The sequence below is a fragment of the Clostridium sp. JNZ J1-5 genome (assembly GCF_053901425.1).
Genome location: NZ_CM132773.1, coordinates 1,918,015 through 2,148,700, shown reverse-complemented (window position 1 = coordinate 2,148,700; position 230,686 = coordinate 1,918,015). Strand labels below are relative to the sequence as shown.

The 230,686-nt window shown below is 31.9% G+C and carries 201 protein-coding genes, 26 tRNA genes, 16 rRNA genes, 1 other RNA gene and 1 other annotated feature (2 of these 245 running past the window's edge); of the genes, 100 read left to right on the top strand and 144 right to left on the bottom strand.

Annotation, left to right across the window (positions count from 1 at the left end; translation table 11 throughout):
• A protein-coding gene (locus ACWW38_RS10530) for a DHHW family protein (protein WP_456257506.1) crosses the window boundary here: on the top strand, nt 1-420 show its 3' portion. Its footprint begins 693 nt before the window's first position; 420 of the gene's 1,113 nt are visible here — the last part of the coding sequence; its start codon lies off the left edge, out of view; it ends in the stop codon at nt 418-420.
• An 85-nt stretch (nt 421-505) separates the two neighbouring features.
• Nucleotides 506-1,066: a ferritin-like domain-containing protein gene (locus ACWW38_RS10525; RefSeq protein WP_456257505.1), complete on the top strand. Its 561-nt coding sequence runs from the start codon at nt 506-508 to the stop codon at nt 1,064-1,066.
• A gap of 112 nt (nt 1,067-1,178) precedes the next feature.
• On the opposite strand, the gene ACWW38_RS10520 is transcribed toward ACWW38_RS10525, so the two are convergent.
• Nucleotides 1,179-2,537, bottom strand: coding sequence for an MATE family efflux transporter (locus tag ACWW38_RS10520; RefSeq protein ID WP_456257504.1), 1,359 nt, complete (start codon nt 2,535-2,537; stop codon nt 1,179-1,181).
• Nucleotides 2,538-2,806: 269 nt separating this feature from the next.
• Nucleotides 2,807-2,977, bottom strand: coding sequence for a hypothetical protein (locus tag ACWW38_RS10515; RefSeq protein WP_456257503.1), 171 nt, complete (start codon nt 2,975-2,977; stop codon nt 2,807-2,809).
• A gap of 389 nt (nt 2,978-3,366) precedes the next feature.
• On the opposite strand from ACWW38_RS10515, the gene ACWW38_RS10510 reads away from it, so the two are divergent.
• From ACWW38_RS10510 to ACWW38_RS10495, 4 genes are all read left to right on the top strand, one after another.
• Complete coding sequence (locus ACWW38_RS10510) at nt 3,367-3,687, top strand: hypothetical protein (RefSeq protein WP_456257502.1); 321 nt, start codon at nt 3,367-3,369, stop codon at nt 3,685-3,687.
• A 169-nt stretch (nt 3,688-3,856) separates the two neighbouring features.
• Nucleotides 3,857-5,851 carry a DUF1430 domain-containing protein gene (locus ACWW38_RS10505; protein WP_456257501.1) on the top strand — a complete coding sequence of 665 codons (1,995 nt, stop codon included), beginning with the start codon at nt 3,857-3,859 and terminating at the stop codon, nt 5,849-5,851.
• Entirely contained in the window at nt 5,848-6,456 is a 609-nt protein-coding gene (locus ACWW38_RS10500; protein WP_456257500.1) for an ATP-binding cassette domain-containing protein, read from the top strand. The genes ACWW38_RS10505 and ACWW38_RS10500 overlap by 4 nt, the downstream gene beginning before the upstream one ends.
• Nucleotides 6,453-6,896: a hypothetical protein gene (locus ACWW38_RS10495; protein WP_456257499.1), complete on the top strand. Its 444-nt coding sequence runs from the start codon at nt 6,453-6,455 to the stop codon at nt 6,894-6,896. The genes ACWW38_RS10500 and ACWW38_RS10495 overlap by 4 nt, the downstream gene beginning before the upstream one ends.
• Nucleotides 6,897-7,150: 254 nt before the next feature.
• Here the strand turns inward: ACWW38_RS10495 and ACWW38_RS10490 are convergent, their stop codons facing one another.
• Nucleotides 7,151-7,711, bottom strand: a complete 561-nt coding sequence (locus ACWW38_RS10490) for a hypothetical protein (RefSeq protein WP_456257498.1) — start codon at nt 7,709-7,711, stop codon at nt 7,151-7,153.
• A 268-nt stretch (nt 7,712-7,979) separates the two neighbouring features.
• Nucleotides 7,980-8,300, bottom strand: coding sequence for a hypothetical protein (locus tag ACWW38_RS10485; RefSeq protein ID WP_456257497.1), 321 nt, complete (start codon nt 8,298-8,300; stop codon nt 7,980-7,982).
• Between the two features lie 234 nt (nt 8,301-8,534).
• Between ACWW38_RS10485 and ACWW38_RS10480 the strand changes: the two genes are divergently transcribed.
• From ACWW38_RS10480 to ACWW38_RS10470, 3 genes are all read left to right on the top strand, one after another.
• Complete coding sequence (locus ACWW38_RS10480; protein ID WP_456257496.1) at nt 8,535-8,855, top strand: hypothetical protein; 321 nt, start codon at nt 8,535-8,537, stop codon at nt 8,853-8,855.
• Between the two features lie 450 nt (nt 8,856-9,305).
• Entirely contained in the window at nt 9,306-9,998 is a 693-nt protein-coding gene (locus ACWW38_RS10475; RefSeq protein WP_456257495.1) for a response regulator transcription factor, read from the top strand.
• Nucleotides 9,976-12,153: a sensor histidine kinase gene (locus tag ACWW38_RS10470; protein WP_456257494.1), complete on the top strand. Its 2,178-nt coding sequence runs from the start codon at nt 9,976-9,978 to the stop codon at nt 12,151-12,153. Before ACWW38_RS10475 ends, ACWW38_RS10470 begins: the two co-directional genes overlap by 23 nt.
• A gap of 30 nt (nt 12,154-12,183) precedes the next feature.
• On the opposite strand, the gene ACWW38_RS10465 is transcribed toward ACWW38_RS10470, so the two are convergent.
• The 13 genes from ACWW38_RS10465 to ACWW38_RS10405 form a co-directional block, all read right to left on the bottom strand.
• Nucleotides 12,184-13,572, bottom strand: a complete 1,389-nt coding sequence (locus ACWW38_RS10465; RefSeq protein WP_456257493.1) for a sensor histidine kinase — start codon at nt 13,570-13,572, stop codon at nt 12,184-12,186.
• A complete protein-coding gene (locus tag ACWW38_RS10460) occupies nt 13,559-14,245 on the bottom strand; it encodes a response regulator transcription factor (protein WP_456257492.1) in 687 nt (228 codons plus the stop codon). Before ACWW38_RS10460 ends, ACWW38_RS10465 begins: the two co-directional genes overlap by 14 nt.
• 25 nt (nt 14,246-14,270) lie before the next feature.
• A complete protein-coding gene (locus ACWW38_RS10455; RefSeq protein WP_456257491.1) occupies nt 14,271-15,062 on the bottom strand; it encodes an FMN-binding protein in 792 nt (263 codons plus the stop codon).
• Nucleotides 15,063-15,205: 143 nt separating this feature from the next.
• Nucleotides 15,206-16,039, bottom strand: a complete 834-nt coding sequence (locus ACWW38_RS10450; RefSeq protein WP_456257490.1) for a TrmB family transcriptional regulator — start codon at nt 16,037-16,039, stop codon at nt 15,206-15,208.
• A 28-nt stretch (nt 16,040-16,067) separates the two neighbouring features.
• Nucleotides 16,068-16,388: an AzlD domain-containing protein gene (locus ACWW38_RS10445; protein WP_456257489.1), complete on the bottom strand. Its 321-nt coding sequence runs from the start codon at nt 16,386-16,388 to the stop codon at nt 16,068-16,070.
• Nucleotides 16,381-17,103: an AzlC family ABC transporter permease gene (locus ACWW38_RS10440; RefSeq protein ID WP_456257488.1), complete on the bottom strand. Its 723-nt coding sequence runs from the start codon at nt 17,101-17,103 to the stop codon at nt 16,381-16,383. The genes ACWW38_RS10445 and ACWW38_RS10440 overlap by 8 nt, the downstream gene beginning before the upstream one ends.
• A 189-nt stretch (nt 17,104-17,292) precedes the next feature.
• Complete coding sequence (locus ACWW38_RS10435) at nt 17,293-17,997, bottom strand: ABC transporter ATP-binding protein (RefSeq protein WP_456257487.1); 705 nt, start codon at nt 17,995-17,997, stop codon at nt 17,293-17,295.
• On the bottom strand, nt 17,991-18,773 hold the full coding sequence (locus ACWW38_RS10430) for an ABC transporter ATP-binding protein (RefSeq protein WP_456257486.1): 783 nt from the start codon (nt 18,771-18,773) through the stop codon (nt 17,991-17,993). Before ACWW38_RS10430 ends, ACWW38_RS10435 begins: the two co-directional genes overlap by 7 nt.
• Entirely contained in the window at nt 18,751-19,701 is a 951-nt protein-coding gene (locus tag ACWW38_RS10425) for a branched-chain amino acid ABC transporter permease (RefSeq protein WP_456257485.1), read from the bottom strand. The genes ACWW38_RS10430 and ACWW38_RS10425 overlap by 23 nt, the downstream gene beginning before the upstream one ends.
• Before the next feature lie 11 nt (nt 19,702-19,712).
• On the bottom strand, nt 19,713-20,597 hold the full coding sequence (locus tag ACWW38_RS10420; protein WP_456257484.1) for a branched-chain amino acid ABC transporter permease: 885 nt from the start codon (nt 20,595-20,597) through the stop codon (nt 19,713-19,715).
• 100 nt (nt 20,598-20,697) lie between these two features.
• Entirely contained in the window at nt 20,698-21,867 is a 1,170-nt protein-coding gene (locus ACWW38_RS10415) for an ABC transporter substrate-binding protein (protein WP_456257483.1), read from the bottom strand.
• Between the two features lie 527 nt (nt 21,868-22,394).
• Nucleotides 22,395-22,520: a hypothetical protein gene (locus ACWW38_RS10410; RefSeq protein WP_456257482.1), complete on the bottom strand. Its 126-nt coding sequence runs from the start codon at nt 22,518-22,520 to the stop codon at nt 22,395-22,397.
• Between the two features lie 29 nt (nt 22,521-22,549).
• Nucleotides 22,550-24,040, bottom strand: coding sequence for an ArnT family glycosyltransferase (locus ACWW38_RS10405; RefSeq protein WP_456257481.1), 1,491 nt, complete (start codon nt 24,038-24,040; stop codon nt 22,550-22,552).
• A 329-nt stretch (nt 24,041-24,369) separates the two neighbouring features.
• On the opposite strand from ACWW38_RS10405, the gene ACWW38_RS10400 reads away from it, so the two are divergent.
• The 3 genes from ACWW38_RS10400 to ACWW38_RS10390 all read left to right on the top strand — a co-directional run bounded on the left by ACWW38_RS10400 (nt 24,370) and on the right by ACWW38_RS10390 (nt 27,254).
• The gene (locus ACWW38_RS10400) at nt 24,370-25,425 is read left to right on the top strand and encodes a glycosyltransferase family 2 protein (RefSeq protein WP_456257480.1); all 1,056 of its coding nucleotides are present in this window, start codon (nt 24,370-24,372) and stop codon (nt 25,423-25,425) included.
• Between the two features lie 27 nt (nt 25,426-25,452).
• A complete protein-coding gene (locus ACWW38_RS10395) occupies nt 25,453-25,839 on the top strand; it encodes a GtrA family protein (RefSeq protein WP_456257479.1) in 387 nt (128 codons plus the stop codon).
• Between the two features lie 191 nt (nt 25,840-26,030).
• Nucleotides 26,031-27,254 carry a mannosyltransferase family protein gene (locus tag ACWW38_RS10390; RefSeq protein ID WP_456257478.1) on the top strand — a complete coding sequence of 408 codons (1,224 nt, stop codon included), beginning with the start codon at nt 26,031-26,033 and terminating at the stop codon, nt 27,252-27,254.
• A gap of 234 nt (nt 27,255-27,488) precedes the next feature.
• Here ACWW38_RS10390 and ACWW38_RS10385 read toward each other — a convergent pair whose 3' ends face one another.
• The 9 genes from ACWW38_RS10385 to ACWW38_RS10345 form a co-directional block, all read right to left on the bottom strand.
• Nucleotides 27,489-28,736 carry a glycosyltransferase family 2 protein gene (locus ACWW38_RS10385; protein ID WP_456257477.1) on the bottom strand — a complete coding sequence of 416 codons (1,248 nt, stop codon included), beginning with the start codon at nt 28,734-28,736 and terminating at the stop codon, nt 27,489-27,491.
• A gap of 163 nt (nt 28,737-28,899) precedes the next feature.
• Nucleotides 28,900-29,664 (bottom strand): peroxide stress protein YaaA, encoded by a 765-nt coding sequence (yaaA, locus tag ACWW38_RS10380; RefSeq protein WP_456257476.1) that lies wholly within the window; start codon nt 29,662-29,664, stop codon nt 28,900-28,902.
• 48 nt (nt 29,665-29,712) lie between these two features.
• Nucleotides 29,713-30,936 (bottom strand): Card1-like endonuclease domain-containing protein, encoded by a 1,224-nt coding sequence (locus ACWW38_RS10375; RefSeq protein WP_456257475.1) that lies wholly within the window; start codon nt 30,934-30,936, stop codon nt 29,713-29,715.
• A 911-nt stretch (nt 30,937-31,847) separates the two neighbouring features.
• Nucleotides 31,848-33,851, bottom strand: coding sequence for a methyl-accepting chemotaxis protein (locus ACWW38_RS10370; RefSeq protein WP_456257474.1), 2,004 nt, complete (start codon nt 33,849-33,851; stop codon nt 31,848-31,850).
• A gap of 333 nt (nt 33,852-34,184) precedes the next feature.
• Nucleotides 34,185-35,177 carry an ornithine carbamoyltransferase gene (argF, locus tag ACWW38_RS10365; RefSeq protein WP_456257473.1) on the bottom strand — a complete coding sequence of 331 codons (993 nt, stop codon included), beginning with the start codon at nt 35,175-35,177 and terminating at the stop codon, nt 34,185-34,187.
• 242 nt (nt 35,178-35,419) lie between these two features.
• Nucleotides 35,420-35,569, bottom strand: coding sequence for a YvrJ family protein (locus tag ACWW38_RS10360; RefSeq protein WP_456257472.1), 150 nt, complete (start codon nt 35,567-35,569; stop codon nt 35,420-35,422).
• A gap of 56 nt (nt 35,570-35,625) precedes the next feature.
• The gene (locus tag ACWW38_RS10355) at nt 35,626-36,237 is read right to left on the bottom strand and encodes a DUF1836 domain-containing protein (RefSeq protein WP_456257471.1); all 612 of its coding nucleotides are present in this window, start codon (nt 36,235-36,237) and stop codon (nt 35,626-35,628) included.
• Between the two features lie 709 nt (nt 36,238-36,946).
• Nucleotides 36,947-37,594: a fructose-6-phosphate aldolase gene (gene fsa, locus ACWW38_RS10350; protein ID WP_456257470.1), complete on the bottom strand. Its 648-nt coding sequence runs from the start codon at nt 37,592-37,594 to the stop codon at nt 36,947-36,949.
• Between the two features lie 120 nt (nt 37,595-37,714).
• A complete protein-coding gene (locus ACWW38_RS10345) occupies nt 37,715-39,103 on the bottom strand; it encodes an HD domain-containing protein (protein ID WP_456257469.1) in 1,389 nt (462 codons plus the stop codon).
• Nucleotides 39,104-39,590: 487 nt separating this feature from the next.
• Between ACWW38_RS10345 and ACWW38_RS10340 the strand changes: the two genes are divergently transcribed.
• Entirely contained in the window at nt 39,591-39,836 is a 246-nt protein-coding gene (locus tag ACWW38_RS10340) for an AbrB/MazE/SpoVT family DNA-binding domain-containing protein (protein WP_456257468.1), read from the top strand.
• Between the two features lie 119 nt (nt 39,837-39,955).
• Here ACWW38_RS10340 and ACWW38_RS10335 read toward each other — a convergent pair whose 3' ends face one another.
• The 11 genes from ACWW38_RS10335 to ACWW38_RS10285 form a co-directional block, all read right to left on the bottom strand.
• Nucleotides 39,956-41,056: a C40 family peptidase gene (locus tag ACWW38_RS10335; protein WP_456257467.1), complete on the bottom strand. Its 1,101-nt coding sequence runs from the start codon at nt 41,054-41,056 to the stop codon at nt 39,956-39,958.
• Nucleotides 41,057-41,187: 131 nt separating this feature from the next.
• Nucleotides 41,188-42,027: a 16S rRNA (cytidine(1402)-2'-O)-methyltransferase gene (gene rsmI, locus ACWW38_RS10330; protein WP_456257466.1), complete on the bottom strand. Its 840-nt coding sequence runs from the start codon at nt 42,025-42,027 to the stop codon at nt 41,188-41,190.
• Nucleotides 42,028-42,046: 19 nt separating this feature from the next.
• Nucleotides 42,047-42,790 carry a tRNA1(Val) (adenine(37)-N6)-methyltransferase gene (locus ACWW38_RS10325; protein ID WP_456257465.1) on the bottom strand — a complete coding sequence of 248 codons (744 nt, stop codon included), beginning with the start codon at nt 42,788-42,790 and terminating at the stop codon, nt 42,047-42,049.
• A gap of 174 nt (nt 42,791-42,964) precedes the next feature.
• Nucleotides 42,965-43,138, bottom strand: a complete 174-nt coding sequence (locus ACWW38_RS10320) for a DUF362 domain-containing protein (RefSeq protein ID WP_456257464.1) — start codon at nt 43,136-43,138, stop codon at nt 42,965-42,967.
• A gap of 93 nt (nt 43,139-43,231) precedes the next feature.
• On the bottom strand, nt 43,232-43,435 hold the full coding sequence (locus ACWW38_RS10315; protein WP_456257463.1) for a heavy-metal-associated domain-containing protein: 204 nt from the start codon (nt 43,433-43,435) through the stop codon (nt 43,232-43,234).
• Nucleotides 43,436-43,446: 11 nt separating this feature from the next.
• Nucleotides 43,447-44,361 (bottom strand): PSP1 domain-containing protein, encoded by a 915-nt coding sequence (locus tag ACWW38_RS10310; protein WP_456257462.1) that lies wholly within the window; start codon nt 44,359-44,361, stop codon nt 43,447-43,449.
• Nucleotide 44,362: 1 nt separating this feature from the next.
• Nucleotides 44,363-45,307, bottom strand: coding sequence for a DNA polymerase III subunit delta' (locus tag ACWW38_RS10305; RefSeq protein WP_456257461.1), 945 nt, complete (start codon nt 45,305-45,307; stop codon nt 44,363-44,365).
• Between the two features lie 28 nt (nt 45,308-45,335).
• Nucleotides 45,336-45,665 (bottom strand): cyclic-di-AMP receptor, encoded by a 330-nt coding sequence (locus tag ACWW38_RS10300; RefSeq protein ID WP_456257460.1) that lies wholly within the window; start codon nt 45,663-45,665, stop codon nt 45,336-45,338.
• Nucleotides 45,666-45,831: 166 nt separating this feature from the next.
• Nucleotides 45,832-46,479 carry a dTMP kinase gene (tmk, locus tag ACWW38_RS10295; protein WP_456260451.1) on the bottom strand — a complete coding sequence of 216 codons (648 nt, stop codon included), beginning with the start codon at nt 46,477-46,479 and terminating at the stop codon, nt 45,832-45,834.
• A 26-nt stretch (nt 46,480-46,505) separates the two neighbouring features.
• Complete coding sequence (locus ACWW38_RS10290; protein ID WP_456257459.1) at nt 46,506-47,939, bottom strand: aminotransferase class I/II-fold pyridoxal phosphate-dependent enzyme; 1,434 nt, start codon at nt 47,937-47,939, stop codon at nt 46,506-46,508.
• Entirely contained in the window at nt 47,918-48,130 is a 213-nt protein-coding gene (locus ACWW38_RS10285) for a sigma factor G inhibitor Gin (protein WP_456257458.1), read from the bottom strand. Before ACWW38_RS10285 ends, ACWW38_RS10290 begins: the two co-directional genes overlap by 22 nt.
• Before the next feature lie 210 nt (nt 48,131-48,340).
• On the opposite strand from ACWW38_RS10285, the gene ACWW38_RS10280 reads away from it, so the two are divergent.
• Complete coding sequence (locus tag ACWW38_RS10280) at nt 48,341-48,940, top strand: YhcN/YlaJ family sporulation lipoprotein (protein ID WP_456257457.1); 600 nt, start codon at nt 48,341-48,343, stop codon at nt 48,938-48,940.
• 74 nt (nt 48,941-49,014) lie between these two features.
• Here ACWW38_RS10280 and ACWW38_RS10275 read toward each other — a convergent pair whose 3' ends face one another.
• Entirely contained in the window at nt 49,015-50,679 is a 1,665-nt protein-coding gene (locus ACWW38_RS10275) for a L,D-transpeptidase family protein (RefSeq protein ID WP_456257456.1), read from the bottom strand.
• Between the two features lie 201 nt (nt 50,680-50,880).
• On the opposite strand from ACWW38_RS10275, the gene ACWW38_RS10270 reads away from it, so the two are divergent.
• Nucleotides 50,881-52,029 (top strand): M20 family peptidase, encoded by a 1,149-nt coding sequence (locus tag ACWW38_RS10270; RefSeq protein WP_456257455.1) that lies wholly within the window; start codon nt 50,881-50,883, stop codon nt 52,027-52,029.
• A gap of 39 nt (nt 52,030-52,068) precedes the next feature.
• Here ACWW38_RS10270 and ACWW38_RS10265 read toward each other — a convergent pair whose 3' ends face one another.
• On the bottom strand, nt 52,069-52,560 hold the full coding sequence (locus ACWW38_RS10265) for a hypothetical protein (protein WP_456257454.1): 492 nt from the start codon (nt 52,558-52,560) through the stop codon (nt 52,069-52,071).
• Between the two features lie 359 nt (nt 52,561-52,919).
• Here ACWW38_RS10265 and ACWW38_RS10260 point away from each other — a divergent pair, with 359 nt between their 5' ends.
• Together ACWW38_RS10260 and ACWW38_RS10255 are read left to right on the top strand one after the other, a co-directional pair.
• Nucleotides 52,920-53,870, top strand: a complete 951-nt coding sequence (locus ACWW38_RS10260) for a magnesium transporter CorA family protein (RefSeq protein WP_456257453.1) — start codon at nt 52,920-52,922, stop codon at nt 53,868-53,870.
• Between the two features lie 164 nt (nt 53,871-54,034).
• Complete coding sequence (locus ACWW38_RS10255) at nt 54,035-54,952, top strand: S66 peptidase family protein (protein WP_456257452.1); 918 nt, start codon at nt 54,035-54,037, stop codon at nt 54,950-54,952.
• A 169-nt stretch (nt 54,953-55,121) separates the two neighbouring features.
• On the opposite strand, the gene ACWW38_RS10250 is transcribed toward ACWW38_RS10255, so the two are convergent.
• From ACWW38_RS10250 to rrf (ACWW38_RS10210), 9 genes are all read right to left on the bottom strand, one after another.
• Nucleotides 55,122-56,510 carry a sodium-dependent transporter gene (locus tag ACWW38_RS10250; protein ID WP_456257451.1) on the bottom strand — a complete coding sequence of 463 codons (1,389 nt, stop codon included), beginning with the start codon at nt 56,508-56,510 and terminating at the stop codon, nt 55,122-55,124.
• A gap of 170 nt (nt 56,511-56,680) precedes the next feature.
• Nucleotides 56,681-57,418: an NAD-dependent protein deacylase gene (locus ACWW38_RS10245; RefSeq protein WP_456257450.1), complete on the bottom strand. Its 738-nt coding sequence runs from the start codon at nt 57,416-57,418 to the stop codon at nt 56,681-56,683.
• A gap of 97 nt (nt 57,419-57,515) precedes the next feature.
• Entirely contained in the window at nt 57,516-58,418 is a 903-nt protein-coding gene (locus ACWW38_RS10240) for a hypothetical protein (protein ID WP_456257449.1), read from the bottom strand.
• A 315-nt stretch (nt 58,419-58,733) separates the two neighbouring features.
• Nucleotides 58,734-58,850: ribosomal RNA gene (gene rrf / locus ACWW38_RS10235) — 5S ribosomal RNA — on the bottom strand.
• A gap of 111 nt (nt 58,851-58,961) precedes the next feature.
• Nucleotides 58,962-61,864: ribosomal RNA gene (locus ACWW38_RS10230) — 23S ribosomal RNA — on the bottom strand.
• Between the two features lie 206 nt (nt 61,865-62,070).
• Nucleotides 62,071-63,582 (bottom strand): 16S ribosomal RNA (locus tag ACWW38_RS10225).
• A gap of 815 nt (nt 63,583-64,397) precedes the next feature.
• Entirely contained in the window at nt 64,398-65,138 is a 741-nt protein-coding gene (locus tag ACWW38_RS10220) for a peptidyl-prolyl cis-trans isomerase (protein WP_456257448.1), read from the bottom strand.
• Between the two features lie 224 nt (nt 65,139-65,362).
• Nucleotides 65,363-65,438 (bottom strand) — tRNA-Lys (locus ACWW38_RS10215).
• A 5-nt stretch (nt 65,439-65,443) separates the two neighbouring features.
• Nucleotides 65,444-65,560 (bottom strand): 5S ribosomal RNA (rrf, locus tag ACWW38_RS10210).
• Between the two features lie 344 nt (nt 65,561-65,904).
• Here rrf (ACWW38_RS10210) and bcp point away from each other — a divergent pair.
• Complete coding sequence (gene bcp, locus ACWW38_RS10205) at nt 65,905-66,375, top strand: thioredoxin-dependent thiol peroxidase (protein WP_456257447.1); 471 nt, start codon at nt 65,905-65,907, stop codon at nt 66,373-66,375.
• A gap of 127 nt (nt 66,376-66,502) precedes the next feature.
• Here the strand turns inward: bcp and ACWW38_RS10200 are convergent.
• The 11 genes from ACWW38_RS10200 to ACWW38_RS10150 all read right to left on the bottom strand — a co-directional run bounded on the left by ACWW38_RS10200 (nt 66,503) and on the right by ACWW38_RS10150 (nt 77,659).
• Nucleotides 66,503-66,578, bottom strand: a tRNA-Phe gene (locus tag ACWW38_RS10200).
• Nucleotides 66,579-66,583: 5 nt separating this feature from the next.
• Nucleotides 66,584-66,700: ribosomal RNA gene (gene rrf / locus ACWW38_RS10195) — 5S ribosomal RNA — on the bottom strand.
• Nucleotides 66,701-66,811: 111 nt separating this feature from the next.
• Nucleotides 66,812-69,714 (bottom strand): 23S ribosomal RNA (locus tag ACWW38_RS10190).
• Nucleotides 69,715-69,920: 206 nt separating this feature from the next.
• Nucleotides 69,921-71,432 (bottom strand): 16S ribosomal RNA (locus ACWW38_RS10185).
• The 16S, 23S and 5S rRNA genes sit together here with 2 tRNA genes alongside, the layout of an rRNA operon.
• Before the next feature lie 416 nt (nt 71,433-71,848).
• Nucleotides 71,849-72,769: a CPBP family intramembrane glutamic endopeptidase gene (locus ACWW38_RS10180; protein WP_456257446.1), complete on the bottom strand. Its 921-nt coding sequence runs from the start codon at nt 72,767-72,769 to the stop codon at nt 71,849-71,851.
• Between the two features lie 345 nt (nt 72,770-73,114).
• Nucleotides 73,115-73,855, bottom strand: a complete 741-nt coding sequence (locus ACWW38_RS10175) for a toast rack family protein (protein ID WP_456257445.1) — start codon at nt 73,853-73,855, stop codon at nt 73,115-73,117.
• Nucleotides 73,856-73,885: 30 nt separating this feature from the next.
• Nucleotides 73,886-74,680, bottom strand: a complete 795-nt coding sequence (locus ACWW38_RS10170) for a hypothetical protein (RefSeq protein WP_456257444.1) — start codon at nt 74,678-74,680, stop codon at nt 73,886-73,888.
• Nucleotides 74,680-75,375: an ABC transporter ATP-binding protein gene (locus tag ACWW38_RS10165; protein WP_456257443.1), complete on the bottom strand. Its 696-nt coding sequence runs from the start codon at nt 75,373-75,375 to the stop codon at nt 74,680-74,682. Before ACWW38_RS10165 ends, ACWW38_RS10170 begins: the two co-directional genes overlap by 1 nt.
• A 2-nt stretch (nt 75,376-75,377) precedes the next feature.
• Entirely contained in the window at nt 75,378-75,746 is a 369-nt protein-coding gene (locus ACWW38_RS10160; protein WP_456257442.1) for a GntR family transcriptional regulator, read from the bottom strand.
• A gap of 169 nt (nt 75,747-75,915) precedes the next feature.
• Nucleotides 75,916-76,359, bottom strand: coding sequence for a PaaI family thioesterase (locus ACWW38_RS10155; protein ID WP_456257441.1), 444 nt, complete (start codon nt 76,357-76,359; stop codon nt 75,916-75,918).
• Between the two features lie 160 nt (nt 76,360-76,519).
• Nucleotides 76,520-77,659, bottom strand: coding sequence for a pyridoxal-phosphate-dependent aminotransferase family protein (locus ACWW38_RS10150; RefSeq protein ID WP_456257440.1), 1,140 nt, complete (start codon nt 77,657-77,659; stop codon nt 76,520-76,522).
• A 228-nt stretch (nt 77,660-77,887) separates the two neighbouring features.
• On the opposite strand from ACWW38_RS10150, the gene ACWW38_RS10145 reads away from it, so the two are divergent.
• Nucleotides 77,888-78,484, top strand: coding sequence for a uracil-DNA glycosylase (locus tag ACWW38_RS10145; RefSeq protein WP_456257439.1), 597 nt, complete (start codon nt 77,888-77,890; stop codon nt 78,482-78,484).
• Nucleotides 78,485-78,545: 61 nt separating this feature from the next.
• On the opposite strand, the gene ACWW38_RS10140 is transcribed toward ACWW38_RS10145, so the two are convergent.
• The 42 genes from ACWW38_RS10140 to ACWW38_RS09935 all read right to left on the bottom strand — a co-directional run bounded on the left by ACWW38_RS10140 (nt 78,546) and on the right by ACWW38_RS09935 (nt 115,783).
• On the bottom strand, nt 78,546-79,541 hold the full coding sequence (locus tag ACWW38_RS10140) for a peptidase M42 (RefSeq protein ID WP_456257438.1): 996 nt from the start codon (nt 79,539-79,541) through the stop codon (nt 78,546-78,548).
• A 104-nt stretch (nt 79,542-79,645) separates the two neighbouring features.
• Nucleotides 79,646-79,915 carry a hypothetical protein gene (locus tag ACWW38_RS10135; protein WP_456257437.1) on the bottom strand — a complete coding sequence of 90 codons (270 nt, stop codon included), beginning with the start codon at nt 79,913-79,915 and terminating at the stop codon, nt 79,646-79,648.
• 18 nt (nt 79,916-79,933) lie between these two features.
• Nucleotides 79,934-80,932 carry a M42 family metallopeptidase gene (locus ACWW38_RS10130; RefSeq protein WP_456257436.1) on the bottom strand — a complete coding sequence of 333 codons (999 nt, stop codon included), beginning with the start codon at nt 80,930-80,932 and terminating at the stop codon, nt 79,934-79,936.
• On the bottom strand, nt 80,923-81,963 hold the full coding sequence (locus ACWW38_RS10125) for a M42 family peptidase (protein WP_456257435.1): 1,041 nt from the start codon (nt 81,961-81,963) through the stop codon (nt 80,923-80,925). Before ACWW38_RS10125 ends, ACWW38_RS10130 begins: the two co-directional genes overlap by 10 nt.
• Nucleotides 81,964-82,306: 343 nt before the next feature.
• On the bottom strand, nt 82,307-83,239 hold the full coding sequence (locus ACWW38_RS10120; RefSeq protein WP_456257434.1) for an N-acetylmuramoyl-L-alanine amidase: 933 nt from the start codon (nt 83,237-83,239) through the stop codon (nt 82,307-82,309).
• Nucleotides 83,240-83,310: 71 nt separating this feature from the next.
• The gene (locus ACWW38_RS10115; protein ID WP_456257433.1) at nt 83,311-84,456 is read right to left on the bottom strand and encodes a mechanosensitive ion channel family protein; all 1,146 of its coding nucleotides are present in this window, start codon (nt 84,454-84,456) and stop codon (nt 83,311-83,313) included.
• 224 nt (nt 84,457-84,680) lie between these two features.
• Nucleotides 84,681-84,756: transfer RNA gene (locus ACWW38_RS10110), tRNA-Lys, on the bottom strand.
• A gap of 5 nt (nt 84,757-84,761) precedes the next feature.
• Nucleotides 84,762-84,878: ribosomal RNA gene (gene rrf, locus ACWW38_RS10105) — 5S ribosomal RNA — on the bottom strand.
• Nucleotides 84,879-84,989: 111 nt separating this feature from the next.
• Nucleotides 84,990-87,892, bottom strand: a 23S ribosomal RNA gene (locus ACWW38_RS10100).
• 206 nt (nt 87,893-88,098) lie between these two features.
• Nucleotides 88,099-89,610, bottom strand: a 16S ribosomal RNA gene (locus tag ACWW38_RS10095).
• A gap of 417 nt (nt 89,611-90,027) precedes the next feature.
• The gene (locus tag ACWW38_RS10090; RefSeq protein WP_456257432.1) at nt 90,028-90,966 is read right to left on the bottom strand and encodes a GNAT family N-acetyltransferase; all 939 of its coding nucleotides are present in this window, start codon (nt 90,964-90,966) and stop codon (nt 90,028-90,030) included.
• Nucleotide 90,967: 1 nt separating this feature from the next.
• Entirely contained in the window at nt 90,968-92,095 is a 1,128-nt protein-coding gene (locus tag ACWW38_RS10085) for an MFS transporter (RefSeq protein ID WP_456260450.1), read from the bottom strand.
• 108 nt (nt 92,096-92,203) lie between these two features.
• Nucleotides 92,204-92,914, bottom strand: coding sequence for a tRNA threonylcarbamoyladenosine dehydratase (locus ACWW38_RS10080; RefSeq protein WP_456257431.1), 711 nt, complete (start codon nt 92,912-92,914; stop codon nt 92,204-92,206).
• A gap of 713 nt (nt 92,915-93,627) precedes the next feature.
• Nucleotides 93,628-93,912 (bottom strand): hypothetical protein, encoded by a 285-nt coding sequence (locus tag ACWW38_RS10075; protein ID WP_456257430.1) that lies wholly within the window; start codon nt 93,910-93,912, stop codon nt 93,628-93,630.
• A gap of 321 nt (nt 93,913-94,233) precedes the next feature.
• Nucleotides 94,234-94,440, bottom strand: coding sequence for a hypothetical protein (locus ACWW38_RS10070; RefSeq protein WP_456257429.1), 207 nt, complete (start codon nt 94,438-94,440; stop codon nt 94,234-94,236).
• A 79-nt stretch (nt 94,441-94,519) separates the two neighbouring features.
• A complete protein-coding gene (locus ACWW38_RS10065; RefSeq protein WP_456257428.1) occupies nt 94,520-94,678 on the bottom strand; it encodes a hypothetical protein in 159 nt (52 codons plus the stop codon).
• A 114-nt stretch (nt 94,679-94,792) separates the two neighbouring features.
• Nucleotides 94,793-95,332, bottom strand: a complete 540-nt coding sequence (locus ACWW38_RS10060) for an NAD(+) diphosphatase (RefSeq protein ID WP_456257427.1) — start codon at nt 95,330-95,332, stop codon at nt 94,793-94,795.
• 114 nt (nt 95,333-95,446) lie between these two features.
• The gene (gene sfsA / locus ACWW38_RS10055) at nt 95,447-96,139 is read right to left on the bottom strand and encodes a DNA/RNA nuclease SfsA (RefSeq protein ID WP_456257426.1); all 693 of its coding nucleotides are present in this window, start codon (nt 96,137-96,139) and stop codon (nt 95,447-95,449) included.
• A gap of 253 nt (nt 96,140-96,392) precedes the next feature.
• Nucleotides 96,393-96,467, bottom strand: a tRNA-Glu gene (locus tag ACWW38_RS10050).
• Between the two features lie 60 nt (nt 96,468-96,527).
• Nucleotides 96,528-96,602, bottom strand: a tRNA-Gln gene (locus ACWW38_RS10045).
• A gap of 7 nt (nt 96,603-96,609) precedes the next feature.
• A tRNA-Arg gene (locus ACWW38_RS10040) sits at nt 96,610-96,686 on the bottom strand.
• Between the two features lie 4 nt (nt 96,687-96,690).
• A tRNA-Gly gene (locus ACWW38_RS10035) sits at nt 96,691-96,764 on the bottom strand.
• Between the two features lie 23 nt (nt 96,765-96,787).
• Nucleotides 96,788-96,871, bottom strand: a tRNA-Leu gene (locus ACWW38_RS10030).
• A gap of 6 nt (nt 96,872-96,877) precedes the next feature.
• Nucleotides 96,878-96,952, bottom strand: a tRNA-Glu gene (locus tag ACWW38_RS10025).
• An 11-nt stretch (nt 96,953-96,963) separates the two neighbouring features.
• Nucleotides 96,964-97,080 (bottom strand): 5S ribosomal RNA (gene rrf / locus ACWW38_RS10020).
• Nucleotides 97,081-97,191: 111 nt separating this feature from the next.
• Nucleotides 97,192-100,094, bottom strand: a 23S ribosomal RNA gene (locus tag ACWW38_RS10015).
• 206 nt (nt 100,095-100,300) lie between these two features.
• Nucleotides 100,301-101,812: ribosomal RNA gene (locus ACWW38_RS10010) — 16S ribosomal RNA — on the bottom strand.
• Nucleotides 101,813-102,448: 636 nt separating this feature from the next.
• On the bottom strand, nt 102,449-103,336 hold the full coding sequence (locus ACWW38_RS10005; RefSeq protein ID WP_456257425.1) for a hypothetical protein: 888 nt from the start codon (nt 103,334-103,336) through the stop codon (nt 102,449-102,451).
• 375 nt (nt 103,337-103,711) lie between these two features.
• Nucleotides 103,712-104,665 (bottom strand): thiamine pyrophosphate-dependent enzyme, encoded by a 954-nt coding sequence (locus ACWW38_RS10000; RefSeq protein ID WP_456257424.1) that lies wholly within the window; start codon nt 104,663-104,665, stop codon nt 103,712-103,714.
• A gap of 12 nt (nt 104,666-104,677) precedes the next feature.
• A complete protein-coding gene (porA, locus tag ACWW38_RS09995) occupies nt 104,678-105,868 on the bottom strand; it encodes a pyruvate ferredoxin oxidoreductase (protein WP_456257423.1) in 1,191 nt (396 codons plus the stop codon).
• A 15-nt stretch (nt 105,869-105,883) separates the two neighbouring features.
• Entirely contained in the window at nt 105,884-106,183 is a 300-nt protein-coding gene (locus tag ACWW38_RS09990; protein WP_456257422.1) for a 4Fe-4S binding protein, read from the bottom strand.
• Nucleotides 106,176-106,760, bottom strand: a complete 585-nt coding sequence (locus ACWW38_RS09985; RefSeq protein ID WP_456257421.1) for a 2-oxoacid:acceptor oxidoreductase family protein — start codon at nt 106,758-106,760, stop codon at nt 106,176-106,178. The genes ACWW38_RS09990 and ACWW38_RS09985 overlap by 8 nt, the downstream gene beginning before the upstream one ends.
• Nucleotides 106,761-107,031: 271 nt before the next feature.
• Entirely contained in the window at nt 107,032-108,402 is a 1,371-nt protein-coding gene (locus ACWW38_RS09980) for a Na+/H+ antiporter NhaC family protein (protein ID WP_456260449.1), read from the bottom strand.
• 202 nt (nt 108,403-108,604) lie between these two features.
• Nucleotides 108,605-109,810 carry a methionine gamma-lyase gene (megL, locus tag ACWW38_RS09975; RefSeq protein ID WP_456257420.1) on the bottom strand — a complete coding sequence of 402 codons (1,206 nt, stop codon included), beginning with the start codon at nt 109,808-109,810 and terminating at the stop codon, nt 108,605-108,607.
• A gap of 220 nt (nt 109,811-110,030) precedes the next feature.
• Nucleotides 110,031-111,596, bottom strand: a complete 1,566-nt coding sequence (locus ACWW38_RS09970; protein WP_456257419.1) for a sigma 54-interacting transcriptional regulator — start codon at nt 111,594-111,596, stop codon at nt 110,031-110,033.
• A gap of 294 nt (nt 111,597-111,890) precedes the next feature.
• On the bottom strand, nt 111,891-112,145 hold the full coding sequence (locus ACWW38_RS09965; RefSeq protein ID WP_456257418.1) for a pro-sigmaK processing inhibitor BofA family protein: 255 nt from the start codon (nt 112,143-112,145) through the stop codon (nt 111,891-111,893).
• A 147-nt stretch (nt 112,146-112,292) separates the two neighbouring features.
• Nucleotides 112,293-112,889, bottom strand: a complete 597-nt coding sequence (gene recR, locus ACWW38_RS09960; protein ID WP_456257417.1) for a recombination mediator RecR — start codon at nt 112,887-112,889, stop codon at nt 112,293-112,295.
• A gap of 17 nt (nt 112,890-112,906) precedes the next feature.
• Nucleotides 112,907-113,248, bottom strand: coding sequence for a YbaB/EbfC family nucleoid-associated protein (locus tag ACWW38_RS09955; protein ID WP_456257416.1), 342 nt, complete (start codon nt 113,246-113,248; stop codon nt 112,907-112,909).
• Nucleotides 113,249-113,325: 77 nt separating this feature from the next.
• A complete protein-coding gene (gene dnaX / locus ACWW38_RS09950) occupies nt 113,326-114,954 on the bottom strand; it encodes a DNA polymerase III subunit gamma/tau (RefSeq protein WP_456257415.1) in 1,629 nt (542 codons plus the stop codon).
• 188 nt (nt 114,955-115,142) lie between these two features.
• Nucleotides 115,143-115,406: signal recognition particle sRNA large type (gene ffs, locus ACWW38_RS09945), an RNA gene on the bottom strand.
• Nucleotides 115,407-115,410: 4 nt separating this feature from the next.
• Nucleotides 115,411-115,500: transfer RNA gene (locus ACWW38_RS09940), tRNA-Ser, on the bottom strand.
• Nucleotides 115,501-115,691: 191 nt separating this feature from the next.
• Nucleotides 115,692-115,783: transfer RNA gene (locus ACWW38_RS09935), tRNA-Ser, on the bottom strand.
• Nucleotides 115,784-115,965: 182 nt separating this feature from the next.
• Between ACWW38_RS09935 and ACWW38_RS09930 the strand changes: the two genes are divergently transcribed.
• Nucleotides 115,966-116,406: a Fur family transcriptional regulator gene (locus tag ACWW38_RS09930; RefSeq protein ID WP_456257414.1), complete on the top strand. Its 441-nt coding sequence runs from the start codon at nt 115,966-115,968 to the stop codon at nt 116,404-116,406.
• Nucleotides 116,407-116,473: 67 nt separating this feature from the next.
• On the opposite strand, the gene ACWW38_RS09925 is transcribed toward ACWW38_RS09930, so the two are convergent.
• Complete coding sequence (locus tag ACWW38_RS09925; protein WP_456257413.1) at nt 116,474-117,427, bottom strand: metal ABC transporter substrate-binding protein; 954 nt, start codon at nt 117,425-117,427, stop codon at nt 116,474-116,476.
• Nucleotides 117,428-117,563: 136 nt separating this feature from the next.
• Between ACWW38_RS09925 and ACWW38_RS09920 the strand changes: the two genes are divergently transcribed.
• Together ACWW38_RS09920 and ACWW38_RS09915 are read left to right on the top strand one after the other, a co-directional pair.
• A complete protein-coding gene (locus tag ACWW38_RS09920; RefSeq protein WP_456257412.1) occupies nt 117,564-118,235 on the top strand; it encodes a metal ABC transporter ATP-binding protein in 672 nt (223 codons plus the stop codon).
• Complete coding sequence (locus tag ACWW38_RS09915; RefSeq protein ID WP_456257411.1) at nt 118,222-119,016, top strand: metal ABC transporter permease; 795 nt, start codon at nt 118,222-118,224, stop codon at nt 119,014-119,016. Before ACWW38_RS09920 ends, ACWW38_RS09915 begins: the two co-directional genes overlap by 14 nt.
• Before the next feature lie 44 nt (nt 119,017-119,060).
• Here ACWW38_RS09915 and ACWW38_RS09910 read toward each other — a convergent pair whose 3' ends face one another.
• The 3 genes from ACWW38_RS09910 to ACWW38_RS09900 all read right to left on the bottom strand — a co-directional run bounded on the left by ACWW38_RS09910 (nt 119,061) and on the right by ACWW38_RS09900 (nt 120,426).
• Nucleotides 119,061-119,504, bottom strand: a complete 444-nt coding sequence (locus ACWW38_RS09910) for a nucleoside deaminase (protein WP_456257410.1) — start codon at nt 119,502-119,504, stop codon at nt 119,061-119,063.
• A gap of 80 nt (nt 119,505-119,584) precedes the next feature.
• Entirely contained in the window at nt 119,585-120,055 is a 471-nt protein-coding gene (locus ACWW38_RS09905; RefSeq protein WP_456257409.1) for a hypothetical protein, read from the bottom strand.
• 294 nt (nt 120,056-120,349) lie between these two features.
• Nucleotides 120,350-120,426, bottom strand: a tRNA-Arg gene (locus ACWW38_RS09900).
• A 192-nt stretch (nt 120,427-120,618) separates the two neighbouring features.
• Between ACWW38_RS09900 and ACWW38_RS09895 the strand changes: the two genes are divergently transcribed.
• Together ACWW38_RS09895 and ACWW38_RS09890 are read left to right on the top strand one after the other, a co-directional pair.
• Entirely contained in the window at nt 120,619-120,924 is a 306-nt protein-coding gene (locus ACWW38_RS09895) for a phasin family protein (RefSeq protein ID WP_456257408.1), read from the top strand.
• A gap of 119 nt (nt 120,925-121,043) precedes the next feature.
• Nucleotides 121,044-122,645 carry an ABC1 kinase family protein gene (locus ACWW38_RS09890; RefSeq protein ID WP_456257407.1) on the top strand — a complete coding sequence of 534 codons (1,602 nt, stop codon included), beginning with the start codon at nt 121,044-121,046 and terminating at the stop codon, nt 122,643-122,645.
• 35 nt (nt 122,646-122,680) lie between these two features.
• Here the strand turns inward: ACWW38_RS09890 and ACWW38_RS09885 are convergent, their stop codons facing one another.
• Together ACWW38_RS09885 and ACWW38_RS09880 are read right to left on the bottom strand one after the other, a co-directional pair.
• A complete protein-coding gene (locus tag ACWW38_RS09885; protein ID WP_456257406.1) occupies nt 122,681-125,431 on the bottom strand; it encodes a YhgE/Pip family protein in 2,751 nt (916 codons plus the stop codon).
• A gap of 200 nt (nt 125,432-125,631) precedes the next feature.
• Nucleotides 125,632-126,198, bottom strand: coding sequence for a TetR/AcrR family transcriptional regulator (locus tag ACWW38_RS09880; RefSeq protein ID WP_456257405.1), 567 nt, complete (start codon nt 126,196-126,198; stop codon nt 125,632-125,634).
• Nucleotides 126,199-126,373: 175 nt separating this feature from the next.
• Here ACWW38_RS09880 and ACWW38_RS09875 point away from each other — a divergent pair, with 175 nt between their 5' ends.
• Both ACWW38_RS09875 and ACWW38_RS09870 read left to right on the top strand, forming a co-directional pair.
• The gene (locus ACWW38_RS09875; RefSeq protein WP_456257404.1) at nt 126,374-127,099 is read left to right on the top strand and encodes a YwaF family protein; all 726 of its coding nucleotides are present in this window, start codon (nt 126,374-126,376) and stop codon (nt 127,097-127,099) included.
• A 78-nt stretch (nt 127,100-127,177) separates the two neighbouring features.
• Nucleotides 127,178-128,065, top strand: coding sequence for a phosphatidylserine decarboxylase (locus ACWW38_RS09870; RefSeq protein ID WP_456257403.1), 888 nt, complete (start codon nt 127,178-127,180; stop codon nt 128,063-128,065).
• Here ACWW38_RS09870 and ACWW38_RS09865 read toward each other — a convergent pair.
• From ACWW38_RS09865 to dnaA, 23 genes are all read right to left on the bottom strand, one after another.
• Nucleotides 128,060-128,791, bottom strand: coding sequence for an MBL fold metallo-hydrolase (locus tag ACWW38_RS09865; RefSeq protein ID WP_456257402.1), 732 nt, complete (start codon nt 128,789-128,791; stop codon nt 128,060-128,062). The genes ACWW38_RS09870 and ACWW38_RS09865 overlap by 6 nt on opposite strands.
• A gap of 145 nt (nt 128,792-128,936) precedes the next feature.
• A tRNA-Arg gene (locus tag ACWW38_RS09860) sits at nt 128,937-129,013 on the bottom strand.
• Nucleotides 129,014-129,163: 150 nt separating this feature from the next.
• Nucleotides 129,164-129,254: transfer RNA gene (locus ACWW38_RS09855), tRNA-Ser, on the bottom strand.
• A 32-nt stretch (nt 129,255-129,286) separates the two neighbouring features.
• Nucleotides 129,287-129,377 (bottom strand) — tRNA-Ser (locus ACWW38_RS09850).
• A 78-nt stretch (nt 129,378-129,455) separates the two neighbouring features.
• Nucleotides 129,456-129,546 (bottom strand) — tRNA-Ser (locus tag ACWW38_RS09845).
• Nucleotides 129,547-129,663: 117 nt separating this feature from the next.
• Nucleotides 129,664-130,944, bottom strand: coding sequence for a serine--tRNA ligase (gene serS, locus ACWW38_RS09840; protein ID WP_456257401.1), 1,281 nt, complete (start codon nt 130,942-130,944; stop codon nt 129,664-129,666).
• Between the two features lie 84 nt (nt 130,945-131,028).
• Nucleotides 131,029-131,224: a binding site (T-box leader), on the bottom strand.
• A 79-nt stretch (nt 131,225-131,303) separates the two neighbouring features.
• On the bottom strand, nt 131,304-131,531 hold the full coding sequence (locus ACWW38_RS09835; protein ID WP_456257400.1) for a DUF1667 domain-containing protein: 228 nt from the start codon (nt 131,529-131,531) through the stop codon (nt 131,304-131,306).
• Between the two features lie 27 nt (nt 131,532-131,558).
• On the bottom strand, nt 131,559-132,953 hold the full coding sequence (locus tag ACWW38_RS09830; protein ID WP_456257399.1) for an FAD-dependent oxidoreductase: 1,395 nt from the start codon (nt 132,951-132,953) through the stop codon (nt 131,559-131,561).
• Between the two features lie 174 nt (nt 132,954-133,127).
• Entirely contained in the window at nt 133,128-135,845 is a 2,718-nt protein-coding gene (locus ACWW38_RS09825) for a UPF0182 family protein (protein WP_456257398.1), read from the bottom strand.
• A gap of 25 nt (nt 135,846-135,870) precedes the next feature.
• A complete protein-coding gene (locus tag ACWW38_RS09820; RefSeq protein ID WP_456257397.1) occupies nt 135,871-136,383 on the bottom strand; it encodes a 3H domain-containing protein in 513 nt (170 codons plus the stop codon).
• Between the two features lie 12 nt (nt 136,384-136,395).
• Nucleotides 136,396-136,896, bottom strand: coding sequence for an HD domain-containing protein (locus ACWW38_RS09815; RefSeq protein ID WP_456257396.1), 501 nt, complete (start codon nt 136,894-136,896; stop codon nt 136,396-136,398).
• Between the two features lie 138 nt (nt 136,897-137,034).
• Nucleotides 137,035-137,110 (bottom strand) — tRNA-Ala (locus tag ACWW38_RS09810).
• 3 nt (nt 137,111-137,113) lie between these two features.
• Nucleotides 137,114-137,190, bottom strand: a tRNA-Ile gene (locus tag ACWW38_RS09805).
• Nucleotides 137,191-137,195: 5 nt separating this feature from the next.
• Nucleotides 137,196-137,312 (bottom strand): 5S ribosomal RNA (gene rrf, locus ACWW38_RS09800).
• Between the two features lie 107 nt (nt 137,313-137,419).
• A 23S ribosomal RNA gene (locus tag ACWW38_RS09795) occupies nt 137,420-140,322 on the bottom strand.
• 206 nt (nt 140,323-140,528) lie between these two features.
• Nucleotides 140,529-142,040 (bottom strand): 16S ribosomal RNA (locus ACWW38_RS09790).
• Between the two features lie 476 nt (nt 142,041-142,516).
• Nucleotides 142,517-145,090 (bottom strand): DNA gyrase subunit A, encoded by a 2,574-nt coding sequence (gyrA, locus tag ACWW38_RS09785; protein ID WP_456257395.1) that lies wholly within the window; start codon nt 145,088-145,090, stop codon nt 142,517-142,519.
• 22 nt (nt 145,091-145,112) lie between these two features.
• Nucleotides 145,113-147,038: a DNA topoisomerase (ATP-hydrolyzing) subunit B gene (gyrB, locus tag ACWW38_RS09780; RefSeq protein ID WP_456260448.1), complete on the bottom strand. Its 1,926-nt coding sequence runs from the start codon at nt 147,036-147,038 to the stop codon at nt 145,113-145,115.
• Nucleotides 147,039-147,047: 9 nt separating this feature from the next.
• On the bottom strand, nt 147,048-147,317 hold the full coding sequence (gene remB / locus ACWW38_RS09775) for an extracellular matrix regulator RemB (protein ID WP_456257394.1): 270 nt from the start codon (nt 147,315-147,317) through the stop codon (nt 147,048-147,050).
• A gap of 23 nt (nt 147,318-147,340) precedes the next feature.
• Nucleotides 147,341-148,423 (bottom strand): DNA replication/repair protein RecF, encoded by a 1,083-nt coding sequence (gene recF, locus ACWW38_RS09770; RefSeq protein ID WP_456257393.1) that lies wholly within the window; start codon nt 148,421-148,423, stop codon nt 147,341-147,343.
• 52 nt (nt 148,424-148,475) lie between these two features.
• Entirely contained in the window at nt 148,476-148,682 is a 207-nt protein-coding gene (gene yaaA, locus ACWW38_RS09765; protein WP_456257392.1) for a S4 domain-containing protein YaaA, read from the bottom strand.
• 31 nt (nt 148,683-148,713) lie between these two features.
• Nucleotides 148,714-149,817 carry a DNA polymerase III subunit beta gene (dnaN, locus tag ACWW38_RS09760; protein WP_456257391.1) on the bottom strand — a complete coding sequence of 368 codons (1,104 nt, stop codon included), beginning with the start codon at nt 149,815-149,817 and terminating at the stop codon, nt 148,714-148,716.
• A gap of 263 nt (nt 149,818-150,080) precedes the next feature.
• Complete coding sequence (gene dnaA / locus ACWW38_RS09755; RefSeq protein ID WP_456257390.1) at nt 150,081-151,430, bottom strand: chromosomal replication initiator protein DnaA; 1,350 nt, start codon at nt 151,428-151,430, stop codon at nt 150,081-150,083.
• 574 nt (nt 151,431-152,004) lie between these two features.
• On the opposite strand from dnaA, the gene rpmH reads away from it, so the two are divergent.
• The 12 genes from rpmH (at nt 152,005) to ACWW38_RS09695 (ending at nt 161,974) form a co-directional block, all read left to right on the top strand.
• Complete coding sequence (rpmH, locus tag ACWW38_RS09750; protein WP_456257389.1) at nt 152,005-152,139, top strand: 50S ribosomal protein L34; 135 nt, start codon at nt 152,005-152,007, stop codon at nt 152,137-152,139.
• A gap of 56 nt (nt 152,140-152,195) precedes the next feature.
• Nucleotides 152,196-152,537 (top strand): ribonuclease P protein component, encoded by a 342-nt coding sequence (gene rnpA, locus ACWW38_RS09745; RefSeq protein WP_456257388.1) that lies wholly within the window; start codon nt 152,196-152,198, stop codon nt 152,535-152,537.
• A 2-nt stretch (nt 152,538-152,539) separates the two neighbouring features.
• Nucleotides 152,540-152,749: a membrane protein insertion efficiency factor YidD gene (yidD, locus tag ACWW38_RS09740; protein WP_456257387.1), complete on the top strand. Its 210-nt coding sequence runs from the start codon at nt 152,540-152,542 to the stop codon at nt 152,747-152,749.
• A 47-nt stretch (nt 152,750-152,796) separates the two neighbouring features.
• On the top strand, nt 152,797-153,504 hold the full coding sequence (yidC, locus tag ACWW38_RS09735) for a membrane protein insertase YidC (RefSeq protein ID WP_456260447.1): 708 nt from the start codon (nt 152,797-152,799) through the stop codon (nt 153,502-153,504).
• A gap of 54 nt (nt 153,505-153,558) precedes the next feature.
• A complete protein-coding gene (gene jag / locus ACWW38_RS09730; RefSeq protein WP_456257386.1) occupies nt 153,559-154,188 on the top strand; it encodes an RNA-binding cell elongation regulator Jag/EloR in 630 nt (209 codons plus the stop codon).
• Nucleotides 154,189-154,398: 210 nt separating this feature from the next.
• Nucleotides 154,399-155,778: a tRNA uridine-5-carboxymethylaminomethyl(34) synthesis GTPase MnmE gene (mnmE, locus tag ACWW38_RS09725; protein WP_456257385.1), complete on the top strand. Its 1,380-nt coding sequence runs from the start codon at nt 154,399-154,401 to the stop codon at nt 155,776-155,778.
• 11 nt (nt 155,779-155,789) lie between these two features.
• Nucleotides 155,790-157,682: a tRNA uridine-5-carboxymethylaminomethyl(34) synthesis enzyme MnmG gene (gene mnmG, locus ACWW38_RS09720; protein ID WP_456257384.1), complete on the top strand. Its 1,893-nt coding sequence runs from the start codon at nt 155,790-155,792 to the stop codon at nt 157,680-157,682.
• 12 nt (nt 157,683-157,694) lie between these two features.
• On the top strand, nt 157,695-158,417 hold the full coding sequence (rsmG, locus tag ACWW38_RS09715; RefSeq protein ID WP_456260446.1) for a 16S rRNA (guanine(527)-N(7))-methyltransferase RsmG: 723 nt from the start codon (nt 157,695-157,697) through the stop codon (nt 158,415-158,417).
• 41 nt (nt 158,418-158,458) lie between these two features.
• Nucleotides 158,459-159,238, top strand: coding sequence for a nucleoid occlusion protein (noc, locus tag ACWW38_RS09710; RefSeq protein WP_456257383.1), 780 nt, complete (start codon nt 158,459-158,461; stop codon nt 159,236-159,238).
• Between the two features lie 580 nt (nt 159,239-159,818).
• Nucleotides 159,819-160,586 carry a ParA family protein gene (locus ACWW38_RS09705; protein WP_456257382.1) on the top strand — a complete coding sequence of 256 codons (768 nt, stop codon included), beginning with the start codon at nt 159,819-159,821 and terminating at the stop codon, nt 160,584-160,586.
• 7 nt (nt 160,587-160,593) lie between these two features.
• A complete protein-coding gene (locus tag ACWW38_RS09700; RefSeq protein ID WP_456257381.1) occupies nt 160,594-161,433 on the top strand; it encodes a ParB/RepB/Spo0J family partition protein in 840 nt (279 codons plus the stop codon).
• A 34-nt stretch (nt 161,434-161,467) separates the two neighbouring features.
• Nucleotides 161,468-161,974, top strand: a complete 507-nt coding sequence (locus ACWW38_RS09695) for a DUF4446 family protein (protein ID WP_456257380.1) — start codon at nt 161,468-161,470, stop codon at nt 161,972-161,974.
• 45 nt (nt 161,975-162,019) lie between these two features.
• On the opposite strand, the gene yyaC is transcribed toward ACWW38_RS09695, so the two are convergent.
• The gene (yyaC, locus tag ACWW38_RS09690; RefSeq protein WP_456260445.1) at nt 162,020-162,637 is read right to left on the bottom strand and encodes a spore protease YyaC; all 618 of its coding nucleotides are present in this window, start codon (nt 162,635-162,637) and stop codon (nt 162,020-162,022) included.
• A gap of 80 nt (nt 162,638-162,717) precedes the next feature.
• A complete protein-coding gene (locus ACWW38_RS09685; protein WP_456257379.1) occupies nt 162,718-163,362 on the bottom strand; it encodes a LysE family translocator in 645 nt (214 codons plus the stop codon).
• A gap of 147 nt (nt 163,363-163,509) precedes the next feature.
• On the opposite strand from ACWW38_RS09685, the gene ACWW38_RS09680 reads away from it, so the two are divergent.
• The 10 genes from ACWW38_RS09680 to ACWW38_RS09635 all read left to right on the top strand — a co-directional run bounded on the left by ACWW38_RS09680 (nt 163,510) and on the right by ACWW38_RS09635 (nt 172,143).
• Nucleotides 163,510-163,710: a DUF951 domain-containing protein gene (locus ACWW38_RS09680; protein WP_456257378.1), complete on the top strand. Its 201-nt coding sequence runs from the start codon at nt 163,510-163,512 to the stop codon at nt 163,708-163,710.
• A gap of 146 nt (nt 163,711-163,856) precedes the next feature.
• The gene (rpsF, locus tag ACWW38_RS09675) at nt 163,857-164,144 is read left to right on the top strand and encodes a 30S ribosomal protein S6 (protein WP_456257377.1); all 288 of its coding nucleotides are present in this window, start codon (nt 163,857-163,859) and stop codon (nt 164,142-164,144) included.
• Nucleotides 164,145-164,158: 14 nt separating this feature from the next.
• Nucleotides 164,159-164,611, top strand: coding sequence for a single-stranded DNA-binding protein (locus ACWW38_RS09670; protein WP_456257376.1), 453 nt, complete (start codon nt 164,159-164,161; stop codon nt 164,609-164,611).
• 37 nt (nt 164,612-164,648) lie between these two features.
• Nucleotides 164,649-164,885: a 30S ribosomal protein S18 gene (rpsR, locus tag ACWW38_RS09665; RefSeq protein WP_456257375.1), complete on the top strand. Its 237-nt coding sequence runs from the start codon at nt 164,649-164,651 to the stop codon at nt 164,883-164,885.
• 150 nt (nt 164,886-165,035) lie between these two features.
• Nucleotides 165,036-165,353 (top strand): MazG-like family protein, encoded by a 318-nt coding sequence (locus ACWW38_RS09660; RefSeq protein WP_456257374.1) that lies wholly within the window; start codon nt 165,036-165,038, stop codon nt 165,351-165,353.
• Between the two features lie 11 nt (nt 165,354-165,364).
• Nucleotides 165,365-166,366: a YybS family protein gene (locus tag ACWW38_RS09655; RefSeq protein WP_456257373.1), complete on the top strand. Its 1,002-nt coding sequence runs from the start codon at nt 165,365-165,367 to the stop codon at nt 166,364-166,366.
• 1 nt (nt 166,367) lies between these two features.
• Nucleotides 166,368-168,353 (top strand): DHH family phosphoesterase, encoded by a 1,986-nt coding sequence (locus ACWW38_RS09650; protein ID WP_456257372.1) that lies wholly within the window; start codon nt 166,368-166,370, stop codon nt 168,351-168,353.
• On the top strand, nt 168,353-168,796 hold the full coding sequence (gene rplI, locus ACWW38_RS09645; RefSeq protein ID WP_456257371.1) for a 50S ribosomal protein L9: 444 nt from the start codon (nt 168,353-168,355) through the stop codon (nt 168,794-168,796). Before ACWW38_RS09650 ends, rplI begins: the two co-directional genes overlap by 1 nt.
• A gap of 46 nt (nt 168,797-168,842) precedes the next feature.
• Nucleotides 168,843-170,786 carry a Lon family ATP-dependent protease gene (lonC, locus tag ACWW38_RS09640; protein ID WP_456257370.1) on the top strand — a complete coding sequence of 648 codons (1,944 nt, stop codon included), beginning with the start codon at nt 168,843-168,845 and terminating at the stop codon, nt 170,784-170,786.
• 25 nt (nt 170,787-170,811) lie between these two features.
• Complete coding sequence (locus tag ACWW38_RS09635; protein ID WP_456257369.1) at nt 170,812-172,143, top strand: replicative DNA helicase; 1,332 nt, start codon at nt 170,812-170,814, stop codon at nt 172,141-172,143.
• Nucleotides 172,144-172,193: 50 nt separating this feature from the next.
• Here the strand turns inward: ACWW38_RS09635 and hsp18 are convergent, their stop codons facing one another.
• A complete protein-coding gene (hsp18, locus tag ACWW38_RS09630; RefSeq protein WP_456257368.1) occupies nt 172,194-172,631 on the bottom strand; it encodes a heat shock protein Hsp18 in 438 nt (145 codons plus the stop codon).
• A 386-nt stretch (nt 172,632-173,017) separates the two neighbouring features.
• Between hsp18 and ACWW38_RS09625 the strand changes: the two genes are divergently transcribed.
• Both ACWW38_RS09625 and ACWW38_RS09620 read left to right on the top strand, forming a co-directional pair.
• Nucleotides 173,018-173,728 carry a LytR/AlgR family response regulator transcription factor gene (locus tag ACWW38_RS09625; RefSeq protein ID WP_456257367.1) on the top strand — a complete coding sequence of 237 codons (711 nt, stop codon included), beginning with the start codon at nt 173,018-173,020 and terminating at the stop codon, nt 173,726-173,728.
• A gap of 314 nt (nt 173,729-174,042) precedes the next feature.
• Nucleotides 174,043-174,633, top strand: coding sequence for a hypothetical protein (locus ACWW38_RS09620; RefSeq protein ID WP_456257366.1), 591 nt, complete (start codon nt 174,043-174,045; stop codon nt 174,631-174,633).
• Between the two features lie 4 nt (nt 174,634-174,637).
• Here ACWW38_RS09620 and istB read toward each other — a convergent pair whose 3' ends face one another.
• Both istB and istA read right to left on the bottom strand, forming a co-directional pair.
• Nucleotides 174,638-175,405, bottom strand: coding sequence for an IS21-like element helper ATPase IstB (gene istB, locus ACWW38_RS09615; RefSeq protein WP_456257365.1), 768 nt, complete (start codon nt 175,403-175,405; stop codon nt 174,638-174,640).
• Nucleotides 175,398-176,870: an IS21 family transposase gene (gene istA, locus ACWW38_RS09610; protein ID WP_456260430.1), complete on the bottom strand. Its 1,473-nt coding sequence runs from the start codon at nt 176,868-176,870 to the stop codon at nt 175,398-175,400. Before istA ends, istB begins: the two co-directional genes overlap by 8 nt.
• Nucleotides 176,871-177,018: 148 nt before the next feature.
• Between istA and ACWW38_RS09605 the strand changes: the two genes are divergently transcribed.
• Both ACWW38_RS09605 and ACWW38_RS09600 read left to right on the top strand, forming a co-directional pair.
• Complete coding sequence (locus ACWW38_RS09605; protein ID WP_456260444.1) at nt 177,019-177,453, top strand: ATP-binding protein; 435 nt, start codon at nt 177,019-177,021, stop codon at nt 177,451-177,453.
• A 315-nt stretch (nt 177,454-177,768) separates the two neighbouring features.
• Nucleotides 177,769-178,389, top strand: a complete 621-nt coding sequence (locus ACWW38_RS09600) for a CPBP family intramembrane glutamic endopeptidase (protein WP_456260443.1) — start codon at nt 177,769-177,771, stop codon at nt 178,387-178,389.
• A gap of 442 nt (nt 178,390-178,831) precedes the next feature.
• Here the strand turns inward: ACWW38_RS09600 and ACWW38_RS09595 are convergent, their stop codons facing one another.
• Nucleotides 178,832-179,647 (bottom strand): hypothetical protein, encoded by an 816-nt coding sequence (locus ACWW38_RS09595; protein WP_456257364.1) that lies wholly within the window; start codon nt 179,645-179,647, stop codon nt 178,832-178,834.
• A gap of 280 nt (nt 179,648-179,927) precedes the next feature.
• Here ACWW38_RS09595 and ACWW38_RS09590 point away from each other — a divergent pair, with 280 nt between their 5' ends.
• From ACWW38_RS09590 to ACWW38_RS09580, 3 genes are all read left to right on the top strand, one after another.
• Nucleotides 179,928-181,667, top strand: coding sequence for an alpha/beta hydrolase fold domain-containing protein (locus tag ACWW38_RS09590; protein ID WP_456257363.1), 1,740 nt, complete (start codon nt 179,928-179,930; stop codon nt 181,665-181,667).
• Between the two features lie 147 nt (nt 181,668-181,814).
• Nucleotides 181,815-182,672 (top strand): DegV family protein, encoded by an 858-nt coding sequence (locus tag ACWW38_RS09585; protein WP_456257362.1) that lies wholly within the window; start codon nt 181,815-181,817, stop codon nt 182,670-182,672.
• A 24-nt stretch (nt 182,673-182,696) separates the two neighbouring features.
• The gene (locus ACWW38_RS09580) at nt 182,697-183,533 is read left to right on the top strand and encodes a DegV family protein (protein WP_456257361.1); all 837 of its coding nucleotides are present in this window, start codon (nt 182,697-182,699) and stop codon (nt 183,531-183,533) included.
• Nucleotides 183,534-183,624: 91 nt separating this feature from the next.
• Here the strand turns inward: ACWW38_RS09580 and ACWW38_RS09575 are convergent, their stop codons facing one another.
• Nucleotides 183,625-185,418, bottom strand: coding sequence for an extracellular catalytic domain type 1 short-chain-length polyhydroxyalkanoate depolymerase (locus ACWW38_RS09575; protein ID WP_456257360.1), 1,794 nt, complete (start codon nt 185,416-185,418; stop codon nt 183,625-183,627).
• Between the two features lie 610 nt (nt 185,419-186,028).
• Here ACWW38_RS09575 and ACWW38_RS09570 point away from each other — a divergent pair.
• The 16 genes from ACWW38_RS09570 (at nt 186,029) to ACWW38_RS09495 (ending at nt 204,677) form a co-directional block, all read left to right on the top strand.
• A complete protein-coding gene (locus ACWW38_RS09570) occupies nt 186,029-187,318 on the top strand; it encodes a homoserine dehydrogenase (protein ID WP_456257359.1) in 1,290 nt (429 codons plus the stop codon).
• A 29-nt stretch (nt 187,319-187,347) separates the two neighbouring features.
• Nucleotides 187,348-188,841, top strand: coding sequence for a threonine synthase (gene thrC, locus ACWW38_RS09565; protein ID WP_456257358.1), 1,494 nt, complete (start codon nt 187,348-187,350; stop codon nt 188,839-188,841).
• 595 nt (nt 188,842-189,436) lie between these two features.
• The gene (locus tag ACWW38_RS09560; RefSeq protein WP_456257357.1) at nt 189,437-190,297 is read left to right on the top strand and encodes a branched-chain amino acid ABC transporter permease; all 861 of its coding nucleotides are present in this window, start codon (nt 189,437-189,439) and stop codon (nt 190,295-190,297) included.
• A gap of 4 nt (nt 190,298-190,301) precedes the next feature.
• Nucleotides 190,302-191,300, top strand: a complete 999-nt coding sequence (locus ACWW38_RS09555; protein WP_456257356.1) for a branched-chain amino acid ABC transporter permease — start codon at nt 190,302-190,304, stop codon at nt 191,298-191,300.
• A gap of 1 nt (nt 191,301) precedes the next feature.
• Nucleotides 191,302-192,075, top strand: a complete 774-nt coding sequence (locus ACWW38_RS09550) for an ABC transporter ATP-binding protein (RefSeq protein WP_456257355.1) — start codon at nt 191,302-191,304, stop codon at nt 192,073-192,075.
• The gene (locus tag ACWW38_RS09545; RefSeq protein WP_456257354.1) at nt 192,075-192,776 is read left to right on the top strand and encodes an ABC transporter ATP-binding protein; all 702 of its coding nucleotides are present in this window, start codon (nt 192,075-192,077) and stop codon (nt 192,774-192,776) included. The genes ACWW38_RS09550 and ACWW38_RS09545 overlap by 1 nt, the downstream gene beginning before the upstream one ends.
• Before the next feature lie 53 nt (nt 192,777-192,829).
• A complete protein-coding gene (locus ACWW38_RS09540) occupies nt 192,830-194,050 on the top strand; it encodes an ABC transporter substrate-binding protein (RefSeq protein WP_456257353.1) in 1,221 nt (406 codons plus the stop codon).
• A gap of 57 nt (nt 194,051-194,107) precedes the next feature.
• Nucleotides 194,108-194,929 carry an alpha/beta fold hydrolase gene (locus tag ACWW38_RS09535; RefSeq protein ID WP_456257352.1) on the top strand — a complete coding sequence of 274 codons (822 nt, stop codon included), beginning with the start codon at nt 194,108-194,110 and terminating at the stop codon, nt 194,927-194,929.
• A 165-nt stretch (nt 194,930-195,094) separates the two neighbouring features.
• The gene (locus ACWW38_RS09530) at nt 195,095-196,492 is read left to right on the top strand and encodes a sigma-54 interaction domain-containing protein (RefSeq protein ID WP_456257351.1); all 1,398 of its coding nucleotides are present in this window, start codon (nt 195,095-195,097) and stop codon (nt 196,490-196,492) included.
• Between the two features lie 154 nt (nt 196,493-196,646).
• The gene (locus tag ACWW38_RS09525) at nt 196,647-197,681 is read left to right on the top strand and encodes a 3-oxoacyl-ACP synthase (RefSeq protein ID WP_456257350.1); all 1,035 of its coding nucleotides are present in this window, start codon (nt 196,647-196,649) and stop codon (nt 197,679-197,681) included.
• 53 nt (nt 197,682-197,734) lie between these two features.
• The gene (locus tag ACWW38_RS09520; RefSeq protein ID WP_456257349.1) at nt 197,735-199,042 is read left to right on the top strand and encodes an acetyl-CoA hydrolase/transferase family protein; all 1,308 of its coding nucleotides are present in this window, start codon (nt 197,735-197,737) and stop codon (nt 199,040-199,042) included.
• Between the two features lie 48 nt (nt 199,043-199,090).
• Nucleotides 199,091-199,513 (top strand): MaoC family dehydratase, encoded by a 423-nt coding sequence (locus tag ACWW38_RS09515; RefSeq protein ID WP_456257348.1) that lies wholly within the window; start codon nt 199,091-199,093, stop codon nt 199,511-199,513.
• Between the two features lie 554 nt (nt 199,514-200,067).
• Nucleotides 200,068-200,721, top strand: a complete 654-nt coding sequence (gene atoD, locus ACWW38_RS09510) for an acetate CoA-transferase subunit alpha (RefSeq protein ID WP_456257347.1) — start codon at nt 200,068-200,070, stop codon at nt 200,719-200,721.
• Nucleotide 200,722: 1 nt separating this feature from the next.
• A complete protein-coding gene (locus ACWW38_RS09505) occupies nt 200,723-201,382 on the top strand; it encodes a 3-oxoacid CoA-transferase subunit B (protein WP_456257346.1) in 660 nt (219 codons plus the stop codon).
• 233 nt (nt 201,383-201,615) lie between these two features.
• Nucleotides 201,616-202,968 (top strand): TIGR00366 family protein, encoded by a 1,353-nt coding sequence (locus ACWW38_RS09500; protein ID WP_456257345.1) that lies wholly within the window; start codon nt 201,616-201,618, stop codon nt 202,966-202,968.
• Between the two features lie 356 nt (nt 202,969-203,324).
• Nucleotides 203,325-204,677, top strand: coding sequence for a TIGR00366 family protein (locus ACWW38_RS09495; protein ID WP_456257344.1), 1,353 nt, complete (start codon nt 203,325-203,327; stop codon nt 204,675-204,677).
• A gap of 265 nt (nt 204,678-204,942) precedes the next feature.
• On the opposite strand, the gene ACWW38_RS09490 is transcribed toward ACWW38_RS09495, so the two are convergent.
• Nucleotides 204,943-205,338, bottom strand: coding sequence for a CoA-binding protein (locus ACWW38_RS09490; RefSeq protein ID WP_456257343.1), 396 nt, complete (start codon nt 205,336-205,338; stop codon nt 204,943-204,945).
• A gap of 143 nt (nt 205,339-205,481) precedes the next feature.
• Between ACWW38_RS09490 and ACWW38_RS09485 the strand changes: the two genes are divergently transcribed.
• Nucleotides 205,482-206,468 carry a biotin--[acetyl-CoA-carboxylase] ligase gene (locus tag ACWW38_RS09485; RefSeq protein WP_456257342.1) on the top strand — a complete coding sequence of 329 codons (987 nt, stop codon included), beginning with the start codon at nt 205,482-205,484 and terminating at the stop codon, nt 206,466-206,468.
• Between the two features lie 31 nt (nt 206,469-206,499).
• Here ACWW38_RS09485 and ACWW38_RS09480 read toward each other — a convergent pair whose 3' ends face one another.
• Nucleotides 206,500-207,066 carry a biotin transporter BioY gene (locus ACWW38_RS09480; protein ID WP_456257341.1) on the bottom strand — a complete coding sequence of 189 codons (567 nt, stop codon included), beginning with the start codon at nt 207,064-207,066 and terminating at the stop codon, nt 206,500-206,502.
• A 314-nt stretch (nt 207,067-207,380) separates the two neighbouring features.
• On the opposite strand from ACWW38_RS09480, the gene ACWW38_RS09475 reads away from it, so the two are divergent.
• Genes ACWW38_RS09475 through ACWW38_RS09460 form a run of 4 tightly spaced genes read left to right on the top strand, consistent with a single transcriptional unit; the run spans nt 207,381 to nt 210,129 of the window.
• Complete coding sequence (locus ACWW38_RS09475) at nt 207,381-208,010, top strand: NfeD family protein (RefSeq protein ID WP_456257340.1); 630 nt, start codon at nt 207,381-207,383, stop codon at nt 208,008-208,010.
• Nucleotides 208,011-208,018: 8 nt separating this feature from the next.
• Nucleotides 208,019-209,449: a flotillin family protein gene (locus ACWW38_RS09470; protein ID WP_456260442.1), complete on the top strand. Its 1,431-nt coding sequence runs from the start codon at nt 208,019-208,021 to the stop codon at nt 209,447-209,449.
• A gap of 2 nt (nt 209,450-209,451) precedes the next feature.
• A complete protein-coding gene (locus ACWW38_RS09465) occupies nt 209,452-209,892 on the top strand; it encodes a bactofilin family protein (RefSeq protein ID WP_456257339.1) in 441 nt (146 codons plus the stop codon).
• 24 nt (nt 209,893-209,916) lie between these two features.
• Nucleotides 209,917-210,129, top strand: coding sequence for a DUF3006 domain-containing protein (locus tag ACWW38_RS09460; RefSeq protein ID WP_456257338.1), 213 nt, complete (start codon nt 209,917-209,919; stop codon nt 210,127-210,129).
• A 113-nt stretch (nt 210,130-210,242) separates the two neighbouring features.
• On the opposite strand, the gene ACWW38_RS09455 is transcribed toward ACWW38_RS09460, so the two are convergent.
• Nucleotides 210,243-211,496 carry a glutamate-5-semialdehyde dehydrogenase gene (locus tag ACWW38_RS09455; RefSeq protein ID WP_456257337.1) on the bottom strand — a complete coding sequence of 418 codons (1,254 nt, stop codon included), beginning with the start codon at nt 211,494-211,496 and terminating at the stop codon, nt 210,243-210,245.
• 28 nt (nt 211,497-211,524) lie between these two features.
• On the bottom strand, nt 211,525-212,658 hold the full coding sequence (gene proB / locus ACWW38_RS09450; RefSeq protein WP_456257336.1) for a glutamate 5-kinase: 1,134 nt from the start codon (nt 212,656-212,658) through the stop codon (nt 211,525-211,527).
• A gap of 162 nt (nt 212,659-212,820) precedes the next feature.
• Between proB and proC the strand changes: the two genes are divergently transcribed.
• The 6 genes from proC to ACWW38_RS09420 all read left to right on the top strand — a co-directional run bounded on the left by proC (nt 212,821) and on the right by ACWW38_RS09420 (nt 218,721).
• Nucleotides 212,821-213,621, top strand: a complete 801-nt coding sequence (proC, locus tag ACWW38_RS09445; protein WP_456257335.1) for a pyrroline-5-carboxylate reductase — start codon at nt 212,821-212,823, stop codon at nt 213,619-213,621.
• Nucleotides 213,622-213,743: 122 nt separating this feature from the next.
• A complete protein-coding gene (locus tag ACWW38_RS09440; RefSeq protein ID WP_456257334.1) occupies nt 213,744-215,156 on the top strand; it encodes an NAD(P)/FAD-dependent oxidoreductase in 1,413 nt (470 codons plus the stop codon).
• Between the two features lie 109 nt (nt 215,157-215,265).
• Entirely contained in the window at nt 215,266-216,549 is a 1,284-nt protein-coding gene (locus tag ACWW38_RS09435; protein WP_456257333.1) for an adenylosuccinate synthase, read from the top strand.
• Between the two features lie 73 nt (nt 216,550-216,622).
• Nucleotides 216,623-216,808, top strand: coding sequence for a DUF1858 domain-containing protein (locus tag ACWW38_RS09430; protein ID WP_456257332.1), 186 nt, complete (start codon nt 216,623-216,625; stop codon nt 216,806-216,808).
• Nucleotides 216,809-217,118: 310 nt separating this feature from the next.
• Complete coding sequence (locus ACWW38_RS09425) at nt 217,119-217,955, top strand: methyl-accepting chemotaxis protein (protein ID WP_456257331.1); 837 nt, start codon at nt 217,119-217,121, stop codon at nt 217,953-217,955.
• A 13-nt stretch (nt 217,956-217,968) separates the two neighbouring features.
• Nucleotides 217,969-218,721 carry an acyl-[acyl-carrier-protein] thioesterase gene (locus ACWW38_RS09420; RefSeq protein ID WP_456257330.1) on the top strand — a complete coding sequence of 251 codons (753 nt, stop codon included), beginning with the start codon at nt 217,969-217,971 and terminating at the stop codon, nt 218,719-218,721.
• Between the two features lie 69 nt (nt 218,722-218,790).
• Here ACWW38_RS09420 and ACWW38_RS09415 read toward each other — a convergent pair whose 3' ends face one another.
• Nucleotides 218,791-220,047, bottom strand: coding sequence for an NAD(P)/FAD-dependent oxidoreductase (locus ACWW38_RS09415; RefSeq protein ID WP_456257329.1), 1,257 nt, complete (start codon nt 220,045-220,047; stop codon nt 218,791-218,793).
• A gap of 239 nt (nt 220,048-220,286) precedes the next feature.
• On the opposite strand from ACWW38_RS09415, the gene ACWW38_RS09410 reads away from it, so the two are divergent.
• From ACWW38_RS09410 to ACWW38_RS09370, 9 genes are all read left to right on the top strand, one after another.
• Nucleotides 220,287-221,099 (top strand): pyruvate, water dikinase regulatory protein, encoded by an 813-nt coding sequence (locus ACWW38_RS09410; protein WP_456257328.1) that lies wholly within the window; start codon nt 220,287-220,289, stop codon nt 221,097-221,099.
• Between the two features lie 154 nt (nt 221,100-221,253).
• A tRNA-Glu gene (locus ACWW38_RS09405) sits at nt 221,254-221,328 on the top strand.
• A gap of 14 nt (nt 221,329-221,342) precedes the next feature.
• Nucleotides 221,343-221,418 (top strand) — tRNA-Val (locus ACWW38_RS09400).
• A 12-nt stretch (nt 221,419-221,430) separates the two neighbouring features.
• A tRNA-Asp gene (locus ACWW38_RS09395) sits at nt 221,431-221,507 on the top strand.
• Between the two features lie 6 nt (nt 221,508-221,513).
• Nucleotides 221,514-221,589, top strand: a tRNA-Thr gene (locus ACWW38_RS09390).
• Between the two features lie 15 nt (nt 221,590-221,604).
• Nucleotides 221,605-221,679, top strand: a tRNA-Glu gene (locus tag ACWW38_RS09385).
• Nucleotides 221,680-221,693: 14 nt separating this feature from the next.
• A tRNA-Val gene (locus ACWW38_RS09380) sits at nt 221,694-221,769 on the top strand.
• A gap of 12 nt (nt 221,770-221,781) precedes the next feature.
• Nucleotides 221,782-221,858: transfer RNA gene (locus ACWW38_RS09375), tRNA-Asp, on the top strand.
• Nucleotides 221,859-221,863: 5 nt separating this feature from the next.
• Nucleotides 221,864-221,939, top strand: a tRNA-Thr gene (locus tag ACWW38_RS09370).
• A 95-nt stretch (nt 221,940-222,034) separates the two neighbouring features.
• On the opposite strand, the gene ACWW38_RS09365 is transcribed toward ACWW38_RS09370, so the two are convergent.
• On the bottom strand, nt 222,035-223,027 hold the full coding sequence (locus tag ACWW38_RS09365; RefSeq protein ID WP_456257327.1) for an ATP-binding protein: 993 nt from the start codon (nt 223,025-223,027) through the stop codon (nt 222,035-222,037).
• On the bottom strand, nt 223,020-224,000 hold the full coding sequence (locus tag ACWW38_RS09360; RefSeq protein ID WP_456257326.1) for a DnaD domain protein: 981 nt from the start codon (nt 223,998-224,000) through the stop codon (nt 223,020-223,022). The genes ACWW38_RS09365 and ACWW38_RS09360 overlap by 8 nt, the downstream gene beginning before the upstream one ends.
• A 222-nt stretch (nt 224,001-224,222) precedes the next feature.
• Between ACWW38_RS09360 and ACWW38_RS09355 the strand changes: the two genes are divergently transcribed.
• The 9 genes from ACWW38_RS09355 to fabF all read left to right on the top strand — a co-directional run.
• The gene (locus ACWW38_RS09355) at nt 224,223-224,984 is read left to right on the top strand and encodes a M23 family metallopeptidase (protein WP_456257325.1); all 762 of its coding nucleotides are present in this window, start codon (nt 224,223-224,225) and stop codon (nt 224,982-224,984) included.
• A gap of 102 nt (nt 224,985-225,086) precedes the next feature.
• The gene (locus tag ACWW38_RS09350; RefSeq protein ID WP_456257324.1) at nt 225,087-225,518 is read left to right on the top strand and encodes a GNAT family N-acetyltransferase; all 432 of its coding nucleotides are present in this window, start codon (nt 225,087-225,089) and stop codon (nt 225,516-225,518) included.
• A 217-nt stretch (nt 225,519-225,735) separates the two neighbouring features.
• Nucleotides 225,736-226,209, top strand: a complete 474-nt coding sequence (locus tag ACWW38_RS09345) for a MarR family winged helix-turn-helix transcriptional regulator (RefSeq protein ID WP_456257323.1) — start codon at nt 225,736-225,738, stop codon at nt 226,207-226,209.
• 4 nt (nt 226,210-226,213) lie between these two features.
• On the top strand, nt 226,214-227,188 hold the full coding sequence (locus ACWW38_RS09340) for a beta-ketoacyl-ACP synthase III (protein ID WP_456257322.1): 975 nt from the start codon (nt 226,214-226,216) through the stop codon (nt 227,186-227,188).
• A gap of 62 nt (nt 227,189-227,250) precedes the next feature.
• Complete coding sequence (acpP, locus tag ACWW38_RS09335) at nt 227,251-227,481, top strand: acyl carrier protein (protein ID WP_456257321.1); 231 nt, start codon at nt 227,251-227,253, stop codon at nt 227,479-227,481.
• 63 nt (nt 227,482-227,544) lie between these two features.
• Nucleotides 227,545-228,495 carry an enoyl-[acyl-carrier-protein] reductase FabK gene (gene fabK / locus ACWW38_RS09330; RefSeq protein ID WP_456257320.1) on the top strand — a complete coding sequence of 317 codons (951 nt, stop codon included), beginning with the start codon at nt 227,545-227,547 and terminating at the stop codon, nt 228,493-228,495.
• Between the two features lie 34 nt (nt 228,496-228,529).
• The gene (fabD, locus tag ACWW38_RS09325; RefSeq protein ID WP_456257319.1) at nt 228,530-229,468 is read left to right on the top strand and encodes an ACP S-malonyltransferase; all 939 of its coding nucleotides are present in this window, start codon (nt 228,530-228,532) and stop codon (nt 229,466-229,468) included.
• Nucleotides 229,469-229,513: 45 nt separating this feature from the next.
• Nucleotides 229,514-230,254 carry a 3-oxoacyl-[acyl-carrier-protein] reductase gene (gene fabG / locus ACWW38_RS09320; protein WP_456260441.1) on the top strand — a complete coding sequence of 247 codons (741 nt, stop codon included), beginning with the start codon at nt 229,514-229,516 and terminating at the stop codon, nt 230,252-230,254.
• 15 nt (nt 230,255-230,269) lie between these two features.
• A protein-coding gene (gene fabF / locus ACWW38_RS09315; protein WP_456257318.1) for a beta-ketoacyl-ACP synthase II crosses the window boundary here: on the top strand, nt 230,270-230,686 show its start. The gene runs 825 nt beyond the window's last position; 417 of the gene's 1,242 nt are visible here — the first part of the coding sequence; it begins with the start codon at nt 230,270-230,272; the stop codon falls past the right edge of the window.

The window sequence follows — 230,686 nt, the reverse complement described above, 5'->3', positions numbered from 1 at the left end:
ACAGATAACTTTTATGGCTCTCTCTATTCTAAGGGAAACTTTAGACATATACCTCCTGACTATATAGAACTATATAAGCCTAAAAAGCAAGAGAATATTAAAGTTGAATATGTAGAAGAAAACAAAACTACAAATACTCTATATGAGATGGATAATTTAAATAAGAAAGACAAGTATACTGTTTTCTTTAATGGGAATCATCCTCTTATAAAAATAACTTTTGATGCAGGTACCCATAAAAAATTATTGATAATAAAAGATTCCTATGCAAATAGTCTTGTACCTTTTTTAACTGCTCATTATGATGAAATATACATGGTAGATCCTCGCTATTATTCTGAAGATATAAAGGAACTAGCCAATTCTAAAGGTATTGACGACTTAGTAATCTTGTATAATACCATATCCTTTTTTGAATAAAATTATGTTCCTCCAAGTATAGTCATAATCTTAACTCAATAAAAGTATATATTAATGATAAATCTATATATTGGAGGAATATATTTTGAGCGAAATCAACCATGAAGAACATATTCATAAGCGTGATAAATATGCAGCCACTTCCCCATATCCTGAAATAAGGGTACTTGAGCCAAACCTTTATTATGCTAGTCTACTTATGGACGACTATGCAGGGCTAACCAGTGAATTTACTGCTATTAGCCAATATCTTTATCATCATTTTTTCTTTAAGGATATTGATAAGGAGCTTGGGGATTTACTTGAAAACATATCTATTATAGAAATGCACCATATGGAAATGTTAGCAGATACCATAAAAAAGCTTGGTGGAAATCCTGTTATCGCCGGTTCGTATAGCACTTGCGGCAACTTCTGGAATGGAAACTTTGTACATTATGGCATGAATGTTTGTGATAGATTAAAAGCCGACATTGATTCAGAGTATAAAGCTATTTATGAGTATGAAAAGCATATCCGTATGATTCACGATCCACACGTTCAGGCTATACTTCGCAGGATTATTTTAGATGAAAAAGTTCATATAAAGCTCTTTAACAATGCACTCCTTAAATTCTGTGGCTGCACTTATAGGCCCCTTGACTAAAAGTACAGTTCCATTATCTAGCTTTTTTATTATGAAATAAAAAAACAGGTATTATTAAATTACTACTATAACAATACCTGTTTTTATTTATGAAGTTGAGCATACTATCAGATTAGTTAATTTTCATATTTTCTATATTACAAGCGTTGAATTTTTTTGCAATACAACTATTATACTTCTTTAAATAGATAACAAAAATAATAAGATAATTAAGAAATAATGATATAAATATACCGTATAGTTGGATTTTTAAAATATATACTGAAAAAAGCATGAGAAACAATGATATAAAATTTACTTTTGCTGTATTAAATAAAACAAAGTTACTTTCATTCAATGATTGCAAAGAATATTTGTAAATAGTACAAAATGGATTAAATATATTAGACATAATTATATATATTAATAAGTTACTAGCAATTAAAATTACTTCTTTGTCATTAGTAATCAATCTAGGTAGATATTCTCTAAATATTAAAAATAGAATAGACAAAGATAAATATATAGCTATAGATAATAATATGCTTAATTTAGGAATATTAATTAATGATTCTTCATTATTTTTTCCATCATTTTTACTAATTAAAGTAAGGGTTGCTGAACCATACATATACATAGGAATTAATATAATATTTATTAATTGTGTAAGTATTAAATATGCTGATATTTCAATTACTCCGATTCTCGATATAATAGCATTAGTTGCAATAATAAAAATGCTTCCCTCTAATATATCTTGTCCCATTAATGGAATGCTTTTTTTTATATTATTCTTAATTTTAAATTTATAAATCTCTATCTTTTTATAATTAAACTGTACATATTTTCTACATATACATATATAAAATAATAAATTTATGATTAAGGATAAAATTGTTCCGATAGCTGCCCCTTTAACTTCTAACTTTGGGAGTCCAAAATTTCCAAATATGAGACCATAGTCTAAAATTAAATTTATTATAGAAGCACTAGTTGACCCTATTAAAATCCATTTAGTCATTTTTTTTATTTTAAATAAAGCTGAAAAGCTAAACAATAGCAATTGAATAATTATATAAACACTCATTATTATTGAATAAGCTACAGCTTCTTCCAATATTCTCCCTTTGAATCCATATAAAAGTATTAATAGTGGTTTTTGAAATAAAATTATTATAATAAAAAAAGTTAATCCTATTAATATGTTAAGTATTAGGCATGAACTAAACTCATCTTGAAAATCTACACTATCATCTTTTCCTAAAGCCTTTGCTCCATTAATATTAAATACTACAGATGTAAACCCTAAAACACCTGCTAGCAGTGATAACAATGACATTATAACTCCTACTGCACTATATGCGAATATAGATATTCTGCCCACCATAGCTTGATCAGTAAGACCTATAATTAATCCTGCTACTGATTGAATTATTAATGGTACTGCAATATTATTTAATTCTTTTAACTCATTGCTAACTAACTTTTTCATAACTAATATTTTCTGCTATATTCAATTCTATATTTGGAATTTCAAATTCTCTTGATTTTTTACTCATTTTAACCATACTTCCTCAAATCTTCATATTATTGTAATACTAGATATTTTTATAATAAATCATCAATGATTACTTTACAAGTTTTTTGTAAAATTTTAAGGAAATTTTATGAAAATCTAACTTTATATTTTAAAAATTATTTATGTAATCTATTGCTACAAAGATTCATAAACTAACCTATGCTGTATATTTAAACTTATAATCATAAGTTTAAACCATCATAAACGTCATTTATAACGTCTTTAGTTATACCGATATACCTCAATGTCATTGCTGGTGTTAAAAATCCGACTATAGTATCAATAGGTTTTCTTGATGTTCTAGCAATTTGATACTTTTCTTTTATAATTTCTATATTGTTTTTAGAAGCCACTAATATACTTTTTGCTTCTTCTTCTGTTATACCTTCTTACTTTTAGCACCTTAAAATTAGGTAAAGCAATGCCGTCGTTGCTTGTACTATTATCTTCTCTATAAACTCCTACTGGATTAATTTTTAACGTCTATTTTTCTTAATATATTTTAATATAAAATATATTAAGAAAATAAATAGTACAAGATAAAAAATAAATGGCATAATCGCATATATGTTTTCCATTAAATTATTGACTCCTTTTTGATTAATATCTTTTTTATTGAACTTATAAAATACATTCTACATAAATAATGGTATAATATAATTTATATACCAAAATATACTAAATATTATAATAGAAATAGTCCATAAATTCAATCTAGTATTTTTTATACAAGGAGGTTAACATGAGATTTAATCAACTTAAAAACTTAGGAATTATATCTATTCTTATAGCTATTTTAGTTGGGATTTTTGATTTATTTTATGTAGTTAATATTAATATTAAAGGAGCTTATTTTTTTAGGTTTTTAATTTATTGTATGTTAATAAATATATTCGGTATAACGATAGGTTTTATAGGATTATTAAAGAATAGACATAATAGAAATTTAAGATATTACAAGACTGGGATTTTATTAAATTTGTCATTGATTCTTGCTAAGCTTTATATATATCCATATATACACAATCTTATAGAAGTAATATTTTTAAAAGCTTCTTTATAAATTATATCGCAATATCAAAGTATACTTTTAAATATCCATATATACTCGTTAAAAAATCAGTGTAAAAATATGCTTCTACTGATGGGCCAATATTATATACTTTAACATTTGAAGTTTATTGACAATACATAATTTTACATATATATAATTAAGGAATGAGGAATGTATTTTGAAATGGATTAAATATATTATTAGTTTTTGCATTATTTTTATAGGCTTTTTAATTATAGGTGAAAGTCATATTTTCTATTTAGATAATTTTTATACTCCATATGCTAATACTACTTTATATTTACAAAGTGGTACAACTAGTGAAGAAATGGTTAATGATATCATGAATTCAGCTGAGCGTAATGAGGTTCAGGTATTTACTTTCATAAAATCACATCCAAGTTTTTACCTTTCTAAGTATGATATTTATGGAACATCAAGTGCTGAAAAATATATAAATGAAAATTCCAATATATTTGAAGGAGAATATAAAAGTCTTTTTTTAGGAAATATAAACTTTAAATTTAATGATATTAAGAATATACATGGAATTGAGAATATACATGATTATTATGTTATTGGCAGTAAAGAAAATATTCATCAATTTAAGATGGATCTAATTTCCAAGTACGCAGGCAATCATCCTAAACAAGGCTATATTGATAAAGAGTCAAGAAATAACACAATTGCTATATGGATACTCATAATTACTATTATTTTATTATTATCTTTTTATGATATTATTTCTCATAAAAAAGAAAATGTCATTAGAATTTCCATGGGAGAAGAAATAAGTAAAATTATTTGGAACAATATTCTCTTAGATTCTTTAGTATTTGTAATAATTTTCATAGGTGTATTATCTGCCCTATCAAAATATACTTACGTGTTCTTCAACATTAAAATTTCTATTATATCATTTATTATTTTACTATGTATTAACGGGTTATTAAATTTAAATTTATACTTTTACGACATAAAAAAAGTTTTTTCAAATGAAAAAGGTTCTAAAAATCTACTATCCCTTAATTATGGTTTAAAGTTAGTTACAACTATTATTACTATACTTATTATATCTAGTAATATGGTAGTTATCTCCGAATGTTATGGTTTTTATAAGCAAAGATCTTTTTTTAAAGAACATTCAGATTACAACTATATTAACTTCAAATCTACATTAGTTAGAAATAGTGATGGCTCTACCAACGATAGCCTAGGTGAAATTGCGAGTGTACAGGCACCATTTTACAGAGAATTCTTTGAGAAATTTCATGCAACTACACTGAAAAATATTTCCGACTTCTTACAATCAGAAGGCGTTTTGGCAAACAAAAATGCTTATAAATATTTATCAAGTAAAATAGATGAATTGAGAGATATTGATTTAGATAAAGAAATTTATTTTTTATTACCTAAAAATATGAAAGGCAATTCTGAAATTATCAATACACTAAAAGCATATATAAAATTTAATGAAGGAGATAACTTTATCTATGATTATGATGTAATTTATTACAATGATAATATAGATATTGTTGGAATAGATAGGGATATTGTATATGGAAGTGAGTCACTTAAGAATCCTGTTATTATATATAATAACCTATCAGCGGATAAAGTTAAAATTCAGAATAATGATATTAATCAAGATGTAAGAAGATTAGATTATTTAAAAGATACTATATATAAAATATCCTCAGATGAGGACTTGATTGAGTTTAATAAATTTTTAGCAGCCCATAATTTACAATATGAAAATGTTAATAAAACAAATGCTTTAAAAAAATATGAAAATAGCTGGATTATTGCTAAAAGAATTTTATATATTAATCTAGTATTTAGTATTTTAATTTTACTTTTAGAAGTTATTATTATTAATTCAATTATTAGATTAGAATATGAAGTAAATGCTATTGAGCTTTCTATTAAGAAAGTCCTTGGGTATAGTATATTAGAAAAAAATAGTAAAATTATTCTAATGACAGTTATTACTACAATATTAAGTATATTGATAGCAATCATTATTGCCATAATAATGAAATTAAATGAAGCATATTATTTAGCTCTTGGAGGATTTATCATATTAATATTAGAATTGACTATTACTACACTTTATATACATAAAATTGAAAATTCTAAAATCCAAAAAATATTGAAAGGAGGAACTTTATGATTGAAATAAAGCACTTAACCAAAAAATTTGATGATAAAGTGGTATTTCAAGATTTCAATTTAGAAATAGAAACTGGGGATTTTATCATATTTTCAGGTGATAGCGGTTGCGGTAAAACAACTTTATTAAATATGATTGGAGCGATTGAAAAAATAGATAGTGGTGAAATAATTGTTGATGGTATAGACATTAGGAATAAAAAAAATCATCTAAATTACTTTAGAACAAAAATAGGTTTCTTATTTCAAAACTTTGCACTAGTTGATAACAAGACTGTTAAAGAAAATTTAAAGCTTATACGTAAAGATTGTAAAACAGATTTATCAATAGAAGATGCTTTGCAAATTGTAGGGTTGAAGGAGAAAATAGGCAAAAAGGTGTATACATTATCAGGGGGCGAGCAGCAAAGGGTAGCTTTAGCTAGATTAATGCTTAAAAAATGTGATATTGTATTAGCTGATGAGCCAACAGGTTCCCTTGATAAGAATAATGCAGAAGTGGTACTCAATATCTTAAAGCAATTAAATAAACAAGGTAAAACAATTATACTGGTTACCCATGATGAGGGTATAAAAAAGCAAGGGAATAGAGTGGTGAATTTATGAGTAAGATTAGTGGAAAAAGAATCCTTATATTTATTATATTAATATTTGTAATTCTAAATATTAGTTGGTTTTCAATAATAAGTATCAAATATACTAAATTTTTAAAAGCTGTACCTAAAAATAGAGGTGGAATACACGGTGTATTAAAAGATGGTTATGCATATAATGTAAAAAAACCAGACTATCTGCATTATACAGGAAACTTAGGAATTTCTAATACGAAAACAGGTGAGCTATTAATTATATGGCCTAAAATATTTGGTGGTTATAAATATGGCTTTAGATTAAAGGAAGGTAAATCAGTATATGAACTTTATGTTGATGAAAATATAAACCCAATAGATAAAGATAATAAAGATTTTGTTAAGAAGGTTAAAGAACATAAAGCTGGTATTGATGAATTATTTTCTAAAGCCAACGAGATGTGGAAATTAAAATAATGAAGCCATATACGATAAGCTCCTACTAGCTTAATTTCTAACGTCTATTCTTCTTAATATATTTTAATATAAAATATATTAAGAAGATAAATAGTACAAGATAAAAAATAAGACAGTTAGTAAATATCCAAACATTATAAAAATATATCATTTTTATGATATTGAAATAGTAATGATTTTATAATTAAAGTGTACAATCTAGTGTCAATACTTTTAGGAATATGATACACCGGTTATTTTACACTATCTAAAAACTATACTAATTCATATTCACATCTTTTCATTAATTTCATAATTTTGAAAAATAAAATAATCGATGCTATTGCTAAAGCAACCAAAAATATAATTCCAACTACCGGAATTAAAATTACAAAGATAGAACAAGCAAATCCTATAGTTAAATATATATATTTAACCCATATATCTTCTGTTTCTTCGTACAATTGGCTATTTTCTTTTTGTTCACACATTTCTTTAATACCCATAAATAAATTATATATCATATATATTTCTAATATTAATGCTATACAACTAATAGGTATTGTTAATTTTTCTAAAAGTTCAAAATGGATTAAGCTAAATTTATTACTATTCATTATTTGTTGATACATAATTAATATAGATAAAATTGTCATTATAATGCTAACGTTTTTTCCTTTTATGAAGAAACTACTGTTTTTAGCTAAAGCTTTAAAACCTAACAAAAAAAATATATATCCTATTGTATCAGGTAAAATATCAATTTTCATTATAGGTATATCAATTAATATAAATAAAAAACCCCAGAATAATTTTCTAAACCCACTACTTGTCATTATTCTCCCCCCAAAATTTAATTATTTAGTCGCTTATAAAATCTCTGGAACTGTTAGATTTTGAGAAATTACAATCTTTATTAAAACCATATTAATGATATTAATATGATATATATAGCTATATTATTTCATTACTATTACACTATCTAAAAACTTTCCTTTCATAATAAAATTTTTTCTTTGATAATTCTTCTGCAATATCTTCTGAAGAATCTGCTAGCATTTCTAAAAATTATAATTTTTAATAAAGATAATGGAGATATGAAAACTAAATACCTCCATTATTTTTATTAAGGAAGTCATCTTTTAACCATAAATAGGCTACACCAATAATTATTGAAAGAATTAGTATAAGCTCAGCTAATGATTGAGATTTTTTTGCATGCACTACACTAGCAAATATCCAAATTAAGGCAATTACTAGATATCCAATTCCATCGGCTTGTGCTAATTTCTTCTGATCAACATTTTTATACTTTTTTTTGGCTTTTTCTAATGAACGTCCTCTGCTAGGATACTTATTAAATATAATGGCACTTATTCCTATTATTATATTAGCTAATATAACAGGCATATAAACATAAGACATATAATCTATTTTCCTCCTTATATATAACTTATTATAACATTATACATATAAATATCCAAATAATATAAAAATACATTATTTTTTGGATATTGAAATAATAATGAGTTCACCAAATATTTCACTTTTTTAATGATAACAGCTTAACTATAGACACAAAATGTACTAAAACTAGATTTATAAATATGATATTATAATGTAAGAGATTAATTTACAATAATGGAAGGAGATGTCGTCTTGAACGATCAACATAATGAAAATGATTTAAATCCCATTGAAAAGCAGATTAAAGAAATTGATGAATATCAAAAAAACATTTATAATCCAGGACACTATATTACTTCCAGTAAAATTCCCCTACCTTTGAGAAACTTATATAAAAATCCAATTGTATTAATTCTTATTGGGATAATTATTCTAGTACCAGTTCTAGTTAATATAACTAGTGAGCAAAGCATTAGTGATATTGCTTACAAAATAATTTATTTAATTATAGGTTTAATCCTGCTTATTAGTGGCTCTGTAAAACTTGTACGTAAGATGAATGGAAAAAAATAATACATTCTTCATTCTAATCAAATTTAATGTGAAATTTTAAAAACCTAAACACTCTTTCTTAATAAATTTGTAAGGATTTTATAATATAATTTGTAATACCTGTTGTTTATACTAATTAGATAAACAGATTTCTAAGCTTCAGAGGGAGTTTTTACTCCCTCTGAAGCTTAGAAATCGTTATCCAGGGACGTAGCCGCTCTTTACTCCCACTTTGAAGAAAAGCAGAGAGTCCAAATCTTTGATTTGGGTTCTCTACTCAGATGAATGTAGGTAAGGAGGTATAAAGAGGATTCTTTGCTTCAGATGGAGTTTTTTTCTCCAACTGAAGCTTAGAAGCCCTTATCTAGGGACGTAGCAGCCGTTATCTCCCACTTTAGAAGTGGGAATATTACGGATGGTAGTCATCAGATAAAAGATGGTATAATATTGGAAGAAAGGATGGGGATACATATGTCAAAATATAATGTTTTAGTAGTAGACGATGAAGATGAAATAAGAGATGCCATAGAGATATACCTAAAAAATGAAGATATAAAGGTTTTTAAGGCAAAGGACGGAATAGATGCCTTAATGACCATTGAAGAGGAAGATATTCACCTTATATTAATGGACATAATGATGCCTAGAATGGACGGAATTAAGGCTACTTTTAAGATTAGAGAGAGTAAGAACATACCTATAATAATGCTTTCAGCTAAGTCTGAAGATATAGATAAAATACTAGGTTTAAATGTTGGTGCGGATGATTATGTTACAAAGCCCTTCAATCCATTAGAACTAGTTGCACGAGTTAAGTCCCAGCTTAGAAGGTATATGAATTTGGGAAGTCTTAAAAATAGTTCTGATGAAATAATTGTAAGGGGGCTTTCTTTAAACAAAAATACTAAAACTGTAAGGATCGACGATGAAGAAGTAAGACTTACTGCTATTGAATACAAAATACTAGAGCTTTTGATGGAAAATAAGGGGAGGGTATTTTCCATTGAAGAGATTTATGAAAAAGTTTGGAAGGAACCAGCCTACAACGCCGAAAATACAGTGGCTGTACATATAAGAAGAATTCGCGAAAAAATAGAAATAAATCCTAAAGAACCTAAATATCTTAAGGTGGTGTGGGGCATTGGATATAAAATCGAAAAATAAAACTTTACACAAAATTGTCTTAATATTATTTTTCTATCTAATAGGACTTTCTCTTTTGCTGAGTTTTGACATCATAACTCATAAAGGATATTTTGCAAAAGAATCATACTTTAATAGTAATGCTTTTAAAAATGAAATTGATATACTCTTCCAAAATATTAGATCCATTAACACCTATTATAAAGATTATGAAAATAAACCTGATAAAGAAAAACTAAGTGAAAATGAACTCTCTTCTATAATAGAAGAAAATAATAATAACTTAAAAAAGAATCAAGATGATGTAGAAAAACTTTATATAAACTACGTAAATGAAGCAACTAAAACAGGCGATACTAAAAAAATAAATTTGCTTATTGACGCTAAAAACAAGAGACTTCAAGACTTAAAGAAAGAAAATGAAATTAATATAGCTAATTCTATAAAAAAGTTGTTGGCAAATAAAGATGCTGATTATAAACAAATTAAAGAAAGTCTATCATCAAAAGAAGATATAAAATATTATATAAAGAATAAAAATACAAAGGAAATACACACAAACTTAGAAAAAAATATAAATATAGAAAATTATATTAAGGACAATGCTCTTTATAGCATATCCTTTCCTCAAGAACTTCATAGTTCAAACTATTTTTGGTCTATGAATAATTTTTTTAAAAATTCAAATCTGGAAGGATATTTTATAGTCCCAGAAAACCTTAATAGCTATAGCCAGATTGTATCAAATTATAAATATTATAATTCCATTAGACAAAGACTTCTTTTTGAAGGTTTGCTTTTAGTCTTATCTTTAGCTTTATCATTGACTATTTTCATTATCTACTTAAAAAATAAGAATGAGATGGCATTTATTTATTTAGATAAAACTATAAAATTTCTAGAAAAAATTCCTCTGGATTTAAGAGTTTTTCTTTTTATGATTTTGCTTTTATTTATGCTTGTTTATTTTATCAATATAAACTTTTTCTATAAACCTATTAATTCTGATCATATATTTAAGCTAACCTTTATAGCTGTAATGTCCTTCTATTGGTCTATAAATATGGCAAGCTTTTATAGGATTATTAAGGATAGGAAAGAACTATCAAATCAATGGAAAAAAAGCATATTATATAGAATAAACTTCACTACTAGAAAAAGTTTTGAAAATAAAAGTACTTTTACTAATGCTTTTCTTATAACTATGTTTACCTCTTTCTTTGGATTCTTTATATGTTTAACCTTAGTGGGCATAGGTACTAATACTGAAATACTTATCTTTTTATCTATACTATATATTGGATTATATTTAATTATATATATACCATATGCCCTTAGGAAAATTGGTCTCTTTGATAAAATATTGGAAGGCTCAGAAGAAATATTATCTGGCAACTTAAATCATACTATAAATGAAAAAGGCAGCGGTAAGCTTTTAAGACTGGCGAGCAATATTAATAACATGAAAATAGGCTTTAAAAAATCAATAGAAAGCCAAATGAAAAGTGAGAGACTTAAATCAGAACTTATAACAAATGTCTCCCACGATCTTAAAACTCCTCTGACTTCTATTATCAACTATGTAGACTTACTAAAGAGAGAAGGCTTATCCAAAGAAGAAATGGAAGGATATATAAGCATTCTAGATAGAAAAACTCAGAGACTTAAAGTACTTATAGAGGACTTATTTGAAGCCTCTAAGGTAGCCAGTGGCGCCATAGAATTGAATATAGAAAAAATAGATGTGGCAGCCCTTTTAACTCAAACCCTTGCTGAGTTTGATGAGAAAATTAAAGATTCTTCCTTAACCTTTAGAGTAAATGGCACAAATAAGAAAATATATGCTAACTTAGATGGCAAAAAGACTTGGAGAGTCTTTGATAATCTTATAAATAATGCTCTAAAATATTCTCAAGAAAATACTAGAGTATATATTGATCTTATAGAATATGATAACAAAGTGACTTTAACCGTAAAAAATATATCCTCTTATGAAATGGATTTTAATGTGGAAGAAATCTTTGAAAGGTTTAAAAGAGGAGATAAATCTAGAAATACCGATGGCTCGGGTCTGGGTCTTGCTATTGCAAAGAGTATAGTGGAACTTCAAGGTGGAAAACTTGATATAGAAATAGATGGAGACCTTTTTAAAGCTATAGTAAAATTTTATAAGTAGGAATCAGTAATGCTGATTCCTACTTCTTATTTAATGTCTTGGCATATCCTTTCCCATTCTTTCACTAGAAAAAAACTTTAATATAAAGCTTACTCCTTTCTCTCTATTTATAGCTGATATTTCCCCTTTATAATAATCCATTATCTTTTTTGAAATAGCTAAGCCTAATCCAAAATTACCTTTCTTATCTTTATAAAAATTCTCAAAAATATGGTTCCTATGCTTTTCGGAAATATTTGCACCATCATTATATATTTCTAAAGTAATGCAATCTTCCACCTTTAAAGATATTGAAATTTCCTCCGCAGCATATCTAACTGCATTATCTACTATGTTTTCAATACAGACTTTTATTTTTTCAACATCTCCATGAATTATGCTTTCCTCTAGATCTACCTTCCATTTTATTTCAGGGTTTATTTGCCTAAACTTGTTTGCAATACTTTCCACTAATTTATCTAAGTTAATTTCTGTACTTTCATTATTATTTTTCATAACATAATCAAGGCTATTTAAGTATAAGATTTGTTTAATTTTCTTGTCTAATCTCTGTGCTTCTTCTTTAATGGTATTTGCCGTTTCTTCAACTGTGCCTATATACATCTTATCTATAATTGCTTGAGCATAACCAATAATAACTGCTACAGGAGTTTTTAAATCATGGGAGATACTTTGAAGAAATAGCTTTTCCTCCTCATCAGCAGCCTTTAATGATTTTTGCATAGTATTCATAGCCACCATCAGTCTTCCAATTTCATCATATCTATCTACTTCTACAGCTTCTGCCCAATCCTTTTTAGATATTCTCTTTGTATATTCTTCTAGTTGCTTTAAAGGTTTAGAAATACTATTAGCTATAAACTTAGCTGCTATAAAACTTAAAAGAATAAATACTATTCCTATAAAGACTACCTTCTCTAGAATTTCATTATCTGCTTTAGGCTCAAGATAAGAAATTAAATAGGTATCTTCCTTTGCATCTTTACTAATTGAGCTAATTATGAAGAGAAAAGTTTTATTATTAAATTTCTCTTTAAACTCTATTTTTTCCATAGGGCCATCTTTAATAAAGGTTGTCATCCATTTTCTAATAGCTTCAACATTTTGTATTTCTGGCTCTAGATGTTTTCTGTATGGTTCTTTTATTGTTTTCTCGCTATTTTTTTCTTTAACTACAACAAAATGATCAACAAACTTAAGAAGCTCTAAATCTTTCACGCCCTTTATAGGTTCACCTTCAGGCCTATCCTTCAATACAATCTCATGGGCAATTTCTAAGCTATTGAATTTATTTTGTTCCTCAAAATTTCTAATTACAAATAAATATACTGCAGATATACTAAGAATAATAGCTAATATTACAATGGTGAAAATAAGCCAAATTCTTAAGGCTAGTGACTTAATCTTAATTTTCCTCATTTTTTATCACCAACTTATATCCATAGCCATAAACCGTATCTATGTTGATACTTGCCATTTTCTTACGAAGCCTTCTAATAGTGTCATCCACTACTCTATCTGACCCAAAATAATTGTTTCCCCAGGCTCTAAGGAGTATCTGTTCTCTTGAAACTACAATGTTTCTATTATCAATTAAATATGTTAATAGCTCAAACTCCTTGTTTGTAAGTTGAATTTCATCTCTACCAAGGAATACCAACCTCTGATTGTAATCTATAGTGTAACCTTCAATGTCTACTTTGTTTTGTGCTTTAGTATTATCGCTTTGATACACTCTTTCAATTAACTTATTTGTCCTAATAACTAATTCTCTAGGTAAAAATGGTTTTGATAAATAGTCATCACTACCAAGTTCTAACCCTATTACCCTATCTAGCTCTTCATTTCTTGCAGACATAAATATTACGGGAGTATTTTTGTTCTTTTCCTTGATACTTTTAATTAACTGATATCCATCTATATCAGGAAGCATAATATCTAAAATCCAGAGATCTGGTAAATCTCCAATTTTCTCTTTAGCTGAATTGCCATCAAAAAAAGATGTAATTTCATAACCTTCATTTTCAAGATATTTAGTTAATAGTAAGTTTAGTGCTTTTTCGTCCTCTACTAGGTATATTTTTCTCCCCAAGTTAATCACTCCTATTATTACAGTATTACTGACCTAATGCATTTCTAACTGCATTTATGATACCAACAGAAGTCCTAGTAGCCCCTGATATCGTATCTACATTTACAGTATTTTTTTCAACAATCTTATCAGTAAGATATGGTACAACTCTATTGTACCATTTTGGAGTTTCGTTATTATCTACTATAGTTATATCAGTTATTTTTTTATCTTTTACCGTAACTTCAACCTTTAAACCTGGTCTATATCCTGATGCTTCGCCATAATATACTCCATCTTTTACATTACTTATATCAAAATTAGATTGATCTACTTCTACTGTATCTTTAGATTCTCCATGGTGTCTTCCCCTAAAATCTTTATCCTCTGAATTAGACCTATTATCTTCATAGCTAGGTTTATTATTGCTATCAAAGTTTCCTTTAAAAGTCTTTACATCTGCAATATGAACTACTAAAGTTAGAATAAATATTACTGTGAGTACTCTATGGTAAAAAATCCAAGGCTTTGACTTATTAAACCTTTTTTTGAACATGAAATTTAGTCCTAATAAGACACTTACAACCCAACATATAGTTCCCCAGTTTAAACTTAATACACTGTCACTAGAGTAAATTCCATGTATCAACCCAGTGATAATCAGTATTATACCTAGCCACTTGTGAGGCATTCTTAGAAGTTTATTTAAATTTCCTAATATTTTATTTTTGCCTTTAAAAAATTTTGTGTTTGCTACTCTTAAAATATAAATTACACTTAATAAAACTGCTAATACTGTACTTATCTTTGCTAATCCTATGTTTAAAAATACTTCCATGTGTCTATTCCTCCTTATCTAAGAGCCAAAGATTAAAGAACATCTATGTGTCCCCTATACATCTTGTTTTCTTTTGCTTTCTCTAAATGATAAGAAGTAAATTTCGAAATATTATCAAGAAATTATGTGAAAAATATGTGATTCTATTTGAAGTTGTTAAATTCTTCTTCTGTAAAATCATAATATTCTCTTCTAGCCCTATCTAAAAAATCCTCATAATTTTTTCTTTCTTCCTCTTCTAGCTTGTTGGAATAAAGATTTACCATCAAATCATGACAAATATAATCTTCACTTATATCTACAAAACCTGGGTCTTTTGCCCATGTTACTGTACTCTCTTCTCCTCTTGATATAACTCCATACAATACATGAATGCCATCAACTGTTACTGTCATATATCGTTCTTTTTTTTCTGCTAGATATCTTTCTATTCTCCTGTGAGTAACCAATTGTTTATAAGGATTATTTTTCCCAAAATATATTCCTCTTAGGGTAACCCCTCTATTAACTGCTGCTTCTAAGGATTTAGAAATGTCATTTATTTCTTCTTCCCATATAGAAACTGCTATTCTCTTTTCGGCATTTGAAATTAGTAGGTTTAAAAAATCTATTATATTATCTCTTCCTCTAATGGAAGTTAATTTATTATCGCTTGTGTCTCTTAAATAAACCTTTTCCGTATACTCTTCTACATTATTTAGTATATCCTGAAAGTTATTCTTTAGCTTATTTATTAAAAGCTTAGGCTCAAGTGGATGGTAAATCACAGAATCCCCCTCATTCTGTTCAAATACTAACTGTTTATTTCTTAAACTATCCAAAACCTCATATATCCTAGACCTTGGAATGCTGGAATTTTTGCTTAAGGTATACCCATTTACAGGATGACTCTCTAAAAGTTTTAAGTATGCCTTAACTTCATATTCAGTTAATCCCAGCTTTTTCATATCTTCTATAATCATAGACTCATTGTCCATATAATTCTCCTCCATTTTCTAAATAAAACTAAAATACCAATCCATATTTCATAGAAAGCATAATTACTGCTATAAAAATGGAACCTAATACTGGTATTATTATACCTCCCCTAAACCAACCATAGATAAAAGCAAAAGCTATTCCTAATAGTGAAGCTTCAGGCATTTTAGGAATGGCCGAGAATACTCCTGGAATTATAAGTGCTCCTAGTGCTACATATGGTACTGATTTTAAAAATCCATTTACTCTTTTAGATAAATTCTTATCTGATATAACTAAAAATGGAACTAACCTTGGAATATAGGTTACTAACATCATCCCTGCAATTAATAATATTTTACTATTCACAAATATTCACCTCTTCTTTATAATCTTCTCCATATAAATAAGCCCCTACAGAAGATACTAGGATAATGGTTAAAATCATGTTCCATCCCTTAGGTAAAATTTCAAAGTAATTAAGTAGCGTATTTGTAGCTCCTGATAATAATACTAAGATTACAACCTTATTTGACTTTTTTAATTCTGGTACTAAAATAGCTACAAACATAGCATATAAGGCAATCCCCATACCATCACTTACAATTTGAGGCAGCAGTCCTCCTGCTAAATATCCTAAAACAGTTCCTACTACCCATGAAAGGTATGCTGTAAGTTGCAGACCAAGGGTAAAATCTTTTGTTATATCACCTTCCTTAAAGGATAGTACAGAAAAGCTTTCATCTGTTACTCCAAAGGCAATAAGTGGAATCCATTTTTTTATATTACCTTTCATTCTTGCTGCTAATGATGCACTCATCAAAAAATGACGGAGATTCACTAGCAACGTAGTTAATATAATTTCTCCCATTCCGGCACCTATAGCTAGTAAATTTAACGCCATGAACTGACTTGCCCCCGCAAATACCATTAGTGAAAATAAAAAGCTATCCAGCATTGAAATACCTGTTGTTTTGGATAATATTCCAAATGCCATAGCTATAGGCACATAGCCAATAACTATTGGTACTCCTGCTTTAGCCCCTTCTCTAAAATCATTATTCACTTTGCCCCTTTTTAACATAATTACCCCCCAATATTCTAAAATTATTAAATATTCTTACATTTGTTTTAGTAGTTATTATAGTAGTTACTATTCTACTTGTCAATATCTTAATATTAATTCAAAAAATAAAAAATACAAAAGCTGCAAGTGATCATTATTTCACTTACAGCTTTTGTATTCCCCATGTTTATTTCAATTTGCCACATCTTAAGCCCCAAGATATGCACTCCTTACACTTTCATCATTTAGAAGGTCATTAGCTGCTCCTTCCATTTCTACGTATCCATTTTGTATTACATAAGCTCTATCTGCAATTTTAAGTGCCATAGAAGCATTTTGCTCTACCAATAAAACTGTTGTACCCGTTTTATTTATCTCTTTTATTATTGAAAATATCTGTTTAACAACTAACGGTGCAAGCCCCATAGAAGGCTCATCTAGTAAAAGTAATTTAGGTCTTGACATTAGTGCACGACCTATAGCAAGCATTTGTTGTTCTCCCCCTGAGAGGGTACCTGCCATCTGACCTTTACGTTCCAAAAGTCTTGGGAATGTTTCAAATATCTTTTCATAGTCTTTTTTTATTTCAGTCTTATCATTTCTTGAATAAGCTCCCATTTCAAGATTTTCCATAACTGACATGTTAGCAAAAACTCTTCTTCCCTCTGGAACATGAGATATTCCAAGGCTTACTATATTATTTGCCTTTACCTTATTTATATCATTCTCCAAAAACTTTACTGTTCCACTTTTTGGAGTTAACACTCCAGAAATAGTTTTAAGAGTTGTAGTCTTTCCTGCTCCGTTTGCACCTATTAGGGTAACTATCTCCCCCTCATTAACCTGCAAACTTATTCCCTTTAGTGCATGTATTGCACCATAATATACATTAACATCAATCAACTCTAACATAACTCTTCTTCACCTCCAAGATATGCTTTTATAACTTTAGGATCCTTTTGTATTTCCTCTGGTAACCCTTCTGCGATTAGCTTTCCATAGTCAAGTACATATAGTCTACCACATACAGTCATTACAAGAGACATATCATGTTCAATCAGCAAAATTGTTATGTGGAATTTGTCTCTTATCCACTTTATAAGCTTCATTAATTCATTTGTTTCATTTGGATTCATTCCAGCTGCTGGTTCATCAAGAAGAAGGATTTTAGGCTCTGAAGCAAGAGCTCTTGCTATTTCAAGTCTTCTTTGTTCTCCATAAGGCAAGTTTTTAGCAAGTTCATCTTTTTTATCTAAAAGATTGAAAACCTTAAGAAGTTCATTAACTTTATCATCTGCGTTCTTTTCCTCTTTATAATAGGATGGTAATCTAAAGAAAGAAGAAAATATCCCGTATTTTATATTTTTGTGAAGACCTATTCGTACATTGTCCTCTACTGTCATATTTGCAAAAAGTCTTATATTTTGAAATGTTCTAGATACTCCTAAAACAGCTATTTCATGTGGTTTTAAATTCTTTGTGGAAATATTTTTTTCGAACTCATAAGATACGTTTCCCTCAGATGGTGCATACATACCTGTAAGTAAATTAAAAAGGGTGGTCTTTCCTGCACCATTAGGCCCAATAAGTCCTATTATTTCACCAGATTTTATATCCATATTAACATTGGATACAGCTTTAACTCCGCCAAAAAACCTTGATAGATTACTTACCTTCACCACTGACATTTTGGAGACCTCCTCTTTTAAATAATTTTATTTTGTAGTTACCCATTATTCCTTGAGGTCTATAAACCATTATGACAAATAGAATAACTGAATATATTACCATTCTTAATTCAGGAACACTTTGAAGTAATAAGGATATTATTGATAGGGCTATGGCTCCTATAACGGATCCTGCAATACTTCCCATACCTCCAAATACTACTATTACAAGTATATCTATAGATTTCATAAATCCAAAAGCATCAGGTTTTATAAAAAAGAAATATCCTGAATAAAGTGCACCTGCTATTCCTGCGAAAAATGCTCCTATTCCAAAAGCAAGTACTTTATAAAATGTAGTATTTAATCCCATAGCTTCTGCCGCTAGTTCATCTTCTCTAATAGCTATACAGGCTCTTCCACTTCTTGACTCTATAAAGTTTTTTATTAATACAAGTGTAGCCATTACCATAAAGAATAACCAAGTCCAATTAGTATATTGTGGAATATCATTTAGTCCACTTGCTCCACCTACATAGTCATTATTCAATATTACAATTCTTACAATTTCTCCAAAACCAAGGGTAGCAATTGCAAGATAATCTCCTTTTAGTCTTAAAGTAGGAATTCCAATTAACACTCCTGCTAGAGCTGCACATATAGCTCCAAGTGATATTCCAACTATAAAAGGCATACCCATTTTTGCTGTCATAATAGCTGAAACATAGGCTCCTATAGCCATAAAAGCCGCATGTCCTAATGTAAATTGCCCTGTAAATCCTGTAATAAGATTAAGGCTTACAGCTAATATTATATTGATTCCTATTATGGTAATGTTAAGCAAAATATAAGAATCTATAATCCCAGTAACTATTAAAATTTGTCCTACTGCATACAGGGATAGGATAATTATTGCTAGCAAAATGTTTTTCTTATTTAATAGTTTCATATTATCCCCCCCTATACCTTTTCCTTAGTATTTTTACCTAAAAGTCCATTAGGTTTTATTAATAAAATTATAATTAAAATTGCAAAAGCAACTCCATCTTTATACAATGATCCTCCATAGGCACTTACCATCGTTTCTGTCATTCCTAGGAAATACCCTCCAAATAAAGCTCCTGGAATTATCCCTATTCCTCCAATTACCGCTGCTACGAAGGCTTTAAGTCCAGGGATTATTCCCATAAGAGGATTAATTGAATTGTAGTATACTCCTACAAGTACTCCTGCTACTCCAGCAAGAGCAGAACCTATAGCAAAGGTAAATGATACAGTTCTGTCGATGCTTACTCCCATATATTGAGCGGCTTCTTTGTCCATAGCTACAGCTCTCATTGCTTTTCCCATTTTAGTTCTATAAATTACATATTGAAGTAAAATCATCAATACAACTGTTATAACTAGTATATAAATATCTGTTGTACTCAATATTACTTTTCCATTAAATAGCTTCAAGCTTTTATTTGATAATACTTCAGGAAAAGTCCTAGTTTCTGCTTTTACAAAGTACATAGTCCCATATTCTAAGAATAGAGAAACAGATATAGCTGTTATTAATGCTGCTATTCTTGTAGAATTTCTTATTGGTTTATATGCTACTTTTTCTATTAAGACTCCAATAATCGCACAAGAAAGCATTGATATTATGAGTGCTGGAAAAAAACTAAGATGAAGAAAGGTTGTAACTGCGAATCCTATATAAGCTCCTAACATGTATATGTCACCATGAGCAAAATTTATAAGATTTATGATACCATATACCATAGTATAACCTAGCGCAATTAGCGCATATATACTTCCTAGTGATAAACCGTTCATAAGTTGTTGCAAAAATTGTTCCAATTCTCTCACTTCCTTCTAAAAATTCATTAGAGAGTACTAAAATGTGTTCTTCCTAAGTTGTACTCTCTAATGATGATTATTTTTTAGTTACTATATAGCATTATTGTGGAGATAATTTCTTTAAGAAAGTTTGCTCTCCATCTTTCATTTGAAGTATAGTTATTGATTTTACAGGATTGTGTTTTTCATCTATAGATATCTTACCTGTTATTCCATTGAAATCTTTAGTTGAAGCTAAAGCTTCTTTAAGTTTAACAGGATCAGCCTCTCCACTTCTCTTTAGTGCATCTGCAAGGAAGTATGCAAGATCATAACCAAGTGCGTTGAAAGCATTTGGCTCTTTGCTGTATTTAGCTTTAAAAGCATCTTTGAATTTTACAACTTCAGTTGCAGTGTCTTTTGAAGAGTAGTGATTTGTAAAATAAACATCATTTAAGGCTGTTTTTCCTGCAAGATCTGCAAGCTTTGGAGATTCATATCCATCTCCTCCAAGTATAGGAACATTAAGTCCTAATTCTCTAGCTTGTTTTACTATTAAACCAACTTCTTCATAGTAACCTGGAAGGAATAATATATCAGGATTGGATCCTTTAATTTTAGTAAGAACGGCTTTAAAATCAGTTTCCTTTGCTTGGTAAGCTTGTTCTGTAACAACCTTACCGCCAAATTTACCGAATGTTTCTTTAAAGCTCTTTGCAAGACCTTTACTGTAATCACTTGTACTATCTACAAGGATAGCAGCATTTTTCTTGCCAAGATCCGTGTATGCAAAATTACCCATTATAACTCCTTGGAAAGAGTCACTAAAACAAGTTTTAAAAACATATTCTCTTACTTTACCATTACTATCCACAGTAACATCATCTGCTGTTGCAGAAGCTGATATTAAAGGAACTTTATTTTGTATAGCAATTGGAGCTGCTGTTTTTGTATTCCCTGAAGTAGCAGGTCCTAATATAGCAACAACTTTATCTCTAGTAGCAAGTTTTGATGCTACGTTAGCTGATTCTGAGCTATCAGATTTATTATCTACCTTTATAATTTCTATTTGCTTTCCTAAAACGCCCCCGTTTTTATTTATTTCTTCAAAAGCTAGTTCAATTCCCTCTACAAGTCCTTGACCATATGTTGCTACGCCCCCTGTTAGCTCATAGTCAAGACCTACTTTTATTGATTTTGCATTAGCGGATGCCCCTGTGCTCTTGTTACACCCCGCTAATGAGCCCACAAGAAAAAGTGTAGCAAGTAATAAAGATACCTTTTTTTTCATATTTTTTCCCCCTTTTTATTTAGTTGCCCTATTTAATTATTTTAAAAAATTATATAAAAAAAACGTCTCTACATGTATTACTTAACATATAGAGGCGTTATTTACGCTATACCACTCTACTTCACTATTACCCCATTACAATAGTCTCTTACAGGTTCCATCAAACCTTAGCCTTTTAACGCAGCCTCGCGATATGACCTACTTAATTTCAATCATATAATTCAGGAGCTACCATCTCTACCCAACTAACCCGGTTCTCAGCTTATCCGGTTCTCTGTAATTAATCCTATAGTAGTATGCTCTCCATCATCATTTTTAAAGATATATAAACATATATTTTAATGAATTTTTATACAAGTTCTGTACATATTTAATAGATTTTTAAATATAGTATCACCTATGGACACATATGTCAACCATCCGAAAACATTTTCATAAAAAAAATTAATAATTTTCTCACAATATCTTTTAATTGCAAAAAATCTTGTATAAAAATTTAACAATTGGTTGTTATCTTTCTCTACTGTTTATCTTGGTTTAGCACCGATTTTACCGCTTCTTCTCTCTTCATATCCAGTGCACCTGCAGATATTAGGCTCTAACCATTTCTCTATTATATGTTCATTTACACTTGGATGAATATTTATTAGCACACGTCATTCTATAGAACACCTAACCCCTTCTATTTTGTTAAAATGTAAACTATATTATTTTCAGCTACAACCTTTTGAATATTTACTTTCATATTAAGTAGTTTTACTTTATTTTTAGGGATTAGTAAAAGTGGTTTTTCAGTATTATCTTTAAGAAATCCATTTATTCCACCCTCTACTGGTATTAAATCTCCATAAAGTTCTGCACATAATAAATAGCTTTGATCCCACCGATTAGGGTTATCAGCTGATCCTGTTTTAAATGTTGTATAGATATTTCTTCCTCTATACTCCGGAAAATTTTTCATTTCCTCTAAAGCTACTTGAGCATAACTTGGTAAAGGATTTGAAATTGATCTTATTATAGAAACTTCATTCTTATATATAGCTAATAAAATCATAAGTACCAGTAAACTCTGAAACAGGAAATTTCTATTTTTAGCTTTTAAAAGCATGCTAGATGTAGCCCCTATACTTATAGCTAGAGCTGGGTATATGGGCAGTATGTACCAGTCAATCTTTGTTTTTGCCTTAGTATAAAGTAAAAATGGTACAGCTATCCATAAAGTTATAGATAGGATATAATTTATCCGTCTTCTATTCATCAAATTAGGTTTAATATATAATGTAGAAGCTAGTATAGTGCTTACCCAAACCAGCAGCCAATAAAAATATGTTCTCTGAAGTGCCTCTATGTAGAAGGAAATACTACCAACATGACCTTCTAAGGTTGTAGATGATCTAGCTAATAGATCATAATTTATCATGGTTTCAAAGAAAACAAGTCCATCCTGCTTATATCTAAAAAATCCCCATATCAATATAGGAAAAGAACAACTTAGTATAAACATAAATATCTGCCTTACTTTCAACTTGAACAATGTTTTGCTTAAAATCAAATAAATTATCCCAATAACTACAATATTTCCAGCATGCCAGCTTTTCGTAAGAAAAGCCATTGCAAAAGATACACCTGCAGCATATAGCCAGTTTGTATTTTCTTCTATCAGTGCCATAGCCACCATTGACATTGTAAAAAATAATACAAATATGGCATCTGCATCCCCTGTTCTTCCACAATGCTCTAGAACAAAGGGCATGCTAGTAGTTATAGCAAAAGTAGATATTAATGACGCTAACCTTCCATGCTTATGTAAGGTAAAGATGGCAACTATTAATACAGTTATAAAAGATGCCACTGCAGAAAAGATTCTTAGTCCTAAGGAATTAAATCCTGCTAGTTTGTATCCTCCAACTATAGCCCAATAACTTATTGGCGGCTTTAAATTCCAATAATCATTTTTATATCCATATGTATTCACTATGTAATTATTTCTTTTAATCATTTCATAAGCATTAACTCCATGTCTTGCTTCATCCCAGCTATTAATAGGTATTTTGCCTAGGTTGTAAAACATGTTTAGTGACGCTATCATCAATATAATAATTAAGAAAATATAATAATATTTTTCAATAAAGTTCAATATACTATCAAGGAATTTTGTATTATATATGTTCATTGCCTGCTCTCCCTGTTATATTTCTTTAGTCAATTAAATTATATTATTTCCAATTACATCTCATATTAAACTTAACTCCTTCCAAATAGAGCTTAAGCTTCTATACTTTTACACAACTAAACTAAATTTTAAAAATAACTCTTTAATATTCTAAAGCTTGATAGTAAAAATATCCTAATCAGAATAAATACTAAAATTTAGGGAAAAGTAGTAGATGTAGTTAAATCTATAATTACACTTATTATTCTTTTTAAGTTGCCATTTTGAAAATTGATTAGAATAAAGATTTATTACTAGTTTAATTAAACAATTAAGTTGGAGGTTAAAATATGAATTCAAAACTTATCTCAATAATTGTTCCTATGTATTTCGAAGAAAAAGTCGTGGAGGAATGTTATAAAAGATTAACCGAAGTTGCCAATACAAATAAGCTTAACTACGAACTTATATTTGTTAATGATGGTAGCACAGATAGGACTTTAGAATTATTAGAGGAAATAGCTGAAAAAGATCCTCGTACAAAAGTTATTAGTTTTTCAAGAAATTTTGGCCATCAAATAGCCGTTACAGCAGGAATTGATAAGGCTAATGGAGATGCAGTGGTTATAATAGATGCTGATCTTCAAGATCCGCCGGAGCTTATACCTGAAATGATAAAATTATGGGAAGAAGGATATGAAGTAGTATATGGTAAAAGGAAAAAACGTGATGGGGAAAGTTGGTTTAAACTAACTACTGCAAAAGCTTTTTATAGGGTTTTAAATAAGTTAAGCAGTGTAAAAATCCCTATGGATACTGGCGACTTTAGATTAGTAGACAGGAAAGTCATTGAAGCACTAAAGAGAATGCCTGAACAAAATAGATTTCTAAGAGGAATGTCAAGTTGGGTGGGCTTTAAACAAATACCTTTAGAATATGAAAGAAAAGAGCGTTTCGCAGGTGAAACAAAATATCCATTAAAAAAGATGTTAAAATTTGCAATGGACGGAATTTTTTCATTTTCTTCAAAGCCATTAAAGTTAATTGAATATTTAGGCCTTGGAAGTATATTATTGTCATTAATAATTATCATTTATTCACTGACAAGTTTAATTTTAAGCTTAGGAAATATTACATTAGGCTGGTCGCTAACCATAATTTCCATTACCCTTATAGGTGGTATACAGTTGCTTTCCATTGGAATAATTGGTGAATACATTTCAAGAATTTATGATGAAACTAGACAAAGACCTTTATACATAGTTGACAAAGAAATAAACTTAGAGAAAGCCCATAAAAGACACTCTTACATGATTAATAAAAAATTGTTGGATGAGAACTTAAGAAAACCTCTATATTTAATTAGTAAAGAAATAGGCGACAATAAACAATATAATGTTAAATAAAATAAAAAATAAAATTAAGGTGAACTTATGATTAGATTAATAAAATTTTGTATCGTTGGCGGCATTAATACTCTTATTACACTATTAACATTTTATCTTTTGAACAAAATCTTAGGTATTAATTATCTAGTAAGTTCGGTAATTGGTTATATTGCCGGCATGTGTAATAGCTATATATTAAATAAAAGATGGACTTTTCACGATAAAGATGACAAAGTAGCCCTACAATTTATAAAATTTATTATTGTGAACTCAATGTCATTAGGAATAAACCTGCTAATTATGTATATATTAGTTGATAGATTAAGTCTAGACAGCATGCTGTCTCAAGTACTTGCTACAGGTTTTTCTACCATCTCAAACTATGTGGGAAGTAAGCTTTTAGTTTTTTCTTCACCTATAGAGGAACACTAAAACAACTGATTTTTAAATTATGTTTTAATATAACAATTACAAGATTGTAGGTAATTTACTTACAATCTTGTTTTGTTGTTTCGCGGATAGTAGTACTCAGGTAAAGTTTATTAAAATAAGTATAGAACATTGCTAACTTGGCAATTATCTCAATATATGCTTTCAGTTATGTTAGGAAAGGAAGATATAAATTGGAAAAAAATTTTACCAATAGTATGGTATTAATGTTAAAGATTCTTATAGTAGTAATAATATCAAGATTAGCGTTGTGTTTTGCAGGATATATTGGTATGAATACTTTTCCCATGTATGATTCTGCTGAAAATTTAGGATTTCAAAGTGGTAGTACTGTAATATCTGAGGATATAAGAAAATTTAAACTAGAGGACTTTAACAAATTTGATAGTGGGTTTTACTTTCAAATAGCTGATAATGGATATCCTAAAGTAAACATGTCCCAAAGTACTTCTGCAACAAGTATAAGCTTCTTCCCTTTATATCCATTACTAATTAGAGCTATGAAATTATTTAATATAAGCAGCAGTAATTTGATTAATTCATTAATACTTTCAAATGTACTGTTAGTCTTAGCTCTATTCTACATATATAGGATATGTGAAGAGAGAGGATTTCATAAAAAAGAGATATATTTTGTCTTAGCGCTTATACTCTGTTATCCATATTCCATATTCTATTCTATACCTTATACAGAAAGTTTATTTTTATTTCTCTCTGCAGCAACAATATACTATTCTATAAAAGGTGACTATTTAAAAGCTTCAATATTTGCCGGACTTTCAGCAACCACTCGCTTCCCTGGTTTTTTAAATGTGGCCTATGTATTTTTTATGCTTTTGTCAGAGGAAACCTTTAGAACGGATACTGTAAAACAAATAAAAAAAATTATTGCTTATATGATTGTTTCGGTTATACCAATCACAGTATATTTTTCATATATGAAATATTTAACTGGAGATTTCTTAGCTCCTCTGCATGACGTTGGCAACTGGGGAAGAAAGCTTAGCATTCCATTTAAAAGTTATATAGACTATCTTTTGAATCCATACTTCTTTTATAGTGGTGGATGGAATAACGGTTTGATTAGCTTTGTAATTGCTACTGCAATTTTACTAATATTTATTTACTATGCTGTAGTAAATTATAAAAAAATTACTCCTAAAGAGTTAATACTTTTTATTTATGGTTTCCTAATTATAACTATACCATTTTCTAATACTGGTTCTGGATTAGTAAGCATCCCAAGATATCTTATGGTATCAATACCACTATACTTATATATTGTTGAGTTATATAGGAAAAGGGAGTTTATATTTATAAGCTATCTATTTCTATTTACAGCATTAAGCGCAATAGTAACTATAGGCTATTTCAACGGATATTACTTTGTAGTATAAAGAGGATTCTTGGCTTCAGGTGGAGTTTTTTCCCACCTAAAGCTTAGAAGCCCTTATCTAGGGACGTAGCAGCCGTTATCTCCCACTTTAGAAGTGGGAGTATTACGGATGGTAGTCATCAGATAAAGAGGCTTCTAAGCAGTTATGTTAAAGAACAATTATGATTTTATTATAAAAGTTAAAAGACGCCCAATTTTTTAAATTCGGCGTCTTTTTTATTATACTTTTTCTTTACTATACTCTTTTTTTGTTAATAATAGCTTCTAAATGCTCTTCCTCTAGAATTCTATCATGTAGAGTATGGTTCCATTCTCTATTGTTCTTTCTAATTAACCCTATTATGCTTATTGGTACCCATGTTATACCATATACAGGGTATATAACCATAGCTAGCATTCTCTTAAATGACACTCCTTCTAAAAGAAGTGCAATTATAGGTATTATATACCTGAAAAACAATGCTAAGAACCAAAACCAAATTGGAAATACTAGCTTTATTATTGGTATACTTGGGAAAAAGAACTTGGCAAGTAACATTGAAAAAGAAAATGCATCCAATATCATCTTAGATGGCTGTATTAAGTATATAAATGCATCAAAACATGCAAATTTTCCTTCTAGGAATACTCTCTTTAGCAATTTACCTGAATATCTAAAGCAACAATCCCAGTGTCCTTGTAACCATCTAATTCTTTGCTTAAAAGAAGCCTTCATTGTTACTGGTTTCTCATCATAAATTTTTGCATTATGTTCCCAAACAACTGGTATATCATTTAGTGTACATATCATAGTAAACTCCAAATCTTCAGTTAAGCTCATTGCATTCCAGCCAAAACGTTTAAGAACACTAGTAGACATGCAAAATCCTGTACCACCAAGAGCAGCATTTAATTTTAATCTTTTTCTAGCCAGTTGGAATACTCTGTTGGTAATCCAATAAGCTAATGCATAAGATATTGTAATCCATGAATCATCTGGATTTTTGCTATCTAAATAACCTTGTATAACTTCTTTTCCTGATACTAAATTATTATTCATTTTCGTTAAAAAGTTTTTTGTTACAAGATTATCTGCATCAAAAATAACTACTGCATCATATTGTCTTTCCATCTTAAATAATAAGTTAAAGAACCATTTCAAAGCATATCCTTTACCCCTTTGGGTATCATCAAACCTTTCTAATGCCCTTGTATTTTTCTCTCTTACGATTTTGGCTGTATTATCATCACAATTATCGCAAATTACAAAGACATCGTATAGTTCCTTAGGATATTCTAACTCTTTTAGATTATCTAATATTTGACCAATTACCTTTTCTTCATTATGTGCTGCTATAGCAATTGCAAAACTCTTTTCAGGCTCATGGTCTTCTTCTTCTTCTACTTTTTTTAATCCAAAAATAGAAATGACATTGTAGTAATAAGTTAAGAACAGCACATATACCTGTATTGCTAGAAATAATATTATAAGTATATGCTTCACAATACTTCCTCCTCTAGCTACTGAATTACAAATCTAAAGCATTTTACTCTATAACATATATTTTTGCCATTTATCACTACTTTTTATTCACAAAGCTACTAATTAAATAATAAAAAAATAAGGGCCTGTATTTTTTAACAAGCTCTTATTTTCTAAAACTAAACTATCTAACAAATATCCATTCACTATCTGTTGATAATTCCTCATTATATTTATATCCATATTGATTAAAATTTTTTATATGCTCTGGGCTATTGATTTCATTTTCTACAATATATTTAGCCATAGCTCCTCTTGCCTTTTTTGCATAAATTCCTATAATTTTATAATGGCCATTTTTATATTCTTTAAATATAGGATTAATTATTTTTCCTTTAAACTTGTTTTTATCTATAGCTGAGAAGTACTCATTAGAAGCTAGATTTATCAGTGTATTATCTTTATGTTCTCCAATTTCTTTGTTAAAGAAATTAGTAATCTTCTCCCTCCAGAAACTATACAAATCTACTCCTTTCGGATTTTTCAGCTTAATACTCATTTCTAAACGGTATGGTTGAATTAAATCAAGCGGTCTAAGTACTCCATATAAACCAGAAATAATCCTAACATGCTGCTGAGAAAATTTTAATTGTTCCTCATTAAAATCTTCAGCTTTCATTCCCTGATAAATATCCCCTGAATAAGCTAGTATAGCTTGTTTAGAATTTTCAATGCTATGTTCCTTATTCCATTGTTTATATCTTTTATAATTAAGTTCCGCTAGTTTATCGCTTATGCTCATTAATTCTTCTATTTCCTGTGAAGAATACCTTTGAAGCTCTCCTATAAGCTGTGAAGCTTCTTCTTTAAAGATTGGTTCGCTATACTCATGAGTTATATCCATTTTATTAAAATCCAGTGTTTTAGCTGGAGATATAATTGTAATCATAAAATATCCTCATCCCCTTTTTTGCATCTAAAGCTTTATTTGTATATATTAATTGATTATAATTTTATTAAGTTTTTTTCTTAAGCTATCTACATTCCCATTAAATATAATAATTTCAATTCCCATTTCTTCTGCTCTGCGGACTACACTTTTTTTGTAGGACTCTTTAGTGGCCACAAGAATTTTTTTTGCATCTTCTCCTCCTAGCTTTTCTGCATATACATTAAGTTCATTTAATGTATCCTCATCATACTTTTCTGTATCTTTACATGATACATAGATAAGCCTGGATCTGCAAATAGCCACTACATCCACTTCATTTTTTACAGAATTCACTTCATCGTCCCATAAAAACAGTACTCCACTCTTTACATCATTTATTTCTTTTATTTCTCTTAATATTCTGTAAACTAACACTTCAAGCCATGTCCCTGTTTTAAACAAAAGAGTCTTTGCTTCTATATTTTTAAATTTTACAATTATCTTGTTCCTATTTACACGACTTATATGAATTAAATTTAATTCTTTTAGCCTATTTAAAAAGCCTTTAAGTTTTCTCCTTTGATATTCTCCTAAATTATCTAAGCTGATAGTAGCTGTATCCATCATAAATTTATTATGAATTATTATATTAGAATCTCTTATTATTTTCTTTAAATCATTCCACATTTCATAATTTTTAACAATATACTCTACATATTGTTGGGCTTTTATATCACTAAATAGTTCCGTAGAATCTGAAATGATTTTTCCACCTGTACTTGCGATAAAATCCTTTACTTCTAAATTGATAAAATCAGCATCTAATCTTATTATTTCTCTATTTGTTAGCCTTAACATCTCTTCATTATCTAAATCTATAAATATAGATTCCATACTATACTTTTTAGATGCCTTATATACTACAAGACTCATCAGCTTGCTTCCACCAGATATATTTACTATGGTTTCCGATCCTTTATATGCTCCTAGTTCTTTGCATATTTTATCTTGATTTAATTTATCAATTGCCACTCCTGTTACATCTGTATCTGGAAGCTTATCTTTTAGATAGTTTTTTATGTTCTTAAATTTATCAGTTTCCTCTTTATTGTCCTCATATATAAATACTATCTTTTCAGGTTTTAATGTTAATGAAGCTATTATATTATGATCATTAAATTCGTCTATTAAGTTGATTAAAGTTTTGCAATTCATATTGTCACCTAATCCTAAGTAATATTTAGAACTTCTATTAAATACTATTGTAACTGTCCCCTTACAAATTATCAATTTAAACTTATTTTTCCAAGCTTCATAGTGCTTTGTTGTTTGATTTGTCGAAATATGGTACAAAACTACACTGATTAACTCTTACACTTATTTATTTTTCAATTTTTTACTAAATTAATTGCTACTTTTTAATTTATATTTTAATTTCTTAACATTAGAAAAGGTGTATATTCTACACAATATAAATCGATTATATAGAGTAATTTTACAACAAATAAAAAAAGAGTAGAGCTGGATATAACCAGTTCTACTATTACCCATAAATTATATTTCTACCATACTTTTATTGAAGTTTCCTTACCACTCTAATGGCTCCCAAACCTAATAGAATGGCTTCACTGAGCACCATTTCACCCATGCACAGCTAAAACTTTCAAAACCCATTGTATCGAAAGTTCCCAGCTTCCAACACAATAATAACTTTGTTTCCATTAACTTGTACCATAAAAAGTCTTTAATTAAGCATTCAAATTTTGGTTAATACTAAGGATAAAACGTTTACATAGATAGTTTTAAAAAATAGAGTTTTTTATCAATGCCCCCCTTTCATATTCATTATTTAATATTGTTTAATTCTATTTTATAACTTTTATATACTTTTGTAAATATTTTCTTTAGAATTTGTAGAAATATTTTATATAATTAATAATTTTATATTTTATTTTGCTAATAATAATTCTAGAAATAATGCTAATAATAAAATACGTTAGATATTTTTTAAATTATAATACATAATTAACCTAAAATGGGTTATCATATTAAATAAGGGAATTACATAATTATCACACTAATAGTGAGCGATTAAAGTAGGTCATTTAACCTTAACCTGATAATATTGTTAAGGTGCACGCAAAAACTTAACTTAGTATAACTAAAAAATCTCTAAGAGATATCTCTTAGAGATTTTTTAGTTATATTTTAAATTTACTTATTATAGACTTTAGTTCTTCGGAAAGTACATTTAATTTCTCAGCAGAAGATACTATCTCTTGAAGTCCTGATGATTGTTCTTCTGAAGATGCGCTTACTTCCTCAGATGTTGCAGCAGCTTCCTGTGCTACTGCTGAAATCTCAGAAATATTAACTATAACTTCATCCTTATCAGCCTTTATTTCAGTTAAGCATTTACTTACCTTTTCTATATTGTTCTCCAATATACTAATGAATTGTTTTATATTCTCAAAGCTTTTACTTGTAACTTGAACATTCTCTGAAGTTTTATCATTTAATTCTGTTGAATGCTTTAGTTTTTCAAATACTCCATTTACACTTATCTTTACTTCTGAAATAACTTTTTCAATTTCTAGAGCAGAACTAGATGATTGTTCTGCAAGCTTTCTTACTTCCTCAGCTACTACTGCAAAGCCTCTTCCAGCTTCTCCAGCTCTTGCCGCTTCAATAGATGCGTTTAAGGCTAATAGGTTTGTTTGCTCCGTTATACTTTTTATTACATCAGTTATAGCACCTATATGATTTGATTTTTCTTCTAGCTCCTTAACCTTTTCTACTACTTCTAAATTAGCAGCATATGTTTCTTTAAACACTTCTGTTAAGCTATTAATTAACTCTGCTCCTTCATCACTAGCTACTTTTACTATCTTAGAAGCCTTCATCATCTCAGATGAATCCTTTAAAGATTCCTCAACTTCATTACCTAGTTTTTCTGATATAGCTACACTTTCATTAAGCTTTTCTGATTGATGAACTGATCCATCTGCTATTTGTTGAACAGCCCTGGCCACTTCATCTCCTACAACGCTCGATTCTTCAGTAATAGCTAGAAGAGATTGAGAATTTTCTTTTAAGCTCTCTGATGCTCTAGATACGTTCTTCAGTATTTCTAATACTCCATTTGCAGTATTAGAAATAGCACTAATTATCATTTCAACTTCTTCACTGGTATTCCTGCCGCTCTCTACTTTAACAGTAAAATCACCTTCTCCAATGTATCCTAATGCATCTACAACCTTTTTAATTGGATTAGTTATTTTAACTTTTGTAAATCTATTTCCTATAAATATAACTAATATTAATGAAGCTAAAGCAACTCCTATATTTATTATAGTAACTCTAATAATTTCACTGGTAAGCTCTTTTTTAGGTATAAGTGCTGCAACAGTGTACCCTGTAGCTTCTTCTTTTTGCTTAAATACCAAATATTTCATACTGTTAATCTCTTGCTCAAAGGTAGAATTTTCAGCTGTAACAATATCCTCTATGCTTTTATCTTCTTTAGTTGTTTTACCGATTTTGTCTATACTTTTATGTGCTATAATTACCCCATTTGAATCTATAACTACTGCATAACCTGATTTTCCCATTGTAATACTGGAAACTTTATTGCTTAATTGATCTAATGTTATATCTATTGCTATTACTCCCACAATTTTTCCAGAAGCATCTTTAACTGTTTTTGCAAAAGTAACATCATATTGTTTTTCATTGCTAATATCCACATATGGGTTGGTTATAATTACCTTTCCTTGATTCTCCATAGCCTTTTTATACCATTCCCTAGAAGATGGGTCAAAATCTTTAGGAATACTGTTATCGGGTACCATAATCATCTCTTTATTTATAGTTGCCATATACACACTGGCAACTCCTTCATGAGACTTTTTAAAAGAATCGAGAAATTTTCTAAGCCAAAGTTTATTTTCCTGGGCTTCTAGTATAGACCTAGCATTAAGATCTTCTGATAGCATTTCTATAGATTCTTTATTATTCTTACTTATATCCGATATAATATCAATTACGTTACCAAGGTTAGATGTAGCCATTTGCTTAAAATTAGAGTTTATGCTAAGGTTTAAAACATAAAAATTAATTGCTGAAACTATAGTTATTGGCACTACTATAGCTATAATTAGCAATACTATTATTTGCTTGTGCAAACTTTTTCTATTTTTTTTCATACTTTTCCCTCCTTTATTAAAATTTTTTCATTACGTTATGCGACATTTTACGATCTATAACCATGTTTCATTTATCTTTTATAGTAATTTCGTAAATATAATTTAATACTTTAACAAATTTGTATATATTTTTTATCTTATTATCATTTATTTTGTAATAATTTGGATATATATGTAGTTTATTGTATTATGTGAAGCAAATACTAGTGCTGTGCTCAACAGTTTTTATTAAGATAGTTATCTTAATTTTATTTTTGTTTATAAACTTCTACACGCTAAAAAGGTTATCTTAAATATATTTAAGATAACCTTTAATTTAATTATGTATTATATTTATATTGTAGCTACCATAACAGCCTTTATTGTGTGCATTCTATTCTCAGCTTCATCAAACACTACAGAATACTTACTTTCAAAAACCTCTTCTGTAACTTCTAAAGCATCAAATCCATACTTTTCATATATTTCTTTTCCTATAGTTGTCTCTAAATTATGAAAGGCAGGTAAACAATGCATAAATTTAACTTCATCATTTTCAGTCATTTTTATCATATCCATATCTACTCTATATGGTTTTAATATTTCTAGTCTTTCTTTCCATGTTTCTAATGATTCCCCCATGGATACCCACACATCTGTATATATCACATCTGCTCCCTTAACTCCAGAGTTCACATTAGAAGTAATTACTATATCGCTTCCAGATTCTTTTGCCTCATTTTTGCACTTATCAACTAAGTCTTCCTTAGGAAATAATTTTTCAGGAGATACTATTCTAATATTCATACCAACCTTAGCTGCTCCTATCAAAAGTGCATTTGCTACATTATTTCTTCCATCTCCTACATAAGCTAAAGTAATTTCCTCAAGAGGTTTTTGAAAATGTTCCTTTATGGTCAAAAAGTCTGCTAAAACTTGTGTAGGATGGTCTTCATCTGTAAGTCCATTCCAAACAGGAACTCCTGAATATTTAGCTAAAGTTTCCACAATTTTCTGACCAAAACCTCTGTACTCAATTCCATCATACATTCTGCCAAGTACTCTTGCTGTATCTTTTATTGATTCCTTTTTCCCCATTTGACTCCCTGTAGGGCCTAAATATGTAACCCGTGCCCCTTGATCATACGCTGCTACTTCAAAAGCACATCTAGTTCTGGTGGAATCCTTTTCAAATATTAAAACTATATTTTTTCCTGCTAGCCTCTGCCATTCAGTGCCCTCACCCTTATCGTATTTTAATTGTTGTGCCAAATCTATTAAGTAACTTATTTCTTCTTTTGTAAAATCCATCAATGTCAGAAAACTTCTGCCCGTTAAATTTATCATAACATTGTCCCCCTTATAAATCCTTATATATATGTAATTATTGAATACACACCATTTACTAGCCCTGCAATTCAATGGTAAACTTTATAAACCTCATTGTCAATAATCTTATTATCTTTAAAACAAAAAATGCCAGAAAGTTTCTGGCATTAACCTATATAAAGGGGATATCTAAGTTTAATTATATAATACCATTCTAATATTAATAAATTATTAACTAACAGTTACATATTGGTAAATATTTAATCTTTAGATATATTATTTATTACGTTAGATAGCATATTAATACTATTTGTAAGATTTTCAAGCTTGCTTTCTATTCTTACTAGCAAATAAATAGATATAGCAATTGGAAATCCTACATTTCCTATTAAACTAACTAAAGCTTCCACACATATCACCTACCCTTCATAGATTAAATATGCATAGAAGCTTAAAATATATAATTTTATTGACCGTCACCATAATCATCGATAATTTTTTTAGCTAGCTTTTTAATAGCACTTGCCTGAGCTATTAAACTCATTACTATTAAAAAGACTAATATTCTGCCTTTATCTTCCTCTTTCAATTGGCTTTCATCTATATATTTATTGAATTTATCTTCATTAAAAAAGTCAACATTTAAGAAGTTATCTAAGCTTTCTGCTTGTATCTTATCAAAAACTTTATATGCTTTTTCCCAGGAAATTATATCGTCACTTCTATCATTTATTTGATTAAATGCAAGAGCAAATACTTTCTTAATTTCTTCAGTTGTTAAAATAGGTCTCATATAACTTAAAAGAACAAGCTGAGCTAAATGAAGCTTAGTATATCCTCTCTTCTTGCCATCCTCTGGTTTTGAAATAACTTCATTTTTAATATAATTTTGAACTATATTATTAGTATACTGTTCTTCTTGAAATCTATCATTCAAATAATCTATAACCTGCGATAAAAAAAGATCGTATTGAGGTAAGTCTTCGTAGGGAACTAAACTACTTTTTGAGATATCTTTTGCTATCTTATTTAAGCCTTCTAAAATAAACTTACTGTTATCCAATTCTATTACCTCCATGCTATTCTGTATGTAAGCTTTAACTAAGTCTTATTAGAAAAATACCAAACCCATAAAAATTTTATTGAATTTTCTATAAATTCATAGACGTTTTCATAATATATTATACGGTATTTATAACCCTATTACAAGTTGTATTTTTTATAGTACTCCTTGTCGAATTATTGGATATATTTCATATTTACCTTCATTAATCATAGAAATCATAAATCCAGTTGAAATTTTGAAACATAAATTGCAAAGTTAAGATTTTATAAAAATATACTTACTTATCCACATTTATGTACAAGTTATACACACTTTCTGTGGATAAGCACTTTTATATCTTCTAGCATTGATTTTATTGTGACTTTTAACAATATCGATACAATTTTATCCACACTGTACACATGTTCTTGTGGATAAGTTGTTATAATTATGTGGAATAATTCGAGTTATTTCTCTTTCATTATTTCATTTTTTATATAATTCTGTAGCTTTATGTTTTTCTATTTTTATAATATTGTAGAAATAAGTGCAATTAAAACGGGTGTTTGTATAATTATTACAATTCATTGTCCAATTTTTTAAATAGAACATATTATCTTACTTTATCAGTATATCACCATTACAAAAATATTTACAATAATATCTTTGTATCTATATAAATTAAGTAGAGTAGATAATCTCTCTTTTAATTATCTACTCTACTTAATTTATATACTTATAATTATTTCTTGTTTTGACTTTCGTAATCTTTTAAAAATGCCTCTATCCCCTTGTCTGTAAGAGGGTGATTTAACATTTGCATTAATACTTTATATGGTATTGTAGATATATGGGCTCCTGCCTTTGCTGCATATAGTACATGCATTGGATTCCTTATACTTGCAGCTATTATTTCTGTTTGTATATCATAAATACTGAAAATTTCGGCTATATCACCAACTACCTGTAATCCATCATTTCCTATATCATCTAGTCTACCTGCAAACGGACTAACATAGCTAGCTCCTGCTTTTGCTGCAAGTAAGGCTTGCTGAGCTGAGAAAATTAATGTTACATTAGTTTTTATTCCTTCCTTATACAATACGTTTACAGCCTTCAATCCCTCTTCACACATAGGTATCTTTATAACTATGTTTTTATGTATCTTTACTAATTCTCTTGCTTCAGCTACCATTTCTTTGGATTTTAAACTTATAACTTCTGCACTTATTGGTCCATCAACTATAGAACATATCTCTTCTACAACATCTTTAATATCTCTACCTTCCTTTGCTATTAAAGATGGATTAGTTGTAACTCCATCTAGTATTCCCCACTTGCTAACCCTTCTTATCTCATCTACATTGGCAGTATCAATAAATATTTTCATAAATTATTACCCCTTTCAAGTAATTTCTAGTTATATATAATAGTATATTAACTTTATAAAAAAATTATATAACTTTATTATTTAATATTAGCTATTTTAAGTTTACAAAACAACACTCTCTTAAAATGTAGCATAAGTTACACATTTGCTTTGTAAATACTTAATGGCTTCTTCTACATTGGATATGTCTCCAAAATATATTTTTTTGTCTAGCTCTTCTAATACTAACTTTATATCTTTTCCTTGGGCCTTTGTAACCTCAATTACTTTCTCCCCACCTAGTAATTTATTATCCTTAACTTTTCTGTAAATTTTATACTCTTCCAGAAGTTTTTCAATATATTCTTTAAATATATTCTCCTCTCCATCTGGATCATACAGCATTTTTGTAGCATACATATCACAATAGGATAGTGCTAATATATACGGTATGTATTTATCATATCTTGAAAAAAACTTATAAAAGCTTTTTTTATAGTTTTTTACGTTATTCTTGCACAGCCCTAGTGGATACATATGTGCTTCCACAAGTTTTTCAATGAGCTCTTGCCCGCGTTTTGGAAATCCTAATTCATTACACACATTTCTCACAATGACAGCTCCCTCTTTATCATGTCCTATGAAGCTTATCTTATCATTAATTTTTTTATAGCATTTAGCTTTCCCTATATCATGGCAAAAGGCTGCAAAGGCTATATAATTCTTTATAGAAATGTTTGCTAAATTTTCATCGAATATACTTATATCCAATCCTTTTATAGATAAGTTTCCCTTTAAAAGCTCTTTAAAATTTTCATATACTAGATTCATATGAGTGAAGGCATCTTCAATATGATACCTGCACTTTCCTATTGTCTTTAACTCCTGTATATATGGTAATAATTCTTTAAGAACACCATATCTATCTAGCTCTCGGAAAAGTACTCCTTGAACATCATCTTCAATTATCTTTATTAACTCATTAAAAATTCTCTCTTTCGGACAATCTTTAATATATTTACCACTTTTAATAATATTATTTTCACACTCTTTACTAAAATGCATACCATACTTAATAGCAAATCTATATGCCCTTAATATTCTTATACTATCATCTTTTATACTAGCTTCACTTACTTCATGTATTATCCTTGCCTTTATATGATCCCTTCCTTTGAATGGATCTATTATTTTGTTATCTATTAACTTAAGAGCTATTGCATTTAATGTAAAATCTCTATTTTGTAAATCTTCTTCTATATTATTACTCTTTAACTCTGATATATCTAGAGTACTTCCATGAAATATACCTCTATAAATTTTCATGTCTTCCTTTATCGGAAATATATTATAACCTTTTTCTATTAGCTTTTCTATAAAAGCATGAATATTACCGTCATAAATTATATCTAAATCTTCAGGAACTTTATTACATCCAATTAACTTATCTCTAATATATCCTCCAACTATATAAGCCGAGCCTCCTAAATTATTTAAAATGTTCTTTATATCTTCTATAATATCTTTCATGAGCTTTCACCTACTATTATAAATTAATTTTAATTATATCATAATTAATAATATTAAATTGTAATATACTTTCTATATTTATATATTTAGTATATTTTATGTTCAATTTATTTTTCGACACTATAATCATTTTAATCCATTAAATTACTATTTTATTTTAAAATTTTAACAACTTTCCTTTTTACAAATTATTACTTGAATTTTAGTAATTTTCTAACATTTCTTCTGTGAAACATTGATTTTATAAGCCTTAAGCTTTATAGTAAAAATTTGCATTTAACAAAAAGTTCCTATTGACTTTTGAATAATTTGGTAGTATATTAACTTTAGATGGAAGTTAATAAGAAATTTGTAACTTAATCTAAAAAAAATCATTTTTTATATTGACTTCTTTTGTCATATTTGCTATTATTTAAGTAAGACGATGTCGAAACATGTAAAACATTTAAATTGGTTATTGTTAGTTAAATTTAAGGAGGAAGAATTAATGAAATCAACAGGAGTAGTAAGAAGAGTAGATGAATTAGGAAGAATAGTTATTCCAATAGAGTTAAGAAGAACACTAGATATAGCTGAAAAAGATGCTCTAGAAATATATGTAGATGGAGAACAAATCATATTAAAGAAATACGAACCAGCTTGTATCTTCTGTGGAGATGCTAGAAATGTTATTAACTATAGAGGCAAAAACATCTGCAAAAGCTGTTTAGACGCTTTAAAAGAAGAAAAATAATTTAAAATAATCTCGCTGCATTAAACCCATGAAGGTACTCTTCATGGTTTTTTTATTTAACAACAAAATAAAACGCCGATAAATCGGCGTTTAATATGTAAATTGTATTATATTCTATTTTATCTAACTCTTCTTGCTGAAACATAATCAGATCTGCTTGATAACGTACTTATCTTAACTACATCACCTGTTCTTGGTGCATGTATGTAAGAATCATTTCCTACATATATTCCTACATGATGTACTGGACTTCCAAAGAACACCAAATCTCCTGGTTGTAAATTACTTTTTGATACATACTCTCCAGTTTGTGCTTGTTCCCCTGAAACTCTTGGTAGTCTAACTCCAAAATGAGCATATACATACTTTGTAAATCCTGAACAGTCAAAGTTTTCTGGTCCATTAGCTCCCCAAACGTAAGGTGTACCTAAAAAATTAGATGCATAAGCAACAACTGAGTCTGATGATATCGGTGCTGACCCTCTTGATGGTGTATATTTAGGTGCTTTACTTCTCATTTGTTGTATTAATTGCTTTGTTTCTCTTATTTTGGCTTGGTCATCTTTTAAAACACCTGCAAATTGAGATGCTTGTCTTCTTGCTTCTTGAACAAGCTTGTCCTGAGCTTTTCTATCTTCTTCTAGCTTCTTTGCTTTTTCTTCTTGTGATTTATTTAAAGCTACTAGCTTGTTTTGCTCTTCTCTAAGCTTTGTTTCTTTTGCTTTTATTGATTCTTGTTTCTCTTCTAGTTCTTTAACTATCTTCTTGTCCAAATCAGTAATTTTTTTAACAGCTTCAACTCTTTCAAACAAGTCTCCTAAGCTTTCAGCGCCAAGAATTACATCTAAGTATCCTCCAACACCATTCATATACATTACTTTCATTCTTTCATTGTATAAATCTTGTTCTTGTTTTATGTCTTCTTCTGCTTTTTTAATTTCATCTTCAGATGCTTCTATGTCATTTTGAATAGATTTTATCTTAGTCTTATTTCCGTTTACTTCCATCATCAATTTTTCGATTTGTCCATCGAACTGCTCTATTTGACTTTCTATTGATTGTACCTTACTTTGTGCATCCCTATATTGATTTTTATGCTCTTGCATCTGATTTTGCTGCTGATTAAGCTTGTCCGAAATTGGGCTTGCAATAACTGCAGTTGTACTTATAGTAACTAATAATACTGCTGTAGTTACTATTGATGCCACTTTTTTATGCACTAATATCAACTCCTTTGTAACCAAATTGTAATAATATAATATATTATAACATTAAACAGATAACATTTACAGTGGAAAATTTCGTTTATATTTCTTTTATTAGCTTCTAAAAGCGTTTTTGTTAAAATTTTCTACAAATTTAGAGAATATTTATATACTTCTGATTTAGCTATTCCTCTATCTTTTGCCACTTTTTTTATAGCATCTTTTTTGTCAATTCCATCTTCTATATATTTTTTTATGTGTTCTTCTATTGATAGATTATTCCATGTAGATTCTTCATCTAATTTTATTTCTTCTTCACTTTTCCCTTCTACTATAAGTACATACTCTCCCCTTGGGCTATTAGTACTATAATATTCTATAGATTCTTTTATATTCACTCTAATTATTTCTTCATGTAATTTTGTAAGTTCTCTACATATAGCAATTTTTCTATCTCCTAAATTCTCATATAAAAAATTTAAAGTCTTCAATAATCTATGTGGCGCTTCATAGAATATTAATGTTTCTTGTCTATTTTTTAAATCTTCAATAATAGGATTCCTCTCTTTATTTTCTCTTGGTAAAAATCCTCTAAACAAAAATTTTGTAGTGTCTAGTCCTGAGTATACAAGAGCAGTAGTTACCGCAGTGGCTCCTGTTAACACTTCAAAATCTATATTTTCTTCTATACATCTTTTTATTATTACGCTGCCGGGATCTGATATCCCTGGTGTTCCTGCATCTGATACTAAAGCTATAGTTTTTCCTTCTTTTAATCTATCAATAATGTCACCGCTTTTTATATTTTCGTTAAATTTATGATAGCTTATTAAAGGTTTCTTTATATTAAAATGATTTAACAGCTTTAGGCTTTGTCTTGTGTCTTCTGCTGCTATTAAATCTACATTTCCTAATACCTCTAAAGCTCTTAAAGTTATATCCTTTAAATTTCCTATAGGGGTTGGGACTACATATAACTTACCCACTACTAAGACTCCCTTCTATTTAACCTCTTCCGTATATTTTATCTATTTGTTCTGAATATCCACCATTATCGTTATATACATAAATAGGCGGCTCCCACTTTAAAAATGCCCCTCCATCTCTTTGTCCTTCAACTAACACAATATTAGGTGCTTTCTTCGTGTTTGGATGAATCATTTGTATTCTTTTAGGCTCTATTTTATGCTTTCTCATAAGCATTATAATATCCGCTAATCTATCTGGTCTATGTATCATATACATTCTTTTGTTATCTTTCAATAGAGTTTTACAGGCAATTATAACATCTTCAAGATTACAAGCAATTTCGTGCCTTGCTATAGCTATTTTATCATTTGGATTTATAATTCCTGAATTACAAAGTTTATATGGGGGATTTACAGTAACTACATCTGCTTTTGGAATACTTTTTAGAAGATCTATATCCTTCAAATCTCCATTTATAAAGTTTACTCTATTCTCTAAATTATTAAATCTAATAGACCTATTTGCCATTTCTACCATTTCATTTTGTATTTCAATTCCTGTGATATTTGAAGCTTTAGTTTTTCCTGCAATTATAAAAGGTATAATTCCTGTTCCACTACAAAGATCAACAACTCTATTATCCTTCTTTATTTCAGCAAAATTCGCAAGGAGTACAGCATCCACTCCAAATCTAAATCCATCCCTTTTCTGTATAACATGAAGACCATTTAATTGTAAATCGTCTAATGTCTCATCTTCTCTTACTAATTTTATATTCATATTTATCACCACTCTAAACTAAACTTATGTCTTTAAATTCTTTGCAATTATAGGTTAATTATACCTTATAACTGATCTTTTATCCAAACATAATAGTTTTGCTACAATATATACTATAAGTAAAAAAACTGCAAAATAAAAAAGCCGTCTATATGACGGCTTTTTTATTTAATCTTATTCTTCAGGTGATATTGCTCCAACTGGGCATACGTTAGCACAGTTTCCACAATCTATGCAAGTATTTGCATCGATGTCGAATTGAGTATCTCCTTGATTGATTGCTCCAACTGGGCATTCAGAAGCACAAGCTCCACAGCTTACGCATGAATCACTAATTTTAAATGCCATGAAAAACACCTCCCAAAAGTTTAGATGCATGCAGTTTTATGTACATGCCTTCTCTATTTTAACATGTTTTTATAAATTTTAAAAGATTATTTTTTATATAACAGTGTACCCCATATCCTCTAGTAAATCATATATTTCTTCTTTATTAGTGAAATAACTGTCATAAACTATCTCTATTTGTCCATTATCTTCTTTTATATGGCATGCAATAATTCCTTCTTTATTTCCTAATGCAACACGTATCTTACTGACATCGCTTTGAGAACGTATATTAGAAACTTGTATAAGAGCTTTCATAATGTATCCTCCTAGTCATTCTTCAATAGTTCACTTATAGTCTTGTCATCTATGTCTTCAACTTCCAATTTTATGTCTTCTTCACTTATTTTATCACCAATATATTCATATTCACCTGAAATCAAGGTCATTTCTTTAATGCTAACTTCTTTTATTATATCTTCTCCATCCTTTATGGAAATTCTAATTTTTGCACTTTCTTTTACCACAGAGTTACTTATTACTATGCCTTTACCATAAGGAGTTTCTACAATTGAATCTACCTTTGGGAGCTCCTTTTTTATGTCTTCATAAATTGTTTGTTCATAGTTTAAGCAACACATTAGTCTTCCACAAATTCCAGATATTTTAGTAGGATTTAAAGATAAGTTTTGTTCTTTAGCCATCTTAATTGATACTGGAACAAAATCACCTAAAAATGAAGAGCAGCACATAGGCCTTCCGCAAGTACCAAGTCCCCCAATCATTTTTGCTTCATCTCTAACTCCAATTTGTCTTAATTCAATTCTTGTTCTAAATACTGATGCAAGGTCTTTTACTAATTCTCTAAAATCTACCCTTCCATCAGCAGTAAAATAGAATATAATTTTATTATTATCAAATGTATACTCTACATCTATAAGCTTCATTGGAAGATCATGCTTTTGTATCTTTTCTAAACATAAATTAAAAGCTTCTTCCTGTTTTTGTCTATTTTCTTGATGCTTCTGTATATCTTCTTCAGTGGCTTTTCTAATAACATTCTTAAGAGGTGTCACTACTTCTGACTCACTTATTCCTTTTGGCCCTATCACACATTCTCCGAATTCTATTCCTCTTACTGTTTCAACTATTACACTATCACCACTTTTTACATCTAATCCATTTGGATCAAAATAGTATATCTTCCCTGACTTTTTAAAGCGTATTCCTACAACAGTTATCATCTTAAACCTCCTGCATATTTAACAACATTATATCAAAAGCCAATTCGGAATTAACTCTTCTTTCTAAATTTTCTATCATATTATTTATTATATTTATAAATTTAGTTAGTTCATTAAATGAATATATATTAGAAAGCTTATTTATTTCTTCTATTTTATCATTATTTATTATCACTTCGCTTTTTCCTATTTCCTTATAAACAATGATATCCCTTAAATATGAAATAAAGCAGCTTAATATTTCTCTCCACTGATCTCTATGCTTATAAAAAAAGGTATCGTACTGTTTTATCATGTATTTATCCTTTTTATAAAGCTCAAGTAGTATCTCCATAACATTGCTTCTGATTTCTTTAAAGGCTCCATCTTCTAAAAAGTACTTACAACGTCCAGGGATTCCTTCACTAAAAGCTATAACTTGTTTTATCTCTTGTTCTTCTAGATGAGGGTACTCTTTTTGGATATATTCCATCATTTCTTTTATAGTTAATCTATTTAACTTATGAATTTGGCATCTAGATCTTATTGTTTCTAGTATAAGTTCTAAATTCTCACTTAGCAATATTAAAATTACACCTTGAGGTGGCTCTTCTATAGTTTTTAAAAAGGCATTTTGAGCTTCTGTAGTCATTTTATTTGCTTCATAAACTATAACCACTTTTTTATCGCATTCATAGGGCTTTTTATTTACTTCTTTTATTATATCTCTTACTTCATCAACCCCGATAGATTGCTTATTTTTACTGGCTCTCCACTCTATAATATCAACATACCTTTTATTATCTATTTTACCTAGAAGTTTCAAAGCAATTTCCTTTGCAATAAGACTCTTTCCAAGACCATCTTCTCCAACTATAAGATGAGCATGGGAAAATCTACCCGATCCTATGGTATCTTCTATTTGTCTCTTAATTAATTGATGCCCTATTATAGTTTCAAAGCTCATCTAATACCTCCTAAATGACATGTTTAAGCTATATCTTTACAAACTTATCAACATCAACTACAAATATAGTAGCTCCTCCAACTTCAACTTCTACAGTGTATGGAACATAAATGCCTGTTGATCCAGTTACAGGAGAAGGTGTTGTTACTATTTGGTTTCTCTTCTTGCATACGTCTTTAATAATTCCAATTACAGTATCAACTTCTTCTTTTTTTACACCTATCATTAAGGTAGTATTACCTGATTTTAAGAATCCTCCTGTTGTGGCAAGCTTAGTTACTCCATAGCCAGCTTCTGTGATTATATCTATTAAATCATCAGAATAATCATCTTGAATAACAGCAATAACAAGTTTCATTACTTTCCCCCCCATTTTAAATTGATTATATTTTACTTCATTATTAATTTAATTGTAAGTTTTATTATTATTAAGCCTTTTATAATTATATTTTAACATATTTATTTATTATTTAAGAATATACTTTAAAAGTTTTTTCCTCTTAATTACTTCTAATTATACCATATTAAAGTCCTAAACTAATCATCATTAATCTTTTAACATCATCAAAAACATTTTCAATAGATTGACTAGCATCTATTTTCTTTATTCTCTCTGGATATCTTTCTAATAATATTAAATATCCTTCTCTTACTTTTCTGTGGAAATCCATTTTTTCTAAGTCAAGTCTATTTATCTCTCTCTCCTTATTTTTTGAAATCCTATCTATTCCTATTTCTGGTGATAAATCAAAATATATTGTTAAATCAGGCATATATCTATCTATAGCAAATTCATTTATTTTCATAACTTCTTCCATGCCTATACCTCTAGCATAACCTTGATAAGCTAAAGAAGAGTCTATAAACCTATCACATATAACTAATTTATTTTCTTCTATAGCTGGTATTACTCTTTCTGCTAAATGCTGTCTTCGTGATGCTGCATATAAAAGAGCTTCTGTTCTAGGATCCATGGCAGTATTTTCTCTATTTAATATAATTTCTCTTATCTGTTCTGATATATTTATTCCGCCAGGCTCTCTTGTAGATATGTAATTGATATCATTATCATCTAAATACTTTTCCATCAATTTAATGATTGTAGATTTTCCAGAACCATCCGGACCCTCTAAAGTAATAAATATTCCTTTTTTCATTTTACGCTCCCCCAGTAAGTTTTATATAGTTTGTAGTATAATTAATCTTCTACAACTTCCACAATCCATTTCTCATGAAATTTGCTTAAACCTATCACGTCTATTTTATTTTCTAAATAATACTCTGTAGCACTTATAATATCTTTATCTATTACTTCACCTAAATTAACTAGTGGAATTCCTGGTGGATATGGCACTATAGCTTGTGCACATATTTTACCTTCAGACGCCTTAAGTTCAACACTTTTTCTATTTTTATTAATTACTTCATAAGGCATTAACTTAGCTACTGGTATATTATAATTTAATATATTATAATAGTCACTCTTTATATTATCTAAATTACAACTCTTAAGCACATCATAAAGTCTTATAAATTCATCTTCAGTATTAAAAGGAGAAAATATAAGAACCACGTTATGACTATCATTCATCTCAACTTGTATTTTATTTTCTTTTAGATATTCTGAGAGCTTACTTGCACTATATCTTTTATCTAAGTTAATTACATATCTAGTTAAGTCTATTTCTAATTTTTCATCCTCTAAGTCTTCTTTTCCTATTATATGCATTGCATCTATTCTATTTATTTTATCTTTATATTTCTTAGTTATTTCTATAAGCTTTTTATAGTCTTCTTTTCCTCTTTCTTCTAAATAAAATCTAGCATAATCCATAGAGCACATAAGCATATAAGAAGGACTAGTGCTTAAGAACATATTTAAATATAATTCTACACTATCTACATTTACACTATCTCCTATATGAAGATATGCAGTTTGCGTAAGACTAGGCAATGTTTTATGAGCACTCATTACCACCATATGGGCTCCTAGCTCTAATGCACTTTTGGGCAGTTCATTTATTATACCAAAATGAGCTCCATGGGCTGAATCTATTAAAACCTTAATATTTCTTTTTTTAGCTTCTTTAACTATAAACTCTAAATCAGGACAAATTCCATAGTAATTCGGATACGTTACAATAATTCCTTTAGCATCACTATGTTCTTCTAGTATATGCAAAAAATGCTCCTCATCTATTGAAAGAGGAGCATTGTATTTATGATTTATTTTGTTTTTTATATATATAGGTTTTAGTTTTCTCAATATAATCCCGTTAAATATAGACTTATGACAGTTTCTCTCAACTATAATCTTATCTCCTTCATTAAATGCAGAAAATATCATAGTTAGGTTACCACTAGTACTCCCATTAACTAAAAAGTAAGACCTTTTACTACCATAAAAATCTGATAAACACTGCTGCGATTCTTTTATTATACCTTTAGGATTATGAAAGTTATCTAAGCCTTCCACTTCTGTTATATCGCCATTAACAAAGTTTTGGTATAGTTCTCTTCCTATTTTAGTTGTCTTAAATCCACTTCCACCTTTGTGTCCCGGCATACAAAATCTTATATTATTTTCTTTTATATAGTTTAGTACTCCTGTTATAAGGGGTAGTTTTGCCAATTGTAATCCACTCCTCTTATCATATGATGGGCTATAGTTTTCTTTATACATGCTTTGTAGTATTCATAAAAATCTGTTCCCGTTTCTGAACGTATTATTCTCTCTTCACAATTTTTACATATTCCTCTTCCATTTATCATTATACCATCATTTAGAGGCTTTCCACATATAATACATTTTTGTTTTTGCATATTTACCCCCTCATTTAAAACTTGATTCTAACCATTTCAATTGTTGCCCCTTATACTATATTTTATTCAACTGAACACCTAATCTTATTTTGTCCACAAAAATAATTTAAAATTATTTAGTAATACTTGAAAAATAATCTTAAAATTTAGTCTTGATTTCTTTCATAGATAATATTGAAACTACACATACTAATTTACGAGGTGATAAAAATGAATTTTAGAAGTAAAAAAAATATCTTAATAGTTTTTACAATTTTATTATTTTCAATAAGTATCATTGGATGCACTAACCGTGGAACAAATCCACCTCCATCTGGAAGAACCACAACTCAAAATGGAACAAATCCTGATGGAACGATGAGGGATAATAGAGCTACTAGCCCAAACCAAACTCCAAACGTAACAACAAATCCAAATAATACTCCTAATGATAGATATAATACTTCAATAGGAAATCCTGGCTATACAACTAATGACTTATCTTCAAGAGCTCAAAAAATAGAGAATGCTGTAAATGGAATTAGTGGTGTTAGAGGCTCTAGGGTTGTTATATCTAATGAAAGGGCTTTAGTTGGCGTTGATATGGCTGCAACAACTGAAGGTACAATGACTAATGACTTAAAAGCTAACATTGAAAGAGTTGTTAAAAGTACAGATACTAGAATCAAAACTGTAGCAGTAAGTGCTGATCCTGATATCTTTAAGAGAATAACAAATGTTGGAGAAGGAATACGTAGCGGAAGACCTTTCTCTGAATTTGGAAACGAAGTTGAGGAAATATTCAGAAGAATTGTTCCTACTACTAGATAGTATTATATTTATTACTTTTATATACTTAAAAAAATAAAACGCCATAAAATTGGCGTTTTATTTTTTTATTTTTGTTATTGTTGTATAACAACTAATGTGCCCTTTGGAATTGTATTGTAAATCCATTTTATATCATTTAAAGGCATTCTTATGCATCCATGAGATGCCTTTTTCCCAAGTTTAGCTGCTTCTGATTGTATTACACGTCCTTTTCTATCACATAGAACACTATGAAATAAAAAGTCATTATTAATTCTAACCCAGTTATAACAAATAACTGAATTTTTATACCCTGTATAAAAGTATGCCCCTCTATCACCAACTAAATAAGTCCCTGTAGGGGTTGGAGTCCAGTCTTGCCCTGTTGAACAGATGATAGTTTTTTGAAGTTTACCACTGTTAAAAACATAAACTCTCTGATCACTTATATCTACTAATATAGAATATTTTCCTTGAGGTTTTACTGTCTTTAGCTGAGATGTTAGTACATACCCTCTAACTAAATTTAAAGAATTATAATCTTTAGCTTCTATATAATAGTAATTTCCAACTTTTTTTATTATCTTAACTTCCTGAAGACTTCCATATATATATCCAACGTTTTTTGATTTTGTTTTAGGTTCAGCTTTAATATATATACGTTGTACTTCCCCTGCATTTCCTACTACTAAAGAACTTACAGATGGCGCTTTAGGCCCTTTATACCTGTAAGGATTGCCTACAATTATTAATTTATTTATTTTTATTTCTCTTTCTATCTCTTTATATTCTACTTCATCATTTTTCTTTTCTTCATTTTCATTGCTTTGTCCATCAATTTCCTCTTTTTTATCTTTATCTTCTTCGGTTTTATCTTCAGCTTCATTAATTTTATCTTCTGATGACTTGTCTATAATTTCCGTTTTATTCTTATCTACATCTTCTGTTTTATTCTTATCTACATCTTTTGTTTTGTTATTACCTATAACTTCATCACTTTTATCTACCTTTTCTGTATCTTGCGTAACATTGGTATTAGATTCTTGTCCACCTTTATTCGTATCTGATGTGATTTTATTATCTTCTGTATTATCTTTATATACTGGGACTTTTTCAATAATTTTTAAATTAATTTGTAATAAGTATGCGCCTTCTACCGATGGCTTCCATAAAAGATTTTCTTTATAATCTTTAGAAGAAACAATTTCTTTTCTATTTATAATATCATAGGCACTAAACTTATATAAGTATTGCTTTCCTTCTTCTTTTTTTATCTCTACTGTTTCTCCTACTGCATAATTGTTTTTAAAATTATTTAATTTTATAATTGTACCTTGTCCATCTTTTTTTAGGCACTTAATTGATGAACTTAAATAGTTATCAAACCCTCTTTTATCTCTTGGTGCAGCACCTGCATTTTTAACCCAAACAGATACTCCATATTCCCCTTCAAGCAATTTAGGAGTTGTAATATTATAAACTTTATTACCATCTACAGGAGAAGTATATCCCTTTGTTATATCTTCCCATACTCCTGTTTTTTTGTTAGATATCCATACTCTATATTGAACCTTTCCAGGTGCAGTAGTTAGTATATCTAAAGTTTGAGTATCTCCTTCATAAATAGTATCATATTCTCCTACTATTTTTTCTACTTTAGGAATAGAATCTGCATATGCTTGTTCTGTACTATAGAGTATTGTAATCAACAATCCCATTAATAAAGTTATTGCTGCTAATTTAATCTCTTTCCTAGCCATTACTAATCCCCCTTTTATTCCCAATATATTCCATAGATTTCACATTATTCATTATATCTTGTTTATATCCATATTTCAACTATACTTAATATCTTAAGTCTATTTGTATGTAAAATATAATTTATCTATTTATATGTAAAATATAATTTATCTACGCGGGTATACTAATAAATGATATTCCATTTGAGGAGGTCATTTTTTATGAAACAGGAAATAATAAATTATTTAGTATCTATAGAAGAAGATATATATAAAATTTCAAAATATTTATATGAAAACCCAGAGGAAAGCTTTTGTGAGCACAAAGCATATAATTATCTAATCAGTATACTTAAAAGTAATAATTTCAATATACAAGAAAACTTTTTAGATATACCTACTGCATTTATGGCTCAATTTGGTGAAGGTCATCCAAAAATTTGCTATATTTGTGAATATGATTGTTCCTGTAAGCAAGGACATATATTAGGTACTAATTTAGTATCTTCTATGGCAATAGGAGCTGCTCTTGGCCTATCCAAAGTAATTCCTAAAATAAGCGGATCTGTTGTTGTAATAGGTTGTCCTGGAGAATTTTTAAGTGGTTCTAAAGTTACTATGACAAAACAAGGAGTATTTGAAGATATGGATGCAGTCCTAATGGCTCAACCTAGCATAATTAATGCTAATTGTTGTACCTCTCCTGCAGTTTTACCCATTAAAATTACATATGCATGTAACGATACATCTTGTTTTAAGGTGGCGAATGGTTTTTCTGCTTTCGATGCTTCTTTATTTACTTTAAATTCTATAAATACGATACTTAAAGGCTATCCAAAAGATTGCTCTATTGATAAGATATCAATAAATGGAGACTTGGTTCCTCATATATTAACCAAAAATATACAAACTTATTTTTCAATTAAGGCACCGTCTTTAGATATAGCAGAGGAAATCAGAAATAAAATAACTAACTTTACTAATATACTTGATGAATTGATGGGTGTATCCTCAGAAGTTACCTTATCCCAGGTTCCATATGAAAACTTTAAGGCTAATTCCACTCTTTGCAGAATTTTTTCTCATAATCTTAAGGAAGTTGGAATTATTGATATTGCAGATGAAGTAAATCTTCCTTATGGTCTAAGCCTTGGAAATGTAAGTCACATGGTACCAACCCTTAGATATCTTGTGAAAATTACTGATGATAAATCAATTGAATATGCTTGCCAGGCATTTGGGAAAGTAACTATATCACCTTTTGCTCGTAATAAGGTTTTAGATACAGTAAAAGCCCTTGCTAATACAGGATTAGATCTAATTCAACAACAAAATTTACTTTCAGAAGCAAAGTCTGAACTTCATAAATAGGCATAAAAAAACACTAGGTAAATTCATACACCTAGTGTTTTAACATACTTCTCTGCTTCTTAATATATTTATTTTATCAACTAATTTATAGCTTGGCTCAAAGTAAAATTTCCCACTTCTATATCCGTTACTGTATTTACATGCATACACGTCATTTATGAAGTTTAAGCAAGCACACTTCTTGCAAAAAAATCTATTTAGGTTAAACTTAAATTTACTAATCTTCTCTACATATTCAATATCTTTAAGTTTAATACTTTCTATAACTTCTTCTCTACAACCCTTAAGCTTATAAATTATTAACTCGTCTGCTATTATAGAATATTTATATTTTATTTTACACTTATTTACTTGTCTTACTATTGTAAAGAAAACTAAAAAAGTTAATAAAATAGTTAAATACTCACCAATTATATATTGCCCAATTCTTAAGTTTGTAATTATGTCAGATACAACTAAATAAGTTGTTAAATACAATACTATTATAAATATACTTGGAACTTTTCTTCTGGCCACAGTTTCTTTATACATGGCTAAAATTTTCCTCCATTTTCTATCTTGATTTTACATAGTGATTATACTAAGTTTATTGAAAATAGTACAAACTTTTATTAGGTAATTTAAGATTGTTTATGACTGTTTTAGGGTAACGTAAACGGTTACATGTGATAATTTATACTATTTTACTCTTTATCTTTGTTTTTCTATGAGGATCAATATTCAGTATATTCAGTTATTTTATACTATATTCAATTTTCTGTAAATCAATCAAATAATATGAAATTATGTCTTTATTAAAATAATGTTTTTCTACATATAAATTAGTTATGAAATATTTAATATGTAAGTTATAATAATAATATATGTAATATTAGAAAGGGCTGAAAATTATGATTTGCATATATAAAACAGTTAGTGAAATAGATCAAACTTTACAAAAATTAGATTCAATTGAATCCGGATGTTGGATTAACATGGTATCCCCTTCTGAACAGGAAATATTACTAGTATCCAAAAAAACAGGAGTTCCAATTGAGTTTTTAAATGCTGCTTTGGATGAGGAGGAGACCTCCCGTATAGATATAGAAGATGGTGTTTCACTATTTATAGTGGATATACCTTTTACTGAAATGGAAGAAAACTCATTAACCTATGATACTTATCCATTAGGAATAATACATACACAAAAAGAAATTATAACTGTATGTTTAAAAAACAGCAAACTCTTAACAGATTTTATTGACAGAAATATACGATCATTTTATACATTTAAACGCTCTAGATTTATTCTTCAAATACTTTATAGAGTTTCAAGTTACTTTTTAACTTGCCTAAGACAAATAGGTAAAAAGAGTTTGATGATACAAAAGAAGCTACATAGATCTATGAGTAATCAGGTTCTTATGCAGCTGCTATCTCTTCAAAACTCTCTTGTATACTTTTCTACTTCTCTTAAAGCCAATGAGATAACCTTAGAGAAGATGCTTAAACTTGAAATAATGCAAAAGTACGAAGAAGATAAAGATATATTAGAAGATGTAATAATTGAAATCAAGCAAGCTATAGAAATGACAGGGATATATGCTAACATTTTAAATGCTACCATGGACGCTTCAGCAAATGTTATATCTAACAATCTGAACTTAGTTATGAAACTTTTAGCTTCTATAACTATAGTTATGTCTATCCCCAATATATATTCTGGTATTTTTGGTATGAACGTAACAGGGCTACCTGGCTCTAATGCTCCTGCTGGCAATGGATTTATTTCTGTAACTTTCTTAATTATAGCTACTACAGTGGCTACAATAATTATATTAAATAAAAGAGATATGTTCTAGCCCACTATATAGATATATACTGTAATCATATTAATTAATTTAACAAATTAAACTAAAATTTAATTAATTTAACAAATTAAACTAAAATTTAATTAATTTTAATTTGTCAAATACTTAGTTTTAAGACTATATTATTATAGATATTATTATGTGGGTGTGATTTTATGATAGCTAAAAGGCTTAAAATTGGAAATACCATAGGCCTTATTTCTCCTGCTAGCCCAGAAACCCCTGATAAAATAAAAAAATCTATTGAATTCCTTAAATCTCAAGGCTTTAACGTTAAAGAAGGTAATCATTTATACCATAAGTGGGGGTACATGGCAGGACAGGATAAAGATAGGGCAAAAGATTTTATGGATATGTTTGAAGATACAGAAATAGATATGATTCTATGTATAAGAGGTGGATATGGTTCTATGAGAATCCTTCCATTTATAGATTACAAAACTATAAGAAAAAATCCTAAAATTTTTGTAGGTTTTAGTGATATTACTTCTTTCTTAAACACAATTGCATCAAGATGCGGGCTTATAACTTTTCATGGTCCTATGGGAAGCTCTAATTTTGAAGATACAGAAACTCTAAAAAGCTTTTTAAGTACCCTTATGAATGGATATAGACCTTATAGCCTAGTTAACCCTTCTGGAATAAAGCTTAATCGAAACATAAGTGGAAAAGCTGTAGGAAGAATTGTAGGTGGCAATCTCTCTTTAATAGCATCTACCTTAGGAACACCTTATGAAGTAAATACTAAAAATAATATATTGTTTATAGAAGATGTTAATGAAGAACCTTACGTTATTGACAGGCTTTTAACTCAACTTCATCTTGCTGGTAAGCTTCAGGAGTGTAGTGGTTTTATAATAGGGCAATTTACTGGATGTTCGCTCCCTAATTATGAAAAAAGTTTAACATTAAATGAAGTCCTTGTTGACAGAGTTTTGAAATTAAATAAACCTACTTTATCAAACTTTATGTCAGGCCATGATTATCCAAAGCTAACCTTACCAATAGGTGCAAAAGCTATGATTGATTGTGATAAAGGTGAAATTAGTATATTAGAACCTGTTGTAAAATAAACTTAAAACTGATAACCCATCATATAAAAACAAGCAATTCCAGTATATAATTATTGGAATTGCTTGTTTTATTCGCTTATAACATATATTTTTTAAATTTAAATCTAATCTATTAAGCAGTATAAACCTTTTATAATATTAAACCTAATTTATCAAATTTCAAAGTATATTACATTATTAATTTAATTAGCTTCTGTATCACTCCTATTGAAGATAAAAATACTACAAAAACCAAAACAGGGGTTATATATCTTAAAATTACATAGTAAAGATCTATTAGCTTATTTAGCTTAAGATTACCTTCATTTGAAAGCTCCCTTTTTATATCTTCCTTTGGTATTTTATATCCAACAAAAATAGCTATAAGTATTCCACCTACTGGTAAAAGAACATTTGAAGATATATAATCAAACAAATCGAAAAATCTCATTCCGAATATTGTAATTCCTCCAAGTATTCCTGTACTATCTGCTGAAAGGGTAGCAAGTATTCCTATTGATAATATAATTATAGAGCTTATAATAACTGCTTTCTTTCTTGACATACCTCTTTGCTCTGAATAGTAGGCTATTGCTACTTCACTCATTGAAGTCATTGCCGTGGTTGCTGCTATAGATGCTAATATAAAGAATGCTAATAGCAGTAGCTTCCCAAAAGGTAACTTTGTAAATACAAGTGGTATGGTCATAAATAATAATCCGGGGCCACTAGAAGGTTTCATTCCAAATGTGAATACTGCAGAGAAAACAGCTATTCCAACTAAAAGGGATACTATAGTATCTGATATAGCTACCTTTGCAGCTGTACCCATCATATTATCTTTCTTTGTAAAGTAACTTCCATAAGTCATCATACATCCCATACCTAATGACATTTTAAAGAAAGCTAATCCCATAGCCATTAGTATACCTTGTGTCTTTAGCATAGAAAAATCTACTTTAAATAGAAACTTAAGACTTTCCTTCACTCCTGGAAGAGTTAGTGCTTTAATATCACATATTACAATCAGTATAAATAGGATTGGCATAAGAGTTTTAGTTATTCTCTCTATTCCATTTTTTACCCCTAGAATTAGAATTATAGAAACAACAGCTACCATTATAATTTGCCATACAATTGGCGAAGCTGGTCCTATAATTGTAGTTCCAAATATCTGTTTAACAGATTCTGGTGTAGCATTATTAAAATCTCCCTTTATGATTTTGAAAACATATGAGTATACCCAACCTCCAACAGCACTATAGAAAAACAATATGAAGTATGCTCCTAAAACCGAGAAAACTCCTATACTTTTCCAAGACTTTTTAGGAGTTAATTCTTCTACTGCTCCCATAACATTTTTTCTTGTTTTTCTTCCCATATAAAATTCACTAACCATAATTGGAAGGCCAATAAAAATAATACATATGAAATAAACTAATAAAAATGCCGCTCCTCCATTAGCTCCTACTACGTAAGGGAATTTCCATATATTCCCTAAACCTACAGCAGAACCTAACGTTGCAAAAAAAGCTGCTAGGCCAGATGAAAACCCTTCTCTTCCCTTGCTATTTTCCATTATAAATCCTCCTAAACTCGGATAACAATTTTTATAAAAATATAATTTATTAACTAGTATACAATATATATTGATAAAAAGTAAGAGGTTAAATTATAATTAATTATAATTTAACCCCAAATTTCTAAAGAATTGTTAATTTCATATAATCTAAAATTACAATCTTTTAATCATAATATTTCTTTAAGAACTTTCCCTATTTTATCGTTAATTACTAAGTCTGCTTTGCTATCATAAGGTGTAACGTCTTTATTTATGAGTACTAAATTCTTACCATTGAAATATTGCACTAGTCCTGCAGCTGGATAAACTACTAATGATGTCCCTCCTATTATCAATGTATCTGCTTCTTGTATATGTTTTACAGCACTATACATTACATTCATATCTAATGATTCTTCATATAATACTACGTCTGGCTTTACTACACCACCACAATGATCACAATGTGGAATTAATTCTTTACTATAATAGACATAATCTAAATCAAAACTTTTTTCACATTCCATACAATAATTTCTAAGCACTGAACCATGAAGTTCTAAAACATTTTTAGATCCTGCTAACTGGTGTAAGCCATCAATATTTTGAGTTATTACAGCTTTAAGCTTTCCTCTTTTTTCAAGTTCTGCAAGAGCCATATGTGCATCATTTGGCTTTGCTTCTTTGTATATCATTTTAGCCTTATAAAAATCAAAGAAATCCTCAGTATGTTCCATAAAAAAACTATGACTTAACATAATTTCTGGTGGATAAGAGTATTTATTTTTTGTCTTATATAATCCGCATTCAGATCTAAAATCTGGTATATTACTTTCTGTTGAAACTCCAGCACCTCCGAAAAATACTATACTTTTACTTTTATCTATTATATCTTTAAGCTTTTCTACTCTATTCATAGTTTTCATCTCCTAACTAAATGTCTCATTAATAATTATACAATAAAAAATACAGTAGATATTAAGTATTTTTTATTTTACTTCTATATCTACTGTAATATTTTTGTTACTTAAAACTTTCCAAAGCTTTCTTTTCTAATTTATCTATTCTATCTTTTACTTTTTCATAGCCTTCTAAATTTAACCTCTTTGCATCATAGATACTGCTTAAAGCTTCTTTACTTTTACCAGCTTTCATTTGAGCATCTATTAAATAGTACCACATAAGTGCACTATTTTTATTCTCCTTCTTTCTTAACTTATATCTATAATAATCAATTACTTGCTCATAATAATGGCTATACACATCTTCAGCTTTAACAAATTTTTTTCCATTATACCTTATCACTTTAACTTCATATGCATCTCCAATATCCTTATTCCATAATGCAATCTCTATTTTTTTATCACACTTTCCTGTGCAATTGGGCATATCCTTCATATATATTTTATCATATTTTTCTTCCCCAATAAGCTTTAAAACAGTCTTCTTATCATCGAACTTATAAATTTTTAAACTTTTCTCTTCTTCTTTTCCTGATGAATAACTAACTAATAATTCATCTATTTTATCTACATCTATATCCTTAAAATAAACTTTATACACATACTTATTATTAGCATAATCTTTTAATATTTCTTTCCAAGAATCTTTCTCCTTTTTCAACACAATTATTCCACACTTGTTCCTCTCTTTCAATGATTCAAAAGTAAAAACTATCTCTTTCTCACCATCTTTATCTATGTCTCTTCTTATAATAGCTCTACCTCTTTTAGAATCTATAGCTGGAGAAAGCTGCATCTCTTTTGGAATAAACTTCTGTATCACACTTTCCACTTCTTTTGAATCCTTTAGATTTACAGACGCTTCTAATACTTTAGCATTCACTTTAGGACAGATAAATCCAAATTGAATAAATCCTATACTTAAAGCCAATATAATTATAGCTATTTTTCCTATATTCTTCATTACAAATACCTCTCCTTCAAGTTAAAATTTTTCAATTCAAATATGATTTCTTTAAAGTATAAATTTATATAAGTATTCTATATTCAATAGGCTACAATAATTAGTAGTATACATTAAATATTGTTTGCTTATTGATTAAAATAAATGTGTGGAATTATAGGTAAATAGCTTTTAAAGCTAAAATTTGTTTAAATTATTCACATATCTTATTAAGATATTTCTGTGATAAATATAATTGCATTTTAACTTCTACATTTTTAACTTCAATAACAAAAAAGTAAAAAACACTAAGCAAATGCTTAGTGTTTTTATATTACCTGGCTACGACCTACTCTTCCACACCGTCTCCAGTGCAGTACCATCGGCGCTTTGAAGCTTAACCTTCGTGTTCGGAATGGGTACGGGTGTTGCCTTCAAGCCATAATAACCAGATGCATGATTTGTCAAAATCTTTGATTTTGGTAACAAATCAGTACTCATCAGCTACGCTGAGGAGTTTCCTTAGAGAGATTGTTCTCTCAAAATTGCACAGTGAATTAATATTTGATCAAGCCCTCGATCTATTAGTATCAGTCAGCTTAATGCATTGCTGCACTTACACCTCTGACCTATCAACCTGGTAGTCTTCCAGGGATCTTACTAGCTTACGCTATGGGAAATCTAATCTTGAGGTGGGCTTCACGCTTAGATGCTTTCAGCGTTTATCCCTTCCCGACATAGCTACCCAGCTGTGCTCCTGGCGGAACAACTGGTGCACCAGAGGTCAGTCCATCCCGGTCCTCTCGTACTAAGGACAGCTCCTCTCAAATTTCCTACGCCCACGGCGGATAGGGACCGAACTGTCTCACGACGTTCTGAACCCAGCTCGCGTGCCGCTTTAATGGGCGAACAGCCCAACCCTTGGGACCGACTACAGCCCCAGGATGCGACGAGCCGACATCGAGGTGCCAAACCTCCCCGTCGATGTGGACTCTTGGGGGAGATCAGCCTGTTATCCCCGAGGTAGCTTTTATCCGTTGAGCGATGGCCCTTCCATACAGAACCACCGGATCACTAAGCCCGACTTTCGTCCCTGCTCCACCTGTATGTGTCGCAGTCAGGCTCCCTTCTGCCTTTACACTCTACGCGCGATTTCCGACCGCGCTGAGGGAACCTTTGGGCGCCTCCGTTACCTTTTAGGAGGCGACCGCCCCAGTCAAACTGCCCACCTAGCAATGTCCTGTGACCAGATTCATGGCCGCCAGTTAGAATTCCAGTACTATCAGGGTGGTATCCCAAGGACGACTCCACGAAAGCTGACGCTCTCGCTTCTAAGTCTCCCACCTATCCTGTACAGACAATACCGAAATTCAATGCTAAGCTACAGTAAAGCTCTACGGGGTCTTTCCGTCCAACCGCGGGTAGCAAGCATCTTCACTTGCACTTCAATTTCACCGGATTTGCTGCCGAGACAGTGCCCAAATCATTACGCCATTCGTGCGGGTCGGAACTTACCCGACAAGGAATTTCGCTACCTTAGGACCGTTATAGTTACGGCCGCCGTTTACTGGGGCTTAAGTTCACACCTTCGCTTGCGCTAAGCATTCCCCTTAACCTTCCAGCACCGGGCAGGCGTCAGCCCCTATACATCAGCTTACGCTTTAGCAGAGACCTGTGTTTTTGATAAACAGTTGCTTGGGCCTGTTCACTGCGGCCTGCTCTCGCAGGCACCCCTTCTCGCGAACTTACGGGGTTAATTTGCCGAGTTCCTTAGCAGCAATTCTTCCGACGGCCTTAGGATTCTCTCCTCATCTACCTGTGTCGGTTTGCGGTACGGGCACCAATTTGCTCCATAGAGACTTTTCTTGGCAGCGTGGAATCAGATACTTCGCCAAAATAGGCTCCCCATCACACCTCAGGCTCAGTTGAGCGGATTTGCCTACTCAACACCCTAAGTGCTTAGACGCACATCCAATAGTGCGCACATCCTATCCTCCTGCGTCATCCCATTTGTCAAACGCATTTTGGTGGTACTGGAATATCAACCAGTTGTCCATCGCCTACGCCTTTCGGCCTCGGCTTAGGTCCCGACTAACCCTGGGAGGACGAGCCTTCCCCAGGAAACCTTAGATATTCGGCCAACAGGATTCTCACCTGTTTTTCGCTACTTATGCCAGCATTCTCACTTCTGCACTGTCCACCACTCCTTACGGTATGGCTTCAACCTGTACAGAAAGCTCCTCTACCACGTGTCGTTAGACACATCCATAGCTTCGGTGGTAAGTTTGAGCCCCGTTACATCTTCGGCGCAGGATCTCTCGACTAGTGAGCTATTACGCACTCTTTCAATGAGTGGCTGCTTCTAAGCCAACATCCTAGTTGTCTTAGAAATCCCACATCCTTTACCACTTAACTTACACTTTGGGACCTTAGCTGATGGTCTGGGCTGTTTCCCTTTTGACCACGGATCTTATCATTCGTAGTCTGACTGCCGGGGTACGAGTATATGGCATTCGGAGTTTGATAGGGTTCAGTAACTGTTGTCAGCCCCTAGCCCATTCAGTGCTCTACCTCCACTACTTATTACCCGACGCTAGCCCTAAAGCTATTTCGAGGAGAACCAGCTATCTCCGAGTTCGATTGGAATTTCTCCGCTATCCACAGCTCATCCCATGGTTTTTCAACACCAACGTGGTTCGGACCTCCACGAAATTTTACTTTCGCTTCATCCTGGCCATGGATAGGTCACCCGGTTTCGGGTCTACGATATGCAACTAGTTGCCCTATTCAGACTCGGTTTCCCTTCGGCTCCGCACCATAAGTGCTTAACCTTGCTACATATCGTAACTCGCTGGCCCGTTCTACAAAAAGTACGCCGTCACACATTAACGTGCTCCGACCGATTGTAGGCACACGGTTTCAGATTCTATTTCACTCCCCTCCCGGGGTTCTTTTCACCTTTCCCTCACGGTACTTCTCCACTATCGGTCACTAGGTAGTATTTAGCCTTGGGAGATGGTCCTCCCTGCTTCCCACAAGGTTTCACGTGTCTCGTGGTACTCTGGATTAGATCTTGCCTCATTTCCTTTTTACCTACAGGGCTATTACCCTCTGCGGCTGAACTTTCCAGTTCTATTCGGCTAAAGAAACTTTGGCGTTATGATCTATCCTCAACCCCAGAAACAAAGTTTCTGGTTTGGGCTCTTCCCCTTTCGCTCGCCGCTACTGAGGGAATCGATTTTTCTTTCTCTTCCTCTGGGTACTTAGATGTTTCAGTTCCCCAGGTGTTCCTCTATGCACCTATGAATTCAGTACATAGTATCTAGCGTTAGCTAGATGGGTTTCCCCATTCGGAAATCTGCGGATCACAGGCTATTTGCGCCTACCCGCAGCTTATCGCAGCTTATCACGTCCTTCATCGGCTCCTAGTGCCAGGGCATTCACCGTGCGCCCTTTGTAGCTTGATCTTTTTAGTATATTTAATATACTTAATTCAGCTTATTACTAAGTTTTACTTAGTTCTAGGTTTAATCTTTATATTCACTGTGCAATTTTCAAAGAACAAATCGCTAAACACGTTAGTGTTCAACGTCCTTAGAGAAACTTATAGTCTCTCAAAATTAAACAGAATTAAGAACCAGTCTATGAAAGCAGTGCTTTCATTTCTCCCTAGAAAGGAGGTGATCCAGCCGCAGGTTCTCCTACGGCTACCTTGTTACGACTTCACCCCAATCACCAATCCCACCTTCGACCGCTGGCTCCTTACGGTTACCTCACGGGCTTCGGGTGTTACCGGCTCTCATGGTGTGACGGGCGGTGTGTACAAGACCCGGGAACGTATTCACCGCGACATGCTGATTCGCGATTACTAGCAACTCCAACTTCATGTAGGCGAGTTTCAGCCTACAATCCGAACTGGGACCGGTTTTATAAGTTTAGCTCCCCCTCGCGGGATTGCATCTCATTGTACCGGCCATTGTAGCACGTGTGTAGCCCTAGACATAAGGGGCATGATGATTTGACGTCATCCCCACCTTCCTCCTGGTTAACCCAGGCAGTCTCGCTAGAGTGCTCAACTTAATGGTAGCAACTAACAATAGGGGTTGCGCTCGTTGCGGGACTTAACCCAACATCTCACGACACGAGCTGACGACAACCATGCACCACCTGTCTTCCTGTCCCCGAAGGGACTTCCTCAGTTACGAGTAATTCAGGAGATGTCAAGTCTAGGTAAGGTTCTTCGCGTTGCTTCGAATTAAACCACATGCTCCGCTGCTTGTGCGGGTCCCCGTCAATTCCTTTGAGTTTTAATCTTGCGACCGTACTCCCCAGGCGGAATACTTATTGCGTTTGCTGCGGCACCGAGGGTGGTACCCCCCGACACCTAGTATTCATCGTTTACGGCGTGGACTACCAGGGTATCTAATCCTGTTTGCTCCCCACGCTTTCGTATCTCAGCGTCAGTTATAGTCCAGAAAGTCGCCTTCGCCACTGGTGTTCTTCCTAATCTCTACGCATTTCACCGCTACACTAGGAATTCCACTTTCCTCTCCTACACTCTAGACACCCAGTATCAAATGCAGCTCCCAGGTTAAGCCCGGGGATTTCACATCTGACTTAAATGTCCGCCTACATACTCTTTACGCCCAGTAAATCCGGACAACGCTTGCCACCTACGTATTACCGCGGCTGCTGGCACGTAGTTAGCCGTGGCTTCCTCCTTGGGTACCGTCATTATCGTCCCCAAAGACAGAGTTTTACAATCCGAAGACCTTCATCACTCACGCGGCGTTGCTGCGTCAGGGTTTCCCCCATTGCGCAATATTCCCCACTGCTGCCTCCCGTAGGAGTCTGGACCGTATCTCAGTTCCAATGTGGCCGATCACCCTCTCAGGTCGGCTACGCATCGTCGCCTTGGTGAGCCGTTACCTCACCAACTAGCTAATGCGCCGCGGGCCCATCTCAAAGCGGATTACTCCTTTGATTATCTCTTCATGCAAAGAGATAATGTTATGCGGTATTAATCTCCCTTTCGGGAGGCTATCCCCCACTTTGAGGCAGGTTGCCCACGTGTTACTCACCCGTCCGCCGCTAATCCATTCCCGAAGGAATTTCATCGCTCGACTTGCATGTGTTAGGCACGCCGCCAGCGTTCGTCCTGAGCCAGGATCAAACTCTCAATTTAAAAGTTTAATCTTACTCAAATTTATTGACTGGCATTTCTTTTTACCTTAATTCTGTTTAATTTTCAAAGACCATTTCTGTTGCTGTCCCTTGACAGCTTATTCATTATATCAATTCGAAACTTTATTGTCAACAACTTTTTTGAATTTTTTTAATCTTTTCAAATTCATTAGCTGTTTCCAGTTTTAATATTACTGGGTCGCCCTTGCGACGACATTGACTATCTTATCATAAATTATAATGCCTGTACTATAATAATAGTTAATCATATGAAATTATCTTCTTAAATCTTTAATTTTCTTCATATATCTAAACTTTTTATCAACTGATACTCCTGGTAGAGTATATTATGTTTTAGTGAATTATATTATATTGCCTTATCTTATTTATATTAATATTAGATTATGTTTTAAATAGATGCTAACATAAATATATGTTTAATATCTAATCTAAAGAAAACCTGCTTAGATATTAACATATTCACAAGTTTCTTTTGAGTCATAAATTATATATAGTTTATATAATTCAATTTACATTTTATTATATGGAGATGGTATGCTAGATTTTATTGAAAGACTCTGTGTAGGAATAGGACTTAGCTATATACTAGTGTAGGTATGCTAAAAATTATAGTGTATATGACTACAATAAAAAAGGACTATAAATAAATTTGTGCAAAACCAACTCTACCTACTGTCCTCTTTAAATATACAATAATCTAAATATTATATTAAAAATAGTTTTGTATTAAATATATTATTTTTTAACATATAAAAAAGAATATGCTATTACACATATTCTTTTTATATTTATTAATTACATTTCAACTGAATATTTTTTCTTTAACTCTTCTGTAAAAGACATGTACTTAAAGTTTTGTCTTTCTTGGAAAATTTGTGATTTTATCATATCTTTAACTTCATTAAAAGGTCTTACTGAAGCCTCTTGCTTATCTTCAACTTTTATTAAATGGTATCCAAATTGAGTTTTAACTGGCTCACTTAAAACTCCTACTTCTATCTTAAAAGCAGCTTCTTCAAATTCAGGAACCATTTGTCCTTTACCAAATCTACCCAAATTTCCACCTTGTGCTTTTGATGGACAAGTTGAATACTTTTCTGCTGCTTCCTCAAATGCAAGACCGCCATTTATCTTAACCATTACTTCTTTTGCTAATTCTTCAGAATCTACAAGTATATGGCTAGCAACTACAGTATCCCCTGTCTTAAACATTTCTTTATTAGCTTCATAGTATTCTTCTACTTCTTTATCTGTAACTTCTACTTCATTAATTACCTTTTCTATGGCCATTTGAGTCAAAATTTCTCTCTCTACTATTGCTAATCTCTCTTTAAATTCTTCTAAATTCTCCATCCCCACTTCTTTACCATAGTTATAATATAATTCAAAAGAAACAAGTTGCTCTAATAATTGTTGTTTGCCTTGTTCACTAAGTAAAAAAGATTGTTTTTCTCTTGGAAACTTTTGAACTGCTAATTGAATATCTGCTTCTGTTATTTCTCTTCCATTAACTTTAGCTAAAACTTTATTTTCCATATATAAACTCCTTTAAAATTATTTATGGGCAAAATCCCCACTTACATATGATATCATAATAGAGTATGTATATATAACCCTTTACTAAAGATTTTCAATAGTTGTTAAACTAATAGGAAATCTAATATACTAAAATACAATGTCTACAAATCATTGTATTTAATTTCTTATTTAAAATATAATATAAATTTAAAAAGCACATCTTAATTTAATAAGATGTGCTTTGGTGATCCACCGGGGAATCGAACCCCGGACAACTTGATTAAAAGTCAAGTGCTCTACCGACTGAGCTAGTGAATCATATTACCTGGCTACGACCTACTCTTCCACACCGTCTCCAGTGCAGTACCATCGGCGCTTTGAAGCTTAACCTTCGTGTTCGGAATGGGTACGGGTGTTGCCTTCAAGCCATAATAACCAGATGCATGATTTGCCAAAATCTTCGATTTTGCTAACAAATCAGTACTCATCAGCTATGCTGAGGAGTTTCCTTAATTGAATGCCGTTATTGTCTAACGCCAGACACAATAGCTATTATATCAACATTAATATAACTTGTCAATAAATTTTTATACTTTTTATTTAAAATATATAACTTATCATATTTCTATTACATCCACTTATTTTATCATTAACTTTTCACTTGATATTAATACTAACTTTTATTATATAGAATACATAGAGTTATGAAATACAGTACAGCTATTGCTAAATGATAATAATTATTATATAATATTTTATAATAATTTGATTTCGAGGTGATTATATGAATAATTTAGAAATAAAGGAAGGTACTATTGCTCCTGATTTTTCACTAATAGGTTCAGACGATAAGCAGCATAAACTTAGTGATTATAAAGGTAAAAAAGTAATTCTATATTTTTATCCAAAGGATAATACTCCTGGATGCACAAGAGAAGCTGAATCTTTTAGAGATAATATAGATAGTTTTAATGCTTTAAATACAATTGTCCTAGGAGTAAGTAGGGATTCTCTAACATCACATGATAAGTTTATATCTAAATTGAATTTACCATTTGTACTTTTATCTGACTCTGATGAAAAAGTAGTTAATCTATATGGCGTATTAAAAGAAAAGACTATGTTTGGTAAAACATCAATGGGCATTGAAAGAAGTACATTTATAATTGATGAAGATGGCATAATCGAAAAAATATATAGAAAAGTTAAAGTAAATGGTCACGTTGAAGATATTTTAAAACATATAAACAAATAACTTTTTTATAAACATTACGTATTATATAGAATATGATTTATTGTCTAATAGCTTAGGAGGTATTAAATATATACCTCTTTAATTTATGTATAGCAAAAGATCCTAACTACATTGTAGTTAGGATCTTTGGTGGCTGGACCAGGAATCGAACCAGGGACACGAGGATTTTCAGTCCTCTGCTCTACCGACTGAGCTATCCAGCCATATTACCTGGCTACGACCTACTCTTCCACACCGTCTCCAGTGCAGTACCATCGGCGCTTTGAAGCTTAACCTTCGTGTTCGGAATGGGTACGGGTGTTACCTTCAAGCCATAATAACCAGATGCATGATTTGTCAAAATCTTCGATTTTGGTAACAAATCAGTACTCATCAGCTACGCTGAGGAGTTTCCTTAGAGAGATTGTTCTCTCAAAATTGCACAGTGAATTAATATTTGATCAAGCCCTCGATCTATTAGTATCAGTCAGCTTAATGCATTGCTGCACTTACACCTCTGACCTATCAACCTGGTAGTCTTCCAGGGATCTTACTAGCTTACGCTATGGGAAATCTAATCTTGAGGTGGGCTTCACGCTTAGATGCTTTCAGCGTTTATCCCTTCCCGACATAGCTACCCAGCTGTGCTCCTGGCGGAACAACTGGTGCACCAGAGGTCAGTCCATCCCGGTCCTCTCGTACTAAGGACAGCTCCTCTCAAATTTCCTACGCCCACGGCGGATAGGGACCGAACTGTCTCACGACGTTCTGAACCCAGCTCGCGTGCCGCTTTAATGGGCGAACAGCCCAACCCTTGGGACCGACTACAGCCCCAGGATGCGACGAGCCGACATCGAGGTGCCAAACCTCCCCGTCGATGTGGACTCTTGGGGGAGATCAGCCTGTTATCCCCGAGGTAGCTTTTATCCGTTGAGCGATGGCCCTTCCATACAGAACCACCGGATCACTAAGCCCGACTTTCGTCCCTGCTCCACCTGTATGTGTCGCAGTCAGGCTCCCTTCTGCCTTTACACTCTACGCGCGATTTCCGACCGCGCTGAGGGAACCTTTGGGCGCCTCCGTTACCTTTTAGGAGGCGACCGCCCCAGTCAAACTGCCCACCTAGCAATGTCCTGTGACCAGATTCATGGCCGCCAGTTAGAATTCCAGTACTATCAGGGTGGTATCCCAAGGACGACTCCACGAAAGCTGACGCTCTCGCTTCTAAGTCTCCCACCTATCCTGTACAGACAATACCGAAATTCAATGCTAAGCTACAGTAAAGCTCTACGGGGTCTTTCCGTCCAACCGCGGGTAGCAAGCATCTTCACTTGCACTTCAATTTCACCGGATTTGCTGCCGAGACAGTGCCCAAATCATTACGCCATTCGTGCGGGTCGGAACTTACCCGACAAGGAATTTCGCTACCTTAGGACCGTTATAGTTACGGCCGCCGTTTACTGGGGCTTAAGTTCACACCTTCGCTTGCGCTAAGCATTCCCCTTAACCTTCCAGCACCGGGCAGGCGTCAGCCCCTATACATCAGCTTACGCTTTAGCAGAGACCTGTGTTTTTGATAAACAGTTGCTTGGGCCTGTTCACTGCGGCCTGCTCTCGCAGGCACCCCTTCTCGCGAACTTACGGGGTTAATTTGCCGAGTTCCTTAGCAGCAATTCTTCCGACGGCCTTAGGATTCTCTCCTCATCTACCTGTGTCGGTTTGCGGTACGGGCACCAATTTGCTCCATAGAGACTTTTCTTGGCAGCGTGGAATCAGATACTTCGCCAAAATAGGCTCCCCATCACACCTCAGGCTCAGTTGAGCGGATTTGCCTACTCAACACCCTAAGTGCTTAGACGCACATCCAATAGTGCGCACATCCTATCCTCCTGCGTCATCCCATTTGTCAAACGCATTTTGGTGGTACTGGAATATCAACCAGTTGTCCATCGCCTACGCCTTTCGGCCTCGGCTTAGGTCCCGACTAACCCTGGGAGGACGAGCCTTCCCCAGGAAACCTTAGATATTCGGCCAACAGGATTCTCACCTGTTTTTCGCTACTTATGCCAGCATTCTCACTTCTGCACTGTCCACCACTCCTTACGGTATGGCTTCAACCTGTACAGAAAGCTCCTCTACCACGTGTCGTTAGACACATCCATAGCTTCGGTGGTAAGTTTGAGCCCCGTTACATCTTCGGCGCAGGATCTCTCGACTAGTGAGCTATTACGCACTCTTTCAATGAGTGGCTGCTTCTAAGCCAACATCCTAGTTGTCTTAGAAATCCCACATCCTTTACCACTTAACTTACACTTTGGGACCTTAGCTGATGGTCTGGGCTGTTTCCCTTTTGACCACGGATCTTATCATTCGTAGTCTGACTGCCGGGGTACGAGTATATGGCATTCGGAGTTTGATAGGGTTCAGTAACTGTTGTCAGCCCCTAGCCCATTCAGTGCTCTACCTCCACTACTTATTACCCGACGCTAGCCCTAAAGCTATTTCGAGGAGAACCAGCTATCTCCGAGTTCGATTGGAATTTCTCCGCTATCCACAGCTCATCCCATGGTTTTTCAACACCAACGTGGTTCGGACCTCCACGAAATTTTACTTTCGCTTCATCCTGGCCATGGATAGGTCACCCGGTTTCGGGTCTACGATATGCAACTAGTTGCCCTATTCAGACTCGGTTTCCCTTCGGCTCCGCACCATAAGTGCTTAACCTTGCTACATATCGTAACTCGCTGGCCCGTTCTACAAAAAGTACGCCGTCACACATTAACGTGCTCCGACCGATTGTAGGCACACGGTTTCAGATTCTATTTCACTCCCCTCCCGGGGTTCTTTTCACCTTTCCCTCACGGTACTTCTCCACTATCGGTCACTAGGTAGTATTTAGCCTTGGGAGATGGTCCTCCCTGCTTCCCACAAGGTTTCACGTGTCTCGTGGTACTCTGGATTAGATCTTGCCTCATTTCCTTTTTACCTACAGGGCTATTACCCTCTACGGCTGAACTTTCCAGTTCTATTCGGCTAAAGAAACTTTGGCGTTATGATCTATCCTCAACCCCAGAAACAAAGTTTCTGGTTTGGGCTCTTCCCCTTTCGCTCGCCGCTACTGAGGGAATCGATTTTTCTTTCTCTTCCTCTGGGTACTTAGATGTTTCAGTTCCCCAGGTGTTCCTCTATGCACCTATGAATTCAGTACATAGTATCTAGCGTTAGCTAGATGGGTTTCCCCATTCGGAAATCTGCGGATCACAGGCTATTTGCGCCTACCCGCAGCTTATCGCAGCTTATCACGTCCTTCATCGGCTCCTAGTGCCAGGGCATTCACCGTGCGCCCTTTGTAGCTTGATCTTTTTAGTATATTTAATATACTTAATTCAGCTTATTACTAAGTTTTACTTAGTTCTAGGTTTAATCTTTATATTCACTGTGCAATTTTCAAAGAACAAATCGCTAAACACGTTAGTGTTCAACGTCCTTAGAGAAACTTATAGTCTCTCAAAATTAAACAGAATTAAGAACCAGTCTATGAAAGCAGTGCTTTCATTTCTCCCTAGAAAGGAGGTGATCCAGCCGCAGGTTCTCCTACGGCTACCTTGTTACGACTTCACCCCAATCACCAATCCCACCTTCGACCGCTGGCTCCTTACGGTTACCTCACGGGCTTCGGGTGTTACCGGCTCTCATGGTGTGACGGGCGGTGTGTACAAGACCCGGGAACGTATTCACCGCGACATGCTGATTCGCGATTACTAGCAACTCCAACTTCATGTAGGCGAGTTTCAGCCTACAATCCGAACTGGGACCGGTTTTATAAGTTTAGCTCCCCCTCGCGGGATTGCATCTCATTGTACCGGCCATTGTAGCACGTGTGTAGCCCTAGACATAAGGGGCATGATGATTTGACGTCATCCCCACCTTCCTCCTGGTTAACCCAGGCAGTCTCGCTAGAGTGCTCAACTTAATGGTAGCAACTAACAATAGGGGTTGCGCTCGTTGCGGGACTTAACCCAACATCTCACGACACGAGCTGACGACAACCATGCACCACCTGTCTTCCTGTCCCCGAAGGGACTTCCTCAGTTACGAGTAATTCAGGAGATGTCAAGTCTAGGTAAGGTTCTTCGCGTTGCTTCGAATTAAACCACATGCTCCGCTGCTTGTGCGGGTCCCCGTCAATTCCTTTGAGTTTTAATCTTGCGACCGTACTCCCCAGGCGGAATACTTATTGCGTTTGCTGCGGCACCGAGGGTGGTACCCCCCGACACCTAGTATTCATCGTTTACGGCGTGGACTACCAGGGTATCTAATCCTGTTTGCTCCCCACGCTTTCGTATCTCAGCGTCAGTTATAGTCCAGAAAGTCGCCTTCGCCACTGGTGTTCTTCCTAATCTCTACGCATTTCACCGCTACACTAGGAATTCCACTTTCCTCTCCTACACTCTAGACACCCAGTATCAAATGCAGCTCCCAGGTTAAGCCCGGGGATTTCACATCTGACTTAAATGTCCGCCTACATACTCTTTACGCCCAGTAAATCCGGACAACGCTTGCCACCTACGTATTACCGCGGCTGCTGGCACGTAGTTAGCCGTGGCTTCCTCCTTGGGTACCGTCATTATCGTCCCCAAAGACAGAGTTTTACAATCCGAAGACCTTCATCACTCACGCGGCGTTGCTGCGTCAGGGTTTCCCCCATTGCGCAATATTCCCCACTGCTGCCTCCCGTAGGAGTCTGGACCGTATCTCAGTTCCAATGTGGCCGATCACCCTCTCAGGTCGGCTACGCATCGTCGCCTTGGTGAGCCGTTACCTCACCAACTAGCTAATGCGCCGCGGGCCCATCTCAAAGCGGATTACTCCTTTGATTATCTCTTCATGCAAAGAGATAATGTTATGCGGTATTAATCTCCCTTTCGGGAGGCTATCCCCCACTTTGAGGCAGGTTGCCCACGTGTTACTCACCCGTCCGCCGCTAATCCATTCCCGAAGGAATTTCATCGCTCGACTTGCATGTGTTAGGCACGCCGCCAGCGTTCGTCCTGAGCCAGGATCAAACTCTCAATTTAAAAGTTTAATCTTACTCAAATTTATTGACTGGCATTTCTTTTTACCTTAATTCTGTTTAATTTTCAAAGACCATTTTTTATCGCCATCTCTTGACGGCTTTATCATTCTATCACACAAAATTTTTCATGTCAACAACTTTTTTATTGCTGATTTCTAATTTTATGCTGCCGCGCTCTCGCAACGACAAGACATATCTTATCAGAATAACATATATATATTCTAAACTACTTCATCGTTTAAACTAATTTATACTTATAATACTCTTATTTTTTGCTTGTTTCTATATTTTTCGCATATAGATACTCCAGGCAAAGTATATGTTCAAATCTATTGTTCACTAGCTTTCTCCTACTCCTTGAGTACTTATTTCTTTAGTAAAAATAACTTTTTCTTTATAAAAATATTAGAATCTACATTAATTATTACTTCTTCTATTAGAAGTTAAAATCCAAACTATAATAATCCCTACTACTATAACTATAGTAGCTAGAATCCCCGCCTCAGGCCCAAACTTTCCACCAGTTAGAATATTTTCTTTAACTTTATTAATATTGTATATTCCCTTAGATTGAGTTGTTCCACTAACAGGAAATCCAAATACATTGCCCTGGAAATAATTCCAAGTGAAGTGATATCCTATAGGCATCCAAAGACTTTTAGTTTTAATATACATATAGGAAAACAGCATCCCCACTAAAAATATATTTATTAATCCAGTACTTTTTACATTGGGATTCCCTAAATGTAATATTGCAAATATTCCTGAAGTAGCGATTGCTGCAACCCATTCTGAACCTATTTGGCTTAATGTTGTCTGTATATATCCCCTACACATAATCTCTTCATTAATAGCTACTATTATAAATAATACTATTCCCCATAGCGCATTAGTTGTAAAATTAGGACTAGTAATTGAATTCTTCAAAGTGACGTTTCCTGTGCATAGTAATATTGTAAAAATAGCTGCCATAGATACTGCACCTAATATAAGTCCCCATTTCAATTCTTTAGAATGTTCTCTAATTGAATTAAATCCTATATCCTTAAATCTTTTATTTTCTATAAACCTTAGCAGTATGAATATAGTTAATATTAAAGCAATTAATCCCATAAGTTGAAGCATAAACATTCCAATTTGAGTATTGTATAAGTATTTTTGTGCTTCTTTATAAATCTGTTTTGGATTAGCTAGACTATTGTTACCTATAACTCTTTGCACTATAGCTAGAAGTATTTGTCCCATAAATCCACTTAAAATTATATATATAATAGCAAATAAACTTATTTTAAATACTGTTCTTATCTCTTTATTTTTATTAATAAATACTCTAATCACCATACCCCTCCTTGCAATAACTTATAATCTATTTTTAGAATTATTACCACATTAATTAATATTACTATCTATCATCATATATACTTTTTATTATTTTAACATATAAAAACTTTGCTATGAACGAAGCTATCTTTTTAAATAACAACACTATGTTTTAAGAGACTGCTGGTCACCTATAATATCGAAAATAATTCTAAATTTAGTATACCTATTGCAGCTAAACATTCGTTTAAAACAAATCTTAAAATAAAATAAAGTGATTGTATTCTTTTTCTACAATCACTTTAGTATTAGATTAAAGCCAACTATTCTATATTTTAAATTATTAATCTCTTTAATATATTTTTATTTTAGCTTAAATTCAATACGTCCAACCCCAGTTTCTATATCTACATTAATATTGTTTTTTGTTTTCTTATAGCTGTCATTTACATAGAAATCATCCTCTTTTTTTAATTCATTAGTCTTAATTGCTCCTATGCCTCTTTCAGCTTTAACTTTTACTCCTATATTTTTAGGTAAATAAACAATTGTATTTCCTACTCCTCCTTCAATAGTTAAATTTACATCTTCCTTATAATCTCCTGTAAGATCAATAACTATATCTCCAACGCCAGTTTTTATATTTAAATTCTTTATATTAACTTCTTTAAGATTTATATCTCCCTTTCCTACTCCCAGCTCAACATCCATGTTCATAGGTATATGCTTGTTTATCATTAAATTCCACTTATAATCATTTTTACCCATCTTAACATTAACATCTTGTGTGTGTGGCTGATTTATCTTAAGCTCTCCTTCATTTCCATTCACTTTATAGTCAACTTCTGGTTTCCACTCTGGGTCTCTATATGAAAATTCTCCTTCCATCAACTTATCTGTGTTTTTATCTATTATTAAGTCTCCAACCCCCATGCTAAGCTTTATATTTGCTTTTTTTACACCCTCTAGTTCTATAACTTTTTTATCTACTGTAATTTTCTTATCTTTTGTACTTACTGGTCCATTTATTGTTATAGCACAACCTGTCACCCCTAAAAGTCCTAAAGTTAGTAATACCGATACTATACCTTTTTTCAATGACACTGTAACACGCCCCTTTTTTATTATATAAATCTATATATCTATTTTATTGTCCATAAGATATCCAGTTGATATAAATAAGCCTATATAAACTATAATATTATAGATAGTAGATGCTATATTTATATTTAAAAGTGAGTTATTAATAGATATCATTGATTGGCCGTCTAAACTTAAGCTTCCTATTTTATCTTGAGCATTTTGAAGAAAATCTAGCTGAAAGCTAATTGTTTGAGGAAATATCTTCATTAGTCTATATTCTATATAGTATATACCCATATTCAATAATATGAATGTAATAAAGCCTAAAAATTTACTCATTCTCTTCCTTTTTAGTGCAACTCTAGTCAAAGTTATAGAAAAATATATCAGTAAAAGTAACATTATTAAATTGACTATACCAAACAACGTTCCTATGAGAAACATTGCTTTTGTATTAATATATACATTAAGCTGTTGCATCACATTTATATCAAATATACTACCTAATAAAATCTTAATTGATACTAAAGTTATGGTTCCTGCTATAGCAAACCAAATTGCTCCTGTTATAAGCTTTGAAGCTAATATCTTTTTCCCACCAATAGGTAAAGTGAATGTGAGATATCCTCTATCTTCGTATAATTCATTTCTAAAAGAATTTACTACAAAAACTAAAGCAGTTACGAAAAGGGCAACAGCAACTACAGAAAAAAGAGCAATTATTGCTGGATTACTCCATTTATTTATTCTTGTAAATAGCAAAATATTTAATAGAATAACTATACCAAATACCCCTCCAAACAATTTATAGTTACCTTTAAGTTCATATTTAATTAGCTTTCCCATTATTCAAATACCTCCCTAAATAATTCATCAATTGATTTACCTCTCTCACATCTTAGATCTTCAGCATTTCCAGAGAGAACTATGGTTCCATCTTTTATAAAGGCTATATTATCAAACACTCTCTCGATATCTTTTACAAGATGTGTTGTTATAATCATTGAACTGTCTTCATTATAATTTTGAATAATAGCATCTAAAATCTTTTCTCTTGCTACAGGGTCAACTCCAGCTAAAGGCTCATCTAAAATATATAATTTAGCTTTTCTTGATAACACTAGAGTAAGGTTTAACTTTTCCATCATACCTTTTGATAGTGAAGTTATTTTATAATCTTCTTCTAGTTTCATAAAGTCTAATAATTCCTTACATCTTTTAATATTAAAATCTTCATAAAAATCATTAAAGAATTCTATTGCATCTTTTATCTTCATCCACTTATATAAATAATTTCTGTCAGGTAAATATGAAACTAGTTTTTTAGTCTCTACTCCAGGCTTAATTCCATTAATCAATATTTCTCCATTTGATTGTCTTAAGATTCCTGCAGCGATTTTTATAAAGGTTGTCTTTCCGCTTCCATTAGGTCCTAGAAATCCTAATACCTCTCCTTTTTCTATAGATAAATTAATATCATTTAAAGCTTTTTTATTAAAATAACTTTTAGATAAGTTTTTAGCTTCTAATATTGCGCTCATCTTTATTCCTCCTCTTTTAACTTTTTACATACCATATCTACTATCTCATCACCATTAAATCCTAAGTGTTTCATTCCTTCGATAAATGCGTCCATTACATCTCTTGCAGTATCCGTCTTTAACTTATACAGTATATTCTCATCATCCGTTACAAAAGTCCCCATTCCTCTTTGAGTATATGCCAATCCTTCTCTTTCAAGCTCTTTATACGCTCTTTGAATTGTATTTGGATTAACTTTAAATTCTGACGATAAATCTCTTACGGAAGCCAATTTATCTCCTCCCTTTAATTCTTTTAAAATAATTTGCTTTTTTATGATGTTCATTATCTGAATGTATATAGGCGTTTTGTCATCAAAAACTATATCCATATCACACCTCCATAGTTGTTGCTGCATTGTTATCTCTTCTAATTGTCTCGTTGTATTAGTGTACTATAAGTATAATACACTAATACACATTTTGTCAACTTATTCCTAAAACTTTTCAAAAAAGTTAAAGACGTAAAGTATTAAATATCTTTACGTCTGCTTGGCTATATTATTTATTTTTATTATCTAAAAGTATTAAGTTAGTAGTACTTGTTGCGATTAGTTTTCCTTCCCTATTCTTTGCTTCTCCACACATATGGACTAATGTTTTACCTTTTGACTTTATGAAGGCAGTAATTATAAGTGCTTCGTCTAAAAATATTGGTCTTAAAAAAGTAGTACTTATATCTATGGTAGCTACTGGCGATCCATTTGTTTCATAAATACATAAAGATCCAAAAACATTATCAAATGCAGCAGTTATAAATCCACCCTGCATTCTTTTAGCAGGATTTAAGTACTGTTCTAAGACCGGGAAAGCCACTGTTAGTTTTTTCCCTTTTAAATATTCTACAAGCCTTGGTCTCATTACATCAAAACAATTAGGCGGACCTTCTTTAAAACGATCTCCTATTTCTTTTTCTATAGTTTCAAAGTCTGTATACCTCTGCATATATACTTCTCCTTTTGTAACTTTTAGCATTTTTGTAAGTACAAATATTATATCATAAAAAATATATAGTGCTTAAGTATAAGATTTAAATATTGTCTATAGACTTCTATAAAATTTAATATAATTAAACCTTAATATCATTACTTCAAAATATAACTATTTAATTCTTTAAGTTTTTTATAAAAGTTTCAACCATATCTACATTTAATTTAATGCCAAAATGTTGAAATGATCTTTGAAGTGCATTTAAAGTGTATATTATTTTTTCTTCTCTGGCATTTTCACCCATGTTACCTATTCTTATAACTTTTCCTTCTAAAAATCCAAAAGAACCCGCTACTAGAACATTATATTCTTTTAAAATGTAATTAATTAAATCTTTGCTTTCTATACCCTCTGGAACTTCTATTACTGTGACTGTATTTGAGTATCCATTTCTAGTATATAACTTTAATCCTGCTAATTTCACAGCTTCTCTTAGTGATCTTCCTATATTTCTATGCCTTTTTAAAATATCTTTATCTTCTAAAAGATTTTCAACCGCCTGTCTTAATCCTATAATATCGCTTATTGGCGGGGTATATGGACACCATTTCTTCTCATAATAATCCTTCCAAACTAACAAATTACAATAAAATGAAGCTATAGGAGTTTTTCTGCTCTCCATAATCTTAAATGCCTCTTCACTAATGCTCAAAAATGTAAGTCCAGCTGGCGCAGATAGACACTTTTGAGATCCTCCTAAAGCTATATCAATATTCCAATCATCTACTTTAAGTTCTTCTCCTCCCATGGCAGATACACTATCAACTACTGTAAGGATTCCATTTTCTTTTAATAGTGGACAAATCTCTTCTACAGGATTTAACATTCCTGATGGAGTATCACAATGAACAATAGTAGCATATTTAAAATTACTGTCCTTATTTAGAAAACTTTTTAATTCATCAATATCTATAGCTTCTCTTCTATCTGCTTTAAAAAATATTGGCTCTCCACCATACATCTTAACAAAGTCTGCAAACCCTTCTCCAAATATTCCATTATCTAATACTAACACTCTATCACCTTTTTCAGTAATAGACGCACAAGCTGCCTCAAGTCCTAGTATCCCTTCTCCACTTAAAATTCTAACCTGGTTTTTTGTCTTTAAGAATTCTCCTATCTTTTCACAAGTATCTTTATAAAAATCATAAAACTGAATATCTAAGTCTGGATTAGTTGTCTCCATTGCTCTAGCTAGTCTAACATTTTCTCTGACTTGAGTTGGACCAGGAGTCATAATAAAAGGAACCTTCATATCAATCGCCACCATTTCTATAAGATAAATATTTAATATTTTAGTTATCTAATAAATTCAGTAAATATTATAACACCAATAAAAAACTTTAAACTAGTGTACGGGTACATTTCTTAAAAGTTATGTTTTAATATAATAGAAAAAAGTATATAATATCTTTATTACAATAAATTATTTTATAATTATTATTTTTAAACTTTAATCTATTGTATTAAAGGAGGTTTTAATATGGAAACTTTAGAAAATCTTAAATTGAGAATAAAGAAAATAGCTGAAGAATATAACTCTGATGAAATCGGAGGATGGATTACAGGAGATGGGCCTATTCCTTGTGACATTTTATTTGTTGGAGAAGCTCCTGGCAAGACAGAAGTGGAACAAGGAAAACCTTTTGTTGGGATGGCTGGTGAAACCTTTGAAGGTTATTTAAATTCAATAGGTTTAAATCGTAATATGGTTAGAATAACTAATACTTGCTTCTTCCGCCCTATAAAAAAGAAAATTGGTAAAAATGGTAGAGTGACTGTAAGCAACAGGCCTCCTAAAATATCCGAAGTTAATCTTTTTAGAGAAATTTTAGACGAGGAAATCTCGCTTGTTAATCCTAAAATAATAGTAACCTTAGGAAATGTTCCTTTAAAAAGACTTACTAACTTTAGTAGTATAGGAGAATGTCATGGAGAAGTTTATTTTAACAAAGAACTAAACAGATATATATTCCCAATGTATCATCCTTCTTCACTAACTTATAATAGGAATGAATCTTTTAAAAGCACATATGAAAAAGATTGGATTAAGCTAAAAGAAGCATTGAAAACAATGTAGTTTTCAGTGCTTCTTTTTTGTATTCTACTGCTATATTTATTATCCTTCAGTTTTAAAATTATTAAATTTCCCTACTATTAACTATTGAATATATTAAATCTATGGTACTATTAACATCTTTTAATGATATCATCTCTTCTTGAGTATACATATATCTACATGGAACTCCTATCATTCCTGTTTTAATTCCTCCAACTTCTTTATGTATAACTCCACCTTCATTTTTTTCAGTGCCTATACTGTATTGAATGTTAACATTAGCTCTTTGTGCTGCATTCTCTATAATTTCCCTAACTTCATGATGTATTACTAAGCTTTTATCAAAAATAGAAACTATAGGTCCCTTATCAAGTTTTATAGCCCCTTTTCCCCCAATAAAATCTTCTGACTCTAGAGCATCTAATACTATTGCTGCATTTGGTTTTATTTCATATGCTGCTGCTATTGCTCCTTTAAATCCAGTTTCCATCTGAGTTGAAAAAACAAAATACATTTCTTTATCTAGATTATCAAAATCATTGATTTTCTTAATAACTTCAAGTACTATGTAACATGCCAATCTACTATGTAAATTAGGTGCCATTACTCTTCCATTGCTGTTCATTATATAACCTACAACCTCAGCTACATCCCCTTCTTTTATTTGGTTTGTAGCAACCTCTTTACTAGTAACTCCAAGATCTATAAATAAATCATCCTTTGATGGCTTATCTTTTGCACTATCTATTCTGCCTAGAACACCATTTTCAAATTTTACAAGGGTTCTAACTAACTTTTCTGGTTTAATGTTTCCTATGGGATAAGCTCTTATAAATCCGTTATTTTCTATCATGGTAGCTAAAATTCCCCCATTATCTACATGGGTGCAAATCATAAACTTTTCTCTTCCATTACCTAATCTTATAATGATGTTTCCTACCGCATCTTCTTTAACTTCCATATTTAGTTTTTTACTAATTTTAATAGCTTCTATTTCGCTTTTTATTATATTTTTTATGCTACTTTCTCTGCCGCTTACTCCAAAGGAATTTAATAACCGCTCTATTAGTTTATCCAAAACACTTCATCCTCTCATTAATTTAAGGGAGTAAAAACTCCCTCTGAAGCCAAGAACTCTGTTTATACAATAAATAGTATCATAATGATTTTATTAGACTTTATTTATCTGGATTTTCTTTCAAATAGTCTTAAAACCCCAAAAACTATAAAAGAAACCATTAGCACACCTACAAAAATCGAAAATATTGTACTTCCTGCATTAACTATAAGCTTGGTAGCAATTCCCCCTATTAAGGATAAAATACCAATAACAATATTGTAAATCCCAGTAACTCTACTCATAGACACACTTTTTCTGTTAAATATAAAAAACCCTACTATTAATAGGTAAATTCCACTTCCTATCATAAATAAGCTTTGCCACTTTTCCAAAAAAATCACCATCCATCCTTATAATGAACATACATATTCCTTTAATAATTTTAAAGTATTTTCATAATCTTTTATACTGCATACTGATATTGATGTGTGAACATATCTACATGGTACAGATACAGTTATAATCTTGGCACTGGAGCCAGCCATTACATAAGAACCTGCACCGTTTAATCCTACTGCAGATCCCTTTATCTGGTAAGGTATGCTTTTTTCCCAAGCAATCTCTTTTACTTCCTCAATTATATCTGCGTTATATATAGTTGTTTGGTTCATTATAGCTATTACAGGGCCACTGCCTAACTTTGCAGCTTGCATATTTTCTTCTACACCAGGCATATCATTGCATATAGTTCTTTCAATAATTATTCCTATATCCGGTTTAATATTGTATGCTGATGCATAAGCTCCTCTAGCCTGAATTTCTCCCTGAACATTAAAAATTCCATAAAAGTCGCAATCAAAATTATCCTTTAAAAGCTCTACTAAAATGCTGCAACCTATTCTATTGCACAATGCCTTGCCTTTTATAAGGTTATCTCCAAACTTTTCAAACATTGTATTAAAAGTCACATATTCACCTATAAAAACATTTTGCTTTGCTTCTTCCTTAGATTTTGCACCAATATCTATACATAAATCTCTTAGCTTATAGCTTTTTTCTCTTTCTTCTTTTTCTTGTAAATGTATAGGTTTTAATCCTATTATTCCTGGAATACTATTCTTACCTATAGTTACATCTCTACAAGGTAACGCTTTATTATCTACTATACCAAGGGGTGCAAATTTTAGAGTTCCATCCTGATTATATCCTGTTATAATTAATCCTATTTCATCCATATTAGCATTTACTGCAATTTTTTTACCATTGCCTTTTTTATGTGCTATAATATTTCCCATTCTATCTACTTTAATATCATCCACATAGTCTTTAATTTGATTTTTAATTATATTTCTTACTTCACCTTCATAAGCAGAAGGAGCCTTTGCATTACATAACTTTTCTAGAAGCATAAAGTTTCCTCCAACTCTTCGTATTTTAAATTTTCTATAAATTTAGCTAATATTCTTCCTGTATTTTTTATATCATCCATGTTAACCATCTCTACTCTTGTATGCATATACTTTATTGGAATAGACAGTAATAAAGATGGTATTCCCCCTCCTGTAATTTGTATATCCCAAGCATCAGTTCCAGTGTTTCCTGGTTCCACTTCTGCTCCATAGGGGATTTTATATTTTCTGCCTATTTCCATAACTCTCTCATTTAACTTAGTATGTAGATTAGGCCCAATACATATGACTGGTCCATTTCCTAAAATATTTTCTTTATCACTATCTCCCATTGGACCACTATCAAAAGTCGTATCTATAGCAATACCTATATCAGGTTTTAAATTATAACTAGCCATCTTCGCCCCTCTATGCCCCACTTCTTCTTGGCAAGAGCAAACAAAATATACATCTAAATCATGCTGAACACACTGCAACTCCTTTGCACATTCATACATTGCTACTATTCCTGCTCTATTATCTGTAGTTTTACATGACACATTGTTATTTAATAACTCTATAAACTTACCTTTAATAGTTACAAAGTCTCCTATTTTAACTATTTCTTTTAATTTTTCAGTGCTATATCCCGTATCAATGAAAAGACTATCTATCACCAGTACTTCATCTTTTTCATTATCAGTAGCCAAATAAGAAGTTCTAATTCCTATAACCCCAGAAATATCCTCCCTTCCATGAATAACAACTTCTTGAGAAATTAAAGCCTTTGGATCTATTCCAACACCTTTAAATTTGATAAATCCACCTTCACATATCTCTGTAATTATTAAAAATATCTCATCAGCATGTGCCATTATCATTATGCTGCCTATTCCTTTGCCTTTTTTATGTATAATTATATTATTCATATGATCTATGTATATATCTCCAAAAGGATCAAAAACTTCTTTTATCATTGGATAAATCATATATTCCCTTCCACTTGGTGCATGTGCTAAACATAATTTTCTTAGTAAATCCTTATTGTCCATAACTACCTCCTGTTACATAATAAGCTATATTAGTAATTATACAGTTAACTTATACCTCTCACAAGGTGGCAATATCTTATGAAAATCTCATATAAAATACCTCTTAAACTTTCATCTTTAAATTATTCCAAAAATCATAACAATTATTTACTTATAGATGTATATTTTCTTTCTATATGAACATAATGTAAATGAAAACTAAATAAAAAAAGAAAGCCGCGTAGCTAACTCCCCCCTGAATTACACGCGGTTTTCTTAATTTTATTAAACATATAAATTTTATAAAATTAATCGGACATAAAATTAAATTTTAACTATAAATATTTTAATAAATAATTATATATTATTTTTGAAGTAAGGTTACTCCCTTAGAAATAGACCTTGCAATTTTATCTTGATATTCACTATCGCTTAATTTTTTGTCCTCTTGAGGATTAGACAAAAATCCCATTTCAACTAAAACTACTGGTACAGTAGACCAATTAAAGCCTGTCATGTCATCTCTTTCTACTACCCCTCTACTCTTCATACCAACTTCATTTATTATTGTATCTAATATAACTTGTCCATATGATTTGCTTTGCTTATAAAAGTTTTTAGTATTTTCATTGTTAGAAGGTACAAGAACAGATAAACCATTTGCTGATTTGTTATCAGAGGAATCTGCATGTATTCTTATAACAAGAGAAGCATTAGCCTCATTTCCAATCTTTGCTCTTTCTATATTACTCATAGTATTAGTAGTATCTTTCTTTGTCATTATAACAGTGAAACCACTTTGTTCTAAGTAATTTTTCAGCTTTAATGCTACCTGCATATTTACTTTGTATTCTGGTGTTTTTGTAACAACTCCATCAGCACCACCTGTCTGTTTATATTTTAGGGTGGAAGATTTAGGTGCTACAGGTTCTTTTGCAAGATCAGCTCTGCTTGCATGCCCTGGATCTATTACTATTATTTTATTAGTTAGTCTATAATATGCCTTAGATATAACGCTATTTTTTGAAGTTGAATTTATATTTGATTTTGCTAATTTTATATTATCTTTTTTTGTATTTTGTTCATTACTTTTTAAATTATCTGTATTTTTTTGTTTATCTTCTTTTTTACTTTCCTCAGGTTTTTTTTCTAAGCTATTATTTTTAGAATTTGATAATTTATCAGTCTTAGGTGTAGCTACTGAATTAACATCTTTACTAACTGAGTTATTATTTCCACAAGCTGAAAGTAAAAATGATATAGACATGCATAAAGCAATCATTTTAAATTTTTTCATGTTTATCCTCCCAAAATCCTGTATGTATGCTAAACTAATTCTACTATAATAGCTTAGCACGAAGTAAAACTTTATTCTAGAGAGTTCTTTCTACTTTCCTTAATCAGAGGTGTTTCAAAATATACGCTACTACTTGGAAATGCAATACAGACTTTTTCCTTTTCTAATATATCCATAATCTTAAAGTTTATATCTTCTTTTATCTGTAAATACTTAGCCCATTCTGCAGTATTGGTAAAACAATATATAGATATATCTAGACTACTAGCACCAAACTTATCAAAATTAACTATTATACTGTCATCTAATATATTTTCATCTTTAGAAAGCATATCTTTAATTTCTTTTATGCAGTTTTGTAATTGTTCTTTAGATGTTTCATAGGTTACTCCTATATTAAATGCTATTCTTCTGGTATCTCTTTTTGTCCAATTGACAATTGTAGAATTAGATAGCGTTGAGTTAGGTTCTGTAACTAGTCCCTTATCTATAGCTCTTATTTTGGTACTTCTAAAGTTTATATCTTCTACTATTCCCTCAACATTAGATGTCTTTATATAGTCTCCAATGGAGAACGGTTTATCTAATATAATAATTAATCCACCAAAAATATTTGCAAGAGCATCTTTTGCTGCAAATGCGAAAGCTACACCCCCAATTCCAAGTCCTGCTACAAATCCACTTACATTATATCCCCACTCATCTAATACAATGCTTACTCCTAGTACAATAATTGTAACCCTTAATATTTTAGATAAAAACGGGAAAACTATTTTATCTAGTTTAATATTAAACCTATTAGATAATTCTTCATATAATAAAGAGTGTTCTGTTGTTAGATTGTAGCAACCCCATATTATTAATATAGCTACTGATGAGTTTAATAAGTGCTTTAAAAATACACTCTTTAAAAGATTATACGAAAATCCGCCTCCAATAAATAATATTGCAAAGTAAACTCCAGCTACTACAAAAAGTGACCTAATGGGCCCTTGAAAAGCCTCCAATATTTTTGTATCAATATTAGTTTTAGTTTTTTCTGTTATCTTAACTAAGACTTTTAAAATATACTTAGTAAATATTTTTCTTAAAATCATAAATACAAAAAATATCACTATACCGTAACCTATGTATCTTAATGTATTTTCATTTATTCTACCACTTAATAATGAAACTTTTTCAACAGCATCTTGAAAAACCTCTTGAGCTCCATCCATTTTAATACCTCCATATCAATCAATAATGCCTAACATTAAGTATTATACCCCTAACGTTAGGCAATCTAATTAGCAGCCCATAAATTTCATAATGACAAAAACTACATCTGAAACTACTGGCTCTATTCATACTATATATTTTAATAAACTTTGAGAATTTACTCAAGAAAACAATATGTAAATTAATATAAAGCAAAAACGCATCTCATTTACGAGATGCGTTTTGGTGATCCACCGGGGAATCGAACCCCGGACAACTTGATTAAAAGTCAAGTGCTCTACCGACTGAGCTAGTGAATCATATTACCTGGCTACGACCTACTCTTCCACACCGTCTCCAGTGCAGTACCATCGGCGCTTTGAAGCTTAACCTTCGTGTTCGGAATGGGTACGGGTGTTACCTTCAAGCCATAATAACCAGATGCATGATTTGTCAAAATCTTCGATTTTGGTAACAAATCAGTACTCATCAGCTACGCTGAGGAGTTTCCTTAGAGAGATTGTTCTCTCAAAATTGCACAGTGAATTAATATTTGATCAAGCCCTCGATCTATTAGTATCAGTCAGCTTAATGCATTGCTGCACTTACACCTCTGACCTATCAACCTGGTAGTCTTCCAGGGATCTTACTAGCTTACGCTATGGGAAATCTAATCTTGAGGTGGGCTTCACGCTTAGATGCTTTCAGCGTTTATCCCTTCCCGACATAGCTACCCAGCTGTGCTCCTGGCGGAACAACTGGTGCACCAGAGGTCAGTCCATCCCGGTCCTCTCGTACTAAGGACAGCTCCTCTCAAATTTCCTACGCCCACGGCGGATAGGGACCGAACTGTCTCACGACGTTCTGAACCCAGCTCGCGTGCCGCTTTAATGGGCGAACAGCCCAACCCTTGGGACCGACTACAGCCCCAGGATGCGACGAGCCGACATCGAGGTGCCAAACCTCCCCGTCGATGTGGACTCTTGGGGGAGATCAGCCTGTTATCCCCGAGGTAGCTTTTATCCGTTGAGCGATGGCCCTTCCATACAGAACCACCGGATCACTAAGCCCGACTTTCGTCCCTGCTCCACCTGTATGTGTCGCAGTCAGGCTCCCTTCTGCCTTTACACTCTACGCGCGATTTCCGACCGCGCTGAGGGAACCTTTGGGCGCCTCCGTTACCTTTTAGGAGGCGACCGCCCCAGTCAAACTGCCCACCTAGCAATGTCCTGTGACCAGATTCATGGCCGCCAGTTAGAATTCCAGTACTATCAGGGTGGTATCCCAAGGACGACTCCACGAAAGCTGACGCTCTCGCTTCTAAGTCTCCCACCTATCCTGTACAGACAATACCGAAATTCAATGCTAAGCTACAGTAAAGCTCTACGGGGTCTTTCCGTCCAACCGCGGGTAGCAAGCATCTTCACTTGCACTTCAATTTCACCGGATTTGCTGCCGAGACAGTGCCCAAATCATTACGCCATTCGTGCGGGTCGGAACTTACCCGACAAGGAATTTCGCTACCTTAGGACCGTTATAGTTACGGCCGCCGTTTACTGGGGCTTAAGTTCACACCTTCGCTTGCGCTAAGCATTCCCCTTAACCTTCCAGCACCGGGCAGGCGTCAGCCCCTATACATCAGCTTACGCTTTAGCAGAGACCTGTGTTTTTGATAAACAGTTGCTTGGGCCTGTTCACTGCGGCCTGCTCTCGCAGGCACCCCTTCTCGCGAACTTACGGGGTTAATTTGCCGAGTTCCTTAGCAGCAATTCTTCCGACGGCCTTAGGATTCTCTCCTCATCTACCTGTGTCGGTTTGCGGTACGGGCACCAATTTGCTCCATAGAGACTTTTCTTGGCAGCGTGGAATCAGATACTTCGCCAAAATAGGCTCCCCATCACACCTCAGGCTCAGTTGAGCGGATTTGCCTACTCAACACCCTAAGTGCTTAGACGCACATCCAATAGTGCGCACATCCTATCCTCCTGCGTCATCCCATTTGTCAAACGCATTTTGGTGGTACTGGAATATCAACCAGTTGTCCATCGCCTACGCCTTTCGGCCTCGGCTTAGGTCCCGACTAACCCTGGGAGGACGAGCCTTCCCCAGGAAACCTTAGATATTCGGCCAACAGGATTCTCACCTGTTTTTCGCTACTTATGCCAGCATTCTCACTTCTGCACTGTCCACCACTCCTTACGGTATGGCTTCAACCTGTACAGAAAGCTCCTCTACCACGTGTCGTTAGACACATCCATAGCTTCGGTGGTAAGTTTGAGCCCCGTTACATCTTCGGCGCAGGATCTCTCGACTAGTGAGCTATTACGCACTCTTTCAATGAGTGGCTGCTTCTAAGCCAACATCCTAGTTGTCTTAGAAATCCCACATCCTTTACCACTTAACTTACACTTTGGGACCTTAGCTGATGGTCTGGGCTGTTTCCCTTTTGACCACGGATCTTATCATTCGTAGTCTGACTGCCGGGGTACGAGTATATGGCATTCGGAGTTTGATAGGGTTCAGTAACTGTTGTCAGCCCCTAGCCCATTCAGTGCTCTACCTCCACTACTTATTACCCGACGCTAGCCCTAAAGCTATTTCGAGGAGAACCAGCTATCTCCGAGTTCGATTGGAATTTCTCCGCTATCCACAGCTCATCCCATGGTTTTTCAACACCAACGTGGTTCGGACCTCCACGAAATTTTACTTTCGCTTCATCCTGGCCATGGATAGGTCACCCGGTTTCGGGTCTACGATATGCAACTAGTTGCCCTATTCAGACTCGGTTTCCCTTCGGCTCCGCACCATAAGTGCTTAACCTTGCTACATATCGTAACTCGCTGGCCCGTTCTACAAAAAGTACGCCGTCACACATTAACGTGCTCCGACCGATTGTAGGCACACGGTTTCAGATTCTATTTCACTCCCCTCCCGGGGTTCTTTTCACCTTTCCCTCACGGTACTTCTCCACTATCGGTCACTAGGTAGTATTTAGCCTTGGGAGATGGTCCTCCCTGCTTCCCACAAGGTTTCACGTGTCTCGTGGTACTCTGGATTAGATCTTGCCTCATTTCCTTTTTACCTACAGGGCTATTACCCTCTACGGCTGAACTTTCCAGTTCTATTCGGCTAAAGAAACTTTGGCGTTATGATCTATCCTCAACCCCAGAAACAAAGTTTCTGGTTTGGGCTCTTCCCCTTTCGCTCGCCGCTACTGAGGGAATCGATTTTTCTTTCTCTTCCTCTGGGTACTTAGATGTTTCAGTTCCCCAGGTGTTCCTCTATGCACCTATGAATTCAGTACATAGTATCTAGCGTTAGCTAGATGGGTTTCCCCATTCGGAAATCTGCGGATCACAGGCTATTTGCGCCTACCCGCAGCTTATCGCAGCTTATCACGTCCTTCATCGGCTCCTAGTGCCAGGGCATTCACCGTGCGCCCTTTGTAGCTTGATCTTTTTAGTATATTTAATATACTTAATTCAGCTTATTACTAAGTTTTACTTAGTTCTAGGTTTAATCTTTATATTCACTGTGCAATTTTCAAAGAACAAATCGCTAAACACGTTAGTGTTCAACGTCCTTAGAGAAACTTATAGTCTCTCAAAATTAAACAGAATTAAGAACCAGTCTATGAAAGCAGTGCTTTCATTTCTCCCTAGAAAGGAGGTGATCCAGCCGCAGGTTCTCCTACGGCTACCTTGTTACGACTTCACCCCAATCACCAATCCCACCTTCGACCGCTGGCTCCTTACGGTTACCTCACGGGCTTCGGGTGTTACCGGCTCTCATGGTGTGACGGGCGGTGTGTACAAGACCCGGGAACGTATTCACCGCGACATGCTGATTCGCGATTACTAGCAACTCCAACTTCATGTAGGCGAGTTTCAGCCTACAATCCGAACTGGGACCGGTTTTATAAGTTTAGCTCCCCCTCGCGGGATTGCATCTCATTGTACCGGCCATTGTAGCACGTGTGTAGCCCTAGACATAAGGGGCATGATGATTTGACGTCATCCCCACCTTCCTCCTGGTTAACCCAGGCAGTCTCGCTAGAGTGCTCAACTTAATGGTAGCAACTAACAATAGGGGTTGCGCTCGTTGCGGGACTTAACCCAACATCTCACGACACGAGCTGACGACAACCATGCACCACCTGTCTTCCTGTCCCCGAAGGGACTTCCTCAGTTACGAGTAATTCAGGAGATGTCAAGTCTAGGTAAGGTTCTTCGCGTTGCTTCGAATTAAACCACATGCTCCGCTGCTTGTGCGGGTCCCCGTCAATTCCTTTGAGTTTTAATCTTGCGACCGTACTCCCCAGGCGGAATACTTATTGCGTTTGCTGCGGCACCGAGGGTGGTACCCCCCGACACCTAGTATTCATCGTTTACGGCGTGGACTACCAGGGTATCTAATCCTGTTTGCTCCCCACGCTTTCGTATCTCAGCGTCAGTTATAGTCCAGAAAGTCGCCTTCGCCACTGGTGTTCTTCCTAATCTCTACGCATTTCACCGCTACACTAGGAATTCCACTTTCCTCTCCTACACTCTAGACACCCAGTATCAAATGCAGCTCCCAGGTTAAGCCCGGGGATTTCACATCTGACTTAAATGTCCGCCTACATACTCTTTACGCCCAGTAAATCCGGACAACGCTTGCCACCTACGTATTACCGCGGCTGCTGGCACGTAGTTAGCCGTGGCTTCCTCCTTGGGTACCGTCATTATCGTCCCCAAAGACAGAGTTTTACAATCCGAAGACCTTCATCACTCACGCGGCGTTGCTGCGTCAGGGTTTCCCCCATTGCGCAATATTCCCCACTGCTGCCTCCCGTAGGAGTCTGGACCGTATCTCAGTTCCAATGTGGCCGATCACCCTCTCAGGTCGGCTACGCATCGTCGCCTTGGTGAGCCGTTACCTCACCAACTAGCTAATGCGCCGCGGGCCCATCTCAAAGCGGATTACTCCTTTGATTATCTCTTCATGCAAAGAGATAATGTTATGCGGTATTAATCTCCCTTTCGGGAGGCTATCCCCCACTTTGAGGCAGGTTGCCCACGTGTTACTCACCCGTCCGCCGCTAATCCATTCCCGAAGGAATTTCATCGCTCGACTTGCATGTGTTAGGCACGCCGCCAGCGTTCGTCCTGAGCCAGGATCAAACTCTCAATTTAAAAGTTTAATCTCACTCAAATTTATTGACTGGCATTTCTTTTTACCTTAATTCTGTTTAATTTTCAAAGACCATTTTAATTTTCGTCATCTTTCGACAACTTATTCATTATATCATTCTATCATCACCGTGTCAAGAACTTCTTTAAGTTTATCGAATAAACTCGTAATCAGTAAACCCGTAAACCTTCGAAAGCTTGACTACATAGCATTTACTGCGTTGTGTCTCAGCGACGACAATGAATATATTATCAAAACAGTAAATGTGTCGTATATTGTATTTATTCATTTATATAAAATAGAGTTCATATATTTCAATATATCTCTTAATTACTCATTTTTTTATATACTGACACTCCAGGAGCAGTATACATTTAATTATAATATAAAATAAAGAGACAGTGACTTTATCACTGTCCTTAATTATTTATTCTATAAAATGTTTTATGGTCTCTCCATTTACCATTTATATATAAATACTTTTCACTAACCCCTATCTCTTTAAATCCGCATTCCTTTAGTACCCTCTGTGACCTTATATTATCTACTAATGTACTTGCCTCTACTCTATGCAACTCCATATCATCAAAAGCATAATCTAATACAAGCCTTAAAGCTTCTTTCATATATCCTTTTCCTTGTTTTCTTTCATCTATTGAATAGCCAACAAATGAATTTTGGAATACTCCTCTTATTATATTACTTAACTGAATTTTTCCAATTAAATTTTTGTTTTCATATATTCCAAAGTTTACACTAGTACCATTTAAAAATTGTTTATAACTTTCTGATAGACCTTGTATTTGACCATCTAGAGTATAAAATTCTTTATCCCTAGATGGTTCAAATGGTTCTAAATAATTCTTATTTCTTAAATAATAGTCAAGAACCTGTTCTACATCTTCTGGAGTAAGTATCTTAAGTTCTATATTTTTGCCTTTTAATCTTAGAATATTAATATTATTATTCTTTTTAAAATCATCTATATCTATACCAAATATAAACTCATTTTTTCTTATGTTGTTAAGTATGTAGCTTCCCCAAAGTACACCTTCTAATATAAATCCTAATTCTACAAAAGGACTTACTATTATATCTTCATCAGTAATTACATTTATCTTATAAAACTTCATATTATTAAATAAAGATGATGCAACTAACTCTAATGCTTTTTTTAATAGACCACTATGTTCTTTATTATTTTTATAAAAACTTATTCTAAGACAACAGTATTTATTGTCCTGATTAATTTCTACCAAAAATATTCTTCCCAAGCTAATTCCAAATTTATCTTGAATTATGTATTCTTTATCTTTTATTTGGTTAATTTTTATTTCCCCTTTTTTTTCTTTAAACATTTCACCCTCTCCTACTTTTATCTGGTATTTTTTTAGTGTTTATGTAAATTAAGCATGTAAATATTACACTTAATGTTAAACTTAAAGGAATTATATAATAGGTTTTGTAGGTTCCAATAGAATCATTCAAAATTCCTATTAATATGTTTATAATCATGCTCATAAATGACGCTGCAGTTATTACTAACCCTGTAACATAAGCAGTATTCTTCTTAAATACTTGATTTATACTTAAAACCGTTGTTGGGAAAATGATAGCAAAAAATATTCCTGAGACTGAAATCATTACAATGCCTCTTTCTCCAATTAGTAAGCCTGTCATATATAATATAGCAGCTAAAGCTACTGACAGCAGAACACTCTTCATATATCCTATTTTTTCAACTATAAATCCACCTAATAGTCTTCCTACTGTAAATGTCCCGAAAAATAAAGCTGCATATATAGAAGTCCTATTTTCATTATATTTATAGCATTCGTGCATGAAATTTACAAACCAATTTCCTGTGTTACTTTCTGCAGCTACATAAAACCCTAAGGCAAACATATATAGATATATAAATTTATTTTTTAATATTTCCTTATTATCTATCTTATTATCCTCTTTAGATATATGCGGTTGTGGAATATTAACAAATAAAAATCCTATAAACATAATAATTGAAGTTATTGCTATAAACATATATATTTGTCTCCAAGTTATACCTTTATAAAGCATAACCCCCGCAACTCTTTGAGTTAATGTTGCACCTAGACCATATGAAAAATGAGTTAGATTCATTAGTATTGCTTGAAATCCTATAGCTATTACAGGTATTATAGTGTTAGTTGCAATACCTATGAATGCTTGTCCTGTATTTAGTAAAAATAATTCTATTAAATATATCGCAAAATTTTTAGAAAAGTATAATCCTATAGGTGCAAGAATCATAAGCATAAATCCTAGAATAAATACCTTCTTTTGACCTATCTTTTCACACAATATTCCTCCAACAAAAGTAAAGATCATATATCCAATAGAACATATCATTAAAGTTGTAGCAATCCCCTTATTATCTATAGAAAACTCTTTTTTAATTATAGGCACAAAAGGCCCTCTTACATTATCGCACATAGCAGATAAAAACATCATTAAAAAAATATATATTATTGCTATTATATTTTTGTTTTTACTCATCGAATCCAATCCTCTCAATAATAAAACCACACTAGCAGTAATATTATTAACCTTAAAGAACTATCCGTTAATTATATCTTTTATTACTTCACTTGCAATTATTAATCCACCTACTGAAGGTACAAATGCAATACTTCCAGGTGCTTTTTTCCTCATATTAGCTTCTTCCGGGCTTATTCTAGGTTTTATTGGTTGCTCCTCAGAATATACTACTTTTAGTTTTTTTATATTCTTTTTCTTTAATTCATGTCTCATTACTTTAGCTAATGGACAGACACTAGTTTTATATACATTAGACACTTTTATTTTTGTAGGATCTAGCTTGTTTCCCATTCCCATGCTACTTATAAGTCTTATATTATTTTTCTCACACCATACGGCTACTGAAATTTTAGATGATATTGTATCTATTGCATCTATTACATAGTCTGCACTTTTATCTATAAGATCACTAATATTGTTTTCATCTATAAAAACTTTATTAACTATAACATTACATTTAGGATTTATATCTAAAATTCTACTTTTCATAACCTCAACTTTTGATTGTCCTATAGTACTGTTAGTAGCAATTATTTGTCTGTTTATATTTGTAATATCTACTTCATCCTTATCAACTAACACTATAGTTCCTACACCACTTCTTGCAATAGCTTCAGTAGCAAAACCACCTACCCCTCCTACACCTAAGATTACTACTTTACTATTTTTTAGTTTTTCAATATTTTCTGAACCTATTATTCTTTCGGTCCTACTTAAAAAGTGTTGCATTATTTACTCTCCTTCTAATTTATTAATATTTAAATTGAATCCATTATTTATTATACCAAAATAACATAAGTGAATAATATTTAATATTTTAAAATAAGTTTAACTTTAATTACAGAATAAAAAAAACTGCGAAATTATTCACAGTCCTAAGTATATTTAAATTTTTCACAAGCTAAAATTTAAATATAAATATATCCAATATACAAACAGAATTAAAGGAGCTGCAAACCTTCTTCGCAAGTAATACTTTTTCCATACACGTTTGCAATGTGCACATTTCTCCGTAAGCATTCTTGGTTAAGATTTGCATCGTTATTCTCTTTCATATAACCTTATTAATTATACGATTCTTTAAGCTTATATACATCAAAAAATAACGATATCCTTTAGATTCTGTTATAAGCATCAATTAGTGTATTAACGTAATTTTCAAAATTTAATATACTTTTATTATATCATCTTATGAAAATTTTCTCAATTAAATATAAAATATGTACTTTATCAATTAGCTTCAATAATATTAGTTTATATTACATATAAATTTATAATTTTTGATTTTTCTTAATAAATATTTATATAATAAAATTATTTTTTTAACTTATAAGTCTTATATTGTAAAAAATTTTAGCTTATTTTATTCTGGTGTATTGACTTTAAAGAGTGAAGACTTGTTCATATAAATCTCCACTCCTGTAAGTAATTATACTAATTTTTTACTTACTATCATCTATTCTAGCTAAAACTTTATCATATAAATTCACTACGCACTTATTATCTTTGAAGTTCCTACAACTATTACAACTAACTGTACATTCTCCATTCATCATACTACTACTTACAACTGGCTCATATCCCGGACAGTTTGTTGCTATAGTCATATTTGTTTGATTGCTTGGCTGTGGACATTGGTTTACACTACTATTTATCTTAGGATTATCTATACTAGTACCATTCATAGTAGTTTCAACGCGGTTTAAATCTGAGTTTTCTTTTTTCATTACAACTATCCCTCCTTAATATGCTTAGTTCCTTTTTATTGTTTCCATGATTTCATCAAATAATCCCTTAGTACATTTTCCCTTTATATAGTTTTGACAGTTATTACAACTTTCCGAGAGGCTTGCTACACTAAGTAGGCTTATAATATACTTTGGAGCATAATCTAGACAATTTTGAGCTGCTATCATTTTACTGCTATTTGAAATCATATTATAACACCGACCTTATATCATTTTATAATATAGTTTCTCTATAAATTTTAATAAAATACGCTATAAATAGAAACACGTAAAACTTTTTGTAGTCTTACGTGTTTTTTACTAGATATTATATATTTTTTTAAACTTATCATTTAGGTATTCTATAAAATATTTAGCCTGAAGCTCTTCACCAGTAACTCTTCTTATGATCTCTACTGGTTTATATACAGCTCCATGCTTATGAATATTTTCTTTAAGCCATTTAAATACTTTTGATAAATCCCCAATTTCTAAATCTTTATATAAACTTGGAATATCTTCTTTCATTTAAGTACTTTTTAAATTCACTTAATTTTTTTTCAAAATCCTCATTCATTTTCATTGCCTCCTTTTATTCTTCTCCAAACTAATAAATAATAGATTCTGTTTCCCTGCAATACTTTATGGTAAGGCATTCTCCTAGATTTCTAGGACATTTTTTACACATACAGTCGTCTGCTTTTCCATCACATTCATTATTTTTAAATTCAGTACACTTACTACAATTATTTTTAATATCCATCATAAATATTCCTCCATAAATTCTACTATAAATTTTATTTTAATTATAAGTTCCTATAGAATAAAAAATCACCCATGCCTATAATACTTTCATTTGACAAAGGTGAAATTTATAATATTATTGATCTGAAGTCTTTAATTCGCATCTATATGCTTTATCTCCAGAATATCCTATTTCTTTTAATACTTTTCTTACTACTCTCTTACCAACTTCATCTTCTCTCATTTCACAAAGAGCATCTTCTATATTACTCCAGTCTACCCATTCTACTTCATCCGATTTAGTAATTTCACCATCAACATACTCTGCCATAAAGGTAAGCATCAATAATTCTGCTGAAGGAACAATATCACTTCCAAGATATTTTAAATTATTTATAGTTAGTCCTGTCTCTTCCTTAACTTCTCTAACAACAGTATCTTCTACATTTTCACCAGTTGTTACATATCCTGATACTAAAACTTTTGAGTCCTTAAATATATAACTTTGCTTCATTAAAAGAATTTGATGATCTCTAACTACAGCAACTACAACACATGGTTTAGGTAAATCAAAATACATTACATCATCTACTGGACAATACGGAACTTCACCCTCATCCCAACTATTTCTCATAACTAATTCTCTACCACATAAAGGACAAAAATTATATTTCATCTTTTCTTCCCCCTAAAAATAACTGTATAATACAATTATAGTCTAAATATTCTTATTAGTATATAGATTATTTCCCATATCCAATACTACAAAATACTTATACGAAAGCATTTTTTACAAAATAACTTTTACATTCTTATATAGTTCTATATAGTTCTCTCCTACTTTACAATTATAAGCAAAAATATCTACTTCATTTTCTTTAGCTAATCTTAAAGCATCAGCAAACTTTTTATCCATTTTTTCATGAGGAGAAAATGATTTTGCACCACTAAGTTGTATTAGAAATAAGACTCCAGCTCCTCTACCTGATTTTTTTACATTTATTAATTCTAATAGATGTTTTCTTCCTCTATCAGTTGGAGCATCTGGAAACATACAATGCCCATTATCTTCTAGTGTCACCCCTTTAACTTCAAGATAGTATTCATTTCCATTTCCATTTGAAATCTTAAAATCAAACCTACTGTCACCAAAAGATTTCTCTCTTTCTATAATACTGTAGCCTTTAAGTTTAGATACTTTTTTAGCTTTTAAAGCTTCTTCTACAACTGCATTAGGTACTTGTGAATCTATATTTATTAAAATATTATTTTTATATCCTGCTATTAAATCATATTTCGTTTTTCTATTTGGATTTTTTGCTTCTATCAATACTACATTAGTTCCTGGAATTAATATTTCCCTACATCTTCCCGTATTAGGGACGTGAACCACTTCTTCTTTACCATTTATTTTAACATATGCTACAAATCGATTCGGTCTTTTAATAAATTCTGCTGTAATAAAATTATTATTATATACCATTTTATCCCCCAATAAATTAGAAATATCAACATTTCAACAATAGTTATCCACATTATCCACAAAGATGTACACATTTTTCTGATAATCTGTGACTTATACCTATAATACCTCAATAATATATTGCTCACAACATTAAATATTATTAATTCACATTGTTGATAACAATAAAAAATAATAAAAAAGCTTCTTAAATAAGTGTATAATCTTTTAAAAATAAAAAAACAACGCTAATATTATTATAGCGTTGTTTCTATGGCAGCTCCTAGGGGAATTGAACCCCTGACCCCGCCTTGAGAGGGCGATGTCTTAACCACTTGACCAAGGAGCCATATAAAACTTATAAAAAAATTATTTAAAAGAGCTCTCTTTAAAAGAACTCTTTATACTATGGCTGGGATAGCAGGATTCGAACCTACGCATGTAGCAGTCAAAGTGCTATGCCTTACCGCTTGGCGACATCCCAATAATTATGGTGCGTCTTAAGAGATTCGAACTCCTGGCCCACGCCTTAGAAGGGCGTTGCTCTATCCAGCTGAGCTAAAGACGCACAATGGAGCGGGTAAGGGGAATCGAACCCCTGTGTTCAGCTTGGAAGGCTGACGTTCTACCATTGAACCATACCCGCATAATAATAACAATATTTAAATTTGGTGCAGGTGAAGGGAGTCGAACCCCCACGCCAAAGGCGCTAGATCCTAAGTCTAGTGCGTCTGCCAATTCCGCCACACCTGCACAAAATGGTGACTCCTAGGGGAATCGAACCCCTGTTACCACCGTGAAAGGGTGGTGTCTTGACCGCTTGACCAAGGAGCCATATTATTTTAACCTGGCTACGACCTACTCTTCCACACCGTCTCCAGTGCAGTACCATCGGCGCTTTGAAGCTTAACCTTCGTGTTCGGAATGGGTACGGGTGTTACCTTCAAGCCATAATAACCAGATGCATGATTTGTCAAAATCTTCGATTTTGGTAACAAATCAGTACTCATCAGCTACGCTGAGGAGTTTCCTTAGAGAGATTGTTCTCTCAAAATTGCACAGTGAATTAATATTTGATCAAGCCCTCGATCTATTAGTATCAGTCAGCTTAATGCATTGCTGCACTTACACCTCTGACCTATCAACCTGGTAGTCTTCCAGGGATCTTACTAGCTTACGCTATGGGAAATCTAATCTTGAGGTGGGCTTCACGCTTAGATGCTTTCAGCGTTTATCCCTTCCCGACATAGCTACCCAGCTGTGCTCCTGGCGGAACAACTGGTGCACCAGAGGTCAGTCCATCCCGGTCCTCTCGTACTAAGGACAGCTCCTCTCAAATTTCCTACGCCCACGGCGGATAGGGACCGAACTGTCTCACGACGTTCTGAACCCAGCTCGCGTGCCGCTTTAATGGGCGAACAGCCCAACCCTTGGGACCGACTACAGCCCCAGGATGCGACGAGCCGACATCGAGGTGCCAAACCTCCCCGTCGATGTGGACTCTTGGGGGAGATCAGCCTGTTATCCCCGAGGTAGCTTTTATCCGTTGAGCGATGGCCCTTCCATACAGAACCACCGGATCACTAAGCCCGACTTTCGTCCCTGCTCCACCTGTATGTGTCGCAGTCAGGCTCCCTTCTGCCTTTACACTCTACGCGCGATTTCCGACCGCGCTGAGGGAACCTTTGGGCGCCTCCGTTACCTTTTAGGAGGCGACCGCCCCAGTCAAACTGCCCACCTAGCAATGTCCTGTGACCAGATTCATGGCCGCCAGTTAGAATTCCAGTACTATCAGGGTGGTATCCCAAGGACGACTCCACGAAAGCTGACGCTCTCGCTTCTAAGTCTCCCACCTATCCTGTACAGACAATACCGAAATTCAATGCTAAGCTACAGTAAAGCTCTACGGGGTCTTTCCGTCCAACCGCGGGTAGCAAGCATCTTCACTTGCACTTCAATTTCACCGGATTTGCTGCCGAGACAGTGCCCAAATCATTACGCCATTCGTGCGGGTCGGAACTTACCCGACAAGGAATTTCGCTACCTTAGGACCGTTATAGTTACGGCCGCCGTTTACTGGGGCTTAAGTTCACACCTTCGCTTGCGCTAAGCATTCCCCTTAACCTTCCAGCACCGGGCAGGCGTCAGCCCCTATACATCAGCTTACGCTTTAGCAGAGACCTGTGTTTTTGATAAACAGTTGCTTGGGCCTGTTCACTGCGGCCTGCTCTCGCAGGCACCCCTTCTCGCGAACTTACGGGGTTAATTTGCCGAGTTCCTTAGCAGCAATTCTTCCGACGGCCTTAGGATTCTCTCCTCATCTACCTGTGTCGGTTTGCGGTACGGGCACCAATTTGCTCCATAGAGACTTTTCTTGGCAGCGTGGAATCAGATACTTCGCCAAAATAGGCTCCCCATCACACCTCAGGCTCAGTTGAGCGGATTTGCCTACTCAACACCCTAAGTGCTTAGACGCACATCCAATAGTGCGCACATCCTATCCTCCTGCGTCATCCCATTTGTCAAACGCATTTTGGTGGTACTGGAATATCAACCAGTTGTCCATCGCCTACGCCTTTCGGCCTCGGCTTAGGTCCCGACTAACCCTGGGAGGACGAGCCTTCCCCAGGAAACCTTAGATATTCGGCCAACAGGATTCTCACCTGTTTTTCGCTACTTATGCCAGCATTCTCACTTCTGCACTGTCCACCACTCCTTACGGTATGGCTTCAACCTGTACAGAAAGCTCCTCTACCACGTGTCGTTAGACACATCCATAGCTTCGGTGGTAAGTTTGAGCCCCGTTACATCTTCGGCGCAGGATCTCTCGACTAGTGAGCTATTACGCACTCTTTCAATGAGTGGCTGCTTCTAAGCCAACATCCTAGTTGTCTTAGAAATCCCACATCCTTTACCACTTAACTTACACTTTGGGACCTTAGCTGATGGTCTGGGCTGTTTCCCTTTTGACCACGGATCTTATCATTCGTAGTCTGACTGCCGGGGTACGAGTATATGGCATTCGGAGTTTGATAGGGTTCAGTAACTGTTGTCAGCCCCTAGCCCATTCAGTGCTCTACCTCCACTACTTATTACCCGACGCTAGCCCTAAAGCTATTTCGAGGAGAACCAGCTATCTCCGAGTTCGATTGGAATTTCTCCGCTATCCACAGCTCATCCCATGGTTTTTCAACACCAACGTGGTTCGGACCTCCACGAAATTTTACTTTCGCTTCATCCTGGCCATGGATAGGTCACCCGGTTTCGGGTCTACGATATGCAACTAGTTGCCCTATTCAGACTCGGTTTCCCTTCGGCTCCGCACCATAAGTGCTTAACCTTGCTACATATCGTAACTCGCTGGCCCGTTCTACAAAAAGTACGCCGTCACACATTAACGTGCTCCGACCGATTGTAGGCACACGGTTTCAGATTCTATTTCACTCCCCTCCCGGGGTTCTTTTCACCTTTCCCTCACGGTACTTCTCCACTATCGGTCACTAGGTAGTATTTAGCCTTGGGAGATGGTCCTCCCTGCTTCCCACAAGGTTTCACGTGTCTCGTGGTACTCTGGATTAGATCTTGCCTCATTTCCTTTTTACCTACAGGGCTATTACCCTCTACGGCTGAACTTTCCAGTTCTATTCGGCTAAAGAAACTTTGGCGTTATGATCTATCCTCAACCCCAGAAACAAAGTTTCTGGTTTGGGCTCTTCCCCTTTCGCTCGCCGCTACTGAGGGAATCGATTTTTCTTTCTCTTCCTCTGGGTACTTAGATGTTTCAGTTCCCCAGGTGTTCCTCTATGCACCTATGAATTCAGTACATAGTATCTAGCGTTAGCTAGATGGGTTTCCCCATTCGGAAATCTGCGGATCACAGGCTATTTGCGCCTACCCGCAGCTTATCGCAGCTTATCACGTCCTTCATCGGCTCCTAGTGCCAGGGCATTCACCGTGCGCCCTTTGTAGCTTGATCTTTTTAGTATATTTAATATACTTAATTCAGCTTATTACTAAGTTTTACTTAGTTCTAGGTTTAATCTTTATATTCACTGTGCAATTTTCAAAGAACAAATCGCTAAACACGTTAGTGTTCAACGTCCTTAGAGAAACTTATAGTCTCTCAAAATTAAACAGAATTAAGAACCAGTCTATGAAAGCAGTGCTTTCATTTCTCCCTAGAAAGGAGGTGATCCAGCCGCAGGTTCTCCTACGGCTACCTTGTTACGACTTCACCCCAATCACCAATCCCACCTTCGACCGCTGGCTCCTTACGGTTACCTCACGGGCTTCGGGTGTTACCGGCTCTCATGGTGTGACGGGCGGTGTGTACAAGACCCGGGAACGTATTCACCGCGACATGCTGATTCGCGATTACTAGCAACTCCAACTTCATGTAGGCGAGTTTCAGCCTACAATCCGAACTGGGACCGGTTTTATAAGTTTAGCTCCCCCTCGCGGGATTGCATCTCATTGTACCGGCCATTGTAGCACGTGTGTAGCCCTAGACATAAGGGGCATGATGATTTGACGTCATCCCCACCTTCCTCCTGGTTAACCCAGGCAGTCTCGCTAGAGTGCTCAACTTAATGGTAGCAACTAACAATAGGGGTTGCGCTCGTTGCGGGACTTAACCCAACATCTCACGACACGAGCTGACGACAACCATGCACCACCTGTCTTCCTGTCCCCGAAGGGACTTCCTCAGTTACGAGTAATTCAGGAGATGTCAAGTCTAGGTAAGGTTCTTCGCGTTGCTTCGAATTAAACCACATGCTCCGCTGCTTGTGCGGGTCCCCGTCAATTCCTTTGAGTTTTAATCTTGCGACCGTACTCCCCAGGCGGAATACTTATTGCGTTTGCTGCGGCACCGAGGGTGGTACCCCCCGACACCTAGTATTCATCGTTTACGGCGTGGACTACCAGGGTATCTAATCCTGTTTGCTCCCCACGCTTTCGTATCTCAGCGTCAGTTATAGTCCAGAAAGTCGCCTTCGCCACTGGTGTTCTTCCTAATCTCTACGCATTTCACCGCTACACTAGGAATTCCACTTTCCTCTCCTACACTCTAGACACCCAGTATCAAATGCAGCTCCCAGGTTAAGCCCGGGGATTTCACATCTGACTTAAATGTCCGCCTACATACTCTTTACGCCCAGTAAATCCGGACAACGCTTGCCACCTACGTATTACCGCGGCTGCTGGCACGTAGTTAGCCGTGGCTTCCTCCTTGGGTACCGTCATTATCGTCCCCAAAGACAGAGTTTTACAATCCGAAGACCTTCATCACTCACGCGGCGTTGCTGCGTCAGGGTTTCCCCCATTGCGCAATATTCCCCACTGCTGCCTCCCGTAGGAGTCTGGACCGTATCTCAGTTCCAATGTGGCCGATCACCCTCTCAGGTCGGCTACGCATCGTCGCCTTGGTGAGCCGTTACCTCACCAACTAGCTAATGCGCCGCGGGCCCATCTCAAAGCGGATTACTCCTTTGATTATCTCTTCATGCAAAGAGATAATGTTATGCGGTATTAATCTCCCTTTCGGGAGGCTATCCCCCACTTTGAGGCAGGTTGCCCACGTGTTACTCACCCGTCCGCCGCTAATCCATTCCCGAAGGAACTTCATCGCTCGACTTGCATGTGTTAGGCACGCCGCCAGCGTTCGTCCTGAGCCAGGATCAAACTCTCAATTTAAAAGTTTAATCTTACTCAAATTTATTGACTGGCATTTCTTTTTACCTTAATTCTGTTTAATTTTCAAAGACCATTTTTTATCGCCATCTCTCGACGGCTTATTTATTGTATCATTTCTCACTTAACTTGTCAACACTTTTTTATATTTTATAAATATATTTTTATTTAGTTGACTTGTTTAATATTTCATTCTCACTAGCTTCTTTCGCAAGAACAATGAATATGTTATCATATTTTTTTTCTACATAATAACCTAAATTTTTTGTTATCATAAATTATATGTTTGTTTTTTATATTATCTCTCTAATACTACTTAATGCTTATATTGATACACCAGGTAAAGTATCTTACTAAGAAACTATTTATCCATAATATTTATCCGATGACTACCATCCGTAGCACTCCCAGTTCTAAAGTGGAAGATAACGGCTGGTACGTCCCTAGATAAGGACTTCTAAGCTTCAGTTGAAGAGAAAAACTCCATCTGGAGCTAAGAATCCTCTTTATGTTATTGGAGTATTATGGATAGTAATTATAAAATAGATATAATAAAAGGCTATATTTTAGAAAATCTAAAAATAGCCTTAACATAATTAATACGTCTTAGGAAGTTATGGAGTTTCAGATTAATGTATCTTATCTTGTACTTGCATGCTCTTCTTTAAATTTTTCTCCAATATAATCTTCTATTACAACCTCATATTTTACATTTGAAGTTTCCTTAAAATCCTTCTTTATTTTTATACTGTAATTCAACTTTTCTATATTTGTATCTTGATCTTCTACAGAATCTTCGCTATTGCTACGTTCTTTTACTTCCATGATACTCTTGTTTTCCACCACTTTACCATTGCTGTATACTTGTATAGATTTATTTAAATTATTATCAACATACACATTAACTTTGACATCTTTTATTTTTAGTTTGTCTTGTGCCTTATAATTGTTGTTAATATTTATATCTAATTTCAAACTATCCTTTGAACTTTCATTGCTAAATACATGTGTGAATACTCTATTTTCTAATTCTTCTTTAAAATATGCATATAATAAATCTTCACTTCTTAGCTTACTTTGACCTTCTGCTAGTATTTTAAACTTATAGTTCTCCTTATATGGCAATTCTAGTTTCTTTGAAAACTTCAAACCATATGAAACATTTATAGGCACCTTAATCCATTCAATATCTTCTGGAGAATCTTTTTTTATCTTTCCATATAAAAGGTACACTTTTGCATTGTTTTCTAATTCTTTTAAATTTCCATATATCATTATTTGAACATTTTTATAATCTTTATCTATCTCTAATATCTTATAATCTTTGCTACTAACCCAATCTTGCTTAGACGCAACTTTATTTAAGTCACTGGATAAATTGCTAACGCTTCTCTCTAAATAATTTAACTTTTCATAATTTCTCCCTACATCTTCAGTAACGTTATTAAATCTAAGTATAATTATTCCGTTTAAGACTAAAGAAATTAATAAAAGAAAGGCTAATAACTTATTCCACCATTTATTCATTTAGTATCTCCTTTCCCCTTCACCTCATCCCAATTAAATTATATATTAGATTCTTAATTTAAACTATAGTTACTTAGCTATGTTTAAGAAATTTTAATAATCTTATACTATATCAATATATAATATAAACAGATTTCTAAGCTTCAGAGTGAGTTTTTACTCCCACTGAAGCTTAGAAATCGTTATCCAGGGACGTAGCCGCTCTTTACTCCCACTTTGAATAAAGTTGGGAGTAAAGAGCGGGTAGTAATCGGATAAATAATTTAAGGCTTAGTTTAAATGGAGTTTTGAAGTTTATAATCATAATACTCTTACTAATCATATATAGTATGTAAAAAAACCACTGATATACATCAGTGGTTTTTATTTTCAAAACTAAGCTTCTTCTTTACAAAGGAATAATAATTCATTCCATCTCTTATCAACTTCAGCTTGGATTTCAGCAATTTTTGCTTTACCAGCTTCTGATTTAAATAAGTGTTTGAATCTTCCTTGTGGTTTTAACCATTCTTCTATTGGTAATTTTGTCTTTGGTTTGTAGCTTAACTTATATTCTCCGTTTACTACTTCATATAATGGCCACCAACAAGTTTCAACTGCTAATTTAACTAAATCAAGTTCAGTTGCAGTATCACATCTCCATCCTCTTGGACATGGAGTTAATACGTTCATGAATTTTGCACCTTCAAATTCATTTATAGCTCTGTTAGATTTATTGTATAAATCCATAGCATACTTAGTTCCAGGTATTACAGGAACAGTTTGAGCTACATATGGTAAGTGATGTCCTACCATTATTTTAGTTAAGTCTTTTCTGTATTGTTCTTTTCCTAAAGATTCTTTTCCTTGAGGAGTTGTAGTTGTATCAGCTCCAGCAGGGCTGGCAGATGATCTTTGGATACCAGTGTTCATGTATGCTCCGTTGTCATAACAAACATAAAGCATGTCATGTCCTCTTTCCATTGCTCCTGATAATGATTGGAATCCGATATCGTAAGTACCACCGTCTCCACCAAATGTTATAAATTTATAGTTATCTTTAACTTTTCCTCTTGCTTTTAATGCTTTGTATGCAGCTTCTACACCACTTCCTGTAGCAGAAGCACATTCGAAAGCTGTATGAATGTATGAATCTTTCCATGCACTGTATGGATAAACTCCAAGTGAAACTTCAAGACATCCTGTAGCATTTGAAATTACTGCTTGGTCCTCTTCTTTTATAGCTTTTAAAATCCATTTAACTACCATTGGAGCACCACAACCAGCACACATTCTATGTCCGCCAGTTATTCTATCTTGGACATTAGTTAATTCCTTTAATGTTGCCATTTAGAGCACCTCCTATTCTCTTACTTCTAAGTAATTATATCTTGAGTATTTGCCTGTTTCAACTGCATTTTGTAATGCATCGTATACTTTTTCTATACTGCTAACTTTAACGTCTCTTCCGCCTAATCCATAGATAAAGCTCATTATTACTTTGTTGTCTACTCTTCCATATAGAGAACTTACAACGTCAGTAAATAATGGGCCACCATTTCCTGACATGCCTTCTGCTTTATCCATTATAGCTACAGCTTTAACATTCTTAAGAGCTTCAGCAATTTCTTCACCTGGGAATGGTCTGAATAATCTTATCTTAAGAAGTCCTGCTTTAACGCCTCTATCTCTTAAATCATCAACAGCTCTCTTAGCTGTTCCAGCTGATGATCCTATGATAATTATAGCGTATTCAGCATCATCTAATCTATATTCTTCAAATAAGCCGTATTTTCTTCCTGTTAATTCTTCATATTCTTTAGCTACTTCTAAGAATACTTTTTTAGAGTTCATTAAACCTTCTAATTGTTGTCTCTTCATTTCGATATATACATTTTGAAGAGCTAATGCACCTATTAATTTATTTTCTTTTCCAAGAAGACCGTCTCCAGTTCTCATGTTTTCTCCAACGAAACTTTGAACGTCTTCATTATTTAACATATATAAGTTTTCTACAGCGTGAGATGTGATAAATCCATCATAACAAACTAGAGCAGGAGTCATAACATCTTTATGTTCAGTTACTCTTACAGTTTGAATGAAGTTGTCATATGCTTCTTGAACATTTTCAGCATAAATTTGGATAAATCCTGTATCTCTTTCACCCATTGTATCTGAGTGATCATTGTGTATGTTTATTGGAGCAGATAATGCTCTGTTTACTGCAGCGATTACTAATGGAAGTCTATCTCCTGCAGCTATATATAACATTTCGTGCATAAGAGCTAATCCGTTTGCAGAAGTTGCAGTGAAAACTCTTGCTCCTGCTGCTGATGCTCCTATACAAGCACTTATAGCACTGTGTTCTGATTCTACTGGTACAAATTCACTTGTACATTTTCCATTTGCTTTAAATGATGAAAAATATTGTGGAACTTCTGTTGATGGTGTTATAGGGAATGCAGCCATTACATCTGGGTTGATTTGCATCATTGCTGTTGCAACTGCTTCATTACCACTTAAACTTTTTCTTAATTGTTCAGCCTTTGCCATTATTCTTCCTCCTTCCTATTCTTCTAGTACAAAGTCTAATGCGCCAAATTTACATTGCGCTGTACAAACTCCGCAACCTTTACAGAAATCGTAATCTATTCCTACCATTTTTCCGTCTTTAACTTGTATTGACATATCAGGACATACAGCCCAACACATCATACAATGTTTACATTTATCTTCATGCCAAACTGGCTTCATTGATCTCCAGTCACCAGTTTTGAATTCTTCAGCATTACCTGCATCTAGAACTTCTCCACCTATTGGATATTCATGCCACTTTGTTTCTGGAGTTATATTCATTCTTTTACTCAATTCCCTTCACCTCCTGAAGTGATCTCTTAAGAGCTTCCATGTTCTTTGGAATAACATCAGGTTTGTTAGCAAATTTATGACTAAATGAATTTTCCATGTCTTTTACAAATTGTTCTTCTGCTAATACTCCGCTTACTTTAACTACTGCTGCAAGCATTGGTGTATTAGGGAAGTTAGCACCTAACACTTCTTCTGAAATACCTTTTGCGTCTATTGTATAAACTTTTCCTTCATATCCTTTTAATTCAGGTCTAATTTCCTCTGGTGTCTTTTTAGTATTGATTATTATAGCTCCCTCTTTCTTTAGTCCTGCAGTACAAGGTACTGATTTTAATAAAGTTTCGTCAACTACAACAACAAACTCTGGTTCATAAATATTACTATGAACTCTTAATGGAAAATTAGCTATTCTGTTATACGCAGTAATTGGAGCACCCATTCTTTCTGGACCGTATTCAGGGAAACCTTGAATATCCATTCCAGTATTAAAAGCAACTTCTGCTAAAAGCAATGAAGCTGTTTTGGCACCTTGTCCACCGCGGCCATGCCAACGAATTTCAACTAATCTCTTATCCATTAGTTTTTTCCTCCCTTCACCCTTTTAAAATATTCTTTCTTAAGCACTGTTTTAGTGCTGCTATACAACAGCCTGCAAAAACCCTTACTGTTATAGTACAATTTTAAACAATGACTGTAATAGCTCAATTTTGTATTAATTTTTAACGTTTTCAAGGTATAACAACCTCTTAAAAATATTGTAACAGATATAATGCAGATATGTCAAGTTAAACATAACTTGACATATCCATAATTTTTATATTTATTTTTTCATTTACATTTATTCTAAATTATACTGCTTCTGATTCAGTTTCTGCTTCCCAGTTCCAAGGGTTCTTTTTAATTATTCCATCAGCAAATGGTATGAATATTGATACTACTGCTGATATGATAAGAAGGTGTATATACCAAACTAGAGGAAGTACTTGGAAAGGAGTAACTGCTCCTTTAGCAAAGCTTAATAATATTAACATTTGAGCTCCATAAGGTATAAGTCCTTGCATTATACAAGAGAAAGTATCTAGTAAAGATGCACTTCTACGAGGGTCAACTTTATATTTTTGACACATTCTTTTTGCAATTGGTCCATTTATTATGATAGCAACTGTGTTATTAGCAACTGCTGCATCTGTTAAAGCAACAAGTGCTGCTATACCAGCTTCTGCTGATTTTCTGCCTTTTATCATTTTTTGAATTTTATCTAATAAGAATTGAATTCCACCTGCTTCTGTTACCATGGCAGCAAGTCCACCAGTAAGCATTGATAGTAAGAATATATCTATCATATCTTTAAATCCAGTGAATACTCCTTGTGAGAATGTTAATATAGTTAAGTTACCATATGCTAGTCCTATTATACCTGAAAGTATAACTCCACCTGTTAATACAGCGAAAACATTTACTCCAGCTAATGATAATACTAATACAAATATATATGGTAAAACTTTTATTATATTGTAATCATAAGTTTGCATTGCAGGTATAACTTCTGGTTTTCCAAGAATGAATAATAATACTAATGTTATGATTGCTGCTGGTGCTGCTATAAATATATTTACTCTAAATTTATCTCTCATTTCACAACCTTGTGTTCTTGTGGCAGCGATTGTTGTATCTGATATTACTGATAGGTTATCACCAAACATAGATCCACCTAATACAGCTGCTAATGTTAATGGAAGTGAAAGTCCTGCTTTTTGTGCTAATCCTACTGCTATTGGAGCTACAGCTACTATAGAACCAACTGAAGTTCCTGTAGAAAGTGATATAAAACATGAAATTAAGAATAATCCCGCTACTATATATTGAGCTGGTATATATGTCAAGCCAAGGTTTACTGTTGAATCAACTCCACCCATAGATTTAGAAACTGCTGCAAAAGCTCCAGCTAATAAATAGATAGTACACATTATAATTATATCTGGGTTTCCACAACCTTTTACGAAGGTATCAAATTTTTCATTTATGCTTCCTTTTAAAAGAAGAAACGCAACTACGATACCACAGAATGCTGCAACTGGTGCTGGGAATTGATAGAACGCCATTTCTACTCCTCTTGATTGAAGAATTACTCCACTACCAAGATAAATTGCAACGAAAACTACAAAAGGAATTAGTGCTAGACCACTTGATAAAGGTTTTTTCGTTTTATTTTCCACAATTACTCCTCCTAATAAATACTTTTTTTCTTTTTTTTTACTTATTTGTTTATTTTTATGAAAAGGTTTTCAGTTCTAAATTTTAAAAAAACAGATAATGCCTAAATCTTTCAGATAAATATCATTTATTCTATAACTATAAAAGAATACAAATTCTTTTATAGTTATAGAATTTAATAATTAAATTACAAATTAAACTTTTATACTACTTTACGATTAAATCTAAAGCTTGTTTTAAATCTGCAATTATATCTTCAGCTGTTTCAAGACCAACTGATAATCTAACTAAACCTTCACCAATTCCTGCTGCTGCTCTTTCTTCTGGAGTGTATGGTGAGTGAGTCATAGAAGCTGGGTGTTGAATTAATGTTTCTGTATCTCCTAAACTTACTGCTAAGCTAGCTAATTTAACACTATTCATAACTACTCTTCCTTCTTCTACTCCACCTTTAAGTTCGAAAGCAATCATAGCTCCTGGTAAGCTCATTTGTTTCTTAGCTAATTCATAGTATTCAAAGCTCTTTAATCCTGGGTAGTAAACTTTTTCTACTGCTGGATGAGTTTCTAAGAATTCAGCAACTTTCATAGCGTTTGCACAGTGTTTTTCCATTCTTACTTCTAATGTCTTCATACCTCTGATGATTAAGAAAGCATTGAATGGGCTCATAACTGCTCCAGTCATGTCTTTTACTCCAAATAATCTTACTTGGCTCATGAATTCTGCTGAACCAACAGCAAATCCTGCGATAACGTCTCCGTGTCCATTTAAGTACTTAGTTGCTGAGTGAACAACAACATCAGCTCCAAGTGCTAATGGTCTTTGAATATATGGAGTGTTGAATGTGTTATCAACAAATACCATACATCCTTCAACTTCGTGACCTATTTTAGCTACTGCTTCGATATCAGTAACTTTTAAAGTTGGGTTAGCAGGTGTTTCTAAGTAAACAACTTTAGTGTTAGGTCTCATAGCTTTTTTAACTTCTTCTAAGTTTGTAGTATCTACAAATGTAACATCTATTCCAAATCTAGTTAATCCGTGATTTAATAATGCAAATGTACATCCATAAAGTGTATCAGATGCAACTACGTGATCTCCTGCTTTTAAAGCAGACCATAGTGCTGAACTTATAGCTCCCATTCCTGAAGCTGTTGCAACAGCTGCTTCTCCGCCTTCTAACATAGCAACTTTATCTTCTAATTCTGTGCATGTTGGGTTTCCAAGTCTTCCATATATATAACCTGCTTCTTGTCCAGCAAATCTTCTTCCGCCTTGTTCTGCTGAATCAAATATAAATGTTGAAGTTTGGTATATTGGTGTAGCAAGTGATCCAAATTGAGCGTCTTTTACATGGCCTCCGTGTACAGTTTTAGTTCCAAATCCCATGCCTGTCATGTGTTCTTTGTTCATTTTAACTCCCCCTAGTACAATTTATTATTTACGATCTTTACGTTAATATATTAAGCAATTATGATGCCAACTTTTATAATTGTCGAAAACTTTTTCAAACCCCTCATTATATGGTAGTTTTTAAAGGTTAAAAATAAACAAAGAAATTAAACCGGTTAATGTGTAAACATTTACACCCACTTTTCATGAAATTGTGTAAAAATTTCTTTCCAACTGTAAATTATTCGTTCCATTTTATATTATATTTGTTCATTTTATTTATTATAGTCGTATGGGACACCCCTAAAGCTTTTGCTGTTTTTCGACAAGTTTTATTTTTCTTTAAAGCTTTTATTATGGCTTCTTTCTCAGAGATTTCGACTATATCTTTCAATTTCAGATGGCTTTCTTCTTCTACATTTTTCACTTTTCTTATATTTTCTTGTCTTATATCTATAATTAGGTTGTCAGGTCCTAACAAATCCCTATTACACAAATTCATAGCTCTTTCTATAACATTTTGGAGTTCTCTAATATTTCCCGGCCAATTATACTGCATAAGCTGATCGATAAATTCTAATTGTACTCCGAGAATTTTTTTATCTAATTTTCTATTCAATTTATCTATAAAAAATGTAACTAAACTTGGTACATCCTCTACTCTTTCTCTTAGTGGTGGAAGATATATAGGTATAACATTTAATCTATAATATAAATCCTGCCTAAACTTTCCCTTTTCAACCATTTCTTCTAAGTTTCTGTTGGTTGCGGCAATTATTCTAACATCTACCTTTTCTTCTTTTGTACTTCCTATTTTTCTTATAACTCCTTCTTGAAGTACTCTCAAAAGTTTAGCTTGCAGCATTAAAGACAATTCTCCAACTTCATCCAAGAACAGTGTACCTTCATCTGCTTCTTTAAAAAGTCCTTCTTTTGTACTAACAGCACTTGTGAAACTTCCTTTTTCATATCCGAATAGTTCGCTTTCAATTAGGTTGTCTGGTAATGCTGCACAGTTTATAGCAACAAAATTTTTATTTGCTCTATCACTTAAACTTTGAATAGCTCTTGCAAAAAGTTCTTTTCCTGTTCCACTTTCACCTCTTAATATAACAGTAGAATTTCCTTTAGCAACTGCTCTTACTATATTCTTTACTCTTTCAATAGGTGTACTATTACCTATAATTCCTTTAAAAGCCCCTTCATCTGTAGATGAAACTATATTTGCTATTTCCATAGCTTTTTTCATGTCTCTAATTGATGAAACCATACCTATAATATTATTATTATCATCCTTTACAGCTCTTCCACTTGTAAAATAGTGGCTTTCACCTCTATCTGTTTTTATTTTAACTTCTACATTGTCATACTCTTGGCCACTAATTAAAGCCTTTACCATTGGAGGATCTTTGATTATTTTTCTTATATCCTCACCAAGAATATCTTCCTGAGTATAATGAAATATATTCTCGCAGTAATTATTAAATATTTCTACTTTTAAGTTTTTGTTTATATACACAATACCATCATCTACCGAGTTAATTACAGCTAAAAGTTTTCTTTGATTTTTCTCATATTCAAGAAGTCCAACTTCTCTTATATCATCTACACCACCAATACTTTTCAATTCAGACTTTAATAACTCTTTTTTATTTTCATGTATTTTATTTATTTTTGCATAAACTCTATGAGGAAATACTTCTAAAGATACAAGGTCTATATTTAATTTATAAATTTTTTCTAACATCTCTAAAGTAATTCCCATTCTATCTTCTGCAATTATCTCAAGTCTAATAAATTGTTGCATATTATACACCTCCTCCTAAAGATATATCCTTAATTACGGTGATATTTTATAACTTTATTTATTGAAATTAGAGATAAAATGGTCATACCACCCCAAAAAATAAAGATAGCATACGTTTACTTTTCCGCATTTCATATGAATTGTAAGATGAATACGGCAAGTCATAAGTATGCCAAATAAGTCTACTAAATAATATTTTACCTATTACAAAGAATTTTTACAACTATTTAAATTATGTAAACAATGGGATTAATAATTTACTATCTATATATTATCCATATGATTTATACTATTTTACAAAAACAACTTAAAAATAATTAAAAATATAACACCAGGAATTCCAAAGAAGCCGGCTATTAGTGCAGTCCATGGGTTTATACCTATACTTAATCCAAAATATCCTCCTATAAAATTTACTATTAATAACAATATTGCTCCTAAAACAGCATTAACGACTAATTTGAATAAGATTTTTAGCGGCCATGCTAATAATTTTACCATTATGAATAGTAATATAATTCCCCCTATAAAATATGCTATATAATCCATGTTACCCCTCCATATAAATCTTTTTTATATTATATTCTTTTAATTTAACTACTATTAATATGTAAAGCCTATATAATATAATAAAAATTAAAACTCTAGTTTTATGTTTTTAGATATAGTCATAAAACTAGAGTCTATTAAATCTTTTTAAAGTTCCACTCTTCCCTCTAGAGCTTTAGAAAGTGTCACCTCATCTGCGTATTCTAAATCTCCTCCTACAGGAACACCATGTGCAATTCTAGTAACTTTTACCCCAAGAGGCTTTAATATCTTTGATATATACATAGCTGTAGCTTCACCTTCCACATTAGGATTAGTGGCTACTATAATTTCTTTTACATTTCCATTTATTCTTCTAATAAGTTCTTTTAATTTTATGTCATCTGGTCCCTTTCCCGCCATTGGAGATATTACACCATGCAATACATGATAGGTACCATTATACTCTCTAACTTTTTCTAAAGACATAATGTCTTTTGGATCTTCAACTACACATATAGTAGTTTCATCTCTATTAGGATTAGAACAAATAGCGCAAGGATCTTTATCTGTATAATTTCCACACACTGAACAATATTTTATAGTACCTTTAGCTTTGATTAAAGCATTGGCAAAATCATTCACTTCTTCTCTTGGTAGATTTAATACATGTAGAGTAAGTCTTTGAGCTGTTTTATAACCTATTCCCGGTAATTTTGCAAACTCTTCTATGAGTTTCTCTATAGCTATAGGATAAGAATCCAAATCCTTCACCTCATTAATTAAAACATTCCAGGCATATTAAGTCCACCTGTAAGTTTTTTCATTTGGTTTGCTGTTGTTTCTTCTACCATTTGTAATGCTTGATTGCAAGCAGTTAATATTAAGTCTTGTAACATTTCAACGTCATCTGGATCTACAACATCAGGTTCTATATTTATATCTAGAATTTGTCTCTTACCGTTTACTTTAACCTTTACAGCGCCACCTCCAGCAGTTGCTGTAAATTCTTTATTTTCAAGATCCACTTGAGCCTTTTCCATTTCTTGTTGCATTTTTTGCGCTTGTTTCATTAAATTGTTTATATTCATTCCACCCATTCCTGGGAATCCGCCTTTTGCCATGATATTACCTCCCAATTGTATTCTTTATTTCATTTATTTTTGTTGTCCTAGTCTTTAATATTTTACCATTTAGTATTCTATTCATCAATTATTTCTACTAATTCTTCACCAAATGTTTCTTTTAAAATTTGCTCTGGACTTTTTTGATAATCTTCTTTTTTGTCCACAGTATATTTTATTCTAACTTTTTCTTTTAGTGCCTCTGAAAAGATCTCTTCTATTGTCTTCCTATTATCCTCTTTTTTCAATCTGCTTATATTAAAAGCATATTCAGGTTCATACTTCACTTCAACAACGCCATTATTGCAAGATTCTATTCTCCCTGTAGTAAGGGAGGCATATAGTACCATAAGTCTTCTAGCCTTTAAAACTTCAAGTATATCCTTCCAAGACTTTCTAACATCTTCTAAAGTTAATTTAGAATTCAAATTTTCTTCTATAACAGGACTACTTTCTGATTTATATTCTGACTTCATTCTATTATCAGTGACAAGTCTACTATTTTTAGGTTTTTCTTTAATCTCATCAGCTTCTCTTACATTTATATGTATATTACCTTCTTTTATAATATTCTCTAATTTATTTATTCTAGCAAGCAATACTTCTTTAGATGTATCATACTCTATTTTACACATTTTTATTACTGCAAGCTCTAAATATATTCTACTCTGTTTACTCCACTTAGCCTGCTCTTCACTCTCTTGAAGTATCCTTATACATCTCATTATTTCTTCTATTCTTATTTTACTTGCCTGTTCCTTTATAATATCTATGTTCTCTTCTGACATATCTAAAATTTCTTCTGGATTCTGACTGATTTTTATCATTAGAAGATTTCTCATATGATGTATCATGTCTTTTATAAATAAATTAATATCCTTGCCGCCATATACCATATCATCAATAACTTTCATTGATTTTTCAGCATTCTTATCAATAATACTATCTGTAAGCTTTACTAAATTTTCGTTTGTTATGAGCCCAAGCATATTGATTACTTTTTCATAATCAACCTTACCGTTTCCCATGGATATAGCCTGATCCAATATGCTTAATGCATCTCTCATAGCACCATCTGACATTCTAGCGATAAGGCTTAAACTTTTATTATCCGCAAAGCTTCCTTGTTCTTTTGTAATTTTCACAAGCCTTTCCAATATGTCATCACTTTTTATTCTTTTAAAATCAAATCTTTGACATCTTGATAAAATAGTTATAGGTAATTTTTGAGGATCAGTAGTAGCAAGTATAAATATTACGTTTTCTGGAGGTTCTTCTAATGTTTTTAAAAATGCGTTTACAGCACCTTGAGTTAACATATGAGCCTCATCCATTATATAAACTTTATATTTGCTTTCTCTTGGAGGATATTTTACTTCATCTATAAGATCTCTTATATCATCTACCTTATTATGAGATGCAGCATCCATCTCTGATACATCAATAGCCAGCCCTGAGTTTATTTTTTTACACATTTCACATTCATTACATGGTTCTCCATCTTGAGGATTAAGGCAATTTACTGCTTTTGCAAATATTTTTGCTGTAGAGGTTTTTCCTGTTCCTCTTGTACCACATAAAAGGTATGCATGAGCTATTCTATTGCTTTTTATTTGATTTTTTAAAGTTAAAGTAACATGAGATTGACCTACAACTTCATCAAAAGTCTTAGGTCTCCATTCTCTATATAAAGCGGTATATGCCAATTAGAACACCTCTTATCTTTATTCCTTTTTAGTAACAACTTAAGCTGTTATAACTATCATTATACCATAATATAACCTATTTTATTTTCTTGCTAAGAAATGAATTTATATTTTCAAGGTTTATTATATCCGTAAATTTTATTATTAAAAAAAGACGCTAAAAGCGTCTTTAAATTTACATTTTAAAGTCGTGCACCTTGTGTCGACAGTGAAATATGAGCGTTACTTATATAGTTAACTCAAATCAGGTTTACCCACGGCACACGAAAGATCTTACTTACCGCTGCTTCCTTCCAGATCTGACGGGGTTCATAAGTTTTCGTTGCGTAGGGCCCAATTATCAACGCCACTTGTATAAGCCAGACCTCACATTTCAAAGCCTCGACAAGGAATTCAACCCTGCTATAGCGGATTGCAGGTGCAGGACACCGCTAACTTCCCGTCTAGCACGACTAATGGCGGAGAAAGAGGGATTCGAACCCTCGGTAGAGTTTCCCCTACACACGCGTTCCAGGCGTGCTCCTTAAACCACTCGGACATCTCTCCATAAATTTTGCTTATTCTTTAGATTAGTTAAGCAAAGACTATTATACTATCTATTTATGTTTATTTCAAGAGTAATACATACATTTATTTCTAGTACTTATTAGATTATAATATACTATATGCTATTAGTTGAATATTAAGCTTTATCTAGTTAAAATAAGTTTGATTTCTAAATCCTACATTTTATATTTTGGCGGAGAGAGGGGGATTCGAACCCCCGGTACAGATTTCTCAGTACAATGGTTTTCGAGACCACCACCTTAAACCACTCGGACATCTCTCCATACAACACTATACAACATATATACTAAATCAATTTTTATTAATTAACAAGTAGGAATTTTCTATACTATCTAGTAATAAAAAAACTTATAATATTAATCTTAACAACTGAAAAAATAATGTCATTGAACATAAAACTCCATTATTATAAAATAAGATTAAATTATATTAGGAGTGTTATAAATGATCAACATAGATAAATTTGAAGAATCACTTAAAGATAAAGGATATAAACTTACAAAACAAAGGAAATCCATAATTGAAGTTCTTATGGAAAGTAGAGGACAATTTCTTTCTGTAGAGGATATATATTTAAAATGCAAAGAAAAATATCCAAAAACTAATCTCTCTACTGTATATCGTAATCTAGAAATACTTGAATTCATAAATCTTGTTCATAGAACAAGTATCAATGGTTCTTCTTCAAGCTATGAAATAATATGCAACGATTGTCACCATCATCACGTTATTTGCAAAAATTGTGGCAAAACAGAAACCATAGACTTTTGCCCTCTTCAAGATATTGAATCTAAAATTAATGAAGATGGTTTTGTAGTAACTGACCATAAATTGGAATTATACGGCTACTGTAAAAGCTGTACAAAAAAATTAAAAAATAAGTAATTAGTTTATATATTTATTTCATATAAATTAAAAGTAGGGATATGTCTCCCTACTTTTATTAATGCTTTTATTTTAAACTGTTATATATTTTTTCTAAGTTTTCTTTCATGCTTTGTATATAATCCTTATTATCCTCTTCATTTTCAACTGTATATATTTTTTCTACTTTTGCTCCTATTTCCTTTGCTAGGGTTTCTGATACTTTCGGACTAACATTTTCTTCTACGAATATAGTTTTTACATTATTTTTCTTACAATATTCTACTAACTCTTTTAATTTCTTTGCACTTGGCTCTCCTTCTGCAAATACATCTTCTATACTATTTTGTTTAAGGTTAAAATCTCTGCAAATATAAGCAAAAGCTGCATGACCTGTTACAAAATGCTTATTACCTACTTTATCTAGTTTTTCCTTATACTCACCATATAGACTATCTAGTTTAGCAGAAAATTCTTTGTAATTTTGTTCATAATATGTCTTATTTGAAGGATCTGCTTTGATTAAGGCTTCTTTTATATTATTTGATTGAATTTTTGCCTCTTTTAAACTAAGCCAAGTATGAGGATCATATTCTCCATGACTATGTTCTTCATTTTGTTTATTACTCTCTTCTTCATGACTATTTTTAATAACATTACATCCTTTTGAAGCTTCTACAACTATTAGGTTTTTATTATCAATATTTTTTAAGGTTTTTTCAGCCCATGGTTCCATTCCAAGACCATTGTATACAAATATATCTCCATTATTTATGTTTTGTAAATCTTTAGCCTTTGGTTCAAAATCATGTGGCTCTATTCCATTTGAAATTATAGTACTGACATTAACTTTATCTTTACCAATAGCTTCTGTAAACTCTCTTAGAGGATTAAAGCTAACAATAATATTTATTTTTTTTGCATTAGAGCTATTTACGTTACTTGTTTTATTTTCTACATTACTAGTCTGCTTATTGCCACATCCCGATAAAATACCCACTATTATAAAAATTGTAATAATGGCAATAATTCTCTTATACATCATATCACTCCTTTTACTCATTGCAAATCATTTGCATTTAGGTATATAATAATCTTAAACTTATTTATTGTCAACACGTTGTTGTAATAATATGTTTTTTATGTAAAAAATTACTTAAGGTTTTGGAGGTTAATTCATGATTGAAGTAAATAATTTATATTTTTCTTATAATAAACTTCCTCCTTTTATTCTTAATAATATAAATTTAATTATAAAAAAAGGAGATTACGTATCTATATTAGGTGAAAACGGCAGCGGCAAAAGTACTCTTGTAAAGCTCATATTAAAAATAATAAAGCCATGTAAAGGGAAAATAAATATTAATACTAGTAAAATAGGCTATGTTCCTCAAAGATTTGATAGTTTTAATTCACAATTCCCTATAACTGTATTTGAAGTGCTAAATTCTCATAGAAAAGCTATTGGTATTAAGGATGTAGATTGGGTACAAAAAAGTTTAGAAATAGTTAACATGGAAGCTTATAAAAATAATCTTATTGGTAACCTATCTGGTGGCCAGCAACAGAAAATATTTATAGCAAGAGCTATAATGGGAAATCCAAAACTTTTACTATTAGATGAACCCTCTACTGGAATTGATGCCCAAAGCCAGAAAGAAATATACACTATAATAAGAGATTTAAATAGAAAATTAGGAGTTACTGTTATCACTATCGAGCACAACTTAGAAGCAGCTATAGCAAATTCTAATTATATATTTGAGCTTAATAATGGTAATGGCTTACTACGTTCTATAAATGAATACAAAAAACGACTTTTGGAGGTTAATGCCAATGCTACAGTATAGCTTTATGCAAAATGCACTTATGATATCCCTGCTTATTTCTATACTTTGTCCTTTTATTGGTGTATTTTTAGTTCTTAAAAGACATTCTATGATGGGTGATACTCTTGCTCATAGTTCTTTTGCCGGTGTAGCAATTGGGATTATGTTTAATTTTAATCCAATAATAAGTTCATTTATATTTACATCCATTTGTGGAGTTTTAATAGAATTTTTAAGATCTTACTATAAAAAATATGCAGAACTAATCTTAGTAATAGTCCTAACACTTAGTGTAGGTATAGCCATAACAATTATAAGTACTGGAAATATAGGAGCAAACATTAATACTTATCTATTCGGAAGCATTTTGACTGTATCTAAACAAGAACTTTTAACTGTATTAGTACTTAGTATAATTTCTGTTATAATGCTTATAATCCTATATAATCAATTGGTTTATATAACATTTGATGAAGAAGGCGCAAGAATTGCTGGAATAAAAGTAAAATTAATAAACTATATATTCGCTCTTATTGTAGGTGCAACCATATCAGTTTCTATAAGAATAATAGGTATTCTTGTGTTATCTTCTATGCTAGCAGTTCCAGTTGCTACAGCATTACAGCTTAATAAAAGCTTTAAACTTACATTAATTTATTCTATTTTATTTGGTTTTATTGATGTTATTGGCGGCCTCATTGCATCTTACTATATAAATAGCGCCCCTGGTGGCACAATTGCACTAACCTCTGTAGTTGTATTGGTATTAGTTATAATACTAAAAAAATTAAAAGCTCTTTAAACTAAAAAAGTGATTGCTTCTTAAATTATATACAATCACTTTTTTTATCTTCTCTTTTCTCTAAAAAATTCTTTTAGCATATCACTGCATTCTTCATTGTACATCCATATAACATCAATCATACTGTTTAATCCTTGATTTTGAGCTATATTAGCTACAGAACCACAGCATCCTGATACAGGGTCAAATGTACCTATATATAATCTCCTTATTCTAGATTGTACAATAGCTCCAGCACACATAGGGCATGGTTCCAAAGTAACGTACATTTCACAGCCATTTAATCTCCAATCATTTAAGACTTCTGATGCCTTTTTAATAGCTAGCATTTCAGCATGCGCTGTAGGATCTTTAAGAATTTCTCTAAGGTTATGAGCTGCAGATATTATTTTATTATCTTTAACTATAACTGCCCCAACTGGAACTTCATTAAGCTTATATGCTAATTCTGCTTCTTCTATTGCTCTTCTCATAAAAAACTTATTCATGTATATCTCCTATACTATAGTTTATAATATTAACCTATAGTATATTATAAACTATCTTACTCTCTTACATTATTATATAATTATTTATATTTTATAAATGGTTTTAAATTATCTATATGTTTATGCTCTTCCTTAATTATTCTAGACAATATTTTATATGTAACTCCCTGTGAATCTTCTCTTGATTTTACTATTCTTCCTTGTATGTCTATGAGCAATGCCAGGTTTTGATTTTCAAGATCTAATGCACTCAATAAAATTTCCTTACTCTCCTTAAAACTTTCAACATTAATACTTTCCTTATATTTATTAACTAAAAATGAAGCCTTATCATAAGCTATAAAGTCTATTTCCTCCTCATTGCCTTTTAGTTGATTTTTTAAAGCCTTATAATATTTTATATGTCTCTCTTCTTCCTTGGCTAATACCATAGCTATAGATTTAACTCTATTATCTTTATGTTCCATGTTTAAAATAGTATTATATATATTAAATCCTTTTTCTTCAATTTCAATAAATTTATCTATTAAATCTAATATAGTATATCCCATACACCTTTCCACCCCATAACAATATTATTATATATTTATAATTATAATAAAAAAGCTCCTTCGTCGCTTTCGCTATGGAACCTTAGGTTCCCTTCGACGACGCATTCGCGTCTGAGCACCCTCCTTAAATAAGCGGGGAATCCTTCCCCTGCACCCCTTTTTTTATTCTATAGGATATCTACTAACATTTCAATTAGCAACTCTTATTGAGGAAATTATCCAAATTCTATTTTACTTATAATTTCCTATAGAATAAAAAAGCCTGCAATAATACACTATTATTACAGACTTTTTTGGTGCACCCGAAGGGAGTCGAACCCCCGGCCTTCCCCTTAGGAGGGGGACGCTCTATCCTACTGAGCTACGGATGCATATTAGCTTTTACCATAATATTTTATTTCAGTTTTCATATAATGTCAACCTCATATAGAAAAATGATTATCATAATTTTATAAACTTTGTATGAACTTTACATTAAACTATTTATAAAGCAGATTGACGAAAGTATAATATATCTATAGGAATTATTTTCATTTAAAACATAAACAAGGAGGATATTATATATGATAGATGAATTAAAAAATTTATTTTTAGCTGGTATCGGTTCTGCTGCCTATACTTATGAAAAAGCAGCTAAATTAGTTGATGAATTAGTAGCAAAAGGAAAAATAACTATTGACGAAGGAAAAGAATTATCACAAGAATTAAAGAGAAACTTTAAAGATAAAACAGAAAAAACTGCTGATAAAGTAAAACCTATAACTAAAGAAGATATGAAAGAGCTTTTATCAGAAATGAATTTCGCAACTAAAAATGAAATTGAAGAACTTAAAGCAAGACTTGATAAATTAGAAAATAAAGGTGAATAATAAATAAAAGCCCTTACAATTAGTTAAGGGCTTTTATTTTAATATGCGGTTATATTTAGAATATATGTATAAAATAAACATAAGTTAAACTATTCCGCAGTACAAAAGCGAGGTATCATATGGCTAAAAACTCTGTTCAAAGATTTAGAGAAATTGTAAAGACTTTAGCATTTTATGGTTTTGGATATATAGTAGACAGTAAAATAAAAAATCAAAAAAATGCTCCTGCAAATTTAAGAAAAGCTTGTGAAGAACTAGGACCCACCTTTATAAAGATAGGCCAAATATTAAGCACAAGGCCAGATTTACTCTCTGCTGAATATATAGAAGAACTTTCAAAACTTCAAGATAACGTAGCTCGTGAACCCATTGAAAATATAAATAAAGTTTTTTATAAGGAATTTAATAAATCCATAGATGAAGTTTTTAAAAGCTTTAATAAAGTTCCACTTGCTTCTGCTTCTATGGCACAAGTTCACGAAGCAACTTTAAAGGATGGAAAAAAAGTTATAGTAAAAGTTCAACGTCCAGAAATAGCTGAAAAAATGTCTTTGGATATATCTATTCTTTATAAAATATCACGTCTTACTAAAGTAAAGTTTAGTGATACTCTTATAGATTTTGAAGAAGCTTTAGATGAACTCAAAACCTCTGCAGAGCAAGAATTAGACTTTAAAAATGAAGTTAAAAATATTGATCGTTTTAAAGAATTAAACAATGAAGTTAAATTTGTAAACGCCCCTTATGTTATTCATGAATTATCAACTAAAAAAGTTATAACTATGGAAAAAATAGAGGGAATTAAAATAAGTAATACCAGAATGTTAAAAAAAGAAGGATATGATCTTCAGGATATAGGACAAAAGTTAGCTTTATCCTTTTGTAAACAAATATTTGAAGATGGCTTTTTTCATGGAGATCCTCACCCTGGAAATATAATAATAAGTGATAATAAAATTTGTTTCATAGACTTTGGAATGATGGGTGTTTTATCTAAATCCCTGAAAAACTCTTTAAGTGAAATGATGTATGCCTTTGCATCTACAGATATAAATAAACTTATATCTGTACTTATGTCTATTGGAATAAAGAAAGGTTACGTAAACAGAAATAAGCTCTTTGAAGACATAGATTATCTTATAGATAGCTATTTTTCAACTTCTCTTTCAAATGTAAAAATTTCACTTTTACTTGAAGATATTTTAGAAACTGCTAAGGGTAACAATATAAGCCTTCCTAAGGATTTTACAATACTTATCAGAAGTATGATTATAATGGAAGGAGTAATAGTAAAGTTATCTCCAGATGTTCAAATCTTAGATATAATTATGTCTTATGTTAAAAACAGTGGAGACTTTTCTCTATTTAAGAACTTTAATATGGATGAATTTTTGATTAGAGTTGCTACTTTTACTAAAGATTCTTCAAGACTTCCTACTAAAATAATAGAAGTATGCGATAGCGTAATGCAAGGAAGAGCTAAAGTTCAACTAGAACACAAAGACCTAAATAAAAATATAAATGAATTAAATAGAATGATAAATAGAATGGTAATAGGTTTAGTAATTTCCTCAATGATAATAGCTTCATCTTTAATTTTAAATACCAATATAGGTCCTAAATATGCAGATATATCTATAATAGGATTAATTGGTTATGGAATAGCTGCTTTTATGGGATTTTGGCTTCTTATATCAATAATACGATCTGGAAAAATATGAAAAGAGATGCAACATTTAAGATGCATCTCTTTTTATTATGCTACTATTTCTCTTTTAGCTTTAATTTTTTCTTGTACTTTATCTGCATGTCCCTTCATTATAACTGAAATTACTAAGAATACAATCATTATTCCTGCAAGTACTGCTGAGTCATGCGCAAGAGATGAATAATTTACTCCTGAAATTATTTCTCTAAGTCCATCTGTTGCATAAGTAAATGGCATCATTGGGTTTAATACCTTAAAGAACTTAGGAACAACTTCTAGTGGGAAAGTTCCAGCTGATGAAGTTAATTGTAATATTAAAAGTACTATAGCAAGTAATCTTCCTGCTTGACCAAGTAAAAATACAAGGCTTTGTATTATCGCAATAAACACGAAGGATAAAAATACATTAAATAAGAAATATAGTGGTATATTTGCCGGTTTTAATCCTAACATCAATACTACTACGCTAGCTAGTACTGCTTGTAATATCCCTATATATCCATAGGATAAGAATTTACCAAGTACTATTGAAGCTGGGCTTGCATCTATATCATCATCTACCTTATCTGTTATGATGAAGAACATCATAAGAGCTCCTACCCATAGAGATAATGGTATAAAGTAAGGTGTAAATCCTGTTCCATAGTTAGGTACCTTATTTATTGGTGCTTCATTAAGTATTATAGGTTCTGATACAAAGCCTCCCATTTCATCGCTGCTAACTTTTAATTTATCATTTAATTCTTTTGAGCCATCTCCTAGTTTATCACTAAGTTCTTTTGACCCATCATAAAGTTTATCTACTCCGCCAGAAAGCTCAGGAATTTTTCCATTTAATTCTTTCAATCCATTATTTAATTTTGTTGAACCATCAGCTAAGGCATCTACTCCTAATATTAATTGATTAGAAGCACTATATAATTGATCAATTCCACCTGTTAATTGTGGCATTGATGCAATTAATCCCTTTGCCATAGCTATATTTTTATCATTTAAAGCATTTTGCGCTACTTCTAATATTTTTGCATTATCACTTAAATCTTTTTTCATCTTTACTAGTTGACTTACTAGTTGTGGTGAATTTTTAATTGAAGCCATTTGCTCTGGTGTCATGTTCTTTTCTAATGCTTCAATCATTGGTTTTGCATAAGCTATATCTTGTTGTAGAGTTTGAATTTTTACTAAAGATGCTTTTACATCTGTAGTTCCTAGTGTTTGTAATAATCCATTTACTGCATTTAAGCTTTCTGCATTACTGTCAAGTTCTTGTTTAACTTGTAAAACTTGAGGCAATACAGCTTTTAGATATGCTATGTTTTCATCGCTCAAAGCAGCTTTAACACCTTCTATAACATCTGCATTTTCTTTTAAATCCTTTTGAAGATTAGCAAGTCCAGAAATGTTTTTACCCATTTCATTCATTGCTACAGCTGAATTTTGCATATTTTTAGATGTTTCTGTTGTTAACGTGCTATATCCTTCTACTATTCCTAGAAGTTGTTGTACTTGAACTGGGCTTAAGTTTGTATTTGTTTTTATTGCAGCCTCTAGTTCTTGTTTATGTGCATTTAACTGGTTTGAACTAGTTATAAACTTTTCTGATGATGCCTTTTGTGATTGTAAAAAAGTATTTATTCCATTTACATCTACCTGTGTTAATTTGCTAGCTTCATCCATTATTCCTTTTAACTTATTTGAATTTTGTAGTAATCCAATTAATGGAGTTACCTTATTAGCATCAATAGCTTTTAATGCTCCTGCATCTTTCATTAATTTTGACATATTTTGAATAGTTTTTGGATCTGTAAGTTTATCCATTCCAGGCATATTCATTATAGTCTTTGCTTTATTCATATCTATTGCTAAAAAGTCATTTACTGCTTTATTCATTAGTCCTAAATTTTGTGCTGTAGCTATAGATGGTAACATTTCTAGGGCTGAAGTATCTGCACTTTGCAAAACTTTAGCATCATTCATAATAGTTTTAACACCATTTATGCTCTCATCGCTAACTAAACCTTTAAGCTCAGGGTGTTTAGCTACTCCATCTGCAGCCATGTCTACTTTTGATTTTAATTGTCCAATACCACTACCCATAAGTGGAACTTTGCTTTGTAACTCTTTTAGTCCACCATTTAATGCTCCAGAACCATCATATAATTGTTTAACACCGTCTTGCATTTGAGGAACTTTATCTTTAATCTGTCCTACTCCATCTGCAATTTTTCCACTTCCATCTGCAGCTTTTTCCATACCATCTTTAACTTCATATAAGCTATTAAAAGTAACCTTAGTAAATTCTTCTGATATACTTTTTATAACCTTTGCTTTTATTTCTCCGGCAACTTTTCCGTTTATTTGAGCTGCTAAAAAGTTCTTCTTTTCATTAGCAATATAATCTATAGATGGCTTATCTATTTTTCCGTCTTTAACTTGTACTATTTTTTTTGAGAAATCTTCTGGTATAACAAAAATTGCATAATAACTCTTACCTTTTAATCCTTCTTTTGCTTCATCTAGCTTGGAGACGAACTTAAAGCCTATTTCTTTATTATCTCTAAGTCCATCCTCAATCTCTTTACCATAATTGACCTTTTCTCCATCTTTTACACTTCCGCTATCTAAATTAACAACAGCCACTGGCATTTGATCTAATCTAGCATATGGATCCCAGAAGGCTGCTAGATAGAGTAAGCTATATAGAAGAGGTACAATTATAATTGCTGTAACAGATATTCTAATAAATCTGTTTTTAAATATACTAGCTATGTCTCTACCAGCTATCTTTAAAAATTTCACTATATCACCCCACTCATTGTATTAATTGCTTATTAAAGATTTCTCTCGACAATTTAAACTGACTATTCAGTATAAACTGACCGGTCAGTTTATTTATACACCTTTTTATTTATGTTGTCAATAATTTTTTAATGATACTTTTTATAGGTAAAATAAAAAAATAGCATAAAGCCTTATTTTTAGCTTTATGCTATCTTAAATTATTTAGACATTCCATATAACATATAATTTATTAAATTGTCTATTATCTCTTCAATATTTATCCCGTCTTTATTTATTAGCTCATATACTGCTGTAGAGCATAATGCTCCAAAAAATGTATATGCCATAAAAGAGGCATCTCCATCCTTTATAACTCCTTTTGTTATTGCTTCTTTTATGTATCCTTCTATGAGACTTATATACTTTTGAACAACTTCTCTAAGTTCTAGTTGTCTCAACTCTACTCCCCAAAGCTGACTCATTATTACTTTAAAAAAGTCTCTATTCTTGTAAACTAATTCTAATTGAATTTTACATAAAGTTTTTAACCTTTTTATAGGGTCTTCTACTTTTTCTACCTCTTCTTGGACCTCTGTTTTTATTTTTTTCATGCCTTCTTTTACTATGTACTTAAATATTTCTTCTTTACTTTTAAAATGATAATATAATGTTCCCTTGGCCACCCCTGCATTTATGGCTATATCATCCATAGTGGCCCCATTATAGCCTTTTTCTGAAAAAATTTTTATAGCCGCATTGAATATAGTTCCCTTAGTTTTATTCATCAATATCACTCCAAAAATTATTTATGATGACCAGTCAGTATAATTTCTCTCTATTCATTATACTTATTATTATAATATATCTCAACCCTTTTTACATACTAAGTAATTATTTTATAGATTAATCTTTATATATTTGCAGAAAATAAATATATCCAATTTTAAAGAGGTGATTATTATGGATTTTTGGAATTTATTTTGGAAACCAGTTAATGAAGAAAAAGCTCTAAAGCCTTTTTCTATACCTCATATTATGTGCTTACTTATAGTTATATTAATAATTTTATTAATGTATATTTTTAAAGAGAGTTTGAAAAAACCTAAATATGAGAAAAAAGTTTCAAACATTATTGGAATAACCTTAATCTTTCATCAAATTTCTATTTATATCTGGTATATAACTAATGGAAAACTTAATTTAAAAGAAGCATTACCATTGTATTTATGTAGACTATCGATAATTCTTTCTATTGTGGTTATGCTCAGTAAAAGCCGGAGAATATTTGATGTATTATATTTTTGGGGACTTGGTGGTGCCTCCGTTGCTCTACTTTTTCATGATACTTCCATATATCCTTTTCCTCATTATATATTTATCCAATTTTTTATATCCCATGGCGGGATTTTAATTTCTGTATTTTTTATGATATTTGTTCATGAATATACCCCAAATTTAAATTCATTAAAAAAGACTATTAAATGGACTATTATATATTTTTGCGTAACTATACCTGTTAACTATTTAATTGATGCAAATTACTGCTACTTAAGATACAGACCTTATTCTACTCCATTGGATTATTTACCAAATAATCCTGTATACTTTGTACCTTTTATTATACTTGGAATGTGCCTTTTATTCTTCTTATTATACTTGCCATTTAAAGATAAATTATCATTCTAATATATAAAATGGTTAATTTTTATGTTAATATAGCTTTAGCTAAATTAATTCAATGTCATATATATGTGAGGATAATTTATGATTAAATATTTTAATAGAAAAAACAAAGAATACGAAATTGAAAAAGTTGCAGGAGACAAATACTTAGAATGGACTTATTCTTCTCCAATAGGAATGAAATCCTTAGAACTTTTAATTAAGAAAAAATTATTTTCAAAGATTTATGGAAAGATATGTGATTCTAAATTAAGCATAGGAAAAATTCAAAAATTTATTAATGAATTTAATATAGATGAAAAACACTTTAAAGATCCTAAATCTAGTTATAAATGTTTTAATGATTTTTTTACTAGATCTTTAATTACTGAAGTACGCCCAATAGATTATAATGCTAATGTATTAATTTCACCTGGGGACGGAAGGCTTTTTGCTTATGAAAATATTGATATCAACAATTTGGTTCAAGTTAAAGGATTTACCTATAGTCTAAAGGAACTTATAAAAAATGATTCTCTTGCTGAAAAATATTTAGGTGGTATCTGTCTTATTTTAAGACTTGCTCCTATTGATTATCATAGATTTCACTTTATTGATAATGGATCATGTGAAAAAACTAATATAATTCCCGGGCAATATTATTCCGTAAACCCTATTGCCTTAAAGAAAATACCAAAGTTGTTTTGCCAGAATAAAAGAGAGTATAGTCTATTTCATTCTCATAACTTTGGTGATGTACTCTACATTGATGTAGGTGCTACTTGTGTTGGATCTATAGTCCAAACTTACACTCCACTTAAAGAAGTTAAAAAAGGCGACGAAAAAGGCTACTTTAAATTTGGAGGATCTACTACTATATTATTTTTGCAAAAAGGTGTAGTCTCTATAGATAAAGATATAATATATCAAACTAATAAGGGCTATGAATGTAAAGTAAATATGGGGGAGAGAATAGGAATTAAACTATAATTCAAATAGTAGTCCAGTTTCTGCTTTGTATATTTCACCATTAAATTCTTCTTTAGCCTCTTTAACTAAATCATCTAAATCGCCGTAATGAGGAAAATGAGTTAAAACTAATTTTTTAACTTTAGACATATTGGCTATCTTACCAACTTCCCCAGCTGTAAGATGGCCTTTTATTTTTTCTATCTGATTATTAAAAAGACTGGTCTCACATATTAGTAAATCAGCATCTTTTGATATTTCTAGCACATTGTTACACCATTCTGTATCACCACTATATGATACAACTTTCCCCTGCTCCTCAAATCTCATGGCTAAGCAAGGGACTTCATGCTTTATCCATTTAAAACTTATATCTAAATCGCCAAATCTAAGTTTAGTATTCTCATCTATTATCTTAGCTATAGTCATACCTTTGTAATTTAAATCATTGAATTTAGAATCTAAGTTATGTGCATATATTTCTAAAGGTTTTTTTCTCTTTCCTAAGCTTGAAGAAATAGCAGCTTCATATTGGAATGAAAATATATCTGATATGTGATCTGCATGATAATGAGATAAAATAACTGCATCTATTTTTGATAACTCTATATAATTTTGTAACTTAGAAAGTACTCCTGAGCCACAATCTATTAATATATTATAATCTTTACCTTGAAGTAAATATCCTGAAGTAGCTTCATTCTTATTAGGATAAGCTCCCCAATAGCCTATTACTGTTATTTTCATCTTCTTCTCTCCTTATAAAAAATATTATTATTTTAAAATTTATTATATATTAGTATATCGTAAAACTCTAATTTATATTTTAACTATAATCCTATTTATAGTTAAAATATAAAAAACCTTGTAAACTTAGTGTTTACAAGGTTTTTGGTGCGCAAGAAGGGATTCGAACCCCCGGCCAACTGGTTCGTAGCCAGCTACTCTATCCAACTGAGCTACTCGCGCATATCTATATTTAACATATTTATATTAACATAGGAACTATAAAAAATCAAACATTAAACTATACTGCAGATCATCTAATGCCACTATAGCTCCTATGCTACATAGGGATTATATCCTCATTAAAAAACACCCAATTAAAATTGAGTGTTATGGCGGAGAAAGAGGGATTTGAACCCTCGCGCCGGTTACCCGACCTACGCCCTTAGCAGGGGCGCCTCTTCGGCCACTTGAGTATTTCTCCATGTCCTACAATTGAATTTTTTATTAAAATAATGGCGGAGAGATAGGGATTCGAACCCTAGGTGCGCTCACACGCACGCCGGTTTTCAAGACCGGTGCCTTAAACCAACTCGACCATCTCTCCAGATGTCACTTAAACATTATAATATAATAATATAAAAATGTCAATAAACATTTTATTTGTAAAACTTATTAAAAATAATGGCGGAGAGATAGGGATTCGAACCCTAGGTACGCTCACACGTACGCCGGTTTTCAAGACCGGTGCCTTAAACCAACTCGACCATCTCTCCTAGTTGCGACGATATTTATTATAACAAGATACCGCCGCATTGTCAACTTTTTTATATATAAATTTTATACTATAATAAATCTTATTTTAAAGTATTTACTTTCCATTTTTTATTATACTACTTAAGAACCTCTTCATTTCTCATATATGGTCTTAATACTTCTGGAATTGTTACTGTTCCATCTTCATTTTGGTAATTTTCAAGTATTGCTGCAACAGTTCTTCCTACAGCTACTCCTGATCCATTTAGAGTATGAATAAATTCTGGTTTAGATTTTGCATCTTCTCTATATCTTATATTAGCACGTCTTGCTTGGAAATCTTCAAAATTACTACAGCTTGATATTTCTACATATCTATTGTAACTTGGCATCCATACCTCTATATCATACTTAAGAGCTGCTGTAAATCCTAAATCTCCTTTACATATTCTAACTACTCTATAAGGTAATCCTAATCCTTGAAGTACTTCTTCTGCGTCATGAGTTAACTTTTCAAGCTCATCATAAGATTGTTCTGGTTTTGCAAACTTAACAAGCTCAACCTTATTAAATTGATGTTGACGTACAAGACCTCTTGTATCTCTTCCTGCTGATCCGGCTTCTGCTCTAAAGCATGCGCTATATGCAGCATGTTTTAGAGGAAGTTCATCCCCATTTAATATTTCATCTCTATAAAGATTAGTTACAGGAACTTCTGCTGTAGGTATTAAGAAATAACCGTTATTTTCTACCTTAAATGCATCTTCTTCAAACTTTGGAAGTTGACCTGTTCCTATCATACTATCTCTATTTACCATGTATGGAGGTAGTATTTCTAAATATCCATGTTCTATAGTATGCATATCTAAGAAATAGTTTATTATAGCTCTTTCTAGTCTTGCACCTAAACCTTTATAAACAGTAAATCTTGAACCTGCTATTTTGCCTGCTCTTTCAAAATCTAACAATCCTAAGTCAACACCAATATCCCAATGAGCTTTTGATTCAAAGTCAAATTTTCTTGGATCTCCCCATTTTCTTATCTCAACATTATCTTCATCAGTTTTACCTTCTGGAACATTTGGATTTGGAATGTTAGGTATTCTAAGCATTATATATTTTATTTTTTCATCTACTTCACTAAGTTCTACATCATGTTCTTTAATTTTGTCAGCAAGTTCCTTCATTTCAGCCATTACGCCACTTACATCTTTTCCTTCTTTTTTAAGTTTTCCTATTTGAGTAGATTCACTATTTCTTTTGCTCTTTAATTGTTCAACCTCTACTAATATTTCCCTTCTTCTTTCGTCAAGAGAAACCACATCATCTATTAATTTAGAGTCAAAGTCTTCTCCTCTACCTTCCATTAATTTTTTAATTTCTTCTGGATTGTTTCTTATTCTTTTTAAATCTAACATATTTGTATTTCCTCCTTGTTAGTATAAAATATATTAAAATGATTATTTTATAAAATAAAAAAAGAGTCTTTCATCCTACTTTACAGTAGGGACGAAAAACTCCGCGTTGCCACCCTATTTGGTTTATAAATAAACCCTCTTATCCTTTTAACGACTTTTAGCCGTATTGCTCATCACAATACCTCGGAGGTGGATTCACAAAATATAAGGTATGGATTTTCACCAGCCATCCACTCTCTTAATCCTAATATTAAGTTACTATTCTCTTCAACGGTTTAAATATGAATTTTTAATCATTATAATTATAATATCACAAAATGTCAATAAATTATTTATATTTAGTTAATATTTTATTATTTTTACATAATACTTTTTGTGCACACAATGTCTACTCCTGTATTTAATATATTTCTACATATTACATCTCCACATTTTATTGGAGCTCCTACGTGTATTCTGCTTAATGCTTTTGAACATTCAATAAGCAAGCATTTATCAATAGGCTGGCTACTTTTAACAGGAACGACATTGCATTCTGCGCCTTTTATTCTTACCACAGATGTAAAAGTTTTTTTATTACCTATCATTATATTAACACCTACTTAGCTTACATTTTACATATCGTCAAATTCTTTAATTCTATTTAATAATATTTTTGAGTTCTTAGAATCTTTAACTATGTCTGTCATCTTCTTATTTGTTTCTCTTGCTAAAATTGATACTATTTTACTCATACAGTGTGCACCTTTGCAACTTCCTGCACCTGCACCTGTTCTTCTTTTTATTCCCTCTACTGTTCTAGCTCCCAAAGGTCTTCTTATAGCGTCTATAATTTCTCCCTCTGTAACCTTATTACATACACATACTATTTTACCATATCTTTTATCTAAACTAATAATTTTACTTCTATCTTCATTAGACATATCTTTAAATTTATATATTTCTCTTCTTTTGTCATTAAAATCACTTTTAATCTTACATTTTAAATTACTTTCTACGGTCTCTCTAACTACTCTAGCTATAGATGGTGTCATAGTAACTTCTGCATAACTTTTTCCTGTAATCTTTATATAACCATTATCTACTAGACTATCATCAATAACTATGCGTTCATCATAGTATGGTGATTCGTAAAAAGTATTTATATCATTAGGCTTTATTTCAGGTATTAAAGAACTAATCTTTCTATAACACTCTTCGTAAGTGATATTTTCACTTGTTTTCACAGCTGCTATATAGTTTCCTTGTACTGTTGGATGCATATATACAATTTCATTATTTTTATCATTAAAACTTAAAACTATATTATTAAAGTTATATTTAAATCCTTTTTCAATTAAGAAATATTTTAAATATCCTTTCTTTTCATAAGTGTATTCTTTGAATCCATCTATATTGTAATCCTCTGGAGTAGTATTGATGACCATTCTACATGTGAATTTATTTTTATTTGTAACTACCTTAAATCCTTTACTTATCTTGTTTATATCCTCAACTATCTCTTCTAATTTAAAAGATACACCATTATCAAAGGCAACTTCTCCATAAGCTATTCCCAGGTCATATGGGCAAATTACTGCTGTATTTTGTGAATATATTGCTTTTTTAACATTTATATTAAGATTAGGTTCTAACTCATATATATATTTTCCATCTAAAATTGCTATATTAGAGATTCCTCTTTTTATTGATCTTTTATACATATATTGTAGATTTTCTTCCTGTTTTTCATTCTGTGCAACTATTATAGAACCATATTTTTTATACGGAATGTTAAATTTTAAAGCTAAGTCATTAATAATATTATTCCCCATAAATTCAAGCTGTGACATTATATTGTCTTCACATTGTATTCCATCATATATTATAGCCGAGTTAACTAATGCTACATCATCAGCTATATCATAATCTTTTTCTATAAGTGCTATATTTAAACTATATTTTGATAATTCATATGCAACTGCGCATCCTATTAAACCTCCGCCTAATATTAGAACATCATAATCCATAATAATCCTCCTAAGCAGACTTATGTATAAACATAAGCTCAATCATTATGTCCAATATATAATTTTTCTCTCCACTATATATTATAATATCTTTTTTCATAAATGAACAAATATATTAGCACTTTTAGCAAATAAAGTGAAGAGTTTTTATCTCTTCACCTTTTTATTGCTATACTATTCGCTTAATTTATTTAAAGATTCTCCTAATTGCTTTATATATTCACCATATTTAGCCCAATCTCCGCTTTTTTGAGCCTCTAATGCCTTATTATATAAATCTTTTGCTTCTTTAATTTTATTAGGCACCTGCATTGTATTCCCTTTATCTTCAGTTTCTTCATTCTTTTTATCATCATAATTAAATAATTGTTTTAATGCATCATCTACATTATTCGCTAAAATCATTTTATCTGCATAAGAAACTACTACCCTCTTCATTTCTGGTGTACTTTTTTCTCCATCTGCTCTTAAATAAATTGGTTCAATATACATCAATGAATTTTCTACAGGTATAATCATAGTATCTCCAAATTGAACCTGCGAACCTTTAGCATCCCACAATGATAACTCTTTAGATATAGTTGTATCCTGTTTTATCTTTTGTTTAAATAGTATAGGACTGCTAACTGTTTCGCTTTCTGTTGTTGGAAATTTATATAAAACTAATTTACCATAGTTATCTTTATCCATTCTTGCTCCAAAAAGTGCAACCATATTTTCTCTTTGTCTTTGGTTAAAATATTCAATTAGAACCATTTCTTCTTTTGCTTCACCAGGTAATTTCATAATTATATAAGATGCTGGATTTATAGAATCTTTTCCTTCAACTTGTTTTTGATTTTTTGAAATATCCCATAAATTTTGACCACTAAAGAATTCACTTGCATCATCAACATGATATTTTTCCATAACCTTGCATTGAGTTAAAAAATAATCTTCTGGATACCTAAAGTGTTCTTTAAACCCTTCCGGAATTTCACTTACGTCCTTAAATAGCTTAGGAAATATCTTAGAATAACTGGCAGCTATGGGTTCGTTTTTATCTATTAAATAAAAATCAGTAGTGCCATTTACCGCATCTATTATAACTTTAACTGAATTTCTCATATAGTTAATATTATTTATAGGTTCTGAAAAAGGATATCTATTAGACACTGTATATGCATCAATTACCCAATATAATTTTCCTCCATTTATAACTATATAAGGATCTTTGTCATATGTTAAAAAAGGTGCTATTCTTTTTACTCTATCTACTATATTTCTACGTATTAATATCTTACTATCTCTAGTTATATCTCTTGATAATAGAAACTTAATATCCTTTTGGTTAATAGCAAATAATATTCTGTTAAAAAAGTTCATTTTTATACCTGCTGTGCCATCATAATTTTTAATAGCTTCATCGCCAGTTTCCTTTGGATAATCCATTTCATTTATTTTTGTATTAACTATAGCATATTCATTAGTTTTTTCTCCAAAATAAATTCTTGGATCATCAATTTTTATACTAGATTTATTAGATAGTGGCATGTCCTTGACTACAAAATCAGGCTTTCCTTCTGATGTAACTGATTTAACTTTGCTCATTACTATTCCATATCCATGTGTATAAGTCAAATGTTTATTTTGCCATGTACTAGCTTTATCTTGCAATTTATCATATTCTAATTCTCTAGGTGCTATAAACACTTGAGTATACTTTCCATTAATATTATATCTACCTATATCAATATCATTAAATCCATAGTAATTTTTCTTACTTTCAACCTGGTTATAAAATTCTAGAGCAGGTGCAACCGAATTAACTTTGATATTTTCTATAGTATCTCTATTTCTATCTATAACTTCTTTTGAAAGGTTATTTGATAAGGGATATGATTTTTCTTCTATATTATCAATACCAAAAGCTTTTTTAGTAGAATTCATATTGTATTCAATAAAAGGAGCTTCAAGGCTTTTTTCATTAGATTTTACAATAAACTTTTGCCACATACTAGCTACTATATTCTCAGAAATCATTAACAAAAGTATTAATACAACTGAAACTACTATAGGTTTAACTTTTGATTTTAACACACTTATAAATACTACAATAGAAGAAATCAATGAAACAACTACTATCACCTCATAAAATTTCAAAGTTATCTTTGTATCTGTATAACTAGCTCCAAAAGCTACCCCCCTTGGAGAATACACTAAATTCCAAGCCTTGATTGCATATCCAAGAGATATGAATGCAAGTAAAAGTGCTCCTATAACTGCCAGCTGTTTACCTGCAAATTTAGTTATACCACTTTTAAAATTAGTTATTTTAGAAAAGTCAGTAGATGTTTGTCTACCAAACACTATCCTATCTCTAGCACTTAAAACAAAATAAATTACCACTGTAGCTATAACTAAAAATACTAACAAAGACATAATTATTCCGTACAATGACTCTATTAATGGTAATTTAAATATAAAAAATGATATGTCCATATTAAAAATTGGATCTTGTACATTAAACTTAGTTGAATTAGTAAACTGAAGTACTCTATACCAGTAGGTTACTGCAAATGAGAATGATATTAACAACGAAACAATAGAGTTAAATAAAATAAATATTTTTCTTTCTCTTTTTTCTCTTAATGTATCTACTTCTACAACAGTCTTAAACTTTATAACGCTCTTCCTTATACTCTTATAATATATCCATATTGCTAAAAAACAAATTGCAAATATGGGAATCATTAATTTTAAGGTAGCAGTTATTTTAGTAAAATATACTGAAAAATAACCTAATTCGCTAAACCATTTAGCGTTAATGATAATATTAAGTATTTGATTTAAAAAGCCTATAATCAAGCCTATAATTAAAATTACTATTATAAAAAGTCTCTTTTTTTTCATATAATCCCCCTGATAATCTTATATATTAATCAATAAGATAACCTTTATTTCTTAATTCATCAATAATTTTTTTCATATTTTCTTTCGTATCTGCCTCTATAGTATGTAGATGAATCCCTCTAGTAAGTGATAACAAAGGTTCAGCATCATACTGTTTTATTTTGCTTATAAAATTTTGGACATCATAAGGTGTTTTTACCATCAACATGGCCTTAATTTCCCCATAGAGAGGATGTTCAACTATCACATCTTTTATCAATCCACCATACTTAACTATAATTTGCAGCTCATTCTCTATATCTTCTCTACTATGGGAAATAGCTATAATTTTTTCTATACCTTTTTTATTATCACTTGGAATCATATATCCTTCTGGAGTTGCTATTATCTTTGTTCCTTCTGCCCTTAGAATAGCTATATCTTTAACTATTACTTGTCTAGTGACTCTTAACTCCTCAGCTAATTCTTGACCTTTTTTAGGCTTCTTTATATCATTTAATAATTCTTTAATATATTCTCTTCTCTCCTTAGATGTCATATTATCACCACCTTAATTTTTACTATCACACATTTTTAATATTTCTAATTCTTTATCATATTTTATATCGTTACTATGATGATTTCTAATTAAATCTAATATTTTTTTATTATCTATATAATTTTTTAAAATATCATATCCTTTTTCTCCATGATTATAGTATATATCTATTTTTTTCGATTTAGAAAAATTTTTAATTTTACCTTTTGTAAATTTATCTAATAAGACTATAATTGATTTCTCTATTAAATTTAAACTTTTTTCTATTTTTCCTATATCATGCAACAAAGCCACTTTAACAAAAGTATATTCCTCTATTTCTATATTGTAATCGCTGTATGCTGCTTTGACATCCCTTGCTGTTCTTATTGAGTGTGTTTGATCATAAACTTTTAGTTTATTAAAAAGATTTAATTCATCTTTATCTAAATATTTATTTATAAAATCCTTATCTTTTTTACTAACTTTAGAATTTATTCCCCAATAAAATTGTTTAACTCTGTATAATATCATTATTCACTACCTCTTGCTATTTAAATAACTAATTATATAATACCACATTATTTTATATCTTTACAAAAATAACAAAGTAATACAAAATAAAATATTTATAAAATAAAAAACAGTCTTGATTAATTCAAGACTGTTTTATGGTGGAGATAAAGAGATTCGAACTCTTGACCCCCTGCGTGCAAGGCAGGTGCTCTCCCAGCTGAGCTATACCCCCAAATGGTGGACCTTCAGGGACTCGAACCCCGGACCTACCGGTTATGAGCCGGTTGCTCTAACCAACTGAGCTAAAGATCCATTGGACCTGGCTACGACCTACTCTTCCACACCGTCTCCAGTGCAGTACCATCGGCGCTTTGAAGCTTAACCTTCGTGTTCGGAATGGGTACGGGTGTTACCTTCAAGCCATAATAACCAGATTATTTTTCCTCGTTACAGATAAAAATTATATCAGCTTTTTTTAATTCTGTCAACGAGTTTTTTGAAAAAACTTTTGTTCTTTCAAAATTGCACAGTGAATTAATATTTGATCAAGCCCTCGATCTATTAGTATCAGTCAGCTTAATGCATTGCTGCACTTACACCTCTGACCTATCAACCTGGTAGTCTTCCAGGGATCTTACTAGCTTACGCTATGGGAAATCTAATCTTGAGGTGGGCTTCACGCTTAGATGCTTTCAGCGTTTATCCCTTCCCGACATAGCTACCCAGCTGTGCTCCTGGCGGAACAACTGGTGCACCAGAGGTCAGTCCATCCCGGTCCTCTCGTACTAAGGACAGCTCCTCTCAAATTTCCTACGCCCACGGCGGATAGGGACCGAACTGTCTCACGACGTTCTGAACCCAGCTCGCGTGCCGCTTTAATGGGCGAACAGCCCAACCCTTGGGACCGACTACAGCCCCAGGATGCGACGAGCCGACATCGAGGTGCCAAACCTCCCCGTCGATGTGGACTCTTGGGGGAGATCAGCCTGTTATCCCCGAGGTAGCTTTTATCCGTTGAGCGATGGCCCTTCCATACAGAACCACCGGATCACTAAGCCCGACTTTCGTCCCTGCTCCACCTGTATGTGTCGCAGTCAGGCTCCCTTCTGCCTTTACACTCTACGCGCGATTTCCGACCGCGCTGAGGGAACCTTTGGGCGCCTCCGTTACCTTTTAGGAGGCGACCGCCCCAGTCAAACTGCCCACCTAGCAATGTCCTGTGACCAGATTCATGGCCGCCAGTTAGAATTCCAGTACTATCAGGGTGGTATCCCAAGGACGACTCCACGAAAGCTGACGCTCTCGCTTCTAAGTCTCCCACCTATCCTGTACAGACAATACCGAAATTCAATGCTAAGCTACAGTAAAGCTCTACGGGGTCTTTCCGTCCAACCGCGGGTAGCAAGCATCTTCACTTGCACTTCAATTTCACCGGATTTGCTGCCGAGACAGTGCCCAAATCATTACGCCATTCGTGCGGGTCGGAACTTACCCGACAAGGAATTTCGCTACCTTAGGACCGTTATAGTTACGGCCGCCGTTTACTGGGGCTTAAGTTCACACCTTCGCTTGCGCTAAGCATTCCCCTTAACCTTCCAGCACCGGGCAGGCGTCAGCCCCTATACATCAGCTTACGCTTTAGCAGAGACCTGTGTTTTTGATAAACAGTTGCTTGGGCCTGTTCACTGCGGCCTGCTCTCGCAGGCACCCCTTCTCGCGAACTTACGGGGTTAATTTGCCGAGTTCCTTAGCAGCAATTCTTCCGACGGCCTTAGGATTCTCTCCTCATCTACCTGTGTCGGTTTGCGGTACGGGCACCAATTTGCTCCATAGAGACTTTTCTTGGCAGCGTGGAATCAGATACTTCGCCAAAATAGGCTCCCCATCACACCTCAGGCTCAGTTGAGCGGATTTGCCTACTCAACACCCTAAGTGCTTAGACGCACATCCAATAGTGCGCACATCCTATCCTCCTGCGTCATCCCATTTGTCAAACGCATTTTGGTGGTACTGGAATATCAACCAGTTGTCCATCGCCTACGCCTTTCGGCCTCGGCTTAGGTCCCGACTAACCCTGGGAGGACGAGCCTTCCCCAGGAAACCTTAGATATTCGGCCAACAGGATTCTCACCTGTTTTTCGCTACTTATGCCAGCATTCTCACTTCTGCACTGTCCACCACTCCTTACGGTATGGCTTCAACCTGTACAGAAAGCTCCTCTACCACGTGTCGTTAGACACATCCATAGCTTCGGTGGTAAGTTTGAGCCCCGTTACATCTTCGGCGCAGGATCTCTCGACTAGTGAGCTATTACGCACTCTTTCAATGAGTGGCTGCTTCTAAGCCAACATCCTAGTTGTCTTAGAAATCCCACATCCTTTACCACTTAACTTACACTTTGGGACCTTAGCTGATGGTCTGGGCTGTTTCCCTTTTGACCACGGATCTTATCATTCGTAGTCTGACTGCCGGGGTACGAGTATATGGCATTCGGAGTTTGATAGGGTTCAGTAACTGTTGTCAGCCCCTAGCCCATTCAGTGCTCTACCTCCACTACTTATTACCCGACGCTAGCCCTAAAGCTATTTCGAGGAGAACCAGCTATCTCCGAGTTCGATTGGAATTTCTCCGCTATCCACAGCTCATCCCATGGTTTTTCAACACCAACGTGGTTCGGACCTCCACGAAATTTTACTTTCGCTTCATCCTGGCCATGGATAGGTCACCCGGTTTCGGGTCTACGATATGCAACTAGTTGCCCTATTCAGACTCGGTTTCCCTTCGGCTCCGCACCATAAGTGCTTAACCTTGCTACATATCGTAACTCGCTGGCCCGTTCTACAAAAAGTACGCCGTCACACATTAACGTGCTCCGACCGATTGTAGGCACACGGTTTCAGATTCTATTTCACTCCCCTCCCGGGGTTCTTTTCACCTTTCCCTCACGGTACTTCTCCACTATCGGTCACTAGGTAGTATTTAGCCTTGGGAGATGGTCCTCCCTGCTTCCCACAAGGTTTCACGTGTCTCGTGGTACTCTGGATTAGATCTTGCCTCATTTCCTTTTTACCTACAGGGCTATTACCCTCTACGGCTGAACTTTCCAGTTCTATTCGGCTAAAGAAACTTTGGCGTTATGATCTATCCTCAACCCCAGAAACAAAGTTTCTGGTTTGGGCTCTTCCCCTTTCGCTCGCCGCTACTGAGGGAATCGATTTTTCTTTCTCTTCCTCTGGGTACTTAGATGTTTCAGTTCCCCAGGTGTTCCTCTATGCACCTATGAATTCAGTACATAGTATCTAGCGTTAGCTAGATGGGTTTCCCCATTCGGAAATCTGCGGATCACAGGCTATTTGCGCCTACCCGCAGCTTATCGCAGCTTATCACGTCCTTCATCGGCTCCTAGTGCCAGGGCATTCACCGTGCGCCCTTTGTAGCTTGATCTTTTTAGTATATTTAATATACTTAATTCAGCTTATTACTAAGTTTTACTTAGTTCTAGGTTTAATCTTTATATTCACTGTGCAATTTTCAAAGAACAAATCGCTAAACACGTTAGTGTTCAACGTCCTTAGAGAAACTTATAGTCTCTCAAAATTAAACAGAATTAAGAACCAGTCTATGAAAGCAGTGCTTTCATTTCTCCCTAGAAAGGAGGTGATCCAGCCGCAGGTTCTCCTACGGCTACCTTGTTACGACTTCACCCCAATCACCAATCCCACCTTCGACCGCTGGCTCCTTACGGTTACCTCACGGGCTTCGGGTGTTACCGGCTCTCATGGTGTGACGGGCGGTGTGTACAAGACCCGGGAACGTATTCACCGCGACATGCTGATTCGCGATTACTAGCAACTCCAACTTCATGTAGGCGAGTTTCAGCCTACAATCCGAACTGGGACCGGTTTTATAAGTTTAGCTCCCCCTCGCGGGATTGCATCTCATTGTACCGGCCATTGTAGCACGTGTGTAGCCCTAGACATAAGGGGCATGATGATTTGACGTCATCCCCACCTTCCTCCTGGTTAACCCAGGCAGTCTCGCTAGAGTGCTCAACTTAATGGTAGCAACTAACAATAGGGGTTGCGCTCGTTGCGGGACTTAACCCAACATCTCACGACACGAGCTGACGACAACCATGCACCACCTGTCTTCCTGTCCCCGAAGGGACTTCCTCAGTTACGAGTAATTCAGGAGATGTCAAGTCTAGGTAAGGTTCTTCGCGTTGCTTCGAATTAAACCACATGCTCCGCTGCTTGTGCGGGTCCCCGTCAATTCCTTTGAGTTTTAATCTTGCGACCGTACTCCCCAGGCGGAATACTTATTGCGTTTGCTGCGGCACCGAGGGTGGTACCCCCCGACACCTAGTATTCATCGTTTACGGCGTGGACTACCAGGGTATCTAATCCTGTTTGCTCCCCACGCTTTCGTATCTCAGCGTCAGTTATAGTCCAGAAAGTCGCCTTCGCCACTGGTGTTCTTCCTAATCTCTACGCATTTCACCGCTACACTAGGAATTCCACTTTCCTCTCCTACACTCTAGACACCCAGTATCAAATGCAGCTCCCAGGTTAAGCCCGGGGATTTCACATCTGACTTAAATGTCCGCCTACATACTCTTTACGCCCAGTAAATCCGGACAACGCTTGCCACCTACGTATTACCGCGGCTGCTGGCACGTAGTTAGCCGTGGCTTCCTCCTTGGGTACCGTCATTATCGTCCCCAAAGACAGAGTTTTACAATCCGAAGACCTTCATCACTCACGCGGCGTTGCTGCGTCAGGGTTTCCCCCATTGCGCAATATTCCCCACTGCTGCCTCCCGTAGGAGTCTGGACCGTATCTCAGTTCCAATGTGGCCGATCACCCTCTCAGGTCGGCTACGCATCGTCGCCTTGGTGAGCCGTTACCTCACCAACTAGCTAATGCGCCGCGGGCCCATCTCAAAGCGGATTACTCCTTTGATTATCTCTTCATGCAAAGAGATAATGTTATGCGGTATTAATCTCCCTTTCGGGAGGCTATCCCCCACTTTGAGGCAGGTTGCCCACGTGTTACTCACCCGTCCGCCGCTAATCCATTCCCGAAGGAATTTCATCGCTCGACTTGCATGTGTTAGGCACGCCGCCAGCGTTCGTCCTGAGCCAGGATCAAACTCTCAATTTAAAAGTTTAATCTTACTCAAATTTATTGACTGGCATTTCTTTTTACCTTAATTCTGTTTAATTTTCAAAGACCATTTTTCATCGCCATGTTTCGACGACTTATTTATTTTATCATAATACTTTTTTATTGTCAACATATTTTTATTAATTAGCTTTAATGTTAATGTTTAAACTTAAGTATTATTCAGTCACCATTTCGGCGACAAGGAATATAGTATCAAAATAGCTATTTTCATGCTAAACAATTTATTTCTATTTACTCAATTTATAATTATTTATCTCTGCATTATTAGTTCTAACTATATTTTTCGCATATTGATACTCCAGGTAATGTATACGTGTATTTATAAATAAATACACAAAAATTAAAGGCTTTGCATTTATGCAAAGCCTTTAATTTTATATAATATATCAATTATACTTTATTATAAAAACTTAGATTCTTTATAAATTTGTATATTTGAATATATATTATTTTTATTCTTCAGTGTAGTCATTACTATTTTCTTCTGTTTCATTTTCTAAGTTTTCTTCATTCTCATTATCTGCATTATCTAATTCTTCTATGATGTCTAAATCATTATCCACTGGTATGCTGCATTTCATATTATCATCTTTATTATTATCTTCCCCAGTAATGTTTACCTTTGCCATAGCTACAACTTTTTCTTCTTCTGTTGTTTTCATTAAAGTAACTCCCATGGCATTTCTACTTGTAGTAGATATATCTGATATATTTATTCTTATAGCTATACCATTAGTATTTATCAGCATCAATTCTTCTTCATTGCTAACTAATCTTGCTCCTATAACCTTTCCTGTCTTATCAGATATTTTATAAGTTATAACTCCCTTACCGCCTCTTTTTTGAAGGGTATATTCTTCTATATGGGTTCTCTTACCATATCCATTTTCACTTACTACTAAGAGTTCTTGGCTTTCATTAACTACTTCCATGCCGACAACTTCGTCACCTTTTCTTAATGTAATTGCTTTAACTCCGGAAGCAGTTCTTCCCATTGGCCTTACATCACTTTCATTAAATCTTATTGCATAACCATTTTTAGTTACATATATGATTTGGCAATCTCCTGTTGTAACTCTTACACTTATAAGTTCGTCGTTTTCCTTTAAATTTATTGCATTTAACCCATTCTTTCTTATTGAAGAATATTTGTCAAGGGAAGTTTTCTTTATAAGACCTTCCTTAGTTCCCATAACAAGATAGTTATCTTCTTTAAATTCATTAATATAAATTACTGCTTGAATTTTTTCATTTGATTCTATAGGTATTAAATTTATAAGATTAATACCCTTTGCTGTTCTGCCAGCCTCTGGTATTTGATAAGCTTTAAGCTGATATACTTTACCTAAGTTTGTGAAGAATAGGATATTATTGTGAGTAGTAGTAGTAATAATATGCTCAACAAAATCATCTTCTTTTGTTGACATAGCCTGTATTCCCCTTCCCCCACGTCTTTGAGCACTATAAGTTTCCATTGGAAGTCTTTTAATATATCCAGCATGAGTTAGTGTTATTACTACATCTTTTTCTTGTATTAAATCTTCCATGTTTATATAGTTATCTTCATCAGCTATTATCTCACTTTTTCTTTCATCACCGAACTTACTTTTTATCTCATTCAATTCATCTTTTATTATCTTTAATACTAATGCTTCATCAGATAATATCTCTTTAAGATATTTTATAAGTTCTATTAGTTTATTATATTCTTCTTCAATTTTTTCTCTTTCAAGGCCAGTAAGTCTTTGTAATCTCATATCTAGAATAGCAACTGCTTGCTTTTCCGAAAGTCCAAATCTTTCAATAAGACCTTGCTTAGCATCATTTGTTGTTTTAGAGCTTCTAATAAGTTTTATAACTTCATCAATATGATCTAGGGCTATTTTTAATCCTTCTAAGATATGTGCTCTAGCTAAAGCTTTATCTAAATCAAATTGAGTTCTTCTTTTTATAATTTCTTCTTGGAATGCTATATAATGCTTTAGTACTTGCTTTAAATTTAATACTTGTGGTTCACCATTAACTAGTGCAAGCATTATTATTCCAAAACTATCCTGCATTTTTGTATGTTTGTAGAGCTGATTTAGTACAACATTAGGATTTGCATCCCTTTTTAATTCTATAACAATTCTCATACCTTCTCTGTCTGATTCATCTCTAAGGTCTGAGATTCCATTTATCTTTTTATCTTTAACAAGATTTGCTATACTTTCTATAAGTCTAGCTTTATTAACTTGGTATGGTATTTCAGTAACTACAATTCTATGCTTTCCTTTTTCCTCTTCAATATCTGCCTTAGCTCTCATTAATACCTTACCACGGCCAGTCTCATAAGCTTCTCTTATTCCGTTTCTTCCCACTATGACTCCAGCAGTAGGAAAATCAGGTCCCTTTATTTCTGTCATCAACTCTAAGACTGAAACATCAGGATTTTCTATAACCATATTTATTCCATTTATAACTTCTGTTAAATTGTGCGGAGGTATGTTTGTAGCCATACCTACAGCTATACCTGAAGATCCATTTACAAGTAAATTAGGAAATCTTGATGGAAGTACTGATGGTTCTTGTTCTTCACCATCAAAATTTGGAATAAAATCTACGGTTTCTTTATTTATGTCTCTTAATAACTCAGGAGTAATCTTAGCCATTTTTGCTTCTGTATATCTCATTGCGGCTGCTCTATCTCCATCTACAGAACCAAAGTTACCATGACCATCTACAAGAGTATATCTAATTGAGAAATCTTGAGCCATTCTAACTAAAGCATCATATACAGCAGTGTCTCCATGTGGATGGTATTTACCAAGAACATCTCCGACTATTCTAGCACATTTTCTATAACTTTTTTCAGGTGTTAGCCCTAACTCATGCATAGAATATAATATTCTTCTGTGTACTGGTTTCAAACCATCTCTTACATCTGGAAGTGCACGACCAACAATAACACTCATAGCATAATCTATATAACTTTTTTTCATTTCTTGACTTATGTCTACCGGTAAAACATTACCTTCGTTGTTCATATCAACACCTCTTCTACTAACCTTATATATCTAAGTTAACAACTTTTTTAGCATTATCCTGTATGAACTCTCTTCTAGGTTCTACTTTATCCCCCATGAGAATTGTAAATATTTCATCTGCAACCATTGCATCTTCAATATTAACTTGAAGTAATGTTCTATTTTCTGGGTTCATTGTTGTATCCCATAGTTGTTCAGCGTCCATTTCTCCAAGACCTTTATATCTTTGTATATCAGTATTTTTATCTTTTCCACCTAATTCATTTAAAAGCTTCTGTAATTCATTATCTGAATAAGCATATTTAATTAATTTTCCTTTTTGAATTTTATATAAAGGTGGCTGTGCTATAAATACATGACCATTTTCTACTAGCTCTTTCATATATCTGTAGAAAAAAGTTAGTAATAAAGTTCTTATATGAGCACCATCTACGTCAGCATCGGTCATTATTATAATTTTATTGTATCTTATTTTTTCTACATCAAAATCTTTGCCTATTCCAGCTCCAAAAGCAGTGATCATAGACCTTATTTCATTGTATCCTAATATTTTATCTAACCTTTGTTTCTCAACATTCATTATTTTACCCTTTAACGGCAAAATAGCCTGAAATTGTCTATTTCTTCCTTGCTTTGCTGAACCACCTGCAGAGTCACCCTCTACAAGATAAATTTCACATTCTCCTGGATCCTTTGAAGAACAATCAGCAAGTTTACCTGGAAGTGATGTACTTTCTAAAACACTTTTTCTTCTTGTAAGTTCTCTAGCTTTCTTAGCAGCTTCTCTAGCTCTTGCTGCAGTTAATGATTTTTCTATTACAATCTTTCCTATAGCAGGATTTTCTTCAAGAAAATTACTAACACTATCTGCAACTATTGAATCAACTATACTTCTAACTTCTGTATTTCCAAGTTTAGTTTTAGTCTGACCTTCAAATTGAGGATCAGTAAGTTTTACTGATATTACTGCAGTTAAACCTTCTCTAGTATCATCACCAGATAGGTTTTTATCACTTTCTTTTAGATATCCATATCTTCTAGCATAATCATTTAAAACTCTAGTAAGTGCAGCTTTAAATCCAGCTAAATGAGTTCCTCCTTCAATTGTGTCTATATTATTAGCAAAGGAGAATATATTCTCGTTATAGGTATCATTGTATTGAAGTGCAAGTTCAACTATATAGTCATCCTTTTTGCCTTCTACATATATAGGTTCTGGATGGAGATTTTCTTTATTTCTATTTAGGTAGGATACAAATGATTTTATACCACCCTCATAATGAAATTCATCCTTTCTTTCACTTTCGCCTCTTTCATCAGCTAGAATAATTCTTATTCCTTTATTTAAAAATGCAAGTTCTCTCAATCTTTGAGCTAGTGTATCATAATCAAATTCTATTTCTTCAAATATTTCACCATCTGGAGTGAAGTGAACCGTTGTTCCATGAGCATCAATTTCAGTTTCTCCAACAATTTTTAGATCACTTGAAACTTTTCCTCTTGCATATTCTTGAGCCCATAAGTGTCCTTCTCTTTTAACTTCTACCCTACAATATTCTGAAAGGGCATTAACAACAGATGCTCCAACTCCGTGCAGTCCACCAGATACCTTATATCCGCCTCCGCCAAATTTACCTCCAGCGTGTAAAACAGTCATTATTACCTCTACTGCAGGTCTATGCATTTTAGGATGCATACCTACAGGCATCCCTCTTCCATCATCTTCTACTGTAATTGAATTTCCTTTGTGTATGTATACACTTATATTTTTACAAAAACCAGCTAAGGCTTCATCAATACTATTATCTACAATTTCATAAACAAGATGATGAAGTCCTCTAAGACCAGTACTTCCAATATACATACCTGGTCTTTTTCTAACAGCTTCTAATCCTTCAAGTACTTGTATTTGTGATTCATCATAACTTTGCTTGTTTTCCATGTATATCCTCCTAACTTACTCTTTAGGTTCATAGAACATATTTTCAGTTCTTTTAGTTAAAGTGGAAGAAGATATTGGCGATAGGTATATTTTGCTCTTTTTATCCACCTCAGCAACAATAAATGATTTTGCATTTTCTTTAGTTATTCTCTCTACGAAACCGTCTTCTTCTGCCATTCTTAAAAATTGAATAGTATCTGCACTATACATGGTAGTTTCTATATCAAATATTCCTATTATATCTTTCAATGGAACTACTACATTTTCTCCTAAATGTAAAAACATACGTATCCTCCCTTAAACAACTTTTAGATAACCGTTCCATTCTTCACATGATACATTTTCACATCATCATCCAAATAGTCCTTTATGTCAAATATTCCAGTACAAGTTACTATGGTTTGAACTTTTTTAATAGAATTTAATATATATTTTTGTCTATTCAAATCTAATTCTGATAAAACATCATCTAACAAAAGAACAGGATATTCCCCACTTTGCTCTTTTATTATTTCTAAAGATGCAAACTTAATAGATAATACAGCTGTTCTCTGTTGTCCTTGTGATCCGAATTTTCTTGTATCTATATTATTTATATTTATTAAAAAATCGTCTCTATGTGGTCCTATTGATGTCATTCCCTTTTCTAAATCTTTTTCTCTGCTCTCACTTAAAAGATTTAGAAGATTTGATTCTATATTATTAATTTCTCTTACTGGAGTAATATATTTAAGTTCTATTTCTTCATTGTCAGAAGTTATATCCTTGTGAATAATATTACCTTTTTCATTTAATTTTTGTATATATTTAAGTCTTTCTTTTATAATAAAGCTTCCAAACTTGCTCATTTGAATATCATATATATCTATGATATTTTTATCCTTACTCCATTTTCTTAAAGCAGAATTTCGATCATTTAATACTTTATTATACTGAACTAAACTATAATAGTATTTTTTATTCAATTTGCATAGCTCAATATCTATAAATCTTCTCCTATAGGACGGAGATTCTTTAACTATCTTTAAATCTTCTGGAGAAAATATCACAATATTAAAAATTCCCATAAGGTCAGAAATTGTATTTAGTTTTATAGAATTAACCTTTATACCTTTTTTTCCCTCCTTAAAAATTTTAATATCTATTTTTTTATCCAGTCGTTCTTTTGAGACATACAAACTAATATATGCTTCTTTAGCTCCCCACTTAATTAATTCCTTATCTTTATTTGTTCTATGGGATTTTCCAATGCTACAGTAATATATACTTTCAAGTATATTAGTTTTCCCCTGTGCGTTATCCCCTATAAAAATATTTATACCCTTGTTCAAGTTTAACGATAGTTGATCATAATTTCTAAAATTTAGTAAACTTAAATTTTTAATATACATAAAAACACCTATTTAATAATTATACCATAATATTGGAACTATTATCTTTCACTTAAATAATTTTATAAACTTCTCCTTCAAACTCAACAGTATCGCCTTTTACTAGCTTTCTTCCTCTTCTAGTTTCTACTTCTCCATTTACTTTAATTTCACTGTTCTGAATATAAAATTTAGCATCGGAGCCAATGGAGGCAATCCCAGACCATTTTAAAAATGAATCTAATTTTATAATCTCTGTATTTATCTTAATCTCTTTCATAATTTAAATCCTCCAAGGTAATTTAAATTTATTAATTGCTTAACAATCTAACTGGTAGTACTAAATACGTATAATTATTATTCTCTTTATTTTTTATTACACAAGGGCTAACACTACTTGAAAACTCTAAAACAATTTCATCTTCTTCAATTATTTTTAATACATCTATTAAGTATTTTGAGTTAAATGCAATTTGCAATTCATCTCCTTGCAAAATTATATTTAATTCTTCTCTCACTCTTCCCAATTGAGAATTAGATGTTATTATTAAGTTTTCATCTTTAATATCAAACTTTATTAAATTAGTATTTCCGTCTTTAGCCATCAAAGAAGCTCTTTCTATACAATTAAGTAAATCTGACCTTTTAGCAATAACTTTTAGATTGTATTCTTCTGGGATTATTGAATTATATTTTATAAACTCTCCCTCTAACAATCTTGATATAATCTTAGTTTGACCTAGATTAAATAAAATATGGTTAGGTGTAAATGTTATATTAACATTTTCATCTTCTTCGCTTAATATTTTTGAAACTTCACTCAAAGTTTTACCAGGTATAACAGCATTTATCATATCTTCGTTATCTATATTATTGCTTCTAAGTGCTAATCTATATCCATCTAATGCTACTAAATTAAGCTTTTTATCTCTAACTTCAAATAAAATTCCAGTAAGAATAGGCCTTGTTTCATCTTGCGCTATTGCAAAAATTGTTCCTTTTATCATATTTTTTAATATTTTTTGAGAAATACTAAAAATTATATTTTCATTTATCTTTGGTAAGCTAGGGAATTCCTCAGGATCCATGTGTATTAAGTTAAACTTAGACTTTTCGCAAACTATTTCAATTGAGTTATTTTCTACAGTCTTTATTTCAACATCACTATTAGGAAGTTTTCTTATTATTTCACCAAAAATTTTTGAGTCAACTACAATGCTACCTTCCTCTTCAACATCTGCTGATATCTTAGTTTCTATACTTAAATCTATATCAGAACCGATAAGGGTTAATTGATTTTCTTTAGCAGATATATACATTCCTTGTAATATAGGCATTGGTGATTTTCCAGTTACAGCTTTTTGAGATATTGATATAGCTTCTTGTAATTTGTTTTTAGTGCATATAAATTTCATTATATAGACCTCCTTTATCCACATTAAAATTTCATTAAATAAGATAAGATAATATTATTAAAATATAGTAGTAATAGTAGTAGGGAGTGTGAATATGTGGATAAGCATTTTAAACCAAGTAATCACGTGAAAATCTAAACAAAAATTATTGTGGATAAGTAGAGAATCAAAATCTACCTTTATCCACAATAATATACGAATTTAATATATCATAATTTTATCCACATTAAATTAAATAACTATTATAAACATATGTTTATGAATTATTTATTGTTTATTTTTTTAGTTAAATCATTTATAACATTTTTTAAAGATTCATCCTTTTTTAAATTAGTTGATATTTTTTCATAAGCATGAATTACTGTAGTATGATCACGTCCGCCAAATTCTTCACCTATCTTAGGAAGAGACATATCCGTAAGCTTTCTACTTAAGTACATAGCAATTTGCCTAGGGAAAGCTATGTTTCTAGTGCGCCTAGAGGATTTTAGTTCATCTATTTTTAAGTTAAAGTAGTTAGCAACTATATCCTGGATAAGGTCAATTGTAACTTGTTTATTTTGCTCGCTGGATATTATATCTTTTAGAGCTTCGGCAGCTAATTCCACACTAATTTCTTTATTAGTTAAAGAAGAATAGGCAACTATTCTTATTAAAGCTCCTTCAAGTTCTCTAATGTTAGATTTTATCTTATTAGCAATATAAACCATAACTTCATTAGGTATATTTAAATTTTCTACATCTGCTTTCTTTTTTAGGATAGCTATCCTTGTTTCAAAATCAGGTGCCTGGATATCAGCAATTAAGCCCCATTCGAATCTAGAACGAAGTCTATCCTCGAGAGTAGGAATTTCTTTTGGCGGCCTATCACTAGATAATATAATTTGCTTATCTGCTTCGTGAAGAGCATTAAAAGTATGGAAAAATTCTTCTTGAGTTCTTTCCTTACCTGCAATAAATTGAATATCATCTATCAATAGAACATCTACATTTCTATATTTATTTCTAAAATCAACATTTTTATCATCTTTAATAGAATTTATTAGTTCATTAGTAAATTTTTCAGAAGAAACATATACTACTTTTGCCTTTGGATTATTTTGCAATATGTAATGACCTATAGCGTGCATTAAATGGGTTTTCCCAAGACCCACACCACCGTATATAAATAAAGGGTTATACGCTTTGGCTGGAGCTTCAGCAACAGCAAGTGATGCTGCATGAGCAAATCTATTGCTATTACCTATAACAAAAGAATCAAAGGTGTATTTTGGATTTAAAGTAGAAGTCATTTCATCATTAGCTACTATATTGGTATCTTTTTGATTATTAGTAGATTTTTTCTCAGTATTAGAGTTTTCTTCTGACGAAATTAAGAATTCAATATTATATTTTTTAGAAGTAACAAGTTTAATGGCGTTAATAATTAAATCCTTATATCTACTCTCAAGAATGCCTCGTGTAAAATCATTCGGAACTTCTAATTTTAGAATATTTCCTTCTATAGAGAGTGGTATGATACTTTTAATCCATGTATTAAAACTTACTTCAGTAAGTTCGCCTTTGATTATATTTAAAGTTTTTGTCCATAGTTGTTCTAGTTGGGCATTCATTCTTTGGCCTCCAGTCTACTATAATAAAAAAATAAAAATTTTTTAGTGGTAATAATGTGCAATTAACAAAAAATGAACAACTTACTAACAACTTAATAGCCATTAGTATAGGTTGTTGACAAATAAATAAAAAAATATTCACATGTGCATAATATTGTTGAATTTAAAAAAATATAAAAATTATTAACAGAAAAAAAATATATATTATCAACAAGTAAAGTTATGAATAAAATAAGATAATCAGTCTAAAATTAAAAGATAAACATTGATTTTATAAAGAGTTGAACAAGTTATGCACAGAATTGTCCACAAACTGTGTATAACTAATATTAAAAACAAATTATCAACAATTCAACAATAATAATATCAAAAGAACAACTTGTATTCAAGGACTTATCCACAAAAAAATTTAAAAACAAAAAAATTATCAACAATAAAGCATAATCTTGACATTACTAAGGTGTATATATATAATTTAATAGTAAAACTACTTTTAGGACTAAAGACGCTATGAATTTACTAACTATTCATATAGAAGAGTTAAAGGCAGTTAGCTATAAGGAGGTGTATACCAATGAAAATGACTTATCAGCCAAAGAGAAGACAAAGAAAAAGAGAACATGGTTTCAGAAAAAGAATGAGTTCTTTATCAGGAAGAAACGTTCTTAGAAGAAGAAGACAAAAAGGAAGAAAGAAATTGACAGCATAAGGGCCGCTTTAGTGGCCTTTTTCTGCAATTGCAGAAAAAAAGGAGCACTTATATAAATGAAAAGAGAAAATAGGATAAGAAAAAATGCTGAATTTCGAAGAGTATACAGAAGAGGAAAATCATATTCTAATTATTTTTTAGTTTTATATATATTTACTAATAGCTTTAATGTTGACAAAAACAGAGTGGGAATATCAGTCAGTAAAAAAGTTGGAAATAGTGTAGTCAGAAGTAGAGTAAAAAGACTGATTAGCGAAAGTTACAGATTGAATAGTGAAAAGTTGAAAAAAGGATATGACTTAGTTTTTATCGCTAGGAATACTACAAAAGGAAAAAGTTATAATGAAATAGAAAATGCAGTTATAAACCTATTAAAAAAGGCAGGTTTATATGATTAATTATGAAAAAGATTATCATTAATTTAATAAAATTTTATAGAAAGTATATATCTCCTCTAAAACAGCCTAGCTGTAGATTTTATCCAACTTGTTCTCAGTATGCTATAGAAGCTATAGAAAAGTATGGAGCATTCAAGGGTGGGATTATGTCTATAAAAAGAATATTAAAATGTCATCCATTAAACCCAGGGGGATATGACCCGGTTAAATAATTTAAGGAGGTCTTGAATTGGAAATTTCTTTTATCAGTGGTTATGCAATGCTTGCACTTAAAACTAGCTGGTTGAATAACGCTTTTATTAAGTTTTTCACCAATATACATAGTGCTGTTCATGGCGTTATAGGTAATCCAAATATATCTTATGGGTTAACGATAATTTTAGTTACAATAATAATAAGATTATTATTATTTCCGCTAAATTATAAGCAAATAAGATCGCAAGTTATGTTAAATGAAATACAACCTGAAATTAAACAAATGCAGTCTAAATATAAAAATGATCCACAAAGACAACAACAAGAATTAATGAAACTCTATAAAGAGAGAGGGGTAAACCCATTAGGAGGATGTCTTCCTCTTTTAATTCAATGGCCTATCCTTATAGCTTTATATTATGTATTTAATAATTTAAGTACAATAGATCCGAATATAAATACTGTAACATTTTTAGGACTTCAATTAATGGGAAGAGCAACATCTAACCCAACAACTTGGATTTTACCAGTTTTATCTGGAGCATTAACTTACTATTCCACTATAATGATGACACCAAAAGGAAACAATGCTCAAGCTAAACAAACAATGACTATGGGAATAAGTATGTCTGTTCTAATAACGTTTATGAGTTTTAAATTTACATCAGCATTAGTTTTATATTGGGTAACAAATAGTTTGTTCCAAATAGGTCAAACACTACTTATGAAGAAAATGGAAGCTAAAAAAGTTGCAAAAGAGAAGATAAAATAGTGAATAGAAATTTGCCTTATTTTAAGAGTGGGAAGGGCAGGTGTCTTTAAAAACATGAGATGTATAGAAATGACAGGTAAAACTGTTGAGGAAGCAATACAAAATGCTTTAAAAGAGCTTAATTTAACCGAAGATAAAGTAGATATAAAGATAATCGATGAAGGTAGTAAAGGATTATTTAAAATATTTAAGGGTAAAGACGCAAGAATAGAAGTAACAATCAAAGAAGATTATAAAGAAGATGCAAGAAAATTTTTAAGAGATGTATTAAATTCCATGGGAGTATTAGCTGAGATAAAAGTTAAAGAAGAAAATAATGTTTTAAAGATAAATCTTATAGGACCTAACATGGGATTGATCATAGGTTATAGAGGAGAAACACTAGATTCACTTCAATATTTGGTAAGTTTAGTTGTTAATAGGAATAATGAAGGACCATATAAAAGGGTTAATTTAGATACTGAAAACTATAGAGCTAAGAGAGAAGAGACTTTAAAAAGACTTGCTGGAAAGATAGCTTTAAAAGTAAAGAAGACTAATAAACCTGTTAGACTAGAGCCAATGAATCCTTATGAGAGAAGAATAATTCATTCTGCCCTACAAAATGATTCATCAATAGTAACATATAGTGAAGGTGAAGAGCCATATAGAAAAGTTGTTGTTGATTTAAAGAAGAAAGCCTAGTGGCTTTCTTTTAATTTTATCTGATAGCTATTATCACTGGCTTCCAAGTTTAAATATACTTAGGATGTTAGAATTCTTATGTTTATCATAAGTAGCCATATGGAGATAGATAATCTACTCTAAGCTTTAAGTATAGTTTAAAATTCTACTTAAAGCTTACAATACTGTTTGTAAGAATAAAAACTTAGAAGTTTAGAAAGGATGGAAAAAATGAAAGAATTTGATACAATAGCTGCTATAGCGACTAATATTGGTGAAAGCGGAGTATCAATTATAAGAGTATCTGGAAATAAGGCTTTAAGCATAGTTAGTAGTATTTTTAAGGGTAAAAATACTAGAAAATTAGATGATATTAAGACTTATACTTTAAGATATGGATTTATTATAGATAAAGAAAGCGGAGAAGAATTAGATGAGGTTATTGTAAGCTATATGAAAGGACCTAAAAGTTTTACAGCAGAAGATACTGTTGAGATAAACTGTCATGGTGGAGTTATAGTTACTAGAAGGATACTTGAAGAAGTTATAAAAGCAGGAGCAAGACTAGCTGAACCAGGGGAATTTACTAAAAGAGCGTTTTTAAATGGAAGAATTGATTTAAGTCAAGCAGAAGCTGTAATAGATATAATTACTGCTAAAACAGAATTAAGTGCAAAATCAGCATTAGAACAATCAGGAGGAAAGCTTTCCCGGGAAATAATGAAGCTTAGGGATAAGCTGTTAGAAGTTATTGCCCATATAGAAGCTACTGTAGATTATCCAGAAGATGATTTAGAAGAAGTAACTGCAGATAAGTCAAAGAAAAATATAAATGGAATAATAAATGAAATAGATGAATTATTAGTAAGTGCAGATGAAGGTAAAATACTAAGAGAAGGATTAAGTACTGTAATTGTAGGTAAGCCTAATGTAGGCAAATCCTCTATATTAAATGCATTATTAATGGAAACTAGAGCAATAGTTACTGATGTTCCTGGGACAACAAGAGATATAATAGAAGAATATATAAATATAGATGGAATACCTATAAAAATAGTAGATACGGCAGGAATTAGAGATACTGAGGATATTGTAGAGAAAATAGGTGTTGAAAGATCAAAAGAGAAGATAATTAGTGCAGATCTTATAGTATTAGTTTTAGACATTAGTAGAAAATTAAGTGATGAAGATAAAGAAATAATCGAATATATTAAAGATAAAAAATATATTGTTTTGTTGAATAAAATTGATTTGGAATTTAAAATAGATAAAGATGACTTAAAAGAATTAAATTCAAACTATATTATTAAAGTCTCTGCAAAAACTGGAGAAGGCTTAGATAGATTTAAAGAAGCCGTAAAAGAGCTTTTCTTTAAAGGAGAAGTTAAGTCTAAGGAGATAATGATAACAAATACAAGGCATAAAGAAGCATTAATTAGAGCAAAAGAAAACTTAAATGCTGCTAATAACGTATTAGATAATACTTTTGCTATAGATTTAGCATCAATTGACTTAAGAAATGCATGGAAACAATTAGGGGATATTACTGGAGATACTGTTGAAGAAGACATTATAGATAAAATATTCTCTAAGTTTTGTTTAGGGAAATAAAGGAGGAAAGTATGAGTTATTTTGCAGGAGAATATGATATTGTTGTTATAGGTGCAGGTCATGCTGGATGTGAAGCAGCGCTTGCCGGTGCAAGACTAGGTGTAAAGACACTAGTGTGTGCTACAGACTTAGCAAGTGTGGCTATGATGCCATGTAATCCTAATATTGGAGGGACTGCTAAAGGACATTTAGTAAGAGAAATTGATGCTCTAGGTGGAGAAATGGGAATAAATATTGATCATACATTTATCCAGTCTAGAATGTTAAATACATCTAAAGGACCAGCTGTACACTCATTACGTGCTCAAGCTGACAAAAAAAAGTATTCAGAAAGAATGAAACATATTTTAGAAACTACGGATAATTTAGATTTAAAACAAGCTGAGATAGTAGAATTAGATATAGAAGATAATAAAGTTAAAGGAGTTATTACTAGAACAGGTGCTTATTACAAGACCAAAGCTATAATACTTTGTACAGGAGTTTATTTAAAGTCTAGAATAATTATTGGAGAAATTAACTATGAAGGTGGTCCAAGTGGACTATCAGGAGCATATATTTTGTCCGATAATTTAATTAAACATGGTATAAAGTTGAGAAGATTTAAAACAGGAACCCCAGCAAGAATCAATAGAAGATCTGTGGATTTTTCAAAGATGATTGAACAAAAAGGAGACGAAAAAATAGTACCTTTTTCATTTATGAGTGAGAATATTGATAGAGAACAAATATCATGCTATTTAACTTATTCTAATGAAGAAACGAAGAAAGTAGTCTTAGATAATATAGATAGATCACCATTATATAATGGATCAATTAAGAGTGTTGGTCCAAGATATTGTCCGTCTTTTGAAGATAAAATTATGAGATTTCCAGAAAAACCTCAACATCAATTATTTATTGAACCAGAAGGAGAAAACACTGAAGAATTATATGTAGGAGGAATGTCTAGTTCTCTTCCAGAAGAAGTTCAAATCAGAATGATGAGAACTGTATCAGGATTAGAAAATGCTCAAATGATGAGAACTGCATATGCAATAGAATACGATTGTATAGATCCTGTTCAATTAAAATTGACTTTAGAACTTAAAAATATAGATGGATTATTTTCAGCAGGTCAAATGAATGGAAGTTCTGGTTATGAAGAAGCGGCTTGCCAAGGATTAATTGCAGGTATAAATGCAGCTTTAAAGATAAAAGGTGAGGATTCACTAGTTTTAAAAAGATCTGATGCCTATATAGGCGTATTGATTGATGATCTTATAACTAAAGGAACTGAAGAACCTTATAGAATGATGACTTCAAGAGCTGAATATAGGTTACTTTTAAGGCAGGATAATGCAGATTTAAGACTTACAGAAATTGGGCATAAGATTGGACTTGTTAATGAAGAAAGATATGAAAAGTTTTTGAAAAGAAAGATATCTATAGAAAAAGAAATTGAGAGAATAAAAAAACTTCAAATAACAAATAAGAATGAAGTAAATGAGTTTTTAGAAGAGATAAACTCCGTACCATTGAAAAAACCTATAAGTCTTTACGAATTAATTAAGAGACCAGAACTTAATTACTTTATGGTTTCATCATTAGACAATGAAAGACAAGAACTTCCACAGGATATACAAGAGCAAGTTAACACTATGTCGAAATATGAAGGATATATACAAAAACAATTAGAACAAGTGGAACAATTCAAAAGAATGGAAAATAAACTTATTCCGGAAAAGTTTGATTATAAAGAAATTAGAGGCCTTAGAACAGAAGCTATTCAAAAACTTGATAAGATGAAACCAGTAAACTTAGGTCAGGCATCAAGAATTTCAGGGGTGTCTCCAGCTGATATATCTGTCCTTTTAGTGGCACTTGAACAATTTAATAGAAAGTCCAATAAAGAGGAGGAGTAAAGGTAGTTGAGTATGGATAAAGAATATTATGATATTTTAAAAGCTGCTTCTGATAGTATAGAATTAAGTTTTGACGATAATAAATATAATCAATTTATTAAGTATAAAGACTTGTTAAAAGAATGGAATGAAAAGGTCAACCTTACAGCAATAACAGAAGATATAGAGATAGTAAAGAAACATTTTATTGATTCAATAAAAATATTTAAATTTGAACCATTAAAGAAGGCTAATAAAATTATTGATGTAGGTACTGGCGGGGGTTTTCCAGGAATACCTATGAAAATAATTAAACCTGACTTAGAAATGGTATTACTAGATTCTTTAAGAAAGAGAATAAATGTATTAGATAATATTTTATTTAATATCGATATTAAAGATGTAAGAACTATACATGGTAGGGCAGAAGAATTTGGAAGAGATTCTTTATATAGAGAAAAATTTGATGCTGCTGTTTCTAGAGCAGTTGCTAATTTAGCAGTATTATCTGAGCTATGTATTCCTTATGTTAAAGTAGGAGGCTATTTTGTAGCATTAAAAGGTCCTTCTGTTGACGATGAGGTTACTGAGGCTAAAAAGGCAATCTCATTACTAGGTGGAAAAATTGAAGATATTATAAAAATCGAGATAGAAGATAGTGATTTAAATCATAATTTAGTAATAATAAAAAAAATTAAAAATACACCTAAACAATATCCTAGAAAAGCAGGGGTAATTGGGAAAAAGCCTTTATAATATATAAATAAAATTATTAAGTTGATAGAGGGATGGGGATTATGCAAAAAGATATAAGTTACATTTCTACAGATTTGATTGTTCCAAATGCTTACCAGCCTAGAAAATACTTTAACGATGATACTATTGATGAATTAGCTCAATCTATAAAAGCATATGGAATTATTCAACCACTTTCAGTTAGAAAAATAAGTGATGATAAATATGAATTAATAGCAGGTGAAAGAAGATTTAAAGCAGCAAAAAAAGTTGGACTTAATGAAGTACCAGTTATAGTTCTTGATATTTCTGATAAAGATTCTGCAGCAATTGCATTATTAGAAAATCTTCAAAGAGAAGATTTAAATTTTATAGAAGAAGCAGAAGCATATTATAATCTTATAAAAGAGCATAATTATACTCAAGATCAATTAGCTAATATTATAGGAAAAAAACAATCTACTATTGCTAATAAAATGAGAATACTTAAATTAGATGAAAAAATAAGAGAAAAAGTATTAGAAAATAATTTAACAGAAAGACATGCGAGAGCTCTTTTAAAATTACCTACAGTTGAATTACAGAATAAAGTTCTTAAAATAGTAATTAGTAAAGAAATGAATGTAAAAAATACTGAGCAATTAATTGATAGAGAACTATTAAAGTTAAGTGGTAAAGAATTAGCTTCAGATGGCAAAAAGAAAATAAAAGGAATATTCAGCCCTAAGGTTTATGTAAATACTGTAAAGCAAGTATTTGATAAATATGGTGTACAAGCCACCTATAGGACAAAAGAACTAGAGGATAAAATACAGGTTACTATAACAATACCTAAAAAATAATTATACTTATTAATTTATTAATATAAGTATTTATATAGATTTAATTATGTTTCACGTGAAACATTACACCTAAAATTTCTAATATGAAATTTTAGGTGTTTTTATTTAAAATACTCCCTGATAATTGAAAATTATACTGATTCTTTACTAAGTTCCACTTTATAAATTTTCTATTAGAGATTATAATGTATATATAATAGAAATGGACAAACATAGTAATTACTTTAATTTATCCGATGACTACTCGCTCTAATACTCTTATCGCACTCTGTGAAAGCGATTCGCACCAAATCAAAGATTTGGACTCTCTGCTTTTCTTCAAAGTGGGAGTAAGGAGCGGCTGCGTCCTTGGATAGCGATTTCTAAGCTTCAGAGAGATTAAAAACTCCATCTGAAGCCAAGAACTCTGTTTATCATATATTTAAAGATACTAATATTAAAGTATTATGCAACTAGACGTAGTAGGTATTTAGTGTGCTAGATAATAGTTTATAAGCTTATTACAAAGTTAAAAAATTACCTAATGCTTATAAATATTATATATCAATATAAAATTGTTGTAAGTTAGGGGGAAACAAAAGTGAAAGTTGTGTGCATTTTTAACCAAAAAGGGGGAGTTGGTAAAACAACTACTAATATTAATTTATGTGCTAACCTAGCTATGAATGGTCATAAAGTGTTAACTATTGATATAGATCCTCAAGGTAATACTACAAGTGGACTTGGAATTGATAAGAATAAATTGAATCATTCGATTTATGATGTAATAACATCAGATATTTCAATTGAGGATGTTATGTTTGAAAGTGAATTGATAAATAATTTTTACATAGTTCCATCTAATATGGAGTTAGTAGGAGCAGAAATAGAGTTAATTGATAAAGAAGAAAGAGAAATAATTTTAAGAGAAAAGATAAAAAAATTAGAAGATAAGTTTGAATATATATTTATAGATTGCCCTCCTTCCTTAGGATTTTTAACAATAAATGCGTTGACTGCAGCAGATAGTGTTTTAATACCAATTCAATGTGAGTTTTATGCTTTAGAAGGAGTTAGCCAATTAATAAATACAATTCAATTAGTAAAGCGATCTCTAAATAAAGATTTAGAGATTGAAGGCGTAGTTATGAGCATGTATGATAATAGAACAAAATTATGTAATGAAGTTGCTGCTGAAGTTAATAAATATTTTAAAGACAAGGTTTATAATACAAGTATACCAAGAAATATAAGATTAGCCGAAGCTCCTAGCTTTGGATTACCTATAATGCTATATGATGACAAGTGTAGAGGATCTGAAGCATATGAAAACTTAGCAAAAGAATTTTTAGAAAAGCAAGGAGTGTGAATAACTGTTGAATAAAAAGTATGGTTTAGGAAAAGGACTAGGTGCACTAATACCAGAAGAAAATTCTAAAGATGAATCTATATTAAAAGTATCTATCAATCTGATAAAAGCAAACAGTGAACAACCAAGAAAAAATTTTGCTGAAGAAAAAATTATGCAGCTAGCTGAATCTATTAAAGAACATGGAATTATCCAACCTTTAGTACTTAAAAAAGAAGGAAATGTATATTCTATTATAGCTGGAGAAAGAAGATGGAGAGCAGCAAAAAGTATTGGATTAAAAGAGGTACCAGCAGTTATTTTAGATTTAGACGATAAATCAGTTTTAGAAGTTTCATTAATAGAAAATATTCAAAGAGAAGATTTAAATCCTATAGAAGAAGCTATAGCATATAAAAAGTTAATTGATGAGTTTTTTCTTACTCAAGAAGAGCTTAGCAAAAGAATAGGAAAATCTAGAACTGCTATTGCAAATTGCATGAGATTGCTGAACTTAGATAAAAGAGTTCAAGAGTATTTAGTAGATGGGGTCATTACTGAAGGACATGGCAGAGCATTGCTAGGTATAGAAGATAGGGAAACTCAATATCAAATAGCGCAATCTATAATTGATGATCAATTAAGTGTTAGGCAAGTTGAGATGTTAATAAAAAACATGAATAAACCTAAGAAAGCTGCAGAAAAACGTAAAGATAACAATCTATATGTTAGTGATATAAAACAAAAGCTAGAGGGTTTATTTAATACAAAAGTTGTATTAACTTCAAAAGGTAATAAAGGAAAAATTCAAATTGAATATTATTCAGAAGAAGATCTTCAAAGAATTATTGATATATTAAATATATAATGTTTCACGTGAAACAATTAGGGAGGACATTTTGATGAGCGATTTACTAGAAGTATTAAATTCTTTGCAACCATACATAATAATAGGACTTTCTGTTTTAGTTATAATACTATTAATAATGGTGATAGTTGCTTTAAAATCTATTAATAGGCTAGAAGCAAGATATAGAAAGTTAACTAGGGGTATGAATAATAAAAATTTAGAAGAAATTATAGTTGGATACTTAAATAACATAGATGAATTCAAAGATGAAGCTGAAGAAATAAAAGAATATCAAAATAATTTAGAAGAAAAAATTAAAAAATGTGTACAAAAGGTATCTATATTAAGATACAAAGCTTTTGATGATATTGGAAGTGACTTGAGTTTTTCTATAGCATTATTAGATGATAAAAATGATGGAATAATTCTTACTGGAATATATGGAAGAAATGATAGTACAGTATATGCTAAACCTATAGATAATGGTATTTCAAGATATGATTTATCCGATGAAGAAATAGAAGTTTTAGAAGATGCTTTAAATAAGGCATATAAATAAAGCATATAAATATAAATAACTCCTAAGAAACTTTTTTCTTAGGAGTTATTTATATTTTGCTTTAAGATTTTCTACTGTATTAGCTAATGCAATGTTAAAGTTTGGAGCTTTTTTACTACCAATAGTCTTTAATATAGAATGATAAATACCTCTAGAAATAACATCTGCTAAATGCATAACGGTATATAATCTCGTATTTTGGAGGACCATGAATTCTAATGTTCCAGAAATATTGACAATTCCTGTTATACTTAAATTACCAACTTTAGGCAATTGTTTGTTCATAGCAGCACCTGGTGAAAGAGGTTTATCCTCAACAATAATGTTACCTATATTTTGTAGATTACCAAGACAAGCATCAATAGCTATTATATAAGGGTTATTATATTTAGAGTTAATTTCTTCGATTACTGAGCAAAGATTTTTAGCATGGACAGGATTCTCTAAAGTTCCATATAAACTAAAGTTGTTACTAATGAGATTTTTCAATTTATAACCTATCAGAGGGCCTAAACTATCTCCTGTGGATCTATCAGTACCTATACATAAGAAAATAACCTGTCGATTATCTTTTAAACTCTTTGAGATCTTACAAGATAGTATATCTCTCAATTTGTAAACTGAATCTATTTCTACAGAATTTAGTGTATACTTACTCACGATGAAAAAACCTCCTTTGTAAAAATTGTTTACCAAAATGAGGTTTTTTATTCAGAATATTGTCAATAATTTATATAAACGTTTTATATATATTTGATAAACTGAATTAGTCCAAATATAATAAATCCTATACCTAAAACATATATAGAAATATTCATTAACTCAGATACATTTTTGGAATGATCATTTCTAAGCATTTTAAAACCTTTTAAAGCAAGCAAATTTAAAGAAAAAAACCAAGTTATCATACCGAATAATATAGATAATATAAATATATAGTAATAGAATTTACCAACGTATTGCCATGCTCTAAGAGCAGTTCCGCTTAGTCCTAACCATAAGGTTAAAGTCATAGGATTGGTAAGCGTTATCATATATCCTGACAAAAAAGAAATTTTTTTATTATTATTTGAAATATCTTGTAATTTATTGTCATTATTTCTATATGATTTACGAGTAATTATTAGTAAAATTATTCCAGAAAATAACCAAAATAAAGCCTCTGTTTTCTTTTGTCTTTGCAGAATATTTAGTATACCATAATTGATTAAAATTAAATAAGTCATATCTGCACTTATTGCACCTATGGATACCATAAAACCTTCTTTAAAGCCACTTGAAATAGTTCTATTAACAGATTCTATAGCTGAAGGACCTAAAGGTATAGAAATTACTAGACCAGTTAAGTAACCTGAAATTAAAGATTTTAAAATATTAAATAAATTCATAAACTTAAATGCTCCTTAAAATAGTTAAACAAATGTTTACATATTATTTATATTATATATTAACTTATTATATAATTGTATATATAATTTATATAAGAAGAATGGAAAGCAAGTTAAATAAAAGTTTGTGAAGGAGTAGTTAATTGTATGGAGAAAGAATTTTATTTGGGAGACATAGTAGAAATGAAAAAAGTGCATCCCTGTGGAAGCAAAGAATGGGAAATAATAAGATTAGGAGCTGACATAAAAATAAAGTGCATAGGCTGCGATAGAATAGTAATGATTCCTAGAAATAAATTTGAAAAAGCGGTTAAAAAAATAGTAAAGCAAAATTTGCCGAAAGAATAACAAAAATTTGAGGAAATAAAAGATAAACAGAAATAATTGCTTGATTTTTAAACTTCAAGATGATAAAATAAGAAAATGTGGTCCCTGCTGTGATTTAGAATTTATTACAATCACGGCCGTTAGTCCATGGGGAGGAGGTGAAATTGATGAGAAATTACGAAACAATATTTATATTACACCCATCTTTAGAAGAGGAAGCTATAAAAGCTAACATAGAAAAGTTTAAAGGTGTAATAGAAAATGGTGGAGGAGTAGTTGAAAACGTTGATGAATGGGGTAGAAGAAAGTTAGCTTATCCTATCGAAAAGATCAATGAAGGATATTACACTCTAATGAACTTTAAATCTAATCCTGAATTACCTAAAGAATTAGAAAGAATATTCAGAATTACAGATGGAGTTATAAGATTCATGGTTATCAATCCTGAAAAATAGTAGGTGGTGTAAAGATGAATAGAGTTGTTTTAGTAGGTAGGTTGACAAAAGATCCAGAGTTAAGATTTACTCCGGGAACAGGAAAAGCCGTTGCTACCTTTACTTTAGCTGTAAACAGAAGATTTAAAAGCCCAGGGCAACCAGAGGCTGATTTTATTCCTATAGTAGTTTGGGGTAAACAAGCTGAAAATACAGCAAACTACGTAGGTAAGGGAAGAATGGTAGGAATCGGTGGTTCTATACAGACTAGATCTTATGAGGCTAAAGATGGTACTAGAAGGTATGTAACAGAAATTGTTGCTGATGAGGTACAATTCTTGGAGCCAAGAAATACTAACCTAAATAGAACAGAACCATCTTATTCAGGAATAAGTGATGCAGCTCCACTAAATAATTTTGAAAACTTTAATCAGCCGGAGTATGATGATGATATTACTCCAATTGATGATGGTGATATACCATTTTAACTAATTCTTGATTTTTAACAGGTAAGGAGGGAAAAGTATGGCATTAAATAAGAAGAATACAAAAAGAAGAAGAAAAAAGGTTTGTTCATTCTGTGCAGATAAATCTTCTTCTATAGATTATAAAGATGTAAATAAGCTAAGAAAGTACGTTACTGAAAGAGGAAAGATACTTCCAAGAAGAATTTCTGGTAACTGTGCAAAACATCAAAGAGAATTAACAGTAGCTATTAAGAGAGCTAGAAACTTAGCATTATTACCATTTACAACAGACTAAGAAGAACATAAAGCAGTGTCAAGAGGCACTGCTTTTTATATTACCTATATATTGCTTAATAAAACTAAAGTTGCATAAGTAGGGAAAAATAACTAAAATATATATAGAGAGTTCACAATAGATATAGGATCATATAGGAGATGGTGTTATATGAAAAATGAAGATTTTAATATTATGTCAAATATAAAGATTATAGAAAACCTAAAAGCTGAACTTCTATGCATTATAGGAGACTTTTATAAATTATTGGCAAAAGGAAGTAATGTTGCTCAAGATGCGATTTTAGAATGTATTTCCGGGGCAATAATAGTTTTATATCTACTAGCAGAAAGGTTAGGGTATTCTCATGTAGCAGTAGATGAGGATATAAAAAGAAAGTTAAAGCTTGGAATAACAGAAGAAGATATAATAGAGAAAGAAAATAAAGACCTAAGTAGACTTTATAAACATATTAAAGATAGAATTTAATGGAGGGAAAAATGCAAAATAAAAATTATACGGCAAAAGTAATAGCTGAAATAGGTATTATGTTTGCAATAACTTTAATTATTATAATGGCAACAGCATATATACCAGTTATATCTGATTTAGGTATGTTTATTTTGCCTATTCCTATTACAATAATCTATATAAAGAATAATTATAAGATAGCACTTATCACTGTTATAATGAGTATTATAGTAACTGCATTTACATATAACCCTATATCAGGTTTAACATCAGGTATTATCTATGGTGTCGTGGGGATAAGCTTAGGATACTGTATAAAGAATAAAAAAAATAGTGGAGTTACAATAATAATTGTTGCTATAGCAGCAGTATTAGGTAATATAAGCAGATTCATAATATATGCGAAAGTTATGAGTAATAAAGGGATTAAGGAGTATTTAAACCTTATAGTTAACCAGTTTAAACAATCATTGGAAGCATCTAAAGATATATATATACAAGTTAATGCTCCAAAAGAGGCAATTGATTATTTAGATCAATTTATAAGTTATATTAACATAGAAACTTTACTTGTAGTTATACCTATGATTTTTATTATAAGTAGCTTGATTCAATCATATGTAAGTTATTTAATTACACATAAAATTTTGAAAAGATTAAAATATGAAGTAAAGGATATAATTCCATTTAGTAGAGTTTATATACCTAATAAACTTGAGGCATTACTTATAATAATTGCAGCTGTAGGCATAATACTAAATTCTAAAGGTATAAATAAAGCATCTTATATGTTTACAATAGCTAATTTTCTTGTAACATTAACACTTACTCTTGATGGAATGGCATACTGTGCATATCTATTAAGGGAGAAAGCTAAAGCATCTAGAGGTGTTACATTTTTAATTTTAATAGTAATGTTATTTGTGCCTATCTTTTCAAACTTATATTCTTTATTTGGACTTATGGATATAATATTGAATTCTAGAAAACTAGATCCAGATCCAATAAGAAAAATTAAATCGAGGGAATAGTATGAACAATAATCATTTTGCTGAAAAGAGTAAGTTATATATTTTAATTATTGGAATACTTATAGCTATTTTTTTTATATTTAAACATTATATTATAGGAAGTATATTACTAATATTTTATATAATTCTTGTAATTTACAATATTAGAGTATCAAAAATAAGAAATTACGAATGGGAAAAGATTGTAGAAGATTTTTCATCTATGATGGATATTTCTACAAGGGCCGTATTAGTAAATTCTCCTTTTGCATTAGCTATAATTGCTTTGGAAGGAAATGTGCTATGGTACAATCAAAGCTTTTTTAATATCCTTGGAAAAAAGGATACTCTGGGCAAGAATATAAGGGATTTAATAGAAGAAGTAAATATTGATAAAATTTTAAATAAGGAAAATGTAGAATTCAAGTATGTAAAAATTAATAACAAATATTATAACATATTTACAAATGTAAACGATAATTCAATAAATAATAATGGTAAAGTAATACTTTTATATTTTTATGAAGTAACTAAAGAATTTGAATTAATAAAAGAAAATGAAGATAAGAAGAATTCAATAATTCTTATGGAAGTAGATAATTTAGATGATGTGCTTAAAACAACTGAAGAGGACAAAGCGTTAATTCTGTCAGCAGAAATAGAAAGAACAATTAAAAACTATGCTCAAGCATTAAATGCTATGATAATTAAGTATTCATCTAGCAAATATGCAATAATTACTTATTATGAAAATATAAAGAATGAGATGGAAAAGAACTTTGACATATTAGATGAAATAAGAGAAATAAATTTTGGTAATAAATTAGCAGTTACATTAAGTGCAGGAATTGGTTGTGAAGGTAAGACACCATTGCAAAATTACGAACTTGCAATGTGGGCTAAAGAGCTTGCATTAAGTAGAGGTGGAGATCAAGTAGTAGTTAAGTTAAAGGATAAATTACAATTTTATGGTGGAAAAACTAAAGAAGTTGAGAAAAGAACTAAGGTAAAAGCAAGAGTTATTGCTCACGCCCTAGTTAATCTAATAAATGAGAGTAGCAACATATATATAATGGGACATATAAATCCGGATATAGATGCTCTTGGAGCAGCTATAGGAATTTATAGTATGGTTAAGGCACTTGGAAAGGATGGCCACATTATATTAGATAATGTTAATAGTGGAATAGAAAATGCCATTGAAAGAATTAAAAAGAACAATTTATATGATAAAATGTTTATTACAGAGGAAAGATGCATAGCCACATATGATAAAAATAGTTTATTAATACTTGTAGATGTAAACAGTAGAGAATATGTTCAAAATGAAGCCATAGTAGATAAAATAGGTAGAATGGTTGTGATAGATCATCATAGAAAATCTACAAATGCTGTTGAGGGAGCACTTTTAAATTATATAGAGCCTTATGCTTCTTCTACTTGTGAGCTAGTTTCAGAAATGCTTCAATACATGATAGAAAATCCTAAGAAATATATAAGTTCTATTGAAGCAGAAATGATGCTTGCAGGAATTTACGTAGATACAAAAAATTTCTATTTTAAAACAGGAGTCAGAACCTTTGAAGCTGCAGCTTACTTAAGGCAATTAGGTGCTGATATAATAGATGTAAAGAAAATGTTTGCTGGGCATCTTGAAACATATCTTAAAAAAGCTGAGATTATAAGTTTAGCTGAAGTAAATAATGATATAGCCATTGCCCTATGTCCACCAGATATTAAAGATAATGTATTAGCTGCTCAAGTAGCGGATGAATTACTAAATATTACAGGTGTTCAAGTGTCATTTGTTCTTGCTAAAATAGATGATGAAGTATTTATAAGTGGCAGATCATTTGGCGATATAAATGTTCAAGTAATATTAGAAACATTAGGTGGCGGGGGGCATATGACCATAGCAGGAGCAAAATTAAAAGATGTTTCTATAGAGGAAGCTAAAGAACAACTTCAGCAGGCTATTGATAAATACTTAAGGGAAGGTGAGGAGTAATGAAAGTAATATTATTAAAAGATGTTAAAGGACAAGGAAAAAAGGGAGAAGTAATAAATGCATCAGATGGATATGCAAGAAACTTTTTACTACCAAAAGGATTAGCTAAGGAAGCAACAGATTCTAATATGCATATTTTAAATAAACAAAAAGAAGCAGAAAGAAAGAAGAAGCTAGAAGAGATAGAAGCTGCACAAAAATTAGCAGAATTTCTAAGAAATAAAGAAGTAAAGATGTTTGGTAAGTCTGGAGAAAATGGAAGATTGTTTGGAGCAATAACAAGCAAAGATATAGCAGCCGAGCTAAACAAACAATATAATCTTGAAATAGATAAAAAGAAAATAGTAACAGATACAATAAAACAACTAGGTATTTACGAAGTAGAAATAAAACTATATCCTGAAATATCTACTAAGGTTAAGGTTGTTATTGTAGAGCAGTAACGAATAAGGATAAAGGGGGGACACCTAAAAGAAAATTCCTTAAAGTATGGATTTCTTGAGGGGAATAATATTGAAATTTCCATTATTAGATGATGAAACAAAAAGAACAGCCGAATTTTTAGAAGATAATATACCTTTTGAAGTACAGGTAAATGTATTAGATGACTTAATGAGAAAAATAATAGATGAAAAAACTATAAGATCTAGAATTATAAAATATAAGTTAAATAAACATTTGCATAGTAATGATTTATATAAAAGAATATATGCAATAAATAAAATAGTTAGTGATGGCAAAGGGATTGAGGTAGTTCCTGATGAGCAAAGCTTACAAGAAGCTATAGAAAGCACTAATAAGTGTTTTGTAGATACTGTAGCAAAGAAATATATTGAAAATAACATCGAAAGGGAAGTTGAACAGGCTGTTATTGACAAGCAAGAAAAGTATATAGATGAAGTTAGACTTGGTATTATAAGAAAGAAGAAGGGTCCAGAAAATGCTAAAACACTTAAAAAATATGCTAAATTAGAAATGTTAGATGCAAGAAAATTATCTAATAATATTCAAGCATTATTAAGACCACAAGAATTTTCTGAAATAGTAGGGCAGGAAAGAGCAATTAAATCCCTATTATCAAAAATTGCATCGCCATACCCTCAGCATATTATTTTATATGGACCTCCAGGTGTAGGAAAAACTACAGCAGCAAGACTAGCTTTAGAAGAAGTAAAAAAATTAAAGTATACTCCTTTTTATGAAGATGCAAAATTTATTGAGGTAGATGGAACAACACTTAGATGGGATCCAAGAGAAATTACAAATCCACTTCTAGGATCAGTACATGATCCAATATATCAGGGAAGTAAAAGAGATTTAGCTGAAGTGGGAGTTCCAGAGCCAAAGCCAGGGCTTGTAACAGAGGCTCATGGTGGCGTTTTATTTATTGATGAAATAGGAGAACTTGATATTATTCTTCAAAATAAATTGTTAAAGGTTTTAGAGGATAAAAGAGTGGAGTTTTCATCATCTTACTATGATCCAGATGATGAGAATGTGCCTAAATATATAAAATATCTTTTTGAAAATGGAGCACCAGCAGATTTTGTACTTATCGGTGCTACAACTAGAGAACCAAAGGATATAGACCCTGCATTAAGATCAAGATGTGCAGAAGTTTACTTTGAACCTCTGTCTCCTAAAGAAATAGAAAAAATAGTAGAAAATGCAGCTGAAAAATTAGATATAAAATTAGAAAATGGAGTAGCTGAACTTATAAGTCGATATACAATAGAAGGAAGAAAAGCAGTAAATATACTAGCGGATACTTATGGATATATACTTTATAACAAAAAGGTTAAATCTATAAACAATATTAAGATATCTATAAAAGATATAGAAGAGGTAATATCTATAAGCAGAATTATTCCATTTGAGCAAGTCTCAAATGAAGAGGAGTATGAAGCTGGTCATGTATATGGACTTGGTGTCAGTGGATATATAGGTTCAACAATAGAAATAGAAACTGCAGTATTTAATGCTAAGGAAAAAGGAAAAGGTGTTGTAAGATTTAATGATACAGCTGGAAGTATGGCAAAGGATTCTGTAGTTAATGCAGCCTCTGTTATAAGAAAAATAACAGATAAAGATATAAATGACTATGATATACATGTAAATATAGTAGGTGGAGGGCGAATTGATGGTCCCTCAGCCGGTGCAGCAATAACTATTTGTATAATAAGTGCACTTTTAAATAAACCAATTAGGCAAGATATTGCAATAACTGGTGAGATATCCTTAAGAGGTAAGATTAAACCTGTTGGTGGTATTTTTGAAAAAGTATATGGAGCAAGAAGAAAAGGTATAAAACTTGTAGTAGTTCCAAAAGACAACTTAAAAGAAGTGCCATCAGGATTAGATGATATTGAAGTTAAAGCAGTTGATAATATAGAAGAGTTGATAGAAATAGCTTTTCCAGAGAAACAACTCTAAATTTTAAAATTAGGGGAGATCGCCAATGGAATCACATCTTAGAGTTTCGCCTAATAATATAGAGGCAGAACAAAGAGTATTGGGATGTATGATTAAAGATAAAACATCTATAGCTCAAGCAGCAGAAGTTTTAAAAGGAGAAGACTTTTATAGAGAAAGTCATAAAATTGTATTTAATGCTATATTAGAATTGTACTCAAAGGATATTCCTGTTGATACTGTAACTCTAATAGAGCATTTAAATGCTACAGAAAAGCTACAAGCTGTTGGAGGAATTACCTATGTAACAGAACTTCCCGCTTCTATAGAAACTACAAGTAACCTTAATTCTTATGTAAAAATTGTTGAAGATAAGTCTATTTTACGAAAGCTTATTAAAGCTTCAGCAGAGATAATGGAAGAGAGTTATACAAAACAAGATGATGTTGCTGGAGTACTAGATGGAGCAGAAAAAAGAGTATTTGATATAGCACAAAAGAAAACCTCAAGTGATTTTGAACCAATTAGCATAGTACTTGAAAGAGGTTTCGAACAAATAGAAAAAATGTTCAATAATAAAGGAGAGACAACGGGAGTACCTACTGGTTTCCCAGAATTAGATGCTAAAACTTCAGGATTTCAACCAGGAGATATGATACTTATAGCGGCAAGACCCTCTATGGGTAAAACTACATTTGCTTTAAACATAGCCCAGTATGCTGCTATTAGGGAAGGAAAAAGTGTAGTAATATTTTCACTGGAAATGTCAAAGGAGCAATTAGCATATAAACTTCTTTGTGCTGAGGCAAATATAGACATGTTAAAGTTAAGGACAGGGGAGCTAGAAGACAATGATTGGGAAAGAATAGCTAAGGCATCAGGCCCTATTGCAGCTTCAAAGATATATATAGATGATACTGCTGGAGTTTCAGTTATGGAAATGCGTTCTAAGTGTAGAAGATTGAAAATAGAGCATGGAATAGATATGATTGTTATTGACTATCTTCAACTTATGAGCGGAAGTAATTCTGAAAGTAGACAACAAGAAGTTTCAGAAATTTCAAGGTCCATAAAGGCATTGGCAAAAGAGATGCATTGCCCTGTTATAGCACTATCTCAGTTATCACGTGCACCTGAGCAAAGAGCGGATCACAGACCTATGCTTTCTGACCTTAGAGAATCTGGCTCAATAGAACAGGATGCTGACCTTGTTATGTTTTTGTATAGAGATGAATATTATAATAAAGAGACAGAAGATAAAAATGTAGCTGAATGTATTATTGCAAAGCAAAGAAATGGTCCGGTAGGTACAGTCAAACTTGCTTGGCTTGGACAATACAGTAAGTTTGGAAGATTAGATGTTATACATCAGGAGTAATTATAAAAAAAGAGAGGGTTTTATAAAATCCTCTCTTTTTTTATAATATTCTATTGAATATCAATTTTCTTTTGTTTTTTTGATTCAGCTTTTGGAAGATTTAACATTAATACTCCATTTTCAAATTTAGCTTGAATGTTATTTTCATCTACGTCATCAATATAAAAGCTTCGTCTAAATTCGCCATAAGATCTTTCACGTCTTACATAGTTATCTTTCTTATCTTCTATAATGTCTTCACGTTTAGCAGTTATAGTTAAGTAACCATTATCATAACTTACATCTATATTTTCTTTATTTATTCCAGGAAGATCAGCTTCTATTAAATAGGCATTCTCAGTATCTTTTACATCAACCTTAAAATCTCTATTAGAAATTGATGGTGAAAAGAAATTATCGGTTAAAAAGTTTTCGAAAAATGTATCGAAATAATCACTTCTCTTTCCTAAAGAATTGTTATTTTTTCTAAAAGGGATCATCTCAAACATATACATTACCTCCTTAATACTAAGTTTAATTTATCTTGTATATATAATAAAACAAAGGTCAAAGAAAGTCAAAGTTGAAAAGTCAAAGAAGGTCAAGAAATTAATTGAATTTTATAGCCTCGATTTTATATTTTGATATAATCATAAATTTTAATATTAAATTGATATATATAGTTTAAAATATAAACTATATAGAATTTTTATTTTTAATATAAAAGATATCTTGTATATTGATAATATAATTTGATAAGGTTAAAATTTATTTGTAAAAAGAAGTGTTCTTGTAGCTAGGTTGATAGGGTAATTAATTCGTAATCAACAAGGCTCAGATTCAAATTTTGTTAGGATTACTATGATAATGGCGGAAGGAAAGAAGGCATGTTATTATGAAAATAGCAATTTGTGATGATAACATAAATATGGCTTCATATATAGAAGATTATATTGACACTTTACCATTAAAACATATTACCTGTGAAGTTTTCACATCAGGTAGAGATTTAATCCATTTTATAGAAAGTGAAAATCAATTCTTTAATATTTACTTTATGGATATCGAAATGTCAGGAAAAAATGGGATAGAAACCTCAAAATATATTCGTCAACATGATAAAAATGCCTTAATTATTTTTATTACTAATTATAAGGAGTATGTTTATCAAGTGTTTGATGTACTGCCTTTTCGATTTTTGGTCAAGCCAATAGATAGAAAAGCACTTAATAAGGTATTAGGAGAAGCAATTGAATATATCCATACTATGAAACAAATCTTTTTTTTCAAACAGGAAAAGGCAGTGATTCAAGTACCTTTTGAGGAAATTCTATTTTTTGAGGGAAATAGAAGAAAAGTTCGGATTGTTACATTGCAGGAAGAGTATCAGTTTTATTCGAAGATTTCAGAAGTCAAAGAAAAGATAGATATGACACTATTTTTTCAAATACACGCATCATATTTAGTTAATATGGAGCATGTGAAATTAATTGATGCAAGTCAAGTGATTTTAAAAAATAATATCTGTCTATCTATAAGTAGGAGATTTAGAAAAGATGTTAAAGAACAGCATCTAAAATACTTAGAATGGAGATGTGGAAGATAGCCATTTATATTGCAATATTTGTATTATATTTATTAATAAACTTATTTGATTTAGCAATCATCAGTAAATATATGAAATATTTATATGGAAGTCCACAAAAAAATATATGGTATTATATAGTGATAGTACTTATTATTATCGCTGCATCTGGACCCTATGCAACTTTTACAGCGTTATGGGGCATATCTTTACTTAGTCTCTTTCTGTTGAAATTTTATCCTGCAAATAAGCAAAATAAGATATTGTTTGGAGTTGTGCTAATGTCGATTTCATTTTCCACGCTGTTTTGTTCGTTTATGATAGCGGAAATTTTTGTGCCAGATAAGAACTCCATCGGAGGTGCAGTAATATTTTTTCCTCATATTATTTTTGTAGGTTTTATTGAAATTGTATGCAGAATTAAAATTTCTTCTAGCTTTAAATTACCTATAAAAATATGGATATTATTATTAGCCATTCCTCTTATGAGCTTATTTGGAATTTGCACATTATCCTATTTAGCTGAAACTAGTAGCATGGGAAGAAAAGAACTTAGTACAATAGAATTACTACTTTTATTTATTTTTTTATTCATGAATCTAATTGTATTTTACGTATTTGCAAAGATAAGTGATCTGATCCAAACAGGTATTGAAAAAGCATTATTAAAGCATCAGATTCGGTTACAGGAACAATATTATCAGGATATTAAAGAAACACAGAAACGTGTACGAAGTATTCGACACGATATGAAAAATCATCTTGAAACTATTTCTTATATGATTCAAGACAACCAAACAAGCAGTATTAAAAATTATCTAAAACAAATTATGTCCGACGTGCAATTTACAGAAAAAACTATTTTCACTGTTATTGTCAATAAAAATTCCTCAAAAATGGGACTAAAAATTCCCCACTTTAGATAAAAAATTATTTGTGACTTTCGTCACAGGAGATTTCTTTTAATATACTTTCTCTTTGTTTCATCCTATAACTCTCACCTTTTATAACTACAAAGTGGCAATGATGTATGAATCTATCTAAGATAGCAGTAGCTAAAACTGGATCATAAAAAATCCTTCCCCATTCATCAAAAACCTTATTTGTAGTAATGATAATAGAGCCATTTTCATATCTTCGAGCGATAATTTCATAAAAATCATCTACATTGCTTTGTGTGAGCTTTTTTAAACCTAGCTCATCTAATATTAGTAAATCTGGTGATATGTACTTCTTTATTTTTGAGTTAAAAGAGTTATCTGCTCTAGACATATACAGCTCTTCGAGCATTTGGTTAACTGTAGTAAATAGAACATTATATCCTTGGGCGATAGCCTTAAAACCTAAAGCTATCGCTAAATGAGTTTTGCCAGTTCCGGGTGGGCCAATAAATGCTATATTCTCTTTTTTTCTTATAAATTCACAAGTCCCTAAATTATAAATAAATCTTTTATTAACCGTAGGTTGATAATTAAAATTATATTCTTCCAAAGATTTATGTTGTGGGAACTTTGCCTTAGAAATTCTCTTAGTATTACCATTATTTTTTCTGTTTAATACCTCGTCATTTATCAATAACTCAATAAACTCCATGAAAGATAAATTATCTTTTATGGCTTCTTCATTCCTCATATCGATGGTTTTAATCACCCCTGAGAGTTTCAAATCTTTTAGTTTAGATAAAAGTAAATCATTCATTCTTTCCTACTCCCCCTGATAGTAATTTATTATATTCATGCAAACTTCTTGCGATTTCTGTAGCTTCAGAGTTAACATAGCTTTGGGCTGGTATCTCATCACAAACTACACCTTTATCACAGATGTTTTTTATCATTTTATAACTTATAGCATTAAATGTTATAGCTCTTTTACAGGCTTCATTTATAGTTCCACTATCATATTTTTTTCTTAAAGAGAGTACTCCAGAAATTGCTCTATAGTCATATTTTCTATTTTTAAGATTGGTATTTAAGTATTTCTCATAAAATTCCAGTGCATGAATTCCTATTTCACTCATTTCTAATTTTTGTCTTGACAAAATGTCCTTAATAGAGATATTCTTACTTCTAGGATAGTGGTTTATATCTGTTATAAAGTTGCCCTTTTCATTGGTCTGCAAACTATGGAGGGCGATTTCTTTTTCGGATAAAAATATCCTTAAAAGTCCATTCATTTCTATTACTTTAACAGTTTGTCCGATAAACCCATAAGGTACAGAATAGTAATTACCTTTATAGGAGATATGGCAGTTTGTATTTACAAGACACTCACTGCTGTGAGATAGGACGAAGTCCTCAATTGGTAGGGATGATAATCTATTCTTTTCTGTAGATGTGAATACTTCTATTGGTGTTTTTTTAGTAGTTCCATGTATTCTTTTATTTGCAATATTATCAAGCCACTCTTTTAGGAAAGTCTTTGCTTCGTCAGCATCCTTAAATTCTCTTCCTTTAAAGCAATTATTTTTTACATATTTAACAGATGATTCAACTTTTCCTTTATCCGTAGGAGTATAAACTCTGCAGGGCTCCGCCCAAAATCCATAATAAGATGCAAATGCAGCATATTCTTTTTGAATTACAGGCTCATAGAAGTCGGTTTCTAAAATACCAGCCTTCAAGTTATCAATTTTTATATTTTGTGGGATGCCTCCAAAATACTTAAAAGCAGCCTTATGGCACTCAATAAAGGTCTTAACGCTTTGGTCAAATACTATTTGAACGTACATATACCTTGAATAGCTTAATGTCATTACAAAGATCCAAGCTTTTTTATATGTGTTATTTATTTTTAAAGTCCCTATATAACCAAAGTCTACCTGAGCTTCTTCACCAGGCTGCGAATGAAGAACCATGTATACCTTAGAAGGGATATCCTTTATTGTTTTAACATATTTTTTAACAGTGTCATAACCTCCATCAAAGTTAAAATCTCTTATTAAGTCTTGATGTATTCTTTTGGCCGTCAGGCCTTTATTTGCTTGAATTTGAATATATTCCTTATGTGGATCTAAAATTGATGGCCTAGTCTTTTTAATAACCTCACCTTCGGTTTCTATTGCTGTCAAAACCTTTCTTACAGTCTTCCTATCAATTTTTAACATCCTTGATATTTGAGACTTATTCAATCCTTTTTTATAAAGTGTTTCAATTGTTGTATGCATTGCTATCCCCAACATATCCTTTCCTCCTATGTACTTGTTAAAATAATTTAACTACATAGGACAATATTTTTAAAGATAGGTGGGGATTTTTTAATCCCATAAGTGGGTATTTTTATATTACCATTAACATTTCACAGGTAATTCAAGTATCGATTCAATATTAAATATTAAGACTGATCAGGCCAAAAAGAGCAATATACAAATTAATACAAATATCCTAATCCCACAAAATTTAAATATAAATTTTTTAACTGCGGTTATTCTTCTAGGAAACATATTTGATAATGCCATTGAAGCATGTTTAAAGCTGCCAGAGGAAAGAAGGAAGATAGATTTTAAAATGAATTATATTGATTCTATTTTGTATTTAGAATTAAGAAATAGTTTTGAGAAAGTCCAAATAAACCAGAATAATGAGTTAATTACTAGTAAGTCTGATGATCCTTCTTTACATGGAATAGGAATGCAAAATGTAAAAGCAATTGTCAATAAATACAATGGCATTATAAAAATAAATACTGACAATAATAGGTTTTCAGTGAAAATGGTATTGTATAATATTAAAACCAATTATGGCAATTAGTGATACAAAATATGACAGCTAAATAAAAGGAAAATAAAAATATGCTATAATCTTAACTACCAAGGTAATAGTATATTTTTTATTTGTATATGTACTAAATATGAAAAAGTATTTTGTATATTACCAAGTAAAAATATTAAAATTGTTTAAAATAGGGAAGTGATTTTGATAGATAGTATATTTGAAAAAATAAAGATAAGAAAGATGATACTCATTTATATTAGTGCAATTATATTTACTTTTGTAATCTTAAAAATACCCTTTTTCCAACGTATTCAGATAAAGGATAAATATTTTGGAGAAGTTATTTTGAATATGTTATTAGTTATTTGGTTTTATATAATGCTATCCAAAGAAAACACACCTATAAAAAGCAAAGTTATTAACTATATAAGTAAAGTAAATTATAAGAAAATATTCTATTTGTATGTTTTAAATCTTGGTATTTATATTGGGACAGGACTCTGTATATTAATTGGAGACAAACCTTTGTCAAAAGTTCCTTCTGGTATGTACATTATTTTCGGAATAACTTTAGCTCCGATAGTTGAAGAATTAATATTTAGAGGTGTGGTGATGAATAGATTAAAAATTAAACTTGGTATTATCCCAGCCATTTTTTTCTCAGCAGCAATATTTGGGATGTTACATTTTGATTTAAATATACTTGGAAGGCTACTTTTTGGGATTCTAAGTGCAATGTTATATATTGAAACTAAAAATATTATAAACTGCGTTATTCTTCATATATTACATAATACAAGCATACTTATATTTCCGGTCATATCTCAATATACTAATTTTCCAATAGATGCTTGCAGTGAATTTAAGGTGGGCCTGCTGGTATTCATAGTTTTTAGTTGTTTTATTTTATCAATAGTATTTAACATCATTTATATAAAGAATAACTTGCCAAGAAAAAATAATATACTATAAACCCTATTCTAAAACATAACTTTTTTTATATTATATTGAAAGGATAAAAACAATGAGTGATTCTATAATTATAGTTATTGCTACTATAGTTCTTATGGCATTAATATTTTTTCTTAGTTCTAGAAAGCACTGGGCATGGGGGATGGTTATACCGACATTATTAGTAATAGGCTGTATCATATCCATTATAGTTCTTGATACACAAAGTCCATTTCAGATAATTAAGGTGTTCTCTGGTGTTTCGATCTTTTCTCTGGTTACCCTTATCTTGGTTAGAGAAAAGATAAAGCAAAAGAACAATTAAATCATTTGAAAACATCGTATTTTTTAATTAAACAATAATTAGGTCACGTTGCAATACAAAAGCAATCGGTTAATCATAAAATAAGAAATGATTAACTGATTGCTTTTTATACATGAAAATTAGTTTATTGATTATTGGTTATGCTAATATTTCTAACTTTGATTTTTCTAGTGGATCATTTAAATTATTTTGAATATCCTTATATTTAGATATGTTAAAATATTGTTCTGTTGTCATCTCTTCAGATTCCTTAAGGATGGAGTTATTTTCAGAATTAGTATTGTCTTTAATTTTCTCTCCAATATGTGTTAAAGTTTCCCCTACTTTTTTATCAATGTCAGAAATTCTTTCTTCAATCCTTCTTAATTGTTCGCGCTTATATACTGCCTTTTGCCCAGAAAGAGAACGTGACTCGTCAAGTTGAATTTCTTTTGCTAAAATCTTGGATTGTCCATGTATCTTATTTTTCACAGATGATGATGCTTGTATTTGTGAAATGTCACTGCTTAAAGCAACAATATTATTAAGGTGTTCATCTTTTGCTTCTTCCTCAGTTTTAGGTTGATTATTGGAAATTTTATTTTCTTTTTTGTCTATACCTATTTTTTTCTGTTGTTCTTTAAGTGTGTACTCTGCAATTTGCTTGTCGATAGCATTTAACTGTTCCTCATAGTTTTCAAGTTGATCTTTAATGGAATCTAAACTTTGTCCATTCTTTGTAGCTCTTTCTATTAAATTGCTTTTACTTTCAATAATATTTTGCTTTTGTTTAAGTAAAGGATCAATAAAATTTCCCCTTGAGGACTGGCTTTGAAGTGCATTTTCTGTAGAGTTACTTATAGACATCATATTGCCATGATAATTTGTATTTAGTTTTATGCTCTTATCATTTGCATTATTATTTATTTGACTTACCTTAGTTGCCATAAAAGGTGCTATGTTAGATATACGCATTTTAATTTTACCCCCTAACTATGCAATACTTTTTACTAGCATCTATAGTATATATCGTTAGGTTATATAAAAAGTTAAAAATTTAGTTAACTACACTCAAGTTAGCAATAGGATTGAGAAGTCTATATAGGTCTATTTACCTATTATTTATTGTTTAATGTACATATACTTAACTTTCGAACATCTAAATATTGAAACATAATAAATTAAATATTAAGTATATGGGAAATAATTAAAATATACGTTGAGACTTATGAATAAAATTATAGGAGGAATAGTATTGAATTTTAAAAAAAGTTTAATTGAAAGTAGAAATAAAACTACTGATAAAATTACTAATAAAAATTTTATTAGTATATTCAGCATTATACTAGTTACTTTAAACTTACTTTGTATTGTATTAGGAATATTTTATATAAAATCAAATAAAAGCTCAGCCATGTGGAATATACTTGGAGTTTGCATAATAGCTACATTATTTATGAACTTCTTATTAGTCTATCTTAATAGTCTTCAGTTAAAAGGAGATAGGAGGATTATAAAGTTAACTAAGTTATTAGGGTATGTGTATTTGTTTTCTGTAATGTTAGGAATGTTAGGAATGTTAATAGGAAATGTTACTTTGTCTAATTCATATTCTAGTGATTTTAATGAGAATATTTATTTACACTTTACAATATATTTTAGCTACATGTCCATTTTTTTAATAGGTATTATTATTTCATTTATTAATTATAGAGATTTAAGTTTTTATAATAACTTAGTTATTAATGAGGGAAAATTAGTAAAGTTTTTTAAAGGAATTACAAAACTTGTATGTTACTTAATATTAATCTTTGGAATATTTTCAACGTATGTAATATTAAGTGAGCATGATGTAGGAAATTCAGAAGTGTTTATATCAGAATTCACAGTATTTTATGGACTTATTTTTTTTAGTGCAACTATAGTTATCTTAAATTTAAAAAATAGAGACAGATGTAAGTTAAGTTATTGGCTGGTTGTAATAATAGGAATAAGTATTTCTTTTGTTTGCATTCTACCTTTAATATTAACACCATATGCAATAAATAGAGCAGATAAAAATTTCTCAGAAGCATTTGGATTCAATTGGAGAGATAAAATTGAATATAATTTAGAAAAGCATTTTTTAAGTACTCCTTTTATTATTCCAGCATATTTTTTAGGTATGGAATCTAAAGAGTATACATTTAAAAAGGATATATTATTTTATCAAGGAAAAGATTCCAAAGGAAAAGAAATAAAATTGTATTTTGATGCGTATATGCCAAATAATAAGGATAAGTATCTTCCAGGAAGAGGTTCTACAGTTATTAGAATTCACGGAGGGGCATGGGTTAGTGGAGATAAAGGTAAGTTAAATATGCTTCAAATGAATAAGTACCTTGCTGAAAAAGGTTATACAGTATTTGATATTCAGTATGGACTTAGTAATAATAGTAGTTTTACTATGGATTTAGGAGAACCAGAAAACGTTAGAGGGAATTTTGATATTGACCATATGGTGAAACATATAGGAATATTTACAAAATATATTTCTGAACACGCAGATGAGTATAATGCTAACCTTAATTCTGTTTTTATTTCAGGAGGGTCAGCAGGAGGACATTTGGCATGTGCAGCAGCTTTAGCAGTAGATAGTGGAAAATATAATAATATTTTTAGTTCAAAAATTAAAATTAAAGGATTAATTCCATTTTATCCTGCAAATGGGCTACCGGATCAAGGCAAGATATATGGAAACAAAAATTTTATGAACCCTAAACTTTTAGTTAAGAAGGATAGTCCACCATGTCTAATATATCAGGGAACAAAGGATGGATTGGTACCTAGAAAAGTTTCTATAGAGTTTAAAAATGAATATATAAGTAAAGGTAATAATAGATGTGCTATATTGTGGATGCCATTAGGGTCACATGCAAGTGATTATTATTTCCCGGGACAATATAATCAAATATTTCTATATTATATGGAACGATTTATGTATATCTATAAATAATGGCAACAAAAAAATGTGTAAAATAAGGTTAACTTAGGATATACTAGGATAAGTAAGGTATTTATAAAACCTTTTAAGTTTATGGATTTGTTTGAATGTATGGGGGAAGTATTTTAATATTGATGAAATTATAAAGGAGATGATAGAATGTCAATAAGAATACTAACGGACAGTGGCTGCGATTTACCTAAAGAGATTATAGAAAAATATGATATAGATGTTCTTCCACTTACAGTATGTTTAGGTGAAAATGAATATTTAGATAGTGTTACTATAACGCCTAAAGAAGTATATGATAATATGAGAGAAGGGAAAGTATATAAAACATCTCAAGTACCGCCAAGTAAGTTTAAAGAAGTTTTTTTAAATTATGCAGAGAATGGTGATACTTGTATATATATAGGATTTTCATCTGGGTTAACAGGAACATTTCAATCAGCAATTATTGCTAGAGATGATGTATTGGAATCGTATCCTAATTTTGATCTTTATATGATTGATACTAAGTGTGCATCAATTGGATTTGGATTAGTAGTATATAAAGCAGCTATTATGTTATCAGAGGGAAAGACAAAAGAAGAAATTTTAGAAAATATAAAATTTAATTCAAAACATATGGAACATATCTTTACAGTAGATAGCTTAGAATACTTATTTAGGGGTGGCAGGGTAAGTAGGACATCTGCTTTTATAGGTGATTTACTAAATATCAGACCTATATTAGATGTAGAAGATGGGAAGCTCATTCCTATAGAAAAAGTAAGAGGAAGAAAAAAATCTTTAAAAAGAATAGTAGATATAGCTGGAGAAAGAGGAGTTAATCTTCAGAATCAAATTATAGGTATATCTCATGGAGATTGTTTAGAAGAAGCGGAAAAATTAAAAGAGATGTTAGAAGAGAAGTACGGATGTAAAAGCTTTTTAATAAACACTGTAGGTGCTGTTATAGGAGCACATTCAGGTCCTGGAACTATAGCATTATTTTTTCTTAATATAGAAGAGTAAATAAAGAATAAGGGGGAACTAATGATGACAATTAAAATCGTAGCAGATAGCAGTTGTGATTTATCTGAAGATATTAAAAAAGAACTAAATATAGATATTGCCCCTCTAATTTTACAACTAGAAGGCAAGGAATATATAGATGATGAAAGTTTAGACGTAAAGCAATATGTAAAGGATATGGGGAAATGTGAGGTACCTCCAAAAACAGCATGTCCTTCACCTCAAGATTATATGAAGAGATATGAAGGAGAAGAGAGTGTATTTGTAGTAACCCTATCTTCAAAGTTAAGTGGAAGCTATAATAGTGCTGTTTTAGCAAAAGACTTATTTTTAGATGAGTTTGGAAACAAATTCATACATGTCTTCGACTCATTAAGTGCTTCTGTAGGAGAAACATTAATTACACTTAAAATAAATGAATTGTATAAAAAGAATTTAGAAGAAGTTGATATAGTAGAGAAAGTAACAAAATATATTAAAGAGATGAAAACTTTTTTCCTATTAGAAAGTTTACAGCACTTAGCTAAAGCAGGAAGATTAAATCCTATAATTGCTAAGATAGCTAATATGTTATCTATTAAGCCGATTATGGGATCTACAAAGGAAGGAACTATAAGATTAGTTGAAAAAACTAGAGGATATAAAAAAGCATTTGGAAGATTTATTGATATTATTGGAGAAGAGGGTTCAAACTTCGAACAAAAGATACTTGGAATAGCTCACTGTAATTGTTTAGATAGAGCCCTAAAGTTTAAGGATGAAGTTACAAAGAGGTACAACTTCAAAGATGTTATTGTTGTTGAAATGTCTGGATTAAGTTCTACTTATGCGGATGATGGTGGGCTAGTAATAGCTTTCTAAGTATAATTTAGATGTTTATTATATATAAGTTTATATTAGTACAATTAAAATAGTAGTCGTGTAATATATTATATTACACGACTACTATTTTTTAGTTTGGTGTAATAATTAATTTAGGAGAATATTGGATATTATCTCCTCCATAGATCTCAAGTATATCTGATGTGAAATCTGCTGAAGAAATTCCTTTTAATCTAAATTGAGTTTTCCCAGTTTTATTAATATAGTTTAATGCTGTTGAAGGTAATTCTACTTCAACATATTCATTGTTTCTAGATGGCACATTCATAGTAACAACATCTACTATTGATGCATTAGCACCATAATCTGATTGGGTTAAAGTACTACTGGTTCCAAAGTATCCAGATTTTATGTCTATTTTTATGCCAGCTACATTTCCAGATAAGGATTTACGATAGATTCTTAATTTAGCACTTTGTATATTAGTTGCTTCAAGAGAGCTTGTATCAAAAGATAGAATTGAATAATAAGTATTAGTGTTGTACATTCCTTTATCACCTATCTTTAGAGTTGAAGTGCTGTATCCATCAGCAGCATAAACACCAATATACCCATCTTCAGAATCTATGGAATTCAATGTTATATAATTTGAATTAGACTCAATAGTATAAGTTTCAGTTTTTACAGCTTCAGAATTACCGGCGGCATCAATACTAAAAAATTTTAATATTGTATTAGAATTTATAGTTATAGGTTCAACATACTTTGTTGAGTTTAGACTTGGATCAGATCCATTAGTGGTATAGTAAGTATCAGCTGATTCATTGGCAGTCAAAGTAACTGTTACAGGAGAACTATAAGTACCACTAGCAGGATTTGCTGTTGTTATAGGAGCTGTAGTGTCTGTTGGAGGATTAATTCCACCAGAAACAGATTTAAAGAAGTTCCAAGTTATTTGAGTTTGATTTGGTCCATTTGGATCAGTATAACTTCCAGAAGTATTTCCTCCAGACCAAGCATGTCCCATACCATCAACTAGATATTTTTCCATTACTACATTTCCGTTATTGTCATTATATACATATCTAGTATATTTTCTTCCCTGAGAACCAGATGCTTGTCCTTGAATTGTCTGATCAGCTATATCATCTATTGTTCCATTCTCTGATCCATCATCGGCAAAATCATTTGTAGTAGCCCATTGAGAGAGAACTTGATTGCCGTTAATTGTGGCAACAGTATAATCAGAAGTGCCATGAAAAACTATTGTAGGTACTACTCTTTTATAGGACCCCATTGCTTGATATGCAAGACGCCCTTGAGTTTTTGGATCTGGACCACCAGTGTTCATAGCAGTAAAAGCAGCAGTCATGCTAGTTGCAGCTTTATATTCCAAGCCAGAACCAACACCGATAGCCTTAAATACATCTGGATAAGTAGCGCCTAAAATAACACTCATTGCAGCACCAGCAGATAAGCCTGTTACAAATACTTTATTATTATCTACTGAGTATTTTGATTTTACTTCGTTAACCATTCCTGTAATAAGAGCTGGTTCTCCAGAGCCTCTTGATTGGTGAGCTGTATCAAACCAATTCCAACAGGCATTTTGATTGGCAGAGCTAGTTTGTTGTGGATAAAGAACTAGGAAGTTTTCAGTTTCAGCAAGCTCATTCATTCCTGTACCAGAAGCGAACTGATCAGGATCTTGTGTACATCCATGCAACATAACTACTAGAGGAGTAGAGGTTCCAGACTTGTACCCGCTTGGTACGTAGAGTTTATATGTTCTTCCATTGTAAGAGTGGCTAGTAAAGGTTCCGGTAGCAAAAGCTGTTATAGAAGATAGTGGTGTAAGTACTAGCGAAAGTATGAATACTAATACTACACGTAAACTTAGAGTTTTCTTTTTTACCATTTTCATAACAAACCCTCCAAACCTATAAATATAAAAATAATGATTTAATTAGAATATTCCTAATATAGAATATTCAAGTTTACTAATTAACTTTTCCTCACCTCCTTTCAGTGGTAGTTAAATCATTAAAAATATGATAGATTTAGTAAATTGTATAAGTAAATTATTGTTATGGTAAAAAGTTCTGAATGACTTTTAGAAAATGAGTAATAATTACTTATGATAAGTCTTTTAAGAAAAATAAAATTAATATGAGATACGATTTTTTTACTTATTTTACTTTATTATACTTTATTGTAATTATAATATCAATATTAATTCTATATAAGTTTTAACATAGTGGTGTGATAAAATTTATTGAGACATATAAGTGAAAAACATGGTAAGTTTCCTAGGAAATAAAAAGTCAAATATTATTATAATAAGTAAGCTAATTTTTCTAATATTTTAAATAAATCGAAAAATTCATTATAAGTACTTTATTATTTACTAAAATATAAGTATAATAATAGTTTATATAGGGTATATGGTTTCCATGTAATATACAATGATGAAGTATTCCTATATTATAAATTTTAAGTTCATTGGGGCAAAAATATTTAAGGGGGTATTCAAGATGAACAAAGTAAATATTGCACTATTAGGATTAGGAAATGTAGGAAGAGGAGTTTGGGAAATATTAGACACTAACAAGGAAGAAATAAAAGAACGTTCAGGATATGATATTCAAGTTTCAAAGATACTTGTTAGAGATATTAATAAACCTAGGGGGGTTGAAATTCCAAAGGGTGTAATGACTACAAATCCAGAGGAAATATTTAATGATAATAGCATAAAACTAGTTATAGAAGTTATGGGGGGAACTGATCCTGCAAAGGATTATATGATAAGAGCAATGAAAAGCAAGAAGCATGTGGTAACTGCAAATAAGCTTGCCATTGCAACTTCTGGGGCGGAACTTGTAAATACTGCTAAAGAGGAAGGCGTAAGATTTTGCTATGAGGCCAGTGTTGCTGGTGGAATTCCAATAATAAATGGAATAAATGAAAGTTTAACTGCAAATAAAATAGAACAGATAGTAGGTATAATAAATGGAACAACAAACTATATACTTACAAAAATGTACTTAGATAATATGGATTTTAACACTGCATTAAAGGAAGCACAAGAAATGGGATATGCGGAAGCAGATCCAACATCAGATGTAGATGGATACGATGCAGTATATAAGCTTAGTATTTTAACTTATTTAGCTTTTGGAAAAATGATTAATGCAGATTTAGTTTATAGAGAAGGAATCAGGAATATTGAACCCATTGACATAGAATATGCAAAAGAATTTGGATATGTAATTAAATTATTAGCTATTGTTAAGGATGTGGACAATGTATTGGAATTAAGGGTCCATCCTACAATGATTCCAGAGAGACATCCTCTTGCTAATGTTAATGATTCTTTTAACGCAATCTTTATAAAAGGAAATGCGGTAGGTGACTTAATGATGTATGGCAGAGGTGCTGGAGATTTACCAACTGGAAGTGCAGTAGTTTCAGATGTTATATCAATTTTAAGAAATAGCGATGATTATATGTTCAAATTAAGTCAGAGCAAGAGTGGAAATCTTAAAAAGATAGGTAATATGGAAGAGACTAAATCAGAATATTATATAAGAATAACTGTAAAAGATGAACCAGGCGTTTTGGGTAAAATAACTACAATTTTAGGCTCAAATAGTGTAAGTTTACTATCTGTAATACAAAAAGGTAAAGGACAAGAACATGTTACTTTGGTTTTTGTTACACATAAAACTCTAGAAGGAAATTTAAATAAAGCAATTGATGAAATTAAAGCTTTAAACAGTGTTAAAAAGGTAGATAACATAATTAGAGTTGAAAAAATGAATTAGTATATACAGATAGTAAAGGAAGTGAAGTTATGAATAAAAATATTTATTATAAGAGTACAAGAGGTGGAGAAACAGGCATACTTGCATCTGAGGCTATTTTGAAAGGAATAGCCTCAGATGGAGGACTTTTTGTTCCAAATGAGATTCCTAAAATAGATGTTGAACTTAGTAAGCTAGCTAGTATGGATTATAAAGAACTGGCTTATTATATATTAAGTAAATTTTTATCGGACTTTACTGAAGAAGAGCTAAAATATTGCATAGAAAAAGCTTATGACAATAAATTTGATACAGAGGAGATAGCTCCAATATCTAAAGTAGGAAACTCCTTCTTTTTGGAGTTATATCATGGCCCTACATTAGCATTTAAAGACATGGCTTTATCTATATTGCCATATTTAATGACTACTTCAGCTAAAAAGCAAAATTTAGATAAAGAAATTGTAATACTTACTGCTACATCAGGAGATACTGGAAAAGCTGCATTAGAAGGTTTTACAGATGTATCAGGAACTAAGATAATTGTATTTTTCCCAGAAGATGGGGTTAGTGAAATACAAAAGAAACAGATGATTACTCATGAAGGAGATAATGTTTTTGTAGTAGGAATAGAAGGAAACTTTGATGATGCTCAAAGTGGAGTTAAGAAAATTTTCAGGGATAATGAATTTTTAAAACTTCTAGAAGAAAATAATTATATATTTTCTTCAGCAAACTCAATCAATATAGGAAGACTTGTTCCGCAAATAGTATATTATTTTTCGGCTTATCTAAAAATTTATGTAAAAGGTGAAATAGAAGAGGGAGAGAAGATTAATGTAGTAGTTCCTACTGGCAACTTTGGGAATATTCTAGCAGCATACTATGCAAAACAAATGGGGTTACCTATAAATAAGCTAGTATGTGCATCCAATGACAACAAAGTTCTATACGATTTTATTAATACAGGTATATATGATAGGCAAAGAAAATTTGTTACTACAATATCACCTTCTATGGATATATTAATATCTAGTAATTTAGAGAGACTACTGTATATCATAAGCGGAGAAGATTCTGATAAGATAAAAGAGCTAATGAATAGTTTGGACAAAGATGGTAGTTATGAAATAAATGAAACAATGAGAGAAAAGCTTAGAGATTTTTATGGAGGCTTTACATCTGATAATGATACTAAGAAATTTATAAAATATGTATATGAAAAGTATAACTATCTTATGGATACACATACTTCAGTTGCTTATAGTGTAAATAAAAAATATAGAGAAGTTTTTAATGATAATACTAAATCTATTATAGTATCTACTGCTAGTCCCTATAAGTTTACTTATTCTGTTATGAATTCTTTGGATAATAAATATATGGATAGTAATGATTTTGAATTAGTAAAAGAGATGAGCAGGCTTATTGATGAAAAGGAACCAAAAGCCATAAAAAATATAGAAAAACGAAGAATAGTTCATAAAACAATTTGTAAAGCAGATGAAATGAAACTGAAGGTTAGAGAATTTTTAGAAATATAGAATAATAAATTCAGAAATTAAGTTATGTAATTTTTGATACAGTGTTTAAAATTGATACAATTATAAATTAGTAATGTTACTTAAATTTTGTTATACAAGATTTAAGTAACTATTTTTTTTGTAATAAATTTAATCAAATGTAATAAAATTGAATAAAAAATATCAATTATCCAATTAATATTTGAAAAATTATTGAAGATTATGGCAAAAAGTACTATATTATATATATGTATTCTGAAAATTATAAATTTTTAAACAAAAGTCTTAAGATAACAGAAATAAAGTAAATTGGTGTTAACCATGTATATTAGCCTTAATTTATAAAATATAAAGATTATTTGTAAAATATAAATTAAAATTTGGCATGGTTCATGCTTAATTAATATTATGGGTTGGGTTAATTGTGTAAAAATTTAAACACAAGGTAATGCAAGATTTTTCTTATCAATGCTAACGATTTCAACATATTGGGGTGTTGAAGTGGTAGATGGAACTACTATTATTAATCAGAAGGATATAGGTTTGCTGTATCAAAACAAATTTACATTGTAGCATTATTTTACAATGTATCAAAAAACAAAACAGGAGGTAGGGTATGAGTCAATTAATTTTTAATGGAATTGTTACTGGAAGTCTTTACGCTCTTGCAGCTTTAGGACTTGTACTAATTTTTAAGACATCTGATATTGTTAACTTTGCTCAAGGTGAGATGGCTATGTTTTTTACTTTTATAGCTTTTACGTTATTAAGTCGTAGTATGCCATACTTTGTAGCATTTATTTTAACATTAATTTTTGCTGGAGTTATGGGGTTTATAATTCAAAGGACAATAATAAGGCCACTAGGAAGTGCTTTAATAAGTGCCATGATAGCAACATTAGGACTTATAATGATAGTAAACGGGCTTGCTGGAAATATATTTGGGTTTGATGTTACAGCATTTCCTAAAATGATTAATGCAGAAAATGTAAAAATCGGATCTGTAACAGTAGATTTAAATAGCTTAATAGTAATAATAATTACAATAGCTATTATGATGGTATTATTCTACTATTTCAAATACACAATGAGTGGACTTGCTCTTCGTGCAGCAGCTCAAGATCCAAAAGCTGCAAAATTGATGGGTATATCAGTAGAAAGAGTTATAACTTTAACTTGGATTATAAGTGCTATGTTAGCGGGAATTACAGGAATATTAGTAGCACCAACAACTAATTTAAGTGTAGGTATGATGGCTGATGTTCATTTAAAATCTTTCTGCGCGGCAGTACTTGGTGGGTTCAACTCTTTCATAGGACCTTTAGTAGGAGGTCTTGTATTAGGAGTATCCGAGAACTTATTTGGTAAGTTTGTTTCAATTTCTTGGAAATCAGTATTCACTTTTGCTTTAATAATAGTGATGCTTGTAATTAAACCAAATGGTTTAGTTGGAACTAAAGTTAGGAAGAAGGTGTGATGACATGATAAAAAGGCATTCTAAAAGTTTAATCTTCTTATTGATAGTTATTCTAATTCCTTTAGCGCTACAATTGACAGGGGTACCTATTCCTACTAGCAAGATGACATTAATACAAATTTCATGTATATATGCTATTGTAGCTATTGGATATAATATACTTCTTGGATTTGGTGGGCAAATTTCTCTTGGTCATGCATCTTTCATGGGTTTAGGAGCTTATATAACAGGAAGACTTATGGTGTCTTACCATATGAATTTTATAATAGCTATTATAATAGCTGCGCTAATAAATGCTATTCTTGGATTCTTATTAGGATTACCTGCATTAAGGCTTGAAGGTAACTACCTTGCAATAGCAACTTTAGGATTTGGCGTTGCTATGTTAAAGGTTTTCGAAGAATGGACAGCGTTTACAGGTGGACATTCAGGATTAGTTGGAATTCCTGCTGCAACTTTATTTGGATTTAAGTTTTCAACAAAGTTATCAAAATATTATTTAATTTTATTCTTTTTAGTAGCGGTTATAATAGCTGCACATAACTTATTAAAAACTAAACCAGGAAGAGCTCTAACTGCTATAAGAGACAGTGAAATTGCAGCAAGCTCAATGGGAGTAAATATAGCTAAGTATAAAACAATAGCGTTTATTGTAAGTGCAGTTTATGCAAGTATAGGTGGAAGTTTAATGGCTATAATAGATCGCCAAGTATTTGCTAATGTATTTGGAGTAAGTACATCCTTGAACCTTCTTGCGATGATAGTTATAGGTGGTATTGCATCTATACCAGGTTCAATAATAGGAGCATTCTTTATAACACTTATTCCAGAATATCTAAAAGCAATACCAGTTGTTAATGCTTCCTATATACTAACAGGTGTCCTTTTAATTCTTGCAGTTATGTTCTTCCCTTATGGTATTGTTCAAATTATTAACAAGGTTAAGTCCATGATAGTGGGAAAAGGGAAAAGTGAAAATATAGCTGGAAAGGAAGGTGCATAAAATGGCAGAAGCATTGTTATCAGTAAAAAACCTTTCAATTGCGTTTGGAGGACTCAAGGCTGTAGATGGTTTGACTTTTGAAATAGAAAGTGGTCAAATATACGGACTTATTGGACCAAATGGTGCAGGTAAGACTACAGTATTCAATATGATTAGTCAAATATATAAACCAGATACTGGTGATGTAATATTTGATGGAAAAGATTTGAAGAAATTAAATGTTCACGATATAATAGAAGCTGGAATAGCCAGAACATTCCAAAATGTTGAACTTTTTAAAGGAATGACAGTTTTAGACAATCTTTTGGTTGGTCAACATTATAAAACAAAGTATTCAACAATAGAGAGTATATTTTTAACTAGAAAGGTTAGACGAGAAGAAGAGAGAGTTAAAAAGAATGCTATTGAAATATTAGAATTCTTAGGAATCTCTCAATATGCTTATCATCCAGCAGGTATGCTCCCTTATGGAGTTCAAAAGCTTATAGAACTTGCCCGTGCATTGGTTGCAGAACCAAAACTTATAATATTAGATGAACCTGCAGCTGGTATGAATGACACAGAAACTAAAGAACTTTCAGACAGAATAAAAATGTTAAGAGATAAGTTTAACATAACTGTTTTAATGATAGAGCACGATATGGGATTAGTTATGAATGTATGTGATAAGCTTACAGTATTAAATTTTGGTAAGAAAATTTCGGAAGGTACTCCAAAAGAAGTTCAGAATGATCCTATTGTTGTAGAGGCATATTTAGGGGAGGGAGTAGAATAATGCTAAAAATAAACAATCTTCAAGTTAGCTATGGTGCTATAAAGGCAGTTAAAGGTATAGACTTAGAAGTTAAAGAAGGCACTATAGTAAGTATATTAGGCGCAAATGGAGCAGGAAAAACATCTACCCTTCACGCTATATCTGGACTCGTATCAAAAGCAGGTGGTACTATACAGTTTCAAGGAAACGATATAACTGATTTACCAGCAGAAAAAATAGTTCCTCTTGGAATAATTCAGTGTCCAGAGGGAAGGAGGGTTTTTCCACAATTAACAGTTGAGGAAAATCTTAAAATAGGTTGTTACAGTAGAAAAGATAAAAATTTTAAAGATGACTATGATAGAGTATACAACCTTTTCCCAAGACTTAAAGAGAGAAGAAAGCAAATGGCTGGAACACTTAGTGGTGGAGAACAACAAATGCTTGCTATAGGAAGAGGTCTTATGGGAAGACCTAAGTTATTTATAATGGATGAGCCGTCCTTAGGACTTGCACCAATAATAGTTAAAGAAATATTTGCAACAGTACAGCAAATAAAAAAAGAAGGGGTTACAGTGCTCTTAGTTGAACAAAATGCATTTCAAACAATTAAAATATCAGATTATGTATATGTATTAGAAACAGGAAAGGTTACATTACATGGACCAGCAGAAGTAATTAGAAATGATGAAAACGTTAAAAAATCTTATTTAGGTGGTTAAAATAAATTTTCAAAATTTATTTAAATAAATACTTACTATAAGGGGGAGAAAAAATGAAAAAGAAATTATCTCTTTTGTTAACGACTGTTTTAGCTGTTTCCTTATTAGCTGGATGCGGCAACAAAGAAGCTGCAACAAATACTAAACCAGAAGATGGAAAAAAAGAAGTTAAGTTAGCACAAGGTGTTAGTGACACTGAAATTAAAGTTGGTACAATAATAGCTTCTTCAGGAAACTTTGCTATGGTTGGTCAACCAATGCTTAAAGGTATGCAAGCATACTTTAAAATGGTTAATGATGCAGGTGGAGTTAATGGCAAAAAAATCAATTTAATTGCTAAAGATGATGGTTTCCAACCAAACATGGCAGTTCAAAAAGCAGAAGAATTATTAGAAACAGATAAAGTATTTGCTATAGTTGGACAATTAGGAACTCCAGGATGTTTAGCAACAATTCCTAAGTTCCAAGAAGCAGGAATCCCTGCAGTATATCAAGGAACTGGAGCAGGTAAATTCTCAACATTAAAAGGAAATTACTTCCCAGTACAACCTAACTATATTTATGAAGGACACTTATTAGTATCTTATGCCTTAGAACAATTTAAGCCAGCTAAGATAGCTATCCTATATCAAGAAGATGATATGGGTAAAGATGAGTTATCAGGCGTTGAAGATCAACTAAAGAAACTAGGCAAAGAATCTTTACTAGTTGCAAAGGTTCCATTTGCACCAACAGACCTTGACTTTACATCACACATTCAAAAGGTTGCAGAACAAAAACCAGATGTTACAATAATAGCTGGTATGCAAGCAGCAACTCCTCTTATTTTAAAGCAAGCTAAAGCATCAGGGCTTAAAACTCAATTTATGACTTCATATGTTAATGCTGATCCAACAGTTATAAAGAATTCAGCTGGTGGAGCTACTGGTTTAGTAATGCCTGCATGGGTTAATATAGTTGATACTAAGGATGAGAAGGTTAAAGAATACTTTGACACTTATAAAAAATACAATCCAAATGATAATCCAAATGCATTTACAGCAGCAGGATGGGTTGCAGGGCAAGTATTTGTTGAAGGTTTAAAGAACACTAAAGGTGATTTAACTTGGGAAAACTTTATAAAAGGAATGGAGTCAATAAAAGACTTCAATGGACTTGCTAAAGGTGTAACTTATACACCAGAAAACAGAAATGGTGTACAAAAAATGTATTTCATGAAAGTTAAAGCTGATGGTGCTTTAGAAAAAGTTAGTGATTGGGTAGAAGCTAAATAGTTAAACTATCCTTAGAAAATAGAAGATTTTGTTAATTAATGATTGGAGTGAAAACCAATGCCTAAAATTGACGTAATGAATTACGAGATTAATTATGAAGTACATGGTAATGAAAATGGAGAACCATTAATATTTCTAAATGGAATAATGATGAGCACACTAAGCTGGGCTCCATTTATAAAAGCTTTTTCAGATTACAAAGCAATATTCATTGATTTCTTTGATCAAGGAGCATCAAGTAAAGCTGAGAAGCCTTATACGCAAGATTTGCATGTAGAAGTATTAAAAGAGCTCATAGAAAAACTTAATCTTGGTAAAGTGCACTTATTTGGAATTTCTTTCGGTGGAGAGGTTGCAATGAAGTTTGCACTAAAATATCAAGATATGATAGAGTCTCTTATATTATCCAATACAGTAAGTGAGACTAATCCATTGATGCATGATATAGAAGAGATGTGGGACTATGCAGCGAGTACCTACAATGGAAGTGTATTCTTCTACGCTACTATGCCATTTATATATTCAGCAAAGTTTTATAAGGAAAATATAGAATGGTTAAAAGAAAGAGCTGAATTATTTAAAGATGCATTTACACCTGAATGGTATGATGGATTTAGGAGAGCAATAAGAAGTGCTCATAACTTAAATATTACGGATGAAATTCATAAGATTACTGTTCCAACCTTAATAATGGGAGGGGATCTTGATATTCTGACACCGTTAGAAAATCAGGAGACTATACACAGAGAAATAAAGAATTCAAAAATGGTTATCATGAAAGATGCAGGTCATGGATCTATGTATGAAAAACCATATGAGTTCGCAACAAGTGTTTTAGGCTTCTTAAAAACTTACAATAAACCAATAATAATAAAGTAATTCAAATGGAATATCAAGCCATAAGTGATAAAAGGTATCTTATGGTTTGATATTTTTATTTGCCAAGATTTTATAAAGATGTAGATAATTATTTAAAGTGAATTTTGTATATTTTCTAAAAATTTGTTATAATAACAGAAGAAGATATAAGGGAGATGAAGAAGCTTGGCAAAGTTTTTTAAGTCAAAAGAATTTTATAATTTCTGTGATGCAGTTTTCGGTAAACTTCCAATTCCTATAGATGTAATTGAGAATGATGGTACATTAATTTACATAAATAAAGCTTTTGCTGACTTTCTAGATAAAAATAAAGAAAATATAATAGGAAAAAAAGTTGGTGACGTAGATAGAACATCTAGGTTTGTTGATACATTAGAATCAAAGCAGGCAGAAATTGCTTGGAGACATACTTTTGCAAATGGGAAGGATGCTATAGTGCATAGAATTCCCATATTGGATGATGATGGTTCTGTAAGTGGTGGATTTGGCATGGTTTTATTTGAAAATATTTCAGATATGCAAGAAGTCATGGATAGGTATAAAGTTTTAGACAAAGAATTAAGACTTTATAAAAATACTATTGCAAGGCTAAATTCAGCAAAATATAATTTAAATAGCATAATTGGAAGCTCTAATGCTATAGCTAACTGTAAAAATAAGGTAAAAAAGATTGCTAGAGTTAATCTAAATGTTCTAGTTTATGGAGAGAGTGGAGTAGGTAAAGAACTTTTTGCACATTCTATACATAATGAAAGCAGTAGAAATGATCAACCTTTTGTAAGCATAAATTGTTCTGCAATACCAGAAAATTTAATAGAAGCTGAATTATTTGGATATGAAGAAGGATCCTTTACCGGGGCAAAAAAGGGAGGACATATAGGAAAATTTCAACTAGCAAATGGAGGAACCATATTCTTGGATGAGATAGGTGAAATGCCTCTCCATATGCAGGCAAAACTATTAAGAGTTTTGCAGGAAAGAGAAGTACAACCTATAGGCTCTAAAACACCTATAAAAATTGATGTTAGAGTAGTTTGTGCAACACATAGAAATATTGAGGAAATGGTTGAAAAGGGAGAGTTTAGAGAAGACTTATATTATAGACTTAACGTTTTAACTTTAGAAATACCGCCTCTAAGGGATAGAAAAAAAGATATTCCAGATTTAGTAGACAAGTTTTTAAGTGAATTTTATAAAGAAACGGGAATATACAGGCGTATGCCGGAGAATTGCCTTAAAATATTAAATAATCATAATTGGCCAGGAAATGTAAGAGAACTAAGAAATGTTGTTGAAAAGGTATCTGTTAATGCTGAAAGCGTGGATATTACACCAGAAGACTTCCCTTCATATATGCTAAAGAAAACTGGTAAAGGAAGTAATATAATTGCCAATATGTCTGGGGATTCAGGTTTAAAAGAGATATTAGATTCTGTAGAAAAAGAAGTTATAGTTAGAACTTTAAAGGAATGTAATCACAATAAGAGTGAAGTTGCAAAAAAACTAAATATCCCAAGGGCTTCTTTATATAGAAAAATAGAAGAGTACGGACTAGAATTATAATTGTAACAAAAATATACAGTGTTTCAAATAAGTACAGGATTAGTAGATTACTATGTAGCTATTCATCCTGTACTTTGTGCTTTTTTGCATTTTAGACATGGCATGATAATTGCTTCTATTAAGTTTTGGTGAAAGTAATTCAGGAGGTGTTATCATGAGAAAACATGTAGGTATAGTGGGAACTGGCATTTATTTGCCAAAAGCAATAATGACATCAAAGGATATAGCAGATGCAACAAATGGGGTTTGGGCAGAGGATGCTGTTAAGAACAAATTAGGAGTTAATCAAAAGTATATTCCAAGCTCAGGGCTAGAAGATGGAACACAGGAAATGGGAGTTGCTGCAGCTCTTGACTGCTTAAAAAACACTGGTGTAGACCCAATGGAAATAGACGTAATCTTGTGTATAGGTGAGGAATGGAAGGAGTATCCATTAACAACTTCAGGAATTTACATTCAAGAAAAAATTGGTGCAAGAAAAGCTTGGGCAATCGATGTTCAACAAAGATGTTGCACATGTGTTGCTGCAATGAAAATAGCTAAAGATATGATGTTAGCTGATGATGAAATAAACACTGTTATGGTAGTTGGTGGATATAGAAATGGAGATTTTGTTGACTATACAGATAAAGATATGTCAATGATGTATAACTTAGGTGCAGGTGGTGGAGCTATACTACTTAAAAAGAATTATGGAAAGAATGAGCTTTTAGGAACTCACCTAATGTCAGATGGATCATTAGCAAGAGATGCTGGAGTTGAAATTGGAGGTATAGTAAATCCAATAACTCATGAAAACTTAGATGAAGCGTATAAATCATTGAGATTATTAGATGCTAAACATATGAAAGATGCATTAAATTTAGTATCTATGCCAAATTGGATGAATTGTATAGATAGATCATTAGAAAAGTCTGGTTTAACTAGAAGTGATATTGGATACCTTGCTGTTCTTCATTTTAAATATTCTCAACATAAAGGTATGTTAAAAGATTTAGGCTTAACAGAGGATCAATCAATTTATCTAAGCGATTATGGTCATATTGGACAAATAGATCAAATATTATCATTACATTTAGCACTTCAAGAAGGAAAAGTGAAAGACGGCACAGTTATATCCATGATAGCTGCTGGTATAGGATATGCATGGGCTGCAAACGTAACCAGATGGGGTGCAATTCAAGAATAATTAACTAAAGAAAGATAGTCCTAAAGTGAAAATAAGAAATTGGGGGATAGCAAATGAATTATAATGAGCAGTATAAAAACAAACTTATAACAGTTGATGAAGCTCTTTCAAAAGTTCAATCTAACACAGATATAGTTGTTGGACTTGCAGCTATAGAACCTTTTGACTTTTTATCAAGATTACATGAAATTGCGGATAGAGTTGAAAATGTAAGTATTTTGACTTGTCTTAACATGGGAAATTATGAATTCACATCTAATCCAGATATGAAGGGGCACTTTAGAAATACAACATGGTTCTATACTCCAACTACAAGAAGAGCTCATCCATATGGAACAGCAACATATATTCCAAATCATCTTCATTTATCTGCAAGAGATAGGTTGTCATATAAAAAGCCTAATATATTTATTGCAACTGCTACTCCAATGGATAAGCATGGATATTTTAACTTATCATTATCAGCTACTTATGAAAAATCAATGCTTGAAGAGGCTGATATAGTAATGCTTGAAGTAGATCCAAATTATCCAAGAACTTTTGGAGATACAAACGTTCACATTAGTCAAGTTGATTTTGTATATGAAACTGGAAGGCCAATTCCAATATTCCCATACGCGCCATCAAGTGATAAGGATAGAGCTATTGGAGAATATATTGCTGATCTTATTGAAGATGGCTCCACAATACAACTTGGCATAGGTGGAATACCAAATGCTGTTACAGGAGCTCTTATGAATAAGAAGGAATTAGGAGTTCATACTGAGCTATTTAATGATGGTATGGTAGATCTTATAGAAGCTGGTGTTATAACAAATAGCAGAAAAACATTACACAAAGGTGTTTCAATAGCTACAATGGCACTTGGCTCAGAGAAACTTTATGATTTTATAGATCAAAATCCGGGTGTTGCTATAATGAATGGATGTTATGTAAACGATCCATATGTTATTGGACAGAATTATAAACAAGTTTCTATTAATACAACTCTTGAAGTTGATTTAACTGGCCAATGTTGTTCAGAATCCCTTGGAGTAAGACAATTTAGCGGTACAGGAGGTCAAGCTGATACTGCTATAGGTGCTCAAAATAGTATTGGTGGAAAATCAATAATTGCCTTATATTCAACTACAGTTAATAAGAAAACTGGAGAACAAATAAGTAAAATTGTTACAACACTAGCACCAGGTGCTGCAGTTTCTCTTCAGAGAAATGATGTTGATTATGTAGTAACAGAATATGGTGTTGCACGTTTAACTGGAAAGTCAATACTAGAAAGAGTTGATGAACTAATTTCAATTGCCCATCCTGACTTTAGAGAAGATCTAAGAAAAGAAGCAAACAAATTAATGCTTTGGTAGTTATATATTTATGAATATACAGTTTTAAATGGGAGAGGAGAATTTAACATGATAGGAAAAACTATTGATCAAATTCAAGTAGGAGATAAAGCATCTTTTACTAAGACTATGTCAGAGACTGATGTATATTTATTTGCAGGTATTTCAGGAGATTTAAATCCTGCACATGTTAATCAAGTAGACTCTGAGAAGACAATGTTTAAAGGAAGAATATGCCATGGAATGTTAGTTTCAAGTTTGATTTCTACAGTTCTTGGAATGTACCTTCCAGGACCAGGAACAATATACATGGGACAAGAATTGAGATTCGTAGCTCCAGTAAGAATGGGAGATACTGTTACTGCAGAAGCAGAAGTTATTGAAAGAAATGCAGAAAAGAACAGATTAGTTCTTAAAACAACTGTAACTAATCAAGATGGAAAAGTTGTTATAGAAGGTCAAGCAAAAGTTATGCCTCCTAGAGCTAAATAATAGCCAAGATATAAAATAAAAAAGTTTTAAACCGAAGCATGATTTAAAACTTTTTTATTTGTTAAAAATTTATTATCAGATAATGTAATCTTATATAGTAAATTACCTTAAAAGTATAATAATACTATATTAAGTGGTAAATATCGTTAAAAACAACAGATTAAATTGTATTATAAAACAAGAAAGGTGTTTTATTTTGTAGAAAAACATATTTTTTTAGAAAAAAACATTTATGTGAGGTACGATGAACACTAATAAAAAATAGATTTCTACGTATTTACTATTAAAAAATCTGAGTTATAATAGACATGGGGGTAAATTTACCTAGATATAAAATTAATGTAATATAATATAAATTATGTAATACAATTATATAAAAAAAGGCTTTAAAAAAATTATTTAGGCATTTTTTATTTACTGAAATTCGCCGAATAAAAGTTTAAAGTAATCCGTTCCACAAAACAAACATTGTTAAAATTTTAACGTAAAAGTATAAGTAAACGATTGCAATATGCAATTGTAAATATTCATAAAACCTTAAAGGAGGAGAGAAAATGAATAAGTTAATTACTTTAGAAGAAGCTATTTCAAAAGTAAAAGACGGCATGACTGTAATGGTAGGAGGATTTCTTGCTACAGGAAGTCCATGCAGCATTATCGATCTATTAGCGGAAAGAGGCGTAAAAGATTTAACAATTATTTGCAATGATACATCTTATGTAGATAGAGGAGTAGGAAAGCTTGTTGTAAATAAACAAGTAAAAAAAGTAATTGCTAGTCATATTGGAACTAATGCAGAGACTGGAAGACAAATGAACGCTGGAGAAATGGAAGTGGAGTTAGTTCCACAAGGAACATTAGCAGAAAGAATAAGATGTGGTGGAGCTGGATTAGGTGGTTTCTTAACTCCAACAGGACTAGGTACTATAGTTGAAGATGGAAAAGATAGGTTAACTGTTGATGGACAGCAATATCTTTTAGAAAAACCACTAAAAGCTGATATTGCAATAATATTTGGATCAAAGGTTGATAAGAAAGGAAACGTTTACTATAACATGTCAACTAGAAACTTTAATCCTTTAATGGCAACTGCTGCAGATTTAGTTATAGCTGAAGCAGAAGAACTTGTGGAAGTTGGAGAGATAAATCCTAATGATGTAATGACTCCAGGAATATTTATAGATTACATTGTAAAGGAGGACAAGTAATATGGATAAGAAGGCTGTAAAAGAGTTAATTGCAAAAAGAGTTGCAAAAGAACTTAAAGATGGAGATGTAGTAAACCTTGGAATAGGACTTCCTACAATGGTTGCCAATTATATACCAGAAGGGATGGATGTTACACTACAATCAGAAAATGGATTTGTAGGGCTTGGATCTGCTCCAGAAACAGGTAAAGAAGATAAAGATCTTGTAAATGCTGGTGGTGGTTATGTAACTGTAAAACCAGGTGCTGCTTTCTTTGATAGTTCTATGTCATTTACAATAATAAGAGGTGGTCATGTTGATATGACTGTACTTGGAGCATTACAAGTAGATGAAAAAGGAAATCTTGCAAACTGGATGATTCCAGGTAAAATGGTTCCAGGCATGGGAGGAGCTATGGACTTAGTAGTTGGAGCTAAAAAAGTTATAGTTGCTATGGAGCATACTGCTAAAGGCAGCCACAAGATATTAAAAGAGTGTAAACTTCCATTAACAGCTGCTGGACAAGTTAATCTAATAATCACTGAAATGGGTGTTATAGAAGTTACACCAAAAGGATTGGTATTAAAAGAAATTGGACCAGAGGTAACTGTTGAGGATGTTAAAGCTGCTACAGAAGCAGAGTTAATTATTGCGGAAGATTTAAAACAAATGGAAGTTTAATAAAGAGGATTCTTGGCTTCAGGTGGAGTTTTTTCCTCCGACTGAAGGTTAGAAGCCCTTATCTAGGGACGTAGCAGCCGTTATCTCCCACTTTAGAAGTGGGAGTGTTACGGATGGTAGTCATCAGATAAATCCTTAAAGTTAAAAATCTAAACTTGATAAAGAATTAGTAATATAGTTCTTTATCAAGTTTAGCATAAATAAAAATCAAAAGTATAAGGAGTGTGAAGCAAATGTTTAAAAAATTAACTAGAGCTTGTGTAAATCTTGTACAAAAGTACCTGCCAGATGCATTTATTTTTGCAGTTTTCTTAACATTTTTAACGTTTATTTTAGGAATCATTGTTACTAAACAAACTCCATTAGCAATGGTAGTTCACTGGAGTAATGGCTTATGGAGCTTGCTTGCATTCTCGATGCAAATGGCTTTAGTACTGGTTACAGGTAGTGCATTAGCTCATGCCCCATCTTTTAAAAGAGGGCTAAAAAGATTAGCTAGTATACCTAAAACACCAGCTCAAGCAATTATGTTTGTTACCCTAATTTCTACTATAGCTTGCTGGTTAAACTGGGGATTTGGACTTATAATAGGAGCTATTTTTGCAAAGGAACTTGCAAGAGAAATTAAGGGTGTAGACTATAGATTACTTATAGCTTCTGCATACTCTGGATTTATGGTATGGCACGCAGGACTTTCAGGTTCTATTCCACTAACAGTAGCAGGTGGTGGAGAAGCTGTAAAGAAAGCTACAGCAGGTGTTATTACTGCACCTATACCAACTAGCCAAACACTATTCTCAACATACAACATAGTAGCAGTATTAATTTTATTAGTTACACTTCCATTGCTTAATAAAGCTATGATGCCAAGTAAAGAAGAAACAGTTGTTGTTGATCCAAAGATGTTAATTGAAGAACCAGAACCAGAAGTGATACCTAGGGATAAAATGACACCAGCTGATAAGTTAGAAAACAGCCGTTTAATTTCTCTACTTGTAGCAGCTATGGGCTTCACTTATATATTCTATTACTTTGGTACTAAAGGCTTCAATCTAACACTAGACATAGTTAATGCTATATTCCTATTCTTAGGATTAATACTTCATGGAACTCCAAAAAGATTTATTGCAGCTATTACAGATGCAGCTAAGGGAGCAGCAGGAATTATACTTCAATTCCCATTCTATGCAGGTATAATGGGTATGATGGTAGGAGCAAATGCTGCAGGAGCTTCTCTTGCTGGAGAAATTGCAAGTGTATTCGTTGCTATTTCAACTCCAAGAACTTTCCCATTATTTACATTCTTAGCTGGTGGTATTATTAACTTCTTCGTACCATCAGGTGGTGGACAATGGGCAGTACAAGCTCCTATAATGATGCCTGCAGCAGCACAACTTGGAGTTGATCCAGCAAAAGTTGCAATGGGTATTGCATGGGGAGATGCATGGACAAATATGATACAACCATTCTGGGCATTACCAGCATTAGCAATAGCAGGACTTAGTGCTAAGGATATTATGGGGTATTGTTTAATAGACTTAATATACGCCGGAATTATAATATGTGGAGCGTTTTACTTCCTATAAAAATAGGATTAAGAGGATGAAACTTAGGTTTCATCCTTTTTTAGCGTTAAAAACAGATAGGTTTAAAATATCTAATTTTGCAAAGCGAAAAAGCTAAGGCTTACTTAAGAATGAAATGGATATGAAAATTTATTCTTAAACAGAAATTGCATCATATAAACGGAATAACTTTCATATATATAGATATAAGTACAAAATATTACATGAAATTATAATGTAATATTTTATGCAACAACTTCTAGGTATAGGAGATGAATTGATATGGTTAAACTAATTATTTTTGATGGATAAAGATTTAATTACAGTTATGAAAACGATTTCTATTGAACTATAAAAAGGAGAGGAAGTGCAAATGTATGTTTAAAAAGTTGACAAGAGCTTGTGTAAATCTCGTACAAAAATATTTACCAGATGCATTTATATTTGCTATATTCCTAACGTTTTTAACATTTATTTTAGGACTTATAGTTACTAAACAAACTCCACTTGCAATGGTAGTTCATTGGAGTAATGGCTTATGGAGCTTGCTTGCATTCTCAATGCAAATGGCTTTAGTGTTAGTTACAGGTAGTGCATTAGCTCATGCCCCATCTTTTAAAAGAGGATTAAGAAAACTAGCTAGTATACCTAAAACACCAGCTCAAGCAATTATATTTGTTACTTTAGTTTCTACTGTAGCTTGTTGGTTAAACTGGGGATTTGGACTTATAATAGGAGCTATTTTTGCAAAAGAACTTGCAAAAGAAGTCAAAGGTGTAGATTATAGATTACTTATAGCTTCTGCATATTCAGGATTCCTAGTATGGCATGCAGGACTTTCAGGCTCTATACCACTTACAATAGCAGGTGGTGGAGAAGCTGTAAAGAAAGCTACAGCAGGTGTTATTACTGCGCCTATACCAACTAGCCAGACAATATTTTCTGTATACAATTTAGTGGCTGTAATAGTTTTACTTGTTACTCTTCCTTTAATAAATAAGGCTATGATGCCTAGAAAGGAAGAAACAGTTGTTATAGATCCAAAGCTTTTAGTTGAAGAGCCAGAGCCAGAAGAAATGCCAAGAGAAAAAATGACACCAGCTGACAAATTAGAAAATAGCCGTTTAATTTCTTTACTTGTAGCGGTTATGGGCTTTACTTATATATTCTATTATTTTGCTACTAAAGGCTTTAACCTAACTCTAGACGTAGTTAATGGTATATTCCTATTCTTAGGATTAATACTTCATGGAACTCCAAAACGCTTTATTGCAGCTATTACAGATGCAGCTAAAGGAGCAGCAGGAATTATACTTCAATTCCCATTCTATGCAGGTATAATGGGTATGATGGTAGGAGCAAATGCATCAGGGGCTTCTCTTGCAGGGGGAATTGCAAATGTGTTTGTAGCTATATCAACTCCAAGAACTTTTCCACTATTCACATTCTTAAGTGCTGGTATTATTAACTTCTTTGTACCATCAGGAGGAGGACAATGGGCAGTACAAGCTCCTATAATGATGCCTGCAGCAGCTCAAATTGGAGTAGATCCAGGAAAGGTTGCAATGGGTATTGCATGGGGAGATGCATGGACAAACATGATACAACCATTCTGGGCAATACCAGCTTTAGCAATAGCAGGACTTAGCGCTAAGGATATTATGGGGTATTGCTTAATAGACTTACTTTATGCAGGAATTATAGTATCGGCGGCATTTTTCTTCTTGTAAATAGGCTATGCTTTAAGAGATTGCTGATTTCGTATAATATCGAAAATAATTCTAAATTTAGTATAACAATTGTAGCTAAACTTTCATTAACTCGCATAGCTCAGACAAATGAAAGTTCTTAACGCCACAATAGTTATACTAAATAAGAATTATAATTTCTTATTATAATGAACTCAACAATCTTTAAAACAGCCTTAACATACTATATGAAACTCCTCCTCTTTCCATCAGAGGAGTAAGCGATTCACAGATTTGGGATGCCTGCTTACGCATGATAAATTTTTATGTTGCGATAAATTGATAATAATACAAGAGCGCAGCCTTCTATAGCTGCTATTCCGTTTTCTTTGCAGAAGTCTAATATTTCTTGGCTCTCAGCACCAGGCTGAATTAATACTTTATCTATACCAAGTTCTTTGGCTTCTTTTATAACATCAATTCCAAGAGTAGGATTAATGCACAAATCTATAACATCAATTTTATAAGGAACTTCTTTTAAAGATTTGTAAGCTTCACCACTAGTATCTTTAGAATAAACTCCTTTTACCTCAAAATCACCCAGTTCAAGGGATTTTAATATTTTATAAGGATATTTATTAGGATCTGAAATTTTTCCAACTACTACCCAGTTTTTATAATCAAGTAGTTCTTTTAGTTCCATAAGTTTTCCTCCTTTTAAATTTACTTTTTATATACCCCAGGGGGTATGTGTAAATTAATTATATTATATATTATCTGTATATTAAAGTAAAATATTATTTAAAAATGTTATAATATAAGTAATATAAAAGGGAGGAAAGTTAAGTGAAAGAAGAGATAATAAAATTATTAAAGGAAAATAAGAATAACTTTATATCAGGTGAAAAAATCAGCGAAAGCATAGGGATTACTCGTGCAGCTGTTTGGAAATATATTAAAGCAATTAAAGAGGAAGGATATGAGATAGAATCAGTATCTAGAAAAGGGTATAAGTTAACTTCCTCTCCAGATTTACTTACTTTTGAAGAAATAAGTCCTAACTTAAAAACTAGATTTATAGGAAGAAATTTTGTGCATTTAGATACTATAGATTCTACAAATAATGAAGCTAAAAAACTAGCAATTGACGGAAGTCCAGAAGGTACACTAGTTATAAGTGAAGAACAAACTATGGGAAGAGGAAGACTTGGACGTAATTGGATATCTCCAAAACATAAAGGCATATGGATGTCATTGATACTAAGACCAGAAATAAATCCTATACAGGTATCTAAGATAACTCAAGTGGCAGCTGCAGCTGTTTGCATGGCATTAATAGAGATGGGTATAAGAACACTTATAAAATGGCCTAATGACATAGTTTTGAATGATAAAAAGGTCTGTGGAATTTTAACAGAAATGAGCGGCGAATTAAATAGAGTAAATTATGTTATAGTGGGAATAGGTATAAACGCTAATATAGATAAAGATGAGTTTCCAGAAGATTTAAAACCTATAGCCTCATCACTTAAGATTGAGATAGGAAATTATATAAAAAGAAAAGAATTAGTTCGTAGAATACTAAACAACTTCGAAGAATTGTATGAAGAACTTATAAATGAAGAAACTATAAAAAAATCTATAGAAATTTGTAAAGATAATTCTGCATTAATAGGTAAGAAAATAAAAATAATAGAAAAAGGAAAAGAAACTAGGGCAAGGGCATTAAGTCTAAATGAAGATGGAAAATTAATAGTTCAATATAAAGACGGAAAAGTTGATGAGTTAATATCAGGAGAGATTTCTGTAAGAGGATTATATGGATATGTATAAAGGAGCACAAGATGTGCTCCTTTAAGTTTTATTATAATCTATTATATTTTAGTATGTCATATTTTATTAAAGGGATTACTTTAGTTCCAATTAAAGCAGTTATAATACATTTGAGTAAGTCACCAGGAAGAAATATTAGAAAACCACTTTTGGCAGCGCTAGAAAATGTTATATTAGCATTAGCTACATGTTTTAATATTATATATAGATAAGGTACTCCTATAATATAAATAACTACCACGCCTAAAAAGGATGCTAGGAATAGTTTTAAGAAGTTAATATCTCTAATAGATTCTGAAATTTTACCTATAACATAAGCACCAACTATAAATCCAATTAAGTACCCGAAAGTAGGTTCAAATATATAAGAAAGACCACCTGGTTTTGTAAATACAGGAACACCTGCAAGTCCAAGAAGCACATAAATAATTTGTGATAATGCTCCAAGTCTCGAACCCAGCATTACTCCAGCAAGAGCAGTGAATAAAAATTGCAGCGTAATGGGTGCAGGACTTAGAGGAATTTTAATAAATGCACCAACAGCAGTTAAAGCTGTAAAGAAGGAAACTAAAATCATATCTTTTGTTCTAACTTTCATAAAGAATCAACCCCTATTTATATTGTAAACTTAAATTTTAAATATAGTTTACAATAATAAACCTTAGGATGTCAATAGGTTAAAAAAATAATTAATATTATTGTTAACTAAAATAATAAATTAGATTTACTTAAAAATAAGTACTTTGTAGGCATTATTGTGTATTAAATATAATAAAATTAAATATAATAGAGGAATTATATGGAATGTATAGAAATAAATATAATATGTTGCAATATACTATATTTAACCTTATTGCAATTAAATAACCTATATTATACTTGATTTAAATTTTCAAGGTGGGAGGTGAATAGGTGTCTGGATGGTGGAATAGTATTTCAAGTTTTGAAAAGTTTTTTTGGGTATTGGCAATACCATTTTCAGCTTTGTTTATAATTCAAATGTTTTTATTGATAATAGGTATAGAAGGTTCAGTTGATGACTTTGAAATACAAAGCGATATAGATTTAAATACAAGTACAGATATAGATGATTATGATAATTCAAATTTAGAACCAAATGCACCATTGAAATTAGTTACCCTAAGAAATATAATTATATTTTTTACAATCTTCTCATGGACTGGAATTATGGGGTCCAGGAATGATTATAGTAAAATATTTACTGTATTATTAGGAGTAGTTTTAGGAAGTTTAGTGATACTTATATTGAGTATTGTATATAAATTTATAATAAGATTAACTGAAAGTGGAAACATGAATTTAAAATACTCAATAGGGGCAACTGGGCAAGTGTATCTAACTATTCTTGAAAACGGAAAGAGAGGGGGCAAGGTTCAAGTTACCTTCCAAAGCTCTCTTAGAGAATTAGATGCAATTACTTATGGAGATAGAATACCTACTGGAGTAAAGATAATAGTAATTGGAGTTGAGGATAATTATCTAGTAGTTAAGTCTTTAGAAGAAAAAAATAAGGGGGAGTAATAATGTTTATGGAATTTTCATCTGTAATTTTAACAGCTGTTATTGTAGTAGCTGTTTTTGTAGTAATAATATCTCTATTTTCTAGGTATAAAAGATGTCCTTCAGATAAAATACTTGTAATCTACGGTAAAACAGGAAAGGCTGCAGATGGAAGTAATAGGACTGCAAAATGTATACATGGAGGGGCAGCGTTTATATGGCCGGTTATTCAAAGTTATGAGTTTTTAAATTTAAGACCTATAGCTATAGATGTTAATCTTACAAAGGCATTGAGCAAACAAAATATTAGAGTTGATGTGCCATCAACATTTACTGTTGGTATTTCTACTGAGCTAGGTGTTATGACTAATGCAGCAGAAAGGCTATTAGGGCTAACAAGAGAAGGTATCCAAGAACTTGCTAAAGATATAATCTTTGGACAACTAAGACTTGTAATTGCAACTATGGATATCGAGGAGATAAATTCAGATAGAGATAAGTTTTTAGATAACGTATCTCAAAATGTAGAAGCAGAACTAAAGAAAATTGGTCTTAAGTTAATTAACGTAAATATAACAGATATAAAAGATGAATCGGGATATATAATAGCATTAGGACAAGAAGCTGCAGCTAAGGCAATTAATGATGCAAAGAAAAGTGTTGCTGAGCAAAATAGAGATGGTGCTATTGGTGAAGCTGAAGCAAAGAGGGAAGAAAGAGTAAGAGTTTCAAAAGCTGATTCAGAAGCAATAGAAGGTGAAAACCAAGCTAAAATTACTATTGTAAATTCTGAAGCTGAAAGACGTGAGAAGGAAGCAGAAGCAAATAGAGTTGCTATTGCCGCTGAAAAAGTTCAGGCTGCTAAGGCTTTAGAGGAAGCTTATTCTGCAGAGCAAAGCTCAGAAAGGGCTCGTGCTGAAAGAGAAAGAGCAACAAATATTGCAGATATAATAGTAAAGGCTGAAATTGATAAAGAGAAAATAGAATTAGACGCTGAAGCAGAAGCGGAGAGAATAAGACGACAGGCAAAAGGAGAAGCAGACGCCATACTATTTAAGATGCAAGCACAAGCACAAGGTACTATGGAAATATTAAGTAAGCAGGCAGAAGGTTTTAAGAAAATTATAGAAGCTTCAGGAAATAACTCTAAAGATGCAGTCATGCTTATGATTGCCGATAAACTACCTGAAATTGTTAAACTTCAAGTAGAAGCAATTAAGAACATTAAAATCGATAAGATTACAGTGTGGGATACTATGGGATCAAATGGTAATGGTGCACCGACTACAGCAAATTTTTTATCAGGTATGCTGAAGTCCATTCCTCCATTTCAAGATATATTTGATGCAGCAGGAATGGAGCTACCAAACTATTTGAAAGGAGTACAAAAAGAAGATACATCGAAGGATACTCTAATAGAAGATAATAAAATCGAAGTTAATAATGTTCAGGAGGGATAGGTGTGGCTTTCTATTCAAAAAAAGAAAGACAAGTAAGCTTAGTACAAGATAAAACAAATGACACTATTATAGGATTAGAATCTGATATAGAAGGAAATATAAATTCTAATGGTATAATAAAGATTGATGGATTATTTAAAGGAGATATATTTACAAGTAAGGATGTTATTGTTGGTGAAACTGGTTTTGTAAAAGGAAACATAAAAGCCAATAATGTTAGCTTATCTGGTAAAATGGAAGGCAACATAGTAAGTTTTGAATTATTACAGATAGAGCCTACTGGAAAACTTACAGGAGATATAGAAGTTAAAAATATAGCTATATCAGAAGGGGCTATATTTAAAGGAAGAAGTATAATGGTAAGTGACACAGAGAAGAAAATTGAAGTTTTAGATAATCCTGAAGATGAAGAAAAAGAAGCATGTTATTTAGAAGAACCATAATATAAAAAGGAGAAATGAGTACTTATGAGAGGAGTAATTGATAGATTCGAGGGAGAATTTGCCGTAGTTGAACTTGATACTAGGGAAATAAAGAACATAAAGAGAGAAATTATACCGAAGAACGCTAAAGAGGGCGATGTTCTTAACATAGGAGAGAATATTACTATTGATTATGAAGAGACAGAAAAAAGAAAAAAAGAAATTGAAAGTATGATGGAAGATCTCTTTGAAGAATAGAAAATCTAATAAATAAAAATAACTGATAAAACCTCCTTATTTATTATTTATGTAAAGCAAATAAGGAGGTTTTAGTATGATTAATTACTTATTTTACAATATAAGTAGGGATATTATCTTATTTGCCCTTCACCATAAATTATGTATTTAGATGAAGTCAGTTCTTTTAATCCCATAGGGCCTCTTGCATGGAGTTTTTGAGTGCTTATTCCTATTTCTGCACCAAATCCAAATTCACTGCCATCTGTAAAACGAGTAGAAGCGTTTACGTACACTGCAGCAGAATCTACTTCATTTAAAAATCTTTGAGAATTAGCATAATTATTTGTAAGTATTGCTTCAGAATGTTTAGTGCTATATTTATAAATATGATCCAATGCATCATCCAGTGAATCTACTACCTTAACAGCTAAAATTAGATCTAGATATTCTTTTGACCAATCCTCTTCTGAAGCAGGCTTAGCATCCTTTATTAGGCTTTCAGTAACAGGACAACCTCTCATTTCTACTTCTAATACTTCTAACTTTTTAGCAAGCTTAGGTAAAAATTCACTAGCCACATTTTTGTGAACTAATAAAGTTTCCATAGCATTACATACAGCAGGTCTCTGAGTTTTAGCGTTTATAACTATATCTACTGCTCTAGCTAAATCAGCTGATTCGTCAACAAAGATGTGACAGTTACCAACTCCTGTTTCAATTACAGGAACTGTTGCATTTTCAACAACTGTATTTATAAGCCCTGCTCCTCCTCTTGGAATAAGTACGTCTATATATTTGTTTAATTTTAGCATAACATTTACAGCTTCTCTGTCCGTATTTTCAATAAGATTTATTGACCCTTTAGGAAGGCCGGCTTTTTCAGCTGCTTCTGATATTATTTTAGCTATTGTGGTATTAGAATTAATGGCTTCAGAACCACCTCTTAAGATTACTGCATTTCCGGATTTTATACAAAGCGCAGCGGCATCAACAGTAACATTTGGTCTAGCTTCGTATATGATACCTATAACACCTAATGGAACACGTATTTGACCAATTTTTAAATTGTTAGGTCTTTTCCACATCTTGATTACTTCTCCAATAGGATCGTCAAGAGCAGCTACGTCTTTTAATCCCTGTGCCATAGAGTTAATTCTCTTTTCATCAAGCATAAGTCTATCAAGTAAAGAAATTGATAGACCTTTATTTTTACCATTTTCCATATCTTTTAAATTAGCTTCTAATATAATATCTTTATTTTCTATTAAAGCGTCAGCCATAGCAAGTAGAGCATTGTTTTTAGTTTCAGTACTTATAATGGACATTTTTCTAGCAGCATCTTTTGCAAGGGCAGCCTTTTTCATTACATATTCTTTTATATCCATTTTAAATCCTCCTTTACATATAATTAGATTATTTTAGAGTTACCATGTTATTGGAATGAATCACCACATCGTAATTTTTATATCCTAGTTTTTCTTCAATATGACATGAATCAAGTTTTTTTATGGCATCAATATCAGAAGAGTTATAATTTGTAACTCCATGACCTATTTCTTCTCCCTTAGTATTTAATATAGAAATTACTTCACCTTCAGAAAAAGTACCATCAACAGATAAAATACCCTTAGGAAGTAAACTCTTATGATGATCCATTAGAGCTTTTTCAGCACCCTCATCTACCACTACACATCCACTAGGATTTGTGCCAAATGCCATCCAATGTTTTCTTGCCTGAAGAGGGCGTTTTTGACCTTCAAAGAAAGTTCCTATCTCTTTTCCATCTAATATATCGTTTAGTACATTAGGAGCATCTCCATTTACAATAACCATAGCTGAACCAGAAGTAGTGGCTATTTTACCAGCATTAATTTTAGTTATCATTCCACCTGTACCTAGAGAACTGCCAGCACCATCAGCCGCTGCAACAATTTCATCTGTTATTTCTTTTACATGATTAATAAATTTTGCATTAGGATTAGTTTTAGGATTAGAGTCGTAAAGTCCGTCTATATCAGTTAGAAGTACTAATAAGTCAGCTGCCACAAGACTTGCAACCATAGCTGAGAGAGTATCGTTATCGCCAAATTTTATCTCATCTACTACAATAGCATCATTTTCATTTACTATTGGGATAACACCTTGCTCAAGTAGTGCATAAAAAGTATTGCTGGCATTTAGGAATCTCATTCTATGAGATACATCATCACGTGTAAGGAGAATTTGACCTACAATTTTTCCGTACTCAGAGAATAGCTTTTCATACATATGAAGTAATATGCCTTGGCCTACAGCCGCTGATGCTTGCTTTTCGGGAATTGTTTTAGGCCTAGTTTTAAGTCCAAGCTTTCCTATACCAGCTCCAATAGCCCCAGAGGAAACAAGTATAACTTCTATACCACGGTTGTGAATATCGGAAAGCTGTCTAACTAGATTTTCAATTCGATTTAAGTTTAGTAGTCCAGTGGAATGAGTTAAGGTTGAAGTACCAACCTTTACTACGATTCGTTTTACGTCTTTTAGATAATCTTTTCTGATAGTATTCATGATTTTGCAACTGTTAAACAGTTTTGCCCCTTTCTATATTAAATTATTTTAATAAAAACTTATTTTAGTATTAAAAGGTGTATAATAAATGTATCATCGATTTAACAAATTATATCATAAAAGTGATATTTAATTCAATTTCATAGGAGGAAGGTTAGAAATATGAAAATAGGATTTATAGGATGCGGGAACATGGCTGGCGCAATGATTAAAGGGATACTGAAGTCAAATTTGATAGATTCTCAAAATATAATAACCAGTGATCCGGATATAATAAAACTTAATAATATGAAAAATGAACTTAATATTTTAGTAAGTGAAGATAATTTAGAAGTAGCAAAACATAGCGATATACTTTTTCTATCAATTAAGCCTAATAAATATAAAGATATAATTAATGAAATAAAAGACAGTGTAGATGGAAATACTATTATAATTACCATAGCTGCTGGAATAAGACTAAAGGATACTGAAGGGTATTTTGGAAAGGCAATGAAGATAGTAAGAGTAATGCCCAATACTCCAGCCTTAGTTGGAGAAGGTATGAGTGCATTATCTCCTAATGATAGAGTAGATAAAGAAGAATTAGAACAAGTCGTTTCTATATTTCAATGTTTTAGCAAGGTAGAAGTTATAGAAGAAATGCACATGGATACAGTTACAGCACTTACAGGTTCATCTCCAGCTTATGTTTACATGTTTATTGAAGCATTGGCTGACGGAGCTGTTCTAAAAGGACTTCCAAGGGATAAGGCGTATAAAATGGCTGCTCAAGCAGTGTATGGTTCAGCAAAAATGGTAATGGAAACAGGAAAGCATCCTGGAGCTTTAAAGGATGATGTTTGTTCTCCAGGAGGAACCACTATAGAAGCGGTATACTCTTTAGAGAAAAATGGTCTTAGAGCAGCAGTTATTGAGGCTATGGAAAAGTGTATAGATAAAGCTAAAAATATGAATAAATAGAATAATAAGTAATAAATGCCTGACACATTACGAATGTTTAGGGAATAAATAGTTTGATGATTCGTATTTTGTATTGACTAAATAATATACCTCTGATACTATGGTTAGGGAGGGGATGAATATTGAAAAATATTTATGATGTTATAATAGTTGGGGCAGGTCCTGCCGGCATATTTACAGCTCTAGAAGTTACAAAATTAAATCCAGAACTTAATTTACTAATAGTAGATAAAGGTAGGAGTATAGAAAAAAGAAAGTGTCCTGCAAGGGAAACTGGTAAATGTGTGAATTGTAATCCTTGTGGAATAACATTCGGATGGTCAGGAGCAGGAGCTTTTTCTGATGGAAAGCTTTCACTTAGTCCAGAAGTTGGAGGAAGACTGCTTGAATACTATTCAGAAGAAGAATCACAGGAATTAATAAATTATTGTGATAATATATATTTGAAATTTGGAGCAAATGAAACTGTACATGGTTTAAATAATGAAAGAGTAGAAGAAATAAAATACGAAGCAAGTAAGCATAACATTCGTTTAGTAGAGTGCCCAGTTAGACATTTAGGAACAGAATTAGCCTACGATGTATTAAAAGGGATGTATCACCATTTGGTAAAAAATACAAAAACAGATTTTTCAGAGCTTAGTGAGGCACAGAAATTAATTGTAGAGAATAATAAAGTAACAGGTGTTGTGATTAAGGCAAAAGATGGCGATGTAGAAGTAAAAGGTAAATATGTAGTTGTAGCACCAGGGCGTGGTGGAGCAGAATGGCTTTCAAAAGAAGCGAAAAAACATAATATACCAACCAAAAATAATGCAGTAGATATAGGTGTTAGAGTTGAAGTTCCTAATTCTATAATGGATCATTTAACTAAAGACTTATATGAAGCAAAACTTGTCTACTATTCTGATACATTTGATAATAAAGTAAGAACATTTTGTATGAACCCAGGTGGAGTAGTTTCAGAGGAACATTATGATGATGAAATTGCTGTTGTAAATGGTCATAGCTATTCACAAGCGGAACTAAGAACTGAAAATACTAACTTTGCTATGCTTGTGTCCACAACATTTACTGAACCATTTAATCAACCTATAGATTATGGCAAATATATTGCACAACTTGGTAACATGTTAACTGGTGGTCCAATAATGGTGCAAAGACTTGGAGACTTACTAAATGGAAGAAGGACAGATGAATCAAGACTAAAAAAATCTACTACAAGGCCTACATTAAAGTCAGCAGTGCCAGGAGATTTAAGTTTTGTACTTCCACAAAGACATTTAACATCAATAATTGAGGCACTAAAAGCCTTTGATAAAATTGCTCCAGGGCTTTATAGCAAAAATACATTGCTATATGGAGTAGAAGTTAAATTTTATTCTAGTAAGTTTGAAACAAATAATACCTTTGAAACAGAAATCGAAAATCTTTATACAATAGGTGATGGAGCGGGAATTACAAGAGGACTTATGCAAGCTTCAGTAACTGGAGTTATAGTGGCAAGGGATATAATAAATAAAGTTTTAAAATAGTAAAATATATTTAATCAATTTGTTAAATACTATATAAAGATAGGATAAAGTTTAATATAGACTTTATCCTATTATAGGTTGTAATTTAATATGAAAGCGAGGAAAATTTATGTCAGCATTTATAGTATTAGGAGCTCAATGGGGAGACGAAGGAAAAGGTAAGATGACAGATTATCTTGCAGAAAAAGCCGAGGTAGTTGTTAGATTTCAAGGAGGAAATAATGCTGGACATACTGTTGAAGTTGGCGACAAACAGTATAAACTCCATTTAATACCTTCAGGAATACTATATGATAATAAGCTTAATGTAATTGGTAATGGAGTTGTTATAGATCCAAAAGCTATGTTTGATGAAATAGATTATTTAGAAGGTTTAGGAGTAAAAGTTACTCCGGATAAACTTATAGTAAGTGATAGAGCACAAGTTATAATGCCTTACCATAGAGTTTTAGATGGATTAAAGGAAAAGGCAAGAGGAAACAATGATATTGGAACTACTGGAAAGGGAATAGGACCATCTTATACGGATAAAGTCGAAAGAAGTGGCATTAGAATATGTGATTTAATACATAAAGAAGTATTTGAGCAAAAGTTAAGACAAAATGTTGAAGATAAGAATGAAATAATAAAGCTTTATGGTGGAGAAGAACTAGATTTTAATACTGTATATAATGAATATTTAGGATATGCAGAGAGAATAAAGCCATTTGTTAGTGATATATCTGTAAGATTATATGAAGAAATAAAAAATAATAAAAATGTATTGTTTGAAGGAGCACAAGGAGCTTTATTAGATATAGACTATGGAACATATCCGTATGTAACATCATCTAATACTATTGCTGGAGGAGTTTGTACAGGTGCAGGAGTAGGACCAACTGTAATAACAGGTGCAGTGGGTATTGCAAAGGCTTATACTACAAGAGTAGGTAAAGGACCTTTCCCAACAGAACTAGATGGCCAAATGGGAGAATTATTAAGAGAAAAAGGTCATGAATATGGAGTAACTACAGGTAGAGCGAGAAGATGCGGATGGCTTGATCTTGTAATTTTAAAGAGTACAGCAAGAATTTCTGGGCTTACCAGTTTTGTTGTAACTAAAATAGATACTCTTGCTGGAATAGAGAAGATAAAAGTTTGTACTGGTTATAAGTTCGAGGATAAAATTATAGATTATTTCCCAGCATCTTTAGAGGACTTAGCTAAATGCGAACCTATATATGAAGAATTTGATGGCTGGGATGAAAGCATAGAAGAAGCTAGAAGCTATGATGAGTTACCGGAAAATGCTAAAATTTATTTAAAGAGAATTGAAGAATTTACAAATACTAAAGTTTCAATAGTATCTGTAGGTCCGAAGAGAGATCAAACTATAGAAGTAGGAGATCTATAAAAAAAGGTGGTAGCATCTTTATTAATTCCGACAATTCTGGTATAATATAAACTAAAGAAGAGAGGTGAATTATATGAAGATAACTAAGGATATGACAATAGGAGAAATAGTTAGAAATTTCCCTAACAGCCCTGAAACTTTAATGAGCTTTGGGATGGGATGCGTAGGATGCCCATCTGCACAAGGTGAAACTTTAGAAGAAGCTGCTATGGTTCATGGAATGAATATAGAAGAATTATTAGAAGCTTTAAACAAATAAAGATACCTAATTACAATAATATATAGTTTCATAAAATAAATTTATAGTAAAAACATTGCTAACTGTACATAAACACAACAAGAAGCAATGTTTTTATTATTCATATAAGATTTCAATATAGTTAAATACAATAATCTTCTAGATTATAATTCATTTTGTATATATTCAGGTGCATGGAAATAAATTATTTATTGCATTATATTTATCTAAATATGGAAAAATATGAATTGGCAGTATATAATAGATTGTAAGGTGTATACTGTGGGTATTATAGACCCACAGTGATCCATAATGGAGTTGGAGGTGTGCCATGTTAACTGATATTAAACAAAATGAAATATTTGACGCATTTCATAAGTTAATTCCTTATTTGAAGATATTTTTTGAAGAAGAAACTATATTTGGGATAAACAATACAGAATATTGCTTAGCACTTGTAAACGATACAAGTATACCTATGAAAGCAAATACTGGGGATAAACTAACTCCAGGCAGTGCAGCTTACAGGGCTATACGGGATAAAAAGGTTGTTAATGGAGTTGTACCTAAAGAAGTTTATGGAGTTCCATTAAAATCAATATCCATTCCTATAAAGGAATACAATGGAAAGGTAGTTGGAAACATTGCTATTGCTAAAAGTTTAAAAAAACAAGAAGAAGTATCAGATTTGTCTAGAAATCTTTCTTTGGCTCTTAATCAAATATCTGATGCTATTGGTCAGATATCATCTGGTATACAGAGTGCAGGAAAATCTAGTGAAGATATATTAATGAATTTAAAAGGAGCTAATGAAAAGACAAAGAACACAGATGAAGTTTTAGAATTTATAAAAAATGTAGCTAATAAGACAAATCTTTTAGGGTTAAATGCAGCTATAGAATCTTCAAGAGCAGGAGAGGCAGGGAAAGGATTTGAAGTTGTTGCAAAAGAAATAAGAAAGCTATCTAGTTCCAGTAGTGAATCTGTAAAGAAAATCGAAAAAGTAATAAAAGAAATTCAAAAATCAGTATCTAATGTAACTGATAATGTTAATGAAGTTAATGGAATTTTCCAAGAGCAGGCAGCAGCATTAGAGGAAATTACAGCATCTATACAGGAGTTAAATGAAACTGCAAAACTACTAGAGCAAATGGCATCAAAATTTTAGAAAGAGGTATAATATGGGAAGAGCTATAACCGAAAAACAATATGAAATTCATTATTACGAAGTTGATTATAGAAAAAAAGCACTCATTACAAGTTTAATAGACTATTTTAATGATGTGGCTACATTTCAAAGTGAAGATTTAGGCATAGGAATTGACTATATGACAAAAAACAATATGGCTTGGATTTTATATAAATGGGATATAAGTGTGAATAGGTATCCAAAGTACGGTGAAAAAGTTACTGTAAAAACAGAACCTTGTGGTGTAAGAAAGTTTTATGCTTATAGAAAGTTCCAAATAACGGATTCAAATGGACAAGTGTTAGCAAATGCTAAATCAATATGGCTTCTAATTAATATTAAAGAAAGAAAACCTCTTAGAATAAATGAGCATTTAATAAATACTTACGGATTAAATGATGATAATAATGAATGTTTTAAAATAGACAACATAGACAAGATATCTGAAGCAGAGAATACAATAGAATTTAAGGTCAGATATAGTGACATTGACACTAATGGGCATGTAAATAACGAAAAATATGCAGCCTGGTTAATAGAAAGCGTTCCATTAGAAGTAGTATTAAATTATACATTAAGAAATATGAAGATTACTTATAGGAAAGAAGTTAAGTATGGAGAATATATTAAAGTATTAAATTCTTCTAAAACTGATGATAATAGAATAATATTTACACATAAGGTAGTAGAAGAAAACGGAGAAGAAATGACATTAGGGGAAACATTATGGGAAAAAACTGAATAAAACATATAACATTTATTAAATAATAGCTTATCTATATTTATATTATAGGTAAGCTATTTTAACTAAGAATTAATTCTTAGTTAAAATAGTCTTATCACTTTCAGCACAACTTTTAGCAGCAATTACTCCTGAAGCCCAAGCCCATTGGAGATTAAATCCTCCACAGTCCCCGTCTACATCTAAAATTTCACCAGTAAAATATAAATTAGGTACAATTTTAGATTCTAAAGTATTAGGGTTAATTTCTAAAGTATTTACACCGCCAGCTGTAACTTGAGAATTGCTAAATCCATTAGTTCCTATAACGTCAAATTCCCAAGCTTTTAAGTGTCTATAAATATCTTCTTTTTCATTCCAAGTTAAGTCCCAGCAAGATTTATGTATATTGTCTATATGGCATTCTTTTAGAAGAGTAGGTATTAATTTTTTGTTTAGTATGCCAATAAAAGAGTCGTGAACAGTTCTATATCCGAATGTACCCCAATGATTTTCTAAGAAATCTTTTAAGTGGTCTAAAGACATATTACTCATTATATCTATTTTTAGAGTTACCTTTTTGCCTTTAAGTACTCCTAAAGATGCACTTCTGCTTAGTTGAAGAATAGGAGGACCAGATATGCCATAGTCTGTAAATAAAATTTCTCCATATTCTTTTTTTACAGATTTATTATCTATCAAAATTTCACCTATTCCATCAAATTTAACTCCAGATAAAGCTTTTAATTTTGCGTAGTTTAATTTAAGCTGTACAAGAGCTGGAACAGGTTCTATTATACTATGACCTAACTTTTTAGCTAAAGCAAATCCAGAACCGTCTGAACCACTTTTAGGAGCAGATTTTCCACCGCAGGAGAGAATCAATTTTCTACATTCATATGTTTCATCTAAATTAGTAAATATTTTAAAACCATTTTTATAAGCTTTTATGTCTGCAACTTTAGTATTTAAATATGTAGGAATCTCTCTTTCTTCTAGAGCGGCTTTTAGAATATCTACTACAGAGGAAGCCTGCAATGACATGGGATACATTTTACCATCTTCTAGAGTAATTATAGGTAATCCAAGTTGCTCAAAAAAATCTATAGCATGAGAGAAAGTAAATGAATTTAGTACGGGGTAAAAAAATTCAGAATTCTCACTATGAAATCTATTAAAATCTGTACATTTATTTGTAATATTGCATCTACCATTACCAGTAGTTAATAACTTTTTAGCAATTCTATTATTTCCTTCTATTATTGATACATCTAGCCCTAAGTTTTTTGCATTAATTGCGGCTAAAATTCCAGAGGCACCGCCGCCTATTATAATAAGTTCGTGTTTCAAAAAAATCTCTCCTTTAAGGTTTGTGAGTACTTATTATATTTTACCACATATGAAAAAATTAAAATAGAAATCTAAATATTTATGATAACTAAGAAAATTAATAAACTATAAGAAATTTAATTTGGCATAAAATATTTATATAGTAATAGTAGTAAACAATGTGTTGAAATATAGTGGAAACAGATTTATTATTTGATTATAAGAGTTTTTTTAACACAAAAGACAGAGGGGGTATTGTAATGTTAACTGTATATGCTGTATCAGACTCCATAGGAGAAACTGCAGAACTAGTAGCTAAAGCTTCTGCTACCCAATTTAGTGGAGAAATTCATGTTCAAAGGGCACCATATATAAAGAGCGCAGAAGATGTTATCGATTTCATAAGTAGCATAAAAGACCCTAAGAATGCATTAATAATTTCCACAATAGTTTTAGTTGATGTTAGAGAATTTTTAGTAGAGAGATGTGTTGAAAGAGGAATAAACATAATAAATATATTAGGACCTTGTATTAGTACACTATCTAGAATGACGGGAAAACAACCAGAGTACAAACCAGGTGCTGTTTGGAAGATGGATGATGAGTACTATAAGAAAATAGAAGCCATGGAATTTGCAATTCAATATGATGATAGTAAAAACCATAGTGGAATAAGAAATGCAGATGTAGTATTAGTAGGACTTTCCAGAACATCTAAGACCCCTTTATGTATGTATCTAGCCAATAAAGGCATAAAAGCCTTAAACATACCATTAATGCCGGAAGTACCTCTTCCAGAGGAACTATATGAAATAGATAAAAAGAAGATAATTGGATTAACAATTGATCCAATACAGCTAATGGAAATAAGAAAACATAGATTAGGTAAAGTAAAAACTGGGTACAAAGAAATAGAGTATGCAAATGCAGAAAGAGTTTTATCAGAATTAGATTATGCTGATAGAGTAATGAAAAGATTAAGCTGCAAAACTATAGATATAACTAAGAGGGCGATAGAAGATACGGCATTAATAATTATGGAGAGCATTGGATATAAAGTGGATAATAGGTAAAAAATGTTTGCAATATAGTATATTTCATAGAAATTTTAAAATTATAAAAAGAATTTGTACAAAACATGTTGACACTATGTTATTTTTATTGTATTATATTCTTCGTCGGGTGCGAAAACAAAGATACTTGTAGGAGCCCTGAAGAATATAATAAGGCTCCTTGGTCAAGCGGTCAAGACACCACCCTTTCACGGTGGTAACAGGGGTTCGATTCCCCTAGGAGTCACCATTACATTAATTTATGGGCGCATAGCTCAGCTGGGAGAGCATCTGCCTTACAAGCAGGGGGTCACAGGTTCGAGCCCTGTTGTGCCCACCATAAATTAAATGTGGCCCAGTGGCTCAGTTGGTTAGAGTGCCGGCCTGTCACGCCGGAGGTCGAGGGTTCGAGTCCCTTCTGGGTCGCCATATTAAGCTGGCATGGCTCAACTGGTAGAGCAACTGACTTGTAATCAGTAGGTTCCGGGTTCAAGTCCTGGTGCCAGCACCATTTAAAATAAAATAAGGCTCCTTGGTCAAGCGGTCAAGACACCACCCTTTCACGGTGGTAACAGGGGTTCGATTCCCCTAGGAGTCACCATTACATTAATTTATGGGCGCATAGCTCAGCTGGGAGAGCATCTGCCTTACAAGCAGGGGGTCACAGGTTCGAGCCCTGTTGTGCCCACCATAAATTAAATGTGGCCCAGTGGCTCAGTTGGTTAGAGTGCCGGCCTGTCACGCCGGAGGTCGAGGGTTCGAGTCCCTTCTGGGTCGCCATATAAGCTGGCATGGCTCAACTGGTAGAGCAACTGACTTGTAATCAGTAGGTTCCGGGTTCAAGTCCTGGTGCCAGCACCAAAAATCTTAAGTTTATAACTTAAGATTTTTTTTATTTTGGTTCTGTTTTAAATATAAAAGAAGCTTAAAACCTAATAGTTTTAAGCTTCTTTGTATTATAAGTTTTGGTTTTTCATTTTATTTAAGTTTATTTTTACTCTTATATCGTCTCCGTAAAATTTACATAAAGTAAAGTTACCGAAAAGTCTTGAAGTTATTCTCTCTGAATAGGTCTTTGAAAGTCCTTCTAAAGTGTAATTTGTGGATACTATCATTTTCTTACCCTTTATTAATCTTTTATTTAGAAGGTTAAATAATTCTGTTTTAGAGAAATTATTTATTTGTTCAGTACCTAAGTCATCGATAATTAAAAGATCGCAGTTTATAATCAGGTATTCCAATTCATCGTTGTTTTCAAGGCGAATTTCTCTTAGATTTTTTAACAATTCTTCTGACGTTTTATAAATAACTAAATAACCCCTATCTAGAAGTTCTTTAGCTATACAATGAGTTAGAAATGTTTTACCTGTTCCAGAATTACCGTAAAAAAGTAAATTATCATTGTTATCAGAAAAAGTTTCTATAAAGTACATGCTTATTTTTAATATTTCTTCTATATTTTTTCTAGAACTTTTAATATTATCATTAGTACGATTAGTAGAGTAATAATCATATTTAAAATTACTAAAATTATTTGTAAGCAATATTTCTCCTAACTCAGAACCTTTATGATACAATTTAACTAAATTTTGCTTATAGCAATCACATCTATTAGTACCTATATATCCTGTATCTTCGCACTTTTTACATCTGTAATGCATATTAAGATAATCTATATCATATCCATTAGCTACTAATAATTCAGATTTTTTTATTCTAAGATCCGTTACTTGCTCTTTTAATTGATTTAAGTATTCTTTTCTATTTTTTAAAGGCTTAAAAGAGCTTATAGAAAGCTGTATGCAAAGCTTATTTATTTGCTTTTCTATATAGGCGATTTCAGGACATTTTTCATAAACCTCTTTTTTTCTCGTTTTTAAGGCGTTTTTCTCAGTTTCTCTAATATTTTCATATAGTTTTAATATTTCAGATTGATAACCTTTAATCATTAGTATCCCATCCTAATAATTTTTTTTCTAATTCATCAAAATCATAAGAGCGTTGTTCATAGTTGTTAAAGGAATCATTTTTCCCATTATTGTAGACATTTTTCTTAAAGTTACCTTTTATTTTATCTTTCTTCTCTATATCTTCTAGTGTTTTTATGTCACTGGTGAACCAGTTATTTAATATAGCATCTATATATTTAAACTCTGTTTTATTTAACCTTTCAAAACAAATATCGCAGGCTTTGTATATCAATTCTGGAGAAAATTTATATACGTTAAGCCATTTTTCAATCATCTGTTCCTGTGGCTTCATTATATCAGTATTTTGGATTCCTAAGTATTTTAATATTTTTTTTATACTTATCCATTTATCTTCATGCATCTTTATAAATGATTGTGCATCATCTACAGTTTTTATTTTAGAATCATGCCATGCAATGGCTATTTTTTCAATATATCTATAATCTGTTTTGCCCTTTGACACACTATATTGTATAAGTAGTAGTATTAATTCAGGAGAGAATCCGAAATCTTTTTGCCAAGTTAAATACATAGTCATTTCTCTATTGGATAGAGGCCTTCCAAGAAGTTTTTCTATATCTTCCATCATATCTTTTATAGAGGTATTTTTTAATTCCGATAGAAGGCTAATACTATCGTCTGATTCTTCTATAGAAGTATTAAGTTCTAAAAATTCGATTGCGTAATTGCCCATGGTATCTATTTGAGTTATCTTAATTATTCCTTGCTCATTCCAATAGTTCCAAGCATTCATAACATCACTTTCTAATAATTGCAATGTATTTGCTATACTTGAAGAGTTTACTCCTAATTCCCCAGATAAGCAATACCTTAATCCTAGAAGATAAACTTTTATATATTCTCCACGAGCTTTTGACATAAAATTATCTATAAATATATTACTAACAGGAGTATATTCAGTATTTTTGTGTTTAAACATGAATGTGCTCATGTAATCGCTACCTTTCCATTTTTAATAGCACTATATATAGTGCTCAATATGATTAATTATAACAAAATGTAGAATTTATCTCAATGAAATTGTCTATTAGTTTTATTTAGATAAATTAATTATATACAATAATTACAATTAATTAAATTAAAAATTATGTATATGATTATATTTTACAAGACTTAGGGAATATTAGAAATAGATGAAGGGAGTGCTATAATTTTGGAATATCTGAGTAGTAACCAAAGAAAGTTGTGCTATTTAGTATTAGTAATAACAACATTTCTAATATGTTATGCATTTTATGTAAAATATAAACCCAATGCATATGAGATTAAAATGAACAATGAATATACTTTTTATATAAAGAATAAAGAAGAATTTGAAATGGATCTTATAAATCTACAGGATGAACTTAATAAAACATTTAAAAACTTCAAGTTTAAGGATAAGTTTACTTGGTATAAGGTACACATTTCTCATGAAGATATAACAACTAAGGAAGAAATAAAAAATATAATATTAAGCGGCAGTAAATCTGATTTTGTAAAGATAGAGGAGAAGAAGCCCAGTTCTAATAAAAGTAAAAAAGTAAGCAATAAAGCAGTAATAGGTAAGAAGACTAAACTACTTAGACCTAATGATGGAAAAGTAAGTTCAGATTTCGGTATGAGATGGGGCAAAATGCATAAAGGAATAGACATTGCTAATAATATAGGGGCGCCTATATATGCAGCTATGGATGGAAAGATATCCTATGCAGGATGGATGGAGGGATATGGTAAGGTTATAAAGATAGACCATGGTAATGATTTGGAGACTATATACGCTCATTGTAATCTGATTAAAGTTAAATTAGGTGATGAGGTAAAAAAAGGTGAGCATATAGGAGATGTAGGGAACACAGGAAAAAGCACAGGACCCCATGTTCATTTTGAAATAAGAGTTAACGGGACTCCGCAAAATCCTAATAATTATATATAATATAATTATTAGGATTTTGCATTGCCAAGAAAATATGAATTGGTAGCAGCGCTTAGTAGATTTAGGACGCTTAAAATTAAATAATATATGGGGGGTATAAAAATGAATAATATTTTATGGTTTAAGGGGAAAGATGGAATTAAAGATGCGTTCCAAATAAGAAACCAGGTGTTTGTGAAGGAACAGAATGTTCCGGAAGAAATGGAACTAGATGATATAGATAACTATGCAGATCATATAATCATCTATAATGAAGACAAGCCTATAGCAACAGGTAGAATGTTTGAAAGTGATGGGCAGATATTCTTTGGAAGAATTGCAGTTTTAAAAGAATATAGATCAAAACATTTTGGCCAAGTAGTAGTAAAAAAGCTTATAGACAAAGCATTTAGTGAAGGACATGAAAAAATTTATATACATGCTCAATCACGAGTACAAAAGTTTTACGAAAGGTTAGGATTTAAAGCTTTTGGAGACAAATACTTTGAGGCTGGAATTGAACATGTTAGTATGGTTATAACAAGAGATAAATAAAATAATACATAAATAGGGAATCTATCAATAATAATCTCATGAAAATTAAATATAATATTAAAAAATTACAGCATAATATGTAATTAAATTAAATATTGTGCTGTAATTTTTTAATTGACAGATTTTTATCTATAATATATACTTTGATTATCAAAATATTTGATTGTCGAAATATATTTCATAGAAAATTAACATTTAAAGGCGAAAAGAGCGTGATATGGTGGAGAAGTGTATAAAAGCTATTCTAAATGAATTGCTGGTAGATACTTTTAATGAAATTTTAACAATAGAGCAAACAGCTTTAAAGTCTGGAAGGCTTAACGATCTTTCAGTAACAGAAGTCCATACCATTGATGCCATAGGAATGTATACTCCTAGAACCATGTCGGAGATAGCAAATGATTTGGGAATAACGGTAGGCACACTGACAACGGCAATAAATAATTTAGTTAAAAAAGGGTATGTTGAGAGAAAAAGAGATGAGAATGACAGGAGAGTAGTTAATGTTATTCTTACTAGAAAAGGTAAGCTAGCTTACAGAGTTCATGAAAAATTTCACTCTGATATGATTAAAGCTACTATTGAAGGATTGTCAGAAGGAGAAGAGAAATTGTTAGCTACAGCTCTTGGTAAATTGAATGATTTCTTTAAAAATAAGTATATTATAAAAAATCAAAATGAGAAGGAATAATATTATGTTTAAAGTTAGTATAGTAGGCACTGGAAGCTATGCTCCAGAAAAGATTATTACAAATGATGATATATCAAAAATTGTAGATACTAGCGATGAATGGATAAGTGACAGAACGGGAATAAAAGAAAGAAGAATATCAACAGGTGAACAAACTTCAGATATTGCAACAAAAGCTGGTGAAGAAGCTATAAGAAAGTCAGGATTAAAACCAGAAGATCTGGATTTGATTATTGTGGCAACAGCTACACCAGACTGTTTTGTTCCGTCTACAGCATGCATTGTTCAGAAGAATATAGGAGCAATAAATGCAACTTGCTTTGATATCAGCGCAGCTTGTACAGGATTTATATATGCGGTTAGTATAGCTTCACAATTTATAATGACCGGACAAAAGAAAAGAGCACTAGTTATAGGAGCAGAAACATTATCTAAAATATTAAATTGGAATGATAGAAATACTTGTGTTCTATTTGGAGATGGTGCAGGAGCAGTTGTACTTGAAAAAAGTGATAAGGGTGGAATTATATCACAGTATACAGGATCTGATGGTACTGGAGGAGAACACTTAATGTGTGGAGCAGCACCACTTAAAAATCCTTATTATGATTTATATGAAACTTATAGAGATACCTTATCAATGAATGGAAGAGAAGTTTTTAAATTTGCAGTTAAGGTAATAGTGCGTTCTATAAATGAAGTATTAAAAAATACGGATTATAGCTTAGAGGATATAAAATATATAGTTCCACATCAGGCGAATATGAAAATAATTGAGCTTGCTTCTAAAAAGCTAAAGATGGATTTGTCTAAGTTTTATATCAATCTAGACAAATATGGCAATACATCAGGTGCAAGCATTCCTATTGCATTAAATGAAATGAATGAAAAAAATTTATTGCAAAAAGGCGATAAGATTATATTAGTTGGATTTGGTGGAGGTCTTACCTTTGGCGCGCAACTAATAGAGTGGAATTAAAACAATTAAGTGATAAATAAAAAATAAATAAAATAAATAATTTAATTTTAGGAGGGCATATCATGGTATTTGAAAAAGTTCAAAAGGTTATAGCTGATCATTTAGGAATAGGAGAAGGAGAAGTAACTCTAACTTCAAAATTTCAAGAAGATTTAGGAGTTGATTCTCTAGATATATTTGAAATAGCTATGGAGCTTGAAGATGAATTCAATTTAGAAATATCTAACGAAGATCTTGAAGGTATAAAAACTATAGGTGATTTAGTTGAATATATAAACTCAAAGACTGAATAATTAAGGTGTTAAAAACATAAGACTGCTTTTATTTCAGCAGTCTTATTTCATAGGGAGGTTAATATGAGTAATACTACTTTATTTAAAAAATTAGGAATAAAGTATCCCATAATTCAAGGGGGAATGGCTTGGATAGCTGATAGCTCCTTAGCGTCTGCGGTATCAAATGCTGGAGGACTTGGAATTATAGCAGCAGCTAATGCTCCTGTTGAGTATATTAGAGAAGAAATAAGAAAAGCAAAACAGCTTACGGATAAGCCTTTTGGAGTAAATATAATGCTTTTAAGTGATAATGCGGACGAAGTAGCAAAGATGGTATGCGAAGAAGGGGTAAAAGTAGTTACTACAGGCGCAGGCAGCCCAGGAAAGTATATGGAAATGTGGAAACAACATGGAATTACTGTAATACCAGTAGTTGCTTCTGTGGCTTTAGCAAGGAGAATGGAAAGAAGCGGAGCAGATGCTATAGTTGCGGAAGGCTGTGAGGCTGGAGGACATATTGGGGAAATCACAACTATGTCACTTATTCCTCAAATAGTGGATGCAGTAAATATTCCTGTAATAGCTGCAGGAGGCATAGGAGACGGAAGAGGAGTTGCGGCAGCATTTATGCTTGGAGCATCAGGCGTCCAAGTGGGAACAAGATTTTTAGTAGCTAATGAATGTACTGCTCATAAAAATTATAAAGATAGAGTAATTAAGGCTAAAGATATTGATACTGTTGTAACAGGAAGACCAACAGGACATCCAGTTAGAGTATTGAGAAATAGACTTACAAGAGAGTACGCCATTCTTGAAAAAGAAGGATGCAGCCTGGAGAAGTTTGAGGAATTAGGAAGAGGAGCACTGCCAAAGGCAGCTAGAGATGGAGACGTTGATATGGGTTCTGTTATGGCAGGACAAATAGCAGGACTTATAAAGAAAGAGCAAAGCTGTAAAGAAATGATTGAAGAAATGTTCAATGAAGCAATAAGTGTAATGGAAAAAACCAACTTAAAAAATTTATGTGAATAGTATTTTTCATTATAAAGTATAGTGGGGGTTTATTATGAACAAAATAGCATTTATATTTGCTGGGCAAGGGGCTCAGTATATAGGAATGGGTAAAGATCTTTATGAAAATATAAAAGAATCTAGAGAAATTTTTGAAGAAGCAGATAAGGCATTAGGATTTTCGATTAGTAATTTATGCTTTGAAGGCAACAAAGAAGATTTAGATAAGACAGAGAATACTCAACCAGCTATTGTAACTACCAGTATAGCAGCACTAAAGGCATTAGAGATAAATGGAATCAAAGGAGAAGTAGCAGCAGGACTTAGCCTTGGAGAATATTCTGCTTTGGTTTACAGTGGTGTTTTAGAATTCAAGGATGCAGTTAAACTAGTTAAAAAAAGAGGTAAGTTCATGCAGGAAGCTGTTCCAGAAGGCATAGGAACAATGGCAGCCATAATGGGATTAGACAGAGATAAAGTAAATGAAGCTTGTGAACTGTCAAAAGAGGCTGGAATTATAGAAGTGGCAAATTATAATTGTCCTTCTCAGATAGTTATTGCCGGGGAAATAGAAGCTGTAAATGCTGCTTGTAACAAAGCAAAGGAATTAGGCGCAAAACGTGCTATGATTCTTCCGGTTAGTGCACCATTCCATACATCAATGCTGAAAGAAGCTGGGGAAAAACTTTATAATGAACTTCAAAGTATGGAATTAGGTGATATGAAAATACCTGTAATGACTAATGTTACAGGGGATTATATAAAAGATAAGGGATCTATTAAAGAGTTACTAAGAAAGCAAGTTAAGAGTTCTGTTATGTGGGAAGACATAATTAGAGGAATGATAAGGGACGGTATAAATACTTTTATTGAAATAGGTCCAGGGAAAGCATTAAGTGGCTTTGTAAAGAAAATAGATAGGAATGTAAGAGTATTAAATGTAGAGGACTTAAAGTCATTAAATGTAACTATTGAAGCGCTAAAAGAAGTCTAACATTAAATAGGAAAGGTTTATAGGAGGATTTTAATGGAGACAATTATGTTAAAAGGTAAAAATGCGATAGTTACTGGTGCAAGCAGAGGAATAGGAAGAGCAATTGCTATAAAATTTGCAGAACTAGGAGCTAACGTAGTTTTAAATTATAGAAGCGATATAAATTCAGTTCAAGAAGTAGTTAAGGAAATAGAAAGTAAAGGTGTTAAGGCATTAGCAATTCAAGGAGATGTAAGTAGCTTTGAAGATTCAAAGAAAATAATAGATGAAGCTATGGAGAAGTTAGGTTCTGTAGATATTCTTGTTAACAATGCAGGCATAACTAAGGATTCACTTATTATGAGAATGAAGGAAGAAGAGTTTGACAAGGTAATAGAAGTTAACCTTAAAGGAGTATTTAATTGTATTAAACATGCAATACCTGTAATGGTAAAGCAAAGAAGCGGAAAAATAATTAATATTTCTTCTGTGGTTGGACTTTCAGGTAATGCAGGTCAAGCAAATTATGCAGCAGCTAAGGCTGGAATAATTGGACTTACAAAATCTGTTGCAAAGGAAATTGCAAGTAGAGGAATAACTGCAAATGCTATAGCTCCAGGATTTATTCAAACAGATATGACAGAGACTTTAGGAGAAAAAGTAAAGGAAAATATTAAGGCAAATATTCCTTTAAAAAGACTAGGAAGTCCAGAAGATATAGCTAATACTGCAGCATTTTTAGCATCTGATATGGCATCATATATTACAGGTCAGGTTATTAGTGTGGATGGTGGAATGCACATTTAGAGGAGGTAAATGAAAGTGAAAAATAGAGTAGTTATCACTGGAATAGGAGCTGTTACTCCTATAGGAAATGATGCAAAAAGCTTTTGGAATAGCGTAAAGCAAGGAAAATGTGGAATAGATAAAATAACAGCTTTTGACACAACCGAATTTAAGGTTAAATTGGCAGCTGAAGTTAAAGATTTTAATGTTAGTGATTATATGGATAAAAGAGAAGCTAGAAGAATGGATAAGTTTTGTCAATTTGCTATGGTAGCTGCAGATGAGGCTATAAAGAATTCAGAACTTAACTTAGAGACTATAAATAGTGAAAGATTTGGAGTAATTGTAGGCTCAGGTATAGGTGGTATAGCAACTATAGAAGAACAACATCAAAAGCTCTTAGAGAAAGGACCAGGTAGAATATCCCCTTTCTTTATTCCTATGATTATAGGT

Coding starts and splice junctions, on each gene's coding strand:
- ACWW38_RS10520 (WP_456257504.1), bottom strand. CDS start 2,537: ATGAAAAAGTTAGTTAGCAATGAGTTAAAAGAATTAAATAATATTGCA.
- ACWW38_RS10510 (WP_456257502.1), top strand. CDS start 3,367: ATGAGATTTAATCAACTTAAAAACTTAGGAATTATATCTATTCTTATA.
- ACWW38_RS10500 (WP_456257500.1), top strand. CDS start 5,848: ATGATTGAAATAAAGCACTTAACCAAAAAATTTGATGATAAAGTGGTA.
- ACWW38_RS10495 (WP_456257499.1), top strand. CDS start 6,453: ATGAGTAAGATTAGTGGAAAAAGAATCCTTATATTTATTATATTAATA.
- ACWW38_RS10490 (WP_456257498.1), bottom strand. CDS start 7,711: ATGACAAGTAGTGGGTTTAGAAAATTATTCTGGGGTTTTTTATTTATA.
- ACWW38_RS10485 (WP_456257497.1), bottom strand. CDS start 8,300: ATGTCTTATGTTTATATGCCTGTTATATTAGCTAATATAATAATAGGA.
- ACWW38_RS10475 (WP_456257495.1), top strand. CDS start 9,306: ATGTCAAAATATAATGTTTTAGTAGTAGACGATGAAGATGAAATAAGA.
- ACWW38_RS10465 (WP_456257493.1), bottom strand. CDS start 13,572: ATGAGGAAAATTAAGATTAAGTCACTAGCCTTAAGAATTTGGCTTATT.
- ACWW38_RS10455 (WP_456257491.1), bottom strand. CDS start 15,062: ATGGAAGTATTTTTAAACATAGGATTAGCAAAGATAAGTACAGTATTA.
- ACWW38_RS10450 (WP_456257490.1), bottom strand. CDS start 16,039: ATGGACAATGAGTCTATGATTATAGAAGATATGAAAAAGCTGGGATTA.
- ACWW38_RS10440 (WP_456257488.1), bottom strand. CDS start 17,103: ATGTTAAAAAGGGGCAAAGTGAATAATGATTTTAGAGAAGGGGCTAAA.
- ACWW38_RS10435 (WP_456257487.1), bottom strand. CDS start 17,997: ATGTTAGAGTTGATTGATGTTAATGTATATTATGGTGCAATACATGCA.
- ACWW38_RS10430 (WP_456257486.1), bottom strand. CDS start 18,773: ATGTCAGTGGTGAAGGTAAGTAATCTATCAAGGTTTTTTGGCGGAGTT.
- ACWW38_RS10425 (WP_456257485.1), bottom strand. CDS start 19,701: ATGAAACTATTAAATAAGAAAAACATTTTGCTAGCAATAATTATCCTA.
- ACWW38_RS10415 (WP_456257483.1), bottom strand. CDS start 21,867: ATGAAAAAAAAGGTATCTTTATTACTTGCTACACTTTTTCTTGTGGGC.
- ACWW38_RS10405 (WP_456257481.1), bottom strand. CDS start 24,040: ATGAACATATATAATACAAAATTCCTTGATAGTATATTGAACTTTATT.
- ACWW38_RS10400 (WP_456257480.1), top strand. CDS start 24,370: ATGAATTCAAAACTTATCTCAATAATTGTTCCTATGTATTTCGAAGAA.
- ACWW38_RS10395 (WP_456257479.1), top strand. CDS start 25,453: ATGATTAGATTAATAAAATTTTGTATCGTTGGCGGCATTAATACTCTT.
- yaaA (WP_456257476.1), bottom strand. CDS start 29,664: ATGATTACAATTATATCTCCAGCTAAAACACTGGATTTTAATAAAATG.
- ACWW38_RS10370 (WP_456257474.1), bottom strand. CDS start 33,851: ATGAAAAAAAATAGAAAAAGTTTGCACAAGCAAATAATAGTATTGCTA.
- argF (WP_456257473.1), bottom strand. CDS start 35,177: ATGATAAATTTAACGGGCAGAAGTTTTCTGACATTGATGGATTTTACA.
- ACWW38_RS10355 (WP_456257471.1), bottom strand. CDS start 36,237: ATGGAGGTAATAGAATTGGATAACAGTAAGTTTATTTTAGAAGGCTTA.
- fsa (WP_456257470.1), bottom strand. CDS start 37,594: ATGAAAATATTTATTGATACTGCCAATGTAGATGAGATAAGAAGGGTT.
- ACWW38_RS10345 (WP_456257469.1), bottom strand. CDS start 39,103: ATGAAAGATATTATAGAAGATATAAAGAACATTTTAAATAATTTAGGA.
- ACWW38_RS10340 (WP_456257468.1), top strand. CDS start 39,591: ATGAAATCAACAGGAGTAGTAAGAAGAGTAGATGAATTAGGAAGAATA.
- ACWW38_RS10325 (WP_456257465.1), bottom strand. CDS start 42,790: ATGAATATAAAATTAGTAAGAGAAGATGAGACATTAGACGATTTACAA.
- ACWW38_RS10320 (WP_456257464.1), bottom strand. CDS start 43,138: ATGGCATTTAAAATTAGTGATTCATGCGTAAGCTGTGGAGCTTGTGCT.
- ACWW38_RS10315 (WP_456257463.1), bottom strand. CDS start 43,435: ATGAAAGCTCTTATACAAGTTTCTAATATACGTTCTCAAAGCGATGTC.
- ACWW38_RS10310 (WP_456257462.1), bottom strand. CDS start 44,361: ATGATAACTGTTGTAGGAATACGCTTTAAAAAGTCAGGGAAGATATAC.
- ACWW38_RS10305 (WP_456257461.1), bottom strand. CDS start 45,307: ATGAGCTTTGAAACTATAATAGGGCATCAATTAATTAAGAGACAAATA.
- ACWW38_RS10300 (WP_456257460.1), bottom strand. CDS start 45,665: ATGAAACTTGTTATTGCTGTTATTCAAGATGATTATTCTGATGATTTA.
- ACWW38_RS10285 (WP_456257458.1), bottom strand. CDS start 48,130: ATGCAAAAACAAAAATGTATTATATGTGGAAAGCCTCTAAATGATGGT.
- ACWW38_RS10280 (WP_456257457.1), top strand. CDS start 48,341: ATGAATTTTAGAAGTAAAAAAAATATCTTAATAGTTTTTACAATTTTA.
- ACWW38_RS10275 (WP_456257456.1), bottom strand. CDS start 50,679: ATGGCTAGGAAAGAGATTAAATTAGCAGCAATAACTTTATTAATGGGA.
- ACWW38_RS10270 (WP_456257455.1), top strand. CDS start 50,881: ATGAAACAGGAAATAATAAATTATTTAGTATCTATAGAAGAAGATATA.
- ACWW38_RS10265 (WP_456257454.1), bottom strand. CDS start 52,560: ATGTATAAAGAAACTGTGGCCAGAAGAAAAGTTCCAAGTATATTTATA.
- ACWW38_RS10260 (WP_456257453.1), top strand. CDS start 52,920: ATGATTTGCATATATAAAACAGTTAGTGAAATAGATCAAACTTTACAA.
- ACWW38_RS10255 (WP_456257452.1), top strand. CDS start 54,035: ATGATAGCTAAAAGGCTTAAAATTGGAAATACCATAGGCCTTATTTCT.
- ACWW38_RS10250 (WP_456257451.1), bottom strand. CDS start 56,510: ATGGAAAATAGCAAGGGAAGAGAAGGGTTTTCATCTGGCCTAGCAGCT.
- ACWW38_RS10245 (WP_456257450.1), bottom strand. CDS start 57,418: ATGAAAACTATGAATAGAGTAGAAAAGCTTAAAGATATAATAGATAAA.
- ACWW38_RS10240 (WP_456257449.1), bottom strand. CDS start 58,418: ATGAAGAATATAGGAAAAATAGCTATAATTATATTGGCTTTAAGTATA.
- ACWW38_RS10220 (WP_456257448.1), bottom strand. CDS start 65,138: ATGGAAAATAAAGTTTTAGCTAAAGTTAATGGAAGAGAAATAACAGAA.
- bcp (WP_456257447.1), top strand. CDS start 65,905: ATGAATAATTTAGAAATAAAGGAAGGTACTATTGCTCCTGATTTTTCA.
- ACWW38_RS10170 (WP_456257444.1), bottom strand. CDS start 74,680: ATGGGAAAGCTAATTAAATATGAACTTAAAGGTAACTATAAATTGTTT.
- ACWW38_RS10165 (WP_456257443.1), bottom strand. CDS start 75,375: ATGAGCGCAATATTAGAAGCTAAAAACTTATCTAAAAGTTATTTTAAT.
- ACWW38_RS10160 (WP_456257442.1), bottom strand. CDS start 75,746: ATGGATATAGTTTTTGATGACAAAACGCCTATATACATTCAGATAATG.
- ACWW38_RS10155 (WP_456257441.1), bottom strand. CDS start 76,359: ATGCAGAGGTATACAGACTTTGAAACTATAGAAAAAGAAATAGGAGAT.
- ACWW38_RS10150 (WP_456257440.1), bottom strand. CDS start 77,659: ATGAAGGTTCCTTTTATTATGACTCCTGGTCCAACTCAAGTCAGAGAA.
- ACWW38_RS10145 (WP_456257439.1), top strand. CDS start 77,888: ATGGAAACTTTAGAAAATCTTAAATTGAGAATAAAGAAAATAGCTGAA.
- ACWW38_RS10130 (WP_456257436.1), bottom strand. CDS start 80,932: ATGCTTCTAGAAAAGTTATGTAATGCAAAGGCTCCTTCTGCTTATGAA.
- ACWW38_RS10125 (WP_456257435.1), bottom strand. CDS start 81,963: ATGGACAATAAGGATTTACTAAGAAAATTATGTTTAGCACATGCACCA.
- ACWW38_RS10120 (WP_456257434.1), bottom strand. CDS start 83,239: ATGAAAAAATTTAAAATGATTGCTTTATGCATGTCTATATCATTTTTA.
- ACWW38_RS10115 (WP_456257433.1), bottom strand. CDS start 84,456: ATGGATGGAGCTCAAGAGGTTTTTCAAGATGCTGTTGAAAAAGTTTCA.
- ACWW38_RS10090 (WP_456257432.1), bottom strand. CDS start 90,966: ATGTTTAAAGAAAAAAAAGGGGAAATAAAAATTAACCAAATAAAAGAT.
- ACWW38_RS10085 (WP_456260450.1), bottom strand. CDS start 92,095: ATGTTTTTATCTGCTATGTGCGATAATGTAAGAGGGCCTTTTGTGCCT.
- ACWW38_RS10080 (WP_456257431.1), bottom strand. CDS start 92,914: ATGCAACACTTTTTAAGTAGGACCGAAAGAATAATAGGTTCAGAAAAT.
- ACWW38_RS10075 (WP_456257430.1), bottom strand. CDS start 93,912: ATGAAAAAAGAAAACTCAGATTTAAACCGCGTTGAAACTACTATGAAT.
- ACWW38_RS10070 (WP_456257429.1), bottom strand. CDS start 94,440: ATGAAAGAAGATATTCCAAGTTTATATAAAGATTTAGAAATTGGGGAT.
- ACWW38_RS10065 (WP_456257428.1), bottom strand. CDS start 94,678: ATGATGGATATTAAAAATAATTGTAGTAAGTGTACTGAATTTAAAAAT.
- ACWW38_RS10060 (WP_456257427.1), bottom strand. CDS start 95,332: ATGAAATATAATTTTTGTCCTTTATGTGGTAGAGAATTAGTTATGAGA.
- sfsA (WP_456257426.1), bottom strand. CDS start 96,139: ATGGTATATAATAATAATTTTATTACAGCAGAATTTATTAAAAGACCG.
- ACWW38_RS10005 (WP_456257425.1), bottom strand. CDS start 103,336: ATGAATAAATGGTGGAATAAGTTATTAGCCTTTCTTTTATTAATTTCT.
- ACWW38_RS10000 (WP_456257424.1), bottom strand. CDS start 104,665: ATGGCAACATTAAAGGAATTAACTAATGTCCAAGATAGAATAACTGGC.
- porA (WP_456257423.1), bottom strand. CDS start 105,868: ATGGCAAAGGCTGAACAATTAAGAAAAAGTTTAAGTGGTAATGAAGCA.
- ACWW38_RS09985 (WP_456257421.1), bottom strand. CDS start 106,760: ATGGATAAGAGATTAGTTGAAATTCGTTGGCATGGCCGCGGTGGACAA.
- megL (WP_456257420.1), bottom strand. CDS start 109,810: ATGAACAAAGAACACATGACAGGCATGGGATTTGGAACTAAAACTGTA.
- ACWW38_RS09970 (WP_456257419.1), bottom strand. CDS start 111,596: ATGCAACAATTTATTAGACTTGAGATAATTGCAGAAGATAGAATGGGA.
- ACWW38_RS09965 (WP_456257418.1), bottom strand. CDS start 112,145: ATGGATTATATAGCATATTTTATAGGGGGAATTATATTACTATTCATA.
- ACWW38_RS09955 (WP_456257416.1), bottom strand. CDS start 113,248: ATGGCAAAAGGCGGATTCCCAGGAATGGGTGGAATGAATATAAACAAT.
- ACWW38_RS09930 (WP_456257414.1), top strand. CDS start 115,966: ATGATCAACATAGATAAATTTGAAGAATCACTTAAAGATAAAGGATAT.
- ACWW38_RS09925 (WP_456257413.1), bottom strand. CDS start 117,427: ATGTATAAGAGAATTATTGCCATTATTACAATTTTTATAATAGTGGGT.
- ACWW38_RS09920 (WP_456257412.1), top strand. CDS start 117,564: ATGATTGAAGTAAATAATTTATATTTTTCTTATAATAAACTTCCTCCT.
- ACWW38_RS09915 (WP_456257411.1), top strand. CDS start 118,222: ATGCTACAGTATAGCTTTATGCAAAATGCACTTATGATATCCCTGCTT.
- ACWW38_RS09910 (WP_456257410.1), bottom strand. CDS start 119,504: ATGAATAAGTTTTTTATGAGAAGAGCAATAGAAGAAGCAGAATTAGCA.
- ACWW38_RS09905 (WP_456257409.1), bottom strand. CDS start 120,055: ATGGGATATACTATATTAGATTTAATAGATAAATTTATTGAAATTGAA.
- ACWW38_RS09895 (WP_456257408.1), top strand. CDS start 120,619: ATGATAGATGAATTAAAAAATTTATTTTTAGCTGGTATCGGTTCTGCT.
- ACWW38_RS09890 (WP_456257407.1), top strand. CDS start 121,044: ATGGCTAAAAACTCTGTTCAAAGATTTAGAGAAATTGTAAAGACTTTA.
- ACWW38_RS09880 (WP_456257405.1), bottom strand. CDS start 126,198: ATGAATAAAACTAAGGGAACTATATTCAATGCGGCTATAAAAATTTTT.
- ACWW38_RS09875 (WP_456257404.1), top strand. CDS start 126,374: ATGGATTTTTGGAATTTATTTTGGAAACCAGTTAATGAAGAAAAAGCT.
- ACWW38_RS09870 (WP_456257403.1), top strand. CDS start 127,178: ATGATTAAATATTTTAATAGAAAAAACAAAGAATACGAAATTGAAAAA.
- ACWW38_RS09865 (WP_456257402.1), bottom strand. CDS start 128,791: ATGAAAATAACAGTAATAGGCTATTGGGGAGCTTATCCTAATAAGAAT.
- serS (WP_456257401.1), bottom strand. CDS start 130,944: ATGTTAGATTTAAAAAGAATAAGAAACAATCCAGAAGAAATTAAAAAA.
- ACWW38_RS09835 (WP_456257400.1), bottom strand. CDS start 131,531: ATGATAGGTAATAAAAAAACTTTTACATCTGTGGTAAGAATAAAAGGC.
- ACWW38_RS09830 (WP_456257399.1), bottom strand. CDS start 132,953: ATGGATTATGATGTTCTAATATTAGGCGGAGGTTTAATAGGATGCGCA.
- ACWW38_RS09825 (WP_456257398.1), bottom strand. CDS start 135,845: ATGAAAAAAAAGAGACTTTTTATAATAGTAATTTTAATTATAGGCTTG.
- ACWW38_RS09820 (WP_456257397.1), bottom strand. CDS start 136,383: ATGACATCTAAGGAGAGAAGAGAATATATTAAAGAATTATTAAATGAT.
- ACWW38_RS09815 (WP_456257396.1), bottom strand. CDS start 136,896: ATGATATTATACAGAGTTAAACAATTTTATTGGGGAATAAATTCTAAA.
- gyrA (WP_456257395.1), bottom strand. CDS start 145,090: ATGAACAACGAAGGTAATGTTTTACCGGTAGACATAAGTCAAGAAATG.
- remB (WP_456257394.1), bottom strand. CDS start 147,317: ATGTTTTTACATTTAGGAGAAAATGTAGTAGTTCCATTGAAAGATATA.
- recF (WP_456257393.1), bottom strand. CDS start 148,423: ATGTATATTAAAAATTTAAGTTTACTAAATTTTAGAAATTATGATCAA.
- yaaA (WP_456257392.1), bottom strand. CDS start 148,682: ATGAAAGAGATTAAGATAAATACAGAGATTATAAAATTAGATTCATTT.
- dnaN (WP_456257391.1), bottom strand. CDS start 149,817: ATGAAATTTATATGCACTAAAAACAAATTACAAGAAGCTATATCAATA.
- dnaA (WP_456257390.1), bottom strand. CDS start 151,430: ATGAATGCCCAACTAGAACAACTATGGACAAAAACTTTAAATATAATC.
- rpmH (WP_456257389.1), top strand. CDS start 152,005: ATGAAAATGACTTATCAGCCAAAGAGAAGACAAAGAAAAAGAGAACAT.
- rnpA (WP_456257388.1), top strand. CDS start 152,196: ATGAAAAGAGAAAATAGGATAAGAAAAAATGCTGAATTTCGAAGAGTA.
- yidD (WP_456257387.1), top strand. CDS start 152,540: ATGAAAAAGATTATCATTAATTTAATAAAATTTTATAGAAAGTATATA.
- yidC (WP_456260447.1), top strand. CDS start 152,797: ATGCTTGCACTTAAAACTAGCTGGTTGAATAACGCTTTTATTAAGTTT.
- jag (WP_456257386.1), top strand. CDS start 153,559: ATGAGATGTATAGAAATGACAGGTAAAACTGTTGAGGAAGCAATACAA.
- mnmE (WP_456257385.1), top strand. CDS start 154,399: ATGAAAGAATTTGATACAATAGCTGCTATAGCGACTAATATTGGTGAA.
- mnmG (WP_456257384.1), top strand. CDS start 155,790: ATGAGTTATTTTGCAGGAGAATATGATATTGTTGTTATAGGTGCAGGT.
- rsmG (WP_456260446.1), top strand. CDS start 157,695: ATGGATAAAGAATATTATGATATTTTAAAAGCTGCTTCTGATAGTATA.
- noc (WP_456257383.1), top strand. CDS start 158,459: ATGCAAAAAGATATAAGTTACATTTCTACAGATTTGATTGTTCCAAAT.
- ACWW38_RS09695 (WP_456257380.1), top strand. CDS start 161,468: ATGAGCGATTTACTAGAAGTATTAAATTCTTTGCAACCATACATAATA.
- ACWW38_RS09685 (WP_456257379.1), bottom strand. CDS start 163,362: ATGAATTTATTTAATATTTTAAAATCTTTAATTTCAGGTTACTTAACT.
- ACWW38_RS09680 (WP_456257378.1), top strand. CDS start 163,510: ATGGAGAAAGAATTTTATTTGGGAGACATAGTAGAAATGAAAAAAGTG.
- rpsF (WP_456257377.1), top strand. CDS start 163,857: ATGAGAAATTACGAAACAATATTTATATTACACCCATCTTTAGAAGAG.
- ACWW38_RS09670 (WP_456257376.1), top strand. CDS start 164,159: ATGAATAGAGTTGTTTTAGTAGGTAGGTTGACAAAAGATCCAGAGTTA.
- rpsR (WP_456257375.1), top strand. CDS start 164,649: ATGGCATTAAATAAGAAGAATACAAAAAGAAGAAGAAAAAAGGTTTGT.
- ACWW38_RS09660 (WP_456257374.1), top strand. CDS start 165,036: ATGAAAAATGAAGATTTTAATATTATGTCAAATATAAAGATTATAGAA.
- ACWW38_RS09655 (WP_456257373.1), top strand. CDS start 165,365: ATGCAAAATAAAAATTATACGGCAAAAGTAATAGCTGAAATAGGTATT.
- ACWW38_RS09650 (WP_456257372.1), top strand. CDS start 166,368: ATGAACAATAATCATTTTGCTGAAAAGAGTAAGTTATATATTTTAATT.
- rplI (WP_456257371.1), top strand. CDS start 168,353: ATGAAAGTAATATTATTAAAAGATGTTAAAGGACAAGGAAAAAAGGGA.
- lonC (WP_456257370.1), top strand. CDS start 168,843: ATGGATTTCTTGAGGGGAATAATATTGAAATTTCCATTATTAGATGAT.
- ACWW38_RS09635 (WP_456257369.1), top strand. CDS start 170,812: ATGGAATCACATCTTAGAGTTTCGCCTAATAATATAGAGGCAGAACAA.
- hsp18 (WP_456257368.1), bottom strand. CDS start 172,631: ATGTTTGAGATGATCCCTTTTAGAAAAAATAACAATTCTTTAGGAAAG.
- ACWW38_RS09625 (WP_456257367.1), top strand. CDS start 173,018: ATGAAAATAGCAATTTGTGATGATAACATAAATATGGCTTCATATATA.
- istB (WP_456257365.1), bottom strand. CDS start 175,405: ATGAATGATTTACTTTTATCTAAACTAAAAGATTTGAAACTCTCAGGG.
- istA (WP_456260430.1), bottom strand. CDS start 176,870: ATGCATACAACAATTGAAACACTTTATAAAAAAGGATTGAATAAGTCT.
- ACWW38_RS09600 (WP_456260443.1), top strand. CDS start 177,769: ATGTTATTAGTTATTTGGTTTTATATAATGCTATCCAAAGAAAACACA.
- ACWW38_RS09595 (WP_456257364.1), bottom strand. CDS start 179,647: ATGCGTATATCTAACATAGCACCTTTTATGGCAACTAAGGTAAGTCAA.
- ACWW38_RS09585 (WP_456257362.1), top strand. CDS start 181,815: ATGTCAATAAGAATACTAACGGACAGTGGCTGCGATTTACCTAAAGAG.
- ACWW38_RS09580 (WP_456257361.1), top strand. CDS start 182,697: ATGACAATTAAAATCGTAGCAGATAGCAGTTGTGATTTATCTGAAGAT.
- ACWW38_RS09575 (WP_456257360.1), bottom strand. CDS start 185,418: ATGAAAATGGTAAAAAAGAAAACTCTAAGTTTACGTGTAGTATTAGTA.
- ACWW38_RS09570 (WP_456257359.1), top strand. CDS start 186,029: ATGAACAAAGTAAATATTGCACTATTAGGATTAGGAAATGTAGGAAGA.
- thrC (WP_456257358.1), top strand. CDS start 187,348: ATGAATAAAAATATTTATTATAAGAGTACAAGAGGTGGAGAAACAGGC.
- ACWW38_RS09560 (WP_456257357.1), top strand. CDS start 189,437: ATGAGTCAATTAATTTTTAATGGAATTGTTACTGGAAGTCTTTACGCT.
- ACWW38_RS09555 (WP_456257356.1), top strand. CDS start 190,302: ATGATAAAAAGGCATTCTAAAAGTTTAATCTTCTTATTGATAGTTATT.
- ACWW38_RS09550 (WP_456257355.1), top strand. CDS start 191,302: ATGGCAGAAGCATTGTTATCAGTAAAAAACCTTTCAATTGCGTTTGGA.
- ACWW38_RS09545 (WP_456257354.1), top strand. CDS start 192,075: ATGCTAAAAATAAACAATCTTCAAGTTAGCTATGGTGCTATAAAGGCA.
- ACWW38_RS09540 (WP_456257353.1), top strand. CDS start 192,830: ATGAAAAAGAAATTATCTCTTTTGTTAACGACTGTTTTAGCTGTTTCC.
- ACWW38_RS09535 (WP_456257352.1), top strand. CDS start 194,108: ATGCCTAAAATTGACGTAATGAATTACGAGATTAATTATGAAGTACAT.
- ACWW38_RS09525 (WP_456257350.1), top strand. CDS start 196,647: ATGAGAAAACATGTAGGTATAGTGGGAACTGGCATTTATTTGCCAAAA.
- ACWW38_RS09520 (WP_456257349.1), top strand. CDS start 197,735: ATGAATTATAATGAGCAGTATAAAAACAAACTTATAACAGTTGATGAA.
- ACWW38_RS09515 (WP_456257348.1), top strand. CDS start 199,091: ATGATAGGAAAAACTATTGATCAAATTCAAGTAGGAGATAAAGCATCT.
- atoD (WP_456257347.1), top strand. CDS start 200,068: ATGAATAAGTTAATTACTTTAGAAGAAGCTATTTCAAAAGTAAAAGAC.
- ACWW38_RS09505 (WP_456257346.1), top strand. CDS start 200,723: ATGGATAAGAAGGCTGTAAAAGAGTTAATTGCAAAAAGAGTTGCAAAA.
- ACWW38_RS09500 (WP_456257345.1), top strand. CDS start 201,616: ATGTTTAAAAAATTAACTAGAGCTTGTGTAAATCTTGTACAAAAGTAC.
- ACWW38_RS09495 (WP_456257344.1), top strand. CDS start 203,325: ATGTTTAAAAAGTTGACAAGAGCTTGTGTAAATCTCGTACAAAAATAT.
- ACWW38_RS09490 (WP_456257343.1), bottom strand. CDS start 205,338: ATGGAACTAAAAGAACTACTTGATTATAAAAACTGGGTAGTAGTTGGA.
- ACWW38_RS09480 (WP_456257341.1), bottom strand. CDS start 207,066: ATGAAAGTTAGAACAAAAGATATGATTTTAGTTTCCTTCTTTACAGCT.
- ACWW38_RS09470 (WP_456260442.1), top strand. CDS start 208,019: ATGGAATTTTCATCTGTAATTTTAACAGCTGTTATTGTAGTAGCTGTT.
- ACWW38_RS09460 (WP_456257338.1), top strand. CDS start 209,917: ATGAGAGGAGTAATTGATAGATTCGAGGGAGAATTTGCCGTAGTTGAA.
- ACWW38_RS09455 (WP_456257337.1), bottom strand. CDS start 211,496: ATGGATATAAAAGAATATGTAATGAAAAAGGCTGCCCTTGCAAAAGAT.
- proB (WP_456257336.1), bottom strand. CDS start 212,658: ATGAATACTATCAGAAAAGATTATCTAAAAGACGTAAAACGAATCGTA.
- proC (WP_456257335.1), top strand. CDS start 212,821: ATGAAAATAGGATTTATAGGATGCGGGAACATGGCTGGCGCAATGATT.
- ACWW38_RS09435 (WP_456257333.1), top strand. CDS start 215,266: ATGTCAGCATTTATAGTATTAGGAGCTCAATGGGGAGACGAAGGAAAA.
- ACWW38_RS09430 (WP_456257332.1), top strand. CDS start 216,623: ATGAAGATAACTAAGGATATGACAATAGGAGAAATAGTTAGAAATTTC.
- ACWW38_RS09425 (WP_456257331.1), top strand. CDS start 217,119: ATGTTAACTGATATTAAACAAAATGAAATATTTGACGCATTTCATAAG.
- ACWW38_RS09420 (WP_456257330.1), top strand. CDS start 217,969: ATGGGAAGAGCTATAACCGAAAAACAATATGAAATTCATTATTACGAA.
- ACWW38_RS09410 (WP_456257328.1), top strand. CDS start 220,287: ATGTTAACTGTATATGCTGTATCAGACTCCATAGGAGAAACTGCAGAA.
- ACWW38_RS09365 (WP_456257327.1), bottom strand. CDS start 223,027: ATGATTAAAGGTTATCAATCTGAAATATTAAAACTATATGAAAATATT.
- ACWW38_RS09360 (WP_456257326.1), bottom strand. CDS start 224,000: ATGAGCACATTCATGTTTAAACACAAAAATACTGAATATACTCCTGTT.
- ACWW38_RS09350 (WP_456257324.1), top strand. CDS start 225,087: ATGAATAATATTTTATGGTTTAAGGGGAAAGATGGAATTAAAGATGCG.
- ACWW38_RS09345 (WP_456257323.1), top strand. CDS start 225,736: ATGGTGGAGAAGTGTATAAAAGCTATTCTAAATGAATTGCTGGTAGAT.
- ACWW38_RS09340 (WP_456257322.1), top strand. CDS start 226,214: ATGTTTAAAGTTAGTATAGTAGGCACTGGAAGCTATGCTCCAGAAAAG.
- acpP (WP_456257321.1), top strand. CDS start 227,251: ATGGTATTTGAAAAAGTTCAAAAGGTTATAGCTGATCATTTAGGAATA.
- fabK (WP_456257320.1), top strand. CDS start 227,545: ATGAGTAATACTACTTTATTTAAAAAATTAGGAATAAAGTATCCCATA.
- fabD (WP_456257319.1), top strand. CDS start 228,530: ATGAACAAAATAGCATTTATATTTGCTGGGCAAGGGGCTCAGTATATA.
- fabG (WP_456260441.1), top strand. CDS start 229,514: ATGTTAAAAGGTAAAAATGCGATAGTTACTGGTGCAAGCAGAGGAATA.